Here is a 230686-nt window from a genome sequence, read left to right on the forward strand (position 1 = left end):
ACGGACGCCTCAGGAAGAGCTCGTTCGTTTAACCTGGGAGGGCGCAAGGGCTAAATTTGGAGAGGATATCCCAAAGCATATCCTCGACACCATACATATGGAGCTGGAATTTATTGAGCGCAAGAATTATGCTTCTTATTTTCTAACGGTGCATGACTATGTTCGTTTTGCGCGTGAGCGAGGGATTCTTTGTCAGGGTCGCGGTTCGGCGGCAAACTCGACGGTTTGTTTTTGCTTAGGCATTACCTCGGTTGACCCCTCGAAGATCAAACTGCTGTTTGCCCGTTTTATGTCGGATGCGCGGGATGAGCCACCCGATATTGATGTTGATTTTGAGCATGAGCGCCGCGAGGAGGTCATACAATATATTTACGAGAAGTATGGGCGCAATCGTGCGGCTATCGTCGCGACGGTTACCCAAGTTCGTTCGAAGGGCGCATTACGGGATGTTGCAAAAGCGATGGGCTTATCATTGGATGCCGTAGGCCGCTTGTCGGGGGTCATCAGCAGCTATTGGGATAACCATGTGGATCAGGAACGCTTAATTGAACAGGGATTTAATCCGGAGGATCCGAATCTGCAAAAGGTCTTGGCACTTGCTTATCAGTATATGGGTTTCCCTCGACAATTGGGGCAACATACGGGCGGTTTTGTGATTACGCAGGGGAATCTGCATGAGCTTTGCCCGTTGATCAATGCGCGGATGGAAGGGCGGACCAATTTGGAATGGAACAAGGACGATCTGGAGGCCTTGGGATTCCTAAAGGTGGATGTGCTTGCTCTGGGTATGCTGACCTGCGTACGCAAGGCATTTGATTTAGCGAAGCAACATTATGGGGAGGATTTTACGCTCGCCAATATCGAGCAGGACGACCCCAAAGTATATGATATGATCTGTAAAGCCGATACCTTGGGAGTCTTTCAGATTGAGAGCCGTGCGCAGATGTCTATGCTTCCTCGATTGCGGCCGCGACGGTTCTATGACTTAGTTATTGAGGTTGCTATTGTTCGTCCGGGACCTATACAGGGGGATATGGTTCATCCCTACCTGCGTCGTAGAAATGGTGAGGAGCCGGAGGAATATCCGAAGGAGGAGCTGCGGGGCGTATTAGAAAGGACAAAGGGCGTTCCTCTATTTCAGGAACAGGCGATGGAGATCGCTATTGTCGCAGCGGGATTTACGCCAGCGGAAGCGGATGAGCTCCGTCGCAGTATGGCAACCTTTAAAGCGAAGGGCAAAGTATCTGCTTTCCACACGAAGATGATTGATGGCATGGTCAGCCGTGGATATACGCAGGAGTTTGCTGAACGGGTATTCCGACAGCTGGAGGGTTTCGGAAGTTATGGTTTTCCGGAAAGCCATGCTGCCTCCTTTGCTTTGTTGGTGTATGTATCCTCCTGGATCAAATGCCATTATCCGGATATTTTCGCAGCGTCTCTACTGAACAGCCAGCCTATGGGATTTTATCAGCCCGCACAGATTATTATTGATGCGCAGAAGCATGGCATCCAGATTCTTCCCATTGATGTTAACCTGTCCTCCTGGGACAATACCTTGGAAGGCGAAACTGGGAGTAAATGGCATGCAATCCGATTGGGATTGCGCCAGGTTAAGGGTTTACAAGCAGAGGATGCGGAGCGCTTGCTTGCCGGCCGGATAAAGCCTTATCAGTCGATCAACAGTTTAATTGACGCGGGGCTTACAGCAGCAGTATTGGAACGGCTGGCGGATGCGGATGCTTTTGGCTCCTTAGGTCTGGATCGTCGGCAAGCCTTATGGGAGATCTCGGCACTTGCCGATACCCCTATTGCGCTATTCGAGGGACAGGCCTCGGAAAGCACACAGGAAGGACAAATTGAATTGCCTTTGATGAGCCCGAGCGAACATGTCGTGCAGGACTACGCTTCTACGTCCTTATCCATCAAGGCACATCCTGTTAGTTTTTTACGTAGGAAGTTGGATTTGCTGCATGTAGTCCCAACGGCTAAGCTGTCTGAGGTAAAGAATGATATGCCTGTCAGGGTCTGTGGCCTGATTACGGTACGACAGCGGCCCGGCACAGCAAAAGGGGTACTCTTTGTGACGATTGAGGATGAAACCGGATTTGCCAACTTGGTTATTTGGGGTACTGTCTTTGAAAAATATAGACGAGAGGTGTTGCGAGCAAAGCTTTTTATGGTGTATGGAAAGGTACAGAAAGAAGGTGATGTGATTCATGTGATTGCTCAACGTTGCTTTGATGTTACGGGTCTGCTGAAGGATTTAACAGAAGATCAGCATAGCGAAGAGGCTTTTCATAAGGGGAGGAATTTTCATTAGCAAAAAAGCCCTAGCAAATGCTAGAGCTTTCCGAAACTGAGGGTCTCTTCCAATATTTCTGTACAAAAACCTCCTACTTTTTACATTACATCACCGGGATGCTTGCTATTTCGGGATATACTCCACCGATATAATCGAATACCTTTAACTGTATCTGATCGTTGCCTTCCTGATTCCGCACATACTTAATTGCTCCACTGGCAAGCTCCTGTTGGGTAAACCGAGTATACAGCTGCATCGGTAAACCATATTTTGTCAAGGTTCCATTTGCAGGAAGCACATGCAACGAATAGATAATATTATTGTCTGAATACTGATATTGTCCTCCATCCGCCGCAAATGAGATATGTTCTTTCGTCAAAGGCGCAGCGGTTTTTCCAGCAAGTTGCAAAGGCTTTATTCCAACCAATTTCAACGCAGTCGGCATACCGCCCATCAAACTAATGAAGGCCTTAAAACCACCCTTATTAGCCTCTATATTTCTAATTTGAACGGATGAGGATGTCACATTTGATCCGTTGAGCAATTGCAGCCCTAAAGAAAGCTGTTTTTCCTTCGCACTGTAGACTTTCTGTATAAATCCTGTTATATCTATTCCGTTCCAATCTAAGACTAAGTTTCCATTGCTAACTTGTGCTCCAAAGGCCGGCATGTTATTCCAATTTACGGTTTTCGCCTGCCACTCATTATTGACTGCAAAAATGCCACAATTAGGGATAAAATTTGATCCATTGATTAGATTCACAAAGAAATTCAATTTCGCTGACGTAAGCTCATCCAGATAAGCAATGGGAGGCAGATCAAACTTAAATAAGGTCTGACGCAATTGCCCAGTCCTGGAAACCAGCTGGTTGATGGAAGCGTCATAGTTTGCTGTTTTATTGGCAAAATAAGTATGCGAATCTTCCTTTACCCAAATGGTATCTTTCTTAGCTAAGCTATAGTCTACATTATCAGGAATCGAGTCTGTTGGTTTTACTTTTTTCTGTGAAATAGGAAACAGATCTACGACATGTGCCACACCATCCATGAACAAGTAATCCTGCCGAATCACTTCAATTGGCTCGGTGGCTAAGAGTGTTGAATTGTTCACTAGCATACGATACTTGTCTGCACTCGTCGCTACGCGAGAAAGGTATAAGATATTACCCGACCCTGTCGCCCCTTCAATGGTTTGATCGATGGTTAAGTCGATGGAACGGAAAGCTCCATCCATATAAAGGTAGCTAAATAAATCGCGGACGACATTGACGGAAAGGTCGCTTATCTTAGCTACTCCAGCTTTACTCAAGACCGCCCTAATAGCATTATTTGTTGGCACGACGCGGGTTCGGCTTCCCGCAGCAATCTCATCTGTTAAACCGGCGTATCGGATGGCCTCCGCATATAAGGTTAAGGTGCTGTCTTTTCCCTGTTCGATATAATCCAACAGCTTAATGTTGCTCAATTGATCGGGGTTGGTATCCAACTCATAGTCTCTTATCAAGTCCTTACAACCTAAAGTCAGCCCTATGATCAATATTAAAATTATTGGCTTAAATATTTTCATGATTATCACTTTTTAAGCGTTATTTATAATATTCATTTTGCTCAATTCCGTTACCTCTTCGAATCTCTTCAATATGTACAGGCCAAAGGATTGCTAAAGGGTTGAGGTCAATACCTACATTTTCCTTCAGCACCTCTATGGCTTTTCCACAGCGTACAAGATCGAACCATCGGTGTCCTTCATAGGATAATTCAAACTTCCGTTCCTCGAGAATGAGTTTTTTAAAGTAATCTGTTGGATATAGTTCTCGGTTCAAATAATCTGCTTCAGGTATTTCGAAATCGGGACCACCTGCGCGTGCTCGTATTTTATTGACCAGCGCCATTGCCTTTTTCCTATCATCATCCGAATCGCCTAAATTTGCGAAGGCTTCTGCGCGCAACAGATAGATATCGGCCAGTCGCATCAACACAATATTTCGGGTGTCGACGGTATAACTAAATCCAATAGTAAACTTGGTTGTTTTGTATAATCCGGAAGATGCTCTTTCATGTATAATCACTGCGCGCCAATCCGCGTCGTCAAAGCTATCTGCATATTTAGGATTGGGGCGTAAGTACGGGAAATTACTGGAAAGATAACTGGATAAATATTGGTTGTCATCACCATCACCTATGCTAAAGGCGAGCTCAAAGATTGACTCTTTGGATTGGCCTTTGTTAAATATTTCAGCGTATTCTGTCGCCTGCACTCTTGCTTTAAAATCTTTATCATTGACACTGATCGCCGGACTATACAAAGCCGCAAGACTATAACTTCCATTGTTGACAATTTGCTCAGTGCGTTCGATCACCTTCTGATAATTATGCTCCCATGCATAAGCATGCGCATCGATTGCTAATACCGCGGTTTTTGTCATTTTGGTTCGTACCGTTGAAGAACTCGGGATCAATCGGCTAGCTTCCTCCAGATCGGCATGAATCTGTTTAAAAACATTCGCTACAGGTTCGCGACGTTTTTCATCGAGATCCTCATTGGTCAAGTAGGGTTCAATTACCAAAGGCACGTCGCCCCAGATGCGCACCATATAAAAATATGCGTAGGCACGTAAGGCATAAGCTTGCCCCATGAGATTATCAGCGACATCTTGTGTAATTTTTTGATCAGCTAATAATTCGGGGGTAAATTTCAGCAAGACATTTGCTTGTTTAACAATGAGGTAGAAATTGGACCAATTGGCAATATTCATACTATATTCAAGTCGGTTGCTAATGACTTTGTCGACATTGACATTGAATGCATTGTTGTAAAAGACGTCTGCGCGCATCTCTCCATAGAACAGGAAGTTGAGTTGCAATGCAGCCTGCAGCCTTTCGTATCCTGCATTCAATAATGCGTTTAGGTGGGCTTCCTCTTTCGGGAAATTTTCACCGGTCCAAGAAGTGGTCGGTTCCAGGTCCAACATACTGCAAGAGGAAGTCAGTATATGGACGCTTAATACGATGTATAAAATAATTCTTTTCATCTTCTTAACATTTAAAGTTAGAACTGCACATTGATTCCAAAATTATAAGAGCGGCTCTTTGGGAACGCCCCATTGTCTACCCCCTGCACCAATGGGTTGGTCGAGGTATTTACTTCAGGGTCAAATCCTGTATACTTACTCCAAGTCAGCAAATTTGTACCCGATACATAGGCGCTCACAGAACGGACAAATGAGCCCTGGAATAATTTCGTAGGCAATGTATAGCCTAATACCACTTCCTTCAATCGAATGAATGAACCATCTTCCAAATTGAAGGTTGAGGGTCTGAAATTTTCCATCGAATCACCATAGCGGACCATCGGGAAATTCGTCACATCACCTTGTTCTCTCCAGCGGCTTAATGCATCTTGACCTAAATTTCCGGTATAGAACATCCGATTTCGCATTCGTCTCAATTCATTCATCACCTTATTGCCGTAGGACCAATAAAGCGAAAAGTTCAAGGAGATGCCTTTGTAGGCGAGTCTGTTGGTGAACCCCCCAATAAACTTTGGATTTGGATCTCCGATAATCAGGCGATCGGCATCGTCAATTATACCATTGCCGTCTACGTCAAGCCAGATCATATCGCCACCTTTGAATGGTTCTCCCGTGGCGGCTCCTTTGAGGTATTTACGTTCTGTGCCATCGGGCGCCCTGTATACATTGCTTTCATCAGTCGCATAAACTCCTAAGGCTTGATGTGCATAGAAAATACCGATTGGCTCACCAACGCGTCCCAGCGAAAAGCCTCCGATGATCACATCTTCAGCACGCGGCAATTCGGTAATCTTATTTTTGTTGAATGAAAAGTTCAGGCTGGTTTCCCAGCGTACTTTTTTATTTAGATTGATGGACTCCACTAGCAATTCGACACCTTTATTTTCGATGCTTCCGAAATTGGTTGCTACGGAGGAGAAGCCTGTATAGTAATTAATCGGAAAGTCGAAAAGCAAATCCTTGCTTTCCTTGAGATAGACGTCTCCGACGAAGGACAGCCTGCCTTTGAAGAAACTCAAGTCCAAGCCAGCGTTCCATTGCGTTGTGGTTTCCCAGCCGAGATTGGCGTTGCTGAGATCATTATGATTGATGATGACATTGCCATCATATCTACTTGCTGCGGCGGAGTAGCCCCCTTGCCATGCATAATTGGAAATGCTTTGGTTTCCTGTAACACCGACACTGGCTCTAATTTTGGCGTCGTTAAGTACAGGTTTGGCAAAGTCGAAGAATTTCTCATCGGAAAAACGCCATCCGATTGATGCAGAAGGAAAGTATCCGAATCGATTATCTTTACCAAATCGCGAGGATCCATCACTTCGAAGAGTGAAAGACGCCAGGTATCGACCCGCGTAGCTATAATTCGCACGACCAAAGAAAGACAACATAATTCGCTCCCCTTCGGTGCGAGATACGGTGGTAAACTTTGATGCACTTTGGATAGGATTAATCTTCGGGTCGATGTAACCTTCGCCGTTCAAACGAATCGACTCTGAGAAATCACGTTCGATCGACATCCCCAACACAGCGCCGATCTTATGTTTTTTTAAATTCTTGTTATACGACAATGTATTTTCATTGACGAACTTGTTGCCCTCAGTTTGGCTGAACTTACCATAGGATCGTCGTGGAGATGCTGAGTCGAATTCCTCGCCCTGAAAGCTGGATTGCTTCACCCTCGAGATATTGGTATACAGGCTCGCGCGCGCGATGAGCCCCTTCATTAATTCTGCAGACACGAATTGATTGAGCGTTAATGTTCTTTGCGCAAAGCTGATTGGAATTTTTTCAGCCATCGCCAAGGGGTTTCTCATTTCCCGTTGTCCGAGCCAACTGGTCATTTCGCCAGTTAAGGGATCGTAGGGTGCAAAGACGGGATTTGTCAATACTGCCGCCCGCAAAGCACTATAGTTGTTACTTCCTGTGGATAGAATACGCTGATAATCAACGTCAGTATAGGATATATTCGTTCCTCCAGTAATCTTTTTCGACAATTTATACGAGAAATTCGCTCTCCCGTTGAGCTGTTCGTATCCGGTTGCAACGACAACCGGCTGTAAATTTCTATAACCCAGCGATATGCCGTATGTGAAGTTATCGGAACTTCCTTGTAAACTTAGGTCGTTACGGGTTTGGTAGGCAGTTCTAAATATAACGTCCTGCCAATCTGTTGTCTGATTGTAGTAAGGGTGGTATGGGTTTAAAACCCAGGGTTGTGTTGCCGGCTGTCCATTGTTAGCACGCGATTCTGCATATGCTGTTCGAAATTGTTCTCCGTTCATAACATCGAGTTTTCGAGAATTGGCGACAAAGCTAGAGGTATGCCCCAGCGTTATTTTCGGTCGCATTTGTCCGAATTTATTTCCGCCTTTCGTTGTGATAATCACGACACCATTCGCTGCCCTCGATCCATATATTGCACCCGATGCAGCATCCTTCAGTACCTCAATAGACTCAATATCATTTGGGTTTAGATTCGCCAGTGGGCTGAACGTCGCATCATCGTCGATCGAACTTATATTTCCTGATTCTACCGGAACTCCATCGATGATATATAGGGGGTCGCTTGCCCCATTGATGGAGGATGCTCCGCGGATTTTAATATTCGATCCTGCGCCGGGCTCGCCGGAAGTTGTGACGATCTGCATCCCTGGAATTTTACCCTGAAGTGCAGAGTTAATATTTGCACCGGGATTGGTCTCCATGTCTTCGGCTGATATGGAAGTGATTGCACCCGTTACGTCCCTTTTCTCTTGAGTTCCATATCCGATAACGACAACTTCATTTAGTGTGCTTGCCAGCTCTTGCAGCTCAACTTGCAGATCTGTCTTCCCTTGGACAGGAATCTCCTGTCTTTCTCTTCCAACAAACGTGAATACTAAAATGGCGTTCTGCGGGACATTCGACAAGGAGAACATGCCTCTATTATTCGTATTCGTCGATTTCGTTGTACCCTTGATGGTTACCGAGACCCCTGATATCGGCTCTCTGCTCTTAAGGTCGATAACGGTTCCTTGGATGGTTTTGTTCTGAGCATAGCTGTTCAAGACAAAAAAGAGATTGATGAACAAGAAAAACACACAGTGCCACCTTGTTCTTTGATGTTTGATTTTACCTGCCTTTGTCATAATTATAGGGTTTATTAATTGGCAATAATTGTTATTAAACTAGTTAGATCATATTCCGCGAACCCTCCCTAGGTATAGGTTGGTTGGCGACCTCGGTTATTTTTGTGCTCCCTGTATTTCGATTTCGAAGAGCATTCACAGTTTTTTGATTCTTGCTGCGATAAGCGTTATGGTCTTATCTCCGTATGAATAAATGCCGTTTCCAGCACCACTAATCTGCGATCTCCACGAAAACTCACTTTTAGCGACTGTGCATTGATTGGACAGTTGACCTCTTTGGTACTGTGGGGAGGAATTTCAAGTTGTACGGTTGCAGCATTAACTTGCTTATGGATGATAAGCGGCTTATCACTCGGATTCCAAACTTTGCTGACCGACAGATTGACCCCCGGAAGTACTCTGCACCAGAAGAAACCAATTCCCTCAGACGATTCCTTATTCAGAATTTCCGGCATCGCGCCGAAACCTCTCAAATAATAGGGTCCGAAAGGGCGTCTTCCATTGGCAACATACTGCACACCGGGTCTCGTAGCAAATGCAACACGGACGCCGGGAGCAAATTGATCGCCTTTTTCTGTCACCGTAATTTGGTTTTTGGTTCCCTCGGGAATACGAGGTGTCGAGTTGATCATGAAACCACTGTTAATTCCTGTTAGTATACCTTTTTCGGTTTCATAATCGCCCCAAATAATCGTATTGCTGATCAGTGGGTGTAGTTCATGCTCTTGGTCTGAACTGTTGTACGCGAGGAGGTTTAATAGTAATCGGTCTGCCACGGGGTCTAATCCGGTCCTCCGAACTAAATCGAATCCGCCCAGGAGTACACTTCCTTGTCCGATAAACTGCTCGGCGAGCACTGTTCCTTCCAAACCCGGGCCGTAGTTGCATAGGATAGCGATGCTTTCCAATGCTTCTTTATGAACCGGCATAAATCCGTCGGTTACTGGATAAATTGCCGGAAATCCAGCCTTGTCTTCATTCCAGTTGGTATAGTCCGACCACACTTGAAAATTTTTACGTTGAATATCTCTGGTAACCGGATGGTCCGACCTTTCGGCATTTACGTAGTATCCATTATGAGAGGGACGGACTGGCGATGGGTATGCAGGATCGTCAATATCGGGTATAGCACTCCTATAGGGTTTCTCCAAAATGCTGTTCAGGTAAGGGAGATGAAGTGAATCTTGTCGCAAGCTAAGTACTCTCCCCCCTTCCTGTATAAAACGTTTTATTCGTGCACTGCTCGTCTTTACCATCTCATCTGCAGCATTCTCACCGATCACGAGCGCTTGGTTTTGCTCTAATTTATTGAAATTGGAAACAGTCTTATAGAGAACGCCCAATTTCTGAAATGCTTTAGCAGAACTTCCAGAAGGATCATAAAGTGAAATTACCTTGCCAACGCTTCCGCCAGATCTTGTATAAAATTGATCTGCAATAAAAAGTTTTTGACTGTTCTTACTCCGCTCTTTACCGTCGGAATAGATGCTTCCTTCTAATGTGTAATCACCCGTACTCAAATTATCCGGAATTCTTAGACTTACTTGCTTTTTTACAGCCTTATAGTAAGGAATATTTGAAAACTGTAGGGTATCTCCCACCAGCTTACGACCAATTTTATCGACGAGATGATAAATTAGAGTAACCTTTTTTAAATCTTCGCCATTGTTCTGATCATTGACTACATGGGCGATCGGTTGGATGGTTGAACCTGCATAAACTTGTGTTGTCCAACATTCCCAACTCAATAAGACCGGCTGAAAAGAAAGCATGACTTGCTGTGCGGCCGGCTTGGGATTCATATCAGCAAATTCCTTGATGTTGTCCCAATTATAAAATAAAACTGTGAATGGGAAAATTCCGCTCAGTTCAGGATTAATACTGCGTAAGCGCCTAAATATTTCTACAGCATTTTTGATCGTAAAGATTTGATGTTCGCTTGCCAGCTGGGCCTGCAAGTCTTGACGTTCATGCCCTGTCCAATTCAGTTGGGAACCTGGATTTTTATGCGCTGGCGTTAGATTATAACGACCGTCAGGTCCAGTATAGTTTCCGATTGTTTCTGTAAAAGTAATCGGCTGCTGTTTTTTTGGAAAAGGAATGATTTTCTCATTATCGCGCGTATGAATGTAGGTAAATGGGGAAGCGTAATACCAACCCCAATAACGATGTAGATCACAGATATCTCCGGCTTTCCCATAGCCATAACCGGCATTGGCAATATATGCCCGGGTTTCATCCCATTCGCGTAACTTTTCATAGCTATAAGTTAAGAACTTCTCCCATTCTATGGCTCTTTTTCCAACAAAAGGTGTTTCGTTGGTCATCGCATAAATCATCAATGAAGGGTGGTGTGCAATAGGTCCCAATTTCTGATACTTATACCAGGCTACAGCACGGTCATAGTCTGCGGGAAATCCGCCATCTGTTTCATCCCCTACTTGCTGAAAATGCTCTACGTTGGCTCCTTTTGCTGCTGAACCAGCATAGTTGCCACCGAATACCATCATCCCTAATTCGTCGCATACGTCATACCAGGTTTCATCATCCGGGATGCGGATGATATTAACATTTAAACGCTTCATAAAACTGACGTATTCTTCTGCGAATCTCCGACTTCGTTCCACATGCGAAGGGATACCCCGATTTGGTGGATTGACCGCAAATCCTCGAAGAAAGATCAACTTTCCGTTTAGGAATAAATTCCCCTCTTTCGATTCAAAAAATCGGAATCCGAGCCGTTCCCTGGCAGAAGCAACGAGCTTGTCCTTATCGAATTGTTCGAGCGTCAGTTCGTATAAATGGGGATCAGTGGGTGACCAAAGTTTGGGCTTTAGACCGTCAATTGTAAAAATTCTTACATGTTTATTATTTGGATCGACTTGATCAAGACTTATCTTTCCTTCCCAAAGCGTATGCTTATCTTTTATCCCTTTAATAGTAACCTTAAACGTATGCTTTGGCGACTGTATAAAAGCATCTCTTAGCGTTACGCGGACATAATCCAGACCTGTGAACGGGGTTAATTGCGCTTGATCTTTCGATTGCGCTTGGGCCTTGGCAACTGAGCATAGGATGGCTAGGAAAATGATATATTTTCTTAAAAATTCACCTGTCTTTTTCATAACCTTATCTGTTGATCATTAGATTGGTGAGGTATCTGGTATAGTGATCATATCTACCGTTCATCCACATTACAAAGGGTTTGTTTCCCGAATATTGATCCACGACATAAGGTCGCACATTACTTGATTTGGATTTGCTGGTTAATGCGGATGTCTCCCATTTGCCTTTGTTTAATCTCCATTCTTCAATTTCGAACAGCTTGCCGACCTGTCGAGCGAGGAAAACTCGGGAGGGATCATTGTGATCAAGCACTACGCCTCCGGAATAATATTCTTCAAGAATTTTTCCATCCTTTTCCGGGCTAGTAATCTGCTTTCCGGAGTTTATCAGCTTAGTATCTTTCCAAGCTTTTCCGTCCCATGCGGCGTAATGGTAGATGTGGTCATTAATAGTTGGATAGCGCGCATAGGTGACGACGGGGAACCCTTGCTTGTCCAGAGCGATATCCCAGATCCAGGATTTGACCTGATGCTGATTCGCGTCATATAGTTTATGCACTTTTGAAATATCTACCGGGCGACCATCCATCGCTGTAATAAAGCTTCCATCGGTTTGATAGAATTTATCCTTCTCAAGGTACATGTGGAACACAGAAGCAGTATCCAACTTAGGATGCCCGTTGGTAAATAGGAAATGTATTTTGGACTTATGATCGGAAACAACTTTGAGATAAGGGATTCTGTCGTACGATCCTTTGCTATCCAAAAAAGGTTTGGCATCGGTCCAGGTTTTTCCTAAATCATCACTGTAGACATAGTGTTGCTTCCAATTGGTGTATTTCGGATTTGCTGGATCTCGTTTATTTCGACTTCTAAAGAACACATATATTCTATTGTGCTCATGAGATAACATTACTGGATGTGAATAGGTAATAAGCTCATTGTTGAGGCCAAAGTTCAATTCACGTTCTTCTTCCCAGGCACTTATATCTTCGGCATACTTGCTTTTGCGGAGAAAGAATTTGCCATTATGTTCGGTGTAGAACGTCAGAATCTTGCCATCTGGCAGAAATAAGATGGACGGCACATTATGATCATCTACTTGTAGCTTATCGTGCAGGATGAAGGTCTCTGTTTTAGCGCTGGGTAGTTCACGGGAAGAAATACGCACATCTCCTTTGCTGTTGATATATCCGAAATATATCTTCTCTTTTTTCCCTTTATGATAAACCGCCCTTGGGTCTGCATACCAACACCAAGTCCCATCCTCTATGGCGACATTTGTGTTGTTTTGGCAGTACGCATTTATCGGAATCAAGCATAGAATCCCAATACAATAGAGTAAGACTCGCTGCAGTTTATGCGACATTTGAGGAGGCCGCATTATTCGTTTTTGTATCATGTGTTTAGATTTAATAGGTGTTAGCTTTTGTTCGTTTTTTATTTCATGTTTCTTAAGTTATTATTCATACGCGGGCATGTTTGAGGTTAAAAATTTATCTATGGTATTGATTTCGTTTTTGGTTATATAGTTGTAAATGGCATGTCCCATATTTTTGAGGATATGTATTTCGGATTGTTGGATATTCAGTTCATTCATTTTTTTGTGCAGTGCATAAGCATAAGCGACATTAATAAGATCATCCTGTTCTCCGTGAAACGTTAGCAGCGGAGCTGCGCTCGCTCGGATATCATCGGTACTTGCCAGTCCACCCCAAAAATTAACGACACAGCGTATCGGCAATATTTTCTGCTTTGAACGATAGGTCGTATAAAGCGCAGTCATTGCACCAGCAGAACCTCCTGATATGGCAAGTCTATTCGTATCCAAAGCATAATTTTCTGCATGATTCTTTATCCATTGCAGGGCCAATTCTGTATCTGCAGAGGCCATTTTGACGGCTGTTTCCAAACCGGTATGGAACTTCCCATCTTTGGGAAGTCCGTCCTTCATATTGGCCCCTGCAGATGCACCTTGAATCTTATTTTGCTTTAAATGGAGGTAGTAATTTATAGAGACGACCGCGTATCCTTTCGCTGCAATCTCTTTACACAGCGCCACATTGCCTTTCGCACCTTTGTCTCCTCCGGAAAAACCGCCGCCATGAATAAAAACCAAAATTGGAAGGCTTTCCATGGGCTTTGTATGCGGAAGGTAAAGATCCAGCAATCGATCTGACGAAGTATCTTGTCCGATTCCTAGGGGTGCATCGGCGTACCTGAGGTTACGTTGAATCATGATTGTCGACGAGTCTGAAACGGATTGTGCCTGTAAGTACAAAAAAGAAGGAATGAACAGTGCGATCATGAGCATTATTCTATTTACAACGTGCTTGTATTCCATATTGTTGAAGTTTAGTTTTTAATTTGCTATAGCTTTATCGATAAATACCTGCCCTCCCTTAATTGCTGCTCTTTGTGTCCTATCTTTATTAGGAGCCTTCCAGAAATCATCATGGGGAGGTCATCCTAAAACGAGGAATTCCTGAGCGGTTCCGTTATGATTAATTAGGCCGCGTAGAATAAGTATACCTAGGACATGTTCCATCTTATTGTTAGTTTAATTTATCGACCTTCAGTTTCTTATAACGTGAGATAGCTTCTAAGTAATAATAATCTGCATAAGACAATGGCACATCCACTTCTCGGTCCTTCGTTAGATTACCAACGCTATGTTTTAAAATGAACCCAGCATTCTCTCCAAGCGAGGCCGTGTAGGTTGGGGTGGAGAGTGCTTTGATTATAGTTTCCGCAGCCCTGAGATATTCGACGGACTTGTCCTTCTTTACGTATTGTGCTAACTCAATTAAAGCGGAAGCCACTACCGCTGCTGCTGAGGCGTCGCGGGGGATGACCGGATATTTTGACGCATCATATTTCCAGCTCGAAGGAAAGCCCTCCTGTCCAGCATTGAAATCCCAATATGGAATTTTGTCTTCCGGAAGTCTATCATGATTTAGAAAATAATCAGCCATTCCTTGAGCGACTTTTAAAAACCGCTTGTCCTTACTTTCTCGATAAACCATCGTGAAACCATAGATTCCCCACCCTTGTCCGCGAGACCAGGCGGAGTTATGAGCAAATCCTTGATAAGTCTGCTTGTCAAGGACTTCCCCATTTTCAGGATTATATACAACAACATGATAAGCACTGTAGTCGGGTCGGACGTGGTTTTTCATGGCCGTTTCGGCATGCTTGATAGCGATATCTTTGTATTTATTGTCTCCAGTAACCGTCGATGCGAAAAAGAGGAGTTCCAAATTCATCATATTGTCGATGATGACAGGGAAATCCCAATAATCATCTGTCACAAATGATTTGATCCTATCCCAGGATTGAATACTCTTTACCTTTGGACTGTAGCGGCTAGCGAGTGATTTTGCAGATTCCAGGAGCACTTCTTTATACTTTACATCCTTCGTTAGTCTGTAAGCATTTCCAAAGCTACAGTACATCATGAAGCCTAAATCATGCGTACGTTTGTTGAATTTTTGCGTGTCCAATAACTGCAATTTTACTTTTGCTTCATCAAATATTTCTTGATCACTAGACGCTTCATACAGATATAATAACGACCCAGGATAGAAACCACTTGTCCAGTCTCTCGCCGAACTCGTAACTAATCCTTTTCCATCAGCTTCATATGATTTTGGGAAACGATTTTTGGGGAGCTTAGATTTTAATAATTTATACTGCAATATTGCGTTTTGAAAGCTGCTGTCTATGATATTTATGATTTTTCGAGCAGCATCATCGCTGGAATTAATATGTGCTACGGAACATCCCATTAATGAGAATAACAACAACGCCAACATGACATAATTGGGTTTCATATTTTATTCGGTAGATTAGTGTTTATAAGTCGATTTGATGAGCAGTTCTCCCACTACTTATGCCAAATCAACCGATTGGTTACGTAACCGAATATAAAAAATATGTTTTTACGAATACTGTAGATCTTTAAAATACGACTTTATTTTTTTCGAAAAAATAGCGTTTTCGGCTACTTTATTAAACCTCAAACGTTTTCGATTATTTTTTAAAAAACTATGCGTTTGTAACAGCAATAATTGTGGTATAAAATGATACTATGAAAGAATGTATAAAAGAAACGAGTAGAAAAGATTAAAAGGCTATTTTTGAGGGCATTCACCCTAGCGAGGATAGACATTTTCGCCTATCCCCAAAATGTACTTATTAGGGTAATTATGCCGTACAGACTGATATCTTTCTTTTTGAAGACTAGTTTTAAAGCTGTCATTGCTTTCGAACGAGCAAAGTATATATTATTCGCTGTTGTGCCCAATGTGCTACAGATTTCATTGGTATCCATTCCTTCAAAATAAGTCATCCGGAATACTTCTGCTTGATTTTTTGGTAGCTTATCCAGTTCTAACATAATTTGTTCAATGAGTTCTGAATAAATGATATCTGTTAGTACATCGGACCTATTCTCAATTTTATCCCACAACAGCTCTTCACCAAGGTCCACTGTCTTGCAAAATGCAGAACCAACATGATCGTAACATGCATTTCGAGTGATAAGAAATAGAAAGGACTTCGTAGCTTGAACGCTGGATGCATTCGCTCGATTAAACCAAAGTTTGCAAAAAGATTCGGATACAATTTCTTCAGCTACTTCGCGGTTCTTGGTAATCCTATTTGCGAATACAAATAATTGCTCAGCGTATTGGCTCATAAAATAACGAAGCCCCAGCTCGTCTCCGAGTTGCAACTTTTCAAGATATTGGCTATCTAAGGTAGATTTTTGGTTGAACTGTTTCACAATGAGCGTAAAAGTAGCTATAACAAACCTAGCAAGGTTACCTAATATCGTTATTTTTTTGTTAACTAAATATGTCCAAATTTGTTATTCCATTATTTTAACATTCCATCCTTCCAAGTGAGCCGTTCACCCCAAAAAGGAATCATTGTTTTATCACATTTTACAGCAGGCAAATGCTCCATTGTTTTTGTAATTGACGCCTGTCCATGAGGGTACGGCTTATGCCTAAGCTCGATTAAATGCGTTAATACCGCATATTCGGGTTGCACCTGTCCTTCACCCGTTCCTAATAAATTATTCTCTCGTGGTTCACCCCAGCGCATCACTAACAAATTTACGGGGCCTTGGATTTTTGTAAAATTTGCTGGTGTGAACCCTGCATCTCCACAATGTAACAAAGAGAATGAGCCAGCGTCTGCTCCACAGTCAATTCGAGCCATAGATATAAACTTTGGAAACTTAGGGTTAGCGAGGTGATCGTCCATATCTGTACGGATAGTGATATTGCCAATTTGATAGCTCGTTGGCACCAAAGAATGATAGGCAGAGCCTGGTTTATAAAAGTTAGAAATAACAGGTTTACCGAGCTTGGTCATGGCCTCCATCAACTTAACATTTGCATGATCACCGTGGTTGTGTGTGATATAAAGAAAGTCAAGATATGGCGCAAATTGAGAAGCCAATCGATGATCTACATCAATACCGAAACAAGCTGAGGGTGTCTTTACGATAAATCCCATATTATAAAGTAGCCACACTTGCGCGGTTCCATTTTTTACCCGATTATTTTTCACCTCATTTAGAACCTTGTCAAAGCTTTTTCTATAAGCATATAGAATAGGAACCTTTCGCTCCATAGCCATTGCATCTTCTTCGGACATCTCCAAGTAGGCCTTGAATTCCTCAGGCGGAAAACTATCAGAATATTGTTCTATGGTTTTTAGCAGGTCGATTCGCTGAGGACTTAGATCGAAGGCTGTTGTTTTCTCTAAGCTTTTCCAGGTTTTTATTGCTTTCTGGATGTCGTTTTTTTTACTATTCTCCTGAAGAACAACTTGTCCCGACGAAACGAACACAAATAGGAACATGGAGAAAGTTATTAAAAGTCTTTTCATACTATACACTACGTTTTAGGTTTTCTGATTTAAATTGGCAAATGTTAAGAAACAATTATTCTTCCTTGCCAACGACAAGGAAGAATAAGGAACCTTCTATGATATCCCTTTTCAAAGGATACTCTTATTTTATGGAATTATTGTTTCCAAATAATTGGGCGTCATCAGGGTGTCAATATCATTTGCATTGATTAGGTATCTGGTTTTGCTTCTAACTAAACCACCTTTTTTTGCGTTGACCATCGTTAGTGTTTTAACGACAACCACTTCTTTAGTGAATTGTCCGTTAGTCTGCTCATAGCTTACTAAATTATCTACCGCGCCAACTCTGTTATCAAAGTTAATGACTAGGTTGTTTTGTGTAAAGCGGACCACTGATGGCAATAGGGTGTTGATATAATTAGCTCCATAAACATAGCCACCTTTATTCGTCATTAATGATTTATTACCAAAGGTATCTACATTCCATGCTTCAATCAGAACATTGCCTTCAATGTCGGGCATTTGCAGCGTTGTATAGTAGCCGCCGAACTTTTTATTAAAATTGCTCTCGCTATAATCAACTTTCAGTGAATCGCGCAAACCGGCGGCGGTATTCCAGCGTAGCATAAAGAATGATTTATTTACGTCCTCTGCAGGCACCACGACCACCCCTACCTTATTAAATCCAGACTTCACGTTGATATCAGCAATACGTGCGGCATAGACTATAGGCCCATCCTTCACATACTGATTCAGTAAATCGTCTGCATTATCACAGCCGAGCTGCAGAAAAGAAAGAATCCCTCCAAGTATATATATTAACTTCTTCATCTTTAAAAATTTTAATCTATACATTCCTCTAATATGACTTAAGCACCTCTCCAAACATCTTGAATTCATTGATCGTGTAAAATGTTTCAGTCGGTGTATAGGACTCCATCAACTGCAATCTCATATATCGGAATGATTCTGTAGGTTTTGCATTAGGATTTACATTATCTTCAGAAATAGCGTACTCCTGTTTGTTATAAAAGTAATCGGTCTCCTCCTGCGTAATACTAGCCATATTTGCCGGCATTTTTCCTACATACTCACCAATGAGAATCCATCCCTCCGGAAACTTCGACCAGCGTGTGCTATTCGCATCATTCGTTCCCCAAATCCTAAACCTCTTGACACTGGAACGTGCGTATAAATAACTTGCCGACGGTCTAGGGTAAATCTGTATTCTACTTAGTCGTAGATCTTGACTCAAATCGACCGTAACATAAAGGTCATGAACGTAGGTACGCTGCGTAGGTTGTCCTTCCGGAATTTTGAAAAACTTATAGGCCAAAAAGTTATTTGCTGCCGTAACCCCATTAAACATCGTTTGAGGACCAAACGCCGCACTATGCGAAATTCCATCATTTTGAATACCGGTTACCAGGTTATATCCAAATAAGGCATAATCTTTCCCTGCGGTTCCATAGGATGGATTAAAATAGGCTAGCGGTTTCACCGTATTGTAGTCGATCAATTGCTCTTTATATGGAGTAATCAACTTAATCAACGTATCAGTCCGATTTCCCCATTTATCAGATATTACAAATCCAAACTTCTGCTCCACATTATCGTACTGTCTGATATATGTTGTTGTATTCAATGAGTCTGCGCTATAAATTCTCTTCGAAGGATCCTCTATTAGCGTCTTTTCTCCCATCTGAATTTGATCCTCCGTCAAAACATGTATTGCAAAGGGTTGTGCTTCTTTATTTTCCCAATGTAACTTAACACCTCCAAATGCCGGAATAGCCTCCAAACTTTGACGCGCAATTTCTACCGGTGACAGCAGGGGCTTTTCACGAACCTGCGTAATATCCGATTTATTACCCCCCTCATCCACAACCGCTAATTCAACAAAGACCTCGTCGGTTCCTGTAAAACCTTCAACAAGAATAACATGACTGTAGCGCGAAACTTTGAATTGAACTTCATTGCCCGCTTTATTCTTATAGGATGCAATAACCTGCGAATGCTTAGGGTTTCCAGCGGGCAGACTAAAGTGAATCTCTAATGCACCTGGCTTCGAAACCACCTTGTCTACGGTCAACTTTTCAGGCTTGCCACCGCCTAAATCCAATTGTTCGATTCCTAAGTAGGAATCCATGCAAGAAAGGAGCGAAAAGCTACTTACCAAGCATAAGAACAAGTATATTATATATCTTTTCATCGTTTTATCAATTAATTACCAGCCTGGATTTTGAACTAAGTTTCTATTTTGAAGCAAGGTGTTGGTCTCAATTGGCATCAAATAATCTTTCATTGAAAACCTTGGTTGCACAAGTACCTTCAGCGTAAAGAAATCCTTTTTATTTTCGCCTTCTTTATTCCAGCCCATGATCGGTTTGTTGTACACTGTTTCGCCTAATAACCAACGACGGATATCATAATAGTAATGACCTTCAAAAGCCAATTCGTTGATGCGTTCCTGCTGAATGATCTTCCTTAATCCTGCCTGACTTTCAGGTTTAGATTTAAATGCTGGAGAGGCATATTTCGCCCAGCTCACGACCACACCTTCCATGCCAGAACGTTGTCGAATCTGATCTAAATAGTGATATGCATTATTGCCTTTCGAATCGGTCTTGCCGGGACCTCCTGCTTCATTTAATGATTCGGCTAAGAGCAAATACAAATCGGCTAAACGAATAATCGGAAAGGAATAACGTTCATAAACCAATTCGACACGTGTTGCCGTGTAAGTCGTTTTTAGATGCGTTAGCTTCTTCGCCAGATAACCAGTTAAGGGATAATAACCGTAAGTCTCTCCATATTTAAACCCACTCCCCATGTGTCTCATAAAGTTTGGAAAAGACGGATTCGACAATTGCTGCGAACGACCCTCCCAAATTCCACCATCAAATCCAACCGACGCATAAAAGCGTAAAGAACGATGGTGGTGAAGTAATGCGGTTTCTTGACCACTTTTGATGAAGTATTTTGTATGATTATCATCGGGTAATTTCGTCGTATATCTATTCTCATACCAGCCGTTCGTTTCCCACTCCTGATCCTCTTCAATCGGAACGCCATTGGAAGAATAAAATGATTCAACGATATTCAAGGTCGGCGAATGGCGTTGTCCAATATCGGGAGCACCGGAGCCTGCAATATTCTCCCACTCTGAATTGCTAAGCATACTTGAAAAACGTTGGAGCTGTCTTGTCGCCTCATTGGTTGCCCAGATAAGCTCCGGATTCCATGGCGAAGTCACCGCTTGTCTTAAGCTTACCATCGCCTTCGTCTCTGGACTGATATTAGTCGTATTTACGTCCGGGATGGCACCTGCGCCAGCGTCTGTTGTAATCAATAAATGGTTGCCGTCTTCCTCCGCAGAACGAACAGCCTCATCACAAGCCAACAATGCCCGCTCCCATCTTTGCTTACTATCACCGACCGGAAACAAATCTATACCTCGTTTATCTTTAAATCCTGTATAATAATTGTTGTTATTGAAAATTGGGCTAGCCGCTAGCACCAGTGTTTTTGCTTTAATGGAGCGTGCAATTGTCTTCGTGAAACGTCCATATTCCGTAGAAGGATCCAATTCAGCGGTTGTCGGAAGCCCCTCGATAGCTTCATCCAATAGGTTAACTATATAGTCAGTGACCTTATCTACTGGTTCTCGGTGGAAATCAAGCTCATCTCCTTTCGCGGCGATAGGAATAACCTTATCGACAATGGGAATCGGCCCGTAAAGTTGGAATAGGTAGAAATTAAGGTAAGCCTTAATTGTTTTGGCCTCTGCAATCCATTTCGCGCGTTCCATCTCATCCATGTCCCTCGGACCACCATCCTCCAGGTTGATATGTTCTAAAAACACATTACAGTTACGGATTCCTTGCCAAATATTTCGGCTGGCTCCATTCTTACCATCCCAGAAATTCATATATGGACGAACGGCATTATTACCGTTAAAGAACAATAAAACAGTGTTCGGGACGTTTGCCGGATTACCACCCGGCATGTTTCTCGGGTCAGAAACCACATCTCCGCCAGCGGTCAATCCTAAGGTATTATCCGGATTAGCAACGTTGGGAAGGCCCGAGTAACAGGTAAACAAATACTTTTCCGCGTTAAAGCGATCTTTGAACGCGTCCTCCAGCACCGGTTTATCGTCTGGCAAAATATCTAGATATTTATTACATCCTGAGAGGGCCATGAGAAGGACACCCATTGATATAAAAATTATATGCTTCATATCTTTATGATTAATCATTAACATTTCGATTCCAGATTAAAAATTAATCTGCATACCTAAATTGAATACTTTCTGCAGTGGGTAAGCCAAGCCATTTCCACGCATTTCCGGATCCCATAGTTTGAAGTCGGAAAGCGTAAATAGATTTGTGCCGCTTGCATAAATACGAGGGCTAATACCTCGAAATTCTTTGAACTTGTAGCCCATCTCGACCGACTTCAATCGAATAAAACTTGCCGAACGCATCCAATAATTACTGCGAACGAAATTGTTTGCATTGCCCACCGCATTACCTCCCGTTTCTGGTGACAATCTCGGCCAATGTGCGTATAAGTCTCTATTCGTTTCTGTCCATAAACTTTCTTTGATGAAGTTCAGCATCGCTCTGTTCCCTCTGCTTTCAACTCCCTTTTCCTCTATCGTCACATTGACAAATGGTGCCATTTTATTTGCATCCAAGAAGAACGAGAAACGCGAGGAGCCTTGTAGGAAAACAGAAAAATCAAAATTCTTATAACCAAATGATCCACCGATACCATACTGGATCTCCGGATTTACAGGATAACCAATCGGCACGATATCAAAAGTATTGATCACACCATCGCCATTGATATCACGGTATTTGATATCGCCTGCCTGATAAACTACCGAATTGCCGTTGACCATTTGCACTGGTGAGTTCATTACTTCGTTGTCATCGATAAATAGACGCTCCGCTACGTAACCCTGGGATTGACCAACTTTACGGCCGACCACCGACTTCCATGGAGCAAAGCCTGAGTAGTCTAGCTCATCATAGACCGTGATCTTCGATGTTCCATAAGTAAAATTACCCCGAACGATATACCACATTCCGTTGGCCAGGGATTTGTTATAGTTTAAAGTCAAATCCAGACCTCTTCCTTTCGCTTCACCGTAGTTTGTTTTAACAGTGGAAGTTAAACCTACGACCGAAGGAATATCCTGACGCTCTTGAACAATATTCGTCCGATTTTCCAAATAAACTTCCGCGATTAAGGATAGGGCATCATTTAAGAACCCTAATTCGACTGCTAAGTTCGTTTTATAAGAAACTTCCCATGTAATGTCGGGATTCGCATAGCGCAAAATATCGATCGTCGGTCTGGTGAATGTCGAGTTTACATTGTTACCAAAATAACCAGCATTCGGACCGTTCAGATTGATATTCGACGTGAAGAAAAAGCGGTCGATATCATCGACAATAATGTCGTTTCCGACTAGACCGTAGGTACCCCGTAATCTGAGCTTAGAAAATGTAGGTTTTAAGCTTTCAAAAAATGGCTCGTCAGAAATTTGCCAACCCAAGCCTACCGATGGGAAGAAACCCCAACGGAACCTAGGATCGAAACGTTCGGAACCGTTAAGTCCAAAGTTCAATTCTGCAAAATATTTATTAGCATAACCATAGGTGAATCTTCCTGCTAGTGAAACGTTACGTGAAGGTAAGGATGAGTCTAAGTTCCTTGGGCTACCATCCAATCGATCCTTGATCGATCCTACTAATAACCCGCCTAGATCGTGCGTCCCGAATCGACGATTATATAAGACCGCACCTTCGGCATAACCTCTAGCTTCCACAAACTTGTTACCTGCGGTATAATCAATATGATCCGAACCCTTCTCCGGATTTAATACAGCTAATTGATACGGATAAGCATTCGTTGGATCATATGTGCCCTTGATGTATTGATAATAGAATGGATTATAGCTACGCTGTATATTAAACCCAGAGAATCTCGTGATACTACCGATAAAGCGTGCTTTTAAACCCGGCGTAATGGACTCTAAATTCTGATGCAGTTCCAACTGAGTCAATAACGTACTATTTCTTACGTCCTCATAGCCTTTCATGATATCCGCATAAGGGTTGATATAGCGCGGATCTCCATTGCCGTAATCATCTCCTGAATAGTTACCAAACAAAATACGATCAACAAATTCCGTGCTGTGGTCAGGCTGATAATACGCAGGGAATAAGACAGGATTGGCTAATAATGTCTTACCGTAAGTGTTTGCTCCCCCACTGCCTGACTCACCAATGGGCCCTGTATAATCGTCGAAAGTCGCACTCAAGCGAACCTTCGCTTCCAGAGTTTTATGCAGAAACAAGTTCACGTTCGAACGAACAGAATATTTTTTCAGGTTGATATTCGAGTTGAATGGATTTTTCTCATCAACTTTTAGTATCCCGTTATCTTGAGAAAAAGAACCCGCTAAATAATAGGTTGCGGCATTTCCACCCCCCGTCAAGTTTATATTCGTCCGATGGTTTAAGGAATAGTCTCTGGTTAACATTTCTTTCCAATCTACCGCGGGATACACATTGGGATTGCGATTCGGATCCTTGGTAAAATTGATCTTACTTTGTGGATAGATCAATTCGCCAAAGCGCGTCATCTGTGCGATATTGGCATACTCCATATAACTGATCGGATCTGCTAAATCGACTTTAGTCGTCGGAGTAGAAGCCGAAGTTTCATGTCTAAAAGAAACTTTAACATTTCCTTTCTCTCCTTCTTTCGTGGTGACTAAAACGACACCATTTGCGCCACGTGCTCCGTAAAGCGCTGTCGCTGATGCATCCTTCAGGATAGAAAAACTTGCGATATCATCAGGGTTCAAACGCGCTAAATCCCTAGATGTCATCTCAATATTATCGATCAATATTAATGGAGCGGTTAACCCACTACCAAATGAGGTGACACTACGCACAAAGAATTGTGCATCTTCCTCCCCGGGAGCACCAGTCGATTGATAGGCTACTAAGCCCGCCATACGACCTGCTAATGCAGTCGTTAAGTTACTCGACGGTGTTTTCAAATCCCTGACATTTACCGTGGTAATCGAAGAAACAATACTTTCTTTCGCTTGTCTTCCGAACGCCACGACTACGGTCTCTTCCAACTCCCGATTATCTTTTGCGAGTCGAATATTGATCACCTTTGCACTACCTACCAAGATACGCTGGGTCGTATAACCCACCATAGAGAAGATTAAAGAGTCGCCCTCATTCACGGCTAATTCATATACACCGTCTCCATCGGTACGAGTGCCGACTGCAGTTCCTTTTACAAAAACACTCACGCCGGCCATCGCTGAATCATCGATAGCATCCGTTACTTTACCCGTCACCATGTTTTGCTGTCTGATGGGCAGCGCAGGAACTACTTCCCGAGCAGGAACCGAGCTGGCATTTTTCGAAACAACACGTGCCTGTGGCTTTATTACGATGGTATTACCTTCCAACAACCACTCTGCGGATTTATCTTGCAGCAACTTGCGCATCGCCCCATCTATTGGCAAGTCTTTAATATCCGCATGAATTTTCATATCAGCTAAATCTTTGCTCTTGATAAAAAATTCATAGTTGGTTTGTTGTTGAATAGTCTTCATCACCTTCAGCAATGAAATACCATCAGCCTTCAATGTCACGCTCTGCGCCATACCATCGGCCATAACGGTCGTGATATTGAGCAGTATGAGTACAACGATCCATTTCATAATTAGGGAACATCGGTTTAAAGAGGACCAGTGCTGGCCTTCCGGATTTTTTTTAAAATTCATACATTTGTACTGATTAGATCATATTGTAATTATTAAATTCAAAATTTTCTCTTAGCCGAGAGATTGTAATGCGATAGACATCTAAAGAAATGGCGGGCAGTGTTGGAGCACTGTCCGTTTCTTTACGGTCTAAGTTTTGGTTAATCTTTCCGTTTCCTCATACCTTATTCCTATTTAGTTAAAAATTGTTAGTTTGTTTCTTTCCCCTATGCGTACGAGTTTAAACTTAATCCCGCTGCCTTCAATTATTTTTAGTACGTCCTTTAAATTCTTTCCCCTGCTGAAACTGGCGTAGAGATAGGTCTGCTTTACGCGATCCTGAATTTCAAAATCAAAATCATACCATCTGCTCAATATTTTCATGGCTTCGCGCAATTCCACTTCCTCGAAAACAAATTGATTATTCTTCCATGCAATGTATTGTCCTATATCCACCTTTTTCTTGTGTAGGCCGCGAGAATCATTAACGCCCTGCTCACCTGCTTGTAGTGGAAGTGTGCCCCCTGCGGCGTGCAACAATACAGATCCTTCAACAAGCGTTGTCCTATTCTCATATTGCTCATCAGCATAAGCTTTCAAATTAAACTGAGTACCAGTAACTTCAACCAGCTCTCCCAAAGTTTTAATCTTAAAAGGAATCTTTTCCCCACCAACAAACTTGCTCTCCACATCAAAATATGCCTCTCCATCCAATTCTACTACACGTTCTTTCCCGCGCATTGTCAATGGATAGGTCAATTTAGAATCTGCGTTTAACCATACTCTAGTTCCGTCGGATAAGGTTATCTGGTATTGCCCACCTCTGGGGGTGGAAATTGTGGCATAGCTAACTTTATTCTCATCTAGATCTTGAATCAAAGTACCATCTTCATAGGCCAGCTGCTCACCCATAACTACGGCATCTTGATCCTCATTTAGTTCAATTACCCGACCATCTGCCAGGGTAATCTTTGCTTTATTTCCTCCGGGCGATAAATCGCTAATCGTCATTTCTTTGGTCTGATTGATTTGCGTTCGGTATAATAGCAAGCCGATTCCCAATACCGATATCAATAACGCCGCACATGACAAATACCATCCCCAGTTTGAATTTCTAGGGGGGAGCTCCTGGCGTTCTGCTTTCTTTATTTTTCCAAACGTCTTTTCCTCGAATTTATTCAGCCAATTGTTTTTTAAATGATCTGATTTAATGTCCAATCTCGTTTTCAGGTCGGACAACAAAAGTTCTTCATCTTCTACCTTCTTTAAGAGATCGGAATACAAAGGGTCAGATGCCGCCCAATTCTCAAGCACGCGTAGCTCCGACTCGGTGATGGTTTCCTCCATCCGCTTCCTAATTAAAGATACTATCTCAGCGTTGCTATTCATGGTTAGTGGTATTGGCTTGTTTCTCGCGCCGATCATATCGACTGATACTAATACGAACGACTTGTGAAAACCTTAGAAAAAAAGTTAAAAATTTTAGAACGAACTAAAATGTCACATAATTTACTATTGAAAAACCAGCATAGCATACAATTAAAGAGGGTTTTGAGGAGTTAAAAATTTTTATTCAGAACTTATTCAAATGCCAAACGTTTAATATTTATTCACACTAAAAACAATAGAAATGATTAGTTCAAAATTTCAATCCTGTATAGAAGCTTGTTTAGCATGTGTAGCCACATGTAATCAATGTGCTACGGCATGTCTTAATGAAAAAGATGTAGAGCATCTTAAAAAGTGCATTCAACTTGATCTCGAATGCGCCGCAATCTGCCAAGCAGCAGCCAACGTACTGAGTTTAAATGGACAGTTTAGTGCTGAATTATGTAAACTTTGTGCCGATATCTGTAATGCGTGCGCTGAGGAATGTGAAAAGCATGCAAAAATGGGTATGGATCACTGTAAAGAATGTGCTGAAGTTTGCCGTAGATGTGCTCAGGAATGTGAGAAGATGGCAGCGTAATAACAATTCATATTTTGTACAGCAGCGCGCCTAAAAAACGCGCTGTTGTATTAATAAACTCGTTATTAATAAGTGTATCAGCTAAGCTAATATCTATAATAATAATAGATTTAATGATGTATTCAGGTTTCTATTTTGTGGGCGAGTAATAATGTATAATTGCTCCGTTGTTGAAATCTTTCAATGTTTCCTTAACCAACATTTCACAAAATCGACGTTATAGGGAATTTGTTTTTGGTATTCTAAAAAGTAGAACAATTGCATAAATCTGTAAAGCCGTTTGGACAATATTAATAATACCGACAATCGGATTCAATAATATGTTCATAATAATACCTGGAATTCCAATTAATCCTAAAATCATAAAAACTAATAAAACATATTTTATCCAGTCATCACCTCTACTTACTAAGTAGCCAAGACCAATTAACATTCCTAACGTGAGTATTGCAACTATGATTCCGAAACTATTGTTGAATATCGCAGGACTTAGAAATACATTAATTACACCTAATCCTGCTGATAAATAAATTAGATTAGCTGCTCTTTTGTGATTTGGATGGATTATTTTTTCATTTTCTTTATTCTTTTCAGATACCAAAGACATTATTCTTTGCGTTTCTAATTCAGTAAATTCTCTACCCCTTGACTTAAGAATCTCAAATGCTAATATATTTGCTTCTGGAACAAACCTATTTCCTTCTTTAATATATTCTTCTAGCTCTTTATCAGTTTTAGCTTCTAAAACACTCTTTTTTACACTCATAGATTGTTAATAATTGTCTATAACATACTGTTTAGCGAAACTAACATACAATTATTTTACCGATCAGGATCTATTAATGTACTTCGCCTTACAAATTCAAAGACAATATAACAATCTATACTTTAACAGGTTGACACAACATTAAATATCGCTATCCACATGAAGAAAACAATTATTATACGTAATTCTTTTTCTCCACATGGATAGTTTAATTTACAATCCTCATTATTTGGCAATTCTAAAACCGATGAAGCAATGAAAACTGTAGCCCAAAAAATGGGCATCAAGGAAAAAGCGTGTGCATATTTTACAAACGCTCCAAAAGAAGCCATCGAAGACATGCATCTTGCTGAAATTGAGATATCAAAATTTTAGAAGGAGAAATCTCCCACACCCGAATACAAAAAAAGCCCTAACTTTCGTTAGAGCTTTTTTGTGTGTCGGGGTGGCAGGATTGCTTCAGCCCCACAGCCCCAAACTCTTACCCTGAAGCTCCTACGGATCGAACCACGGTTCAAATCTCCCACACCCGAATACAAAAAAAGCCCTAACTTTCGTTAGAGCTTTTTTTTTGTGTCGGGGTGGCAGGATTGCTTCAGCCCCACACCCCCAAACTCTTACCCTGAAGCTCCTACGGATCGAACCACGGTTCAAATCTCCCACACCCGACACAAAAAAAAAGCCCTAACTTTCGTTAGAGCTTTTTTTTGTGTCGGGGTGGCAGGACGAATCTGCGCACACTCAAATATCTATATGTCAATATGTTGACTTTCTTTAAAAAGAACTACTCACCGTTTAACTCACATATAATTTGTGATTCGATGTTGCAAATTTAATCATTTAATTTGATTGAGCAATACAATTTGGTGATTTTTGATTTAAACCTCAAAATCACTAAAGCGATTTTTCTGGCTCATTTTTTCAAATAAAAAGATTAACAAGGTTCAAAGTTATATAATAAAGCAATCAGACTTAAAGTCTCTTTATATCCGTTAAATTTGCGTTTACTAAAGGGGCTTTTCAAAGTCATTTCATACTGAATATTTATAAAATAATCTCCACAGTTGGGTGAGATTTATGACAAAAATCTTCCCACAGGTGGGGTGAACTTGGGTAAAGGTATCACTTAATATAATGATGTTTGTGTATTAATTAGGGATAAACTGAATTTTGAAATTCGCTATTGATCACAAAAATTATGGGCTATGCAGCATTCTTTACACACCATTATTTTAGAGATACATAATAAGGAAGATAAGATTTTATCACAGAGCAAAAGGTTGATTGATGAGGCTTATGAAATGACCTTGTATCTACAAGACCTGTTATTTGAGGTCAAGAAATATATTGCTAAAAAGGGCTTTCAAAATGATGGGGAAGAAATAAAATTCTTCCGAACCATCAAACCCCAAATACTTGGAAAACTCATCTACTACAATAAAATTTACCGGATTGAAACGACCTGTCCGGTCAGCAACGGCAAAATGTATTACAGTTACTTTTCGACTCAATTAGCCAATCTTAAAAGAGAGTACATTGAGCATATCTGCAATTCAGATTTTTATAGGTACTATCGTTCGGGGCGTACGGACCGTGACGACACCTATTTCAAAAGAGGCAACATAAATTACCACGACGGTCTGAACAGTATCGTCTTTGAAATTGATCCCGAATTTTCTACTTTCTACGATTACAAGACCGCATGGATTATCGCCAACGAATTGCTTTATACCTATCTGCTGACGAAAATCAATCCAGATGAAAATCCCGATGCTATTTTACAAAAGCCGGAAAACGCCAAAGATATTTTTTGGACAGAAAGCAAAAACGCACTTGTCGAATTGATATATGCCCTGTATGCTTCGGCAGCAGTTTCGCACGGTAAAACCGGTGTCCGAAAAATCAGTTTGATGTTCCAGATACTTTTTGGCATTACGCTCGGTGACCTGCACCACGCATTCCACAGAATGAAAACCCGAAGCGGTTCCCGAACGGCATTCTTGGACCAGCTTAAAACTTCATTGGAAGAATATATGGATAAAGACCTTTAACCCAATGCAGGTCTTTTGTTCAGGGCAGTGCATTGTTGTGTACTGCTTTTTTGTTTATACCATAAGCCAATGTATGTCAATTGGCAAATGATGGTATAAACCATCTCCTAAATACTCGAAATTCTTTTTAAGCCCTACCAAACAAGGGTTTCTCCCAATTGCAAAAATTTTCAAAAAACAGCCAAACCAATTGGCAGGGCTTGGCTGATAAACACTGCCACGCTTCCCAATTTTGCATGGTGAACATTAAAACTTATCGACTATGAATATTGACAGAATGGAATTTATAGCGTGGATGGAACGCATCATGGACAGGTTTGATATGTTGGGCGACAATATTGACGATTTAAAAAAGAAACGCAATAGCATAGACGGAGAAGAACTGCTCGATAACCAGGACCTGCTGCAAATGTTGAAAATCAGTAACCGTTCCCTGCAACGCTACCGCTCCATAGGTAAACTACCTTACTATACCATTAGCGGAAAACTGTATTACAAGCTATCCGATGTGCACCAGTTTATCAGGGAGAGTTTTAACAAGTAAAACGCCAATGCGTGCCAAATACTGCCTTTGACTGCCACTTCGGGCGATGCAGTAACTGCTTCATTTACTTTCGGCAATAAAACTTTAAACTTTTCAGATTATGAGTGAAGAAAAAGAAACAGAAAACCAACAGGTTGCTTCCGAACAGTTATCGGATATACTTTTAGTGCTGGATAAAGAAAAAATGAAAATCCAAGCTGTAAAAAGTATTGACAAAAGCGGAAAAATGGAAACGGTTGACCCTACGAAGAAGAACCAAAGCGAGTTCATGCGGGTGGATAAACACGGTGATTTCGTGACCAATTTCCTTTCCAATTTTTGGAGGCAGTTAAAAGACCCTACCAAATTTGCTCTTTTCAAAGTTTCGGCTGACGAAGCCGTAGAGAAAGCAAAAGAATTTCAGAATCAGATAAACAATCCAACTGCCGAAGGCAAAAAGAAAATGGAAAAGCATGAAGTGAAAAATGAACCCGAACAAGAGCAAAAACAAGAAAATAAAAATGATATGACAAAAACAGAGACAACCCCGGAAACAAGCGAGTACCGCTTCCAGCCGGAACAGATTGATTGGGAAACAATGAACAATCTCGGATTAAGCAAGGAATACCTTGAGAAAAAGAACCTCCTTGACCCACTATTGAGGGGTTACAAGACCAATGAGCTTGTACCTATAAGCGTTAATCTTGGCGGTGCGGTCGTCCGTACAGATGCCCGCTTGTCTTTACAGTCCACCCCGGAGGGGGACGTTGTGGCAGCGGTACACGGTATCAGGCGTGAACCCAACTTAAACTTTGAGTTTTTCGGACACAAGTTCTCAGACGAGGACAAACAGAACTTACGTCAAACAGGCAATATGGGGCGTGTGGTCGATCTGATAAACTCCAAAACAGGCGAATTGATGCCGTCCATCATTAGTGTGGACCGGCTTACCAATGAGCTGATTGCTTTGAAAACAGATTTCATCAAAATCCCCGATGAGGTTAAAGGTATAAAACTAAATGACGAACAAAAACAAACCTTAGTGGAGGGCAAACCCCTGTTCATTGAGGGAATGATTTCTACAAAAGGTACTCCCTTTGATGCAAACGTACAGTTCAATGCGGATAAACGGTATGTGGAATTTCTGTTTGACCGAAGCAACAATAACAGGCAAACCCAAAACAGCCAACAGGACAATCAGCAAAGCAGGTCGCAGGAAGCCCCGAAAACCTTTAGGGGAAAGGAACTGGAGGATGACCAATACAACAAGTTCAAAGACGGTCAAACAGTTTACATTCCGAATTTGGTCGATAAGAAAGGGCAAACTTATAACGGCTATATCACATTCAACAAGGAAACAGGAAAAACCAACTTTGAGTTTCCCAACCAATACAAGGAACGGATAAAACCTACAGAAGCCCATAAAACGCAGATTGCCGTCAATTCCGAGGGCAAGACCAACGAAGCGACCAAGAATATCAAAGAGCCTCTACAGAAAGGGCAGCAAAGACCGAAAAACGAAAAGCAACAGGAGCAACAGAACAAACCCAAAGCACCTGCAAAATCAAAGGGTAGGAAAGTGAGTTAGGTATGAAAACAATTATCGCAGAAAAACCAAGCGTAGCAAGGGAAATAGCCAGCTTGTTGGGTGTTTCCGAAAAAAAGGACGGTTATCTAACGGGCAATGGCTATTTCGTTACGTGGGCATTCGGACACCTTATCGGTTTGGGAATGCCCGAAGATTATGGGATTTCGGGATTTGACAAGGCTTCCTTGCCGATACTCCCGAATCCGTTTATTTTGACTGTTCGTAAGGTCAAAAAAGACAAAGGTTATACAGTCGATACTGGAGCATTAAAGCAACTGAAAGTCATCAAGGAGCTATTCCATAAAAGCAACAGTATTATCGTAGCTACCGATGCAGGTCGTGAGGGTGAACTTATCTTTCGGTACATTTATGAATATCTGAAATGCCGTAAGCCCTTTCAGCGGCTTTGGATAAGCTCGCTTACTGAAAAAGCAATCAAGCAAGGGTTTGACAGCCTGAAAGACGGTAAAGAATTTGACGGCTTATTTCAGGCTGCACAAGGCAGAAGCCGTGCCGATTGGCTGATCGGCATCAATGCGACACAGGCATTGAGTATAGCCGCTGGCAACGGCATTTATTCGCTGGGCAGGGTGCAAACACCTACATTGGCTTTGATTTGTAAACGCTATCTGGAAAATAAAAATTTCGCTATTAAAAAGTATTGGCAAATTCAGCTATTGCACCGCAAAGAGGATATTGATTTTAAGAGTATCTCAAAAACCAAATGGAACGAACAAAAGCTTGCGGAAGATACATTACGACTGGTCCAAAGACACGGAACCGCAACGGTCATATCTGTGGAAAACAAAAACACCACGGAGCAACCCCCCTTGCTTTTTGATCTCACAGGCTTGCAAAAAGAAGCCAATAAAAAGCTGAACCTGTCGGCAGAGCAAACACTCAATATTGCCCAGAACCTTTATGAAAAGAAATTTATTACCTATCCACGTACCGGAAGCAAATATATACCCGAAGATATGTGGAGTGAGATACCTAATCTTGTAAGAGCGTTACAGGACAATGATAACTTTAAGCAAGCTATTTCTAAATTAAAATGGGGTCGCTTCAATAAACGTGTCGTGAATGACCTGCGTGTAACAGACCACCACGGAATACTCATCACGGACAAAGTGCCGTCTGCACTCAATGCCGACGAAACAAAGGTTTATGATATGATTGCCTTTCGACTGCTCGAAGCTATCTCTCAGCCTTGCATTAAAGAAATAACGGATATAGCATTGGAAGTATCACACTACGATTTTATGCTAAAAGGCTGTAAAGTTTTGGAAGCGGGCTGGCGTTCGATCAAAGGAACATTTTCGGACGAAGATACCGAACCGATACAGGATTTGCCCGAACTGAAAAAAGGCGGTGAATTGAAAATCAAAGAAGCCTCCTGTTTGGAAAAGAAAACAAAACCACCTGTGCTGTTTACCGAAGCCGGACTATTGTCGGCAATGGAAAATGCCGGAAAGGAAATAGCGAATGAAGATGAGCGTAAAGCCTTGCAAGGCATTGGCATTGGAACACCCGCTACAAGAGCGGCAATAATCGAAACGCTTTTTAAGCGGGATTATATCAAGCGTGAAAAGAAATCCCTTGTTCCTACCGAAAAAGGATTGCAGGTTTATGATGCTGTAAAGGACAAAAGAATTGCCGATGTAGCTATGACCGCCGAATGGGAAATGGCTTTGCAGAAGATTGAAAACAACGAGGCAGATGCTATGGATTTTCACCAATCCATGGAAGCCTACGCCTCGGCCGTTACGCAGGAACTGTTGAGCATCAGCATTGCGGGCGAAAAGCAGCACGAACTGACCTGCCAAAAGTGCAAAGCCCATAAACTGCTCATCAGGGATAAGGTGGTCAAATGTCCCGATGAAGCGTGCAACTGGCTTTTGTTCCGCAATATCTGCGGGGTACGGTTGAGCCTTAACGAAGTGGAGAACCTCGTAAACAAAGGAACGACCAGCCTTATCAAAGGGATGAAAAGCAAAGCAGGCAAAAAGTTTGATGCCCGTATCGTACTGAAAGATACCTATGAAACATCGTTTGAATTTGACAACAGCACATATAAAAAGAGATGAACAGCAACGCAATCATAAGCCGAAAGGAAATAGAAAACCTTATCTACACAATACGGGGCAAACAGGTTATGTTGGACAGCGACCTTGCCAAGTTGTACCAGGTCGAAACAAAAAACCTTAACAAAGCCGTAAAAAGAAACATAGAGCGGTTTCCCCAATCATTCTGCTTTCAATTAACAGAAGAAGAAGCTGAAAACTTGAGGTTCCAAATTGGAACCTCAAGTTTAAATTACGGCGGCAGGCGTTACCTGCCCTATGTTTTTGGCGAGCAAGGGGTCGCCATGCTGTCCGCCGTTTTGCGCAGCGAGATAGCTGTAAAGGTCAGCATCGAGATTATGAATGCCTTTGTGGAAATGCGCAGATTGTTAATCGGAAATGCCGCATTGTTCTCCCGGATGGATAAAATCGAACTCAAACAGATTGAAGCGGACGGCAAATTTGAGGAAATCTTTAAGGCTTTGGAAAGCGGGAAGCTGCACAGTGATAAAGGTATTTTCTATGACGGGCAGATATTTGATGCCTATACCTTTGTCGCCGATATTATACGGAGCGCACAAAGGTCAATTATCCTTATAGACAACTATGTGGATGATACGGTGCTAACGCTACTCGGAAAGCGTGGGCAATCCGTATCTGCCACTATTTACACCAAAAATATCAGTAATCAATTACAACTCGATTTACAACGCTACAACAGTCAATATCCGGCTATCAATGTACACGCATTTGCCCATGCCCATGACCGTTTCCTCATTATTGACGGTACGGAACTATACCACATCGGCGCATCACTAAAGGATTTGGGTAGGAAATGGTTTGCCTTTTCCAAAATGAGCGCAGAGGCAAGTAAGATGATTAGTTTACTAAATGGCATATTGCGTGAGGGATAGCAGCGACATCCTTTTGTGGTCCTTTAAGATCCGCAAAAGATATAGCGGATAGCCCGACCCGGTTGCATTTTTGGGTCGTCCTCTGTGCGGTGGTTAAATGCAGACGGTGGCACGCCCCGGTACACTTTCTTTCCCACTTGCTTCAATTGTTTGAAAAAAAATTTTACCCAAGTTCTACCCAACTTGGGTTTTTTATTCATTTGAATGGTTCAGATTTGTATAGCCTATATCAAATTCCATCCGTTTGATTACAGGAACCCCTTACCGTAAAAGTGGAATTGAAGTAAGAGGGCGGAATTTATTAAGGCATCCGATAGGAGAATAAATTACCGCCTATGGAAATACCTTATATCCTAAAAATAGAAAGCGAATTTAAAAGGTGGATAGCCAATCCCAACGACCTCCCGGAGTGGAGCAAATACCCATTACCTTTCGCTGTCCAAAGGCAGGGCTTTACGCTGCCGTATTATGAACTATTGAGCCAGCAAATTAAAAACAGTCCTTTTTTTATAGATTTAGTGCAGCTTAATGTAAGCAACCCTGTTTATATTCCTTTCGACATTCAAGAGCGGCAACTGTACCTTTATTTTATGCTCAAAGGCACATTGTTGTATATGACTGAAAGCCGTAAGCCGATTATAAAAACGCAGCCTAACAGCTTCCTCATGTCCTATTACGATTCGGGCAGGTATTTCGCCTATGCCCAAAAAGGCATGCATATCTGTCTCGTGGTAAGTATTTTGCCTGAATGGATAGAAAGCATGTACCATAACTACCCTAATATCCAAAACGTCCTGCATCGTTTTAATCACGATAACCGCACCTACGACACCATGTACCAATTCAGGATGGACAGGAAGATACACCGATGGCTGTATAAAATATACAGTTATTCACAGACCAATATCGGGGCATTGGATGGCAATCTCCGCAAGTATATCAGCTACCTTCTGGAGCATTACGACACAATGTTAGAAGACCAAAAAGCCGACCTTGCTTATAAAATCAAAGCCTATATCCAGGAACATTATTGTGATAATGCGCTTACCATAAAATTCCTTTCAGAATACTTTTTCGTTACGGAACGTACTTTGCTCAATATCTTCAAACGCCAGTACCACATAAGCGTACAGGATTTTATTACCGAATTGCGCATTTCTCACGCCTTGTTCCTCATCGAAAAACAAGGGAAAGCTATAAAAGACGTATATATGGAAGTTGGCTACACCAATGAACGTCCATTTCGTACTGCTTTAGAGCAATACCTGAAACGCAGGTAACGGAATTTCCCCGAAATTGATAAAATCGGAAAATTTCTTACACAAAGTTGCTCAATATTTACCGATTTTGTCTTTCACACGCTTACGGCTTTGATGAACTTTGTATCAAAGGATGGTGATAACCATCATTAAGATACAAAGACAATGGAAACAGCAGCTACATATCAAAACCAAATCAAAAGAAAACGGATAACACTCAATGTCGTTATTATTCTTTTGCTGCTTCTTTGGATACCCGTAGGCATCGATAAAATAACAGACTTTACAGCGTTTAAAGGAGGCATTCTCCGCCAACCTTTTTCAGATAGCATAGGATATATCCTAATATACTCGCTCCCGGCATTGGAGTTAATAACAGTGCTGGCATTGGTAATGGAAAAGTATCGCAAAGCAGGTCTAATACTATCTACCGTATTAATGACCGCTTTTACAGCATATATCGCTGTGGCTCTTATGGGTGCATGGGAAAAATTACCATGCGGGTGTGGTTCGGTGATAAGTGGTATGAACTGGACACAGCATTTTTTCTTTAATCTCTTTTTCCTTTCCCTAAGCATTTTGGGGCTTTACTTATGGCATAAATTACGAGGTAGCAACGCCGGAGGCGAAGCTACCGAGGGCGCGTCTGCCAAAAGACATATAAAAAAGTATTTTTTAACATCAAAATTTTAAAGCGATGAAAAAATTAAAAATGAACCTATTTGCTGTAGTAGCAATAGCCATTGCAGCTGTAACCATGTCGTTTACCGTGATGAAAAACGCCAGTTTTGCAGGAGAAAAATGGTTTGAGTACACTGATGAAACCGGAGATGGAAATCCCAACAATCCTGAAAATTATATACTCACGCCAAGTGATGGCGCTAATCCGCCTACGTGTCCTGAAGGAAGTGACGAAATCTGTGCGGTTAAGGCTCAACCTGTGATGATTGGTGGTGAAGAACATCCCAATTTAGGTACTGTTATTGACGACAGAGAAAGAAAGCTGCAATAGCTTTTTCAGTAAATAATTTGAAAGAGTGTGAACAAGGATTATCCCATGTTCACACTCTATTTAGAGAATACTTTCGTTAATTAGATTTAATCATCCAAAGGAAAAGACCATTTCTTCAACCTCAAAATTTTAAAATGATGAAAAAAATAAAAAATAACCTATTTGCACTGGCAGCGGTAACCATTGCATCTGTAACAATGTCCTTTTCGGTAATGAAAAACGCCAGTCTTGCTGGAGAAAAATGGTTTGCCTATACAGATGAAACGGGAGATGGTAACATCTCCAACCCAGAAAATTTCGCACTTGTTAATGAAAATGGTAGTACAGCACCTCCGTGTATAACGGGAAATGATATATTGTGTGCTATTAAGGCAAAACCACTCATTGGAGATACTGAACACCCTGATATGAATACAGTTATTTCGTCTATATATACAAGGATAGAATAATAATTATTAGCGGTATTATGCTGAACCTTGTTACCGCTCGTTTTGTTGCATACCGTTGTTAAGTATCACACTATTGGGTATGGGAAAGACATACTTTGGACTGTTTGGCTCTAATGTATAAATCTTTCCATCAATATTTCTTGTTATCGTTTTTGAAAAACGGCTGTCCTTGTTCAATCGTCTTAAATCCGACCACCGTAATCCCCGCCATATTAATTCCTTTCTTCGCTCATCCAAGATAAACCTTAATACAGTTTCATCATTGTCCGAACTGAATGGAATAAATGTGCTGTTATAGCGATTTTTTAATAGTTCGTTTACGGTCTGTAAAGCCGTGGTAATATTTCCTGCTCTTGCTTCACATTCAGCTTTTATCAGATAGATTTCGTTGGTAGAAATTCCGGCAAACCACATTCCTGAATTGCCATCGTAATTTCCCCTAAAGGAATAATAGCCCGCTCTGTTTCTAAAGAAAGCTGTTTTTCTAATATCGTTCGATTCATAAGACTTATATAGGTTGCTATCAATTCTTCCATAGGTAATGCTCATCACCATACGCCCAAAATCGTTAGCATGAAAAATTATTTCTTCATTATAGCGAGGTATCGGGAATGAGGTTGCCGACCCCATTGTTAATGTATTGTAATCAAGTAAAGCATCTGAATAGCTTAAACAAGTGTCTGCGTAAGATAGTGCTTTATCATAGTCTTCCATTGATAAGTATATGCGGGCTAACAGTCCATAGACAGCCTGCTTCGTTGGTGTTGTTTTATATGGGCTATTGACGGATAAAAGTATAACAGCCCTGTTCAAGTCATTGGTAATTTTAGTATAAGTTTCTTCAACCGATGACCTTATAGATTTCTCACCAATATCAGATTTTAACCTTAGTGGAATACCTAAGTCTGTTTGTGCCGTATTTTTCTCATAAGGTTTTGCCCAAAGCTGGGCAACATTGTAAAATGCAAAGGAGCGGAAAAACAAAGCCTCTCCCTCAATTTGGTTTTTTTCTACCGGAACAGGTTCAATTTTCTCCAACTGCTCCAAAATCAAATTGCATGAGTAGATTGCTGCATACATCATCGACCATTCGTTGGTTTCATCATCGTTAAATACATCATCATTCCATGTATAGATGTTTTTTGCTGTTAATGAAGTGAATCTATTCAAATTTTCTGTTTGTACAAATTGATTATCCGTAGCACCATCCTGAATTGAGGGATACCAGCTATTCATTCTCGATGTGTTATACAATAATGCTCTAAGGTCTGCAACCGTGGTCGGTACGACAAGCGATTTATCCGGTTTAACGTCCAAATATTTTTCACATCCTGAAAATGTGATTATTGTAATCAGTAATATTATTATATATCGTGTCATAGTTTCTAAATTTTAAAAGCCTGCTCTTAAACCAAATGAAAAAGTTCTTAGTGGTGATAAATCTCCAAATTCCGGGTCGACGTTATGTTTATCCGCTTTCCATATCGTCCCTAAATTGGTAGCGTACATCAATACCTCCAATCTTTTCAGTTTCCATTTGTTTTCCAATGATTTAATTTGGTAACTAAGGTTGATGTCCTGTAAGCGTATATTGTCTCCCTTTGAAATCAGCACTTCGGCACGTGGATAAAAATAGCCATCCCGATTGTTATTATTCGGATAGACCATTGACGGAATCTGTGTGGTGACTTCATCACCCGGCTTTTGCCATCTTAGACTAAAATCCGAATGCGAACCTGTGCCATTGAATATTGCGTTATAGTACACGCTGTTTCTCCTGAAATAGAACCCTAATTTATAGCTGATATTGAATGAAAGACTTAACCCTTTCCATGAGAACGTATTTCTTAAAGCACCGAAATGTGTAGGAGTGGCGGAGCCATAATAAATCAGTTCTTCTGGTGTGGTTTCGTTGCGGATGGCTGCATAATCTTTGCTTACTTCGCCATGAAGGTAGCCCATAGGGTCGCCTGTTTCGGGGTCAAGACCAGCCCATCGAAATGCAAAAATAGAATAGGCGGGTTTTCCAATGATGGGCGAAATAACCAATCCGCTATTAAGATAATTATTGAGGTCTCTTGTCTCGGCAAGATATTCCGTTATTTTAGTTTTTACGGTACTGTACAGCAAGTCTGTCCGCCATTCAAATGCTTTACGGATATTGACACTATGCAATTGTATATCTATTCCGTTTCCGGTCATGGAAGCCGAATTTCCAAGATAAGTGAACCCTCGGCTACTTAAGGAACCTATTGCACCTGTGGTTTGGTCGATAGGCATATAACCAATAAGGTCGGTATTTTTCTTGTGATAGTATTCAAATGTACCGCTTAAACGTTGTTTTAAAACAGCAAAGTCAAACCCTACATTGAACTGCCCGTTCTTTTCCCAACGAAGATTTTCGTTCGGTGGATTAACTAATACACCATAAGGCGTATTTATTAAATTTCCACCATTGTAATAACGCATTGTGGGCAGAGCCGAAACATTGCGATTGAGGTTACCGCTATAACCGAAAGTCGTCCTTAGCTTCAACAGGTCAAGCCATGTAATATTGATAAACCGTTCATTCGTCAGATGCCAGCTACCACCAACCGACCAAAGTGGGGTAAACCGTTGATTGCTCCTTACTCCAAACAGATTTGAGCCATCTTGTCTTGCACTAATGTTAAGATTATAGCGGTTATCAAACGTATAAGCCCAATTGGTAAAAAAGGATATAAACCTATCGTTAGTTTCGGATGTAAAATATGGATTTGGAATTTTTGCAATTCCACCTGTGGGACTGTACAAAGTATAATCAGTATCGTAATTAACTGCGATAGTCGTCAAAATATGGGGATTATAACCATATTGTGTAGACTGTGTTAGAGTGGTGTTTGCCTGACGAGCCTCTGCTCCAGCAAGACCTGTTAGCTGGTGTTTATCCCAAGTTTTGGAGTAATTCAGTTGTAAACGGAGAGATTGCGACGTGAAGCTGTTTGTTGATTCATTTAAGATATCGCCCAAAGGTATTGGGCGGAATAACGCTCCATCCGTACCAACCTGTGTATAGGTATTTATCCTATCACGGGTATAATAGGATGCCATGCTCCGTATATCTTTTCCTGCTCCCTGTGCGTTTTCATATTGGTATTTGATTTCTACAATCAGCCCTTTGCCAATGTCATAATTCAGCCCTGTATTCAATATCAGGCTGTTTGTTTTCTGCTTATTGTTGATGAGGTTTATTTCGTCCAATGGACGATACGTCCAATCTAATAATCCATTTTGTTTTGTTTCCTGAATATAGTTTGACCGATAATATCGGTCTATTGGTAAAGCGTTTCCATTTTCGTCCGCAATACGGGCATAAGGTAACGAAGAAAAATTGGTAGGTCTTCCTGCGTTTGTGAAGGTATGGGTAAAAAACAAGGCGGCATCCCAACTCAATTTTTTGGAAAGTCGAAACGTATTGTCAGAACGTAGATTATACCGTTTATAACCTCCATCGGTGGTGCTGGTATTGTCATCATAGCCACCAGAAAGATAATAGCTTACATTTTCGCTCTGCCCACTCACGTTTAGGGAATATTGCTGGTTTAGCCCTTTCCTGTAAACGTATTTATTCAATTCCCGACGTATATCGTATTGCGCTAATTCGTTCAGCCCTTGTTGCAATGCGGCATCGGTTAGTAACCCGTGTTTATTTTTATACATTAATTCCACTGCGGGGGATAATGGCACGTAGCCTAACTGCTCATTGGCATCGTAAAAGTTATTGTCAAAAAGCATTTTTTCGACACCTATATAATCCGCAGAAGACATATAAGGCAGTTGCATCATATCCGGCTTTTGAATAAGAGTCATATTGCTGTTAAACGATATGGCAGGCGGCTGGTTCCGTTTGGCTTTCTTGGTCGTTATAACGATTACACCGTTTCCGGCTCTTACGCCCCATATAGAGGCTGCGGTTGCATCCTTTAGAATGGTAATATCTTCCACATCGTTCGGGTTAATATCATTTATATTGCCCTCGTAGGGAAAATTATTCAGTATGATTAATGGTTTCGTATTGGAAAAAATAGTGCTTAGACCTCGTATGCTCAAATTGTTACTGCCTACACCGGGTCTGTTATCAAACATTGCTGAACTGGCAATACCGTCCAACCTGCTCAATACATCGGTAGAGATTTGACGATTAAACAATTCGTTGTCGATATGGTCAAATGACCCTGTGGCTCTTTCTTTGGGTATTTTTTGAATACCCGTGGATACCACTACTTCGCTTAAAGTATTGCTTGCCGGATTTAGGTGCACCGTCAATGGGTTTTGTGGAGCAGCAGAAAGGACAAATGTCGTATCTGCTAATCCAATGTAACTAACACTAACTGCTAAAGGGAATGCTTTATTTGTAAATTCAAAATTTCCGTCTTCATCAGTTTGTACGGTGTTATTCTGACTGCGGTTCAACAATTTGACCGTAGCACCTGCTACGGGCTGACCATTTTCATTATTGACTACCTTACCCCGAATGTTGGATATGTTTTGGGCAATGGTATTGGTAACTGAAAAAAGTATGAGTAAAAAAGTAATTGTTCGTTTCATTGAGTAGTTTGGTTTATAGTTCAGAAATGACAAAAAAATCCAGCACTCTTTCATCTTCCACGATGGCAATACCGAATGGTTTAAGTTGCCTGTTAACAGCTTCCACATCCTCAATAGCATGTGCTATTTTTGGGATGGCTATTTTTTGGTCAGTAAAATCATTTACAACAGGAATATGCTGTATATCTTTATTGGTCTTGTTTACCCAAGCCGAAAGGTATTGTAAGCCGTCTTCGGGTTTATTGGGGATTATTGTCGTTTTCCCTATAATCTTAATGGTATAGCATTTTGTATTACGTTTTTCCATACGCCCATTTATGCCAAAGTGATAATTGAGGTCAGCCTGTACTTTTTGGGGAAAGTGCTTCAATACTGACAATGGGGCAATCCATTCGTAGCAATACTTATCCTGTAAAAACCTTTTCTCCGAAACAGAAAATGGTTCCTTCAACTCCAGCTTTGTCCGGTTAGGTGGCATTGTTAGCAATTCTCTAAATGCAAGTTCGTACATACGGCGGATGTCAGCATTGGTAGATAGTACCCGAAAGGTGCTCTCTTTTTCGTTCACTTTTGGTAGAGCATTTGAACGAGGAATGCCTTCTATGGCTAACGTAATAATACTTCTGCTAACAAAAAAATCCCCGTCAGCACCATTATTATTAAGCAGTAATGGACGTGTGTCATCATAGGTAAGGTTGTCCTTTTTCTGTGCAATGCTATTTGCATTGCCTTTCAATGCCGAAGTAATATTTTCCTTTGTTACATCAGATGAGTGTGTAATAGCTTGTACTTCGCCGGATTTGCTAATCCATACCTCATGCGGCAACATGGTGTAAGGGAAATGGAATTTATATGTATTGTCATCGGTAACTGAAAACAAGTTTAATCGGGAAAGTACTCGATTCTTCTTTAAGAATGCTTTTATTTCGTTGGCTTTCTGGTCTGTCATCGGTAAAATGATAACATCGTCTTTAAACTCCTTTTCCAGTTCGTGAAGTCTTGGCAATGCAGCTACACAAGTACCGCACCACGTACTCCAAAAATCCAATATTATCAGCTTGCCTTTGTAATCGGCAAGGGTGATGTTTTTTTTGTCCTGCGGGTGGTTCACCACCTGCAAAGGTGTGTTCCAAAGAGCATCAGGGATTTGGTCGCCGATGTTTAAAGCGGTGATGTTTTGGTTGTTTGCAGTCCCGACTTCTCGGGACTGCGGACGGGCTATGCCGACACCAAACAACATGAAACAAATTAGAATTAGGAAGTGCCTGCCGCCCGTTACCAGTTCCGGGTTATGGCAGGCTATAAAAATCGTTATCCTATTACGAATAAGTTTATTCGCCATTGGGTTTATAAATTATGGTTATTGGGAAATGATTAATTGCTCCGAGTATGGTTGCAGGACGTGCTAATCCGGGCTTTTGATGATGCAGCGGAGGCTGAATTTCTTTGAGAAGAACAAAACATCGCTTTTTATCCCTCCCGTTGGGGAAAGGAAGTAATATTGTTTATAATTGTTTGTCAATCTTCTCACTATTAGTTATTTGTTCCAAATAACGTTGAAATGGAGATTTTTTTGAAGTAATTTTGGTTGTCTATTATGCTTTTTTGGTTGTCTTTTATTATATTTACGCTATCAAATGACAATGAAATATGCAAGAGGAAGACAAAGTACACGTTTTGGAAACGCTGGAAGAAAACCATCAGGGCAGAAATGCGCAGCGTATCCGTATTTACTTGGGCATTAAGCAAGAAGTGCTTGCTAATGAATTGGGTATGAGCCAGCCACAAATTTCTGCCATAGAACGGGAAGCTGTTTTAGAGCCGGAAATGTTGGAACGATTTGCTTTTGCATTAGGCGTAACCCCTGACCTCATTAAGAAATTTGATGTGGAACGAGCTATTTATAATATCAACAGTTATAAAGATAGTACTGTTCAACATGGTGAGAATAGTACGCAGAATATTAATCCGTTAGATAAAGTAGTCGAGTTATACGAACGGTTGTTGCAAAGTGAGCGGGAGAAACTGGAATTATTTATAAACCAAAAAAATCATTCGTAAAATAACAATGGAAAAAGAAAAAGAAACCGTGTATTTGGAGGGGAAAAACCACATGGGTATAAAAATTGGCAGTGCAAGGCGATTGGTAGGTATTACGCAAAAGGATTTGGCAGAGCGTATGGGTGTGACCAAGCAAGCTGTATCTAAATTGGAACAAACCGAGAACGTGGATGACGAACGATTGGAAAAAGTAGCTATTGCGCTTGGCGTAAGCGTAGAGGGTTTGAAGAAATTTGATGTGGGGCAGGTTCTTTACCATACTAATAATTTTTACGAAAAGGTTGAACCGACAAATGGTGCTATGGTTGGTACAGTAAGAATTGAAAATAATCATCAGTTTTCAATTGAGCAGGCAACCAAGCTGTTTGAAGAATTATTGAGAATGGAACGGGAACATTTTCAGAAAGCAAAAGATAAGAAATAACTAAAGTATCTTTTAAAGCATAACGATAGATTCAGGCTTCCCTCGTAACCAAGAAGCGAAGAATTTTAAAAGAAACGGCGGATCTGCAAGTCCGCCGTTTCTCTTTCTATCGCTGTCATTATTTTTCCTCCTGCTCATCCATTTTCTTAATAAGGTTATCCCGCAGTGCATCAAGGAATTTGGTACGGTTTCGTTTCCGGTTGCGTATTTCGAGATAGGTATGGTAAAAGTTTCCCAAATCAATATTAAAGGCATTTTCAAAATATTCCGCTATCAACCTAATATCCGTATTGCCATTATCGAGAACGCTTTGGTAGTATAGGGAGTAAATGAGTTCTGTCAAAGCAGCTTTACTACCTGTCCAGTTCAGCCCCGAAATAGCAGTTCGTTTTATAAACAAACGCTTGTAGGTGCAGTAAAGCTGGTCTTCGAGATACACCTGTATCAAATCATTCGCCATTATCTTGGCTACCTTATAATCGTGGGAAGTAGAAAAAGATTGGTCGGACTGAAAATAATAGGTATCCAGCCACAGTTTTATATCGTGCTTGCCCCGAACAAACATTTTCTCGTCAAGAAACGAGTTGTTGCTTCGGTAATATTTATAAAAATCAATGTTATTGTCGAAAAACCTTTTTAGCTTCTTCAATTCTTTTTTAAGATATTTTCTAATGCGCTTAGCCCCGTAGGGCTTCCTCGTCTCGATTTTGTAAATGGCATTATAATAAATCAATTTTGAAACAATGACTGGCTTTTGATATTTAAAAAATCGGATTTCTTCATCAACATTTGTAAATCCTCGTTTCAAAACATAATCTTTAATTTCGGACAGACATTCCACAATCCGGTATATAATGGCTTCTGTCCGTTGTACCGGGTTATCGTTTTCAATCTCCAGTTCTTGGATTTCTGTTTCCAATTTAAGATATGTTTCATTGTAAAATTTATCCATTCGTTTCATTTTGATAAATATGATACTGATTAATATAGAAATGCTAATACTGCTCGTATTAGCCCATGCAACTACATGAAAGAACAACCAGTATGATGCTGGTGGTGGAACTGTTGTATTGTCTGATGGGTTGTAGTATGATGCAGGTTAATCCAAACGAATTATACCCCGCATCACCCACTGTATTTTGCCGTAATTTTACGGTTTGCAGTTTACAACCATCCGGTATTTTATTTTAATATGTCAATGCAAGCCCTACACCAAATCCCATATCACTATCATAGTGGGTACGTATACCTATATTTTTATTGATGATATACCTAAGCTCCCCCATATATTCTAAGTCGGTATTTACCATGAAGCCACCTCTTAATCTTTTTGAAATTGGAATATCTTCGCGCATTAACTGCAATCTTACAATTCCATCGTGATATACTTCTGCCTGGAAATTGACCAGCATAGGTAACGTATACATAAACCCTAAACTGAACGCCTTGCGGGTGTCTTTCTTGTTGGTTTGTCCAAATATGTTCTTTTCGTGCTCATCTTCTCCCATTTTCCGGTAACGAAAATCAAAACCTACAAAGGGCATGAACCATTGCATCTTTCCAATGTATCTACCTAAGTGAGTTTCTACTTCATACCCGTGCATACTATTATAGCCTAAGCGCCATTCTGTTCCTAATTGATAGCGTGCATTCATTAGCATAGCTTCTCCATCATTACCATTGGTTGCAAAATCGTTTTGTGCCATAAAATGGGGCATATTACTTTCTCTTTGCAATTCTTTATAGGCTTTTGCCTTGTCAGGTAAATAGGGGTTATTGTAGTCTCCAACTTCAAACACCCTGTTCATTCCCGCCATCATGTGATATAATATATGGCAATGAAAGAACCAATCACCTTCCTCATTTGCTAAAAACTCAATGGTATCCGTTTCCATAGGCATGATATCCAACACATTTTTAAGCGGCGATTTTTCGCCTTTTCCGTTTATCACCCTAAAATCAAATCCGTGAAGATGCATAGGATGCCGCATCATCGAATTATTATAAATGGTAATCCGTAGGATTTCTCCTTTTTTTACAGGTATTTTGTCCGTTTCCGAAAGTATTTTATTATCCATGCTCCATACATAGCGGTTCATGTTGCCAGTAAGTGTGAACTTCAACTCTTTTACAGGCGCATCTTTTGGAAGGGAGGTGTTGTAAGGCGATTGCAACATAGCATAATTTAATGTTTTGATGTCTCCCAAGGCATTAGCGTTGTAACGGTTAGGGTCGTCATCCATGTTCATACCTTCATGCTTGCTGTGGTCTGATTTCTTTGCTGCATCTCCGGTAATTTCGGGATACATCACTACATTCATGTCCATTTGGTTCAGGCTCATCTTCATGCCCATATCGTCCAAATCGCCATTCATTTTCATCATATCGTTCATCATCTTCATCCCCTCGAAATACTTCAATCGTGGGAGCGGGGAAATAAGCTGTTTGACCCCATCACCTATAAAGTAGCTTGCTGATTGTGTTCTGTCCTCGGTTGTTGCTAAAAACTCATATGCTAACCCATCTTGAGGGATAGTCACTACAATATCGTAAGTTTCAGAAACTGCAATGATTAATCTATCCACTTCTACAGGCTCAACATCATTTCCATCATTCGCTACTACTGTAATTTTCCCTCCAGCATATCTTAGCCAGAAATACGAAGACGCCCCGCCATTGGAAACGCGTAATCTGACTTTGTCACCTGCTTTTAGCTTTTTACCACCAATTGTTTTCAAATCGGTGCTATGGCTACCATTTATTAGGATTTTATCATAGTAAACATCACTGACATCCATCGCCAGCATCCGTTTCCACTCATTTTTTACCTTTACGCCTAATTTTCCCTCCTTAATAGCTTCAACGTACGATTGCGTAGCACCTTTCTTAATGGCCGCCCAATCATTTGCATTGTGTAGCATACGGTTGATGTTATCCGGGTTAAGATTTGTCCACTCACTTAATATAATCGGGACGGTCGGCAAATCGTCAATTCCTTTTCTAAAGGTTTTATCGTCGCCTCTTTTTTTCATGATAAAACTACCGTACATGCCTATCTGCTCCTGCAAGCCTGAGTGCGAATGATACCAGTGCGTGCCATGCTGGATAATCGGAAAACGGTAGGTGTAGGTTGTACCCGGTGCGATGGGCTTTTGCGTAAGCCAGGGCACACCGTCTTCTTTATTGGGCAGGAACACACCATGCCAGTGCAGTGATGTGCTTTCTTTCAATTGGTTGTGCACCACTATTTCGGCAGTGTCGCCCTCGGTAAAGGTAAGGGTGGGCATGGGGATTTGCCCGTTTACGGCAATCGCCCTTTTTTGCTTACCTGCATAGTTGACAAGTGTATCTTTTACATACAGCTCGTAATGCACTACTCTCTGTGCAAACAGCGTTTGCGTGCAAAGCAGCATCAGCACTGTTTGCAATATTCTTATGGGTATTTTTTTATATCTGTTCATTCGTTGAAAAATTTTATTTAATGCTGTCTTCCATTGTGCCAAACCACGCTATCAAAACCTGCTTATCCTCCGGTGACAATACTGCATTACGATGAATTAGCGTATATGACGACAATGGCATTTCCCCGTCCTTAACCTGCCCGGCCATAGCCCTGAACTTGTTTCGCTGCCTGCGGACAGAATAGTCGCCAAATTCGCTAAAGTTGAGTTCCTCTTTCCCCTTTTTTATATGCTCTGCCATGTACCATGCGCCGGGCTGGATACGGCTGTACCACGGATAATGGGTATTGTTGCTATGGCAGTCATAACAGGACTGAACAAGGATAGCCTTTACATTTTGGGGTACGGTGTACACCCTTTCGATATGGGTGGCTGGCACTTCAACCGCCTGGTTCCGTAAGGGCTGAAAGAACTGTATGGCAATCAGGACGACAGCCAGCCCCAATATGATTTTCTTCTTTATGGTCATAATTATTTTATTGTGGCTTCATCTTTTTGTGTCTACTGTTTTTTCACATACTTGGCATAATTCTCCTTGTTTTCAAAATAAGAAACTTCACCGTTATTTCCTGTCACAGCAATCACCGCATTAGCTTTGTCTACCTGCTTATGGGAATAGGGGTCTATCGCCATCCGCACGGTCGCATCTTTTGGAATACGTTCCTTACACATTTCGCAACATCCGTAATAGGTTTTACCATCAAATTTTACGTCAAACTGCCTTTTGCCCATATAGGCATCGTTGACCATGCAGACTTCATCCGATGGAACCAATTCACCTATTTGGGTAGTATGTCCGTTGCTTTCCGGAGTTGCCTGCGAATGCTGCTGTTCCGCTTCATCCTTATTTGACCCCGCCTGACCGCAAGCGGTGAATAGCAGGGTTAATAAGGAAATAAAGCCAATTATTATTTTGTTCATGTCCAAACTTGTTTTTTTAAATTTTATTATTTACTTTCTTCAAACTCTTTTAGCTTGCGCTTCATTAGTTCAATTTCTTCCGCTTGGGTTTTAAGTATATTTTTTTGCAGCTCTATCAGTTCCGGGTCGGTCAGGTGTGCCTTTTCGGACATCAATATGGCTGCTGCGTGATGGGGTATCATACCCTTTGCAAACTGCTTGTCCCCGACATTGATTTGTTCCCTGATACCAAACCATGAAAAGATGCCAACAGCAACCGAGATGATGGCTATCGCCCAATTCATCTTCCTGTTGGGGTACATTACTTTCATTATCGCTAATTCGATAAGCAGCATTGCCGAGGTCATCAGCAGGGTCATGTACAAATTGTTGATATTGGGTATCAGGTTCTGCCACCCGTCAATCATGGCGTACATGATAAAATACATCACTGCGAACATGGCTACAGCCATCACCGCAAAGCGTTTGTACATGGCCGAAGCATGTTTTGTATTGTGCGTGCCATGCTCCGAGGAATGACCCGCATGGTGACTGTTTTGCATATTTTCCATAACCCTGAATTTTATTTGCTGTTAATTGTTTTTTCCACCTTACCGCAGGTCAGCATTTTAGAACCGTAGTAAGGGTTTTTGATTTCCTTGTTTTCGCTGAACCAAACAGCACCCTTACCGTCATTGAACATCGGGCAATGGTCCTGATACAATGTTTGCGATGTACCGAACAAATCAATCAGGTCTTTCAAATCTTCGCCAAGCGAGGCCAAATGTTCCCGCTGGTGGTGGATGTTGCCGACATTTTCCCCGATATGTTCTGCGTGTTCTTTAGCATCGTCCGCTATGTCCATGTACTTTTTGTGCTTATCGGCAGGAACGGCTTTCATGTCCACTTTATTCAGGGTAGCTAACAGCTTTTTCCCTGAACTGGCGGCAGCTTTGTCATCGTCCGAAACAAGGGCGTTCTTTAAGGACAGATAATCGGTAACTATGGGCGCAATAGAAAAGTTTTTTGCTTCTTCTTTTCCTGTTGCTTTTGCTTCCTGACCGCTCGGAGTTTCACTCACAACGGGCGCAGCTACCGTATCATCCTCTTTTGGTTGGGAAGCTGACTGTTCTTGTGATACAACAGCAGTATCACTTGAAGACTGCTCGTTTTTGTTGGATGCCTGATTGCATGATACTGTTACAAATGCCATGATAACAGCAATGATTGATAATGTTAGATTTTTCATTTTTATTTATTTTTTGATTTTTAAAAAACTTGCGTTAATAGCCACTACAATGGTGCTTACACTCATCAGCACAGCACCCATAGCGGGACTTAAAACAAAATTCGGATAGAGTACGCCTGCCGCAAGGGGTATTGCCACCACGTTGTAGCCAACCGCCCATATCAGGTTCTGTACCATCTTTTTGTAGGTAAGTTTGCCGAAGTCAATCAGTTTGACCACATCCCTCGGGTCGCTGTCTACCAATATGATATCCGCTGTTTCGGCAGCCACGTCCGTACCGGAACCCACGGCAATGCCCACATCTGCCTGTGCCAGTGCAGGTGCATCATTTACACCATCACCAGTCATTGCTACGATTTCGCCTTTTGCCTGAAACTCCTTTACTTTCTCCTGCTTGTTGTGCGGAAGCACATTAGCCAAATACCCGTCCATACCCAATTTTCCGGCTACGGCAGCAGCAATCCTGTCGTTGTCCCCGGTGAGCAGAAAGGACTTGATGCCCATTTTTTTGAGTTCCTCAATCGCCTGTGCCGACCCCTCACGGATGCTGTCTGCCAAAGTAATGATGCCGATTACCCGGTCATCAATGAGGACAAAGTTGACCGTTTCGGCTTCCTGATTGATTTCGCTTGGTATTTCCGGCAGGGAAAGGTGGTTTTCGGTGAAATAATTCGGGCCGCCAGCTACGACATTTTTCCCGTTCACAACACCTTTAACACCTATGCCCTGCATATAGCTGAAGTTTTCAGACTTCCATAAGGCAAGGCTCTTTTCTTTCAATGTAGCCATAATGCCTTTGGCGATATGGTGTTCCGAATTTTGCTGTACTGCGGCAGCATACTGGATAACCTCATCGGCATTATATTCGTCTGTTAACGGTATAACCTTTTCTACGGCATGGGAACCTTTGGTGAGCGTTCCGGTCTTATCAAAAATGACGGTGGAAAGTTTTCGGGTGGTTTCAAATGCCGTACGGTTGCGGATGAGCAGGCCATTGGTCGCCGAAAGCGTTGTGGAAATGGCGACCACCAACGGGATAGCCACGCCCAATGCGTGCGGGCAGGCCGTTACCATTACCGTCACCATTCTTTCAAGCGCAAAGGCAATATCTCCACTGCTTGCATACCAATAGGCAAATGTGCCTATGCCCACGGCAATGGCAATAAAGGTGAGCCATTTGGCAACTTTGTCCGCAAGGTTCTGTGTATTAGACTTAGTAGCCTGCGCTTCCTGCACAAGATTGATAACCCTGTTCAGGTAGCTGTCTTTTCCCACGGCTGTTACCTTAACTTTCAGCGCACCATCGCCATTGATAGAGCCTGCGATGACCTTTCCGTCCTTTTCCTTTTTTACGGGAACACTTTCCCCGGTAAGCATACTCTCGTTGATATACGAAAGCCCCTCCAGTACCAATCCATCGGCTGGAATTTTTTCTCCCGGTTTTATGATAGCCGTTTCACCGCTTTGCAGGTCTTCGAGCTTTATCTTTACAGCTTCTCCGCCACGTTCCACGGTAACATCGTTGGGCAGCAAAGCCACCAATGACTGTAATGCCCGTGAAGCAGCCATTTGGGAACGCATTTCCAGCCAATGCCCTAACAGCATGATGTCAATTAGGGTTGCCAGTTCTCAAAAGAAGTCCATACCCTGCAAGCCAAATACAACGGCTACGGAATAAACATAGGCTACGGATATGGCAATGGCAACAAGTGTCATCATCCCTATGGCTTTGGCTTTCACCTCGCCAATCATTCCCTTTAGGAACGGTAAGCCTCCATAGCAATAAATCACCGTACCCAATGCCAACAGCACATATTTATCGCCATTGAAAGCAAGGGAGAAACCCAACCATTGCTGTATCATGTGCGACAGGAGCAGGATAGGGATTGTAATGACAAGGCTTATCCAAAAACGTGTGAGGAAATCGCCTGTATTATGCCCCTCATGTTTATCAAAGTTTTCGTCATCATGGCCATGTTGAGAATGCCCGGAATGCTCATGTTCTGGCGTGTGTTCATGAGAAGCTGACGTACCGCCACCGGGAACCAATGCCATGCCACAAAGAGGGCATTTGCCCGGTTCGTCTTTTAGCACCTGCGGGTGCATGGGACACGTGTATTTTTTCATAACAAGGGATTTTAAAAGTTATGTTGCATTTAATTTTTTTACCATCTCATGGGTCATTTCTTCAGCATAAGTACCATAGGCATCAACAAGTACCCCTTTGCTCTTACCGTCATTGGACGATATGGCATAAATCACGGCATTGTTATCAGGACTGCTGTCGAGGCTTTCAAACCTATGAGTTTCCGTAACCGTAAAATCCTCCGGTTTTAGTTTCAGGCTCTTTGACGCACAGTAAAGGCAGTCCGGCAACAGACTAAAATCAATACTGTACCCACGTTGTCTTAGGTCTTTAAGAGCCTGCACCATATCACTATACTGTTCCATAGCTTTCCGACCTGTTATTTAATGGTTTCGACCGTACTGCCGCAGGTAAGCATCTGTGAGCCGTAATATGGGTTTTTAATGGCATTCTCTTTACTTAGCCAATTGGCCCCCTTACCTCCATTGTACATAGGACAGTGCTGGTAATAAACTGGTGTATCCTGTTTAGACACTTTAGCCAGTATGTAGATGCTTCCCGAAAGTGCCGCAAAAGCACTTCTTTGTTTTGCAACGTCTTTTGATTTTGAAATGCTTTCCGCATTAGCTGTCAAGTCCTGCATTACTTTCATCCAAGCCGTATGTTCCTCTGCCGAAAGCTTGTTCATATCGACTGCTTTAAGGGATGCAGCCAATTCAGCGGCTTTGGCAGATGCAGTTGCCTCATCGGTTTTTATCAAAGCATCTTTCACTGAAAAGTAGTTGTCAAACACAGCTTTTAGCTGTGATTGATTTTGAGCTGCATCCTTGTTAGCGGGTGCTGCCATTTCACCGTGGTTGTGATTGCCATGTCCGACTTTCATGTCCATTGCCGCCCCTTTGTTTTGGGCAATTGTCTTCAAAGGTCTATCGTACTGGCAGCATTCAGCCAGTTTCGCATATACGTCATCCGGCGCACGGAACTTCTCACTATCATAACCCGCCAAAGCGATACGTTTCAGGATTTCATCCTGATTTGTTTTCTCGCTGTCATACGTGAGCGTAGCCATCTTGGTATCTTTGTTCCAGTCCACGTTGGCTACCTTTTTTATGTTACCTGCTTTTTCGATGGTGGTTTTACACATACCACAATTGCCGTAAATCTTTACGGTTTCTGTTTTCGCATTTTTGATTTGTGCGAAACCATTCATTGAGGATAGTAATACGGCGATTACCATCACTATTTTTGATAATGATTTCATAATAATTACTTTTTAGAAATGAAGTATTGAAAGCCCATTTCTGTTTTAAACTTTAAATAAATGATACAAATAAGGGATTTGCAAAAAGCCGAAGCGGCCTCTGACAGGACATACCTATGGCTGGCAGGCCATAAATTTAGCTTATTTTAGGCGGTAGCCAAATGGAAAAAAAGCCCGAAGAATAATAGGCTTCTTTGAAAGCGAATTTTTGCTTTTTAGCTGCTGCTAAGTGATCTTTTGCCTTTAATTCGATTACGGTTGGGACATTTAGGGAAGTGGTTGAAGCACCGCACCTGCAAGAGCTGTGGGAACAACCGCCCCCGCATTTGTCACTTTTGCATTTTTTACAGGATTTGCTCTTGCAACCTTTTGTATGTTCTGATTTTTTGGATTTCTCCTTTGAGCAGGAAGACTGCTCGGTCTTTGTTGAATTTTTGGAACAGGCATAGCTCTGACTTGGTATCATAAAGAAAACCAAACAGAACAATGTCAAAATGCCTATATGTATTCTATAATTTTTCAACGCAACAAAGTTACAAATTAGATTGGTTTTTTATATCGTTTTACGTTTTTTTTGCTATATGGAAAAATAATGCCATATACGCAATAACCTATCGCCTTTTTTCAGAATTGATAAAATGCCCTTTTTCATCAACCCAACCTCATGGAAATTCGGTCGGAAAAAGGGCATTTCAAAAAGTTGCTGGCTTAGGCATCCAAAGGTTCTATTTTGAAGCCTGCCTTTTGCACGGTCGATATTACTTCATGCTCGGTAATGCCCTCGGACTTCACGGTAAGTACTTTGTCCTTGTTGGCCGTGTCCACTTCCCAATGGCAGATGCCCTCTGCCTTGTCCAAGTGCGGCTTTACAGATGCGATACAGCCGCCGCAATTGATGTTCGTCTTGAATTGAAATTGTTTATTTTCCATTGTTTACAAATTTTAGAGTTATCTGATAATGCAAATTTCCGTACTATTCAGTTAGTTATTGTTGTGTAATTTCTTGTTTGATTTGTGAGATTTACTGTTTTATTTCTTCCACTTCAACCGCAGGCTGTTACTGACCACGCTCACGCTGCTCAATGCCATTGCCGCACCCGCAATCATCGGGTTGAGCAGGAAGCCGTTAACAGGGTAAAGGATGCCTGCCGCTACCGGAATGCCGATTACGTTGTAGATAAACGCCCAGAACAGGTTTTGCTTGATGGTGGCTACGGTCTGTTTGGACAAGCGTATTGCCTGCGGTATCTTGGTCAGGTCGGACGAAATGATGGTCATCTTGGCTACGTCCATTGCGATGTCGCTGCCTTTGCCCATTGCGATACTTACATCGGCTGTTGCCAATGCGGTGCTGTCGTTGATACCATCGCCCACCATTGCCACTACCTTTCCTTTACTTTGCAGTTCTTTCACAAAGTCGGCTTTGTGCTGTGGCAAAACTTCGGCTTTGTAATGCTTGATGCCTGTCTGCTCCGCAATGGCTTTTGCAGTAGCTTCATTATCTCCGGTCAGCATATACAGGTCAATGCCCATTTCCTGCATTTCCCGGATAGCCCGCACCGATGTTTCCTTAATCTTATCGGCGATAGCGATTACAGCAAGAGCCTTTTTGCTGTTTGCAAACCAGATAACGGTTTTAGACTGTTTGCCCCATTCTTCGGCCTGGTCTTGTAATTCGCCGGCAATGGCAATGTTGTTTTCTGCCAATAGCTTTTTGTTGCCTACATAATAGGTTTCGTTGTCATGGTCTGCTTTTGCGCCTTTGCCCGTAATGCTGTCGAACATGGATAAAGAGGTGGTCGCTACATCGCCAAGATGCTTCACTACGGCTTCTGCCAATGGATGCTCGGATTGCTTTTCGATGCTCAAAAGGATTTCTTTTGCAGTGTCCTCATTGTTCAGCCATTTAATGCCCGTTACCTGTGGTCTTCCCTCGGTGATGGTTCCGGTTTTGTCCAAAACGATGGCATTTACTTTTTTGGCCAGTTCCAAACTTTCGGCATCCTTTATCAAAATGCCATTTTCAGCACCTTTACCAACGCCTACCATAATAGCGGTGGGTGTCGCTAAGCCTAAAGCACAGGGGCAGGCAATGACCAATACCGTAACGGCTGCCAACAGACCTTGAACAACCCCGTTTTCGCCTCCCAAAATCAACCATAGCGTAAATGTCAGGATGGCAATACCTATCACTGTGGGAACAAAGATGCCCGCAATCCTATCGACCAGTTTCTGTACGGGTGCTTTGCTTCCCTGTGCATCCTGCACCATTTTGATGATGTGGGCAAGCATGGTTTCTTTGCCCACTTTTACCGCCCTGAACCGGAAGCTGCCTTTTTGGTTAATCGTTCCTGCAAATACTTTTTCTTTTTCTTTTTTCAATACAGGTACAGGCTCACCGCTTAACATGCTTTCGTCCACATACGAATTGCCCGATATGACCATGCCGTCTACCGCAATCTTTTCACCGGGCTTTACGAGTATCACATCGCCTGCGCTTACGTCTTCGATAGCGGTCTGCTTTTCCGTTCCGTCCGCATGTACCACGATGACCGTTTTTGGCTGCAAGCCCATCAGCTTCTTAATGGCTGAAGAGGTGTTGCCTTTGGCTCTTTCTTCCAGCAGTTTTCCCAAGAGGATGAATGCGATAATAACGGCAGCCGCTTCAAAATATACGTGAGCATGCAGTCCCCGTTGATGCCAAAAGTCGGCAAACAGCATATTGAAAACACTGAACAGGTAGGCAATACCTGTACTCAATGCCACCAGCGTATCCATATTGGCGGAACGGTGCTTTGCCTGCTTCCAAGCGTTTACAAAAAAATCCCTGCCCAACCATATTACAACGGGCGTGGAAAAGAGCCACATTATCGGGTCTGCATAGGGCATATCCATAAAGAACATTCCTATGATTACCACGGGCAGGGAAAGGATAATTGCCCAAATGGTCTTGTTTTTCAAGGTTCGGAATTTCTTTTCGTGGATGGCTTCGAGCGTTTCCTGCTGCTTGGTTTTGTCTTCAATCAATAGGTCGTAACCTACTCCCTGAACCGCTTTTTGCAGGGTGGAGGCATCGGTCATATTGGGCAGATATTCCACGGTAAGATTGCCCGTTGCAAAGTTCACGGAAGCATTAACTACTCCCGGTTGGTATTTAACAATGCTTTCGGCACTGCCCGCACAGGATGCACAGGTCATGCCCAATACCGGAAAAGCACTTTTAACCGTAGGAACTCCGTAACCTAAATCTTTAATTGCCTTAACAGCTTCGCCTACGGTTTCATTGCTATCTACTGTAATCGCTGCCCTGCGGTTGTTCAGCTCTACTTTATGGGTTTCTACGCCTTTTACCTGTGCCAATCCCTTTTCAACGATTAATGCACAGTGTTCGCTTTCTACATCCTCCAACGGTATGTATATATTTTCTCTGTTTGTCGCCATATTTGCCTGCTTTAATTTACAATGCAAAATTGGCTATTATAATTATGGGTACTGTTGTGAAATTTTGGATTTGATTTGTAAGATTTATTGAAATCCTGTATAGGTGAGCCACTTCATCAGATGGTTATCGCCATAAAGCCAGTTTTAGATGGTCTTTAAAACCACAAAGCATTGCGAAAGATAATCGCAATGCTTTATTGTTTGCTTAAAAAGCTGTGGTCTTAAAATACTGACGGATGCCCGGTCTTCTTCTTGGTGCGGGGTTTATTCAACTTTAGAATTAAATTGAATATCTACGTCAGTTGATGACTTAGGGTCATTAATCAAGTCCGTTTCAATCTTTCCTCCCTGTGGATAATGGCGCAGCACAACCCTGACCGTACCAGTGGAAGCGGTCGTGGTTGTCCAAACGCTTTCCAGCCCTAACGTAACGTTGTTGTCATCCTTATCCAAATTTGTGATTTGTATATTTGATGTGGAAGATGGCACGTAATAAATACGGTGGTCTATATTTTCCTCACTTACTTCTTCGGTAATGTCTTCACCATTTACCTCGTCAAGAAAGGATACGCTGACATCATAGGACTTACCCGGTTGCAGTGCAATCTGGTCTATGACCGGGGCGTTTCCTCCGGCTCCGTCAGCACCTTTCCAAGCATAAAGAAGTTCGTTCGTGGTTCCCTGTTCCTTAAAACGTAGCTGTACCGTAGTGATTACCTCGTTGTCGTTTTCTTCGGGGATAGGGTCATCGTCTTTGCTGCATGAGGTTGCGAATAGTACGATTGCCGCTACGGCAATCGAAGAAAAATGTTTGAATTTCTGTGTCATTGTTATATAAATTTAATTGTTGAAAAACGTGTTTGTCAGAAAACGTACTTTAATCTAACGGAGATGTTTCTGCCCATTTCGTCCGTAAAATACCTGAAGCTGTTCAGGTAGTTTCTGTACCGGGTATTGAACAGGTTGCTCACTGCAAGATTGATGTTCAGTGACCTGCCCAAGACACTGACCACTGTACCAGCGGATATATTTGTCAGGAGATAACCATCAGGGGGCAGCTTATAATCCTGCTGGCCGTGTATGTTTTCATCAGGTACTCTTGTCTGTTTTAAGACCAGCGGAATTTCCATCCCGATATAGGATTTTTGGAAAGACCTTATATCGGGCAGTTCGTAATTGAACCCCAATGAAAACCTGTCCGATGGCATGGAAATCAGCCAGTCGTTTATCGTTTTATTGTACGCCCTTAGCAAAGATGCCTTTCCTATGATGTCCAGTTTCTGTACAGGCTTGTAATTGATTAATAAATCCGTTCCCGTGAGATAGGCATCAGCCTGTTGATAGACGAATTTGGGAAATGCACCTGCAATGGTCAATACAGGCTCTCCCGGGCGGGGCTGTAAATAGATAAAGTTGTTGATGGAATTGTAGAATACAGACCAGTCTATATTTACTGATTTTTCTTCATTGCTATATGAAAGCCCCAAGACCGTGTTTACAGCCTGCTCTATTTTCAGGTTTACGTCCCCAAGTTCATAGGTGGCAGTACCTTGATGTATGCCGTCAATGAGCAGTTCGTTAACGTGGGGAGCCCTATTGGCAAGGCTGACCATTCCGTTTATCCTGATATGGTCTGAAAGATGGTAGATGGTATTGAATGATGCCCCGATTGTTGAAAAATCAAAGTCATGCTCCACAGGCTGGTTATTGTAAGGGTATCGTACCGTACTGATTTGCTTAAAATCATACCTGATACCGCCCTGAAGCTCCCATTTGTTCTTCTTCCATTTTTCAATCCAGTATGCACCGTATGTTTGGGAATTGTAGGCAGGGATGAGATACCGACCTTTGTAGGTATTGTCCTGCTGCATAGCGGATATGCCGATACTTCCGTTAAAGTTTTTGAATGTGGGATGCTCCCAAGAAATTTCTTCGGAAATCGTGCTGACATTCAAAGTCATTTGAGGCGTTGTAATTTCGCTGTTCCTGACTATATCAAATTCTTCCCTGTTGTTGAATTGTGCGGCAATCTGTATGTTCAGTTACCCGGCTTTCTCTCCGGCAAATATCTCCGGGTACTGGATAGGTTAATGGAAGAAGATTTAGTCCACAAAGTGGTAAACGTTGACGGGGGTGTAGGATATGCAAGTTGCCATAACTGTGAAGTAGTCCACAATCATAACCACTTGCATTTCAGTTGTCAAAAATGTAAATCGGTAACTTGTATAGAGGATGTGCAACCGTTATTTAAGTTGCCTAAAGGATATAAAATAAGTGAAGTCAATTTTACGGTGTCAGGGCTTTGCCCGCAGTGTTCCTGAATAGCGTAGCCGTTCCTATACTTTATCCAACGGCTTTCTCTTATCTTCCCGGACTTGTTTGAAATAGCTCGGGGTAAGCCCCGTTACTTTCTTGAACTGGTTGCTCAAATAGGCTACGCTTGAATAGTTGAGGCGCATGGCAATCTCACTTAACGACAGTTCATCATACACCAGCAGTTCTTTTACCTTTTCCACCTTTTGGGCGATAAAGTATTTTTCAATAGTTGTACCCTCTACTTCTGAAAACAGATTGGACAAGTAATTGTAATCGTGGTGCAGTTTATCGCTCAATACATCGGAAAGGTTGGTTTTTACATCACTATCCTGATGATGTACCAGGTCAATGATAATGTTCTTTATCTTTTCTATTATCCTGCCTTTTTTATCATCAATTACTTCAAACCCCAATGGCTCTAAAGTCTTGACCAAAGCCTCTTTCTCCGTAGGTGTAATTTCTTTGGTAAGGGTAACTTCGCCCAGCTTTACATTTTTAGCATCTAAACCAAGTTTATCCAATTCGTTTTGCACCACCATAATACAGCGGTCGCATACCATATTTTTAATAAAGAGTGTATTCATATCTTACTAACTGCTATATTAAGCACAATAAACAAATTTACGATTTAAGTCGAACTACGCTCGTTGCTTCCTGTCTAAATCAAGTTATCTGATTGCATTGTCTGCATAGGCGCTTTTAATTTGGGTTTTTGTTAACCTGAAGCCTCGGCCCAGGCTTCTAATTTAGTTAATTGAAACCTTGCGAAAGTTGTATTCCGCAAGGTTTTAAAACAGTGATACATCTGCCTTTGCTAATGGTCTGCATTCACCCTACAATATTAAATTATAGCAAATACTGGTACAGTTCGGCTATTGCATCGTTGTACTCTTTCTCCGCCTGCAAATAATTATTGGTAGCGGTATAAAAGTAACTTGCCTCCAAAAAATATTGGATAGTGGTTATCTCTCCGAATGATAACGCTTTATCCAATAGTTTAATACTGTTGATACTGCTTAATACTTTCTCATATTCTGCTACCGTCTTTTGCAGGTTGATATACTTTTCATACAGTTGCTTCAAATGATAATAATGTTCGTTCTTGTGCCGTGCTACCTGTACTTCTGCCACCGATAATTCAGCCTGCTTTTGCTTCACCCGATTTTTGTTTTCACACAAAGGAATGCTCACGCCTACTTTTGCACCGTAAAACTGCTGCCCTAAAATACCCTGATAATGAAAACCCACTTCAAATTTTGGCAGGGTCAATGCCTTAGTAACTTCAATATCCTTTTGGGCTACTACGGTCTGTTGTGTCAAATATTTTCTTACCGGGTCTTTGTATTCAATTGTTTCTTCCAATTCTTCAAATGCAGGAACGGGCTTATATTCAGGGTATATGGCATCGTTAAAGACTATCTCTATACCGCCGTTAAGTTCCGTCAGTTTTTGATGAAGTTGGTTGATAGCGGAAATGTTCAACTGATAATCTTTATTAATCTCAATCAATTGAAGTTTAGCCTTATTCACGTCCAGCACATTACCTTCGCCCTTATCCAGTTTGGTCTGAAAGTCGGTCAGGAACTTTTCGGTTTTTGTTTTCCGTTCTATAATTCTTTCCTGAAGTTTATTGCGGTATATCAGTTCAATGCAAATCTTTTTCGCTCCCAATAATATTTCCTGCCTGTTGGCTGTTAGCGAAAAATCTGCCTGCTTACTCTGCTCGCCAGCCAATGCTTTCTTTTTACTGTAAACCGTGGGAAAGTCGAAACGCTGCAAGACGTTAATGTCCGTTTGGTTGCCCGCAATGGCATAGGGTGAGCCACGCATAAAATCGTAGCTGACCACAGGGTCGTACAGCGTATTGCCCGTATGGTACAATAACTTCTGCGCATCCCAATATTTGCTTTGGGTTTGCAGCGTTTTATTGTTCTTGGCAACATCAGACAAGACGGTTTCCAATCCTGACTGTGCCTGCAATTGTATGGTAAAAACGCACATACAGATTGCCGTTAAAAATTTTATGTTCATGCTTTAGCTGCTTTTTTGTTAGATAAATAGTACACCGCCGGAACAATAAAAATGTTGAGCAATGTAGAAGTAAGCAAGCTGCCCAATATCACTTTTGCCATAGGACTTTGTATCTCGTTGCCGGGCAAATCGCCCGCAATAGCAAGCGGTATCAATGCCAGCCCTGCGCTAAGTGCCGTCATCAGGATGGGGCTTAACCTGTTCTTTGAGCCTTGTATAACCGTATCGTACAAATCCAACCCCTCATCACACAATGTATTGTAATGCGATACGAGCAGGATGCCGTTACGGGTAGCCACACCAAACAAGGTGATAAAACCGATAATGGCAGGAATGCTCAAAATGCCACTGGTAAAATAGATGCTGAACACACCGCCAATCAATGCCAAAGACAGGTTGATTAAAATGATGGCGGCTAACTTTACCGTTTTGAACTCCCGGAACAGTATCAGGAAAATAATCAGAATGGAAAGCAGGGAGGTCGCAATCAAGGTCTGCGATGCTTCTGCCTCCGCTTCAAATTGCCCACCGTATTCAATGTGGTAATCTTCGGGCAGCTTTATTTTTTCGCCCACTATCTGTTGGATTTCCTCAACGGCACTAACGATATTGGTTAAGCGAAAACAAAATGTAACCGCAACAATCTACACCAAAGCAATCAGCAATCAGCTACAATTGGACATAAAACGGTACAACAGCCAATACCTCCCGATTGAAATTAAGGTTTTCTCCGATACCCACGACCGATTTTTGATAATAGACCAAGCGGAGCTTTACCATATAGGGGCTTCGCTCAAAGACCTGGGCAAAAAATGGTTTGCATTTTCCCGAATGGATATTGAGGTGGGCAGGATGCTTCACATCTTGAACAAACAATAAACGCTCCGGATTCAGAGGGTTTAATTTTAGTTTCTTGACAATTCTAAAATCCCGCTAAGTTATTTACATCAACTTAGTATAGTTTCTTCTTCAACCATAAACTTGCCCTTACCAATAGTATCAGTACAGGCACTTCGACCAATGGTCCGATAACGCCAACAAATGCCTGTGGAGAATGAATACCAAAAACCGCAATGGCTACGGCTATGGCCAATTCAAAATTGTTCCCGGTGGCTGTAAATGCTATGGACGCGTTCCTGTCATAAGAAACATTCAGGGATTTGCTTATAAAAAAGCTCACGAAAAACATCAATACAAAATAGATGATTAGCGGTATGGCTATCTTAATCACGTCCACTGGCAACTCCAATATCTTGTCGCCTTTCAAACTGAACATCAGTACAATGGTAAACAATAATGCGTAAAGTGTAATAGGTGATACTGCCGGTATGTATTTTCTATTGTACCATTCAATGCCTTTTGATTTTATAAGAACATATCGGCTCACGAAACCTGTAAAAAAAGGAATACCCAAGTATATCAACACGCTTTCGGTAACGTCTTTCATTGATACATTTACATTGAAATTGGCTAATCCTAATTTACTCGGCAATACGTTGATAAAAAGCCAAACCAAAAAACTGTAACTCAATATCTGAAAGACACTGTTCAACGCTACCAATAGTGCCGTATATTCCCTGTTGGCTTTTGCCAGGTCGCTCCATACAATTACCATTGCGATACATCTTGCCAATCCTATCAAAATCAATCCCGTCATATAATCGGGTTCATTCCTTAAAAACAGAACGGCTAACCCGAACATCATTACCGTACCGATTACCCAATTGAGGAATAAAGATATTCCAATTACTTTTTTATCCTTAAACGCTTTGGGCAATACTGTATAATCCACCTTTGCCAATGGCGGGTACATCATCAGTATCAAACCTATTGCCAGCGGGATATTAATGGTTCCTACGGACAAGCTGTCTGTTACGTTAGAAATGTTGGGAAAGAAATATCCTAATCCTACGCCAAATGCCATAGCAAGGAATATCCATAGGGTAAGGTAACGGTCAAGAAATTTTAGTTTTGGTTGCATTGGTTATTTTTTAATCATTGAAAAAACATAGAACATTTCAGTTGCTATCTCCAAACTCCTTTCCGCATATATCTTTGTCTGCTCTGTTGTGCCGTCTGAAATCTTCGGGTCTTCAAATGTGATAGGTATTCTCTTTTCTGCACCTGCAATAAAAGGACAGCCATCGTCTGCCTGTGAACAGGTCATAATGGCAGTGAATGCCGATACAGGATTGAAAGGGCTATCGTACTTTTTTGAAAAACCGATAATCGGCAAAGCATTTTCACTGTACTTAATAGCATAAACAGGATTGTCTGCTTCCGAAATTTTGAAAGCAGAAAAACCCTGTTCATTCAATGTTTCCACTACTTTCGGAAATAATGCCGTTTCTTCCGTACCGCCCGAATAGCAATATACATTCGGGATATGGTAATATACACTTGCCACCTGTGCCCAAACCTGCGATAAATGGCTTCTTCGTGAATTGTGTGTACAGATGAAATTGAGATTTATTACCTGTCCGTTGCTTACTTTTTGTTGTACGAAGTCTATCAAGGGTTGCAATATGGTTTTACGTTCTTCGCTTACGGTCTGAACATCAGATATTCCCTTTATGGTTTCAGCTAAATTCTTGTACATTACGATTGGTTTATAGGGTTTAACAACAGTCCGAATTAGGCGAACAGCAAGCACTGTTCAGCTCTGATAATTCTACTTTTTGTTTTTCGGCAGGAATACCGCAGGCATCACTTGCCAAACAAGCGGTTTGTTTGTTTTTCAGTACAAAATGGTTTCCGTTAAAATCCAGATTGTATTTGCCAATGGTTTCGCTTTGGTATTCCACTTCTATTTCGGCATCTTGAATATCCAATTTTTCTTCGGACAGTTTGATGATGTTCAATAGTTTGGTCGGCTTTAGCCTGTGTTCAAAATCGTTGGCGTTCCACAACTGGAAGTTGACGACCTTTTCATTTCTGATCGTTCCGCCACAATCAATAAAATGTTTTGTAACAATACCTACCTCCGTAACGTGGAAATGTTTGGGGACAAATGTTCCGTCCGCTAATTGAAATTCAACATTGTCCAATGTTGGTAAGATTTCTTTGATGTTTGATAGTTTCATTGTTTTTGAATTTTGAAATGATTTATTAAAATATTGTATCGTAATATAGCGATGTTAAATATTAAAAAAACACGGCTAACAGCACTTGTTTACCTTTACTTCCTGATCAAAGAATGAATTAAAATCTGCTTGGATTTTTTTCCAAACATTTTTATCGATGCAATAACAAACAGATTTAACCTCGATTGTGCCTTGAATGATGCCGATACTCTTTAACTCCTTTAAATGCTGAGAAATCGTAGCCTGTGCCAATCCCAATTCCTCGACCAGATCATTACAGATACAGGCTTTCTGGTTAATGATATATTGAAGTATGGCAACCCTTGCAGGGTGTGCCAGAACCTTAAATAGAGAAGCTAATCTGTTTTGCTCGTCCGTGAATATTTCTGATTTAGTAAGTCCCATGCTTTGTTTTTTATATATCGCAATATTACGATAATAAATTTAGATATAATATGGTTTGTAAAAAAACAATCAATTCTTTTAATAATCTTATGTGTGGTAAAACCCTACCTCTCAAAGCCAAACTCTGCCACTTTCAGTCGACCTTTTCTTCTCGCTGATACCTTAGCCGTTGCAAGAAAAAAAAACGAACAGGAACAATGATTGGGTTTTTATTGGAATGGGATATATTACACGGGCAAATGCAGAAATCGTCCTACTGTTCACAAAGGGAAAACCTCTTGAAAGACATGCAAGAGATGTTCCACAGGTGCTTATATCTCCCCGTGGAAGACAATCCGAAAAACCTGACAAAATCAGAAAGCGTATTGTTCGGCTTTTTGGGCAAGTTGACAGACTGGAGCTTTTTACAAGACAAAGTTCCCAAAACGATGATGATGATTTTGATGGGTCGGACGTATATGTCAATGAAGTGGACAACTCTATAACGATATCTGAATAAACACTGTTCTGCCAAATCCTGCCTCCCGAAGCCAAACCCTGCCACTTCTTCAAAGGCTCTTGCTCCCTGCTCTAATTTTAGGTTTTACGCAAAATTCTAAACAAAATTTAATTATGAGTACACAGCAAAAAGACCTGTCGTATTTCCGTTTACGACTACAGGAACTCCTGAACAGTAGTTTCCCTGAAAAAGCCAGCAACCAAAAATTTATTGACCAGCGTTCCTCGTGGGCTGCCAATGCCTATGAGGATGCGTTCCGTTCCGGCAATGCCATTGAGCAATGTAATGAGATAGCGAATTACATACTCTTTGAGGGTTTGCACTTCTCCAAGTTTGATATGGTTTTTCAGGTAGTATGCAATGAGTTCGATACCCTAATGGCAGACGAGGAACTGCGGCGGTTCGCTCTGAAAATGTTCCCTGTTTGCGAGAATGTTTTCGCCCAATATGAACTAGCCGATGATTTTGCCTACGGTTATGAGTTTGACCTGCTCTATACCGAGATAACCGGAACCATCGCAATATGGATTGAGGAAAATGGGCTTCAGTAAACGGCAGCATCTCTTGGACAATATCGAAGCCCTGCGGATTGCCTTTACATTGGAAAAAGAGCAACGAAACGCTACCGTGGGTGAAAGACTGTCAATGAAACAATACAGCGGATTTGGCGGTCTTAAATTCGTATTGAACCCCATAGCAAATGAAATAGATATCAACCATTGGAGGAAAACCGAACACGATTTATTCCCCATTACGCTGGAACTCCACAAACTGCTCAAAGAAAAGTCCGAAGACGATAAGCAATACCGCCGATACGTGGACAGTATGAAAAGCTCCGTGCTGACGGCTTTTTATACACCTCCACAGGTAATTGATGCAATTTCCGAAACCCTGCGGGAAAGCGATGTAAATATTCAGAAATTCCTTGAACCCTCCGCAGGTATCGGCTCGTTTATACAATCCTTTTCCGAAAACCAACAAACCAAAGTAACTGCCTATGAAAAAGATTTGCTGACAGGCAAAATCCTAAAACACCTCTATCCCGAAAGCAATATCCGTGTGAGCGGTTTTGAGGAAATCCCCGAAAAGGAACAAAATAGCTATGATGTTGTTGCAAGCAACATTCCGTTTTGCGATACTTCCGTGTTCGATCTTACGTTTTCCCGAAGCAAAGACCCCGCAAAAATACAGGCTGCCCGTAGCATACACAATTATTTCTTTTTGAAAGGAAACGATATGCTCCGTGAGGGTGGTTTGCAGGTATTTATTACTTCGCAAGGAATTTTAAACAGCCCCAACAATGAGCCGATACGTAGGGCGTTAATGAAAAGCAACCATCTGGTGTCGGTTGTCCGATTGCCAAACAACCTGTTCACGGAATATGCAGGTACAGAAGTCGGAAGCGACCTGATTATCCTGCAAAAGAATACGGCAAAACAACCTCTGAGCGAATTGGAAGAGCTGTTTTGCCAAAGCAGGCAGACCAAATACGATACTTCAAGCAATGCTTTTTTCCGTGACGGTACGAGGGTCATACATACCGACCGTAAGATAGATACCGACCCATACGGAAAACCTGCAATTATCTATACGCATAAAGACGGTGTTGCGGGGATTGCCAAAGATTTGAAGCAAATGCTTTCCGAAGATTTTGGAAAGCACCTGAATTTTGATTTGTACAAAGGCGAAAGCAACGATGAACCTATCGTACAAATTCCGATTACGCCAACGCCGGCACCTCCGGCTACTGAACCCGAAATCATACAACCCGAACGACCGCGTTTTACTGCACCAGCCATTGTACAGGAAAGCCAGCAGGAATTAAAACAGCTAAGCATTTTCGACCTGTTTGAAAATGTAAATGAAACCGTAGCGGTTATTACCCCGCCAAAGAAAACCACCCAAGCCAAAAGACAAACGACAAAAAGAAAACGTACCCCAAGAGGTCGGCAAACCGACCTCTTTAGCGGAGCGATGCAACAGTCCTATACATCTCCAGCATCAAACGGCACGGTCAATAAAACCTTACAAACCAATGGCACAAAACAGAAAACAATCGGCGATTTATTTTCACAGGCAAACAGTAATGGCCAAGCCGATAAGTCAGCCGGTACCGTACCTGCTACTGTTCCCGAACCTGCTCCGTACAGTGACGAACTCCAACAGTTTCACCGTAACGATTGCCTTGTCGTAGATAACGGTTGGGTCGGCTATTTGCAGGAAGTGGATAAAAGTGATGCAAGGGCAATATTCCACCCGTTGCAGTTACCGTCTTTGCAAAAAGCAAGAGCCGAAGCATATATCCAAGTTCGTGATACCTATATCGACCTCTACCAAAAAGAAGCCGAGAAACATTCAGAACACAAGGAAGAAAGGGAAAACCTTAACCGCTTATACGATGCTTTTGTCAAAAGGTACGGAAATCTCAACAGTGCGGACAATATCAAGCTCATCAAAACAGACAGTGTAGGCAAAGAAATGCCCTATCTGGAGCGTGTCGTTGGTGGTGTAATCCATAAGGCAGATATATTCAGCCGTCCTGTAAGTTTTTCTACCGCAACCATTGCAACGGACAATCCCGAAGAAGCGTTATCGGCTTCGCTGAACAAATACGGAAGCGTGGATTTGGACTTTATGTCCGAAATCAGCGGTATGCCTGCTGATGCTTTGAAAGAAGCCTTACACGGTCTCATCTACTACAATCCATTGCAAAAGGAATATGAAATATTCGAACGCTGGGTTGCGGGCAATGTAGTGGAGAAAGCCAACGAAATAAGAGATTACCTCGAAAGCAATCCCGATGATACCCAAGCTAAAGAAAGCCTTACCGTTTTGGAAGAAGCCCGACCAAGACGTATCGAATTTGAGGAACTCGATTTTAATCTGGGCGAACGCTGGATACCCACTGGCATCTACGCCCGATTTGCATCGCATCTGTTCGACGCAGATGTGAAAATCCACTATTCGGACAGTGCCGATGATTTTTCCGTCACCTGCAAACAGAAAAATGTCCATATATGGGATAAATATGCGGTCAAAGCCCAAAGCCGGACGTATGACGGGATTGCCCTGCTCAAGCACGCCCTTGTCAATACCACACCCGATATTTCCAAAACGGTACAGGTTGACGGAAAGAATGTCAAGGTACGGGATATGGAAGCCATACAAATGGCGAATACCAAGATTGACGAAATCCGAACCTCCTTTAACGATTGGCTCCACGCCCAAAACGATGAGTTCAAGATAAGGATGACTGACCAATACAACGACACCTTTAACTGTTTTGTCCGACCGCACTACGACGGTTCCCATCAGGTGTTTCCGGAATTGGACCGAAAAGCATTGGGTATTGAAGACCTGTATTCAAGCCAAAAGGATGCTGTCTGGATAATAAAGCTCAATAACGGTGCTATCTGCGACCATGAAGTAGGTGCCGGAAAGACGTTGATAATGTGCACGGGTGCACAGGAAATGAAGCGTTTGGGACTGGCTCACAAACCGATGATTATCGGGTTGAAAGCGAATATACCTGAAATTGCCGAAGCCTACCGCACCGCCTATCCGCACGCTAAAATACTCTATCCGGGCATTGATGATTTTACGCCCCAAAAACGACTGCGGATTTTCGGAGATATTAAGAACAACGAGTGGGATTGTGTGATATTGACCCACGACCAGTTCGGAATGATACCCCAATCGCCCGAAATACAAAAGGAAATCCTGCAATCCGAACTGGACAGTGTGGAGGAAAATCTTGACGTTTTGCGAAGTCAGGGCGATGAAGTAACCCGGGGTATGCTCGCCGGAGCAGAGAAACAGAAAGAAAACCTCGAAGTCAAGCTGAAAACCCTGCAACACGACATTGAAAACCGCAAAGATGATATTGTGGACTTCAAGATGATGGGTATCGACCATTTATTTGTAGACGAAAGCCACCAATTCAAAAACCTGATTTTCAACACAAGGCATTCAAGGGTTGCAGGATTGGGCAATCAACAGGGAAGCCTAAAGGCACTGAATCTTTTGTTTGCTATACGGACTATACAGGAACGTACCGATGCGGATATGGGGGCAACTTTCCTTTCGGGTACGACTATCAGCAATTCACTGACCGAATTGTACCTGTTGTTCAAATACCTGCGACCAAGGGCTTTGGCAAAACAGGGCATTAACTCGTTTGATGCGTGGGCGGCAATCTACGCAAAGAAAACAACCGATTATGAGTTTTCGGTCGCCAATAATATCGTGGCAAAAGAGCGTTTCCGCTACTTTATCAAAGTGCCGGAACTCGCTCAATTCTACTCCGAAATCACGGATTACCGTACCGCCGAAATGATTGGAATAGACCGTCCCGAAAAGAACGAGATATTTTACAACATACCTCCAACTCCAGACCAGGAGAAGTTTATTGAAAAGCTGATGGAGTTTGCCAAATCAGGCAAAGGGGAATTACTTGGCAGAAAACCGCTATCTAAAAAAGAAGAAAAAGCAAAAATGCTTATCGCTACGGACTACGCTCGAAAGATGTCTTTGGATATGCGAATGGTAAGCCCCCATTACCAAGACCACGCCGATAACAAAGCTTCCCATTGTGCAGATAATATTGCTAAATATTACAATAAATTCAATGCACAGAAAGGCACGCAGTTCATCTTCTCGGATTTGGGAACATACAAGCCAAATCAGTGGAATATCTACTCCGAAATCAAACGTAAGCTCGTGGAAGACCACGACATACCTGCACACGAAATCCGCTTTATACAGGAAGCGAAGAATGACAAGCAACGAAAAGAGCTAATCAAAGGAATGAACGAGGGCAAAATCCGTGTCCTTTTCGGTTCTACGAGTATGCTCGGTACAGGTGTGAACGCACAGAAAAGAGCCGTTGCCGTACACCATTTAGATACGCCGTGGCGACCGTCCGACCTTGCGCAAAGGGACGGTAGGGCTATCCGCAAAGGCAATGAGATTGCCAAGCATTTTAACGACAATAAAGTGGATGTAATCATCTATGCCGTTGAAAAATCGCTGGATAGTTATAAGTTCAACCTGCTGCACAACAAACAGCTATTTATTGACCAATTAAAATCCAACAATCTTGGTAAACGGACGATTGACGAAGGTGGTATGGATGAAAAGTCGGGTATGAATTTCTCGGAATATGTAGCTATCCTTATGGGCAATACCGACCTTTTGGACAAAGCTAAAATAGAGAAACAGATTGCCGGATTGGAAAGCGAAAGGCAATCGTTCAATCGTTCAAAATCAAGTGCCAAGTACAAACTGGAAGATTATGAGGCAGAACTTGGAAAAGCCCAATCCCGCTATGACCGTATGAGCCTTGATTGGAATAATTTGCAGGGACGTATCCAAAAAAACACTGACGGTTCCGTTGCCAACCTTATTAAATTAGACGTTTTGTCGCCCAATGCGGATATAAAACAAATCGGTGCAAAGCTCAATCAGCTTGCCGACAAATCCCGAACGGGTGGGGATTATGAAGAAATCGGTAATCTGTATGGCTTTCAACTTTTGGTAAAAACGGAAATGTCACAAAAAGAGGGGATGGATATTCGTGTAAACCGTTTTTTTATTCAAGGTGAGGGTACTATCAAATATACATTCAACAATGGTGTAATGGCAAAAGATCCCGAAACAGCTTCACTAAATTTTATTAAAGCATTGGAAAAGCTGCCCACCTATATCAGAAAAGAACAGGAGAATATGGCAGATTTCCAAAAAAACATTCCAATACTTAAGGAAGTAATCAATGGTACGTGGACAAAAGAAAACCGACTTAGCGAACTCAAAACGGAGTTGGCGGCAATTGAGCGGAAAATACAGTTATCTAACACTCCGGAACCAATAGAAAATTCTACAGAACAAGTCGAAAAGCAGCAAGAAAATCCAAAGGCTATGGAAAGCGTAGTACCGACAAAAAGTATTTATATGTCACGGGGAGTATTGTAAAAACATTTACCCATTCATACATTTTCCTAATCACAACATCTCAGGTTCGTTCAATTTATTTCTGGACTGTGATTCATTTCAAAATTGATGAATAAATAGTAGCATAAACCACTACATTACAGAAATAATCTTACACCCACATATCTTATCTGTAGCTCGTTTTGAATCCAAAAAATCAAACAAATTGAATTGTATGTTGTTCTGTCTATGTGTTCTATCAAAAAAAGTCTTTAACATTTCATTATTAAAAGAGAAAAGGAAATTGATAATAATAATATACATCTATGAAATTAGCGATAAAAATAATGGCAATAGCAGGAATACTGTTATTTATCCAAGCGTGCGATAAGGACGATATCAACAAAATCAAAATCCAGAATCACGATGACAATGAAATGATGACTATCATGCACAACATGATGGATGAGATGATGGCCATGCAAATGCCCCCCGACCCTGATAATGCTTTTGCTCTGATGATGCGAATGCATCATCAGGGAGCGATCGACATGGCAAATAAGGAACTGCAATCCGGCGATGATGCGCAAATGAGGGAGATGGCCCAGAAAATAATTAAAGACCAGAAGGCTGAGATTCAAGAATTAACCACATTTCTCAATGGTCACGTACCGCATCTAAATGTTCCCGAATTTGTTACAGAGCAGATGAAAAATATGGAACGCTCAGGCAGAGTGACAGATCTCCAAATCATTAATGGAGACACGGATCACGATTTTGCCATGTTGATGATTCAGCATCATCAAAATGCAATTGGAAACGCAAAATTGGAACTTATTTACGGACACGAAAGTGCTATGCAGACAATGGCAAAAAATATTATTGAAAAACAGGATCAGGAAATCTCGGAGATTCAAACCTGGTTATTAGCTAATAAGAATAGATAAATAATTTCTCACTTTAAACAATAAAATTATGTCACATCAACAATTTCAAAAATGTATTGACGAATGCTACGCCTGTGCTGTAGTTTGTAACCATTGTGCAGCTTCTTGCTTGCAAGAGGACAATGTAAAAATGATGGCTCGATGTATCCAGCTTGATCTGGAATGTGCAGCCATATGTAGAGCCGCAGCCGAACTCATGAGTTTGGGAAGCCAATATAGCCGTCACCTTTGCAAGCTATGTGCGGAGATTTGTAGAGCGTGTGGAGATGAATGTGCTAAGCATGATATGCAACATTGCAAAGAGTGTGCGGATGCTTGCTACAAATGCGCAGAAGCTTGTGAGCAAATGGCAACGGCGGTATAATCTCATTATTGGTAGAAGTCTAAAAACCTCCAATGAATTCAAACTGGGTAAAGAATTTCAGGACCGTTTCCATTTGTAAACGATAGTTAGGGAAAGAGGAAAATGGACTGGCTCCTTCGCCGAATAATGATCGACGGGAGTGTAAAATAAACTGTGTCAATGGTTGAATTACCGCCCCGCGGGGCGGTAATTCAACCATTTTTCTTATTGCAAATCTAACACCATTCTTCCCGGAAACCAAATTGCTAATTTCTGTGCTGTTGTTCCCCAATTGGCTAGTGGCATCGTCCATTTCTTCTTAATGTTGTTATGTGCTAAATAAATCAATTTCAATAACGCTATATCGGAGGTGAATGCACCTTTAGTTTTGGTGACCTTACGCACTTGGCGATGAAATCCTTCGATCGTGTTAGTCGTGTATATCAACTTTCGGATGGATTTATCGTATCGGAAATAGGTGGTCAGACGATCCCAGTTGCGTCGCCAGGATTCAATGACCACAGGATACTTTTCACCCCATTTATCCTGAAGTTCATCCATCCGAAGCTCGGCTAGATCCAACGTATCGGCCCTATATACGGGTTTTAGATCGTTCATGAACTCCTTTTGATCCTTACTGGCTACATACTTTAGGCTGTTTCGGATTTGATGTACTACACAGGTCTGTACTTCGGTGTCGGGAAAAACACTCTGTATCGCTTCGGAAAACCCTTTTAAATTATCGATACAAGCAATTAAGATATCCTCTACGCCTCGATTTTGTAAATCAGTCAATACGCTCAACCAAAAGTTAGCTCCCTCATTCTCCGAAACATACATCCCTATCAGATGCTTATGTCCATTTCGATCAATGCCAAGAATATTGTATACTGCCCGCGAAACAAACCGATGGTCTTCTTTTACTTTGTAGTGCATGGCGTCCATCCAAACAATCGTATAAAGCGAGTCTAGACTTCTTGATTGCCACTCCTTGACCTGGGGAATGATCTTATCGGTAATCGAAGAAAGCTAAAATCGTCTCACGTTTCTTAATAAGCTGGGGTTCGAAGTTAGACCGACGGTCACGCGGAGTATCGATCTCGATAGTGCCATCTGAGGTGCGAATCTGCTTGCTGGACTTGCCGTTACGACGATTACCACAAGAGCGTTCAGCTTCATCCAGATGGCTCTCAATCTCAGCTTCTAGCGCTGCTTCTAAAAACTTTTTCATTAAAGGAGCAAAAGCTCCGTTCTTGCCATAAAGTGATTCACCACTACGTAACTGTTCTAGGGCCAGGTCCTTCATGGACTCAAAATCAAAATCGCTTTCCTTAATACTCATAATTACTATGTCAAAAATAATACTTCTGTTTATTATCCTTGACACAGTTTATTTTACAGTCTCTGATCGACAAAATCGTCTTTTGATTTTATATTTCGTCCTGTTCTTCCATTTTTTTAATCAAAGCATCACGTAAGCTGTCAAGGAATTTCGTTCGGTTCAGCTTTCTTGCTTTGAGTTCCAAAAATGTATGGTAAAAATCGCCCAAATCAACATTAAAACTGTTTTCAAAAAATCTGACTATGGTTATAATATCTGTATTCCCATTATTGAAGACGGCTTGAGAATGCAGTCCGTAAATCAATTCCGTTAAAGCCGCTTTGCTTCCCGTCCAACTTAATGTTGGTAGGTCTATTGATTTATCTTTATAGATTATGTTGTGAAGTTGGTCTTCAAGATAAACTTGAATCAGGTCATTGGCAATTATTTTTGCCGCCTTATAATCGTGGGATGTAGAAAACCGGTGGTCGGTTTCAAAATAAACCGTGTCCAAACTTAACTTTATATCGTGTTTGCCCCGAACAAATAACTTTTCATCTACAAATGAACTGCCTGTTCGGTAATATTTATAGAATTCAAGGTTACTCTCAAAATACCGTTTGAGTTTCCTTAGCTCACCATTAATGTATTTCCTAATAGCTTTTATATCATTAGGTTTTTTTGTCTCTATTTTATAGATAGCGTTATAGTAAATGAGTTTTGAAACAATGACTGGTTTTTGATATTTGAAAAAGTGGATCTCTTCATTTATACTATCAAAGCCATTTTTTAGTGTATATTCCTTTATTTCGGAAAGTCTCGATAATATCAACTCGATAATAACTTCATACAAAGCTATGGAACCATCCAGTTCAAGAGACACCTCTTTTATTTCATCTTCTAGTTTCTTTATTATTTCCTCGTAATAATTGCTCATTAAGTAACATTTTTAATTCATCAAAAGAGGTCGGATTCTAAATCCGACCTCATAGAAAGTCAAACTTAATAGGACAAATTCAATCCGAACCCCCAGCCCATATCGCTGTCATAATGGGTAGTAGCGGCAATGTTTCTGGTCAAAATGTATTTTAGACCACCCATATACTCTTTGTCTGTGCCATTTTTGTACTTCTCATTTTTGCAGTTTCACCTACAGGAATATCTATAACAACGTGCGTGGAACCCGCCGCTGCTTTTTTTGAGAGTACCGAAGCAATTAGCTGTCCCTCGCTATCTATATCGAGGGCTTTTTCGATTTTTATCAGCAGATCATCTGCCGGGCTTAACTGGGCTGTTCCACCCCAAACGATACACCCCCCTTCCTTATGAACCACTTCTTTTATTTTTTCAGGGGAAAGCGTTACATTGGTAAATACTTCCATGGTATCTGCAGTACCGGCAGGCGAGGTAATGGCACGGGAAGACGTTTTGGGCATTGTAAGGCCAAAGGCAGTAACAATGGCAACTACCAACGGTGTTGTTCTATTGCCTGGTAACCCTCCGATGCAATGCTTATCAACAACAATCTCCTTGTTCCAGTGCAATTGCATACCAGAAGCAATCATGGCTTTTGTAAGATAGGTGATTTCATCAAGATCCATTCTATTTCCGGCACAGGCGGTGATAAATGCTGTGAGGTCGATATTGGAATAATTGCCCTGAACTATATCCGTAATGATTTCATTGTACGCCAAGTAATCCAGTTTCTGATTGTAGATTTTTGCCCGTACGTGGCTTAAAGATTTAATAGGTTCCAAATGTGAAACATACAAAGTTTCATTTGGGGAAACATTCAGTTTTTTTGCTGCGGCGTCCGATAACCCAATTTCATCAGTCAATAGAAGATTGGATGAAATTACATTAAGACTTGCTACGATTGAGTCCGTTGCAGTGGATATTCTAATTCGGGTAAGTGCCTCAAAGCCTTCTGAAGCACAAACGTGGCAGTTTTCATGCATATATACTACATTCTCGTTTTGAGTGTAGATTCCGAGATGTTTGTATTTTAAGATATTAGATTGGTTTTCCACTTTTCCTGTTATTAAAATTTACGTTTTGAGTCTATTTCCGAAGGAACCGTCTGTACTATTAACACTCTAAACTTATTCATTATCCATCAACGAGTTAAAGTATTCAACTAACAGCTTCTTATCTTCCATGCTTAGACGAGCACCCCCATGCATCCACGTATATGAACTCAACGGCATTTTACCTTTCTCGATTTGCTCAATAATCTGGCTAAACTTTGAGTTTATCCTTCTCGGGCTGTAATTTGGCAAATCATCAAAGTTCAATTTCTCTTTTCCTTCGGTTATATGATCTGCCATGAACCAACCCAAAGGCTGAACATTAGTGTACCAAGGGTATTGGGTATTATTGCTATGGCAGTCATAGCATGATACCGACAGGATTGCATTAACTTTTGCATCGACCTTAAATGAATCAACAAAAACCTGGCCCGCAGGAACCGGGGATAGGTTCCTTTGGGGGGTTATAAATTGCATTAACACAAACACACTTAACAGAACTGTTAAAATTACTTTGTATGCTTTCGTTCGTTTTCCGTTTTTTTTCATGATCTAATATTAATCAAGTACCATTATCCCCGGTCATAGAGACAGCAACTCGGTAAGTCGTCATAAACCGCCTTGGGAGCCTTGTCCAGCTCTGTATCGTGACCAACATTAGCAATAGCTTTGCTTATGGCACTTTTTGAGGTTACTTTTGAATCGAAATCCAAATGGATAACTTTGGCATTAACATCCCAGTTTGCGGAAATCACCCCCTTGACACTTTTGGCCGCTTTCTCAATCCGGCTTTTGCACATTTCACAATTTCCTGATACTTTCAACATATCATGGGTCTTATTGACATTGGTTTGAGCATCGCCATGCTGATGTCCGGCAGCCGATGCTGCGCCATCGTTATTCATCATACTGATTTTACCTTCCAGCTGGGCACTTGCATCAACGGTGAAAGCTCCCTTGGTCACGATTTCCTCGCCATTTTCCAGCCCCGACATAACAACATATTGGTCGCCCAATGAGGGGCCCAAGACGATCTCCCGAAGTTTAAAAGCAGGCGTGGATGTATTTGGCTGTTTTACGTAAACTATGGAGCGCTTCCCTGTCCATAAAACCGCCGACTTGGGAATGACCAACTCATCGTTGTAGCCCTTTAAAGGAGCAGTGATCCTTGCTGTTGCATACATTTCAGGTTTGAGATTGCGATCCCGGTTATCGGCTTCGACCCTGATTTTTGCCGTTCTTGAATTGGCATCAAGGATAGGGTTAATAAAGGCAATCCGCCCATTATAGACTTTTCCGGGCAAACTCCGTAATGTATATTCCAGCTGATCTCCCACCTTTAGAAATGGCAGATCTGTTTCATACGCATCAAAAACCGCCCATAACTTGGAAAGGTTTGAAATGGTGTACAAGACGCTCCCTTGGCCGATATAATCGCCCGGGTTTACATTTTTTGCTATGACAACACCACTTGTATTCGCATATATATTGACGTAGGGTGAAACTTCGTTGGATGTCAATATTTTGCTTATCTGATCCTCTGACACCTTCCATAAACTCAGCTTCTCTTTCGCGGCATCCAATAGGAGGGGCTGCATATCCTGCAATTTTGCAGCTTCGAGCAATTCTTGCTGCGCCGTCAATAAATCAGGCGAATAGATTTTGGCTATCAGTTGTCCTTCTCTTACCGACTCGCCAGTAAAGGTTACGTAAAGATTTTCAATACGGCCATTGACATGCGATGTTTGGGATTGTTGTAAACGTTCGTCCACCTGAATAGTCCCATACAGTTGGACATCTTTAACAGCGTCTTGGTGGCCGACAATCGAAGTCTGGATATTCGCCAATGCTATGGCTTCTTCTGACATCTGGATGGCGTCATCGTCAATTACATCATCACCTCCCCCGGATGATTTCAAGGGAATTAGATCCATTGCACATATCGGGCATTTCCCCGGTTTATCCATTCTGATCTGGGGGTGCATGGAGCAAGTCCATACTGTTTCCCCGTCCTCGGTCACTTCCATTTCAAGGTCATGGCTGTGATCATGGGACGAATTCCCGCCAAATATCGCCCAGCCAAGCAGTAGTCCGGACAATAATATAACCCCGTAAGTTACCGCCTTATTTCTAAAAATATTTTTCAGTTTATTCATTGCTAAGAATTTCAAAATAATTGCATTATTTATGGTCTGCTAATAATTTTTTTATTGACACAACCATCGTATTATAGTTGGCAAGGGCCTCAGCTTTCCTAAGCTGATAATCCAATAATTGCCGCTGCACCTGAATAACGTTGGTCAAGTCACTTTTGCCTGTAACGAACTCTTTTACGATCAGGTTATATGTCGTTTGGGCGAGCGTAGTTTGTTTTTCGTACAGCTCGATGGCACGCTGAGCATCATCCAGTTGGCTTTTGAGACTGTAAAACTCGCTTTTCAAAGTGTTGAAGGTGTTTTTAAAGTTCTCTTCGCTTGATTTTCGCCATAGCCTGCTTTCGTTTTGCTGGGCATTGTATTTTTTACGGAAGAGTGGCAGGCTCACTGAAACCATAGGCATGACCATATCCTTACCGTTCATCCCGTCCATGGCCAGCATTGAATTATTCGTCCTTCCCACAACCATGTATTCCACACCGATACCAATCATGGGATAACTCATTTTCCGATCCATTTCCGCTTTTGCCTTAAATGCCAAGCCTTCTTCGGCAATCATTTCAAGCATGGGGTTGTTTGCCTCAATAACCCTTAGTGCCTCTTCCTCGCTATATAAAAAATTCAGCTTGTGGATCTCTTGTCCCAGCATGACCTTTTCAGTTGCTTCCCGATTCAACAATGCATTGAATTTTGCTTTTTCGGCTTTAATCTGAGCATGTAAACTTTCAATGTTATTTTCAATTTCGACAATTTCCAATTGGATACGAAGCACCTCTGACATACCCGATCCGGAGCCACCTTCCATTGCTCCCATGCCACCACCGGACGGCATACTCATATTCTGATTAGTAGCAGGAGCTGAATTGCCTCCTCCCATACTCATCCCTCCCATACCCGATGAAGCACTAGATCTGGTTGGTGAGGAAGGCGTATTACTGCTTACGACGGGTGCTACACTTGATTGTGAGGTGCTTGAGGGCGCAGAGAATTTCCGTATTGCCAATTGTTCCAATTGTTTTAGAAACACTTGGTTTTCCTGATTATTCTTGAGTTGCTCGTTCAATTTTTGCATCGTGTACCACTGTGTGCTGACCTGAAGGATCAGATTATTTATGGCTTCCCGATACTGTTGATCTTGCATATTGGCCATATGTGTAGCCTCTGTGCGAGCTGCTTTTCTCGTGCCGAACCATGGAAACATTTGCATCAAGCTCACATTTCCAATAGAACGCCCTCCTATAATTTCCATAGGCATCGTATATGCTTCCATGGACAATTCGGGGTCTTGGTATGCTCCGGCTTGCGGAATTTTTTCAAGGTATGCCTCATGCGCATACTTTTGTGATTTTACACCCGGATTATTTTCGATTGCGACTTGTATATAATAGGACAGCGAATCGGTGGGGTAGTCTTGGGCTAAAGCTTGCGAAAAAATGCTTAAGCTTGTTAATACAGCCACGGTTATATACCGATTTATCTTATTCGTTTTCATTCGCTATATTTTTATTATTTTTTCTATTTTCTTTTTTAGTGGCAGATTCCCTCCACCAGCACTGGAATACTGGAACCACAAACATGGTCATGGATTGGATCAGCATGCCGCCGAAAGTCGGGATGGCCATTGGTACCATGATTTCCGCACCTTTACCGGTAGAGGTCAGGACAGGCAGTAAGGCGATCAGTGCTGTAGCAGTGGTCATCGCTGCCGGTCTGACACGCTTTAAGCCTGCGTATATGACTGCTTCCCGTATTTCATCTTTTGTTCTGGGGTTCCGTGCTTCAAATGTATCGTGGATGTATGTTCCCATTAATACACCATCACTCGTCGCCAGTCCGAACAGGGCGATAAATCCTACCCAAACGGCAATGCTGAGATTGATGCTGTGCATCTGGAACAGATCCCTCATATTTGTCCCTCCGACAGAGAAATCCATAAACCAAGGCTGTCCGTAAAGCCACAACAAAATAAAACCTCCTGCAAGAGCTACAAAAACACCGGAAAAATGAATTAACGATGCTGTAACCGTTCGGAACTGAAAGTAGAGAATTACTAAAATGGCTAACAAACTCAGTGGTATAATAAGCATTAGCCTTTTTGCGGCACGTTCTTGCTGTTCATAATTTCCGGCAAACTTATACGTCACCCCGTTGGGTAAATCCAGTTCTCCAGACGCTATTTTTTCCTTTAGGAGTTGATCCGCTTCGTATACTACGTCGACTTCCGCTATGCCACTTTTTTTATCAAAGATTACATAACCCAACAAAAAGGTATTTTCACTTTGGATCATCTGAGCGCCCTTGGCATATTCAACATCCACCACATCCCCCAATGGAATCTGAGCTCCTGTAGCTGTCGGAATGATTATTTTTCGCAACGCATCGGGGTCATCCCGTAATTCTCGTGGGTAGCGCAGGCGAACGGGAAACCGTTCCCGGCCTTCGACTGTAGTGGTCAACGTCATACCGCCGACTGCCGCACTGATTACTTCCTGAAGCTCGGCAACGGTAATACCGTATCTGGCCATTCTATCCCGGTTCAGATGGATTTCGATATAGGGTGCGCCAACAGCCCTGTCGTAGAAAACGGTCGATGGCATAACAGATGGAACATCCTTTAAGGCTGCTTCCAAGGCCTTGCCACCGATTTCAATCGACTCCAGATCCGGACCCGAAACCTTTAGCCCCATCGGAGCCCTCATTCCCGTAGAAAGCATTACCATTCTCGCTTCTATCGGTTGCAACTTAGGAGCGGAAGTCAATCCGGGCAGATGGGAAACATTGACGATCTCTTGCCATATATCGTCGGCCTTTTTAATTTCAGGACGCCATCTGCGGAAAAATTTTCCGCTTTTATCTTCAATCAGACTGTCCCGTGGTATGGAACGGAAACCATCGGAAACAGCATAGGTCTTGTCACCTTTCAACACGAATTCTCCGGAACTGTTTACCTTGAACCTTTCACGATGCCCGTCTTCATCCAGATAAAATTCCGGGATATAATTGATCGTATTTTCAAACATCTGTGTAGGAGCCGGATCAAGTGCAGAATTCACACGGCCCCATTTTCCTACGATAAGTTCGACTTCCGGTATGTTTTGAATACGTTTATCAAGTGTTCTGATCAATTGCAGGTTTTGTTCAATCCCAGTATGCGGCATACTGGTGGGCATCAAAAGGAAAGAACCTTCATTGAGGCTTGGCATAAATTCCTCCCCGATACCGGGAAATGTTTCGGTGGATTTTTGCCAGAAGGCAGTCTCCCGAAATGATTTCCAACCTGTCTTTTCGAAGCCATTTGCAACAAAACCAAAACTCTTCTCTACGCCCATCCATGCTAACATTCCGAATAATAAAGTAATGATAGGGATGGCCATGAATTTCCACCGGTTGGAAAGTGACCATCGAAGAATCTGTTCATAATAGATCACCAATGCCCATAACATTCCCAGGATGGAACCAATGGCAAAGAATACGAACACAAAGTTAAGTGTGGTGCTTGCCTGCGTGCCGAGTGGCAGCCACTCAACCGTCAGGTAATACATCGCTACAAAAAGTGTGATAGCAACATTAACGTAGTTGGCAATTTTTTCTCCTTTCCATCTTGGTGTAAACAGGTTGTTGACTCCGATCAAAGTCAATGCGAACGCGACAAAAACACCTGTATAGATCCAAAGAGCGATACCGGCAACTACCAAAACGTAGTTGGCTATCCGGCGAACTTTACTCCCATTGATACGGATTGAAAATATATAATAAGCCAGTGTTGGCAAGATAATAATGCCTAACACAAAGGCTGAAACCAAAGCAAAGGTTTTGGTGTATGCCAAGGGACCGAACAACTTACCTTCTTGTGCTTCCATCATAAAAACAGGTAAAAAGCTGATGATCGTGGTGAGCATCGCCGTTGACAAAGCACCCGACACTTCCGCAACAGCGGTGGAAATCAAGTTTACAAAGGCTTTCCCCCGACTCTCAACACCCTTGGCTTTTTCTTCATCCATATGGCGTAGTATGCTTTCGATAAAGACAATCCCCACATCCACCATGACCCCAATGGCAATGGCGATTCCCGAAAGGGCAACGATATTCGCCTCGACCCCCATTTGTTTCATGATTATGAAGGTCGCCAGTACGCCAATGGGCAAGATACTGGATATAAGAATCGATGCTCGCAGGTTGATCACCAGCACGATCACAACGATAATACAGATCAGGATTTCGTGTGCTAAAGCATTTTCCAGCGTCCCGATGGTTTCCTGGATTAAACCCGAGCGGTCATAAAACGGAACGACGGTGACTTTTGAAATAGTCCCATCCTCTAATGTTTTTTGAGGGAAACCTGCCTCCATTTCTTTGATCTTCGCCTTGACATTATTGATGACTTCCATGGGGTTGGTTCCATGCCGGGCAACTACTACACCGCCAACTGCTTCCACGCCTTCCTTATCCAATCCACCGCGTCGTGTGGAGGGTCCCAAATTGACAAACCCAACGTCTTTTATCTTTACGGGAACATTATTGCGCACAGCCACTACGGCATCTTCAAGATCCTGGACACTTTTAAGGTAGCCCAATCCACGCACCAGATATTCCGCTTTGTTTATTTCGATCGTCTCTGCACCGATATCCAGGTTGCTGTTTTGGATAGCCGACATGATATCCATTACGGATACATTGTATGCGCGCATCGCATCTGGATTGATATCGACTTGGTATTCTTTTACGAAACCTCCGATGGAAGCCACTTCGGAAACCCCTTCCGATGCTGCCAAATTATATTTGGCATAGAAATCCTGAATCGTGCGCAGCTCATCGGGGTCCCAGCCTCCTGTAGGTTTTCCGGTTTCGGGATTGCGTCCCTCCAGTGTATACCAAAAGACCTGCCCCAAAGCAGTGGCATCCGGCCCGAGCGTGGGCGTTACATCGGATGGTAATGTGCCGGCAGGCAATGAATTCAGTTTTTCCAGAATACGGGAACGGCTCCAATAAAACTCAACATCCTCTTCAAAAATGACATAGAGGAAGGACATGCCGAACATCGAACTGCTCCGGATTGTTTTTACGCCGGGGATGCCCAGTAAGGAGGTCGTGAGTGGATAGGTAATCTGCTCCTGTATATCTTTGGGAGACCTCCCCATCCATTCGGTCGCAACAATTTGCTGGTTCTCCCCAATGTTCGGAATCGCATCGACCGGCACAGGATCGCTCGGCAACGCATTTTGATGCCAATTAAAGGGCGCTGTAATCAGCCCCCATATAAGGACAACCACAAGTAATAACAGTGTTATTACTCGGTTCTCCAAAAAATATTTGATAATTTTTTTAAGCATAACATATACATTGTTTACATTTTAATATCAGATACCAGCCTACAGAAATCGACCGGTACCTGATATTTGAATTTCAAATCTTAATCAGCGTTTTTACTTCAGTTCTTCCTGAACTTCACCACATGTTAGCATATCTTCACCATAGTAAGGGTTTTTGACCTCTTTGCTATCGCTTAACCAATATGCTCCTTTGTTGTCATCGTACATCGAGCAAAAAATCTTGTACATGGGCTTTTCGGTGCCGAATTCTTTTGTTATATCATAAAAATCCTTGCTCAAGATCACTAAATGTTCTCTTTGATGAGCGATATTGCCTATGTTATCACCTATGTGCTCCGAATGTTCCTGAATATCAGCAGCGATGTCATCGAAGGTGCTTTTCTGTTCTGCACTAAAGCCCTCGGTATTAATCTTGGGGAGTGCTTCCAGCATGCCTTTAGCTGCATTTGCGGCTTCTTTATCATTATCGGAAGACAAAGCAAAAGTCAGGTGCTGGTAATGGGAAAAAAGTTCCGAAAAAGTTCCCTGGTCGCTTGCAGCGTTGCTTTCGTTGGATACCGTTGTTTCAGTATGGACGTCGCTTTCTGATTTTTTTTCAGAAGCGCCATTGCATGCTGCCAAGGTCAATACGGATGAGGCTAGTAAGCCTACAAATAAATGTTTCATTGTCATGATTTCTGTTTTTAATAATTAAAATTGATTTATGTAATTTGTATATGTAGTATTATTTTCAAAATATGATACTTCCCCGTTGTTGCCGGTAATTGCTATTATAGCAGTCGCTTTATCTATCTGCTTTTTGGAAAATGGATCTATGGCAACGCGTGTAGAAGGATCTTTTGGAATACGTTCTTTACACATCTGGCAACATCCGTAATATATTTTTCCTTCAAAATTTACCTCAAATTGTTTTTTGCCCATGTATTCATTGTTGACCATGCATACCTCTTCCGACGGAACTACATCGCCCATTTCAAAGGCATTGTGGTCACGGGTATTTGTATTTGAGCTTTTTGAAGTATATGTATTGTCTTGCACCTTTAGTGTAGGGTTATTGTTGCATGAACTAAATATGACTACAATAGAAGTAACGATCCCAATCAATAGACATCTCATAATGGCTGACTAATTTAATTTTTCAATAGTACTACCGCAGGTCAGCATTTTTGAACCGTAATACGGGTTTTTGATATCCGTACTTTTACTTAACCAAGTTGCACCTTTGCCATCGTTGTACATCGGGCAGTTTTGGTAGTACATAGTTGTTTTTTGCTTTGATGCGTTTGCCAATTCATAGACATTCTTAGAAAGTAGGGCAAATGCCCTCCGTTGCTTTACGACGTCTTTCGATTTCGAGATGTTTTCTGTGTTTAAAGACAGTTCCTTCATGACCTTCATCCATACGGTATGCTCTTTGGGAGAAAGTTCACCCATATCCACTGTTTTAATAACTGTGGCTAATTCAGTAGCATTTGAAGATGCTATATTTACATCTGCGTTTACCAAAGCATCTTTTATGGAAAAATACTTGTCAAATACGGCATGTAATTGTGATAAATTTTGTGATGGAATATTCTTTGCTTGAGCTGTTCCACCATGGTTGTGATGTTGCTCGTTCTGGTTTTGCGCAAAGCTGTTTGCTGCGGATAGTAATACGGTGATTACCATCAATATTTTTGATATTGATTTCATTTGGAACCTTATTAAGTATTAAAAATGGTAAATAATCAAAAGCCAGATCTGGCTTTTAATAAAACATGTTTTGCGGATAGGTGCAAAATCAACCGATTTCGCACACCTATGGCTATACAGTACTAATTTAACTTATTTTAGGCGGTTGCCAAATGGAAGATTCCCCTGTAGAATAAAAGGGTTCTTTGTATAAAGGGTATGATTTTTTACTTTTAGAAAAAACAGGATTTTGAGCGTTCCTAAAAAATGGGGGTGTTGCAGAAAAACTATTAGAAGAGCTGTGGCAGGACGTAGGTCCACAATTTCCAGAGCATTCATTGCTCGTGTCATCCTTAGACTTACAGCAGTCTTTCTCACATTGATCTTCTGAATGATGCTGCTTGTTGGCACTGCAACATGACTTCTCCTTGATAACAATTTCTTTGGAATGCGATTTACACGCATAGGATTGCATTGGGATTATAAAAAAGCCCAATAAGCATATAATCATTAATATGTTTATCCTTTTTAACATGTAAAAAACAAAAAAACTATTGCAAAGATAATGGTATTTTTAAAACCGGTTCGTTTTTTTTGAAATAAATGGCAGATAAGTTTCTCTTATCCGCCATTTATTTTTATTCCATGAGCATTATAGTGTCAGTTACATTTCCTGCTAGCGTTCTTTTAAATCTTTCACTCAATAATATCGAATCAGAAATTCATTATTAATTTAACACTGATATTTCGTCCCATATTGAATACACCCATACGCCCGGTTACGGGGTTTTCAGAAGCATACTTCAACCTACTTAAATGGTTCTTACATCAACAAGGTTGTCGTCACTGATGTCCAAAGACATTAAGTCGCTTCGGTTGAATACCTTTATATATTTCTTTTTGCGTATTTTCTGTTTTCTTTTCAATACTTATAAATTGACGTCCTTTAAAATTTCATCCGCTGTATTCGTACCGCATTAAGAATAGCCAATAACGCCACGCCCACATCAGCAAAAACGGCTTCCCACATTGTAGCCAATCCACCTGCACCAAGCACCAATACAATTCCTTTTACCACAAATGCCAATGTGATATTTTGCCAAACGATTTTCTTTGTCTTTTTTCCAATATTGATTGCCATTGGGATTTTGCTCGGCTTATCGTCTTGTATGACCACATCTGCCGTTTCAATAGTGGCATCGCTTCCCAAACCGCCCATTGCGATACCTACGTCGCTCAACGCCACAACGGGAGCATCGTTCACGCCGTCGCCGACGAAAGCAACGCTTTCGCCTTTGGCTTTAATTTCTTTAACCCTGTTTACTTTATCTTCGGGCAATAAATCCCCAAAAGCATTATCTATCCCCAACTGCTCCGCTACATACTTTACCACTGTACTTTTATCTCCGCTAAGCATAGTTGCTTTCACATTGAGTTTATGCAATAAACGGATGGTTTTCTCTGCATCTTCTTTGATACTGTCGGCAATCGTAATGTAACCGACAAATTTGTTATCGTAAGCAACGGCAATGGTCGTATAAACGATGCTGTTCGGATCTAAGTCGTATTGTATTCCAAACTTGTTCATCAGCTTGAAATTTCCAACCAACAAGTCTTTACCATTTACGGTTGATTTCAGCCCGTGTCCAGCAATTTCCTCTGTATTTTCTAAGCGGATTGTATTATCCAGTTCCCCCACGTATTCGTGAATAGCTGTCGCTACGGGGTGCGTACTGTGGCTTTCCAATACATTGACCAATTGCAAAATTTCATCTTGATTGAACGCTTTGTCAAATACCACTTCTTGAACCTTGAAAACACCCTCTGTCATTGTACCCGTTTTATCCATTACCACATTTTGGATATTGGAAAGGCTATCTAAAAAGTTACTTCCTTTGAACAGTATTCCGTTTTTGCTCGCTGCTCCAATGCCACCGAAATAACCCAATGGAATACTGATTACTAAGGCACAAGGACAAGAAATAACTAAGAATACCAAAGCCCTGTACAACCAATCCCTAAACTCATAATCAGCTACGAAAAAGTAAGGCAGCACACAGATAGCGACCGCTAACAGTACCACTATAGGGGTATATATTTTCGCAAACTTGCGGATAAATAATTCCGTTGGTGCTTTTTGTGAAGTAGCATTTTGTACCAATTCCAAAATTTTACTCAACTTACTATCCATATATGCGGTTGTGACCTGCACTTGTGCAACGGTATTAAGGTTTATCATACCTGCCAAAACCGTTTCGCCTTTGGCTTTGGTGTCGGGTTTGCTTTCGCCTGTGAGTGCTGAGGTGTTGAACGATGCCGTTTCAGACAATAATTCTCCGTCCAAACCTAATTTTTCTCCCGGTTTCAATTGTATTATTTCGCCGATATTCACGGTTTCCGCCTTTACAGTTAGGGGTTGGTCGTTTCTTAAAACCGTTACCTCATCAGGTCTTTGGTCGAGCAATGATTTGATATTTGCTTTGGCTCTGGAAACCGCCATTGTCTGAAAAACTTCTCCAACAGCATAAAACAACATCACGGCAACGCCCTCGGGATATTCGCCAATGGCAAATGCCCCGATGGTGGCAATGCCCATTAAAAAGAACTCTGAAAAGATTTCCCCTTTTCTGATGCTTTTCACGGCATCTGTCAATACAGGAAACCCAACGGGAGCATACGCAACCACATACCAAATAATCCTTACCCAACCCGTAAACCATTGCTGTGGAAGCCAATGATCAAATGCTATGGCAGCAAGCAACAATACCAATGATATTATACTCGGCAAAAACATTTTAATTGGACTACTCTCACTATGACTGTGGTCGTGTCCTTCATCATCGCCGTGGTCGTGTTGATGCTTTTCATTTACCAGCTCTTTTGCACCTGCTTCGGTGTAAATTTTTTCTTCCAGCGTGCAACAAGTCATTTTGCCTTGTGCATCATACGTATGCTTATGATTTTTGTCTGTATTTGTCATAGCCTTTAATTTTTTAGGTTCGTTACACTTTTATTTCTTATTATTTCTACGTTATTATTCATTATATACCTCACGATATACTGAAAAACAAATCGCTTTAACGCATTTAGCTTTTGCTGATGCTTAGAATAAAATTCATCGGGTGTATCAAAAACGCCAAAGTCCTGATTGATGCCCTTATCTTGAATAAACGTATTGTTGAGGTTCCATTCAATCGGTGGGTTCTCAAAATTATCGGTATAAACCCCGAAACCACAAAATGTGGTTTTGCAATCGCTGTTCTGCTCCTGCAATTTGGTGAGATAGGGTTTATCCAAAATCACACCTTCTAAAAAATACCACTGTTCATTTACCCATACTTCTACCCAGCTATGTAAGATGTTTTGAGGCGAAAGTTTGTACCAAATACCCGTAATAGCTCCTTTTTGCAAGGCTTTGTCAATGGTAAAACCGTGAATGCGGTTAGGTATTCCCGTTGCTCTTAATAACGTCATTAGCAAAGTCGCTTTGGTATTGCACTGTCCATAGCCATCCTGCAATATTTCTGATGCAGGTATATCGTCCGAAACATTGTAGCCAAATTTTATTTCATCCCTGACAAAATTGTAAATGGCTTTAACTCTTGAAACATTGCCCAAATCTTTCCACCCTCTTTGTTCCAATAGCTCTTGTATAGAAACGTTTGAGTAGTCAAGGATTTTTGTTTCTTTAAGATAGTTATCCATAACACATTTATATTTATGACAAAGATACACAGGAAGAGCCTGCAATGCTATTGCAAACTCTCCTTTAAACAGTTCTCGCAAATACCTTTACCAAATAGTTTTATTTCGTCAATACGGTAATTTTGGTTTCCATTCTGCGGTATTATAAAATCCTCCTTACAGGTTGTCTGTTTACAGATTTTACAATAGAAATGTAAGTGCCAATCTTTGTGTGTTTCTTCATCACACCCATCGTGACACAAAATATACTTAACGGTAGTGTTCTCCTGAATACTGTGTACAATGCCTTTTTCCTCGAAAGTTTTCAAAGTCCTGTAAATCGTAACCCTGTCTGCTTTATAGAAATGACTTTCGATTTCAGATAAGGACATCGCTGTCTGCTGTTGCTCCAAGAAATCATATACCAATATCCGCATACTGGTCGGATTGGTGTTCTTTGACAACAGCTTTTGTTCAATGCTTTTTTTCATTATATACCATTTTAGTGAGCGTGACCGTGTTCTCCGGTATCATTCATTTTTGCATTCACAAAAAACGCACCTTTTATCACGATATGTGTACCGTGTGGAATTTCATTTACAGGCGTTATCGCCGTGTAACCCAATTGAGAAGCACCTTTAACGACCTCCATTCTTGTAAATTGAGTTCCATTTTCCGAACCGTGGTCGTGAGCCTCATCTTCTTTATGGTCGTGCGGTTCTTCTTCCTGCTCCTTGACCAAAAAGATGTAATATTTCCCGTCTGCATTGACAACCGCTTCGTTGGGTACAGCCGTACTTAATACATCATCTAAACTTACATTTCCGGTTATGCTCATTCCGTCAATCAATCCTGTTTTATCTCCGGTAATTCTGCTGTGAACGGCAATGGTTTTGCTCTCTCCGCTAAAAGATGAACCTATACTATAAACTTCGGCAGAATGGGTCTTATTGGGGTTGTTGGTTACGACAAAATCTATTTTCTGACCTATTTTGATTAGGGGAATATCTTTTTCATAAACCTGTAAGTCCAAGTGCAATGCTGTGTTCTCTATTATTTCGGCAATAGGCGAAGACACATCTACATAGCTTCCGATTTTGGCAAAAACGTTACTTACCGTACCGCCTATCGGACTTGTAACGACCAACGAGGATTTAAGGCTGGAATTTGACAGGGAAGCCGGATTAATGCCCATCATTTGGATTTGTTGTTGTAACGATGCTTTTCGTGTTCTCAACGTGTTCAATTCAGATGTGGCACTTTGCAGGTTTTTCTTTGCACCTGCATTTCCCTCGTTCAGCTCTCTTTGTCTTGCAACTTCCTGCTCTGCAAATTCTATCCTGCTATTGATGCTTAGGTATTCTTCCTGTAATTGTATGAATTCCGGATTGGAAATAGTGGCGATGACCTGACCTTTTTTTACGAAATCGCCTATCTCCACATTGAGGGATTTGATAACGCCGCCAAACATTGAAGTTGCATTTGCCTTGTTGCTGTTGGGTACTCTCAATCCACCGTTGGCTTTCAATGTTGCGGACAATTGTTTCTGTTCAATCATCCCGATTTCGATACCTACAGCTTTTATCTGTTCATCGGTCAGTACCGCAACGTTTTCTTCTTCGTGTTCGTCCGTTGTTGCTGCTGCTTCGCTACCGTGATTATGTCCGTCGTCCTCCGTATGTTTATTTGTACAGGCGTTCAAAGCAAAGATTGCTACGAGGACAAAAACGCTGAAAACTATATTATTGATGATACGTTTCATATTTTGTATTATTTGCTGATTAATGAATGAATAAGCGTTACAGCCTCATTGATTTGCTGTATGCTCTTTAGATAATTAAGCTGAATATCGGTTGTTGTCTGCAAGGCAAAGAGGTACTCCACATAAGAAATATCTCCGGTACTGTACCCTAACTTTGCCGCATTGATGATTTCATCAGCATTCGGAAGTGCCTGCTCCTTGAAATAGGTAAACTGTGAAACATTCTGTTCATATTGTTTCAGGGCATTTGCCAACTCCGTTTTTAGCTGCTGTTGTTGCCATTGGGCATTCAGTTCCAATGATTGTTTTTGATAATCAAGGGAACGGATTTTCGCTCTGGTCGTAGTAAAGAGTGGAATGGTTATGCCTACATCAACAAAACTGAACCGCTGTCCTCTGCCGTAAAATTGTTCCACGCCGTTTCTACTGTGCATTCCTATCAGCGATATATTATTATAACCGAACGTAAAATCAGGCAGGCTGTTTGCCCGTTCCAACTTCTTGTTCTGTTCAGCGATTTTAGCCTCCTGATACAATAGCTGGATGCTTGGGTGGTTTTCAATAGCTGAACTGTCTATGAAAGAAGTCAAAAGTAATGGTTCATAGTCTGATTTGGGTTCAATGGCAAAATCTTCCTTTGTCTGCATCAGGTTTTTAAGATTCTGATAGGCATTTTGCCTGAAGACCTCATTTTGCTGGAGCAATATATTGATTTCCCCCTTTTTGGTAACAGCCGTACTGACTTCTATCCGCCCTATATCTCCTGTTTTATAACGCAGCTCCGCCACACGGATAAAGTCTGCATAAATACTATCCAAATACTTCAATACCGAAGCATTATGTTCCAGATACGCTAACTGATAATAATATGTTCTTACCTGCTTTCTTAGCTCATTTTCTGTCAGAGCCTTTGACCATTCCTGCCCTTTGACTTGCTCTTTGACAAGGTTTTTCTTTACCCCAAAAAGTGTTGGAAAGGGTATAGTCTGCGAAATTTGGAAACCGTCATTGTACTCAAATCCATCTGTATTCCCATATTGGAAATTTAAATCGGTTTTCGGTAGCTCATATGCTGTCTTACTCAAACTTTGGGTAGATTGAATCTCCAATTTTTTGGAACGGAGCTGAGGGTTATTTTCCATAGCTATTTCGATAGCTCTATCTACGTTTACAGGATTTTGTGCATTACTGGTTTGAGAAAAGCCTAAGAACGTAAACAGTAACAATATAGGTGTTATGGCTTTCATTTTATTATTTTTTGTAGGCTTATGATTTCTCATAAATACGAGGTATAGTAAAGGCAGTACGAATAACGTCAATGCCGTTGCTGACATCAATCCGCCGATAACGACCGTTGCCAACGGTTTTTGTACTTCTGCACCCGCACTTGTACTCAATGCCATCGGTAAGAAACCTAAACTTGCTACCGACGCTGTCATTAATACGGGTCTTAGTCTTGTTTTAGCCCCCTCGATAATTCTCGGGATAATCTCGTTCCAACCCTCTTTTTCCAATCTGTTGAATGTGGAAATCAGTACAATCCCGTTCAGAACAGCAACACCAAACAAAGCGATAAACCCTACACCTGCTGATATGCTGAATGGCATATCCCTCAACAATAGGGCAAACACACCTCCAATGGCACTCATCGGGATAGCTGTATAGACCAAAACGGCTTCCTTGAACGAATGAAACGTGAAGTACAATAAGATAAAAATCAAAAGCAGGGCGATAGGTACTGCAATCAGTAATCTGTCAGTAGCTTTTTGGAGGTTCTCAAACTGACCGCCATAGGTAAAATAATATCCTGTCGGTAGCTTAACCTGTTCAGCCAACTTATCCTGAATTTCTTCTACAACACTTGCTACATCCCGCCCTTGTACATTAAATCCGACATATATCCTTCGTTTTCCTCCTTCACGGCTGATTTGTGCAGGACCTAATTTATAGTCAATGTTGGCAACCTGCGAAAGTGGAACCTGCTCTCCGTTTGGAAGTGGAATAAACAGATTGCTCACATCCTCAATAGAACTGCGGTGTTCTTCATCAAGCCGTACCACCAAATCAAATCTACGCTCATTTTCATAAACCACGCCTGCTGATTTACCTGCAAACGCAGTACTGACAATATCGTTTATCTCCTGTACATTCAAGCCATAGTTGGCTATTCGGGTACGGTCGTATTCGATATTAATCTGTGGAAGACCTGCTATCCGTTCTACCTGCGGAGCGGTTGCACCCTCTACCGTTTGAATAATGGCATTGGCTTTATTGGCATAAATCAACAAACTGTCGAGGTTCTCTCCGAATATTTTCACAGCTACATCTTGCCTGATACCCGTCATCAGTTCATTAAACCTCATCTGTATCGGCTGGTTGGCTTCAAAGAATACACCGGGAATAACTTCGAGTTTCTCCATCATTTCATTGGAAAGTTCGTCATACGATTTCTTTGTTTTCCATTCGTCCTGTGGTTTAAGAATAATCATCAGGTCGGTCGCTTCGGGCGGCATCGGGTCTGTCGGTACTTCGGCAGCCCCCGTTTTTCCTACAACCATTTTTACTTCGTCAAACTCCTTGATTATCTTAGATGCCTGCATAGAGGTTTCCAGACTTTGGCTTAAGGATGTTCCTTGCGGCAAAATACAATGGAAAGCAAAATCGCCCTCGCCCAATGTTGGCAGGAACTCTCCGCCCATCCGTGAAAAAAGGAATATACTAATGGTAAAAAGTCCGACGGCAACCGCAATAATCACATATTTTATCCGAATGGCTTTTTCTAACAAAGGCTTATAAACCCCTTGAAGATAGTCCATCATTTTGTCTGAAAAATTCCTTTTGGTAATCGGTTTTTTAGACAGACACAAGGCACTCATCATCGGGATATAGGTAAAGGACAAAATCAAAGCTCCCAAAATGGCGAAACTTACGGTCTGCGCCATTGGCGTAAACATTTTTCCTTCTATGCCGACCAAAGTAAGGATAGGAATATAAACAATGAGGATAATGATTTCTCCAAATGCTGCACTCGTACGGATTTTTCTTGCAGATTCATACACCTCCTCGTCCATTTCTGCCTGCGTAAGTTTTTGAGTGGATTTCCGTAAGCCCAAATGGTGCATTGTGGCTTCAACAACGATCAGCGAACCGTCCACTATCAATCCGAAATCAATAGCTCCCAAACTCATCAGGTTGGCACTTACGCCAAATAACCTCATCATTCCCAATGCAAAAAGCATTGATAACGGTATAGCTGATGCGACGATTAAACCTGCCCTGAAATTCCCTAAGAAGATAATCAATACAAATATTACGATTAATGCACCTTCAATTAGGTTTTTTTCGACAGTACTTATCGCTCTATCTACCAGGTTCATTCTATCCAAATAAGGTTCTATGACCACATCATCGGGTAGAGATTGTTGGATAACCGGTATTTTTTCTTTGATGTTTTTTACGACCGTAGCAGTGTTTTCTCCCTTGAGCATCATTACAATACCTCCCACAGCATCTACTTCGCCGTTATAGGTCATTGCTCCGTATCGGGTAGCGTGACCAAATTGTACTTTTGCTACATCTTTGATGAATACCGGAACACTTTCCGTATTTTTAACAACAATATTACCTACATCTTCCAGTGAAGTGACTAAACCAATTCCCCGAATGAAGTATGCATTGGGTTTCTTATCAATATAAGCGCCTCCGGTATTTTGGTTGTTGTTTTCGAGTGCAGTAAAAATATCGGAGATACTGACGTCCATCGCTTTGATGCGGTTAGGGTCAACGGATACCTCGTATTGTTTGAGCAGACCGCCGAAACTATTAACTTCTGCAATTCCCGGAGTACCGTAAAGTTGTCTGGCGACAATCCAATCCTGCATTGTCCGTAAATCCATTGCAGAATATTTATCTTCGCTTCCTTGTTTGGGATGGAGAATGTATTGGTACACTTCGCCAAGACCTGTACTGACAGGAGCAAGTTCAGGCGTTCCAACTCCATCAGGTATCTGGTCTTGTGCTTCTTTCAGCTGTTGGCTTACCAACTGTCTTGCAAAATAAATATCGACATTGTCTTGAAACACTACGGTTACAACAGATAGTCCAAACCTCGAAACACTTCTTATTTCTTCTACTTTGGGAAGATTGACGATACTTTGCTCTACAGGAAATGTAACCAGTTGCTCCACCTCCTGTCCTGCTAATGTTGGTGACAGGGTAATAATCTGAACCTGATTGTTTGTAATGTCAGGTTGGGCATCAATGGGGATTTTCGTGGCACTCCATACCCCCCAAATGATGAGTAATAAGGTCATTAATCCTATAATGAACTTATTCTTTATAGAGAATTTTATAATGTTATTTAACACTTTTTGTGATGATTAATGATGGATAAATAATGATAAAATCATAATGATTATGTTTTTAGGGAATATAAATACCCTAAAAACCAAGCTAACGCTGTTAGCATTAAGCTGTAATCATTTAAACATTAAAAATTATGCATTAATCTTTGGCGGTTGCCAAATTTCTCCCAGATAGAGGGATATAAAGATAGATTTATAGTAAACTATGGCCTTAGACAAGTCAAAGGTCTTCTTAACTAAGTTATATACATTCCATTGAAGCACTATGCCCGACACCATTCCACAACAACCGCATAAACAAAACGGACTGCACATATCAGGTTTTTCCTGATGGTCGTGGCTTGCTTTATGGGCTAATTCTTCTGAATGGTTATGGTTTTGAAAACTCTCCTTTTCATACATATCGGTACAAGGCATTAAAAATACCGCCATCATATAAATTGCCAATATGGAAAAAAAGACTTTCATATTCTTTTGCAAAGTTAGTAAAAAAGTAATGCAATGGCATTGCATTGTTTTGAATAATTACTATTTTATATAATATCCTTTTTCATTCTGAATATTTGTTTTACATACTGTTCAAAACAATATTGGCGACACTCCATACTAAATTTAAGAAGAAGTATCGCCAATATTTTTTAGTCTATACTAAAAATTTCCACTTGTACCTTTATTACTCTTGCTGTATCAAATGCTGTAAGTTCGGGTCATTCTTAATCCGTTCCATTTCACTTTCGACGATATGCAGAATATCTGATTTTATCTGACGGTAATTGCTTTCAATTTCCTGCTTCATTTTATCCTCGCCTTGCTCATCTACAAAGGATAGGATTTGCGGTATCTTTTGATAGGCTTTTGTTTCGGCGGCTACCTTTTCATTATCGACCACGATTTCTGCGTGAAATATCTTTTGTTCGATACGATCGTCAAAATTATCCGATACAGAACCGACAAACATACCCTGCGTTAAGGTTGAAATTTTGGAAGCCGGAATAAGGCTGTCTAATTGTGTAGAAATAGAAGTTGATTTATCATTACGGTTTATCGTCATACTTTGACGTTTCTGTAATACTTTTCCAAAACGTTCCGAAAGGCTTTTTGCCGTTTCTCCTACAACCTGTCCACTGAATACATTACCTACGGTGTTTTGAATAACTTTAGCTTCTTTATCGCCGTAATCACGTATCAACTGCGAAAAGTCCTGAAAGCCCAAGCACACAGCCACCTTATTACTTCTCGCCGTTGCGATAAGATTGTCCAACCCTCTAAAATAAATCGTGGGCAACTCATCTATAATAACCGAACTCTTTAATTGTCCTTTCTTATTGATGAGCTTGACAATTCGGGAGTTGTACAAGCCCAAAGCTGCGGAGTAGATATTTTGACGGTCGGGATTGTTACCCACGCACAAAATCTTCGGCTCGTTCGGGTTGTTGATGTCCAATGAAAAATCATCGCCTGTCATAACCCAATACAACTGCGGTGATATCATTCGTGACAAAGGGATTTTAGCCGATGCAATTTGTCCCTGCAACTGGTCTTGTGCTCCGCCTTGCCAAGCATCCATAAATGGTGAAAGATAGTTTTCCAAATCAGGATACGAAGTTAAAATGGTAAATACATCCGAATACTTTTTATTCAGCAATTCAATGGCGTGTGGAAAGGTGCAATACTTACCATTCTCGTAAATTTTTAAAAACCAGATGATAGCCGCTAAAAGAATAATTGGAGATTCGACAAAGAAATCTCCTTGTTTTTGTATCCAGCTTCTGTTGAGGTTCAACATAATCGTGTAAGCGGCTTCGTAAGCATCGGATATGTCAGTCATAAATCTGGATTGAGCGGATTGCAACGATGGCTCTTGCGTGGATCGTCAAAGTTGATGACGTAGAACTTTGGTTTTATTTCGTACTTATCCTGATGTTTCAATAAATGATTATAAGCAATAGTAGAAAGGTCGTCAAACTTGAAATCGTAGATATACATCGAAAAACCTTTTTCAATTTGTTGCTTGATATAATTGTTAACGACGGCATACGATTTACCAGAACCCGGAGTCCCCAAAACAATCGTTGCTCTGAAAGGATTTACGATATTGATCCAGCCCTTGTGTTCCTTTTTATTGTACCAAAATTTAGTAGGCAGGTTTACGGAATATTCATTTTCCATCAATTTGGTTTCCTGCATAAAACTTTCGTTCTCCATATTGAAAACATCATCCATCAGGTTGTTTTTCAATAACCTGCTTATCCAAACCCCAGCCATCAGCAAAGCAATATAACCTAGTCCGATAGTCAGTATATAAAAGAATGTGCCAATGATGGGCGACAACTTTAACAGTGGTGTATTCAGAAAGAACAGCAAAAAACCAATTCCCAAAGCCACGTAAATCTTTGACCAGGTTATCTTCTCGTTCTTCACGCCTTTGGTTCCCAAACAGCTTAAAGCCAATAACACGATTGCAAATACTTTGGTATATAAAGTATGCGAAAACAAACCGGCTGTTCGGTCAAAATTCCCTAATATTTTATTGATTACTTCTAGTGTCCAGCCACGTTCCATAAAGAAACCATAACAAAACCAATAAAGATGCATCAGTACTAATAGAATACTAACTGCTCTCATAAAAGCCATTATTTTGGCTAAACCTCTTAAATCGTCTTCTCCTTGCATTATTTTTAATTTTAATGTTCGGGCGTGAATTTAAAGACTATAAAGATTGGCTTTGGAAAAGTGGTAGTGGATGGCGGTGAGTGGCAGGGTTCGGCTGGGTCTAAGAGGTATAGCTTCTATACCCCTTTTATATAGTAATATTTATAGGTAGTAAAATAAAAATACTTTAGTTATATCGACCTTCTTTTGTTTTATACCCGTTAGCAACATTTTTTGTTTTGCTGAATAGGTGGACAAGGAACATTTCCATAACTACAATAAACACAACAGTCGCCTTGCTTTGGTTTAAGAACATGTTTGCACTTTTCACATTCGTAAAAATATTGGCAAGCATCTGTCGGCATTGTTTCTTCTTTCTTGTGTCCGCAGTTGGGGCAAGTGATTATTGATTGCAATTTGATTTCCATTTTAATTTTAATTTTTCGCGGTTACAGAATACCCTGTTGAGTTTATTGCTTTTTCAATTTCAGAAATATTTGTTTTCGAGTTGTCAAACTCTACGATTGTATTTCCATTTTCATAAGAAGCTTTTAGATTGACAATCCCTATCAATTTATTCACTTCGTGATTTATGTGTTCTTCACAACTTGCACAAGTCATTCCGCTAATCGTAAATTCTACTTTTTCAATATTGGATTTGTCCACTATTATGATTTGCTTTTCTGTCTTTGGGTAGAAAACACTTGAATAATATGGAAAAGCAAGCATTACTATTGCAAATGATGTTACAATTCCTAAAAACGTTTTCGACTGAATGAATTTTGGTTTTTCTGCTGTTTCACAATTGCAATCAATTTGCTTTTTAGGCTTTAACTTTTGATACCAAGCAAAACCAAGAACCAAAATTGTCAAACCGATAAAATACGGTCTGAAAGATTCAAGCCAAGAAAAAGTGGAGGCAAGTCCGCTTGTTCCTGCAATGAGAGCCAAAACTGGTGTAACGCAACAAAGTGAAGCTGCAATTGCAGTCAAAAGTCCTGCGCCGATAAGTTTGTTGTTTGTTTTCATATTGCTTCTATGACTTTGTTTTCATCAAGTATTTTAAAAAACGGTTTTAGCAATTTTTCATATTCCTTGGTCAATGAATAAAAAATAGTTTGGGCCTCCCTGTCTGTTTCTACTAGATTACGGTCTTTAAGTTTTCGTAAATGTTGTGAAACTGCCGAGATTGTCATTCCAAGAACGTCGCTTATATCGCAAACACAAAGTCGTTTTTCTTCGTAAAGTAGGAAGAGAATTTTAAGTCTTACGATATTTCCTGCCAATTCAAGCCCATTCGATAAATAATCAAACGAATCGTTAAGCTCTAAAACCCGGTCTTTACAGCGGTTTATTTGTTCAATGTCTGCTTGTTGACGTATACAAGAATTATTACCCATAGTGCAAATATAGTTAATTCGTTTATTTAAGCAAATGCTAAAATACAATTTAACAAATCGTTTTAAAAGCAGATTTTAATTCCAAAAGATGACTTACTATAGTCTTCTTTTCTTTTTCTTCATCCTATTAGCAAAATCCTGTTCCTCGTAATCTTCCCCCTGTGCTTCAGGTATGAGCAAACCTCCAAAGGCTTCTATCAAACCGTCTTCGTGTTTTTCAGTATTTAAGAAGTCGAACAAATGATGTGGTTCTTCCGCAGGTAAATCCTCCGTATCAGTCGGTTTGGACAATTTTGGTAGGGGTGCAACTGGCTCTTTAATCTCCGCTTTGATATTATTGTTCCAATAATCATTAAAGGTATTGGCAGAAAGTTCTTTTGCCAATCGTGAACCGTTCCAAACGCTTTTAGAGTTGTGGTCAATGAACGACATACCGTAAATTCGTCCGGTATCGTTTCTGCGTATCACTACATTGATACCTTGCTCGCCTAACTGTTTTTTAAAGCTCAATTCGTCAACCGTTGATTGCAGGGCAATGGTAACGGCTGATTTTAAAGTCTGTTTGGTTGCGGTATCTTTCAGGGTTGTTTTGCATTTCGCAAAATGCAATTCCAAAGCCGGAAGCCCTGCGTTCTTTCCGAAAAACGAAGCCTTGAACGGATGTCCTGCTTTTTCGCCTTTCTCATTCAATGGAATGTACAATAAACCCTGCTGTGCCTTTCCGTGTAATTCTCCCTCCACTTTCTCGGTGGTAATATTGAACAGGGAAAGCAAAGCATTGTATTCTCCCAAAGTTTGGTATTGATAATAGTTCGGCAAGTGGCGAATGACCGAAGCAATCTGACTTTTTATATCACTTGCCCGATAATCCACCGGACGAAAAACCTTATCATTGTGATTACGTTCTTTGTCCGTTGCGGGTATCAGACCGTGTTTTCTTTCCAGTTCACGGCATACACTCATAGACCGCATTTTCTCAAAACTATCCGAAATTTTCACGCCCTGTTCGTCCACGCAGACCGATACGATATGGATATGACTACGGTCAATATCGGTATGTTTGAAGACCACAAAAGGCTGTTCGCCGTAACCCATTTCACGCATATATTCTTCCGCCATTTCCCTAAACTTATCATCATCTACATTATCCTTGGGATCAGGATTGAGCGAAATATGCAACGTATGTTTCTCGGTATTGCGGTTGGCGATGAGATAAGGAGCAAAAGATTGGGCTAATTGTGCTACGGAATAATGTCCGTTAGCAGTTTCAATTATCTTATTGGCGAACAAAATTTGTCCATTTTCGTTCTCCACTTTGAGCTGATTATATGCCAAGGCTCCGTATAAATTTGCGCTTCTACCAATTTTCGCAATCATTTCTGCTGTTATTTTTTCAGATATTTTACATCAAATTCTTCCGTTATCTGGACAATTTCTTTAAACAAGGCGGTCATTTCAGCCGTATGTTTTTCCAATTTATAGAGATATGCTGCTGCCTTTTTCTCCGAAAAGTTCTTATACAATAGCTTTACGACCTGATTATAATTCACGCCAATAGATCGAAATTGACTGTGAAACGAAGTCAATCGCATATAAAAATCAATTGTTCCTTTGTCTATTTTAACAGATTTTATCGTCTTATCGAAGATGCAAGAGGTTATAAAATGTGCCTTAACCTGCATACCGGACTTTTCAAATAAGTCAAGAAAACGGGCATGCTCTTCCTCATTAAAGGAAATCGTGTACCGGATTTTAGCGGGATCGTTTTTTAGAGGACGCCCGCCCTTTTTTAACTGCTTTCTGCTGTTTTCATTCATCACTAATCCATTTTTAATTCATACAAAACGCCGACTTCGGAGGACGTTTTCTGCCCCCGGCAGGGCAAGTTGTTTTGAGCATCGGAAATCTTTTCGAGATGCTCAAAACACAACTTGCCGTGTTCTGGTGAACACAAAAATCCGCCCTTCGGGACGGATTAAATGTAGCAGGGATAAACGGCTTGATGCCGTTCTGCTTTTGTCCAGTTCCTCAAGATGCCTTTGCATAAATCTGTTAATAAAATTCTATATACAAAGTAAGACACTACTTATGAGAGCATCACAATCAGACACATAGCCAAACACTGCCTTTGGGTGCCAAAGACTACCACCCATCAATAACGAGCCGATTCAATCGCTTTATTTGCCGTATAGTTTTAGTGCAGGTAATAAAAAATGTAATGAGGATAAAAAATAAATTGGGTTTTAGTACAGAAATTTTGGAATAAAAGCATAGGGTTTTAAAAACATAAAACTGTAAAAGCATAAAAGCGGTAAAGCAATTTACAAGTTGTAAGGTTTTCCAGTTGCTAAAAATGATTACCCACCAAGCGGTAATAAAAGCAAATAACAATCAAGAAAATTTCCAAAAGGGGAATACAGGCATATAGGAAATAGGTACTATTTAAATAAACCAATATTCAAACCTGCCAAACAAATAAAATGTGTAACAATAAATCTTTAAATAATGGAAACAAAAAAGAAAACTTTAAAAATTAGTTTTTCAACGCCTAAAGGCGGTGTTGGAAAATCTACTATGACCGCATTACTTTCAAGTGTATTGCATTATCGTTTAGCTTTTAATGTCCTTGTAATGGATTGTGATTTCCCACAACACAGCTTAGCCAATATGAGGGAAAGGGATTTGAAAACTATTATGCAGAATGATTACCACAAAAGAGCTGCAATGAAGTTGTATCAAAGTATCAATAAAAAAGCATATCCGATTATCAGTTGTAAACCGGAGGATGCCTTGTCAAAGGCTTTAGAATACGTAAATCAATCTGCAATAGAGCCTGATATAACTTTTTTTGATCTTCCCGGAACAGCTAATACAAAAGGTGTGCTCACGACCTTAAGAACAATGGATTTTATTTTTTCTCCAATTAGTGCTGACCGTCTAGTTATGGAAAGTACACTGAGCTTTACTAAAGCATTCCTTGGCTTGCCCGAAACGGAGGAGAGTAATGAAGATCAGAAAATGTGGATGTTTTGGAATCAGGTAGATGGTCGAGAGAAAACAGGAATATACGAGGCTTATCAAAGCGTTATTAACGAACTCGATTTATCTGTGATGAATTCTCGGATAATGGATAGTAAACGTTTCAGAAAAGAGACGGACGATACACCGAACAGTGTATTTCGGTCAAGTCTGTTACCTGCCGAACCTCAACTAATGAAAGTAACGAGACTGGATTTATTTATTGAAGAATTTTTAAAAATTGTTAATCTCTAAAATAGTTAAGTATGTCAACAGATAAGAGAAGAAAAGATTTTGATAAGCCCGATGTTGATGAAGAATTAATCATGAATATCATGAGTGGTAATCAATCTGTTACTATACCCGAAGTTATTCAACAACAGAAAATACAGAAGGAAACAAAACCAAAAGCCCGCAATAGCTCCCTAAAGAAGGTGGATTATGAGGAGACATTTCTGGTCAATCGTTTTCCTTCAGGTCGAAACGGAAAGGTCGTTTACATTCGTCCAGAATATCACGAAAGGTTGTTACGTATAGTACAATTAACAAGAGAAGAAAAGACTACACTCTATTCTTATATCGACAACATTCTTGAACACCATTTTAGAGAGTACGGGGACGATATTACAGATTATTTCAACGAACGTTTTAAACCAATTTTATAGTTATGGAAATTGTAATAGTAATATGCCTGCTGATCGTCATTGTCCTGCTTTTGCAGGATAAGATTATCATTAAGAAAAGGTCAAAACAAAAACCTCCGCAAAAGAAAGTCAATCCGGATCTGCCCGATATTATGGGACAGCCCAAACCCGTAGAACGCCTTTCAGTGCCAAACACTGCCAATGAACGCCAGATTGAGGAACCAGAGGTAAATCCCGATAATTTAGACATTGAATACGACGAAAATGAAAACAGGAGTATTCAGATTCCGCAGGAAGAGCTGGATGAAGTTTTTAGCAATCAACCTGATTTTGAAGAAGAGGAAGAAGAATGGAACAGGTACGGAATATCTGGTGGCGATAATGGTTTTGCCCAAGGGGTTACCTTTGAAGAACTAAGCTCCGTGGGGATGTTGCTTCAGCAAGAAAAACTGGAGTCATCTCAAAAGGAAACAGCGATAGCAATCGTTCAGAAAATACAGGGAACCGAATTATTTAGTCTGCTGGAAAATTCTATAGCGGGTGCATCCAGTAAAATTGCCAAGCTATTGGATAGCTCACTCTCATCTGAAACGGAAATCAGTTCTTCCACTTTGCGGAACAATGATTTAGATGATTTTGATATTGGGGAGTTTGTCTGAAACGGAATTATTTTAATTGAGCCTGAAAAACTAAATTTCAGGCTCAACTTATTTTTACATTTACTTTGCCAACTTCAATATTCTGTAAGCCCCTCTTGCTACAATTACAAATACAATAGCTCCAATAATCAAATCTGGATAACTTGAATTGAGCCAATTAACTAAAAGACCAGCAACAATAACTCCCGAATTGATAATGACATCATTTGATGTGAATATCATCGAAGCCTGCATATGCGCTTCTTTACTTTTGTTCTTTTGTAAAAGATAAAGGCAAAATACGTTTGCAATCAATGCTAAAACTGAAACGACAATCATTGTCTTGAAATCGGGCATAGCTTCAATTCCCATACAACGTCTGATTACTTCAACGAAACCTATAATAGCCAGTAAGACTTGGAAGTATCCTGCAAATCTGGCGATGTTGTTTTTTAAAGCGATTGTTCCACCCACGGCGATTAATGCCAATGCGTAAACGACACTGTCGGCAAGCATATCCAAACTATCGGCTACCAACCCCATTGAGCCTGAAAAAACACCGAATAACATTTCCAATCCAAAGAACAGGAAGTTGATAATCAATACGATCCAAAGTAATTTCCGTTGCTTGTTGCTTGTATCTGTTTCAACAACGAAATTACTTTTTTCGGTTGAAACCAATGTCGTATTTAGATTCAGTGTTCCCAGAGCCAAAAAAATTGGCTCTGGGTTTCCATCGTGATAAACGTCTAATTTTCTATTGGCTATATCGAATTCCAATCCTTTTACCGTATCAAAGTCTTGCAGTTTCATACGGATTAATTGCTCCTCGCTTGGGCAATCCATTTTAGTTATATTGAATATGGTTTTTTCCATTTATTTTAAAGCTTAAATTTTATTCCTCCGTTAATCACAAATCCGTCCAAAGGTGCATAATTGTCTTTAAAAACTGGATTGGTTATTGTTCCTGTATAAATGCTGTCAAAGCGTGTTTGTCGGGTGTCGAGGAAGTTTTCAAAGTTGATGTACAGAGAAAATCTTTCCCAAATCTTTTCAGCCATAAATCCAGTAATAAAGTAATCTTTGCCCGTAGTTCCATTATTCAGTTTTTGGCGACTGAAATAATAGGCTTCCAGACCAATTTTCCATTTGTCTTCTATTTCATACATCAGGATGGAATTAATGCGGTGTTTTGGTGTTAAAGGGCTTTCTACAGTCGTTCCATTATGGTGTAATCGGGCATCTGTATAGGTATAACCCAAAAACAATTTCAGGTCATCATAACCAATTTTAATATTGGTTTCTGTTCCTTTGGTATGGATGTAGCCAGGAGAATTAACAAACTGATACAGATTTGCCGAGGAGTTTTCAAGTAACAAGGGATTATCCAAATAGGTGTAAAAGAACAATTGATTTATGCTAAATGACCAATCTTCCCCAATGTAGGTGCGGTAATTGATGTCTGCATTTGCTCCATAACTTTTTTCCAATTTATTGGTCTTGTCGTCAATGGGCATTACATTTTGATATTGTAGGCGTTCGCTTTCTTCCGTAAAAATGGTAGGTATTTTATAGCCAAATCCACCACCAACTCGTGAAGTTAAGCCCTCGGCAATGTGGAATAGAGCCGAAACTCTCGGTAAGAATACCACCCCATAATCCACAACATAATCCGTTCTAAAACCTGTTTCCAATTGAAACCAATCCGTAGCATTAAAAGAATTTTGTACAAAAGCACCGAATGTAGTCTGATTATAATCTCTCAACGGAGATGCCATAATCTGCTTTTCTTTGAAATTATCCGTCCAAATATTAATACCTGTGACCCATTCCGATTTTTCAGTACTGTTGGTGTAGTTGGCTTCGGTAAAACTTGCTGTTTGTGTTCCCTCAAACTTATAGTTTGGAATGGTAGTATTTCGGTTAAAATAACTTACACTATTTTTGACTTGAACAGTACTGTTTTCATTGATGATATGGTCGAAAATAAATTGTGTGGAATAGCGTTGTGTTTTATTTTCCTCAAAATATTGGTTTGTATTATCTCCATTTCCTTTGATGTAAAGCATATCACCTCCCAAACGGCTCTCGATCGTTGTGTTGATACCGAAGTTCAGTTTCGTCTTTTCATTGAAATAAACGAAGAGCTTCGGATTCAGTACATAGCGTTCGAATTGTGGAATAGCGGATAGTCCGTTCTTAGCAGGATCATAAGCTGCGTTACGGTTATGGGAAGCAAATATAGTTGTTCCAATTTTATTAAACCTTTGTCCATAAAAGCCGTTTATATCCAAACCCCTGCCGGATGTTCCATTGAGGTGAAAACCTAAATCTCTCTCATAGGTCGGCGTTTTGGAAATCAGATTGACCAGTCCAGCTATTGCTCCGCCTCCATATAGTGTAGATGTAGAGCCTTTGATGACTTCTACTTGTTTGAGGTCAAGTGGTGGTATCTGTAACAAACCCAATCCACTTGAAGCACCTGAATAAATGGGGAAACCGTCTTTCAGGATTTGTGTATATCTTCCATCAAGTCCCTGAATACGAATACTTGCATTGGCACTGGTAGGCGAAGTGGTTTGTACGTGAATACCTGTGCTTTCCGCTAAAAGCATACGAATATCTCCCGGTTTCATGTTCCCTTTTTCGCCCAGTTCTTCACTTCCAATAAATTCAATACGGGTAGGGATATTTTGTATACTCCTTGTGCTTCTTGTGGATGAAATGACAACTTCCTCTAACTCCTCTGAACTTTCTTTGAGTAAGATTTCAATAGGACTGTTGTCAGCTAATGGAAATTCCAATGTATCTATATAGTCGTTAAAACCGATATAGCTAAAATGTATTTCCTGTATCCCATCAGGAATATTTTCTATTATGATGAGACCGTTTTCGTTTGATGTAGCGGCAAGCGAGGTTCCTTTTATAGATGCTGTCACTCCAATCAAAAGATTTTTGTTTTCACTGTTTCTAATAACAGCATTTAAAATGTTTTGTGCAAATACACAGAGATTTAGTGTCATAAAAAATGACACAAAGACTATTTTTTTCATTGTATAAAAAAACATTAATGTTTGAAAAATGAGAATTGACGGTTTGTAGCACCGTAATCTGTTATTGTGCCGAAGACACTAAAAACATTAATTAATCTTAGGGGGTTGCCAAATGGAAGAGAGGAAGTCTGAAACAGCTGACGCTGTTATTACACCTAATTTCTTTTTAGGTTGTTGGACATAATTGGATGTTAAAGCATAAAAGGAAGTAATTACAAATCCAGTACAGGTATTGCATTTAGAAAAAGGCGAGCAACATTCCATACCGCAATCGTCGCTATCTTGTTCTTGACTATTTGTTGTTTGATTCACTAGGTCAAAACATTTATCTTCCATAAAGCTTGGCAAGGTCGATAAGACCAAAACCATTAATGCTAATATGTACGACAAGGATTTCATTTTACGAAGATAGTAAAAACCTCTCTCTTCCTGTCAACACCTCTCTATTTTCTTTAGCAATTCAGCCACCCACAGCCAAACAATTCCTCTCACTGCCACTTTGTTATCACGCCTTGATTTCTAAAACACCTTTGTCCCGAAAGTCCGCAAGGTGCGGGATAACAGTAACAAATTAATGTGTTTCAATTATGAAAAAACAAAGTAAAAAAGTTTTGCTGGCAGCCGTAGCAATGCTGTCAGGAATGGGTGCGTTCGCACAGGGAAACGGGTCGGCAGGTATCAACGAGGCTACCCAAATGGTAACGTCTTATTTCGACCCTGCCACCCAACTCATTTATGCGATTGGGGCGGTTGTCGGCTTAATCGGAGGTGTTAAGGTGTACAACAAATTCAGCTCGGGCGACCCCGACACATCGAAGACGGCGGCTTCGTGGTTCGGTGCGTGTATCTTCCTGATTGTTGCGGCTACTATCCTGCGTTCATTCTTCCTGTAAACCTCTGCCTTATGAACAGTTATAACATTAACAAAGGCATTGGCAGGACAGTGGAATTTAAAGGGCTGAAAGCCCAATACCTGTTCATATTCGCTGGTGGTCTGCTCGGTACGCTCATCTTCGTGATGATATTGTATATGGCTGGCGTAAGTAATTACGTCTGCCTGTTTCTCGGAGCTGGCGGTGCTTCGCTCATTGTATGGCAGACCTTTTCGCTGAACCGAAAGTACAGAGAACACGGACTAATGAAAGTAGGTGCGAGAAAACGACACCCTCGCTACATTATTTGTCGTAAGCCTGTACGCAGGTATTTAAAATTCACTCCTAAACCGAAAGCCGTATGAGAAATGTAGCCAAAACAACCACATTGGAACATAAGTTTCCACTCTTGGCAGTAGAAAACAACTGTATCCTGTCCAAAGATGCGGACATAACCGCCTGTTTTGAAGTACGATTGCCTGAGCTGTTTACGGTAGCATCGGCTGAATACGAAGCTATTCACTCCGCCTGGCATAAGGCGATTAAGACATTACCCGATTTTACAGTCATTCACAAGCAAGATTGGTATATCAAAGAAAGCTACACTCCCGATTTGGCACAGGAAGACCAGAGTTTTCTTTCCAAAAGCTATCAACGGCATTTCAACGAACGACCATTCCTGAACCATTATTGCTACCTGTTCCTGACAAAAACGACCAAGAACAGAATGCGTATGCAAAGCAATTTCAGTTCGCTTTGCAAGGGTACGCTTATTCCAAAGGAAATCAATAAGGAAACGATACATCAATTTATGGAAGCGGTCGCACAGTTTGAACGTATCGTGAATGATAGCGGTTTTGTAAACCTGCGACGTTTGACCGAAGACGACATCATCGGAACAGACGAAAAACAGGGATTGCTGGAACAATACCTTACACTTTCGAGAGAAGCCGGAACACCAATGCAGGACATCGCATTAGGAGCGGAAGAAGTGCGTATCGGCAACAAAAGGCTGTCTTTGCACACCTTGTCCGATACGGACGACCTGCCTGCAACTGTTTCGGCTGATACCCGCTTTGAAAAGCTATCTACCGACCGGAGCGACTGCCGTTTGTCGTTTGCTGCACCTGTAGGGTTGTTATTGAGCTGTAACCACATTTACAATCAGTACCTATTCTTGGATAACAGCGAGGACAACCTGCAAAAGTTTGAGAAATCTGCCCGTAATATGCACTCTTTAGCCCGTTATAGTCGGGCGAACCAAATCAATAAGGAGTGGATTGAGAAGTATCTGAACGAAGCACACAGCTTCGGGCTATCTTCTGTAAGAGCACACTTCAATATTATGGCTTGGTCGGAAGACCCTGCGGAACTCAAACAGCTAAAGAACGATTGCGGTAGTGCGTTGGCACTAATGGAGTGTAAGCCCCGCCACAACACGACAGACGTTGCCACATTGTATTGGGCTGCAATGCCAGGCAATGCTGGCGATTTTCCGAGTGAGGAAAGTTTCTATACGTTTATAGAACCTGCCTTGTGCTTCTTTGCAGAAGAAACGAATTACCACAATTCGCCCTCTCCGTTCGGTATCAAAATGGCGGACAGGCTTACAGGAAAACCAATCCATTTGGATATTTCCGATTTGCCGATGAAACGTGGGATTATCACGAACAGAAACAAGTTCATACTTGGTCCGTCAGGTTCGGGAAAATCTTTCTTCACTAACCATATGGTACGCCAATATCACGAACAGGGTGCTCACGTTCTACTCGTAGATACGGGTAACAGTTATCAGGGATTATGCGAACTCATCAAAGGAAAAACCAAAGGCGAAGACGGTGTTTACTTCACGTACACCGAAGATAACCCGATTGCGTTCAATCCCTTTTATACCGATGACGGCGTGTTCGACATCGAAAAGCGGGAAAGTATCAAAACTCTGATACTCACTCTTTGGAAACGGGACGATGAACCGCCGACAAGGTCGGAAGAAGTAGCATTGTCCAATGCTGTTTCCGGTTACATCGAACGTATCAAACAAGATGATACTTATCCGTCATTTAACGGCTTCTATGAGTATGTAAAAGACGACTACCGCAAAGTATTGGAGGAGAAACAAGTCAGGGAAAAAGATTTTGACATTGCCAATTTCCTGAATGTTCTCGAACCCTATTACAAAGGAGGAGAATACGATTATTTGCTCAACTCCGATAAGCAGTTAGACCTTCTTTCCAAACGCTTTATCGTGTTTGAAATTGATGCGATAAAAGACCACAAAATCCTCTTTCCCATAGTCACGATTATCATTATGGAGGTGTTCATTAACAAAATGCGCCGACTGAAAGGTATTCGCAAACTTATCCTGATTGAAGAGGCTTGGAAAGCGATTGCAAAAGAGGGAATGGCAGAATACATCAAGTATTTGTTCAAAACCGTGCGTAAGTTTTTCGGAGAAGCCATTGTCGTAACACAGGAGGTCGATGATATCATCCAGTCGCCCATTGTGAAAGAAAGTATCATCAATAACTCCGACTGTAAAATCCTTTTAGACCAACGCAAGTATATGAACAAGTTTGATGATATACAGGCAATGTTGGGGCTTACCGACAAAGAAAAAGGTCAGGTACTTTCCATCAATATGAACAACGATGCAAGCCGCTTGTACAAAGAGGTTTGGATTGGTTTAGGTGGTACGCACTCGGCAGTCTATGCCACCGAAGTTAGTTTGGAGGAATACCTCGCCTACACCACAGAGGAAACCGAAAAGATGGAAGTGATGCAGCTTGCTGCGGAACTCGATGGTAACGTAGAACTCGCTATTAAGCATATCGCAATGCAACGGCGGGACAATTCAAATCAATAGTCATTAACAATTTAAAAAATCAGAACAATGAAAAAAGTAATGTATCTGGTGTGTACGGCACTGATGCTCGCCGTAGCACCGTCAGCAAAAGCCCAATGGGTTGTAACCGACCCCGCTAATTTGGCTTCAGGGATTATCAACAGTGCGAATGAAATCATACAGACTTCTTCCACCGTGAGTAATGTGATAAAGAACTTCAACGAAGTAAAGAAAGTGTACGACCAGGGCAAGGAGTATTACGACAAGCTGAAAGCTATCAACAACCTTGTAAAAGATGCCCGTAAGGTGCAGCAAACCGTACTCTTGGTGGGCGATGTGTCCGAAATGTACGTGCAGAACTTCGGCAAGATGATGAACGACCCCAATTTTTCGCCACAGGAATTGGTCGCTATTGGCAACGGTTATTCGGCACTGCTCAATGAAAGTACCGAACTGCTGAAAGAACTAAAGCAGATTGTAACCTCTTCAAGCCTTTCGCTGAATGACAAAGAGCGTATGGACATTATTGACCGTGTGTACAAAGAGGTAAAGGATTACCACAGCCTTGTACGCTACTACACCACTAAGAACATTTCTGTGAGCTACCTAAGAGCGAAAAAGAAAAACGATGCCCAAAGAGTGCTTGAACTCTACGGAACTGCTAACCAAAAATACTGGTAAACTATGGAATGGGATAATCTTCACGAACTCCTGCGATCGCTTTATGACGATATGATGCCGCTTGCAGGCGATATGGCGGCAGTAGCTAAGGGTTTGGCGGGATTGGGAGCATTGTTCTATGTAGCATTAAAGGTTTGGCAGGCTTTAAGCCGTGCCGAACCTATTGATATGTTCCCTCTGCTGCGCCCGTTCGCTTTGGGGCTGTGCATTATGTTCTTCCCGACTATCGTACTGGGAACCATCAATGCAGTGTTAAGCCCGGTGGTTGTAGGAACCCACCAAATACTCGAAGACCAGGTGATTGACCTGAACAAGCTGCAACAGCAGAAAGACCAGTTGGAATATGAGGCAATGGTCAGAAATCCTGAAACTGCCTATATGGTATCAGACGAAGAGTTTGATAAGAAACTGGACGAACTGGGTTGGTCGCCGTCCGACATTGGTACAATGGCGGGTATGTATATGGACAGGCAAGCCTACAAGATTGAAAAGGCGATAAAGGACTGGTTTCGCAATCTATTGGAAATACTCTTTCAGGCGGCGGCTTTGGTCATTGATACCATACGAACGTTTTTCCTGATAGTCCTCTCCATACTCGGACCAATAGCCTTTGCTATTTCCGTATGGGACGGCTTTCAGTCCACGCTCACGCAATGGCTCACGAGGTATGTAAGCGTTTACCTGTGGCTTCCCGTTTCGGATTTGTTCAGCTCAATGTTGGCAAGAATACAATCCCTCATTTTAGAACGGGATATAGCAATGCTTGCCGACCCCACCTACATTCCTGATACGAGCAATACCGTGTACATCATTTTTATGATTATCGGCATCATCGGGTACTTCACTATACCGACAGTAACAGGTTGGGTAATCCAAGCCGGAGGCGCAGGGAACTTTACCCGCAATGTAAACTCCACGGCAATGAAAGCCGGAAATATCGCCGGAGCAGGCGCAGGTTCGACAGTTGGAAACATCGGCGGTAAACTGATGAATAAATAAACAATTAATCATTCTAAAAAATGGAATTTAAAACGCTAAGAAATATCGAAAACAGCTTTAGGCAGATAAGGTTATATGCCATTGTGTTTGCGGTTCTCTGCACCAGTGTGGTAGGATACGCCGTATGGCGTTCCTACCGCTTTGCAGAAGAACAACGCCAAAAAATCTATGTACTGGATAATGGTAAATCCCTGATGCTTGCCTTGTCGCAGGATGCAAGCATCAACCGCCCGGTTGAAGCAAGGGAACACGTCAGACGTTTCCACGAACTGTTCTTTACGCTTGCCCCCGACAAGAATGCTATTGAAAGCAATATGAGCAGGGCATTCAACCTTGCCGATAAAAGTGCTTTTGATTACTACAAAGACTTATCGGAAAAGGGCTATTACAGCAGGATTATTTCGGGGAACGTGCAACAACGCATAGAGGTAGATAGTGTCGTGTGCAACTTCGACAACTACCCGTATGCAGTGCGCACCTATGCCAAACAGTTCATCATCCGGTCAAGCAATGTAACCAGACGTAACCTGATTACTTCCTGCTATCTCGTTAACTCCGTTCGCTCTGACAACAACCCGCAAGGTTTCAATATTGAAAAATTTGCAGTCGTGGAAAACAGGGATATCGAAGTCATCGAACGCTAAAAACAATCTTATGGAAGCATTATCAGATTTAAAAACGTTCGCAAAAATCCTTACAGACAAAGGATATAACGGCTATTTCCATACGCAGGGTGCGTATGCCAGAAAGCTGAAAGACAGTATCAGCGAATTCCTCAAAAGCTGCCAAAAAGGTGCAGACAATTTACCTAAACAGGATTTATTTCTGACAGGCTACCTACAATGGTCGGGTGATGACAAGCCCCGTGTAGAATGCAGTATGTGGGTAAAATACCTGAATGGCAAATTTTCGCTTAGCCGTATGGAAATAGCCAAGAAAGACGGCTTCGGGCAGTTGCTTAAAAAATCAGAACTGGCAAACCTGTCCGTCATATCTGCACCCAAATTAACGGAAGCGGTCGCACTGGTCAACGATGAGCCAAAGCAACAGGCGGGTAAAAGTCCTAAGCGTTTCAAGCTGTAACAACAAATAGTAAGGCTATGAAAAAATTAAGAGCAAATATGGACAGGTACTTTGACCGGCTCGATGAACGTTGGCGGGCGTTGCCTTTGCGCAAACAGCGCCAATATACGCTGTACTTCTTTGTGGTTTACCTACTGCTCACCGTAGTGGTCATTGGCAAAGTGATGTACGACACCTCAAAGTCAGGTAACAATATGGTCATTAAACATATTGAGAACCCTGTCCTTAAAAATGGAAATCCTGCAAGGTTGCCGGATAGTGTATCAACAATTTTAAAAAATCAGATTTATGAAAGAAAATGAGAACAAAAAATCGGTTGTTCGGGTAACGGAGGGGAACCCGAATGAAACTGCTGATGTGTTGCAAGACGGCGCACAGAACAAAGCCGACAAACTCAAAAAGCCACTTATATTCCTTTTAATGGGAGTGGTATTTCTCGGCTGTATGTACCTGATATTTAAACCGTCGAAAGACAAAAAGGCGGTGGAGAACATCGGATTAAACGATGCCGTACCACAGGCTACCGGGGCAGGAATGCCTGCCGATAAAGGCAAGGCGTATGAACAGGAAATGCTCGAACGCAAAGAGCAGGAAAAGCGCAATGCACTGACCACGCTTTCTGATTATTGGAATACTGAAGACAGTGCATCTGCTGACAATGAAGAAGGTTTACCTGAACAAGATGAAGAAAGCAACGGCTTTGGCGGTGGCGGCAGAAATTCGGGAAGAAACGGTAATCATGGATTGAACAGCTACAGAAATATGCAAAGCACATTGGGTTCATTCTATCAGGATAATAATTCTGAAACAATGGAACTCCGCAGGCAACTGGACGAAATGAAAGAAAAGCTGGCCGAGAAAGATGTGCCACCTGTGGCCACCGTTGACGACCAACTCAAATTAATGGAGAAATCCTATGAAATGGCTGCAAAGTATCTTCCGCAAAATGCTAACACCGGAAATGCTGCTCCTGCCAACGGTGCAACTACTGGGGCTGCAGGTGCTAACCAAAAAGAGCAATTTGTATCGTTCACACCAACAAGAAAGAACATTGTATCAGCCTTGTACCGTGAACCGTCGGACAGTGCCTTTGCAGCCGATTGGAGCCAAACAAAAAGCCGCGGGTTCTATACCGCAGGTTCTACTGAAGAGGTAGTACAGCCTAAAAACAGCATCAAAGCCTGTGTAAACGAAGCCCAGACAGTAGTTGGCGAAACGGGTGTGCGCTTACGACTATTAGAGCCTGCTAAAACCCCGCAACGTACCATTCCCAAAGGAACAATTGTAACGGCTAATGCAAAATTTCAGAATGGCAGGCTACAATTAAAAGTTACCTCCGTAGAACTGGAGGGCAACATCATTCCGGTAGATATAATCATTTACGATTTGGACGGGCAGCAAGGCTTGTACGTTCCGTATTCGCCGGAAATGAATGCACTTACCGAAATGGCGGCCAATATGAGCCAGACAGGGGGAACAAGCGTAATGCTCACGCAGAATGCCGGACAGCAGGTAGCGGCTGATTTAAGCCGTGGCGTGGTACAGGGTATCTCAGGCTATTTCGCCAAGAAAGTAAGAACGCCAAAGGTTACACTGAAAGCGGGCTATCAGGTCTTTCTTGTATCTAAAAAATAATGTTGAACTCAAATAAATAAAACAATGAAAAATCATTTAAAAACCTTTTGGGCTTTTGCCCTGATACTCGGCTTTGCCGTAAACTCTTACGCACAGGACACCATCAGAACGCCGCTTGCCCTGGGCAAGATAGAACCGTACCGTATGGAAGTAACTTACGATAAAACTTCGCACTTGATTTTCCCGACCGCCATTCGTTATGTGGACTTGGGCAGCGAATACCTGATAGCAGGAAAAGCCGAAGATGCAGAAAACGTGTTGCGTGTGAAAGCATCTGTAAGGGACTTTGAGCCTGAAACCAATTTTTCCGTTATCACGAATGACGGTCGTTTTTACAACTTCAACGTGTATTACAGTTCCTACCCGGCGGCAATGAGCTATGACCTGCTCACGATGCAGAAAGCGGTAGATAAAGCCAATGGTAACGATGTGCTTTTTGAAGAATTGGGCAACAATTCGCCCTCGCTGGCAGGCTTGCTACTGGAAACCATTTACAAGAAAGACAAACGCATTGTAAAGCATATTGGAGCTAAGAGCTTCGGCATTCAGTTTATGCTCAAAGGCATTTACATCCACAACGGCAAATACTATTTGCATACGGAATTGAGAAACCGTACCAATGTGCCATTTCAGATTGATTTTGTGAATTTCAAGGTAGTGGATAAAAAGGTAGCCAAACGTACCGTAGTACAGGAACGTCCGATGATACCGCTACGCACTTACAAACCATTGGACGAGATCGGTGGAAAAACCATCGAGCAAAACGTGTTCATGTTAGACCAATTTACCATTGCTGATGACAAGGTATTACTGATTGAGATTTTCGAGAAAAACGGTGGCAGGCATCAAACACTTCAGATAGAAAACTCTGATTTAATCAAGGCTCGTTTGATTAACGATATGCACCTGAAATTTTAATAACCCTTTAAATAAGATAGCAATAAAATGAAAAAGTATATCTATACCGTGATGCTTGTTTTAATGGGCATCACAATGGCACAGGCACAACGAATGCTGCCTAAACAGAAAGGCTTGGAAATAAGCACAGGCGTATTATCCAATGATAAGATTGGCAATGATTATTACATCAGTGTAGCGATGACTGTAAATGGTAAAAACGGCAATTACCAGCTTTGGGCATTGGAATATACACACCAATACCACGACTATAAAGACCTGCGCATACCGCAGGAAAGTTATAGTGCCGAAGGCGGTTACAGTTTCTACTTGTTGGGCGATGCCCGAAAAAACATCACGCTGAATTTAGGAATAACAGGCGTAGTCGGTTATGAAAGCATTAACCGGGGCGAAGCTATGTTGTATGACGGATCGAAGATACTGAGCGAGGACAATTTTATCTACGGAGCTGGTGGACGGCTCACATTTGAAACGTACCTGTCCGACCGATTTGTATTAGTCCTGCAAGGGCGTACAAAAGTCCTTTGGGGTAAAGACTTAGAACAGTTCCGACCGTCGGTAGGTATGGGATTAAGGTTTAACTTTTAAAACAGAAAACAATGATAGCAATATTCAATAATTTCAGAATAGGATTACTGCCGATATATGTATTCCTGGCAATCCTCACAGCTTCGGTTACGTTGGTATCTTGTAGCAAAGATGATGAACTCGAAATACAAAAGGACTTTCCTTTTGAGGTCAAAGTGATGCCAGTGCCTAAATATGTTGCCAACGGCCAGACGGTAGAGATCCGCATTACAATACAGCGAACTGGAAATTATAGCAGCACGCAATATTTCCTTCGCTACTTCCAGTTTGACGGAAAGGGCACACTTAGGTATTACGATGAGCCGCCGTACCTACCTAATGATCTGTATGAGTTACCAACCGAGCAGTTCCGTTTGTACTATACTTCGGCATCTGCAGTATCTCAATCCTTTGAGGTTTGGATTTCGGATAACTTCGGGAACGAAAAGCAGATAACTTTTCAGTTTAACAGTAGTGATTAATACAGCATGTCAATTCATAAAAAACGGCTTATTGGATTGGTAAGCCGTTTTTGTATTGAATACACATCGTTCAGGGGCTAAACAAATATTTTTTTGTAAATTCAAATAGTGGAAATAAACTATGGTTGCATCACTCGTTATAGGTATCATATTTTTGGTTGCAGGCTTGGTACTTCGTTACTGGATTAACCGTAGAAAGTTTTACAGGCGCAGCTCTATGGGAACTGAGGGGTTCTCATCTTATGAAAGTTCGATTTTCATTAAATTGATTGAAAAGGTTGGCAAATGGATAGCTTATGCGTTGATTATATTTGGGCTGTTGTCGTTATGGGTTTATTCCCTTGAAAAAAAGGAAAAACAGCAGCCTGACGTAACAACCGAACAACCTGCCCAACGCAGATAATTATTACAGAATTTTAAAAGCAAATCGGATAGCCCAAAAGGTTATCCGATTTTTTATGACTACAAATCCGTACAAATAAAAGAAGAGAGCCTTAACGGCAAATATATTTCATCTGGGCTATGTTTTATATAATCTTCTTTAACATCATCCCACATAAAGCCTGGTCTAACTAGCGTAAAGTCATTTATTTTATTTACTGATTGAACATAGCTGTAACCCCACGGAGATTTGTAAATAATTTGACCTTGAACTGCCAGTGTATCGAAGTTTTTTTCTGCAAGTTGCTTCATAACTTTTTTAAATGCTGGACAAACTTTGTAATAAAACACCATCAGATTCTGTTCAAGTCCTTTGGTTCGCTGTTTTAGGTCAGAAATTCTAAGATTGATTTTAATTTGCAAATCATCAAAATTATTTTCAAAATCATCAATATTTTTCCACCCTAAATAATGAAGCGTGTTTAGAAGCATTGAAAAAAAGTAATGCATCTCGCCATCTTTCCAATAATTGTTTATCAGGCAAACAATCGTGTTTACAAGTGCATCGGCTTTTAATTCCTCAACTTTCTTTTTTGTATAATCAAATTCGTATTCTTTAAAGCCTGTTCTTGCCAACATTAAAAAGTCGCCTATTAAGTTTAAACAACAACCTTTCACATTATTGTTGTCATAATTGTTGCTAAACGGAAGATAGCTAAAGAAATGTTGCTTTTCTTGCTCGTCGTATTTTTCTGTTTTGCCTCCATATTCAAGTATCAGCTCAAGCGTTATCAAATATTTGGTTAAGTCTGTTAATGTGGGTTTATAGTTTTGGGGTCTATTGTTACCATAAAGAAGTTCTTGCTGATTATAATACAGATTATCAAAATAGCTTGTCAATTTTCTTTTTTCAGACTTTAGCAACGCAAAAGAAAGATTACGAACTATTTTTACTTCGTTTTTCTCATTGCCATCAATGTTACCTAAATTTTCTTCCTGTTCATCAATGCTAATATCAATCTGTCTGTTTATGGACAGAGATTTTGAGTGAATGAATTTTAAAACATCTAAAACCCGAAGCGAAAGAGAAGAAAGCAAAAGACTTTTCTCATACGCAGAATGCTCAATTGGTTTGTAAGAAGAAAGGTCATACAGCTTTTCGGGCTCGTTGTTTCCGTCTCTTTTTGCATCTGTAGTTTTACGGCTATTCAGAATACTTGCACTTTCTTCGTTTTCCGTTTCATCAATTATCGCATAATGCAACAAGTCGAGAACTTTGCTTAGTTCTCCATTTTGGATTTCGCTGTAAATCCTTTCTATGTCTTCAGTTTTAGGATTTGGATGGGTTTTGGCAAGATGAAAATAATCAGACACCAAAAGTTTGTTTGATACAAATTCATCCTCCATATTAGCCAATTGAACGTACTGAAAACTACCTAATTCTGCATTGAGTTTTACTTTTAGTTCTTGCTCAAACTTCGAGAATGTTTGGGAATGAAAATATCGGTTCTCTTTATCAAAAAGCATAAATTTAAACGGTTCTGAGAAATTGCCATTTAAGTGAATTGTAAGCTCATCATAAATCAATTCTGCGCTAAGAAGTTGAACCTGAAATTTATTATTCTTGATTATCGTTTCATAAATGGATTTATGAGCTGTAGAAGTAAAATCTGAAAGTTGTTTTTTGTTGCCAACTTTCAATTTTATGCCTAATTTATTAAGCAAGCCACCTTTTTCAGATCGTATAAGAAGTGAAACTTCTGCATTTGCATTTTTTCCTGCTAATGCCAAGCCCTCCGGTGTTATATTGGCACTTCCGAAAAGGCAAAATTCTTTACCATCTTTTGTTTTAATATGGATAATCTTTCCGTGAAGTTTAGAGTTTGAATTATCAGATTTCGAATATTGAACTCTACTGATACCAGCATTGCACCAGTCGTAAAATGAAAATGTTTTACTTAAATCCATTGCCGATGGAATAAAACCACTTTCTTCTAAAACCACATTAATATCTGCTTTTGGGAAAAGATTTTTAAGCTCTTGCAGTACCTTTCCTTTGCTATCATAAAATGGAGAAATGGTAGTAATTTCAACAATTTTTTCGTTGCTAATATGTTTTAATAGCTCATTCCAAATCGAAGAGGTTTCGGAATTGAATAAAAAAGCAACTTTCTCTTTTTGTGAAGTATTTAAAAATTCAAACGGTTTTACTGCTGGTAATTCATTAAGCCATTTTGAATGTTCAATTATCCACCTTGTGGTCTTTTCATTCATCTGACCTTTAACTGTTGATGAAAGCATCGATAAATAATTCCAAGCAGATGAAAATATTGGGGCGTTCTCGGTCGAACGAATATCAAAATGATATGCTCCCCAAATTTCATCGTTGTTTCCATTTCCCGAATTGGTAAGATTTCCTGAACCAACAATTAATAAACCCTCCTTATCGCCAAATAGCATCCAGATTTTTGGATGAAATACTGAATTTTGAAAAACAGGATAAAGTGAATAACCGGCAGTAAGTTGCATTTCTTCGCCAGTGGCTTGTCGCATCAACTCTGAATAATAGTAGCCGTCAATAAAAACATTAATGTTTCTCACACCACACGAACGCAACCATTTCATTGCTTTCATTTCAAAAAAGTAAAAGTCAAAGCTGAAAGTGGTAAGAATACAAGAATGGTATCTTCTGCTTCCAATTAAAGTCAAAATGTTTTCTCTTTCTAATGCCATTAGTCAACCAAAAGTTTTGTGTGAAGCGGAGACAAAACCTTTTCCTCGTCGATTACCTGCAAATCAAACATTATGTTTTGCAAAGCATTCATTCTCGGCGATGTATTTCTTGGTGGAAATATGTCGATGAAACGGATGTATTGTTCTTCTATAAAAAATTTATGCGTGGATTGTGAGCCATTACCCATTTTTCTAAGGGCAACCATTGTGTGTCTGTAAATTATTTTGCGTAAAATAAATTGTTCAACAAAATCTTTAAGAATTTCTTTCTCTGCTTTATGAACTGTAAGGATGCCATCAACCATATTTCCATCTCTTTCTGTTCTCTTTCTACTCATAAATTCTTTCAAAGGATGCAATTGTTCTCTATTATTTTTGAACAGCTGAAGTAAAAGCATGAAACCGTATTTACCAGCAAGAATTGGGTCGTTGGTTTGGTTGATTGCTCTTTTCGTTTCCTCTTCGTCGTTCGTATCTGGAATGAGTGATAAAATTTCTGAAACTAAAGATGTGGGCTGTATTGATTGGTTAAAATCTTTGCAAATTTCTTTTGAGATGCTATCCGAAAACTTCTCAACAAAAGACGGCAAATATTGGTCTTGTTGAAAATCGTAAAGATGTTGCAGCAATGCCCAAAATATTGTTCCGCAACTGTATTGCCAATATTCATTTAGTTGATAGCAATACCAACCGATGTTTGTTTCTGTTTCGGGTTGAGTGCTTGAACCTAATTTTTTATGATAGCTTTCGAGCAAAAATTTATACCAATTATAGTCATTATCGTTTTGAACCGCTGTTTTTATTAGCGATAAAATGGTTTCTCTTCTATGAAAAGTCACCAATTCTTCAACTTCTTGGCTTGGCTCATCTTTGTCAAGGAGCATTTCCATATACAATTGCCATTCACTGCTTTCAGTTTCTATAGTCTCAATCGCAAAATATTTGATTAGTTCTGGTATATCCGATTGGTAAAGCTTTCCTTTTTTTATGTTGCTGTAAAATAAATCTTTTATTTGGGGGGATAATGATATCTCAAAAGCATTAGCTAATTGTTTTCCTGAAACTTTTTGTCTGGGATGTGGTTGGCTTATATTGTAAACAACGTCTCCAAAATCATTTACCGCAGTAATAATTAATGAAAGAGCTTGCATCGCCCCATAATAATATTGCCCAAAAGCACCGGACGGATATTTCCAATACACATTTTTGTCTGTACCGTCTTTATCAGCCCCCTCAGCTAAATCAAAATAATCATTTTCAATCGTGTTGAGTAGGTTTGATGCGAAATTACTTCCTGTAATTTGCTGAACTGCTTTCCGCTGACTTTGCATTATGATAGCAATCATTAACTCAGCCCTGCGAATAAAGCGGTATTGCTCTTTTGAATTTCCCTTTTTCTCTGTTTTAAAGTAAAAATCTAATAACCAGCAATAAAAGCCATAGTACCGCAGTCGATTAGTCAAGTTAGAAATTCCGGGCAACATCGTTGCATAAGTTGCCTCTGAAGTTGTCTGAAGCCCTAATGGGTCAAGTCCTGTAATTAAATTTATTGATGCTCCCCAAAACGGATAGTTTGATTTGCCTTTTTGTAATAATGCCATTTAAAAATTCTTATTGAATTTGTTATTAACCTATAATTTTCAAATTTACAAAATAAACTATGCTGAAATTTATCGCGGAGCCAAACACTACCTTTCAGAGCCAAAGCCTGCAACATTTTCTAACGCTATCATAAGCATTTATAAATTCGACTTCCATAGTAAAATTGAGCAAACAATGGAAGTAATTGCAATACAAAAGTCGGCACTAGACGGAATGAAAAATGAGCTAAAAGCACTTTTGGAATTGACCGAAAATGCCACACAGAAATATACGCCCATTTTTAAAGCGGAACAATGGCTCGATAACCAGGAAGTATGTCTGATGATGAACATTACCAAGCGGACTTTACAGACCCACAAAAGCAAAGGACTATTACCGTATTCAAAACTGAACCGTAAAAATTATTATAAACGCTCAGATGTACAGGCTTTGCTCGAAGCCGGACAGCTGGACAATACTACTGAAAATGGATTTATTCACGAATGATAGTGACGATATCATCGCCCACAGGAAAATGATTACACAGCTACGAAATCGTATTGAACAGATATTAAAAAACTACCGTCCTGTAATGAACGGTGAAATATATCTTTCGGGCGAAGATGTGTGCAAGCTGTTACATATCAGCAGACGGACTTTACAGCAATATCGTGATGACCAAATACTCCCATACATCCAGATAGGCGGCAAAATCATTTTTAAGCAAACCGACCTTTTACGGATACTTGAACAAAACTATGTCTGCAATGGACAAAAGAACAAGTAACGGATTTCAAGCAATCATATTTCTATATCGAAACGAGTTTAGTATCTTTGCTATGTAAAATATAGAAATACTTAAAGTGTTTTTGCTTTAAGTCCCACATTGAAAACTGGTAATTTTTAGACAACGGGACGATAAGGAAGAACGCTCATGCCATAGGCGTGGGCGCTCGCTTATTCGTTGTCGGGTATACCAGTACCTCAATGTGCGGTAAGTGTAGTTGCCTGCGCTTTCTTTTTGTGCAGGAACTTCATCTAACTCAAAAAAAGGTAACGTATGAAAACTGGTACTGTACAAGAAACAATCTCCCTGTCTTTTATCAATGACAAAAGCCCTGTAACCGATAACATCTGCAAAGATCTCGCTGCATCTGGAATGGAAATACTATCTCGGTCAGAAAGCATTGAAAATGGGCTAACACAGTTGTCTTCATTGAATGAACTCCCCAAAGTCTGTATTATTGACTTGGATTTTTACGACCAAAATGTGCTTAAACAGCTTCAAGAATTAAGGAAAGAGTACCCTGCAATCAAACTGGTTGCCCATAGCGATATTGATGATGAGAAAGTTGGGAAATCTCTTTTAGAGATTGGGTTTTCAAGTTATCTACTACTTGGAAGCGATGTTGATGATTTTAAGAAAGCTATCTTCAGTGCTTAAGACTATATTTCATCATCATCGTCTCCATACCAACTTGAAGTATCCACATCGTAGTCATCGACCTCAAACTTAGAGGACGGAAAATCCTCTTCAATTTGATAGCGTATCTTCGTTTCAAAAGGGAATGTTTCTGGCAAGTCTAATCCATCACCTTCACGTCTTTCTTTATTAGACCCATATTCAAGAATCACATGTAAATCTCCAAAGACGTCCACTACAATTTCATATTCATTAATTTCTGAAATATGATATTCTGACACTTCACTATATTCCAGTGAATGGTGAGGTGCAAGTCGATCAACATTCTCAAAAAAATTAGTTACAACGGATGATACCATATGCTCTTCGATATGTCCATCAAGGAATTGTTTAAGATCTTCACGATAGTTCTCAATTGTTTCTACCAAACTAATAAAAGAGTTAAGTACATCTTGGCTCATACGCTCAATTTCAGAATCGCTAATATTAAACACCTCAGGATTAATATGGGTATACTTGCTTAAAGTATTGATTGTTTCTTTTACATCCTTTATCATGTCTTTGAGTTCGTCAACCTCAAATCCCCAACGATCTAAAAAAGTGTCGTCTATTCCACCTTGGACTGCGTATTTAATTCTTTGGTTTCTTGTAGGTTTTCCGTCTGCAGTTTCGGGGCTAAACCAAACACAATTTTTCACACGTTCTTCCGGAGCAAGGTTATATAAAAAATGTCGTGACAACTCCCTTATAGAGCATGCAAAATTATTAAAGCGAAGTTTGTTTGTTCGATCATTTAAGCTAGCAATTGAAGCTTCAAATAAATCCAACTCAAATTGGTTGGATAGTAATTGTTTTATTTTTTCGGCTTTCTCCATAGTCTCTACATATAAAAGCTGTATTTAAGCTGCATACTATCTTCTTGGTTCAAATATTTTAATATTTCTCCAACATTTCTCGCACATTCAATTGTAATAGGCATCTGCCTATCAAATTGTGTATTATTCCAATTCATTTTGGTTAATGCAAGGATTTCATCGCAAATGATGTTTGGAGATTCATCATGTTGTGCTAATTTTATTTCAATGGCTCGAGGGATATATCTACCTGGATACGTTTCGTAGTACGGCACAGATCCTCTTGTATATAGCAAGTGGTGTTTATAACTCATAGCGAAATGTGTTCCCCTCATCGGCGGATAATTGCCATTCCTGTATAATCTTAAATCAGATGTTTGTATAGAAACTAAGTCAACTTGATTTATATGCAAATCACGAGCTGCTTGGGTAAACCCGTAAACTTCATCTTCACTGAAGTTAGAGGTCTTATGGATTACTAGTCTTTTCGGAAAAATTTTTACGGCTTCATAATATTCAGTTAGGGACTGCTTTAGAAGATTGAATGCTTGATCTTCACTTAGATGTGGTGTTCTATCGTTTTTTTTCAAAGTAATTTCCTCACCTCTTAAAATGACACCTTTCCCTAACTCATTAAATATTTGGGCAATACTTGTTTGTGTTGAGCTTCTATCTCTACTTTTAAAGAAGCTTATACCGGCATAACAAGTAGTTTCAGCAGTGTCTTTTCTGATCAATGCCCAAGGCGTTCCTGAAGCTTTATAGTATAATGCTGTAAAAAAATTCCAAGCAACCGTTGCAGGATCTTGCATCTCTTTGGTTGGTTTTGCAACTCTATCCCTAATGATTTGGATAGGCACATTATATTGCATTGCCTTTGCTTTAAGATTTCTCCTGAAATTCTGTTCTTTTGAAGAAACCTCATCTTCATCAAAATCACGTTCATGAACTTCAGTTTCTTCTTCATCTTCACCAGAAGCTTTTGCCTTAGCTTCGGTAATATGTTTCATTAAATTTTCAGGCAAAGCGCAAAGAATTACATCTGGTTTTTTGTTTTTAGATAAGAATTTGATTTCAGCTAAATAGAGTTCTGTAATTTCTGCAATTATCGTTTCCAGGGAGTTGCTTTTCTTGACGATTTTCTCTAAATCAGAGTTATTTAACTTTCTTAGGTATGTATCATCATAATTGATCTCGCACTTAAAGCCTATACTTTTATTGAAACCGCAAAAATTTAGAAAAAGGTTGGGATGTGGGGTTTTACTTTGTTTTCCATCAATATGGGTTTTGCATGATTCTATCCATTCTAAAACTGCATCAACACTGTCAGATTTTCCAACTACTCCAATGGTGATTTTTTCAGGTCTAACTTGATCAATATCAAATGGATTAAAATTGTAAATGCCACTTTTAGGACAAATCTGATGTCCTAAGCCAAATTGTAATGATGGTTCTTCTATATATCTTAATTTCATTGATCAGAAAAAATTGAGTTGGTTAATTCGTTATCAAGGCTTATTTCCGTTGGAGTAAACTCAGATGTTTCTTCAACGATTTTAACGGGTATCCATTTTTGTTCATCTAGGCTAGGAGATAAACTTAATGGCTCATTTTTCGAGGTCTGCAGGTATGGATATTCAGTAACAAACAGGTCCGTATAAGATAAGTAGTGCGCAAAGAATCTAAAGTAATTGTAAACAGAATTGTTATTCTCAAGTCGTTTTATTCCTGCCATATATGCTGATTCAAATCGACTTTCCCTATATCCACCCGGATTTGTAAAGCTCCATGTTGGATTTATGACCAAATACCAATCTATTTCAAAATTTAAAAAAGATGCTTTGAATGCTAAGTGTCTATAACAGATTATGTGCCCCTCCTTCTTATTTGTCATTTCGAATATTACTGTCTTGGTAGACTCTTTTTTACCCTTCCATCTAATTTGCTTTGCTTTAGGAGGTCTTGAATTGGCAAATCTGAAAATTCCTCTTGGCGGGAAGAATTCTATTCCTTTATAATAGCAAAGTTGGATCAGAGATTTTCTTAAAAGGTTTTTGAATACTTTGTTACTCGCTTCATCTTGTTCGTAGAAGTCTTTACAATCCAAAGTAGTTATTGTGCCAGCATCTATAATTTTTCTCAATGGTTCGTTGTTTTTAGATAAATCCCGAAAAGTATAAATACACTTTTCATGTAAAATCCAGTCTTCAAAATATACTTTATTTTGTTTTAAAGCCTTTTTGACCAGTGTGTTTGGCTTCAACTTTTTCACTTTCCTTTTTCCAATACTCTCCAAATAATCGTTTAGATTTTCGAGGATAGCTTCTTCATTAATAAACAATTCTGCCTTATACAAAACCTTCGGAAATGATATTTTAACCATGTTAGGCGAAATATCTTCTGGCTCGTTATTCAAGTATCCATTTTCGAACTTAAGCTGGCGCTGTTCAATCTGTATATCCGAAAACTCATGCTCGTATAATTTAGAAATCGCTTGAATTTTGGGCGTTGAGCTTATAGCATTTATTTTCTGAAGAATAACGTCCTTGTCTATAATATGGTCACTTGACTCAAACCCAAAACTATCGGGTATTACATCTTTCAGTTTTGCATCATTGTATTGCGGCTTCTTTTCTGTGAGAATATATAAGTAGAGTACATCAAACTCATTTTGTAGGTCATACTTTGAGAATGTTTCGAGCGTAGTCCTAATTTTATCAAGAGAAGATGTTGACGTAATTTGAAAAGCCACCCTATTCTTAAAGTCGGCCAGATCAATTGCTGGAAAATTTTTCTTTTTTGTAGAATTAAGATTTTCAAGTTCCAACCCGAAAACCTCATTTAATAACGGTACCAAAAAATTCTCTGCATGGATATTAATATGATAATTTCCTATTGCATTAAACCCTTCCACTTCGTGGACAAATCTCGCTGCACAAGTAGTGATCTTGTTGATGTATTCAATCCTGTTCAATTTTTGAAATATTTCGAGGTTTATTATTTAGTTTGTGACATATACTTTATCTTCTTTTCGGCAACTCTAAGAGTTTTATCCGCCAACGATTCGTCTTTTAGCTCAATTGCAATTTTCTCACTGAGGTATTGAATAAGTAATTCTTCTCGTTCTATGCCCAAAATATCTGCGAGTTTAAAAACCTGTTCCTTATTGATATTTCTTTGCCCTCTTTCAATTTTACTCAGAATTGCTGTATCCATTTCGAGCAAAGCAGCAACTTGCCTTAAGAGAAGCCCTTTCTCCTCTCGTTTAGCACGTAATATTTCTCCAACTGTTTTTTTATAATCCATTTTGTGTATTTGAAATATTCTACTTGACAAATAATGTCAAATATACGTTATTCCTTTAACTATTAATCGCATTGAGCAGGCAATATATTATTAACCAGTTATTGTGGCTCTTCAAGGTAATTATCTGATAAAATTAATAACTGTGTGGCGGTAAATAATGCGGCGTTCTTTTGCTTCTTTTCTTTGGTCGCCAATGTGGCAAGAAAAGAAGTTCCCTAAAACAACAAAAGGGATAATGAACATCCCTCAAATAATGTCGCAACCTGTTTGGTAAAATGTGCCGGAATGAATGGTGGGTAGGCATCCCATTTTGCCAAAGAGGTTGCTCCGATTTATGCAAAAAGACTGTCCCGACCATCGGGAGGGAGTGTCTTTTTGCCGCCCGATTTTCCAATCAGGCGACTTTTATAGGATGGGTTCGGAAATCTTTCAGGTTGTGAAAAAATCCCCTGTATGGTGTCAAACCATTTTTAAACATACCCCATAACAGTGAACAACCCATCTGAACCAATGAGGAATTGATATACAAGTCCTGCTTTTCCAACGCTTCGGCAAGGGAACAGCTCGGTGTATCGTCTTCCAGTTCGGATTGTTTAAGCAGTTCGCCAAATTCATCCGTAACCATTGGCAGGCTTGCCACCGTTTCATATTTCTCTGAATTGGGTTGGCGAATTTTTCCTATGGTAGATAGTAAAACTTGTCCTGTATGTTGACTGTTGCCGAAGTCCAACCAATAACGTGGGCGGTTGGAATAGGGTCTTCCATTGCTCAATTCACTTAATATTTCCGCAATTTCAAATCTTGCTTTTACGCTATCCACACAGGAAATATAAATACTTCCTCCTGCATTTTCGGGGAAACTGTCGCTATTGTCTTTTTCAAATTTCCTTGCTTCCGCTTTCCAGTTCGTACCTGAGAAGCGATTTATACGGTTAATGATAGCAACAGATTTGTACAAACCGACCTCACTTTCTGCAAAACGCTGTCTTCCTAAATTGGCTTGGGTAATTACATCATCATCCCAAAGACGAATAAACAACCCTGCGTGTCCTAACTCGTTTAGGCTGTGGTTCATCTCAAGCAAGGCAGTCATTACTTTTGAGCCTGTACCACCTGCACCGATTACGTTTACCGTTATGGGATTGGTAGGATTTATCAAATCGCTGTCCGTAAAATGGACTTTTAAAATTTCTTTGCTCATTACAATATCGTTTTTATGGTCTTGTTTGTCTTTTTCAATATATCTTTAGGAAAGGCTTTGTCTGTGCCGATGAGGTCTTTCCAAAGGCTTACACAATTTCCTTTTATGGGGTTGTGTTCGTTTACCAAGTGACTGAAATAGCTGTTAAAAAAGTAGCTTTCCCACGCTTGCATAAATTCTTCAACCGAAGCAGAATTTTTGATATTGATATCTACAGTTCCCATACATACGTGTCCGTCCTCGTAAATATTGAAAAATGGTGCGTGAAATAATACGGTATTCTCGGTAGGTCTTCGGTCTTTTTCTAGGGCGAAAACAATAAGGCTCTGTTTGCTTGCATACCAAAGCATTGCAGGTACTTTCGCCGTACCGTTTGGTATTTCAAGACTTTCAGTAAAGAACATTTTGACTTTTCGTGCTTTGGTGTACCAAAGTACCGTACCGTTTTCACTCGGATTAATGTGCAGGACGTTGGTAGGCAGAATGCCGTTAGATTTTAAAAATGCCTTGCTCTTTTCCTTTTCCGTATTGAGTGCTTTTGCCAATTCTTTAGCTTCTCTCTCGGTCAAAGGATGGGCGTTGATTGGATTACCGTTCCTATCCATATCAAAATGCTCTACATAGGTGGTTCTATTACTTCCTTTGGTTTGGTAAAAAACCAAAGCCGATAAAGGGTGGTAAAGCGTTCCAAAGTTTTGTGTTATATCTTTCATTTTAGAGTATCTAAAAGTTATTCAGTATGTATATCAATTCCTCAATTAAGGCAAAAACACGGTTTTCAAATTCAAGGGTATTTGCAGTAATATCACTACCATCAAACCTTTTCACAATGGTGGGTTCTTCCATTTGTCCGTATTCTTGCAACTCGGTGTTCACGCTCTCAAAAAGTGTTTGAAACAAAATACCTTTTGCATCGGCACAGAACGAAACGTACTTTTCCACACCTATACTATTTTCCATATCTTCTTCGCTTGCTTCTCCGCTTGGCAGGGCATTACGGTTTATGGTAGCATTCGGGTATTGTTCATACAAGGCAAAGGCTTCACTTGCCAGTTTGTAGCAATCTTGGTCAAAGCTGTCTTTGATTTTAAAGGAGTTTAAACGGACTGCAAATCGGCTCAAATTGTGCTTGTTGTAAATTTTCTGCTCCATACGTTCGCCTATCTGTTCTGATTGCCTAATCTCGCTTAAATACGTTGTCGTGTCCTCATTCTCGTCATCGCTTACAATCCACTCTGTTACCATTTCATACATCCAATACAGATAACTGTTTTCCTGTCGATAGTAAGGAACATCTGCAATGTGGTATAGGTACGCACACACGGATTGCAATAGCTGTACGGCTTGCTTGCGATTGGGATGCTTAGATAGTCGGTACAATGGCACTACGGGAATGTAATACAGGGTTGCACCTGTACTGTACCGTTCTTCACTTACGAAATACGTTTTCTTACTATCCTGTATCAAACGGAGTTCTTCCCAATCACGAAACTTCTTTCTTAACTGTTCCTCTGTGGAATCCAAAGCTAAAGCGATATTGTAGGGATAGCCGTACTGCCTGGACTGCATAGGTTGTATACCGTAATGCCCTGCCAATTTGGAAAGGGACTGATAAAAATCCCTTTCCGTCTTTTCCGATTTTCCACAAGCCTGTACGGTTTGTGCTTCTTGCAGTTTAGGCAGAAATGAGCATTTTAGAAAACCATTGGTAGTACCGTTATCGGTACCGATTTCATTTTGTCTTTTCTTATTTCGTCTGCGTTCTTTGGTCTTTGCATCCAATCTGCGAACTCGCCCAACTGTTTGTGCAAAGTCTTCTGTTTCGGTTGCTGTAGGGTTTTGATGATGCCCGATATGATATTGCGTTGCATAATTCATTTTTTTTGATTTTTGATTTAACCTTTCGTTCCCATTACACTCTCAAATCGGTACTGTATTGTATCGTCACGGATAACAGGGGCAGATACTTTGGCAGTGGTCAGTATCGGATAAGAATTTGCATAGAAATTCATTACGGCTTCCACGCTCCAACGTGGTTCGGGGTCAGTCAATGGAATATCCTGTCCTTTATCTTTGAGTATGAAAATTCTCGGTAATACTGTTGCTAATAACATAATGTTCGTTTTTAATTGTTAATATTCTACTTCTTCGTTTGTTGTATTTATTGGGCAATAGGTAGCAACCTCCTCCGTTTTTGGCGGTTCGGGTTGCTCCTCCGTTACTCCACCAAAAAGGCTCGGTGTCCCGAACTTGTCGGACAATGACGTTTTGCGTTTGCGTATCTCGTCCGCTTTTTCGGGAAACTCCGTAATGTCGGGTACTTTCATCCACGCTTCACGGAACTTGCCCTCTTTCTCCAACTCGTCCACCTTTGCCATACCGTCTTTGTACTTCTTGTCTTTGGTTTCTTTTTCCTTTTTGGCTTTCTCGGTTTTCTGCTTCTCCATTTCGGATTGCAGTTTGACGGTTTCCATTTGCTTCATAAAGGCTTCCATATCCACCATTAAACCCGATATGGCTTTAATTGGTGCGTTTATCTGCTCAAAAAATCCCTCGTCAAACTCCTGCGAAGTGGCGTTAAAAATCAATGGGGGAATGAGGTTTTTCGCACTATCTCCGCATTGCTCATTGTTGAGCAATACTGTTACGATTAGTTTGTTTTCTATCCCCTTAGAAATGTTCAGTTGCAATATTCCTGTAAAATCCAACTGCTGTACTTGATTGAAAAAATTTGTGTTCATTGCTGTGAGTTTTAATGTGTTGTTACTTGTTCTTTGATGGCTGTAAGTTTCTCGTACATATCCGCCCAATAGGCTTTTTGCCTCTTGTCGAACTCGGAAAAACGCTCGTCCTCATGGCGGTATTCTTTGTACCGCCCTGCTATTTTTATGGCTTCCTTTAAATCCGTTACTTCGATTTGGCAACCGTTTAAATCTGTTACGTACATCATTAATCGTCTTTTAGGATTACCATCGTGTTATGATTAAAGGCATAGTCAAACGCACCGTTTGATACCCTATGCCTTCTTCGCAGTTCCACGCCCTCATCATCCCAACCAAAATCGGGAAGACCGTTTACCCTTGCCACAAGCTGTGCATTGGTCAAGTGCTTAAATCGCTCCCTGCAAAACTTTTCAAGGTCTGTTTCTTTGGTAATTCTATCTGTTGTTTCCATCTTTGATTGCTTTAAGTGTTAATGACTGATTTCTGCTATTTGGTCAATCCTGCCATAGATTATACTCCGTAGGCTCGTTTTGTCGGGTGCGCTGTATTCCTGCCAACTGTCGTACTGCTTCACTACATAGGTTTTTAGAATATCATCAAACCCAAACCGATAACCCATTAGGGGAACTGCCCCGTTAAAAAAGGCGTTTCGGTTTACCGCTTCCGCAATCCAATTTTTCTCGGCTCGGCTTAGCTTCTCGCCCTTGTTCAGTTTTTCCCTTAGCTGATAGACCTTTGAGGTTTTCAGCGTTTCCAATTCGGGTACTTCGTGGCTGACAAATTTTATCGCTATGGCGTTCGTTTCCATTGTAACTGCTTTTGAATGTTATGCGTTAATCTTCGGTGGCATAAACCCCATTTACATAGTAGCCGTGTAATTTTTCCCAAAGGCGTACTAAACCGTTCGTGTCTATATAGAAATGCTCTGTACGATTGCAGTAAATGATAAATACGCTTTCGCCTTTGTGCTTCTTTTCAAGGCTCTTGGCTCTCGCCAAATTTTTGGCTTCCTCTATTGTTATCGCTTTCATAAAACTTATTTTTAACAGGCTACCACCGATTGTGGCGGTAGCCTGTGATTATCTAATTGAGGTTTAGGATTTCCGCACCGTCTGTCGCAAAGGCTGTACATAGGTCAAATGCTTTTTGTCCTTTCATTTGAGCCGTTCCACCCAATACAATACTCTGTAACTTGGCTTCGTCATCCCTGTAATTGCGTACATTTTGGAAGTAGCCTGTAACAGCATTGTATGCTCCGAACAATGTGCCTTTTGTAGTGTCCATTTGTTGCGTATCACTCGTCATTGCATAGGCAAACGCATCGTTCACGGCATTTTTAAACATTGTTGATATTTCGTCTTCAGCACCTTTTTTGATGAGCTCAAGGGTTTCTTTGTTCGGGCATAGTGCCAATTGGATTAGCTTTCTGACCTCTTGGTCTGTTGCCCTTATCGTTGTCCAGTCATTGAAAATACCCTGTAGCTGGTCGCTCAATGTGTTGGCTAACCCCATTATCCTATGTGCATTCTCGATACGCTGTTTTGCTCCCGATGTGTGCTTGATACGGACTACATTGGTCATATTCCGCAATGAAGCGTTAAGGGTGTTTTGGCAAACGATACGGATAGGCGTAAACGCTGCGGTAATACTTCCGCTTCCGTCGTGGCTTGTGGTAAGGAAGATGTATTTTTCCGTAACATCATCGCCATTGCCTACACGGATATAGTCGGGCAATTTGGCTGTGATAAAAATGCGTTCGCCTTTGCCCAATGCCCCTGCGGTTTCGTACAGAATACCCTCGCCACCTCCTACGATAGCATCAAAGAAACTGAACGCTTCACGGTTTTGTACGATGTGGTAATCTTTACCCACTACGCCCAATACGGCATTGTTATCGGTGCGTATGTTGGCGAAACAGTTAGGTACTTCCAGTTCGTTACTGCCTATCTCGATACCGTCTGCGGTTTCGGTAATGCCCGAACCTTTGGTAAACAGAGGGGATTTGACTACCTCGTAATCTAACCCTGCGTGTCGGATAGCTTCCTCGCTTGTGGGGTACTGCTCTACGATTTGCCCCAGACCGTGCCACGCTTTTTGCTGAACGCTAAAGAATGAATAACGTCCTGTTTTCTCGTTGTAATTGATGTTATGTGCCATAATGCTAAAATTTTGATGTTGAAAAACGATTGAATATTCGTTGTTAAAATGGGAGGTCGTCCTCGGTTGATATTCCTGCAATGCTGTTGTTTTCTGCTTTTGCAGTAACCTGTACGGTTTCGGCTCTATTGCTACCTCCGTGCAATTTGATTTGTGAGGTATGGAAATTAAGTCCTGCTCTTGGTTCTCCGTCTTTGTTTACCCACGCTCTCGGACTTACACGCCCTGTGAGTTCTACCAAAGTGCCTTTTGTCAGTAGCCTTGCCACGTTTGGAGTTATCCAGTAGGCACAATCGAAGTAGGTGGTTTGCTCTACTCGTTCGCCCTGTTTGTTACGGTAGCTGTCGTTTACCGCTACTGAAAAGTTTACCACCTGTTTTTCGTTCGACAATGTGCGTACTTCCGCATTTCTTGTCAGTCTGCCTGTGATGTTCATTTTCGCTGATTTTTAGTGATTGATATTTGATTTAATTTTTCTGATTTATTCGGTAATGAGAGGAGGTGCTGTTTCGTTTCATTACCATTTTTAATGCTTATAATTTTCATAACTGACATTTTTTTTATTCGTCCAAAGAGCCGGAGTATGCTATGTTTCGTTTCACGAGCATAAAAGGTTCGTGTTTAGCCGACACAAGGTTTTGAAAAATAAATACTACCCAGCGGGTGGAGATTTTTTTTCAAACTTGCTTGACCTTTTGGCGGTGTTAAGAACACGGAAATACCTTTGCTCTTGAAATGGGACAATAGTGCATACAGGCTTCTTTGAATAAAAGAAATGTGGAAGCCGAGAAAATTGCATTAGAAAATGGTCTGTTTTGAATTGAAATAATACTTCCAATTCGTCGGATTGATAAATGTTTTCTTAAGGTGTGGTTCTCAAAACCACAGAACAGGGATTTTAAAAATATCTGAAAATGGGAATAGCGGAGAGGTTTTTTTTAAAAATTTCTGTTTCAGAAATAGCCGGAAAGCTCTTTTACTGCGAGGATATTGCTATGGGAGGTAAATGTGCTTTGGCTGCAAAAAGTACCGGCAAAAAAAAAGCAGGATCGTCAAATCCTGCTTGATATCATTTATTTTTTAATATTTTAATCCCTAACTCCCATCAACACCATCCATTAGTTTCCGGATATCTTCATACCGATAATACATCAATCCACCGATTTTCGTGAACGGTAACGTTCCGTTTAGCCGAAGGTTTTGGAGTGTCCCCGCTGAAATCCCCAATAATTCTCGGATCTCGTAACTCTTGAGCCATTCCCGAGGCTCCTTTTCGGCTTTTCTCGGATGTGGTCTATTTCTCCTGATTTCTTCAAGAAGTTCCTTTTTAAAGCTATCTAAGTCTTCTTTAGTGATAAGTTCTACTTTCATTTGCGCTGCTTTTTAATGTTTCTAAATTCTCTCCTCTAGAACAGAATTGATTTATGGTCTTTTCTGTCTTTACGGATACAAATGAACCAAAAGTATCTACGAATTTGATCAACATGGCAGTCAGTGGTTGCATTTGGCGTCCAAAGGCACACATATAGTATTGCATCCATTAAAATTACAACCTTACCTCGTTTCATTTCAATAATGATCTAGAAGTATCTAATCCTGGGAAGCCATTCTAACCTCTAACTTGTGCATATCCTCACTTAGCTTATGTTCCAACACCTTAGCATAAATTTGGGTGGTACGTATAGATGTATGGCCAAGCATTTTACTCACCGATTCAATTGGCACACCATTGCTTAATGTCACCGTTGTAGCAAAAGTATGCCTTGCGAGATGGAACGTTAAATTTTTATTGATGCCGCAAATTTCTGCGATCTCTTTTAAATAACCGTTCATTCGCTGGTTGGATATGACAGGGAAGATCGTTCCATTCGCCTCAGCTACCGGATGCCCTCTGTACTTCTTAAGAAGATCTGAAGCCTCGGGCAGCAAAGGAACTCGAACCGTTGTATCGGTCTTTTGTCTTTTTGTCGTCAACCAATCTTTTCCGTCGATTCCTTTTGAAATATTTTCGGGGGTCAGGTTAAAAATGTCGATGTAAGCAAGACCTGTATAGCAACTAAAAATGAACATGTCCGACACGGATTGCAGACGCTCTATTGAAAAGGATTTATTAAGCAAAACAGTTAGCTCCTCTTTTGACAAATGGCCTCTTTCTACCTTTTCAAACCGAAGTTTGTATTTGGCAAATGGATCCCTAACCAGCCAATCCATCGTAACAGCCAAATTGACCATCTTCCGCAAACGTTCCATATGTTTCATCACCCCATTATTATTTATGGGCTTATGATGATCTTTAGGTTTGTAGTCATTAAGGAAGTTTTCAAAATCCAAAATGAACCGATAGTTCAGTTCATCCAACGGTATGTCTTTTTTTCCATATTTTTGTTTTATAAATTTTTGAATATAGGTTTCGGTGGTATAATAATTTTTCATGGTACTGGGGGCAAGTTTACTTACTGCCACTTGTTTATGGTATTCCACTAGCTTTAGAAGAGTCATTGTTTCCTCTATGTCCTCGCCTAGGTAGACAGATTTAACCGCTTCAATGGTAACGGTTTTATTTTGCTGCACCAACTGGTGATAACAATCGAAAATAAGGGAGCGTACCTGCTCCATGTGGCTGTTCAGCTTTACGATTTCTTGGCGTTTTCCTTTTGCTCTTCCTTTTACTTCGTCCCAATTGTTGATCGATACTTTGCTTTTTAGGGAAATTTCAGTTCTACGGCCGTTTACTGTAATCCTTGCATAAACAGTGGCCATTTCGTCTTTCTTGTTCTTGGGCAACCGTAACAGGAATTGAATCCCAAAAGTGTTTTTACTCTTCATATCCATTTATTTTATGTTCAACTGATACACTTTAGTGCAGTTCTCTCAATCCAACTATTGGATATGATGCAGTAAAGAAGTCAAACAATAATAAATAGCATCAAAATAAATGTTGTAAATAAATGATTTACAATTATTTATAAGCTATCCGGTGAGTAAATATAAAACTTAAAAAGACTCACCGTTTAACTCACATTTAGATTGATATTTATTGGGGTTTCCTGATATAATATAAAACAAAAAACCCTCAAATTCATAGAATTTGAGGGTTTTTGACCTTACTTAGTGTAAGTGTTGTCGGGGTGGCAGGATTCGAACCTACGACCTCCACATCCCAAATGTGGCGCGATACCGGGCTACGCTACACCCCGAAAAGGTATCACCTTTGTTTTTCTGTGGCACAAATATACGGCGAAAAATATATTTGTCAAGATAAATTTTAAAAAACATGCTAAAACACTCATACAACGCACTTTACAATACGCTCAACCCCCACGTAATAATTTTTTGAAAATATTTTCACAATAACTTTCATATAATCAAGGCGTTTTCCTATCTTTGCACCCACCTCAAATAGAGGAACATAATTTTTAAAAAAAGTATTTTTTTATATCAGATAAAAGCTGTAATATTGCATTCCGATTTTTACAGGATATAAATCGTTTTTAATTACACAGAATCATGGATTTAGTAAAATTTGTAGAAGAACAAGCGGTAGTAAAAAATGAAATTCCCGCTTTCAAAGCAGGAGATACCATCAGCGTTCATTATAAAATTCGCGAAGGAAATAAAGAGCGTGTACAGGTGTACCAAGGGGTGGTAATTCAATTAAACAGCGAAGGTGCTAACGCAACTTTTACCGTTCGTAAAATCTCTAACGGTGTAGGCGTTGAACGTATTTTCCCTGTAAACTCTCCTAACATCGAGAAAATTGACGTTAACTCAGTAGGTAAAGTTCGTCGCGCGAAATTATTCTATTTACGCGGACTTACTGGTAAAGCTGCTCGTATCAAAGCGAAAAGAGTTTAATTACGATATTTCTTTTAAAGAAGAAAAGGGACTTACAAAATGTAAGCCCCTTTTTTTATGATTGATCGATAAGTCGATCGGCTTAGTTACGAATAACAACCGGCTTAGTTCCCATAATCAAATCGATACGCTCTTTTACTTCAGGCGTGATTAATGGCAGAACCTCCAATGCTTTTAAATTCTCGGTCAGCTGGCTCTCGCGCGTTGCACCTAAAATGGCAGTCGTTACGTTCGGATTACTTAAGCACCATGCAATACTTAATGTTGGCAATGACACACCCAACTCATTTGCAAACTCGCCTAAAGCTTTCACACGGTTCAACTTATCTTCGACAACTGCACGTTCCTTCAACCACTCATAACCTTCCAAAGACATCCTAGAACCTTCTGGAATACCATCATTATATTTACCTGTTAATATGCCGGATGCTAAGGGACTCCAAATCGTTGTCCCCATACCCACATTTTTAAAGATAGGCTCATAGTCTACCTCCATTTTCATGCGATTAAAAAGATTATACTCTGGCTGCTCCACAGAAGGGCCTTCCAAACCTAAATCTTTAGCGACCATATGCGCTTCCATAATCTCTGCTGCCGACCATTCACTAGTTCCCCAGTAAAAAATCTTGCCTTGCTGAATCAACGTATTCATCGTGCGTACCACTTCCTCAATAGGGACGTTGCGGTCCGGACGATGACAATAATATAAATCCAAATACTCAACCTGAAGGCGTCCCAAAGCCTCTTCGCAAGCTTCCATCAAATGCTTTCTGCTCAGGCCATGCTGATTAGGTTTTTTATCCTCACCCTTCCAGCCGAAATAAGCTTTACTCGACAATACATAAGATGATCGATCCCAATTCACCTTCTTCAACACCCTACCCATCATTTCTTCTGACAAGCCTGCAGAATACACTTCCGCATTATCAAAAAAATTCACACCGGCATCGTAAGCCTGCATCATCAATCGTTCGTTCGTATGATCATCTGTCTGTCTAGCAAAAGTTACCCAAGACCCGAAGGAAAGCGCACTCAACTGTAGACCGGTTTTACCCATTCTTCTGTATTCCATTCTATATATTTTTTATTAAAGTTAATCCATTCAACCTATTTCTGCATTTTATTTGCCAGTAAAAATGTAAAAATTTAGCAATTATTTAAGGTCGGGCATTGCTGAAAACCTGCCAATCAATTAATCTTCAAATCAATCCGCCGAAGATTACCCTAAACGATTTTTTTTAGAGCAGATTGCAGAAAAAATTTGTACCTTTGTATCCCGTACATAGAGCAGATGAGGCGTTAAAAAAAGTCCTCATTCTATATTAGAAATCCATTATTGCTATGACTAAATATATCTTTGTTACGGGCGGCGTAACTTCGTCGTTAGGGAAAGGAATTATTGCTGCTTCCCTTGCCAAACTACTTCAGGCGCGCGGTTTAAAAGTAACCATCCAAAAGTTTGACCCGTACATCAATATCGATCCAGGAACGTTAAACCCTTATGAACATGGCGAATGTTATGTTACAGAAGATGGTGCTGAAACTGACTTGGACCTTGGTCACTACGAACGCTTCCTAAATGTTCCCACTTCTCAAGCTAACAACGTGACAACAGGCCGTATCTATAGCCATGTTATCGAGCAAGAACGTGCAGGTGCATACTTAGGAAAAACAGTTCAAGTAGTTCCCCACATCACCGATGAAATCAAACGTCGTATGTTGCTTCTTGGCCAAACAGGAGAATACGATATCGTGATCACCGAACTTGGTGGTACTGTAGGCGATATCGAATCCCTTCCATTCATTGAAGCTGTACGTCAATTACGTTGGGAATTAGGCAACAACGACTGCCTGGTTATCCACCTTACCCTCGTACCTTACTTAGCTGCTGCAGGTGAGTTGAAAACCAAACCTACGCAGCACTCCGTAAAAACCTTATTGGAATATGGTGTACAACCTGATATATTAGTTTGTAGAACCGAGCATAAATTGAATAATGATATTCGTAAGAAATTAGCATTATTCTGCAATGTGAATATCAATGCCGTAGTGGAATCGATTGATGCCCCTACGATTTATGATGTTCCTTTGAACATGCTGAAAGAGCAATTGGATAAAACAGTATTAGCAAAATTAAAATTATCGACTAAGAACGAACCGGATCTAGAAAACTGGAAAGCATTCTTAGGACGTTTAAAAAACCCAACCAACGAGGTATGCATTGGTCTTGTAGGTAAATATGTAGAATTACCAGATGCCTACAAATCTATCGCAGAGGCCTTCATCCACGCGGGTGCAACCAACGAAACCAAAGTAAAAGTTAAATATATCGCAGCAGAAAGCGTAAGCAACGATAATGTGGCTGAGAAGTTAAAAGGCCTTGATGGTGTTTTAGTTGCTCCGGGCTTCGGCGAGCGTGGCTTAGAAGGGAAACTAACTACCATTAAACACGTTCGTGAAAACAAAATCCCATTCTTTGGTATCTGTTTAGGAATGCAGTGCTCGGTTATTGAGTTTGGTCGCAATGTTTTAGGACTTAAAGGAGCAAATAGCTTCGAAATGGACGAAACAACACCTCACCCGGTAATCAACTTGATGGAAGAGCAGAAAAACATTACCAATATGGGCGGAACGATGCGTTTAGGAGCTTATGATTGCGAAATCAAAAAAGGAACGAAAGCATACGGTATCTATGGAAAATCAAAAATCTCCGAAAGACATCGTCATCGTTACGAATTCAACAATGCTTATTTAAAGGATTATGAAGCGGCAGGAATGATTGCCTCAGGCTTCAATCCGGACACCGGACTGGTTGAAATCGTCGAATTGAAAGACCACCCTTTCTTCGTTGCTGGACAATTTCATCCAGAATTGAAGTCGACGGTAGTAAATCCTCACCCACTTTTTGTTAGCTTTGTAGCCGCTTCTTTAGCGCATAAGAAATCACAGTAGTTAAAAAACACTACGCGAGATACAGTAAATATTATAAAATGGATAGAAACAATCTAATAGGATTCATCTTAATCTTTGCCATCCTGGGGGGCTCCTTCTACTTAATGAAGCCATCTCAAGAGGAAATTAAAAAGGAACAGCAGCTCCAAGACTCGATAAAAAGAGTAAAAGAAGGTGTTGTTGTTACAAAAGACTCCACAAAAATCACTAGCCCTGCAGCAGCCGTAGCAGACTCGCTATTGGCGAAACAACCCTTCGGCGTTGCCTCAGTAGGGACTGAACAAGTGATTACGCTACAAAACGAACGCATCGCTGTAAACTTAAGTAGCAAGGGCGGTCGCGTGAAATCAGTAGAACTGAAAGAAGAGAAAAACTACGACGATTCTAAACTAATCTTATTCGACGGCGATAATAACCGTTTTGGATTAGAATTCAACGTTCCTGGAAAAGCGGTAAAGACCAACGATCTATACTTCCAACCGCAAGGATCTAGCTTCACTGTTGCTGGAGAAGACTCTAAATCGATTACTATGCGTCTTTCTTACAGCGCAGACCAATACATCGATTATATCTACACCCTTGCTGGAAACGACTATAACTTAAAGTTAGACATCCGCACAGTAGGCTTAAATGACCTGATCGATGTTAAAAACAAGAGCCTTCTTTTAAACTGGGAAACCACATTAACACAGAAAGAACGTAACGTAAAATCAGAGCGTGAGAAATCTGCAATCTTCTACCGCGATGTAGAGGAAAATGTAGATCACCTTTCTGAAACGAGCGACGAAAAAGAAACGGTAGAGAAAAAACTAAGCTGGATTGCCTACAAACAACACTTCTTCTCGACTGTATTGACGAGCAAAGAAGGATTGAACAATGTCACCTTAAACTCTGTTTTCTTAAATGAGCCAGGTTTAGTAAAAACTTACCAAACGACTGCAGACTTAGCATACTCCGGTCAAAAAGAAAATCAATATAGCTTTAGCTTTTTCTTTGGACCTAACAAATACAAAACCTTAAAAGCCGAAGGAAACGGTTTTGATAAAATTATCAACATGGGATGGGGACCAATGGGATGGATCAATAAATTCATCACCGTGCCAATCTTTGATTTCTTAGATGGTTTCCATATGGGCTATGGCATTGTGATCTTGATCTTAACCTTATTCTTAAAATTCATCATGTTCCCTTTAACATTCAAATCTTACCAGTCGATGGCGAAGATGCGTGTGTTAAAACCACAGTTGGATGAAATCAAAGAAAAAGTTGGTGAAGACAACCCTATGCTATTACAACAGGAACAAATGAAGCTGTACAAGCAAGCAGGCGTTAACCCGCTTGGAGGATGTTTGCCGCTATTATTGCAGATGCCTTTCACCCTTGCCTTCTTCTTCTTCTTCCCGAATTTATTCGAACTGCGTGGAGAAAGCTTCCTATGGATCAAAGACCTTTCAACCTATGATGCGCCAATAACATTCGCGAACATCCCTGTAATCAATGTAGACCACATTTCCTTAATGTGTGTGTTAATGACATTGACTACCCTGTTAACGACATGGTACAACAACGCAACATCAGGAGCTGCAAACAACCAGATGAAATACATTGGTTATATCATGCCGTTGGTATTCTTCTTCGTATTGAACAGCTTCCCTGCAGGTCTGAACTACTACTACTTCCTTTCTGCCGTTCTTACTTTCTTAACGCAAGTAATTATCCGTCAATTTATCGATGATGATAAAATCTTAGCGAAAATCGAAGAGAAGAAAAGCAAACCCCAAGCAGAAAAGAAAAAATCATCCTTCCAAAAGAAAATGGAAGATATGATGAGAGCTCAACAAGCAGCTCAACAAAACAAGAAAAATTAGTTTTTTTCTTAGATATAAGATTTTAGACATTAGATATAAGAGCCTGCCTAGCGGGCTCTTTTTTTTGTCTTTAGATGTGGGATTTTAGAAATTAGATATAAGATTTTAGACGTTTGTTCTGAACCAGGAAAGAAGGGAAAGCTTTGTTTTGAAAGGAAAGGATGGAAACTTTGTCTTGAACCAGGAAAGGAAGGATTTTAGGATTGACAGGATCCTGCAAATCTTTTAATCCTTTTTTTCCTGGTTCAAGACATCTCACCAACACCCCAACATCCAGCGCCCGTCAACCCTTCGTCTGCTTAAAGCCCTTTCAAACCCAATACAAACCCAATGTATAACCCAATCAGAACCGTTCTGAAAGGGCTTTGATTGGGCTATGCAATGGCTATAAAAAGTACAATAGCCGAAGGAGTTCACAACAACTAATATCTAAAAACAAAAAGAGCCTTCGCAGGCTCTAAAATCTAATGTCTCACATCTTATATCTAAAATCTAAAATTAAACAAACGCACTAAATCCAGTAATACTTCTACCGACGATCAGGGAGTTGATCTCTTTGGTTCCTTCGTAGGAGTAAATAGCTTCTGCGTCGGCTAGGAAGCGGGCAACATTATATTCGAGTAGAATGCCATTTCCTCCCATCACTTCGCGGGCTCTAGACACGATATCGCGCGTTCTAAGCGTACAAAACACTTTAGCTAGGGAAGCGTGCTCATCTTTCAGTTTATCGTCGTCCTGAAGCTCAGATAGTCTAAACACGAGCGTTTGCATGGCGGTCAGGTTGGAAAGCATCTCAACCAGATGATTTTGGATCAGCTGGAAGGAAGCAATAGGTTTTCCGAATTGCTCGCGCTGCAGGGTATATTCCAATGCATTTTCGTAAGCTCCACGGGCACAGCCTACAGCCATCCATGCCACCCCTGCCCTTGTCATCTGCAAAACTTTTGCGGTATCTCTAAACGAATTTGCATTTACCAAGCGATCAGACTCCGGAACCTCGCAGTTCGTTAAAGTGATCAATCCGTTTTGGACGATACGTAATGCCATCTTGCCTTTAATCTTTTCGACTGCAAAACCTGGATTTTCTTTCCGCACGATAAATCCTTTGACCTGCTGATCGTCCAGATCTCGCGCCCAGATAACCGTCATATCTGAGAAGGTAGAATTTCCAATCCATTTCTTCTGACCATTCAGCACCCACTTGTCTCCCTCGCGCTTGCAGGTCGTTGTTAATCCGCCCGCCGTTCCAGAACCTACCAAAGGTTCGGTCAGACCGAATGCGCCAATCTTTTTTAATTGTTGCATAGCCGGCAGCCATTCGGCTTTCTGCTCTTCAGAACCACATAGGTAAATGGATCCCATGGCTAAACCACTTTGAACTCCTAAGAACGTCGCAATGGAAGGATCGATACGACCAAACTCGCTAGCGATGATACCATCCATCAGGGAGGTTCCGCCTGCGCAGCCATAGCCTTCATATACATAACCGCAAACGTTCAGTTCGGCAAGTTTCGGGATAATTTCAATAGGGAACTCATCATGCAACCAATATTTATTCACAACCGGTTTTACCTCGGCTTCTAAGAATGCGCGCACCTTTAATTGCAGCGCTCGATCTTCCGGTGAAAGTTTAGCACTGATATCATAAAAATCAGCATCGATGGGTGGGGGATCCTTTTTCTTTTTACTTCCGGTCAACATTTTCATCGCGATTTTAAGCTGATTTTCGTCCATTTTTGATACAGCGCCTAAAACTTCGGCTAAATCGACCTTCTTTGATATCTTTTCTAATTGCTCCAAATCGACTGATTTAAAGAGTTTTACCATATTCTTCAGTTTATCTAACATATGCTTCCTTTAAATTCTTAACAGAAATATAACAAAAAATGTTTTTTATTGTTGCAAATCAACAAAACAGTAGTATATTTGCGCTGCTCAAAGCAAACAACAAATATTAAACAACTGAATTTCAGCCGGTTTAATAAATTTTTAAAAAAAAGTTATTTTTTGGGTTACCTTTTTAGGTTACTGGTATTAAAGATTAAATAAACAAATTTGTTTCAACTAAATAGAAAATTAAAAAAATGAAAAATTTATTCAAATTCGGATTCTTAGGATTAGCTTTAACTGTAGCAGTTGCATCTTGTAACAACGCTGAAACTAAAACTGAAGCAGCTACTGATTCTATCGCTGACCAAGTAGAAGCTACAACTGATTCAATCGCTGATTCATTAGAAAACGTTGCTGATTCAGTAAAAGCAAAAGGTGATTCTATCGCTGATTCTTTGAAAAACGTTCAATAATCCGAACTAAATTAAAAATACTTCAAAAGCCTGTTTTAGAAACAGGCTTTTGTTGTTTTATAACCTTTGGGTTGGTATAGGTCTACGAATTTCTTATTTTTGCCTCACAAAAGATTTTATACCATGACATTATCATCCTTAACTGCCGTTACACCTATCGACGGGAGGTACTACAATAGCACGAAAGAACTTGCTAATTACTTTTCGGAGTTCGCACTGATCAAGTATCGTGTATTGGTAGAAGTTGAATATTTTATCGCTTTGTCAGAATCAGGGATTCCACAGTTAGCACATTTCGATGGTTCTTTGAACGATAAATTGCGTGATATATACCGCAACTTCACTGAGGAGAATGCACAATGGATAAAAGATACCGAAAAAGTAACCAACCACGATGTGAAAGCCGTGGAGTATTTTTTGAAAAATGAATTTGAGAAATTAGGTCTTACTGACTCTTTAGAATTCATCCACTTCGGGCTGACATCACAAGACATCAACAATACAGCTATTCCATTATCATGGAAAGAGGCTATTCAACAAGTGTACACGCCAGGCATCAATGAATTGCTAGGCGAACTGAAATCCTTGTCTGCAGAATGGAACGAGGTGTCCATGTTGGCACGCACGCATGGTCAGCCGGCCTCTCCTACCCGTTTAGGAAAAGAGATCAAGGTATTTATCGAGCGTATCGAAAGACAGTTAGATTTATTAGCACAGGTTCCTTACTCCGCTAAATTTGGTGGCGCTACGGGTAACTTCAATGCGCATCATGTGGCATATCCGGCAAATGACTGGGTTGCTTTTGGAAATAACTTCGTGAATGAGAAGCTAGGTTTAAGCCGCTCGCAAACAACGACGCAGATTGAGCACTATGATAACTTTGCGGCAAGCTGCGACAGCTTGAAACGCATCAACAATATCATCATCGACCTATGTCGTGATATCTGGACCTACATTTCGATGGACTACTTTAAGCAAAAGATTACCGCTGGACAAATTGGTTCATCAGCGATGCCACATAAAGTAAACCCAATCGACTTTGAAAATGCTGAAGGTAATTTGGGTATTGCTAATGCAATTTTCGAGCATTTAGCAGCTAAGCTTCCTATTTCGAGACTTCAACGCGATTTGACAGACTCTACGGTATTGCGTAATATCGGCGTACCATTCGCACATACGTTGATTGCTTTCAAATCTACCTTACGCGGATTGCGCAAATTGATTTTGAATGAAGCGGCATTCAAAGCAGATTTAGAGAATAATTGGGCGGTGGTAGCAGAGGCTATCCAAACGATTTTACGTCGTGAGGGTTATCCAAAACCATACGAAGCATTGAAAGATTTGACGCGTACAAACACGCATGTTACTCAAGCGACGATTGCTGAATTTGTAGACAACTTGAATGTTTCAGAGGAAATCAAAGCGGAGATCAAGGCAATTTCTCCAAGCAATTACACCGGCGTACAGTTATAAGCTTTTACGCAGTAATGACGCTGTCATTTGAGGAATGACTTATATTTGTCCATTATTTAGAACGATTACAACATGGCAACAATAAATGTATATACAGAGAGCACGCCGAACCCATCAACGATGAAGTTTTTGGTGAACAAGCTTTTAATCAACGGAAGCTTAGATTACCCGGATAGAGAGAAGGCGCAGGAGTCGGCATTTGCACGTGAGTTATTTAAGTTCAACTTCGTAAATGGCGTATTCTTCGCGAGCAACTTCGTAACAGTTACAAAGACTGACGATGCGGAATGGTCGGATATCGAAGCCTTATTAAAAGAATTTGTGAAGGGTGCTGTGGAGTCAGAATTGGCAGTAAAGCCAGAAGAGCATTCTGAGGATGTCGTTTTCGAAGGATCGGACGTTGAAGTGAAGATACAACAAGTATTGCATGACTACGTTCGCCCGGCAGTAGAACAAGACGGTGGAGCGATCGCTTACAAAGCATTCGAGAATGGTATCGTAACGGTAGAATTAAGAGGATCATGCTCAGGCTGTCCTTCCTCTACAATTACATTGAAAGCCGGTATCGAAGGTTTGTTGAAACGCATGGTTCCAGAAGTAGAAGAAGTTGTAGCAGAAGCGATGTAATCGCAAATGCAATAAGATAATTTCTAATTATAAAGATTTAAAGGCCAGGAAGATTATCCTGGCCTTTGTCGTTGTTATGGTTTAAATACAAGGTTCCTCTCCGAAACACTTCAAACCTAAAAACCAAGAGCATCTCTCACAACAAAAAAAAGAGCATGCCTATCGCGCTCTTATATCTAAAATCTAATATCTAATGTCTACTTAAACTTACTAGCCAACGCTGCCAGTTTACTTGCCATATCCGTTTCCGGCGCACGGCTTTCTTTTCTTTCGTTACGTTTTCTAGGCGCTTTCTCTTCCGTTTTCATAGTCAAGCTGATGCGATTACGTTTTTCATCAACCTCTGTAACAGTCACCATAACGGCTTGCTGCACTTTTACCACTTCATGCGGATCGCTTACAAAGTGATTTGCAAGCTGACTTAAGTGTACCAATCCATCTTGGTGCACACCGATATCGACGAATGCTCCGAAGTTGGTAATGTTCGTTACGATTCCCGGAAGTTTCATTCCAACGCGTAAATCACTTACACTATTTACCCCTTCGGTAAAGGAGAACGCTTCGAACTGCTCACGTGGATCCAGTCCCGGTTTAGCTAATTCGGCAAGGATATCATTTAACGTTGGTAAGCCAACCTCATCGCTCATGTATTTCTTTAGGTCTAAGCTTTTTCTCAGCTTTTCATCCTTCATTAGTTCCGGGATGGAAACATTCAGATCTTTCGCCATTTGTTCTACCAGTGCGTAGCGCTCCGGGTGAACGGCTGAAGCGTCTAAAGGATGCGCGGCATTTCTGATGCGCAGGAATCCTGCTGCTTGTTCAAAAGCCTTATCTCCTAAACGTGGAACCTTCTTCAATTCTCTGCGCGAAGTAAATGGCCCGTTCTCTTTGCGGAAGTTAACAATCTGCTGTGCCAGTGCTGGTCCCAAGCCAGAAATATAAGATAGGATTTGCTTAGAAGCTGTATTTAATTCGACACCAACGGCATTCACACAGGAGATCACCGTGTCGTCCAATGCCGATTGCAGCTTGTTCTGATCGACATCATGCTGGTATTGACCAACTCCTATAGACTTAGGATCGATCTTTACCAGTTCTGCCAAAGGATCCATCAGGCGTCTTCCGATCGATACTGCACCACGCACCGTAACATCCTGATCCGGGAACTCCTCACGTGCTGTTTCAGATGCGGAGTATATCGATGCACCACTTTCATTGACCATCACAATGACCACGTTGGCTAACTTCATCTTGCGGACAAAATCTTCCGTTTCGCGACCTGCCGTACCATTACCAATAGCAATCGCTTCTACATCGTACTTGGAAACTAAGTGTTTGATCGTCTTTTCAGCTTCCAGGGCAGCGTTTGCTCCGCTATGTGGATATACTGCTGTATTTTCTAAAAGATTGCCCTGAGCGTCTAAAACTACGGTCTTACAACCTGTGCGGAATCCAGGATCTAAAGCTAATAAGCGTTTTTGACCCAGCGGAGCCGCTAATAACAGCTGGCGTACATTATCGGCAAACACTTTAATTGCTTCCTCATCAGCCTTCTGTCTTGTCAATACGCGAATCTCCGTTTCCATAGATGGTTTCAGCAGACGCTTGTAGCTATCCATCATCGCTAGTTCGACTTGCTTTGATGCTTCGTTATTTCCTTTTATAAATTGCTTCGCAATTTTAGGAAGTACATTTTCCTCAGCAACTTCAATATCCAGGTATAGCAATTCTTCTTTCTCGCCACGTCGCATCGCCAATACACGATGTGAAGGAGCATCCTTTAAAGATTCCGACCATTCGTAATAGTCTTTGAACTTCAATGCTGCTTCTTCTTTGCCTGGAACCACGCGCGAAACGAATTCCCCTTTATTCAAGAATACCTGACGTGTATTTGCTCTGACCTCGGCATCCTCTGCTATTTGTTCTGCAATGATGTCTCTTGCACCCGCCAATGCTTCCTCTAAAGAAGAAACACCTTTCTCTTCATCCAAGTAAGCAGCCGCTTCATGTTCTACATCGATGTTATTTTGTGCTAAAAGGAGCTCCGCTAGCGGGGCTAATCCTTTTTCACGCGCAACGGAAGCACGTGTTTTGCGCTTAGGCTTGTATGGTAGGTAAATATCCTCCAATATTGCCATGGTTTCGGCGGCTTTAATCTGTTCTTCTAAGGCAGGCGTAAGCTTGCCTTGATCGGTAATTGATTTCAAGACAGCTTCCTTGCGCTTATCTAAATCGCGCAGCTGTTGAATACGATCGCGAATCGCAGTAATCTGCACCTCATCTAGACTACCCGTCAACTCTTTTCTGTAACGAGAAATAAACGGGATGGTCGCGCCCTCATCCAATAGTGCGATTGTTGTACGAACTTGTTTCTCAGCAAGAGATAATTCTTGCGAAACGATCATTTCGTGTGATGTCATCATAAAAATTAAAATGAAAAACAAAGCTGTTGAAGGATATCAACAGCTTAGGCATATAATAAAATAATATTGTTAGGCATTTTTTGTGGGCTCTTCTTTCGAAGGGTTATTCTCAGTGGAAGGAGTTTCCGCTGTATTCGTCTCTGAAGCCTCATCAGCAGGTGTTTCAGGACTATCATTATTTGCAAAATGATCATTATAACCATAGCTGTAATAATCATCTGCTGTAGGAGTTTGATAAGGCTGATGTTCGTATGTACCCGACGGTGCTGTAAATTGAGGTGCTTTCTTCTCGTTCTTTGCTAGTTCCTCGCCGTTCTCTCCCGTTACCTCGCTGCTCTCCACAGGCTGCTGCTCCGCAACGCGCGTTTCAGGCTCCTTCTCTATATCAGCTTTAACATCCTCTATCTCTTTTTCAAAGTTATTGATCTGATCGGATATTTCGCGCTTAATCCCTTCTGAGGCATCTTTAAACTCACGGATTCCACGTCCCAATCCCCTAGCTAACTCTGGTAATTTCTTACCTCCAAACAACAACAAGGCAACCAAAATGATTAACATCATCTCCTGAGTACCTATGTTTAAAAACGCTAAATTCATTGCCATTCCTTTTTATAGTAGAAAGCTAAGGTAAGTTTATTATCGTTTTATATCAATATGTCACTGTAATTATTTCGAAACAAAAACAACTTAAGGAAGGTAAAAGCAAGAGTAAAATAAGGGTTGTAAATAGAGACAGCCTCCCGTTGAGGAGGCTGTCTAAATTCATATTTCAAGTTTCAGTTTTTGTTATGGACAAGCAATCTTCGCCTTACCATATCCACGACCGATAACGATCGTGTTGTTGGAGACTTTCTGGGTGATTTCGATTTTGTTGGTTCCTGCAGTGTTCCAAACAACAGCCGAGTTAAAACTAGCTTTGTTTCTTAATCGTAACTGCACCAATGGCCCTCCACTCGTTTTGCTTCCCAAAATCGAAATTGCACCGGTTTTACTGATCGAAACACGGATGATAGGGTTAGTATTTGTTCCCCTCAAATCCCAAATCGGTGGGATGCCCCATTTGTTTATCTGATCACTCCTGTCGGAATATTCCGAGCCGTCGATAAATTCAATATTTCTTGTAATAATACCTTCATTGTTTGCAGTGTTATTATAAGTCTGGAATTGAATCTGCCCTTCGTCTGGATCGATAACCATCCACTGATCATTGATCTTCATGTTGAATGCGTTATCCAATTGGAAAAAGTCAAAGGTGAAACCGTAGTCAGAAGCCGGAGCTGTAAAAGCTTTTGTCAGCAATTGACCGTTAGGAATCGTCTGACCGTCAGGACCGATAACGCCAGTTTGATTGCCATTTTCCCTATAATTCCAGTTCAGAACATCATCTGCTAATTTTACTTCCTGTGTACAAGTTCTAAATCTCAAGATCAAGTTGTACTTATGCCCCGGAGTTACTTTGATATTCGGAACGCTATAGGCTTTAGCCACGTCGTCCATTCCCAATGTACCAAACGACAGTGTCTTATCGGTTGCTGTTTCGTGGATCACCAAGGTCGGTACGCTAGTTACCTTTCTGAGTCCGGTCCCCAAAGAAGGGAAAGTAACTTGAGCTATGCCATTCCCAAGGTTATTATAAGTAATATTTTCGGTTGCAAAAGTATAATTCGCGCTGCTGCTCACACCATTGAACTTCACGTCGTTTAGCTTATTGATAAAACCATTCATATTACTGGACATTTCAATTGTTGTTGTGATCAAGCTGAACTTATGCTTCATAACAACATCAAGTCGATTTGTCCCGTAGACCAAAGCTTTGTTTTTCAACATGTAAACCATGAGGTCTTGGGTAACCCCGGTTAACTGCACATTGTCGAGCTTTTTAACATTGTTCAAATAAGTTACGGCGGCTGGATCAGTCGTGGTGCTACCGAAAGAGTAGACAATAAAACTGTAGGTTTTGCCAGCATCTAACTTCATGCTATCTTGGGTAGCTTCGCTCCCATGAGTATAAACCCTTTCTGCAACGTAGTTTCCATTGCTATCAAAGGCGATCATCCGATAACGTGTTCCGATCGCAATTCTATTAACTTGAGAAACTGCTGCTGCTTTCAATCCACCTCCACTTCCGGAACCTGGACGATTTAGCTTCATGTCTTCTAATTTCGAATCGATTAATTGTACATCAAGCATGTGTTCTCCATACTTCATGCTCGTATCGCTGACGATCGGATTAATGGCTGTAGCTCTTGTACTGGCTTTAGTTTCGAATTGAGAATCATCACCTGCTAGAAAGTCTTCGGCCAAATTAAGTTCTATATATGCTTTCCCTGGTTCGATCTTATCGTTGATTACTTCTTTCTGACACGATGAACTAGCTAAGGCTAAAAAAGCAATAACGCTTAGAAATAGTGCTTTATTTATATTATTCATGTTTTCCTGTTTTAGTGTGATCGAATTACCAGTCTAGATCTTTGACAACATCATCGTCTTTCATCCATTCTTCTTGAACCACTTGGTCGTTTCTTTCGGGGCGAATTACAGCTGAGCCAGCAGCGATATCCGATTCCATCTCGACGTATGTCATCCGGATAACAGGAGTTAGGTAAGTGTTTTTCATTTTTACTTAATAGTTTAAAAGGAAAAATACGCGCGAGTTCAGCTATAACTTTTCGAAAAAGCTTTCTATAGAAAGGCAGATAAAAAATTAATTAGTGAAATCTCTCAGTGACGTAAATTTCATTAATAGTGTGTTGTGTATATTCGATAGCTAGAGATCAAATACAATGCAAAAGTACAAATCTTAGGTGCTTTGCTACCGGATTTGGACCTACAGACGGGAGGCATTGAAAATATTGTAGAACATTAACTACGATAGTTACCAAAATATCGCATTAAAGCATAAATCGACGTTCTAGCTCAATTAAAAAAGGTAGCTTAAAGTAACCCGTATGTAACAAGGTGCGTATGCAAATTAGGTCAGTTTCGAAATCTCGCCTAGCCGACTCAGAAAAAAGGGCCTTCTATTGTTGATACAAAAAGATAACTTCAACAAGACATTTTTCCCCGATTAGTCTTTGTAACTTTGCGGTTCTTATTATTTGCAGATATGTTCCAAAAGTACAAAGCCAACAAAATGTATTACCTAAGCAGCATGGCATTAGCGGGCCCTGTTGTTATTTCGCAGCTAGGACACACGCTCGTACAAACCGCAGACACCATTATCGTCGGTCAATTTGCCGGCACCATTTCACTTGCCGCGGTTTCATTAGTACACTCTGTCTTTATGGTCGTATTAGTGATCGGATTGGGTATAGCCTATGGCTTGACTCCGCTTATCGCACAAGAAAACGGTCGTTCAAATGATCAGGAGTGTGCTAAATTATTGTCGAATAGTTTTTGGCTAAACTTTATTTCAGCCATCTTACTGTTTTTGTTTGTCTACTTCGGCTCCATGTATGCTATGCAACATGCAGATCAGGATCCTTTGGTTGTTGAAACGGCGAAGCCATACCTGCTCATATTGAGCTTATCTATCCTTCCCTTAATGATGTTCAACACCTTCAAGCAGTTTGCAGAGGGCCTCGGGTTTACAAAACAGGCAATGAACATCACGATATGGGGAAACGTGTTGAACGTAATCCTTGCGGTTGTTTTAGTTAAAGGCATGTTTGGCATTAAGCCTATGGGGGTTGCCGGTGTTGGTATAGCTACTTTGGTGGATCGCATTCTGATGATGATCGTCATGGCCTGGTATGTATTGAAGTCCAGCAATTTCAAACGCTATATCCAACATTTCTCTATTCGCTTTATCGATTCGGAGCGAATGAAAAAGATTCTAAAGATTGGAGCTCCAGTAGCTATGCAATATGTTTTTGAAATTGGAGCGTTCGCTGGCGCTGCGTTGATTGCCGGCAAGATTGGAGCGCTGGAGCAGGCGGCACACCAAACGGCGATTACGCTAGCTGCAATGACCTATATGATGGCAAGCGGGATAGCCTCGGCAGCTACAATTAAAGTCGGGAATAGTTATGGCAACAAGAACTTCTTCCGATTGGAAAAATTCGCAACAGTATCCTATCATTTGGTTTTGGTGTTCATGGTTGTCTGTGCTATTATTTTCGCTGTATTCAATCAATATCTCCCGTATATTATCTCCAAGGATCAAGAGGTTATCGCACTTGCTGCACAGCTTCTGGTCATCGCTGGGATGTTCCAACTATTCGATGGAACGCAGGTCGTCGGATTAGGGATCCTGCGTGGAATGGGCGATGTCAATATACCAACTTTTATCACATTCTTTGCCTACTGGATTGTCGGATTACCGATAGCCTATTTCCTAGGTGTGAAAACAGGCGTTGGAGTTAAAGGCATTTGGTATGGTCTAACGTTAGGATTGTTGACCTCTTCCATTCTATTATACTTCCGTTATAGACATATTATTAGAAAGCGTGAAAAGGACATGAGAACTAGCTTAATTAACTTGAATCATTAATCCTTTGGACTTGGGTTAAACCAACTTCACAGAATAAGAAAGGCGTCATGTAAAGTACTTTTAATAGCACTTACATGACGCCTTTAATATTCTTAGATCTTATGTCTAAGATCTAATATCTAATGCTAAACCACACGGTTAATATCCCAGTTCTCTAGATAGTCTGCTACTCTTCGGATGAATTGCCCACCTAAGGCTCCGTCGATAACACGGTGATCATAGGACATGGAAAGATACATCATATGTCGGATTGCAATCACATCGCCTTGTTCAGTTTCTAAAACCGCCGGCTTCTTTTTGATCGTTCCAACGGCAAGGATGGCTGCTTGCGGCTGATTGATAATCGGCATGCCCAGGATATTTCCGAATGCACCGATATTGGTGAAGGTGAATGTTCCACCTTGGGTATCATCTGGTTTCAACTTATTTCCTCTCGCACGGTTCGCCAGATCGTTTACCGAACGACTGATTCCTGACAAACTCAACTGGTCAACATTCTTGATCACAGGAACGATTAAGTTTCCTGTTGGAAGTGCTGCCGCCATTCCGATATTGATATTCTTCTTTCGGATGATATTATAACCATCCACCGAGACGTTGATCATCGGGAAGTCTTTGATCGCTTTAGCAATCGCTTCTATAATCAGCGGCGTAAAAGTAATATTTTCGCCCTCACGCTTCTTGTATTCATCTTTGACTTTATTTCGCCAGTTTACTAGTCCTGTGACGTCTGCTTCTACTACTGAGAAAACATGCGGTGAAGTTTTTACACTGTTGACCATATGGTCGGATATCAAGCGGCGCATGCGATCCATCTCGATGATTTCATCGCCATTGCTAGCTTTCACAACCTGCGCTGGAGCAGTCGGCGTATTGATGGTCTGTGATGCTGTTGCTTCTACTGCTGCAGGAGTTTCTTGCACAGGCTTAGCGTGTTCCATCGACGCATCTTGGCTTTGCCCTGTATTCGAGCGTTGTTGAATAAACTTCAATACGTCCTCTTTCGTCACACGGCCTTCTGCACCAGTTCCTGGGATAGTGTCCAATTCGGATTGACTAATCCCTTCGTGCTGCGCAATATTTCTGACTAATGGAGAATAGAAACGGATTCCATGTTGTATAGGATCGTTATGCGAGGTATCATGGTTTTTAGATTGTTCAACTTGGGCAATGCCGGGTATAGGCTCTTCACTTTCCGAATGAGCTTCCGCTAATTCATCTTCGGTAGGCTGCGGAATCTCTGTCGATACTCTTTCTTCCACCTGATGGGTTTCGGGAGCATCCTCCTCATCCTCGCCATCCACCTCTATCAAGGCGATCACATCTCCTACCTGTACTACTTGATTCTCTTCGAACAATCGCTCTTTCAATCTGCCTGATACAGGCGAAGGAACCTCAGAATCAACTTTATCCGTAGCAATTTCCGCAACGGCGTCATCTTCATTGATTTGATCTCCAACTTGTTTTAACCAATTGGTCAACGTAGCTTCAGATACGCTTTCCCCCATTTTTGGGAGTAAAAGTTTATAAATAGCCATCTATTTTTATTTCGATTGTTTGAAATACTAAGTTAATTATTAATACTCAACTAACAAGTGAACAAAATTAAATATTTTGTAATCAAAAATGTTAGGAATATAATTTCGTTAAATGTCTTTTTCTTTTTGAAATAGATTCCACAGCATCAGAAGTGCTTGAGAGGTCGTTCTTTCGATGTTTAATACGCGCTCCTGATGGAATTGAAACAGCTTTGTTTTTACTTCGGTTTTCCCTGCGATAGCAACCCACACAGTTCCTACAGGTTTGTCGGGAGTGCCTCCACCTGGCCCTGCAATTCCGGTCGTTGCAATCGCATAGGTGGTTCCTAATTGCTTTTGCACACCCTTTGCCATCTGTATTGCGGTCTCTTCGCTAACCGCGCCACGGGCTTCCAATGTTGCATGTTCCACATGCAATAAAGCTTCTTTCACCTGATTTGAATAAGCGACAACCCCTCCAATAAACATGTCGCTAGCGCCAGCGACTTCGGTAATCTGCTTGGCGACATTGCCTCCAGTACAGCTCTCTGCTGTAGACAGCGTCGAATTGGACTCGACAAATGCACGCACGATGACCTCCTCAAACCTCAAGTCTGCACGCGCTACGACCGCATCACCAATTCGATTTGCAAGCAGATCAGCGTACTGGTCTACATCTTTCTCCAATGCGTCTAAGTCGCTTCCACAAGCGGAAACACGCAAGCGCACGAGGCCAATCTTAGGAAGATAAGCAAGATGCAGATGAGCTGGAAAAGACGCTTCGATATCGGCAATCTGTGTTGCTAAATGCGACTCGCCGATTCCCACTGTCAAGATATAGCGGATGGCAATTTTCTCCTCGCTATGGAATTCCTTAAGCTTCGGTAAAACACGATGGGTCATCAGATTCTTCATTTCGAATGGTACACCCGGTAAGAAAATGAAGACTTTTCCCTCATGCGACACCCAAGTGCCCGGAGCTGTACCCCAATCATTGAACAACACTTCTCCATTTGCTAAAACGTCGGCCTGTCCAAGGTTGATGTCGGGCATGGAGCGATTCATGCGCGCAAATATGCTGCGAACATGCTCCAAGACCGCCTCATCACGAACTAAAGTGCTGTTAAAAAATTTCGCAGCAGTGATCTTCGTAACATCATCCTTTGTGGGGCCTAATCCGCCTGTACAGATAATCAGATCAGCACGCCGGGAAGCATTGTGCAATGCTTCAAGGATATGCTCCTCGCGATCAGAAATGGAAGTAATTTGCTCTATTTGGATTTGCAAGGACAATAAGGCTTGTGCCATCCATGCCGAATTGGTATCGACAATTTGCCCTAGCAAAATTTCATCACCAATGGTAATAATTTCTGCTTTCATGGCATATTGGTTTATATGCTTGTTAATAGGTAAAGTGACTGTTGCGCTTGGTTAGTTTCAAATCCTGAAGGATAGAAGCCTTGGCTCTGATCGTCACATTAAAACTCTTATATCGTCCAAATGGCACCCAGCCAACGGACATATCCCAACAATGGAGATCACGATAAATACTGATTTGCGACATCGAAGACTCCATACGAACAAAGTCAAAGCCCGTATTGAACTGAACCTTCCACTTCGGTGTCATATTGAAATCACCATGCAGGTTGACCGTACTGGTGATGTTCGGTTTCATCTCCCTCGTCAGCTGATCAAATACGGATGTATAATTGAAACTGAAGGAACCCGACAGATTCCATGGAATATTGAAATCGACAAAGGCATTCGGGTCAGTACTGATGCGAGCTAGCGCCTGTGTCTGCTCGTCGGTCATCGCCGGCATGCTGTTTCTCAGAGAGTCGATATTATTATTCCTGCTCTTTGAAGCCTTAGGGTTAAAGCTATAGTCGAATGACAGACCAAAGTTAGTCAGACGTGCTAATTTTCCATCCTTCACTGAAAAGCGGTCGATACGTCGTCCAGAGAATTTATCGTAGCTATACGGATCGAAACTTCCGTTGAAGTTGATGTTGATTTTTTGGTCAAAAAGAGATGTTCTTCCGGAGAAGCTGATAGGTGACAATTTCAGCGAGTCGGCAACAGCATTGTAGTTTCCACTAAAGGTCAAACCTTGGATAATTGGAATTTTCTTGATACCATTACCCGTCGAGTCCTTATCGTCGCGTATCTTAGCTTCTAAGGTATTATCGATAGAAAATCCGATACCCATGGACTTACCCATAGACGGCGTTCCATACACCGCATTGTCAAAGATAGAATAGCGTCTATAAGCTCCGTTCTCATCAATGAAATCCTTGTAAAAACCGTAACGCTCCGCTCCGAAATCTGGCCTGTAGTTGACATTGATTGATGGTGTCATGACATGTCGCATGGACTGAATCTTACCAATCCCTCTCTTGAAATTACCATAAACCTTAGTCGACAAACCACTGGAAATAGAATAATCGTAAGCACGTTTAAAGCCTTGGATGGTATCTTTAACCGTTGAATAGCCGTTGACCTCGTTTAATAATTTGTTCTCGACAGATTGGAAATACCAGCGCTCGGTGTAGTTCATTGACGTGTTGAACTGGAAATACTTTAACACATTCAAGCTTAAACTTACAGGAATGTTATGTTGGAAACCATTTGTAAACTGACTTAAGAAATTCCCTTTAAACAGAAGGGAGTCTTTCGTATTCACATAGTTTCTTCCTTGCAAGCTATATCCTACGGTGATGCGTTGATACCATTTCTGCTCGCCAATACGGTTTTTAGAATCAAATGGATTGAATGTAGAAACGTTCAAGCTGATTTGAGGAAGCTCCAAACGTATATCCCCATTTCGCATATCCTGCTCATGGCGTAAGCTGGAAGTGAAATTCACTTTACCGTCTGCAAACACTTTACCGTATGCGATGGAAGACCCCATGCGGTTATTAGTAATCTGGTTGATATCGTAAGTACTGTTCGCTGCTGTATTTCTAAAATATGAGGTCGTACCGAAGTTTACCGAAGCAGTAAAGGAGGTTCCCGGGTTAGCTTCCTGACGTTGGGTGTGGTTCCAAGTGACGTTGAAGTCTTTGTTTCTTCCGAAATTTGGCGTGCCTTCCACCCCGGTTACTGTAGAACCGTAGCGAAGCGCGAAGTTACCATTGAACTTGTAGTTCACTAAATATTGCGTGCGCATGCTCGCTTCCCAAGATCCCTTAGAATATAAATTACCACGGAATTCCGTATCCCAATAGTCGTTAAACGTGAGGTACCAACCTAGGTCGCGCATGGAGAACCCTCGTGCTGCATCCTCTCCAAACGAAGGGAATAGGAACCCAGAGCTCTTTTTATCTTGTTTTGGGAAGAAGCCAAATGGAATGGCTAAGAACTTTAATGGGATATTTTCAACGACTAGATAGGAAGGTCCAGCGATAATCTGCTTATCGGTGATCACACCTTTGGTGATCTGTATACCAAAGTGCGTATGCGGAAATGGCAAATTACAGGTACTGTATAATCCTTGGTAAATAGATGTTTCGTCGTAAATATTCTTCCGCACCTCACGAGCTTGGATAAAGCCTCCATCGACTTCCGTCATCACCCCGAAAGTCTTCGGAATCTGACTTTTGTAGTTATACAACAGGGAGTCTACTGCAATTGGCGCTTCGCCCGGCATAATCACAACCGGTCTACCCACATATTTTCCGTTATGATCGACCACACCGGATGCAAACAACACATTGGTATTTCGGTCCAAACGGATATAATCAGCCGCTAATTCAAAGCCTTGATATTTAACCTTCGCGCCTTTAAAAAGATGGAGAATATTCTTACTTACTTCGTTCCAAGACGAGTCGTTGGCTACAATACTAACCGTCGTTTCTAAACCCGAACTATCCTGCATCACGACAGTATCCTGACCAGTAACCTCTCGGAAGTTATTTTTCGTACTATCTACTGTTAATAAAGTCGAATCTTGTAGCTTTTTTGTGCTATCTTGTGTAACGCGAGGACGTCTCAATGAAGTTTCTTCCTGTGCCTGCAATGAGGCCACTCCGGCTAAAAGGAAAAACAGGATATGGAAAAAACAACTTAAAGCCTTCAAAATGAATTATGAATGTTATTTTTGTGCTAATTTTAAACTCTTGATGGCAAAAATAGTCAAAAATCTATTACATATATGAGGTTTTCGACAATCTTAATCATATTTAACAATTTGTGAGTTTGAAACGCGTTGATAGATATAATAATTTGAAAATAGTGATGAATCTTAGGAAATCAACCAAAGTAGTCCTAGCAATTCTCGGTATTGCTGCTCCCTCATTTTTAATTGGTAATTATTCGGGTTATTCTAAGTCCGACGTAGCCCCTACTGTGGAAACAAACAATAAATCTTTTAAATTAGTCGTTATTGACCCAGGGCATGGCGGTAAACTTCCAGGTGCTTATGGCAAAGTTTCTGCTGAAAAAGATATCGTATTGCAAGTCTCCAAGAAACTGAAAGACTCCATTGAGAAGAATATCCCCGGTGTGAAGGTTATATTAACACGGGAAACCGATGTCGATGTTCCGTTCCACGAACGCTCTAACATCGCTAACCGCAATCACGCGGATTTGTTCATCTCCATCCACTGTAACTCTGCAAACTCAGACCAACGCGTAAAAGGCAAGAATGGCCGATATACGACCCGTACCATTTATCGTCCTAGCGCCAACGGCACCGAGACGTTCGTATGTGGTTACAATAGATTGCAACGCGGTGAGTCGGATGTAGCAACTCGGGAAAACGCCGATATCTTAATGGAGGACAATTATCAGGAAAAATACAACGGATTTGATCCTAACGATCCATCTTCCTATATCATCTTCTCCCTATTAAAAAGAACATATAGAGAAAAAAGCATTAAGTTTGCGACGTATCTCCAGGATGAATATGTTGCAAAAGGATGTGTAAATCGCGGTGTACAAGAATTATCACTAGCTGTTTTAGCTGGCGCGAGCATGCCGGCGGTCCTTACTGAAATTGGCTTTATATCCAATCCTGATGAGGAAAATTTTATGTTGTCCGAGTATGGACAAGGTCAAATCGTAACGAATTTGGTAGATGCTATCAAACGTTATAAACATGGACACGAAGCACTCGCACAGCGTTAATTTTTAACATAAAAAGAAAACAAGAAGTTTATTTTGAAAGACAGAATCAAGAACAATCAATTTTGGACAAAGGGAATGCAATTGGCACTTTGTCTTGTTGTATTAGCCTTAGCAAGTTTTAAACCCGCCGACGAACAAGGTCAAAACGGCGGAAACAAAAAGATAAAAACAATAGTGCTTGACCCAGGGCATGGCGGCAATGACTCCGGAGCCGTAGGGAGACAGTCTAAAGAAAAAGACATCGCACTCCAGGTTGCTCTGAAACTTGGAAAGAAAATTCAGAAAGAACTACCTGGTGTTAAAGTAGTATATACCCGTACTACCGATGTTTACCCGAAATTATACGAGCGCCCGGCACTTGCCAATAAACATCATGCTGACTTATTCATCTCGATTCACTGCAACTCCGGAGGTGCTTCCACTCGTCGCGTGAAGAATAGTAGAGGCCGTTATGTGACACAAAGTGTGCTGAATACTTCGGCAAAAGGTACAGAAACATTAGTACTAGGTTTTAGCCGTACCGGCGATCAGGATGTAGCGATCCGTGAGAATGCCTCTATCCTATTGGAGGATAACTATGAGCAGAACTATGGTGGCTTCGATCCGAAAGACCCCTCTTCTTATATCGTGTTTTCGTTAATGAAACGTAAATTTAGAGAGCAGAGCATCAGATTGGCATCTTATATGCAAGATCAATTTGCGGGCTCAAGTCGTGTTGATCGTGGCGTGAAGGAGCAGTCATTAGCCGTGTTAGCGACAGCAGGTATGCCGGCGGTATTAACCGAAATCGGCTTTATCTCTAATCCGGACGAAGAACGCTTCATGATGTCGGCCGCTGGCCAAGAGTCCATAGTCAACGACTTGTTCAACGCCATAAATACCTATAGAAAAAACGTAGAAAGATAAACTTTTTCTTAAATTGGGGATTATATAGGAGAGAATAACTTAATTAAGAATATTTTGAAGATATCTAACGAAACCAAGGTCGGCGCATTAACCAGTATTGCTATTGCCATTTTATTTATCGGCTATAGTTTTTTAAAAGGCAATAATGTCTTTAGCAGCGAAAACACATTTTATACAGAATACGACAATGTTGATGGATTGGCCGTTTCAAAACCGGTACTCGTTTCCGGATTTCAAATTGGCCGTGTATCCAAATTGACCCTGCAACCAAATGGTAAAATACGCACGGAGTTTAAGATCAACAACGATTATGATATTCCATCCAATACGGTAGCCAGGATCGTGAGTGCCGATTTACTAGGCAGCAAAGCCATTGTATTCGAGCTGGGCAACAGCACAACAATGGCACGAAGTGGCGATCCGCTTTTGTCGGATGTTCAAGCGAATCTGATGGAAAAGGTAGAGCCTTTGCAGAAGAAAATCGAAAACTTGGTGGAAAAATTAGACTCGGTATTGTCCGGTGTAAACTCTGTTTTAGACGATGGGTTCCAACGTGATTTCAAAAGCAGTGTGCATAGTATTTCAGTTTCATTGAAAAACCTAGAGAAAATTACCAGCGATGTCGACGGTTTAATGGGTTCTGAAAAGAACAGACTGGCTAACATCATGGCTAACTTAGAGTCCATTACCAACAACTTCAAGAATAATAACGCGAAGATCAATAACATCCTGGGCAACTTAGATAGCCTATCCTCCGATCTTTCCAAAACTGAAATTAAAGCAACCATCGATAATGCAAATCAGGCGATGCGTGATGTGCAAGCTATCACCAATAAGATCAACTCTGGAGAAGGTTCTATTGGCTTGTTAATCCATGATGAGAAGCTTTATAACAACCTGAACAACGCATCGAAAAGCTTAGATGAGTTGGTGCAAGACTTAAAAACTAACCCTGGTAAATACTTGAAGATATCCATCTTCGGTAAGAAGGATACGAAATAGCATAAAGCTTAGCGAAGGGGAAATCCTAAGCTCACTTTATTGCAAAAAGAAAGAGCGACCAATTATCGGTCGCTCTTTTTAGTTAAGAATACTCTCGCTTTATTTCAAGGTTTCCGATAGCCATCCGAAAAACTCTCGCTGCCATACCTGCGCATTATGTCCTGAAAGAACCCAGTGATTCTCTTCCGGAAGATAAACTAATCTGCTTTTCACGCCTTTCAACTGAGCCGCCTGGAAAGCTTCTAAGCCCTGTCCAATCGGAACTCTGTAATCTTTACCGCCCTGGAAAATCAAAATAGGCGTATCCCATTTGTCAATATGTTTGATCGGATTGAATTCATTATACGACTTCGCATTATTCTTGTCCCAATAAGGACCGATATCATGATTAGCAAAGAATAGCTCTTCCGTTGTACCATACCAGGAAGTCATATCAAATAATCCACAATGTGAAATAAAGGACTTGAATCTTCCTTCATGAATACCTGCAAGCATAAAGACCGAATAACCACCATAGCTTGCCCCTACCGCAGCGATATTCTCTTTATCTACATAGGACTCTTTCGAAAGATCATCGATTGCCGATAAGTAATCGCGAATAGATTGTCCACCCCAGTCTTTTGAAATTTGCTCGTTCCATGTCACGCCCCATCCTGGCATCCCGCGACGGTTCGGAGCAATAACAATATAACCTTGAGAAGCCATCAGTTGGAAATTCCAACGGAAAGAATAAGATTGTGTCGTTGCAGATTGCGGACCACCCTGACAGAACAATAACACCGGATATTTCTTGCTTGGATCAAAGTCCGGCGGATAGATTACCCACGAAAAAAGATCTAAACCATCAGAAGCTTTCGTCATTCTGCCTTCAACTTTCGTATCGGCAATCTGACGATATCTCGCGTCGTTCACTGTGGTAATCGGCTTGATTGCTCTAGATTTAAAGTTATAATCATATACCTCGGTTGCTCTCGTCATCTTCGTAGAGGTCACGATAAGACCCGTAGGAGTCTCACCAACAATACCGGTAATATCAAAATCGCCTTCGGATATCTGCGTAATCTTTGGTAGCATCTTCGACCACACGCCTTTCACCACATTGATCTCGAAAAGTTGTACCGTACCTTTGGTTGGCGCAACGAAATAGATCTTCTTATTGTCTTTACTCCAAACGAAGGAATTTACAGTACCATCCCAATGAGCCGTTAAGTTCACCTTTCTTCCTGAGGCAGGTTCTAAAAGAATGATATCGTTTTTATCAGCCTCATAGCCATCGGTCTTCATGCTTAACCAACTCAAGAGCTTTCCATCCTTACTGTAGGTCGGATTGGTATCATATCCGCTCATCCCCTCCGTCAGATTACTGGTTTTGCCAGATGCGATATCATATTGATACAAGTCTGTATTGGTACTTTGTGCATAGTCATTCCCAAACCGCTTTTTTGCGACATAAATAACCGATTTGCTATCCGGTGCCCATGCAAAGTCATCCGCACCTCCGAAAGGCATCTGCGGCGAATAGAAAGGCTCGCCCTCCATAATATCTTTAGGCTCGCCAATCTTTCCATTATCATAGCTCGCGATAAAAGGATGATTAAAACGACCATCGTTCCAGGTATCCCAATGGCGATAGTCTAAATTATCATAGATATAGACATTCGACTTCGGTAAGTCGGCATATTTGTCTACGGAATGATATTCTTTTAACAAAACCGATTTACTGAATAAGATCGACTTGCCGTCCGGTGAGATTTTCACATTCTCCAAGCCCCCTTCAATATTCGTCAACTGCTTTGCATCGCCGCCCTTTAAGCTCTTCTGCCAAATCTGGCCTTTGAACATGTACAATACATCGCCATTCTCTTGAACAGATAAGACAGACTCACCACCCGCTTCGCTGGTAAATTGCTTTGCCACTCCGCCTTTAGTCGGAATCACAAATAGATTCTTCTCGGATTTATTATCGTCAAACTGATAGTTCGAAACACCGTATATCAATTGTGTACCGTCTGCAGATAAACCTTCAGCACTCACCCTTCCTAGCTCCCAAAGTGCCTTTGGACTTAGTGGAGTACCTCCATTTATTGTTTTGACCTGATTCTCTACCTGCGGTCTCTTCACTTTCTGTGGAACTTCTTTACTCTGTGCAACAGCCATATTATTGATCAATAAGAGTGCTCCAATACATGATAATCTCAACATATTATTCTCTTTTTTGAGCCAATTTACTAAAGTTGCGAGGTATTAAGAAATTCCACATGGTTTTCAGTGCCTCGCGGAGGTCAGCAATAACCAGATACTGGTTAAATACATGAGGAATGATTCTTTTTTAAGCTTAATCATCGTTTATCGAATTGGTACCAGTCAATCTTCGTCGATAAGCGCATCAATGCGGCCAAAATGATAAATACACCTATCGTTCCTACAATTAAAGAATAATCGCGCAGCTGCATTAAAATATAAATGAATACGTAAAATAGGGATAATATTGCTCCAAATATAAGCGCCGATTTCATATTCTTCGTAATCGCTCTAACAAAGGAAGCTATCAATAAGATGGTCGCTAATGCCGCCAACAGATATGCAATATTGAATCCCAGGTGCTCGGAAATGGCAAGAAGTAAAGCATAGAACAATACCATGGCAAAACCGATCAACACATATTGGATAATATGCACGCGCTGCTTCTTGATAATTTCCATGAAGAGAAGCGAAACGAAGGTTAAGGCGATGACTAGGATCCCGTATTTCGTTACGCGCGTAGTCTTTTGATAATTGTTTATTGAAGGTAAGAAATTTATTTGAACCATATCGTAATCTGAACTGATCATTTCTGCATTTGCTTCTACGCTAGCGGAAGTTGCTGTTGCAGGAATAGCATCATAAAGACCGTTAGACGTTTCGCCATGCTCGCTATTCAGATCTACGCCTAGGAATTCGTAAATATTTTGCTGCCCACCGGTCCACTGTTGTGGGAGCTTGCGGCTGAAAGAAGGAATGCTCCATTTTGCTGCAAATGCCTGATCTGTTACGTCACGGCTCTCCGGGAGGTGGCCACCATTGAAACTCGGGTTAGACCAATTCCCCTTCACGTCGATGTCTGTTTGCTTTGCTAAAGGAAGGAAGTTCAAAGAACGAGACCCGCGAATATCAAAGTCAAGCTCAAAGCCTTTCTTTAGGTCCTCATTTCCCGACAATGGTAAATCAACGATCAAATTCTCCAAATAAGGGCGCATTTCATAATTTGACTTTCCAAGTTCCATCTTCGTTCCGCCCCAGTTCAGGGTTGGATTTGCTGTCAATCCCTTGACGTCATGCACGCCAAAGATCAATTTTGCCTCGTTCCATTTCAACTTTTCCGATGACACGTCGAGCTTTTCCATGTCGAAGCCAACGAATTTTCCTTTCAGCTTGATCTTGGAACTGTAGACTACCGCTTGATATATACCGCGTTTCAATGGCTCAGGGCTAACCTCCGCTGTTGCTTGTACCTCATCCGGAAGCAGCTGCGCCCAACGGTTCACCACTGTCTTCACGACCTGCTTTACACCTTGAGCGGATTCTTCCACAACTTCCCGAACCTCATCGTAAGGCACGACGATGATCGGACTGGCAATAACCTGCTCCTTGCCCCATTTAACAGCGATCTCATTCGACACACTCTGTTCCCGGTATTTACGTTCATAGATCAGGTCAGTAATTAGATTCATCGGAATTAATAAAATGAGCGTCAAAAAGAAAACTACGCCAAATTTTAAGACTACGGAACCCGTAACGCGATCGTAAATTGACTTCGTAGCCGCTTGTTCCTGTGGATTGTTGTGTTCGATATTTTCCATGATAGATTATTTTAAAATTAGAATATTAGTTTTTTGAGCGAATGCACGCTGTAATTGATCTTCTTTATGGGCTTTAAACAGCTCGGCATAGACCCGACTCGACCAGTTATAGAAGTGAAGCATAAATTTTTAACGAAGTCCTCTCATATTTTCTATTTTTATTAAAAAGTACTTTGAATTTCAAAGTTATTAGACAAAAAAAATTATAAATACTGCTGCTTTATTAATTGCTCCAACGCAATTAAGTGGTTTTCGAACGCTTTCTGTCCCTTATCGGTCTTACTATACCTCGTGTTGGGCTTCCTATCGATGAAAGACTTGGTCACGTTGATATAGCCCTCCTTCTCCAAACTTTTTAGGTTCGAAGCCAGGTTCCCATCCGTCACTTCCAACAATTCTTTAAATGAATTAAAGTCGTAGGACTCGTTTGCCATCAGAATACTCATAATCTGTAGGCGGACTCGATTCTCTAAAACTTTATCATATAAGGTTAAATCCAAACTCACTTTTCGTATTTTTTATGTACGATTAGACCATAAACAATGTGCAATACCCCAAAGCCAAGCCCCCAAAACCAAACGCCATAGCCAGGAAACGCCAAAGCTAATAAGCCTAAAAGAATTTCCAAAATTCCAAGTACTCTAACTTCAGCAAAAGTGAATACTGATGCTGCCGTCAAAGACAGCCCATAAAAGATCAATAAGCTGGATGCAACAAAAGAATAATCGCCGCGAAAAATTAAAATCAGACTAAATAGTCCACCGGTCAGCAAAGGGATCGCCATGGCTTTCGCTAAGGCTTTGCTCGTCGGGTTCCATATGGTCTGCCCTATTTTTTTAGCTTTGGCTTTCGCCATCGTCACGCCCGTTACGATAGAAACAATCAGTACAAGAAGCGCAATAGCAACGAGTTTCCAAAGCACCTGCTCTTCCAACACATAATGGTCGCGGTACCCAAACTCACTCTTTGTACCATATACGGTATAGTAGCCTGCAGCCGCCCCGATTAAAGCGAAACACCCAATCAATACCCCAGAAAGTCCATTGATCGACATAAACTTCGAGGAGCGCTCCATCATAGCGCGAATTTGTCCGATATCTTTTAGTAGATCTTGCTGATTCATAAAAGTACTTTGTTTTTCAAAGTAATGCAGAAAAAACCATATTGCCAAATTATTTTCAAAAATAATGTAGCGAAATTTTACGCCGATGGAATAATCAATGGGTATTGAAGCGTCTGCTCGCTCCAAAAACAGATCTAAATTTTTTCGACTTATCAAGAATTGTTAATGAAATTCTACTCTATTCACCTCCCTATTTGTTGATATTTACCTAAAAACCCAATTACAGGATAAAATAAATGCTATGCTATAAAAATTTACTAGGTTACTAAACAAAGAGTTACAAAAAAGGAGTAAAAAAAAGAGTAGAAAAGTCTTGACATGTATAGGTTTGGTTTCTATCTTTGTGGCTCAATAAAATCCTAACTGCGGAAGTGGCGTAATTGGTAGCCGCACCAGACTTAGGATCTGGCGCCGCGAGGCGTGGGGGTTCGAGTCCCTTCTTCCGCACTTGATATCCTCCCGTAAGTAATCTCTCGGGAGGATTTTTTTTTATTATTGCGAAAAGCTAAAAGAAGAGTATGAATATTTCACACCAAAACATTGACGACATCAACGCAAGTATCCAAGTGGAAATTGCTCCAGCGGATTACAACCCGCAAGTTGATAAAGCAATTAAAGACCAAGCAAAAAAAGCTAAATTACCAGGTTTCCGTCCAGGGATGGTGCCAGTAGGACATATCAAACGTATGTACGGTAAATCAATCTTATTTGATGAGATCAACAGAATGATCAATGATAAGATTGCAGAATACATTGGCGAGCAAAAATTAGAAGTACTCGGTCAGCCGCTACCTCTTGATGAAGATCAAGACGCAAAATACAACTGGGATTTCAACGATACATTCAATTTCAAATACGAAATTGGTTTAGCACCGGAATTTGAAGTTCCTTTCAACGCAGAAACTGAATTCACTGAATACGATATCAAAGCTGACGAGGCTACTTTAGCAGAACGTATCAAAAACTTACGTCGTAGCTACGGTAAAATGACCAACCCAGAAGTGTCTGAGGAAGGTGATGTATTATACGCTGCTTTGAAGCAAGATAAAGAAGAAGGAATCGAAAAAACTACTTCCGTTCGTACAGACATCATCGAGGATGCTAAGATCAAAAAATCTTTAGTAGGCTTGAAAAAAGATGATACCGTAAAAATCGACGTGAAGAAAGCTTTCAAAGTTGCTGACTTAGCGCGCATCTTGGGTATTACTGAAGATGAAGCGGAAGCTTTAGACGTTACAAAATTCGAATTGACGGTTAAAAACATCAACAGATTAGAAGAGTCTGATTTGAACCAAGAGTTCTTTGACAAACTTTTCCCTGCAGGTGAAGTAACAACAGAAGAGCAATTCAACGAAAAAGTAACTGAAGAGGTTGAAAACCTATTCAAACAAAACTCTGCACAAAAGTTACGTAACGATATGTACACTTTTGGTATGGATAAAGTGGATGCAAAATTCCCTGAGGAATTCTTGAAAAAGTGGTTAAAAGCAACTAACCCGAACTTAACTACAGAAGAAATCGAGGAAGGATTCGCAGATTTCATTAGCAACTTGAAATGGACGATTATTGAAAACAGAATCGTTACAGCAAACAACCTAGAAGTAAAATATGACGAAGTTGTTGAGTTAGCTAAAGAGCGTATCTACGCGCAAATCAAAATGTACAACATCAACGAAGAGCCAACTGACGAGCAATTACAACAATTCGCAATGCAGTTATTATCTGACAGAGAACAAGCAAACCGCTTATTCGAAGAGGTAAAAGCGCTTAAAGTATTCGATCAATTGAAATCAACTGTGAAGTTAAAATCTAAAAAGATTGATTTCGATAAATTCGAAAAACTAGACAAATAGAAGAATTAAGAATTAGTAATATTAAAAGGTTAACAGGCGACTGTTAACCTTTTTTTATACCTTCTAGAATACTTTCTTAAACCCCGTATTCAAACGTAAAGAGAATTCCGATTCCCTGTCCTCCCCAAATACATTGCCCGGCCCTACTTCAAAATTAAATACAAAGTTTTTACCCAGATTTCTGTTCATCCCCCAAACTGCTGAAGCAAATCCAATGTAGTTTTTCGAAAATCCCTGACGTTCCATTTTATAAGCTTCGGTTTTTACTTTTTCCGTGGTCCAGCCTTCCAAGCCATTGATCATCCGAAGTCCAAAATAATTCCCCGCATTGTTGTCCACATTCTTTCCTGCTTCTACACGTTTATCCATGTTATAATAAAATTTATAAGCCAGGCCAATATTCGGGGTCAGGTAAAGTTGAAAGCGCCGCTCTTTCTCTTCAATCCGCTCTTCGTTTATTTTGACCGAAGATTTTGAATAAGCGAAAATCAGACTAGCATCCATTCCCCCTGTAAACTCGAAGGTTGATTTTCTTGAAACTGGAGTTTCATAGAGATACCGAACTCCCGGAGTTACCGGTGAAAGCTCGATCGCGTGCTGTTTCTGCAAATGCGAAAGGTCGATTTGCGCAGATGCGAAATTAACCGACGCACAAATTGCACACAGCAAAGCAAAAATAGCCTTGCTGGTAAAAGTGTAGTTTTTTATCATATAAATTCAAGTATTTTCCAGAAAGTAAAGCTAAGAATCAATCTCACTTATTTCTCACAATAGAGATTAAATAATTGTTAATGAAGAAGAGGAGACTGCGAGCAATCATACCTCAATAAACACCCTTTCATACCCAATGTAAAGCCCATTCAGAAGGGGTTTGATTGGGGTTTGAAAGGGTTATGAAAGGGCTTTGTAAGGGGTTTGATCCATAGCAGGTAGATTTTTGTCTAGTAGTTAGTATTTAGTATAAAGACCTATAGCGGATATTTAATCGGGAAGGAAGTTTGTCTTGAACCAGGAAAGGAAGGATTTAAGGATTGGCAGGATCCTGTTGAAAGAAAAAAAGAAGTTCGTTTCTGAACCAGGAAAAAAAGGATGCAAGGATTGACAAGATCCTGCATATCCTTAAATCCTTCCTTTCCTGGTTCAAAGAAAAAAGATCCTGTATACCCTTGAAAATACCACCAAAACAGGACGCCAAAGGTCTAAATACTAACTACTAAATACTAACTACTAAATACTAACTACTATTTTAGAAAAATATATTATACCCTATCGACAACCGGCCATAAGGATATTCTCTACTGAAATCTTGGTATTTCTCGTCTTTGAAGTGGCCTTGCAAGTTAAAGTATCCTGAGCTTAAGTTTATCGACCAGCGCTTGTACAAACGTAGGCTGGCTTCGGTGTTTAAACCGTGCAGAACATAATAAGAATCATTACCGGATATCGTGAAGAACACGCCGCCATTGTAGTCTGCCGAGATCATCAGGAGGTTCAATAGGCTGAGCTCTCCACGGAAGCGGTAGGATGCACCCGGCCCGTAATTGTAGTTTCTGCTGGCGCCGTAAAGGAGATAAGGATCTGGAACCGCAGCTAATACGACCGCACCGGCACCGACGCTCAAGTTTAACCGATTGTTCTTCTTATAGCGGAACTCCGATACCCAATTATAGTTGACACTTTGTGCACCGTAGAAGAATGCATCGTTGTTGTAGAAATCATAATGTGCATTGAGGGTTCCGAAATGTTCCCCCTTTTGCGACTTAAAGAATTTGGCACCGTAAAGCAGCGCATGCACGTTTACGGCATTGATAAAAGAGCTGTCTCCATTTCCCAGTTCTAAGTTGACGGAGAATTGATCAAAAGGACGCTTATAATTGTGATCGCCATTGGAATAGCGGAAACGAAGGCGTCCGTAGAAAGCATTCTTTCCCTTGGTCAGGAAGTCGCCCTCCTTCGCGTCGAAACGGCGGATTCCCATGTCGACTTCGGCAGCAATAACGGAGGAGTCTACCAGAAAGTAGTCTTCTACACTTTTGCCCCATTTACCATCAAGCAAACGGTTTAAGCCATTCACAGGATTGACTATAGTCGCGACAACCTCATTTCCGATACGGTTATGATGATGCTTATTCCTTGCGAGGATATTTCGCGATACGCGATGCATCATCTCCCCTAAGAGGATACCCCCGAAGGTCGTGTTCACGAGGTCGTTGATCGAAGGATGTTGCGTTTCGCCGGCCGTTTCCCAGATGTAACTTCCCGCTACCGTCGCTATACTCGATTGATAGAAATTATAACCGTTACTACGGAAAGCGTTGAAATAAATCTGCCCGTGAAAGGGGTGATCGATCTGATTTGTCGTGAATTGATTATCATCCCAATCCCAAGCGCTGAAACGTTGATGGTCGATAAAATTTTTGAACGTGATATAGGAATAAGGGTCGCGTGTAATAAATCGATTGAAAGAAGCTGGTAATGCCTGCGCCAGAAACCACTCTGCCCCTGCCCTCCAGAACTTTTTCTCACGTTTGGGGTTCAGGTTCCAGGTTAAAGTATCCTTCATAAAAGCAGGATCCTTAAAATGGAGTGAGTCTTTGGGTTTGATCTCTAAGGAGTCCGATTGCGCCAAGCTGTATTGGCAGATTAAAAGTAAAACGATGAAGGTAAGCAGCGTATTTGTAAAGTTTCGCAATGGTACTAATGATTTAAAATATCTGCAAATTTAACCCTTTTCCATGAGAGTTATAGCTCCTGTCGTAGAAGATACTGTAGTATGACGATATCCCGCCACAACAAACCCTTGGAAAAGCAAACAGTTTGATACTTAAATGGTTTTAATTATATTTAATGATAACCAAAACGACACATAGCATGAAAAGAATTCTCTCAATCTTCGTTGTGATCTTACTTTCCACGAGCCTTTATGCGCAGGAAAAGCTAGCAACAAGCGGTGCCTATTTGGCAAAAGATGGTCAAACTAATCACTTGCTGTTATTGATCGATGGCTATGCCTCATTTATTAAATATGAAGACAATAAATACCTGTCGACTTGGGGTGGTCCGTACGCTGCAAGCGCTGACGGCATTACGGTAAAAGTAGAATACAGTGATGCTAACCCGGCAGAAGTAGGGTCTGATAAAAAGCTGAAAAGCAAAATAAACGGTCAAAATGCAAACATCGATGGGCTAGATTTCAAGAAGCAACCTGCGAAAAAGCAAGGCCTTGATGGTCTTTGGCGTATTACGGGTCGCCAGCAGGACAACAAAATGTCGAGCATAGCGCGCGGCGATCGTAAAACGATTAAATTACTTGTGGATGGTTACTTCCAATGGATCGCTATTAATCCGGCAGAAAAAGGATTCTATGGCACTGGCGGAGGTAAATACAGTTTCAACAACAAGGATTATGTCGAAGAGATACTATTCTTCTCGCGAGACAACAGCCGCGTTGGAGCGAAATTAACGTTTAAAGGAGAAGTGAAAAACAAGGATTGGCATCACTCGGGACTATCATCGAAGGGCGACCCGATCTATGAGGTTTGGTCTTTGGATGGTAGATAATACCTGATAGGCTTGAAGAAATTGCGCCAGTAAATGTTTTTTTACTGGCGCAAATATTTATATGCTATCCGAATAAATCGGAGCTGAGGTATCGATCTCCTCGATCGCAAACGATAAAGACGATGACGCCCTCTTCGATTTCATTGGCAACTTGCAAGGCAGCATGGAATGCTCCACCGGAGCTCATGCCGGCAAATACACCTTCCTGACGTGCTAGCTCCCTAGCCTTTTGGGTTGCATCGGCCTGCGCAATATCAATCACCCGGTCTACACGCGAGGCATCGAAGATCTTCGGTAGATATTCTTTTGGCCATCTGCGAATTCCGGGAATGGAAGATTCTTCCGTTGGTTGGCAACCTACAATCTGTATTTCCGGGTTTTGTTCTTTTAGAAACATCGAGCAGCCCATGATGGTACCTGTTGTTCCCATAGCACTTACGAAATGTGTAATCATGCCTTCTGTATCGCGCCAGATTTCCGGTGCAGTAGTCTTGATGTGCGCAGCATAGTTATCTGGATTGGCAAACTGATTCAGGATAAAATATTCGCCCGTTGCAGCCTTCTCCTCCGCATAATCGCGACAAATCTCCATGCTTTCCAATAAGGTTACTTTAGCACCGAATGCCTCCATCGTCAAGGTGCGCTCGCGCGTTGATGTGAAAGGCATCACCAATTCCATGGATAAACCAAACATGCTTGCGATCATAGCCAGAGCAATTCCGGTATTACCGCTTGTCGCTTCGATCAGCTTGGTATCCTTGTTAATTTCGCCGCGTTCCATTGCCGAGCGAATCATATTCAAGGCTGCGCGGTCCTTTACGGAGCCGCCAGGATTGTTTCCTTCTAGTTTGGCGTATATTTTAACCTTTGGGTTGTTGTGAAATCGAGTGATTTCGACCAATGGTGTATTTCCGATTGTTTCTATAATGTTTCCCATTATGCTAGCGGTTTAGAGTCGATAAATTTAGAATTAGGTTGATGATATACAGTCGTATAGGGTGCTACGCTGGCAGTGAGCCAGACATTACCACCGATGACAGAATGATGCCCCACGACAGTTTCTCCTCCGAGTATGGTCGCTCCGGCATAGATAATCACATGATCTTCAATGATTGGATGGCGCTGTGTATTGGATAAGCTCTTATCTACACTTAAGGCCCCAAGCGTTACGCCCTGATAAAGTTTCACGTGTTTCCCAATAATACAAGTCTCGCCGATTACAACACCTGTTCCGTGGTCAATATGCAAGTATTCATCAATACGCGCGCCCGGGTGTATGTCAATTCCTGTTTTGGAATGTGCATACTCGGTGAGGATGCGCGGTATCAAAGGGATGCCTTGAATCAATAACTCATGCGCAATACGGTAAATACAGATTGCCAGAAAACCAGGGTAAGTGCGTATCACTTCGTTTAAGCTTTTTGCTGCCGGGTCGCCGTCTAGGATTGCCTGCGCATCGGTCAGCATAATCTGATAGTTCTGTGGTAGCTTTTCAAAGAAAGTGGCGGCTACCTTCTTCACGTCGCATTCTGCACAGGCCTTTGTTTTGAGCAATAACTGGTATAACTCGGCTTCGGATACCTGAAAGGCAGCCTCTACATCGGCTTGCTCATGGTAGGTATGCGAATTGCGCTCCGGGAATAGCAGGTGCATCAGAGCAACTGCCCATTGCGCAATCTGTTTATTGCTGGGCATATCTTGAACGGCTTGTTGCTTTTGGAAGATATGCTCGTAAAAGTCTTTCATATTCATAAGTATGCGTTCTAATGCTAATTTAAGGTTTTATAGCACTAATTTTTCGAATAATTCTTGATGCGTTGTTGCAGCATCGATGCATAAGCCCGGGTGAACAGGCGAGCACTGGATAAGGGTGCTACGGTATGCTGTCAACCATCGGAAGCGCTCGGCTTGATCAAGCTGGGCTAATGTGCCACCATCTTTTGAACCTTGGCAAACCTGGCGCATCGAATGTAAATGGGCTTCAATTTGTTCATAGTCTATATCCTTCGCCAAGTGACAACATCGCTCCTGATCGACATGATACAAGATTTCCGCATAACGTTGTTTTCGGCAATACAGCAAAACGCCAATATTTAAAAATTCCTCTCTCTCCACACGAGGAACCAGCCTAACCACGGCATATTCGTATAAGGTTCTATCGTGCATGTTGGATTTGATTTACAAAAATTTCAGATTGCTCAGCGCGTCTAGCAATGAATTCGACATAGACTTCTCGTACTTCGGCAGCCGTTAGATTTCTAACATCGTCGATTAGCCACTCATCGGGAGTTGCTGAAAGCACCTTTGCAATGTTTGCGCGAGTAAACAAGCTTTTATATTCCTGATCGATCTTCTCCACTTCGGAGGCCTGCTTCAGCAATACATGATCTTTGATCTGTACAAAAGGCTTCCCGATCTGCTCCTCCCAATTGTCCCAGCTGTGGTGGAAGTACAATGCTGCTCCGTAGTCGATCATCCAAAGCTCTTTATGCCAAACGAGCATGTTGGTGTTCTTCGCCGTACGGTCTACATTCATCAGTAAAGCATCTAGCCATACAATCTTCGACGCTTCTTCGGCATCAATGGTATCAACGTTCGCATCAAAAGTAATAGAGCCATTGAGGAAATGTACGCCTAGATTCTTGCCTTCGGAGAATTTAAGAAGATCTTGGATCTCTTCATCCGGTTCGGTCCTTCCGAAGCCGACGTCCAAATGTGCAAACACCATCTCCGGGACGCGAAGCCCCAGGAAGCGCGCCAATTCGCCACCGATAAACTCAGCGACCAAGGCTTTCTTCCCCTGCCCTGCTCCACGGAATTTAATGACGTAGCTGAACCCGTCATCCGCATCGACCAAGCCCGGTAGAGAACCTCCTTCACGAAATGGCTGTATATAGCGGATAATATTTACTTCCCTAATTTCAGGACTCTTTATTTCCATTGTAGATAGTTTAAATTTGATAGGCTACTGAAAGTCTATTGCAAGCGTTTTTCCCTGCTCTATCTTCAAAGGTAGCGGAAAACAGCAAAAATTAGGAAGGAAACCTAAAAATGTACACTGGCTTGACCATAAGGTCTAGTTAATTCTCGTTATATTTGTGAAAATTAGCATCAAAAAAGTACTCAATATTATATGGATACCATCTCTGAATACAACCGTGTCATCGCTCAATGTCAAGATTTATTTATTAAGAAGACAAAAGATTATGGTACGGCATGGCGTATTATGCGTCTGACTTCGATTACTGATCAGCTTTATATCAAAGCGCAGCGCATCCGTACGCTGGAGGTGAAGAAGGTTTCTAAGGTGGGTGAAGGTATAATCGACGAATATATCGGTATCATCAATTACTGCATTATTGCGATGATGCAGTTAGAGCTTGGCGAGGATGGCGAGGATAATCTAGATCCCGCTTTTGTCGAAGCGAAGTACACGGAAAAGGTGAATCTGACACGTGATTTGATGCTAGCGAAGAATCATGACTATGGCGAGGCATGGCGCGATATGCGCGTTTCCTCATTAACGGATATGATCCTGACCAAGTTGCATCGTGTAAAACAGATTGAAGACAACAACGGCGAGACCTTAGTATCTGAGGGTCTGAACGCCAATTACCAAGATATGCTAAACTATGCGGTCTTCGCATTGATTAAATTAGGTTTGGCAGAAAAAGCAGAATAATGACTTATACAGGCAGTTTCAACACGCAAAAAAAAGAAAAACCAGCTTTATGGCTATGGATTCCTAGGCTTATTGTCGGGACTTTGTTCATCTTCTCAGGGCTTATAAAAGCAAACGATCCGCTCGGATTTGGATATAAACTTCAGGAGTATTTCCATGTTTTCGGCCTTAACTTCCTGAACGACTATGCGCATTGGATTGCAATTGCGCTATGTGCCTTAGAGATTATTCTTGGTGCATTGTTGATTCTGGGAATCGCCGGCAGGAAAGTCGCATGGGGCCTACTGCTATTGATAATCTTCTTTACTTTCCTTACGTTTTACTCGGCATTCTTTGAAGTAGTAAAATCCTGCGGTTGTTTTGGGGATGCTATCCCATTGACCCCTTGGGAGTCTTTCATAAAGGATATTGTCTTGCTGATTTTGATCATCCCAATTTTCATTTACAGAGACCGTATCAAGCCATTTATCAAAAGCTTGTTCACGCGTAATTTACTGACACTTTTTATTATTATCGCTTCCTTTGGAATCGGTATTTACACTTTATACTTCCTTCCGTTTATTGATTTCCTACCTTACAAGGAGGGAAATAACCTAGTTGAGCTTCGCAAGATTCCAGAGGGTGCAGAACCTGATGTTTATGAACATATCTATCAGTTGAAGAATAAGACGACTGGCGAGATCAAGAAAGTGACGGACAAAGAATATTTGGGCGAGAAGCTGTGGGAAGACGAGAATTTAGAGGTTATTGGCGATCCGGAAAGCAAGCTGATCAAGAAAGGCTTCGAATTGCCTATTCCAGATTTAATTATTACAGATATCGAAGGTACAGACCGTACGGAGGAAGTGATCAGCAACCCATACTTTAACTTTATCGTGGTGAGCAGAGATTTGACTAAGCTTTCACCATTTGATTTTAAGGCATTGGACCGCATCAATACGACGATTAGAGAACTTTCGGAGGATTATAATATTCGCGCCATCTTGGCGACCGCATCTTCGACAGAAGATGTGAACTACCTGAATGATCAGATGGATCTGGTATTGGAAACTTTCTATGTGGATGCTGTTCCCTTGAAGAGCATGGTTCGTTCGAATCCTGGCGTGATGTTGATGCTGAATGGCGTTGTGGTTAAGAAATGGTCGCAATACAATTTCCCATCAAAAGAAGAGCTGATTAAGAACTATTTCGACAAGATGCAATAATGGGTAAGCCGGTATTTTTAATTGGTTTTATGGGCAGCGGAAAGACGACCTGGGGCAAGAAGTTGTCGAACGCGCTACAGGTCCCATTCATTGATATGGACCATGTTATCGTGGAAAAGATCGGGATGAGCATTCCGGAATACTTTCAACAGCATGGTGAGGAAGCTTTTCGCAAAGTAGAGCAAACCGTGATGAAAGAGCAGGAAGGTCGCGCAGGCATCATCTCAACCGGTGGTGGTACTCCTTGTTATTTCGATAATATGGATTGGTTGCTGGCGAATGGTACTGTATTATATCTAAAGCATAGTCCGAAGTCCTTATGGAGTAGATTAAGTCAATCCGACGTTAATAAACGCCCCGCATTGAAAGGATTTACGGGTGAGGAACTCTTAGCCTTCATCGAAGAAAAACTCGATGAGCGCGCGCCCTATTACGACAGAGCACATATACATGTTGATCAGATCAACACCCCTTTAGAAAAGCTGATTGCAATTATAGAAGAATACCAAAAGAACGATGCGGAGTAGCATGAGTAAGATTATAGGTTTAGCCACATTACTTTTAATAGTTGCCACGGGCTGTTTCCGTGGAACAGCACCGGATAATGTTGAAATGTATCCGAAGGTTTCTCAACGTTTTAATATCAATAGCGTTGAGGAGTTTTACGACTTTCTAACCTATTCTGAGAATTCCTATCCATTGATCAGTGCGCATCGCGGTGGCGGCTTTCCAGACTATCCCGAGAACTGTATTGCATCTTTTGCGGAATTAGCAAGAGAAATGCCTGTAATTATCGAATGCGATGTGCGCATGACGAAAGACTCCGTGCTAGTGTTGATGCATGACGAGACGCTAAACCGTACATCAACAGGTAAGGGCAAAGTCATCAATAAAACCTACGCTGAGCTGAAGGATCTGAAGCTGAAAGATTCCGAAGGACAAGTTACGCGTTATGGTATTTCTACGCTGGAACAAGCGCTTATCTGGGGTAAGAATACAGTTCTTTATACGTTAGATGTAAAGAAAGAAGTTCCCTATGAATTAGTGGTGGATCTGATTCGCAAGACGCAGACCGAGACAAACACGATTATTATTACTTATTCGGCTAATCAGGCAGCGGTTGTTAATCGTCTGGCTCCCGACTTGATGATATCGGCCAGCATGAAGAAACCTGATGATTTAACACGCTTAAGTGATCTGGATATTCCCGATAATAGATTGGTTGCCTTCGTTGGCACCAGTGAACCCGATTCTAGTTTATACAGCGCGCTTCGTCTCCATGGTATCAAATCTATTTTGGGCACTATCGGCAACTTAGACCGTTCGGCAGAAAAAGCGGGCTATCAAGTTTATGCGGAATATGTCGATCGTGGTGCTGATATCCTTTCTACCGACCGTCCGTTTGAGGCGGCCAAAGCATTAGACTATTATATCAAGAAGCGGAATATCCGCTCTAAATATATCCAATAAGATGGCGATTGAGGTTGACAAGCTTACGAAACTTTACGGGAAGCAACGCGCATTAAACAACATTAGCTTCCAAACGAGCCATGGCCGTATCATTGGTTTCCTTGGTCCGAATGGCGCGGGTAAATCGACCTGCATGAAAATCTTGACGGGCATCCTGCCCTTCGAAGCCGGCTCCGTAAAGGTCTTAGGCATGGATGTGTCTAATCAGGCGCTTGCACTGAAGAGGAGAATAGGCTATCTCCCGGAAAATAATCCTTTATATCTTGATATGTATGTGCAGGAGGCACTGTCCTTTGAAGCTGATCTGCATAAGATTGCCAACAAGCAACAGCGCATTAAAGAAGTCATCGAACTTACCGGCTTACAAGCCGAACAGCATAAGAAAATACATCAGCTTTCTAAAGGCTATAAGCAACGCGTCGGATTGGCGATGGCGATTATCCATGACCCCGAAGTGCTGATCCTGGATGAACCGACTACCGGTTTAGATCCCAACCAGATTATTGAAATCCGCAATCTGATCAAAGCCTTAGGGAAAGAAAAAACCGTATTGCTTTCTACCCACATTATGCAAGAAGTAGAGGCTATCTGCGATGAGATTATCATTATCAATAAGGGTGAATTGAGGTTGCAGATTGCTAAGGCAGATCTTGCATCGCAATTCCCAAGCATGAGCATGGAAGATATCTTCGTGCAGCACAGCAACTAAGATTGTGGTTATTTCTCTACGCTTTAATTTTTAATATTTCTCTTCAGAATTCCTACATAATGTTACTGATAGTTTATTCGTTTACAGAATAAACAATAAATGTTTCCGCGATGTTATAATAATATCAGTAACCTGTCGTTTAATTTTGTTGTTTTTTAACAAATACCTAAACAATTTATCGGAATAACTGTTCATTATATAAACACAATAGCATATGAAAAATTTATTACTTACCCTAGCGCTATCCGTAGGCTGTTTAAGCTACAGCAATGCACAAGTTGAAATTGAAACTAGACCTCAAACATCAGCAGATGTTGGCATGCAACCTATTAAGAAAGGTAACTGGATGGTAGGTGGATCAGTGGGAAGTTTAGGTTATAGCTTTGAAGGAAAATCATTCAATATTAATGTAAACCCACGTGCTGGTTATTTTGTGACCGATGGCTTAGCAATCGGAGCTCAAGCAAACTTAGGCTTTACTTCTGTAAAAGATGCTGACAATGAATGGGGATATGGAATTTCACCATTTGTTCGTTACTACTTTCCAGGTGGTGCTTCCGCAACAGGTCGTTTCTTCGGACAAGGTGATATCGGTATCGGTGGATCTTCTGCAGGTAGCGACGTATCATTAAACCTTGGTGCTAATGTTGGTTATGCGCACTTTATCACGCAGACTGTAGCATTAGAAGCGATGTTCGGTTACAACTATTCAAAAGCAAACATCGACGCTGCGAATAAACAGTCAGGACTTGGTGTTTCTGTAGGTTTCCAAATCTACTTACCAGGAAAACGCTAAGAGCCAAAGACTAAAAGATTTAAGCGCGAGGGATATCATATTTCTCGCGCTTTTTCGTATGAAGTCAAGCGAAAGCGGGATACTTTTCTTCCCGAAACTGCCTATTCTCAACGGCCATCAAAAACTTTCAGGCATGTAGCTGTTTCAATGGGAAAATGAAAGTTTTGTTCACAACGGGTATTTTTCTAATTTAGATACCAAAATAAAAGACCCTTTGTATAGTATTTTCAAAAAAGAGATTGCAAATTATTTCAACGCCTATACAGGATACCTGGCGATTGCGCTGTTCCTGTTAATAACAGGCTTGTTATGTTGGATTTTCCCAGATACCGCTATTCTAGATGCAGGCTATGCAAATATGGATAGCTTTTTTAACCTTGCACCTTACGTATTGCTTTTTCTTATTCCTGCAATCTGTATGCGCAGTATTGCCGGAGAAAAGTCTGATGGTACATACGACTTACTGCTGAGCCGTCCGATATCGATTACCGAGCTTGTCTTAGGGAAGTTCTTCGGTGCATTGGTCATTCTTGTGCTAGCTATTGCACCTACGCTGGTGTATCCGGTTAGTCTCTACTTCCTAGCGAATCCTGTTGGCAATATTGACACAGGCGCTATTATTGGCTCCTATATAGGATTACTATTCCTGGGGATAGCCTTTATCGCGATCAGCATATTCAGCTCCAGTATCAGCAAGAATCCTATTGTGGCTTTCCTTATTGCAGTCTTTGGCTGTTTCTTTTTCTATTATGCTTTTGATGCTATCAGCGGCTTTTCGGCATTCTTTGCTTTCGAATATGGGATTAAACAGTTCGGCATTCAGGAACATTATTTCAATATCAGCCGCGGGGTCTTAACAGGTGCAGACTTGATCTATTTTATATCCCTTGCCTTTATCTTTATCGTCTTTACAATCGGCCATCTGAATCGCTTTTTCACAGCGACGCGGAAGACTATGAGCATGTACGCAGGAGCAATCGTATTGGTTTTAATTCTCAACCAGTCCTTTATTACTTCCCATCTAGGGCGTATAGACTTTACTGCGGATAAGCGATTTACCCTATCCGAAACCAGCAAGGACCTGGCAAAGTCATTGAAGAAAGATATACAGGTCACTATATTTCTGGATGGCGATCTTCCGAACGGCTTTTCTCGCTTGAAGAACAGCGCTGTGGAGATGCTGAACAATTTACGTGCTTACAACAGCGGAAGGATAAGCTTTAATGTGATCAATCCATTGGAGGGTACCGAAAAGGAAAGACAAGAGTTTAGCAATGCGCTTATACAGCGGGGATTATACCCTACGAACCTCAATGTCAAGAGCGACGGCGGAATGTCGCAAAAGGCAATCTTCCCTTGGGCTATCGTAGGCGATGGCGAACAGGAGATTGCTGTTAATCTATTGCAGACTAAGATGGGGGCTGCACCTGAGGATGTGCTGAATAACTCCGTTCAGAACTTAGAATATGCCTTTGCTAGCGCGTTGAAGAAGTTAAACAGTGGCGAGACGCCGTTTATCGGTTTTACCGAAGGACATGGCGAGCCTAGCGATCTGGAACTATATGACGCGATGCAATCGCTGATGTCTACCGGACAGGTAGGACGTGTGAACTTAGACTCCACGAACTATCAATCCTTGGATCAGCTATCCTTAATGATTGTAGCGAAGCCACAGCAAGCTTTCAGCGAAGCTGAGAAATATAAGATAGACTATTTTGTTAGAAACGGAGGTCGCATTATCTGGGCTATTGACCCGATAGATGCGAGTTTAGAGCATATCCGCCAATCCGGCAGCCAACCGCTCGTTACGCGACAGCTGAACCTGGAAGATCAGCTATTTACCTACGGCGTGCGGATCAACTATGACCTGATTGCCGATTTAAACTGCGGACAGATTCCAGTGACGGTAGGCAATATATCCGGACAGCCACAGATTGAGCTTGCGCCTTGGTACTTCTTCCCTATCCTCGTACCGACTAGCAAATCGACTTTGGTAAAAAACCTCGATGGCATCCGTACGGAATTTATCAGCACATTGGACACTATTGCTAGCCAAGGCATACGCAAAGAGATTATCTTAACTTCTTCACCGTTCAGCAGAGTGGTCACTCCACCTAGCCAAATCGGATTACAGTTATTGGACGAACAACCTGATCCTAATAAATTCAAGTCAAAGCCGCTTCCGGTTGCTGTCCTAATGGAAGGGAAATTCCCATACCTGTATGAGAACCGCCCTACTCCGGAAGGGATTGCGGAAGGAAAAGACTTAAGCCAGCTTTCCAAAGAGGCAAAGATGTTCGTTATTTCCGATGGCGACTGGTTGATTAATCAGGTGAACCAAGCGGATCAATCACCATTTCCTTTAGGCTGGGATCGATATATGCAGCAGCAATTTGCTAACAAAACGCTTTTGAATAATCTGGTAGACTATATGCTTTATGATGAGAGTCTGGTCGCTCTACGTGGTCGCGAAGTGAAATTAAGATTATTAGATCAAGCGAAAGTGAAATCAGATAAGGTGTTCTGGCAGGTCGTTAATGTGGGAGCTCCTATACTCCTATTATTCTTGTTCGCAGGCTCGCAGCAGTGGCTTCGCAGAAGAAAATACGGCAAACATTAAATAAAAAAAGAAGCTGTCCTTTTGGGGGACAGCTACCTCTTTGCAAAAATATAAACAAAAATAAAGTCTTTATGCTTTCTTCATGCTACCCGTTTCGTTGAAACGAATATGCCAGCTGAAAGCTTCCTCCAATAAATGAGGCGTATGTCCTCCTCTTTGACAAGCTCTATCAAAGTAAGACTGAAGTTCATCCTTATAATCCGGATGCACACAATTATCAATAATCTTTTGCGCACGTTCGCGCGGCGCTAGACCCCTTAAGTCTGCCAAACCTATATCCGTTACTAAGATGTCAACATCGTGCTCTGTATGGTCTGTATGAGACACCATCGGCAAGATATGAGAAATCTTGTTCTCTTTAGAAGCAGCTTGCGTTACGAAAATACTCAAGTATGCATTTCTAGCAAAGTCACCAGAACCACCAATACCGTTCATAATCTTCGTACCGCCGATATGGGTTGAATTCACATTTCCATAGATATCAAACTCAATCGCTGTATTGATCGCGATAATCCCTAAACGGCGAATAAGACCCGGCGTATTCGAGATGTTTTGCGGACGTAGTACAAACTTATCTCTATAGCGTTGTAAGTTTCCAAATACACGTTCATAGCAAGCCTGAGACACTGTTACGGAAGATGCCGACGCAAAGCTTAGCTTTCCAGCATCAATCAAGTCAAATGTACTGTCCTGCAACACTTCTGAGAACATCGTCAGATCGTAGAAGTTACTGTGCTTGAAACCTGTCAATACCGCATTCGCTACTTTACCAATACCTGCTTGGATAGGTAATAAACGATCTGTTAAGTGCCCTAGACGAACCTCTTCTTCAAAGAACTCCAGAATATGTTTCGCAATCGCCGAAGTTTTCGCATCAGGCTCAGCGATATCCGCCGGGCTATCATGCTTGTCCGTGAATACGATCGCAGCTACTTTATCCGGATTCAATGGGATAGTCTTGCGTCCGATCTTGTTCCATGGCGCAACGATAGGAATCACATTACGATGTGGGTAATCTTCCGCCTGATAGATATCATGGATACCATATACATCTTCAGGAATAGAAGTATTGACCTCCAGGATCACTTTCTTTGCTAAAGATGCAAAGGTTACGGAATTACCAACCGATGTGGTTGGGATGATGCTACCATCTCTGTCGATATATGCGACCTCGATAACAGCGATATCCACATCCGGAAGGTTTTTATTGTGCAATAACTCTGCACTTTCACTAAGGTGTTGATCGATAAACAAAACCTCACCTGAGTTAATCTTGCTACGAAGTACAGGATCTACTTGAAAGGGCATGCGTTTCTTTAAAGCACCTGCTTCCGCTAACTTACCATCTGTACCATGACCTAAAGACGCACCGGTCATTAGGGTAATCTTTATATTTTCAGTCTTTGCTCGTTCTGCTAATGCAGGAAGAACGACCTTACTATCTCCAGCTTTCGTGAAACCGCTCGATCCGACAACCATGCCGTCCTCAATTAATTTCACAGCCTCTTCGGCCGTAGTAACTTTGTCTTTTAGTCTTTCTAAACGAATTCTTTCTAACATTTCTTTACAATTAGACGCCCATTGTCAGGGCGTGGCAATATTAATCAATATTTTATTTTTAAAATTATCCATAATAGACAGTTAATTATTTGGTTTACAAAAAAAGTAACCAATTACTAACCAGTAAAACAGAACACATAAAACCACAGTAAAACCCTAATAAACAAACGATTATTAACATAGGTAATTAGAACGCGGAAGCTTTACGGAGTAAATATACGAAGGAAATCAGGATATGTTCATGACGCAAATCATAAAATTAAGTAGGTTTATACTCACATTTAAGGGCTTACACATTGCATCTTTTGCATATATCAATAAAAAACTTGAAATTTATATTTCATAAATACATTTCCCTGGATGCATAAAGAATATGTTGACAAATATTACTTGACAGAAGTAGACACCTTTGACCATAGCATCTACTGTCATCATGCCGTAATGGGCGAACACCACGTTACGGAACATTACCACAAAAAAGGACAATTTCTATACACTGAGGGTGGTGTCGTATTCTTAAAAACTCCTGACAAATCGTACTTTCTCCCAGCACGCCATTATATCTGGATTCCTGCCGGTGTTAAACATAGCATACACCCCAGCGGGCCGCAGGTCGTGATGAGAAACTTATATTTCCCTACTTTCGAAACAGACACAGCTTTCTTCGAGAAGATCAATATCTACCCGGTTAGCGACTTACTGAACGAACTGATCATGTTTACGAACCGATGGAATGGCAATATCTTCCCGGAAGAAGAACCTAAGTTTTCAATAGCCAAGGCTTTCAAATTGATACTACCGGAGATCTCACCAGCAGAACTCCCACTAGCTCTTCCCTATCCGAAAAACGACAAGCTTAAGCAGATCGTCAATTACCTCGAGCAGAACATCTCCGAGAACATTAGTTTCAAGTCCCTAGCAGAGAATTTCGATATCAGCGAACGTACGCTTGCGCGATTGTTCCAAAAGGAACTCAACATGTCATACATCCAGTACTTTACCATACTGCGTATGTTGACCTCGCTAAAACTATTGTTAGACGAAAAACTGAGTGTCAATGAAGTGGCGTTGCGCGTAGGTTATAACAGTCTACCGACTTTCAGTAATACCTTTAATAAGGTTATCGGCGTACGCCCGAGCGAATATGTAAAAAACAGAAACTTACTATTATAATCCCGAATAAACATGAAGTTAAGATCCCTAACCCTAGGCTTAGCATTGGGGCTACTATGCGCATGCGGAAGCCAAGCGCAGGTCAGCAACAAGGCAGTCAAAACCCCCAAAGCGATACAGTTATTCAACGGAAAAGACATGAAAAACTGGACGCCGAAAATAAGATTGCATGAAGTTGGAGATAACTATGCCAATACCTTCCGTGTCGAAGACGGTCTATTGAAAGTTAGATACGACGGATACGATAATTTCAATCAACAGTACGGTCACCTTGCATATAATAAGCCTTTCAGCTATTATGTATTACGCGTAGAGTATCGTTTCGTAGACGAGCAAACAAAAGGCGGCGAAGGCTGGGCATGGCGTAACAGTGGCGCGATGCTGCACGGGCAGGATCCGAAAACCATGTTGAAAGATCAGGACTTCCCAATCTCTATCGAAGGACAATTATTAGGTGGCGACGGCAAGAACGAAAGAACAAACTCCAACCTCTGTACTCCCGGAACCAACGTCGTCATCAAAGAAAAGCTATTTACCCCACATTGTCTGAGCTCCACCTCAAAGACCTACCATGGCGACCAATGGGTAACTGCCGAGTTTGTGGTATTAGGCGACTCCTTAATCCAACACATATTAGATGGCCAAGTCGTATTAGAATACAACAAACCACAGATCGGTGGCAAGAATGTCGACAACTACGACCCCAAACAAAAAATCGACGGCAAATTGCTCGACAGCGGATTTATCTACCTTCAGAGCGAAAGTCACCCTATCGATTTCCGAAAAGTAGAATTATTTGATCTAAGTAATTATAAGGGGGATAAAGCAAAGCTGGATGCAGCAGTGAAGAAAGTGCTGGGAAATTAGATTTTAGATATTAGACGTTAGACAATTAGAGTAGGGAGCCGATTAGGCTCCTTTTTTTTGTTGTCTTGAACCGGGAAAGGAAGGATAGTATTTAGTAGTTAGTAGTTAGTATAAAGACCTATGACGCCCGATCCTGCCAATCCTTGCATCCTTCCTTTCCTGGTTCAAGACAAACTCCCTTTCTAAACCAAAGGTTCAAAACAAACCTCTTAGTTAGAAATGCATGGCAACAATAGGTCTAACTACTAAGTACTAAATACTAACTACTAGATACTAGAAAAGGGATGTTTTCACATCCCTATATATCTTTTAGGAAAAAGCTACAGATTAACCTAACTTATTAACGAATTTCGCTAATTTAGATTTGTTGTTGTTTGCTTTTTTCTTGTGAATTACATTTTTCTTAGCCAAACGATCTAGCATAGAAACCACGCGTGGATATAACGCTTTCGCCTCTTCTGGATCTGTTGTAAGACGTAATTTTTTGATCGCGTTACGAGTTGTTTTTGCTTGGTAACGGTTTCTTAGACGCTTCGCAGCGTTAGCTCTAATTCTTTTGATCGCTGATTTATGATTTGCCATTTCTCTTAGCTATATATTTTAATCTTTTTATATTTAATTTCGGACTGCAAAAATAACATCTAAAAACTAATATTCAAAATCATTTTTAAAGTTTTCCAAATCCTTATCTTTGTACATGCAAAAATTATCGATGGATCAGCTCAATAGAGTTGACGTAGAAACGTTTAAGAATCAAGATAAAACCCCCTTGGTTATTGTTTTAGACAGTGTTCGCAGCATGCACAACGTCGGGTCGGCTTTCAGAACCGGAGATGCTTTCGCTGTAGAAAAAATTCTTCTATGTGGAATCACGGGAACTCCCCCACACCGCGAAATCGAGAAAACAGCCCTAGGAGCCACACAATCGGTCGTATGGGAATATCATAAGCAAACCCTAGACGCTGTTAAAATATTGCAGTCTGAAGGCTATAAAGTGTATTCTATCGAACAAGTGGACAAGTCTATCTCCCTGCAAAACTTCCAACCCGCAGAAAACGAAAAAATCGCTATTGTATTTGGAAATGAGGTGCATGGCGTAGAAGAGGACGTTATTGCAGCATCCGACGGATGCTTGGAAATCCCACAATTTGGCACCAAACATTCCTTCAATGTTTCCGTAACGATAGGAATTGTCTTGTGGGATTTAGTAAATAAACTCAACTTTATTAAGAAATAGCAAAATAGATAGCGAGTTGATTTTTAGAAGTCAGTTCAAAATAGTAGATTTGCGTTGCAAAAAATAAGACAAAATGAGTGTATTAGTAAATAAAGATTCTAAAGTAATCGTTCAAGGTTTCACCGGTAACGAGGGTACTTATCATGCATCTCAAATGATTGAGTACGGTACAAACGTAGTTGGTGGTGTTACACCAGGAAAAGGTGGTCAATCTCATTTAGACCGTCCGGTATTCAACACCGTACAAGACGCTGTTGATGCAACAGGTGCTAACGTATCTATTATTTTTGTTCCACCAGCATTCGCTGCGGACGCAATCATGGAAGCTGCTGCTGCAGGAATCGCGTTGATCGTTTGTATCACTGAAGGTATCCCTACTAAAGATATGATTCAAGTAAAATCTTACTTGAGCGACAAAAACTCTCGTTTAATTGGCCCTAACTGTCCGGGTATCATCACTGCTGAAGAAGCAAAAATTGGTATCATGCCAGGCTTTATCTTCAAAAAAGGTAAAGTAGGTGTTGTTTCTAAATCAGGAACTTTAACTTACGAAGCCGTAGATCAAACGGTAAAAGCAGGATTAGGAATTACAACAGCTATCGGTATTGGTGGTGACCCAATCATTGGTACTACAACAAAAGAAGCTATTGAATTATTAATGAACGATCCAGAAACTGAAGGTATCATCATGATTGGTGAGATCGGTGGTGGCATGGAAGCTGAGGCTGCTCGTTGGATTAAAGAAAACGGTACTAAACCAGTTGTAGGTTTCATCGCTGGACAAACAGCGCCTCCGGGACGCCGTATGGGTCACGCTGGTGCAATCGTTGGTGGTGCTGATGATACGGCTGCTGCAAAAATGCAGATCATGCGTGAGTGCGGAATCCGTGTAGTAGAATCTCCTGCTGAAATTGGAAAAGCAATCGCTGAAGAATTAGCTAAATAATTCCCAAGCCAAACAATATTAAAAAAGGAGCGATCGAAAATGATCGCTCCTTTTTTTTTCCTGAAAGTGTCTGTTTTCAAAAGCCATCAAGAACTTTCATACCTGTTGGTGTTTCAATGGAAACATGAAAATTTTATCTAAGTTATCTTCAACCCAGAGCCAGCCTAGTTGTCATAAAAAGAAAAGGCCGCCCTGGCGAGCGACCTCTTCTTAACTAAACATTGAAACAAAATCTATTTCGCAAATGCTAAATCTTCCGCATTTGCTGTCTTTTTCTCTTTCTTCTCTTTGCCTTTCGTCGTCTCGTAATGATCGACCAATTGGTTCAGCTCGCTAAGGCTCATGTCCGATTTGAGCTCAATAAAAACCTGATCTTCGTTATCCACGACCCCCAACATAATCTTCTTTATGCGGTCGCCTTTAGTCAAGGTATTGATGCTCACTTTGGCGCCATCACTGTAAATACTCATCAGTTCTTCAAATTTCTGATCGGCAAGGTAGTTCGTAAAACGCTGATGTAAGCGATGCCCCTTCTCCCCTTCGATCGCCGTTAGCTTAATGCTTTTGATTTTCTTCAAAGCCATCGCCAGCATCGGATCCTCCTCTTTCATCTCCCGTAGCTCCCCGAGGATAAACGTGCGCATTAAAATTCCCGGCACCTTGACCGATACCACTTCCGCATTGCGACTGATATCTCCTTTATGGATAAAGGCCATATTCGGGCTTGTCTTTACAAAACAACTTTGCAATAATAATCCTATGCAAACGGCTACAATAAATCCTATTCCTCTTTTCATAATGCTTGGTTTTCTAATCGTTTTTATTCACTAGGTTGTTGATGTCGTCGTAACTCATTGCTCCGTCAAGGATCATAAAGATCGTGTCCTCATCAGAAACAATGCTCAAGAGCAGGTTGTTCAACAGGTCGCCATCTACAGACTTCGCCAAAAACTTAATCTTGTTGCCTTCCGAATTCACCACCATCAGCTCTTCAAACTTCAGGTTATCGACAGCATTGTTCACCGCGTTTTTTAAGGTCGGTTGAGAGCCCTCAACAATCAGCATCTTGATCGAATTGATCTTGCTGAATAAGGGTCTGATCGTTTCCAAATCCGCATCGTCGATGTTCATTTTGTTCAACATCTTAAACATCGGCTTACCGATTTTAATGCTGGTTACCCCCTTTTGTTCCTTGTATTGCTCAAAAATATCATCCAGTTTCGAGACTTGTGCTTGTGCGATGCCCGCGAAAAGCAAGGCGCAGATTAACATGATCGTTTTCATATCTTCACTTTATTAGATTTCTATATTCAAATGCTTTATTTTCTCCAACCCCGCAGCCCCACGCTTCAGATTGCTGGTTGCTAAGCGCAATGCCGTTTCCGTAATTTCTAGTGCCTCCTCCTCATTATAGATCCTGACGCCATTTACCTCCACGTACAGCTCTTCTTCTAATTCAACCGGGGATTCAACCGTCTTCACGCTCGCCTCGCTCCTGACCGAGCTTTGCGGTCTTTTCTTCGAACGAGGGATAGATGCAATAACAGATTCTTCTACTCGGTTCTCCATCAGCTTTGGAGTCTCCGGAATAACTTGCTGCAGCGTTTCAGCATCTACCGTACGATCTTCGCTTACGCTATGCTGCGCAATCTGCTTTGGATTAACTTGCTGCTCCGCATTTTCCTTCGGACGGAAGATCAGGAAGCCTATCAGCAACGATGCCGCTATGCTCGTGATCATGATGATACGTTTTGGCAGATTAATTACCTTCGCGTTCTTTTCGCCTTCGTCCTCAGTCGTTGCCTCCATAAAGGCATCAAAATCCCAATCCATCTTTCCCGACGGCTCTTTAAGTCCTCCAAAGAAAGCATCATCACTATGCTCCTTCAATAAGCGCTCCTCCTCCAGCGAGGTTTCCCCTTGCAGGTATTTAGCTCTTAATGGATCCAATTCTTCTTTCTTCATAATCGAATACTTTTGTTAAACTCGCTCGTACAGACTGTCTCGCTCTGGACAGATTTACTCGAACGGCATTTTCATCTATTTGGCAGAGTTTGGAAATATCTGCTATTTCATATTCCTCCACATCTCTTAAATACATCACCATGCGTTGTTTTTCCGGCAGGGCATCAATGTATTTCAGAATAAGCTCCTGCGTCAGTGCCGGGTATCGCTCGGCTTGAATATCAGTCGGCACCTCCTGAAGGTACTTCGCCTGCCTGCCCGCCCTTTCAATCTTGTTCAAGGCCATGTTCCTCAGCGTGCCCATCGCAAAGGCTTCCATATTCGCTACATGATTTAAATCCGATCGCTTTTCCCACAGCTTCAACATTAATTCCTGCACCAGATCAAACGCATCTTCCTCATGGGCCAGAAACCTATTCGCAAAGCGATACAGCTTATCCTTAAGGACGAATACTGTATTTTTAAAGGTTTCTTGATTCATAATTTTCTCAGCGTTTATATACAAGACAAGGTAAACAGCAGTTTCATTACATAGAAAATGTAGAAAAACCGAAATAAAAGGCTAAATAGTTGATTTATAGAAATATAATTTACGAATTACAACGGCAATAAGATTGATAAAACGCTTAGTTTAACGAAATAAAACAATCGGAATAAAAGTTTCCGAAGCACTTGAATGCAATCCGCTATCGATAAAGCAGAACCTGAGCAAGTCCCAGATCTTCTTTTCTCCATCCCCTAACACGGAATTGCGAGCATACTATTACGAGTCTCGTTCGATACTAAACCCTTTCAAACCCAATTCAAACCCAATACAAACCCCTATCAGAAGCACTTCGAAAGGGCTATGATAGGGGTTTGATTAGGGAGTACATGGTCGTGTACTCATTCAAGACTTGGCGTTCCTTTATTTTTGCTCGTCCGCGGATGGACCATAGAGTCCAGGTACCGGGATGTCTAACAAACGTAGATATACAGTTGCTTGTCCACGGTGGTGAATCAGGTGGTTATTGATAACGAAACGTAGGGCGCCTAGCTTAGGCATCTCACCAATCACGTAATCACCAACACGCATAGTCCATGTTTTGAACCATTCCTCTTCAGGGAACGTATTAAGTGTTTGCTCGTTTGCTTTGAAACCTTCTTCCAAAGCCTGTTTAAGTTCAGCTACAGTCGACGGTTTGAAGGGTTTATAGTCTGTTTGCAAATTGAAGTCATTTCTTGTTAATGCTGTTGCAACCCAATTATGCAACTCAACCACATGACCTATTAGTGCGCCTAAGGACATAGACTTTTCGTGCGGTCTAAAAGCAAGGTCTTCATCTTTCAAACGATCGATAATACGACGGGTACTATTGGTTTCGCGTTCTAGTTCTACTAGAAATCCATCTTTAATACTCATAGGATATGTTTTTATTATCTCCGAAATTAAGCAATAAATGAGATAAAAAATAGCTATTTTCACGCTAACAACAAATTATACCGAAAAATGAAAAAGGCCTTACTATGCTGTTTTATTTGGCTATTTGCGGCTATCGCCGCCATTGCCCAGGAGCAAACAGCAGACTATGTAAAACAACATTACGATAAGACAGAGCAATACATCAAGATGCGCGATGGGAAGCGACTCTTCACCGCCATCTATACGCCTAAGGATAAATCGAAGAAGTACCCTATCCTCCTCAACCGAACCCCGTATACCGTTGCTCCTTACGGCGCGAATGAGTACAAGAAAAGTTTGGGCAGTTTCCCGGAGATGGCGCAACTTGGTTATATCTTCGTGTATCAGGATGTGCGCGGCAAGTGGATGAGCGAGGGCGAGTTTGAAGATATCCGTCCGACCAGAACGAAGGAAAACGGTCATCAGATTGATGAGAGCACCGATACTTGGGATAGCATCGATTGGTTGGTAAAAAATGTAAAAGGGAATAATGGAAAGGTCGGCATGTATGGCATTTCCTATCCTGGCTTTTATGCCACGGCAAGTTTGATCGGTTCGCACCCGGCCCTAAAGGCTGTATCGCCACAAGCGCCGGTAACCGATTGGTTCATCGGGGATGACTTCCACCATGGCGGTGCGTTGTTCCTGGCAGATGCTTTTCGCTTTATGTATATTTTCGATGCTCCGCGCCCGAAACCCATTACGGATAAAGAAGGTCCGAAAGGATTTGAGCTGCCTTCAAAGGACATGTATAAATTCTTTCTGGACAATCCTACCCTATCCGGTTTAAAGGAAAAGTACTTAAGCCATACCGTGAAGTTCTGGGACAACCTGGCTAAGCATAGCACCTTGGATACCTTTTGGATGAATCGAACGATTACACAGCATCTAAATAGCGTTAAACCTGCCGTTATGGTCGTGGGTGGATTATACGATGCGGAGGACACTTACGGTGCGTTCGAAACGTACAAGCAGATTGAGAAAAGAAATAAGAACAACAATAATATTTTGGTGATGGGGCCTTGGTTCCACGGTGGTTGGGTTCGGTCGGAGGGTGATTCATTTGGTGATATCCGATTTGGCGAAAAAACTAGCCTTACCTATCAGCAGAAGTTTGAAAAACCATTCTTTGAATACCATCTCAAAGGCATAGGTTCGTTCAATCCTGCCGAAGCGAACATCTATTTTTCGGGCTCGAATCAATGGCAGCATTTTTCGCAATGGCCCCCGAAGGATGTCGTGCAGGATGAACTCTACCTGTCTGCAGATGGTAAGCTGGCTGACAGTCCGCAGCAAGGTGAGCCTTTCGTCGAATACCATAGCGACCCAAACAAGCCTGTGCCATCGCAAGAGGGAATCATCGTGAACCGCACGCGCGAATACATGATCGCCGATCAACGATTTGCAGCAAACCGTCCGGATGTGATGGTTTTTGAAACCGAGGTATTGGAAAAAGATCTGACCATGGCAGGTCCGGTTACGGCGGATCTATGGGTTTCGATGACGGGAACCGACGCAGACTTTATCGTGAAGCTGATTGATGTGTATCCGGACAGCAGTTCGGTTAGCTCTCCCATCAGCAAGGACGTGGTTATGCCGAACTATCAAATGTTGGTGCGTGGCGAGGTTTTGCGGGGGAAATTCAGAAATTCGTTCAGCGAACCTGAGCCATTCACCCCGAATCAAGTAACGCAGGTAAAAGTTAATCTGCCAGATGTAGCACATACCTTCAAAAAAGGGCATAAAATTATGGTACAGATACAGCACAGCTGGTTTCCATTAGTAGATCGAAATCCGAATAATTTCATGGATATTTATCAAGCCAAAGAAAGCGACTTCGTTAAAAATACCCATCGTCTGTATTTTGAAAAAGGAAAGGCGAGCAAGCTCGTCTTTGAGAAATTATAGGTAAGCACACACATAATCTATTTTATATGTGCAGTATTCTAAACCTGTAAATTGCTTGTTTTTACTTTCTTCCCCTTTCCACACAGACAAACAATTCGGTATGGAAGGTCTTGGGCAATGGTTGAAACAAAAGCGGCATTATTTTTAACTTTCTCTTTCGGTAAAAACTGAATAAATAAACCCAAATATTTACTACTAGGTAAATATTTGGGTTTATTTATGTTTCGCCGCTTGTTTTTTTTGATATCTTTGCGGTACCAAACCAGAAAAACTTAGGACTGCATGCTGAAGATACTTCAACATTTTTGGAGTTTCATATTACACCCTTCCGACAGGAAGCTTATTGCCTATCATAGCGATACCTACAGTAAGGTATTTTTCACTTTATTTCTATTCAAAGTTCTGATCTTAGCGATCATTCTTCCTTTAGAACATCTCGTGCAATATTTAGACCCCGTCTTTACAAAGAAGAGCGATACGGACGAAGAGGCAGTAATTTACATGATTTCAGCTGTCGTCTTTGCCCCCTTAATCGAAGAAGCAGTTTTCCGTTATCTTCTGAAATATAAAAAGTTTTACCGCTTCCTTATTTCCCACAACACCTATAGAAGGTATTATCGTTGGCTCGTTTATAGTTCGGTTTTCTTCTACGGCCTTGCCCACCTATTTAACTTCGAAAATGGCAATCCCCTTTTTTATGTATTGGGTGCATTGCTTGTATCGTCCAATCTAGTAGATGGCTTTGTATTCTCTTTTATTAGGGTTCGTCTAGGTTTTGTGTACAGCTGGGCGCTCTACGGAATTTGGAATTTGTTTATTTTCTCGCTGATGGGTACCATCATATTGCTTAAAAATCCTGTAACCAGGATTCACAATGCCGAGATTGATCTGGAGATCAATGTTTCCCAATTCAGGGATACTTCGCAAACGCTCTTTTTTGTACGTGAGACCAGCGATAGCCTTTTTAACCTGAACGTAAGGCAATATCCACTAAGTCAGGTTATCGATTCTATTTATGGTGCTCATCGATATCAGGTAGATGATAAATATATCGACATAGAAATGAAATCCGCTAAGGGCTATTCGAAGGATTCGTTGCTTAAGCTTCTTAAAGAAGACTTCACGATTGAACCGAATAATCCTTAGCGGAGATTAGGTATTGATTTAGTTATTCTTTACAATTTTTGCAACCTCATCAAATTCTTCTTCGATTTCCTTGCTCACTGGTTTTGTTAGCAAAGATACCACGATGATGGTTAAGAAACTAAGGATAAACCCTGGGATCATTTCATACACTTCTTTATAATTATGGGGAATATAAACCCAGCCTAGGACGACGGCACCACCAACTAGCATGCCTGCCAATCCGCCCATTGCAGTCGTTCTTTTCCAAAGTAGTGAAAGAATAATCAAGGGGCCAAATGCGGCTCCGAAACCTGCCCAGGCATTGCCCACCAGATTAAGGATGCTATCTTTTGGATTTAAGGAAAGTAGCAACGCAATGATCGCAACGATCAAAACGGAAACACGGCTCATCATAAGCATACTCTTTGCTGAAGCATTTTTATTGATAAAGGTTTTGTAGATATCCTCCGTCATCGAGCTTGATGTAACCAATAATTGAGAGGATATGGTGCTCATTACAGCGGCCAAAATGGCTGATAACAGAAAGCCTCCGATCAATGGATGGAACAATACTCTCGACAAATGGATAAAAATCGTTTCTGCTATTTCTTTTGAACCATCAAACCGCTGCATGGTTGCGAGGTCGAACTTCTGCAAATAGGCAATGCCAAAAAGACCAACCAACATGGCGCCACCAACCGTAAAGATCATCCAGCTGATACCGATATTACGTGCTTTCGGAATATCTTTAACATGCTCGATAGCCATAAAGCGAACCAGAATATGGGGTTGCCCGAAGTAGCCCAAGCCCCAAGCCATTAAGGATAGTATGGATATGGTCGTCGTTCCTTTGAATAGGTCGAGATAATTGCAGTTCTTCGTTTCAATAATGTCGAGCGTTTCAGTCAATCCACCAATCTGTGTGATAACGACTATAGGAAGGATAACGAGCGCGAGGACCATAATAGTACCCTGCACGAAATCTGTTAAACTTACCGCTAAGAAACCGCCTAAGAATGTGTAGAGCACCACAACTGAGCTCGTAACGAACAGGCCGGTATAGTAATCCATGTTGAATGCTGATTCAAACAATCGTCCTCCAGACACCATCCCTGCGGATGTATACAGCGTGAAGAATACGAGGATCAACACCGAGGAGGCAATCTTTAGCAACTGGGTTTTATCATGGAATCTGTTTTCAAAAAACACCGGTAAAGTGATGGCATTTTTAGCGACCTCGGTATAAACGCGCAGCCTTGGCGCGACAATAACGTAGTTTAGGAAGGCTCCAATGGTTAGTCCGATGGCGATCCAGGAGGCTGACAAGCCGGATAGATACATCGCTCCGGGTAATCCCATCAGAAGCCAGCCACTCATATCCGCTGCCCCTGCCGAAAGCGCTGTAACGGCAGCTCCCATCTTACGTCCACCGATTAGGAATTCGTCGGAATTGCTGGTCGATTTTTTATAGGAATACAGACCGATGAGAATCATCAGCAGCATATATAAGCCTATAGATATTAATTCGTATATATTCATATAAATAAGTTAAAGAGATAAAAATGCTATAATTTTAGTTTAATTACCATATTACCACGGTATTTCGTTAAAATATTTTCCAGTTTTGATTGTTTTTTACTGATTTGTGTCAAAAGTTGAAAGGCTTCTACGTTGTACGCATACAGATCCAGGGCCTGCGTCGCATAGGCTATGGCTTTGTCTTCTTCCTTATTGTAAAAGGCAATCCATGCCTGCGTAGTGAAGTCTGCAGTTTGCGACAATAAGGAATTATCTTTCGGCAGTTTCTTGTAGAATTGGACCGCTTGGGTTGTCTTACCGGCTTTTGCGAGCAATCTTACTAATCGCAGATTATAGGCATGATCTAGGCGGGCAGGATCTCCATCACGAACCATAAGCTTTTCTAAATAGCGTTCTGTATTGGCTTCATCTCCCTGTTGAAAAAAAGCTTCCGCCAATAGCAATTCAAACTCCGGACGACTAACTTGCGATGCCTGTAAGGTGCGGTATACTTCATTTAGGTTTTTGAGTGCTTCCTCAGCCTTGCCATTCGCTAATAGGGCTTCTACATACTGAATGCGAAGGGGATAGTGCTGCGGTCGTTGTGATGATAAGTAGGCTAATGAGTCGACAGCATCTTCATATCCCAACAGTGCCAACTGCCATTGATAAAAGGATCGCTGATCATTCAAACGATCGCGTAAATACGTGGAGATTTGAGAGCCAGTAGCAACATAGGATTTAGCTACCTGTATCGCCTTTTCTAACTTTCCGCGCTCGAAATAGAACGCTCGAAGGATAGCGGCATTTTTGGACTTTTCCATATAATCCTGCTCGAGGTCGAAGCCCTTAGTATAGGCCACGGCTTGTGCTTCCTGATCTTCAGGTTGGCTGGCAATCAACAAATCACCAGTCAACATATAGATTGGTGCATAGTTGGGATCTATGGCTTTCGCTTGTCCTATTCTGTTTTTGGCAGCTTCAAACTTTCCTTCGCCAATATGGAACTTCGCATAAGCTAAGATTGCCGGCAGATATTTGCTATCGTATTGCAATGCGGTATCCAGCAACTTGTAGGCTTCTTGATACTCATTCTTTGCGGCCTCTTCGGCAAGATTAAGGTAAACTTGCGACCAGTTGGATGCCATGGCTTGCTGATTGCCGGCAAGGTATGCCCTTTCCTTGCTGATCAATTCATCCAAGAATTTGTACATATCCGGATCCTTATGCTGAAGATCGGATAAGGTGTTCATCGATTTGAAGTCGAGTGGATGCACTTTGACTTTTTCAAAATAAGCCGGATAGGTTTGCGCTAGATATTCAGACTCATTATTTTGAGAATAATAATCCAGGGTCAATCCTTTCTCCATCGCTTGATAATAGAGCGCTTTGATGCGTCGGTTCTGCTCATCCGTCAATACCCTACCATGAAAGAGATGGACATATTCATGCAGCAGTACATTTCGTTCTTCAAATGCTCCGCGTTCCACGTATTCAATTGCTGCCGCACCGGAGCCCACGCCTCGGATATCCATCCATTGTCGGTTGTCGAACGTGGAGTTGAAGCGGAAGTATGGGGCCTTCATCGCCAGCGCCAGGTCCACATGCAGCGGTGGGATAACAAATAATCGATGTTGTTTGACCAGGAATGGGAAATAGACCACCGAGGTATAAAGCTGATTCCATGCCATGCCTTTCGCGACATCGCCAGGGTAATAAGCCACATCGGGGAAGATCTCCAGGAAGTCGTCCATATTCGAGATTTTCGGAGCCTTCAACTCCTGCATAATAGTCGGATAGCTCTTGAGGTATGGAATGCGCTTAGATTTGATAACAGCTGCCAATCCATTATGAGCAGGTCCATAATGCTTTTTCCTGTTCAGGATATCGAGAAAGATCTGTTCTGCTTTTTCCAACCGTTGAAAGCGATCTACAGCGTCAAAATCACCATATAACAGAGATGCCTCGTGCATTTGCGGAAGAACCGATGTTGGATAGTCTCCTTTGATCTTATTTACCGTTTCTAAGGCTTTTTCAATTCTGTTTGCTGTGAAATCTTCATCGGCCGATTCTAGGGCCGCGCGAATGGCCTTTTCGTCCGCATCAACATAGTCTGCAAAGGTTAAATTGGTGTGTCCATTGCCCAGATGCCAATGCGTTTGGAAGTGAAGCGGATTGATCGCTAATGCTAGATCCCATTGATCGACCATCGCGTTCAGCTGCCGAGCATCGATACGGCGCCAAATGGCATATCCATAATAGAAACGGGCATCGGCATTTAAGGGGTTCAGTGCTAAACCTTGTACAAGTACCTTTTCGGCTTCCTCGGGGTTCTGATCCCAGAAAAACACATCAGCCTTGAGGAAATATCCTGCAGCATCCTTCGGCTGTTTGGCAATCATGTCATTTGCCAAAGCTAGGGCTTCCTTATATTTCTTTTGCAGCATATAAGCACGACCGAGGATCAGCTTAGTTTCAACATCCTCAGGATGACTTTTTAAAAGCTTCAAACTGTTTTTCTCGGCCTGCTCCAATTCCCAAGCTTCAATTTCCAAAAGCGCGAAAGTCCGCTGTACTCGATAATCTTGTTGTTCCTTGTTTGTAAGTGACTTTACAGCTTTTTCGCTAGAGCGGAAGTCGTTGTTCAGCCAATGATATTTTGCTAGTAATAGGGCTCTGTCGACCTTTGATAGGCCGTTCTTAGTGTTTAGCTGAGTATGTACCAAGTTCCATTCGCCTAAATCTAAAAGTTTATTTAAATCATTAAAGGAAACTTTTGAGTCTTTGTTTAATGATTTAACGGCTTTATCTTTTTCCTTCTGAAGCAACTCTAGGACTGCTTTATGGTCGTTGAGCAGGTCTTGAGCATAGGCATGTCCGAGGAGAAGAAAAAGGGAAAGTAGAATATAATGATATCGCATCGTATATAAATTAAAATAACCAGCCCCTTCAGGGGCTGGCAAGTTTTATACTATTTAGTATTTTGCGGCTTTGTCTGCAGCTGGGAGAGACTTTTTAATAAATTGGCGAATATCCTCATTCGCTTTGATTAGATCTTCTTTTCGAAGATACATCATGTGGCCGCTACGATAGCCTACGAAGCTCATACGGTCTGAAAGTTTTCCGGAAGGATCCATCTGCCACATATTGTATTTAGCGTTGAAGTAGTCTGTAGCACCATCATAGTATCCAGATTGCACCATTAAATGCAGGTAGGGGTTTGCTGCCATGGCTTGTCGCAAATTCAATCCGGTATTGTCGTTACTACGATCCCAAGGATGCACAGGTCCAAACATATTGTACTTCACATCGCTTTTATATTTCAGCTCATTCGCGTAGTAATAGTTGATTGCCGGTGTAAAAGAGTGCAGCCAAGACGTCAACTCCGCATTATAGTCGGGGCGTTCGCCGCCATCACGTAGGTCGATTCCCAAATATCGGGAATCCAGACGACCGATTGTTTGTCCCTTATCACGCATTAATTCTTTCCAAAACAAGGATGTAGGAACATCCAGATTGTTCTGAGCAATGATAGTTTCCGAGAGTCCAGAATACCTCGCCATCTTCTTCACCAAAGCATTTTTATCATTCACCGATAAACTAGAACCTCTTGCGATTGCTGGCAACAGTTCATCCAATGTAAACCTCTCTACTTCTGGCAATAGTTCTTCCAGATCTCTGTTTTGAAGTTCTGGAGTAAGGCGCTTGTGGAACCATGCTGCAGCAGTGTAATAAGGCCATACGTTCGCTTTAGCGACTGCTCCTTCGCGTTTTAAGCCAAGGTCTGTCGGTGAAACCAAGATAACACCATTCAGATACATCCATTGTACATTTTGCAATTCTAAGGCTAATCCAGAGACGCGTGTAGTACCATAGCTTTCTCCAATTAGGTACTTAGGTGATGCCCAACGGTTGTTGCGAGTTACGAAGGTATTAATCCATTCTGCAAGGTATTTAATATCAGCATTCACGCCAAAGAATAAAGAGCGATCTGCCTTCTCATCTAGGATGCGCGAGTAACCGGTATTGATGGGATCAACATACACGATATCAGCAACATCAAGAATGGTATAGGGGTTTTCCTTTACCCCATACGGTTGCAAGGGATAACCCTCATCATCGATATTAAGTAAACGAGGTCCCGTATAAGCCAAATGCATCCATACCGAACCCGAGCCTGGCCCCCCATTAAATGAAATAACTAAGGGACGTTTGCTTTTGTCGCTGATACCATCACGGGTATAATAGGTGTAATGTACAGTTGCTAATACTTTGCCATTGTCATCCCATACGGGCTGTGTACCCGCTTTTGCAGAGTACGGAAATTTCTGCCCGTTTGCCGTAATTTGATGCTTGGTAATAAATGCGGTATCTGCAAGTGGAAGGCGTTGGGCTTTAACTTGCGTGAAGAAAATAAAAATTGTTAAAAGGACTAATAGGTTTTTCATAAAGAGTAATAAAGGTTTAATTGATATAAAGAAAAAGCCTCGTCCAGACACGAGCAAAGATCAACAAGAATAGTTGTTAATCTTACAAAAATCGCTTCCGCTATATCAATAAGTATTCAATTCAATCAGACACAATATATCGAAAATATCACTCAATCATTAAAAAACATCCACCAATAGATGAAAAAAGTCAGAATAGGTAAACAATTGGATAATTTAGTATTAGACGTTAGATATCAGACATAAGACATTAGAGGGTGGCGTCGCTAGACGTTAGATATTAGACGTAAGACATTAGAGTATAGCGTCTACTAGACATTAGATATGAGACATAAGATATTAGAGTGTTTCTGATGTCTTGAACCAGGAAAGGAAGGATATAACGATTGTCAGGATCTTGCTAATCTTGTCATCCTTCCTTTCCTGGTTCAGACAAACTTCATAGAAAAACGGTAAGTGTGCTTGATCCTGTTAATCCTCAAATCCTTCCTTTTCTGGTTCAATTCAAACGTTCCATTTCTTCCTTTCAGACAAACAACTAAAAATCAAAAGCTCATCTTTCCTTTCTAATCCTTCCCTTTCACGCAAAAACAATCCATAAAAAAAGGCGCCTAATCAGCGCCCTACTCTACTATCTTATATCTCACATCTAACAGTCTAAATACCAAAAAAGCCCGTCATCTTTCGATAACGAGCTTTTCGTATAAAAATAGGCGCCGACCTACTCTCCCACCTGTTACGGCAATACCATCGGCTCTGGCGGGCTTAACTTCTCTGTTCGGAATGGGAAGAGGTGGACACCGCCGATATAGGCACCTGAATATCTTTTTGTTGAAATACCTACTCTTGCAAGTACCAACATTGACATGTTATTGGAAGAAAAGATTCAAAAAGAGAGAGGACAACAGACTATCTGCATTGGAAAGCTTCGGGCTATTAGTATCACTTGGCTTTGGTCTTTCAACCTTTACACCTATGACCTATCAACGTCGTCATCTACAACGACCCTATAAGGAAGTCTCATCTCGTGGCTAGTTTCGCACTTAGATGCTTTCAGCGCTTATCTATCCCGGACGTAGCTACCCTGCCGTACACCTGGCGGCATAACAGGTTCACCAGCGGTCCGTCCAACCCGGTCCTCTCGTACTAAGGTCAGATCCACTCAAACTTCCAACGCCCACAACAGATAGGGACCGAACTGTCTCGCGACGTTCTGAACCCAGCTCGCGTGCCACTTTAATGGGCGAACAGCCCAACCCTTGGGACCTTCTCCAGCCCCAGGATGTGACGAGCCGACATCGAGGTGCCAAACCTCCCCGTCGATATGAGCTCTTGGGGGAGATCAGCCTGTTATCCCCAGAGTACCTTTTATCCTTTGAGCGATGGCCCTTCCATACAGAACCACCGGATCACTATGTCCGTCTTTCGACCCTGGTCGACTTGTAGGTCTCACAGTCAAGCAAGCTTATGCCATTGCACTCCTCGTACGGTTACCAAGCGTACTGAGCTTACCTTTGAAAGCCTCCGTTACCTTTTTGGAGGCGACCACCCCAGTCAAACTACCCACCAAACAATGTCCTCGGCACGGCCGAGTTAGAAACCGAATACAGAAAGGGCGGTATTTCAAGGTTGTATCCACGATTCCTGGCGAAACCGCTTCACATACTCCCGCCTATCCTACACATCCTGTACCCAATTTCAATGTTAAGCTATAGTGAAGGTTCATGGGGTCTTTCCGTCCCGTTGCGGGTAACCGGCGTCTTCACCGATACCACAATTTCACCGAGCTCATGGCTGAGACAGCGCCCAGATCGTTACACCATTCGTGCAGGTCGGAACTTACCCGACAAGGAATTTCGCTACCTTAGGACCGTTATAGTTACGGCCGCCGTTTACTGGGGCTTCGATTCAATGCTTCTCCTTGCGGATGACATCCCCTCTTAACCTTCCAGCACCGGGCAGGTGTCAGGCCTTATACTTCATCTTTCGATTTCGCAAAGCCATATGTTTTTGCTAAACAGTCGCCTGGGCCTTTTCACTGCGGCTTCTCCATCGCTGGAGGAAGCGCCCCTTCTCCCGAAGTTACAGGGCCATTTTGCCGAGTTCCTTAGCCATGATTCACTCGAGCACCTTAGGATTCTCTCCTCGACCACCTGTGTCGGTTTGCGGTACGGGTGTTGATAACCTGAAGCTTAGCGGGTTTTCTTGGAAGTCTGCTTACCTGCACTATCAGCGCCCCCGAGGGTTTGCTGTACTATCAGATTTCAGCTAGACCGGCGGATTTGCCTACCAGTCCAATACCTACGTCCTTCAACGAACTATTCCGTCAGTTCGCGGCAGTGTCACTACTCCGTCACCACATCGCAGTTATCAACAGTACGGGAATATTAACCCGTTGTCCATCGGCGTTCTCCTTTCGGATGAGCCTTAGGCCCCGACTAACCCTGATCCGATTAGCGTTGATCAGGAAACCTGGGTCTTTCGGTGGGCGGGTTTCTCACCCGCCTTATCGTTACTTATGCCTACATTTGCTTTTCTATAAAGTCCACCACAAGTCACCTTGCAGATTCACCCCCTATAGAATGCTCCCCTACCAGTGCAATAAATTGCAATCCATAGCTTCGGTAGTAATCTTGATGCCCGTTTATTATCCACGCCCGGTCGCTCGACTAGTGAGCTGTTACGCACTCTTTAAATGAATGGCTGCTTCCAAGCCAACATCCTAGCTGTCTGGGCAACCGGACCTCGTTAGTTCAACTTAGACTACATTTAGGGACCTTAGCTGATGGTCTGGGTTCTTTCCCTCTCGGCCTTGGACCTTAGCACCCAAAGCCTCACTGCCGGCCATATCTAACAGCATTCGGAGTTCGTCTGGATTTGGTAGGATTTGACTCCCCCGCACCCAATCGGTAGCTCTACCTCTGCTAGACTCAATGCCGACGCTGTTCCTAAAAACATTTCGGGGAGTACGAGCTATTTCCCAGTTTGATTGGCCTTTCACCCCTACCCTCAGGTCATCCGGAAACTTTTCAACGTTTATCGGTTCGGTCCTCCAGTACGTGTTACCGCACCTTCAACCTGCCCAAGGGTAGATCACAAGGTTTCGCGTCTACCTCATCCGACTATGCGCCCTATTCAGACTCGCTTTCGCTTCGGCTCCTTGACTTAATCAATTAACCTTGCCGGACAAGAGTAACTCGTAGGCTCATTATGCAAAAGGCACGCCGTCACGGAATCGCTCCGCTCCGACCGCTTGTAAGCACACGGTTTCAGGTTCTTTTCACTCCTCTGTTCGAGGTTCTTTTCACCTTTCCCTCACGGTACTGGTTCACTATCGGTCTCTCAGGAGTATTTAGCCTTACCAGATGGTGCTGGCAGATTCCCACAGGATTTCTCCGGTCCCGCGGTACTCAGGATACCACTATGCCTGTATTCTTTACCTGTACGGGGCTATCACCCATATCGCGCAGTTTCCCACCTGCTTCCAGTTCATAGCACAGTACAATGTCGTGGTCCTACAACCCCCATATTGCCGTAACAATATGGGTTTGGGCTCTTTCCCGTTCGCTCGCCACTACTTGGGAAATCATTATTATTTTCTCCTCCTACGCTTACTTAGATGTTTCAGTTCGGCGCGTTCGCGTATTATACAATATACCTTCAGTATATTAGGTTGCCCCATTCGGAAATCTACGGATCGAATCGCATTTGCCAATCCCCGTAGCTTATCGCAGCTTATCACGTCCTTCATCGCCTCTGAGAGCCTAGGCATCCCCCGTGTGCCCTTATTTACTTTCTTCACGCTATCACCCCTTTTGCTAAGTGATAGGTTGCTTTCGCTTATTCTACAAGTAGAAAAAGCTTCTGTTGTCTTCTCTTGTGTCTCTTTTCTTCCAATATGTCAAAGAACTCTTTGTCTTCTTTAGATAATAGATGGTAGATATTAGATGGTAGACCCTAGTGCGCCATATAGGCTCTAATGTCTGTTGTCTGATGTCTCACATCTGTCATCTTCGATGACTTGTGGAGAATAACGGATTCGAACCGTTGACCCCCTGCGTGCAAGGCAGGTGCTCTAGCCAGCTGAGCTAATTCCCCATCGTGTCATTATGGTAGTCCCGAGCAGATTTGAACTGCTGACCCCTACATTATCAGTGTAGTGCTCTAACCAACTGAGCTACGGGACTAGCTTAAATTCCTCATCTTCTCAAGATACCATGCCAACTTACGCTGGGCAGGTACTTTCTTCTAATGTGTTTCTTATCTTAACGATCAAATGTTGCGCAGACGAGCCGGAATCAGGCTCTAGAAAGGAGGTATTCCAGCCGCACCTTCCGGTACGGCTACCTTGTTACGACTTAGCCCCAATTACCGGTTTTACCCTAACACGCTCCTTGCGGTTACATGCTTTAGGTACCCCCAGCTTTCATGGCTTGACGGGCGGTGTGTACAAGGCCCGGGAACGTATTCACCGCGTCATTGCTGATACGCGATTACTAGCGAATCCAACTTCACGGGGTCGAGTTGCAGACCCCGATCCGAACTGTGAATGGCTTTTCGAGATTGGCATCATATTGCTATGTAGCTGCCCGCTGTACCATCCATTGTAGCACGTGTGTAGCCCCGGACGTAAGGGCCATGATGACTTGACGTCGTCCCCGCCTTCCTCTCTGCTTGCGCAGGCAGTCTGTTTAGAGTCCCCACCTTAAATGCTGGCAACTAAACATAGGGGTTGCGCTCGTTGCGGGACTTAACCCAACACCTCACGGCACGAGCTGACGACAGCCATGCAGCACCTAGTTTCCTGTCCCGAAGGACGGATGCGTCTCTGCATCCTTCAGTAACTTTCAAGCCCGGGTAAGGTTCCTCGCGTATCATCGAATTAAACCACATGCTCCTCCGCTTGTGCGGGCCCCCGTCAATTCCTTTGAGTTTCACCCTTGCGGGCGTACTCCCCAGGTGGATAACTTAACGCTTTCGCTTGGACGCTTACGGTATATCGCAAACATCGAGTTATCATCGTTTAGGGCGTGGACTACCAGGGTATCTAATCCTGTTCGATCCCCACGCTTTCGTGCATCAGCGTCAATAACGGCTTAGACAGCTGCCTTCGCAATCGGTGTTCTGAGACATATCTATGCATTTCACCGCTACTTGTCTCATTCCGCCGTCTTCAACCGCATTCAAGCACTTCAGTATCAAAGGCACTGCGACAGTTAAGCTGCCGTCTTTCACCCCTGACTTAAAGTGCCGCCTACGCACCCTTTAAACCCAATAAATCCGGATAACGCTCGGATCCTCCGTATTACCGCGGCTGCTGGCACGGAGTTAGCCGATCCTTATTCTTCGAGTACATTCAGCTATCTACACGTAGATAGGTTTATTCCTCGACAAAAGCAGTTTACAACCCATAGGGCAGTCATCCTGCACGCGGCATGGCTGGTTCAGACTTCCGTCCATTGACCAATATTCCTTACTGCTGCCTCCCGTAGGAGTCTGGTCCGTGTCTCAGTACCAGTGTGGGGGATTCTCCTCTCAGAGCCCCTAGACATCGTCGCCTTGGTGAGCCGTTACCTCACCAACTAGCTAATGTCACGCGAGCCCATCCATATCCTATAAATATTTAACTACTTGATGATGCCATCTCGTAGTCTTATGCGGTGTTAATCCGAATTTCTTCGGGCTATCCCCCTGATATGGGTAGGTTGCTCACGCGTTACGCACCCGTGCGCCACTCTCACCAAATGTTAGCAAGCTAACACTTGGATCCCGTTCGACTTGCATGTATTAGGCCTGCCGCTAGCGTTCATCCTGAGCCAGGATCAAACTCTCCATTGTAAAATGAAGTGTAAGATCAAGACTATTTATAATAAATAGAATTGTCTTTATTTAAATATCTGTTTCCCTGGTTCCGATCTGGTTGAATTGATTTATTAAAATCTTCTTGTTCAACTTTCGACTTGCGTCTACTCGCTGCGCTACATGATCATTATTTCTTAAAGAACTTTTCGCTTCCGCATCTCGCTTCCGCTTTTCTTATGTTGTGCGCCTTGTTTCCGTGGCACTCAAGCTTTCAGTTTTGTAAGCTTCGAGCCTTGCGCTCTCAGCCGTTCCCCGTAGTTGGGACTGCAAAGGTAGAAGGTTTTTTTGAATCTCCAAAATTTATTTTAAAATATTTTTTGAAGCTCTTTTTTGAGGTCGAAATCTCTTGCTTTTCAGCAGCGGATATCTCGCTCTTTCCTTCCCGATGTCATGGCCGTTTCGGCCGTCCCTCCCTTGCGGAGTGGTGCAAAGATAGGGACAAATAACCCATACTTCCAAGACCTGCAAACGAATATTTTTAGGCCGATGTCGTAACTCGCTAACAATGTGAACAATAATTTATCTCAGAAATGTTGGGATAGACTTGTCTTGGGCTGTTTTGGGGGCTGCAAGGGGAAAATGACGGGCTTAGGGCAGAAAGAAATGAGGCTTTCTTCGAGAGAAGATGGGGTACGCGTCAGGGAAAACCTAATGCAGACCTCATGCACTCCCCTTTCATAGCCCTCCCCGAGCGGGTTTGATTGGGGTCTGTATTGGGTTTGCATTGGGTTTGAAAGGGCTTTGAGCTATCGAATAGTAGTTAGTACTTAGTACTTAGTAGTTAGTAGTTAGTAGTTAGTAGTTAGTAGTTAGTATTAAGACCTATGGCGTAATATCCGCTACAATACAGGATCCTGATAATCCTTAAATCCTTCCTTTCCTGGTTCAAGACAATAACATACTACCATCCTTTCACCCTTCCTTTCCTGGTTCAAGACAATAACATACTACCCATCCTTTCACCTTTCCTTTCCTGACTCAAGACCAAACAAAAAGCTAGCAAATGAATTTGCCAGCTCTATGAATTATCTTTTAATAATCGTCAATTATTTTCGAAACACCCAATACTTCTGTAAAGTGAAATTAAAGCCTAGGGACACGACGATCTCTACAATCATTTTGGAGAGCAAGAAATGCCAATGCATTAAATCGACGAATATGTGTATTCCTAATGATTTCAGGCCGATGCTTCCAAGAACCACAATGATAAATTTCCAGAGTTGGCTCCCTATCGATTGTGCTCGGCTGTTGAATGACCAGTACCGGTTGATCGTAAAGTTGACAATGGCGCCTAAGCTGCCGCTAATGACATTGGAGAACGGTGCAGTGTACTTCAGGACGGTATAACAGAATGTGTAGATACCAAAGTCAGACAAGCCGCCGATAAAGGCAGACAGCTGAACCTTCAGAAATTCTCTAACTTTTGCTGTCATCCCTTATGATCTTAAGCCTCTTGACCTTCCTTTAATTTTGCTGCTTTTTCCTCAGCATCTTTAATATCTCCAAGATCCAAAAGTTTTTTGGTATCGCCCAGATTAATGAAGAATAAAATAATACAGATTCCTAAAACGCTATAATTGATGGAGCCAGGAACAAATACCTCGAGCGCAAGGACTGCAGAAATAATCACACGAATCTCTGTAGGACCCAAAAGTCCGGCATCGATCGTGTATTTATCAGTGATGCGATATCTCAACTGTGAAATGATCATTGCCCAACCATACAGCGCCACCAACGTAAAGCCAAGATATTTAAAATCGCCCGGCGCATAGAAAACATAGCCCAATCCAATGAATACGGTACTTACCCAATCCATCACAATATCTAGCGCGAATCCGTACCACTTTCTGGATTTATTTCGGTAGAACGCAATTCGACCATCTAAGGAATCGCCGAACCATTGCACGAAGAAACCGACAATACCCAAGAGCAGGTAGTTAATGTGAACATATTCTGCCAATAAGAAGCTGCCCATAATCATCAAAGATCCAAACAAGCCTATTGCCGTTAACCCGTCCGAAGAAATCCAGTTTGGAATCCGCGGCACTAAATAGGTTATCAGTCTTTGTTCCGGATTGGCCAAGATATTTGTGCGTTTTCTATCCTGAAACAACTTTTTGTTGATTTTCTCTTCACTCATCACTTCTATTTTTTATAGCCATTTATGGCTTTTGTACCAATTTAAACTCTCCGTCAGTCCTCTTTCCAAATCATATTGAGGATTAAAACCTAGGTTTTTGACTGCATGACTGATATTACAGCCCCAGTTTTCGGCCGTCAACTCCCCTAACCTCTCCGGATAAAGAACCGGTGTTTTACTAGAATTCTTGTATAGCCTTTGCGATACCTGTGCGACGAACCTAATCAGTGACAACGGCACGTGTATACGAAAAAGGCGCTTTTTTAATGTAGACTTAAAGATATCGGCCATGGCATATCGTGAATAAATGAGGCCATCGGAGATATTGTAAAATTGTAAAGCGTTTTGCTTCACCACACATCCTTGCAACAGAACGTCGCAAAGGTCTTTCACATAAATGAAACTCAATTTCTGCGGGTTTCGCCCGATATATGGGTCGAGCCCCTTATTCATGGTATCAAACAATATGAAAATATCCTTTTCACGAGGGCCGTATACTGCTGTTGGTCTAAATACAGAAACCGGTTTATCCGCAAACTTCTCGCGAATCATTAATTCCGATGCGCGCTTGCTGCGCCCATAAACTGTAACAGGACGATAAGGGAAAGATTCGTCGATTAGTTTCTCACTATTGAAAGCAATTGGTCCGACCGCCGCCAAGCTGCTCACATACACGACACGTTCCAATGGGATTTGTGCCGTTGTAGCCGCATGGAGGATAGCTTCGGTGTAATCGACGTTCACCTTGTTCATTTGTTTCTCATCTTTCGCCTTGGTCATTGCCGCGGCATGGATGATATAGTGGTATTGTTCCTCTTCAAATAAATGTTTAAGATTTTCGACATCCCCCAGATTTGGGTAGACGAATTTATCGACAAAAGGCGCTATTTGGTCTGTTACACTACTCGATCTTACTGCAGCATGCACCTCCAGTCCCAAGTTTTGGGCAGCCTCTACCAAGTGAGAACCTACAAATCCGCTCGCACCAGTAATGAAGATTTTCTTTTTCATATTGCTTTTTCGTACAGACGATACCGTTTGTAGAAATCTGCATTGATTTGCTCAATAGCGTGATTCATCATGTAATTGTGATCCAACATCCAAGAACATTCTGCCTCTACAATACCCGAGGGCATCGCATTTTTGATGATACGACCGTATAAACAGGCTTCAATACCTAGCTTACGGTAATTATCCAGAACTCCCAGCATGAGTACTCTAAGCGATTTGATATTCTTTTTACCGAACAGTAATTTGAATATACCGGTAGGAAGCAACCTACCGCGCTTAATATTGATCAATATTTCGTTGATATTAGGCACTCCTAGTGCAAAGCCGACGATCTCATCGCCCTTTTGAGCAAGGATACAATACTTCGGATCGACGATCATTTTTAGGTCCTTCGCTACGTAGAAAAACTCATCATCAGTCATGGGTACAAAACCCAGGTTCTTATCCCAAGCTTTATTGTAAACCACCTTGATACGTTCCGCTTCGTTCTTAAAATCTTTCAGATTAATTTGGCGAAGGATAATGCCTGAGCGCTCCAAACGAGCTTCGAGCTTATCCAAAAGTAACACCGAGCGGTGGCTAGCGCCAGCTTTATTGACAAGATAGGCCCGAAGGTCTTCTTTCTTTTCAAAGCCCGCATTCGTTATCAGATCGATGTAATAAGGGAAATTATATGGCATCATGGCCATTGGAGGTCGGTCGAAACCTTCAACCAACAGACCACAAGTATCGTTTGTCGACAAATTAATAGGCCCCACAATGTTGGTGGCGCCCTTTGCTTTTACCCATGCAGTTGCCGTTTCGAGCAATTTATTGGCAACTTCTTGATCGTTGATGGCATCAAAAAAACCGAATTGCCCTTCATTAACATGGTTAAATTTATTGTGATTGACATTGTAGATCGCCAGCACACGCCCCACAATTTTGCCATCTTGATATGCTAAAAAGGGTTGTGCCTGTGAATGCTTGTAGAAAGGATGTTTCTTTGGATTAAGCATATCATCCTGCCCTAAGAACAACTCAGGAACGTAGTTTGGGTCTCCCTCATAGAGGTCGTGCGGGAAATCGATGAAACTCGCACGCTGACGCTTCGTTTCTACAGGAACAATCGTAATCACAGGTTTAATGCTTTATTATCCAATAAAAGTTTCAACTTCCAGCGCCTTGAATACCTTCGCTAATTTCTCTACGGCTTCATCGATCTGATCGAAAGTATGAGTGGCCATCAAGGAGAAGCGAATTAACGATTCTTCCGCTGGAACTGCAGGAGCAACGACTGGGTTAACAAATACGCCGTCGTCTTGCAACATCTTGGTAACAATATAAGTTTTTTCGTTGTTTCTAACAAAAACTGGTAAGATCGGACTTTCAGTTGCACCTAAGTCAAAACCGCTGTCTAATAATAGTTTTTTAGCGTAGTTGGTGTTAGCCCACAGTTTCTCGATATGTTCAGGTTCAGTTTGAATAATTTCCAAAGCTTTCAAAGTAGACGCTACTGAAGCAGGAGTCATACTTGCACTGAACATCAAAGAGCGAGCTCTATGTTTCAAGTACTCGATGGTATCCTTATCTGCGGCAACAAATCCACCTAACGAAGCTAAGGATTTACTGAATGTTCCCATGATGAGGTCAACATCTTCAGTAAGGCCGAAATGAGAGGCAGTACCTGCACCCTTTTCGCCAATTACTCCCAAACTATGTGCATCATCACACAATATCGCTGCGTCGAATTCGTTAGCTACTTGAACAAGTTCAGGTAATTTAACGATGTCACCTTCCATACTGAAGATACCGTCTGTTGCGATCAACTTAAAGCTTTCTTCCGGAAGACGTGACATCTTATCACGAAGATCGTCGATATTATTATGTGCGTATTTAATTACTTTAGAGAAAGACAAACGGCTACCATCAATAATCGATGCATGGTCGCGTTCGTCCAAAAGAATATAGTCATTACGGCCAGTCAGGCATGATAATGGGCCTAAGTTCGATTGAAATCCGGTACTGAAAAGAATTGCAGCATCTTTACCAACGTAATCTGCTAATTTTTCTTCCAGTTCCACGTGGATATCTAGGGTACCATTAAGAAATCTAGAGCCAGCACATCCCGTACCGTATTTCGCAAGAGCATCCTGCGAAGCTTGAATGATACGTGGATCAGTCGTTAAACCTAGGTAGGAATTTGATCCAAACATTAACACTCTTTGGCCATCAATAATAACCTCAGTGTCCTGCTTAGATTGTATAGGTCTAAAATAAGCGTATAAGTTTTTGGATTTAATATCCCCTAGTTCGCCATTTAAAAACCGTGCGGTTCTTTCGTTTAATTTTCCCTTGCTCATTCGTCAGGTATCTATATTCTCAATAATATTTACTTTTTGAACTTTTAACAAAAAACGTCAAAAATCCCACAAAGGTACAAAACTACGCCTAACTACAAATAATATAAGTGTAACTTTTACCTTTTGATACAAAAAATCGTCGCAAACATACAAAACTTAAACCTCAATTTAGTTTTAATTTGACATATAAATATCATAAAATTAAATTAATATTAACAGATTGTTTAGTATTAAAACAACGATTGTTTTGCTAATTTTCCTAAATTATTACCTTTGTGCTTCAAACGAAACGGACAAAATGGCAATTTCATCAACAGTTAATATAAAAAACAAACGCGCATCCTTCGAATTCCACTTGTTGGATCGCTATGTCGCAGGCATTGCTTTATTGGGAACTGAGATTAAGTCCATCCGTCAAGGTAAAGCCAATATTAACGATAGTTTTTGCGCATTTTTCGAAGACGGGCTTTACATTCGTAACATGCACATTGCAGAATACTCGTTCGGATCTTTTTACAATCACGAAGCTAAACGCGATAGGAAACTTCTATTAACGAAGAAAGAGCTTAAAAAGCTCCGCGAAAAGGGCGAGGAAAAAGGATTTACAATTGTTCCTCTTCGCATTTTCGTCAATGAACGCGGTTATGCTAAGATTGAAATTGCACTAGCACAGGGTAAGAAAGATTTCGACAAACGCGATAGCATTAAAGAACGTGAGTCTAAAAGAGAGCTTGACCGCGCTATGAAACGATAGTTTCTGCACGCCGCTGATAGTTTCCTGGAGTCATATTTTCTCGCTTGCGGAATATGCGTACAAAGTAGTTGACGTCGGAAAATCCGCAGGCATAACACACCTCTTTTACGGAGAGTTTTGTTCGTAGAAGCTCCTTTGCTTTGTTCAAGCGCTCCTGAATCACCATCTCCATAGGCGTAATTCCCACCTCTTCCTTGAACACGCGAAATAAACTCGCCTTGCTCATATTCACATGCTTGCTCAGTTGATCAACAGTTAGCTTATCGTTGATATTTGAGGTGATAAAGTTTCGTATATGTGCAAGCAAGCCACTCCCCTGTGTTTTTGTGGAAGTCGCGACGGTCGATAGCTTCTGTTGTTGAATGATACGCACTAAAAGCTCCTTAAACAGCATATCGGATAACACATCCTTTAAAGGGTCTGTGCTTATCATCGTGCTAAACAAGCGATCCGTTAGCGAGGCAATCTCGCTTGTATTGGCGAAATGCACATTCTCCCAAGAAAGATTCCATGGTATATTCTTATTCTCTTTCGGATAGCTTTCGTTTAGATAATTCAGTGTTTGCTCTATCTTATCAGCTGAGACGACTAAAGCAGTGCATTGTGTAGGGTCTTGAAGGGCAGCTTCTGGAAAGTCGATCTCCATCGGCTTCGCTGCTGGTAATACAATCGTTTCGCCCGGAAAATAATCGAATGCAGGCATGTCGTTCACATGCATGACTTTCTTGCCCTTCAGCATATTAATAATGACCATATCACTGAATTGCAATGGCACAAGACTGCTCGCTTGATAAGTTTCGTAGATGTTCAATTCGAAATTATCAAGAGTAAAAGCTCGTCTGTTTTCAACCAATGTACTCAACTCCTTTTCTTTGGAAAAGGGGAGAGCACGAATTAGATTTTTTCCGCTCATATCACACACATTTTATAATTGGTTGCTTACCAAATATATAAAATCTATTCATATTCTAAAACCATAACTTGCTGATTATGTATAATAATAGGCGGATATGAATAATAATACGGCTTGATAGAATAATGCTATTGTCTGCGAGGATAATGCTATTGTCAAAATTTCGATCCCCTTAAATTTGAAATAATTCAAAACGTAAACTTGATAAAACGATAATATGAGCGCACTAGCAAGACCATCGTTCAAAGAACGATATGACAATTACATTAACGGAAAATTTGAAGCACCTTCGCAAGGAAAGTATTTTGATAACATCTCTCCATTAGACGGCAAGCCGTTTACACAGGTTGCCCATTCAACAAAAGAAGACATCGATAAAGCAGTTGCTGCGGCCAAAAAAGCATTTGAAACCTGGGGTAAAACCTCAGCGACAGAGCGCAGCATCATCTTGAATAAGATTGCTGATCGTATTGAAGAAAATTTGGAAAAGATAGCGATCGTTGAGACGATCGACAACGGGAAAGCAGTTCGTGAGACGCTGAATGCGGATATCCCATTAGCAATTGATCATTTCCGCTATTTTGCGGGTGTTATCCGTGCGGAAGAGGGTTCATTATCCGAATTGGACGCAAACACTGTATCGCTGATAGTGAACGAGCCGATAGGCGTTGTTGCACAGATTATCCCGTGGAACTTCCCGATATTGATGGCCGTTTGGAAACTGGCCCCAGCATTAGCAGCTGGCTGTACGGTAGTTCTTAAACCAGCAGAAAGCACCCCTACGTCTATCCTTGTTTTAATGGAACTAATTGGCGACCTCATCCCGGCCGGTGTGATTAACATTGTGAATGGATTTGGCTCAGAGTTAGGTCGCCATTTAGTGACACATCCAGACGTCAACAAAGCAGCATTTACAGGATCTACCGCAACGGGACGTCTTGTGATGCAATATGCGACGGAGAATATTATCCCTGTAACCTTAGAGTTGGGTGGTAAATCGCCAAATATCTTCTTCTCTTCGGTGATGGATGAAGATGATTCTTACTTGGATAAAGCGATCGAAGGCGCTGTTCTTTTTGCTTTGAATCAGGGTGAAATCTGTACCTGTCCGTCAAGGTTATTAATTCAGGAAGATATCTATGATAAATTCATCGAACGCGTTGTAGAGCGTGTCAATCAGATTAAAGTTGGCGATCCATTAGACCCTACCGTGATGATGGGAGCTCAAGCTTCAAAAATCCAAAAAGACAAGATAATGTCTTACATTAAATTGGGTAAGGAAGAAGGCGCTGAGGTATTGACTGGAGGTGATGAGAATAACCTAGGCGAAGGTCTAGAGGAAGGTTACTACATCAAGCCGACGCTTTTCAAAGGGCACAACAAGATGCGTATTTTCCAAGAAGAGATCTTCGGGCCAGTGCTTGCTGTAACAACTTTTAAAGACGTGGATGAAGCAATTGCTATTGCAAACGACACCATCTACGGATTAGGAGCCGGCGTTTGGACACGCGACGCCCATGAGCTTTATCAGGTACCGCGCGCAATCCAAGCTGGACGTGTATGGGTCAATCAATATCACTCCTACCCTGCAGGCGCACCATTTGGTGGCTACAAGCAGTCGGGTATTGGCCGCGAAAACCACAAAATGATGTTAGCACACTATCGTCAGGCGAAGAATATGCTGATTTCATACAGCAAAGAAAAATTAGGATTCTTTTAAAAGATCAAACATACAATCGGGTAAGGGGTTATTTAGGTAACCCCTTTCTTATACTATACGACATGATTTCAAGAATAGACGCAACAGACAAAGCCAAAGAGCTGATCAAGGAATTATCCGAAAAACACGGCCCATTAATGTTCTATCAAGCAGGAGGTTGCTGCGAAGGGACACAACCGCAATGCTTCGAAAAGGGCGGATTCTACCCTCGCATGAACGATGCGATGATCGGGCTGGTCGAAGGCTATGAATTCTGGATCGATAGAGATCTCTTCGAATATTGGCAATACTCCCACTTCACCCTCGACGTACTCGATGGCTTCGGACCGGGAGGCTTCTCCCTGGAAACTCCACTCGGAAAAACCTTCAAAATCCACTATAAACTGTTCTCGGAGGAAGAATTGAAGAATTTAGAACCGGTGGTTAGATACTAGTTTAGATATTAGACAGTAGATTTTAGACTTTAGAGCCGATCCAGTGGATTCTGGCGTCGTAAAACCGTACTGTACTTTTGTTTTTAATTAGCCCGTCTCACTTTTGTTATATATTGTTATCTTTAGCTGAAGGGAGAATGCATCTGATTCACTAAAAAGAGCTTTAAATTCTCTTATGTAACATAAACTAGCTAAAGCGTTGCATCTTACATCTAATGTCTAAAATCTAATATCTACTCCAACTATGCTTTTCAAGACTTTACCCCTAAAAAACATCTCCCTTTCCAATCGAATAGTCGTATCGCCGATGTGTCAGTATTCTGCGGAGGATGGCTATGCTAATAATTGGCACTTGGTACATCTGGGGCAGTATGCTATCGGGAAGTCGGGTGCTATTATCCAGGAAGCGACAGCGGTTAGTCCGGAGGGAATGATTTCCGATGGTGATCTAGGGATTTGGAAAGATGAGCATATTGCAAAATATAGGGAGATTACGGATTTCATCAAAGAGCAGGGCAGCATTCCGGGGATACAGCTAGCGCATGCAGGCAGAAAGGCCAGCACGGATAAGCCCTGGATCAGTAGAAATCAGTTTGCGCCCGACGATGAGCACGGCTGGCAGACTGTTTCATCCAGTGATATCCCCTATCATGAAAATGACTTTCCTCCGAAAGCTTTAAGTATAGTGGAGATTCAGCAGGTCGTGAAAGACTTTGCTGACGCTGCCGAACGCGCGGTACAGGCGGGTTATCAGATTCTCGAAATCCACGCTGCACATGGCTACTTGATCCATCAATTTCTATCGCCATTGATAAACAATCGTCAGGATGAATATGGCGGAAGCTTTGAAAACCGCATCCGTTTGCTTTTGGAAATTGTGGAAGCAGTTAAAAATACACTGGGCGATGAGCACTCGCTGTGGGTCAGGATCTCGGCGACAGATTGGGCCGAGGGCGGTTGGGACTTAGAACAGTCCACAGCATTGGCGAATCGATTAAAAGACGCTGGCGTGGAAGTTATCGATGTTTCTACCGGTGGAGCGGTACACTGGCAAAAGATCCCTGTAGAAGCAGGATATCAGGTTCCATTCGCGAGCCATATCAAAAAAGAAACCGGTCTAATCACCGGTTCGGTAGGACTTATCAACTCTGCTCAGCAAGCAAATCAAATTATTGAAGATGGACATGCTGACTTTGTACTTATCGCGAGAGCTTTCTTAAGAGATCCGCATCTCGTATATCAATGGGCTAAAGATTTATCTGTCGACTTAGCTTGGGCGCATCAATATGAGCGCGCAAAGATTGACTAATATAAAATTAATCCTTAACGTCTAGCCCTTCCAACACCGGGATAGGCTTTTTATTATCATCGAGCGCAACAAATGTAAAACGTCCCTGAATGGCCAGTTCTCGGCCGTCATGGTACATATTTTCTACATAGATCTCTACGAAAACCTTTAAGCTAGTGCGACCGATAGATTCAACCCTCGCAACAGCTTCAACGATGCTTCCTGAAGGGATAGCCTTATGAAAATCGATCTTATCCGTCGAAACGGTAACTAATTGTTTACGGCAAAAGCGGGTACCACACATAAAAGTAACCTCATCCATCATTGCCAATGCTTTTCCACCAAAAAGAGTGTCGTGGTGGTTCGTGTGGAAAGGAAACACAGTCATCGCAATGCGTGTTTCACTAGCGTCGATACGTTCTTGAACTGTCATTTTATTATTTGAGACCGCAAAGGTAGGGCTAATTTTCATTTTCAACAACTACGCCGATGCCCTTTAACAGCAAGGAAGCATTAAAAATAGTACATGGACCGTCCTTCAACTTATAGTCGAACAACATCTCTGAACCCTGAACCTGAATATCAAAATGGTAATTCTTTAAAGCATGTGGATAGTCTTTCGACATCTCCGCCAACTGCAAGTCATGCGTCGCCAACATCCCCTTACCATTTAAGCCTATCAGCTTTTTAATAATCGCTTTCGACCCCAAGTACTTATCGACCGAGTTTGTTCCACGTAGCATTTCATCAATCAAGAAATAACTCGCAGGAATCTGCTCCACGCGCTCCAAGATAAACTTCATCCGATCCAACTCCGCCTTGAAGGTTGATGTACTCTCGTTTAACGAATCTTTGATACGCATGTAGGTTACCAATTCATAAATCGGGATAGAAAACTCGCTAGCACAAACCACCGCCCCAGCATACGCCAAAACCGCATTTATCCCTACGGTACGCAAGAACGTACTTTTACCAGCCATGTTGGATCCCGTAATTAAAGCAATTTGATGATCATGAGCATCATAATCATTAGCAACCGCTTTATTCACATCGATCAACGGGTGATTTACATCCTTTGCATGCAGTTTATCCGATAGAAAATCTTCTTTAATCTCCGGCTGAACCCATTCCGGGAAATTATAGCGCAATATTGCCAATGAAATCAAAGCTTCGTAGGTACTGATTGCATCAAATCCTGAGATTATCGTATCCTGATAGTTATCCTTCCACTTATTGATTGCCATCACCTGCTTAAAATCCCATAAGAACAACATATTCAAGATGGCTCCGACCAACATGTTGTTTCTCGCATCGAGCTTATCGATCAACTGCCCTAGCTCACGAATTACCGCGGAAAGCTTCTTATCACCTTCCTTCAGCTGCAGCTGCGTTTGCAATTCCTTGTTGAGCTCACTCTGATAGGTTCTGTCTTCCATCAGTTTGATCGCGTCTGCAAAAGCAATGAGTGATACACCAATCTTATCAATCTTGTTGGAAAACTGACTTACCTTTCCGCCCTGACTCATTGTCCACAGCAAATGTACAATCGCTAAAGCGATCAGATAGGAAGCAATATTAAAAACAAATAAGGATACAAGTATGCCTGCAACGAAAATCCACGGCGCAATCGGCACATATAGGCGCATAAAAGCATTCCCAAAAGCCATCGACTTGTCGTGGAAATAACTTTGAATGTATGTCCTTAAGTTAACCTTGGAACCCAAATTAAAAAGCATCTTCGTTTGAAACGTCTGCAGATGCTCGGGATCCTGACTCAACTCTGCTGATGCCGATTGCCGAGCCAAAATATCCTCCCGATGCGACGCCTTCAGCAACCAGGAAGCAAGCGAAGAAATACCATCTTTAGTAGCACAGCGGTTGATCTTTTCAAATAAAGAATGCTGACCAAAAACATCCAAATCACCTGTATAGGGATGCTTCGGATCTTCAAACTCTGCCCCGTTAGCATACATATTCTGATGCTCTTCGATCATCTTGATTTCATTCTCGTTGATCTCTAGAAAGACCTTGGCCTCTTGTAGCTTTCGCTCAATCTTGCTATGCCGAAAGACCAGGTAGACAAACAGCAAAATAATACCAATAATTGTCCCCACAACAAGGAATATATTATTGGTCTTAAAAAGTTGGAACACCAATATTCCACCACCGATCATAATCGCCAATCGCAGGAAAGAATTCTTGGTGATCTGCTTCTCCAAACTACCGATTGTTTCCCGAACTGCCTTTATATTGTTATGATAAAATTCTTGACTCATGCGCTAAAAATATAAAAAGCCCGGCAAAACCGAGCATTATATTTATTGAATAAAATTAATCTAGAATGTTCTTACCAGGCTTGATCGCCAACTAGCGGTACAAAACGGAAGGTATCTAGCTCGATACGCTCGAAGTCATTCTCGCCCACTCGTAGAATAGTTACCATTTTCTGGAACTTCTCGTCACCAACAGGAATCACCATCAATCCGCCCAGGCGCAATTGCTTCAACATTTTCTCGGGCACAAAGGGCGCACCGGCCGTCACGATAATCTTATCATAAGGTCCATGTTCAGGAATACCTTTAGACCCATCTCCTAAGAAAAAGTTCGCTTTATAACCCATATAGGGCAGCACTTGTATGGTGCGTTTGTATAGATTTTCTTGGCGCTCAATCGTATACACATTGGCACCCAATTCCAAAAGGATACAGGTCTGATAGCCCGAACCCGTCCCTATTTCCAGCACCTTATCGCCTTTATTGATGTGCAACAATTGACTTTGGTAGGCTACGGTATAAGGTTGTGATATGGTCTGTCCGTCGCCGATTGGAAAGGCAATATCCCGATAAGCTTGATTCCAAAAAGTCTCATCGAAAAAGAAATGTCTAGGAACTTTACCTATTGCTTTCAACACCCGCTTATCATCAATCCCTCGCTTCTCCAGATGTTTCACCAGTTGCTTCCTAGCGCCTTGCTCCCGATAATTATCTACAAACTTGTATGCCATATCGCTCAAAAATACCCTTAATTTATTAAATTTTTAAGGTTTAAATGCAATTCATTAAAGGTCAGAACCATGTCCAATTTTGGTTAAATGCAAGTAAAAGAACTATTATTTTTGTAATTTAGAACATCGATTCATGCTATCTTATTGCACCGCACATCGTTGCAAAATATAGCAGATGGCGACAAGCCAGTAAGGTTTGTTCAAAATGAATATTAACTATATATTTTTCAACACAAGCGCTAAATATTATTCCCATGAGGCAACTATTCACAATTATTCTGATCGCACTATTCCAAATCAATCCCCTCGCCGCCCAAGAACAGGAAACATCGCCCAATGATGATGATGTCATCAAAGTTTTGGCTATAGGAAACAGCTTCTCCGAGGATGCATTGGAGAACTATTTATATGAAATGGCAAAGGCTGTTAATAAAAAGATGGTCATCGGAAACCTGTATATCGGAGGAGCACCTTTGTCCCTGCATCTTAAAAATGCACATAACAACAGCAAAGTTTACAATTACCGCAAAATAAGCCTGGATGGCACTAAAACGAAAACAGACAAGGTAAGTATCGAAGATGCTATTGAAGATGAGAACTGGGATTTCGTCAGCCTACAGCAGGCAAGCCCCCTGTCTGGAAAGTACAGCGTTATCATGGAGACCCTACGAGATGTATGGACCTATGTTTTTGCACATATCAATCCCGACACTAAATTGGTTTACCACCAAACATGGGCATACCAAGCAGACTCCAAACACGAAGGATTTAAAAACTACAATCAAAATCAACTCGTGATGTACGATAGCATTGTAAATGCGACGTCACAGATCGACAAATCCGGCGACTTCAGCTTTATCGTCCCTGCAGGAACAGCCATACAAAATGCGCGCACTAGCAGCATCGGCGATACGTTCACCCGCGACGGTTACCACCTCAACCTCGACTATGGACGCTTCACCGCAGCAGCAACATGGTACGCAAAACTATTTAATCTCGATCCCAGAAAAAACCCATACAAACCCGAAAAACTAACCGACCTGCAAGCAAAAATTGCCAAAGAAGCAGCACAGAAAGCAGTGAAGAAGCCGTTTAAGGTGTCAAAGATTAGACGTTAGATTTTAGACATTAGACCGCGATAGGACAGATATTCCTGTGAATCGTCTATTAATCTTATTATTTGTTTTATTACATTCATTAGCTTAATCGCTGTTTATACAGCGATTAGTTATTCTATTTTCCTACCTTAGTTCAGTAAAATAAATTAATTATCAATTATGAGTATTATCCGTAAAAATCTGGTTGAACATTATAATTGGGGGGATAAATGCGATGGTTGGCATATGTTGAAGACAGAAGGTTTAAGTGTTATTGAAGAGCGTATGCCAGCAGGAACTGAAGAAACAATGCACTATCATGAACATGCACAGCAATTCTTCTTTATACTCAAAGGTGAAGCCGTATTTGAGAAGGAAGGAAAACAATTTGAAGTTAAAGCGAAACAGGGCTTTGTAATTAAGCCTCTGGAAAAGCACCGAATACTAAACAATTCGAAGGAAGACCTGGAGTTTTTAGTTATTTCCGAACCCCTTGCGCACGGCGACCGTATTGAAGTGACGAGCTCTAATCTTAACACGTCTAAAAGATAGGCTTTACCCTAATGTCTCAGTTCTAAGAATCGAGCCACCCAAAATACTCTCCCTACTCCATCACCAAAAGATAGCGAGCAATACTCTAATGTCTTATGTCTAAGATCCGATCCATCCAAAATACTCACCCTACTCCATCACCAAAAAATAGCGAACAATACTCTAATGTCTTATGTCTAATATCTAAAGTCTAGTAAGGATCAACATCAATCTGCACGCGTACTCCTTTGTTCTTTTTGTCGAGTTCGAAGTGCAGGATGGCTTGTCGAATGAGTTCCTTTACTTTGACGATGGAGATATCCTTGCGTTCGATTTTAAGGGTGATAGTTTGGATAAAATTATTGCGCACTCTGGCGACCAATGGAGGTTCCGGCCCTAGCACGCGCTGTCCGAGGGTCTGTCGCAATAGGGATGCTAAATGACTTGCTGCGGCATGCACCAAATCTTTATCGGGATGCTTGACATCCAATTTGATTAGTCTATAGAATGGAGGATATTGATAGTTTTTACGCTCGGTAACTTCCGTCATAAACATATCCTCGTAATCGTGGTTCCTTACTTGCTCCAGGATACGGTGATTCGGGGTATACGTTTGGATGATTACGGTACCTTCCGCTTGGCGGCGTCCTGCGCGGCCCGCAACCTGCGAGAATAAAGAGAATGCTCGTTCGTATGCTCTGAAGTCGGGGAAGTTGATCATCCCATCGGCATTGATGATACCGATTAGGCTGACGTTTCCAAAATCTAAACCCTTCGTGATCATCTGCGTTCCGATCAACACATCAAACTCCTGATTATCAAATGCCGATATCACGCGGTCGAAACCATATTTTCCTTTCGTAGAATCCAAATCGAGACGCCCAATCCGCAAATCCGGCATCAGCAATTCCAATTCCTCTTCCACCCTCTCGGTACCGAATCCCTTGCTCTGCATATTCGGCATACCACAGGCCGGACATACATTTAACGTGTCCTCCGAGAAGCCACAATAGTGGCAATGCAACAGATTACTGGTTTTATGATACGTTAAGCTGACATCGCAATTGACACATTTGGCCACATAACCACAGGTTCCACATTGCAGAAATGGAGTATGCCCTCTTCTATTTTGGAATAGGATAATTTGCTCTTTTCGTTCAATCGCTTCTTGGATCGCTGTCAATAGTGCCTTGCTGAAGTACGAACTCATCTCATCTTTTCGAGAAGCCTCAGTAATATCGACAACCTGAATACTCGGCAATTTGGCGTCGCCAAAGCGTTCTAATAATTTGACTAATCCGTATTTCCCCGCCTTAGCATTGTAGTAGGACTCTACAGAAGGCGTAGCAGACCCTAATAATACCTTCGCTTGATGCTGATGAGCTAAATAAATAGCCGTATCACGCGCATGATATCTCGGCGCAGGATCATACTGCTTATAGGAATTTTCATGCTCCTCATCGACGATCAGCAAGCCCAAATCCTTGAATGGAAGGAAGATGGACGAACGCGCCCCAATAATAACCTGGAACTCGCCTTTACGCACTTTATGCCATACCTCGGCACGTTCATTATCGTTGAACTTCGAGTGATAAACGCCTAGCTTATCCCCAAAGTGCAATTTCAAACGCTCTGTAATTTGCGCCGTCAATGCAATTTCAGGCAATAGATAAAGCGCATTCTTACCTTGAGCAAGCGTTTCTTCGATTAATCGTATATAAAGTTGTGTTTTTCCAGAGGCCGTAACGCCATGCAATAACACCACATCTTTCTCATTGAAATAACTTTTGATTTCATCATAGGCGCTTTGCTGTGCCTCGCTGAACTTAAAATCGGGCGACAAAAGTACATCTGTGCCTTCAAAACGGCTAACGACTTTTTCTTCCACCTCCAGCACGCCCTTATCGATTAAGCCCGTAATCGCGGAGGTTCCGCAGCCACTTGCTTCCATTAAATCCTGACGTGAGATATCCGCCTTGGTCTTCCGAAGTTGGAAATAGGCTAAAATAGCGTCCTGTTGCTTCGGCGCTCTATTCAACTCATCCAGTAGCGCACGCTTGCTATCATCGTCAAAAAACACTTTCGATAGCTTCAGGAAAACCTTGGTCTTCGGTTTATATTTCTCCTTGATCTCTTCCGAAATCAAGATATAACCATGTTCAAATAAACTCCGCAACAGGGGGAAAACCGACTTCTGCCCTAGAATCTTCATCACATCATTGACCGACAGCTCCCCCGCCACATCCAAAGCATCCAATACCATATAACCCTTATCGGATAATAAGGATCGATCCAAATCAGGATTGTCGGATGCAACAATCTTAGTCTCCGACGCCATTTTCAGGGCAGCCGGCAGAGCCGCTTGCATCACATCCCCTGTATGGCACATGTAATAATCGGCCATCCAATCCCATAGCTGTAGCTGTCGCTCATTGACGATCGGTTCATCATCAGCAACATCCAAAATATATTTCGCCTCGTATTTGGATGGCGCTTCCTCCGTTATGGATTTCACAATGCCCGAATAAATCTTGTTCTTCCCGAACTGCACAATAACCCGCACACCGGTTTCCACCCTGTCGTTCAACTCGTATGGAACGCGATAGGTATAGGTCTTTGCAATTGCCAAGGGCAATACGACTTCAACAAAAAGTGTTTTCCGGTTTCGGGGCAACAATTCCAATTCAGACATACTACAAAAATATAGAAATAAAGGATTATCAGGCTGTCTTTGTCTGATTAAATACGTACCTGCTTCTGGACATAGTTCTTTCAAAGCCCTTTCATAACCCTTTTATAACCCTTTCATAACCCTTCTCGAACGGGTTTGAATTGGGTATGTATTGGGTTTGAAAGGGGTTTGAATAGTAGTTAATATATAGTAGTTAGTATTTAGACCTAGGGCTGCTATTAGAAAATAGAGAATAGATTTTAGATGTGAGAGTATTGTGTCTTGAACCGGGAAAGGAAGGATTTTAGGATGAGTTGGATAGTTGGATTGAAAGGATGTTTGGATTGACGGGTTTTATTGTCTTGAACCAGGGAAGGAAGGATTTTAGGATGAGCTGGATGGTTGGATTGATGGGTTTTATTGTCTTGAACCAGGAAAGGAAGGATTTTAGGATCGGCAGGATTGGAAAGAAAGATACGCTTGATCCTGATTATCCTTGCATCCTTCCTTTCCTGGTTCAAGACAACTTTTATTCCTTTTCTGGCTTAGAACATTTCCTACCATAACGAAAAACCGCTGACATCGAATGTCAAAAAGGAAAAAGATAGTCACAAAAAAAGCGCCTACTCGGCGCTATATGTCTTATATCTAAAATCTATTCTCTAATATCTAATAGCAGCCCTAGGTCTAAATACTAACTACTAAATACTAACTACTACCTAAGCTCTATGCTTAATTGCAGCGACAAAGAGTGCTATCCAGCCGACCATAAAGCATACGCCGCCAATTGGTGTAATTGGGCCGATAACAGATAGGTTTTCAAGTCCTAGTAAGTTTCTGGTGCTCAGTAGGTATAGCGATCCTGAAAACAGGAGGATACCGAGGGTAAACATGATGAAAGATACGCGTATAGATTGGCTCTTTGCTCTAGAGAATGTGGATAAGAAGAGTAGAGCTAATGTGTGATAAAAATGGTATTGATTTGCAGTTCCCCAAGTTTCTAATTGTTTGTCGGAGATCTTTCCTTCCAGGCCATGCGCGCCAAAAGCTCCCAGTATCACAGCTAACAGACCGAAGAATGATGCTGTTAAAATGATTTGTTTGTTCATAATTAACTAAAATACCTGCTTGTAAATTTTCGTTTATAAATGTATAAAATAAATCTCAAAAGCCTTCACTTTTTACAATTTTGTCTATCTTGAAGATTTATTACCTTTGAAATATCAGGTTTAGCGTTCATGAGAAATACAATTATTGTTTCAATACTCCTATTTATTGCTGTTGTCGTAGCGTCGGTGTTTTATTTTGGAGATTTAAATAAGGAGGAGAAGAAATCTGTTAAGCCCATCAACTACCTACCGAGTGATACGTATTTGATTACTTCTTTTGTAAACGATGCTACCACAGATAATATCTTTAAAGATTTCGAGATATTCGAGGCTGTTTTAGGCCATTCTTTCCAAGATCAACTATCGCAATTGAAACAGCAGTTGTTGCGCAATAAAGATATCGCCAGCTATCTGACCGATCAGGAGATGTTCGTATCCTTCCACCCGGAAAAAGAAGGTATTGCAACACTTTTCAGTATTCCGACGACAGAGAAAATTGATAAGGAAACCATTAGCGAAATACTTCCCAAACTAGGCACAGACTATCAGGTACAGCAGCAGGATACCCTGGGTATGCATCTCTTTAGTTATAAGCCTGAAAAATCGGATTCTACCTTTTACGTAAGCTATTTAGATGACATATTTTTCGCTACGTTCAGCAAGGAACTGTTATTGAAAACATTGGATAAAAAGTTAGCTAAATTCGACGACAAACAAGTTGAATTCTTTAATAAAAACAATAGTCGGAACGCGCCTTTTACGGTTTATTTAGCGCATCAAAATCTTCCGGCGATCGTCGATAAATTCAGAAGAAACAAACCTGGCGATTTCATTCGTCAGTTTATCAATATCAAAGGACAAACGGCCTGGAACATCAATTATAAACAGGATGCTTTAATGTTGTCTGGCGAGAGCGAGCTTGAAGAAACGAAGGGGCAGTATATCGCATTGTTTGCAAATCAGCGTAAAACCACACAAAAGCTCTACAATTATTTCCCTTCCAATAGCGCAATGTTTATTGAGTACTCCTATAGCGATGCGAAGGTCTGGCAGAATGACTTGAAGGCATGGCACGCCCTCAGCGAGGATTCTAAACAATTGGAGGGACAGACCAAAGAGATCGAGAAAAACCGTTCGGATCTCTTAGCTACCTTTCAGGCGGCGATGGGTGGCGATTTCGCTGTTGTTGAGCAGAACAACTCCGACTACCTAGGTTTTATCAGTATTCAAGACAGCAGCAAATTTCTGGATGTGCTTAGCGATGTCGCAGAATCTGTTGGCGATAGCACCTATCGCTTCCGCTATTCCAATATCCCCTATCGTTTTTATGGGGAAGGATTAAAAGCATTCAGCAGACCTTATTTCAAGCGTATCGACGGCGTTATCGTGATGGCGAACCATCAATCAACGCTTCAGGAATATGCACAGAAATGGCGTAGAAAGGATTTGTTGATTGGTACCTTAGGTTTTAAGAATTACGAGAAAATTCAGGGAAATGAGGCCAATGTGACGGTCTTTTTGAATACGAAGAATGCCAGCAGTTTCTTGACCAATAACCTGGAAACGCAATACAGCAAGAACTTTAGAAACAATAAGGAATTTGGCTTGCAGGAATTTTATTCCTGGTCTTTGCAGCTGACCGGTAACTCGGGCAACTTCCTAAGCCGATTATATGCGATCTACAAGAGCAAGAATACCTTGGGGGCAACACCCGAATGGACCTACAGTATGGGTAGCCGACTGATTACCGGTCCTTTTGTATTTGAGCATTCCGATACCTCACAATTTATTTTTGCGCAGGAACAGGATCATACGGTGCATGCCGTACATCCATCTGGCAAGAAGTTGTGGACTACACTATTCGCGGGACGCATTGTAGGCAAGGTGCAGCAGTTGCAAGATCGTTCATTATTGGCAGTAACCGACCGCCGTCGATTATATCGTTTTGATAGCAATGGCAAGACTTTGTCAGGCTTTTCGACGAGCATCAAAGATGAGCCCGTTAGCCATCCTACCTATGTAGACTGGGCTGGTCAGCAAATGCTGTTGATTCCCGGAAAAAATAGAGTAATGGCTTACGATATGGAAGGTGGCCCGATTGAGGGTTGGGACAATGTGCAGGTAGAGGGAGAAATCCTGGGACCGGTGCAGTTTCATGACAATAAGGCGATCGTAACGACAAGCTATGGGCGTGTTTACTTTTTTGATGCCGGCGGCAGTAAGCTGCAGGAGATTGATGTTCCCGGAGATATCAACTTTGTAAGCAACGTAGGTATCGTTGTGCGTGAAAATCAGACCTTATACTACGCAACAGACGATATAGGTGATGTCTATAGAATGACTGCTGACGGACAAAGCAGCAAAGTTTTTGAAGGAAGATGGAATAATAAATACACGGCAGATTTTGAAAATGTAATTGGCACTTCTGCGCCTGAACTCATCGTCTTAGATGGTCCACAATTACAGGTTTACCAACTTGGGGACAGCTTGCAAAGAGTATTTGAACATACCTTTACCCAGGATGTGGAAAATCGGCCTTATTATTTCGCTTCGGGTTCTGGCGGATTAATGAGTTTGGGAATTGCCGCGCAAGGGACCAATTTAATTTATCTCTTCGCCGAGAATGGTACGTTGGTGGATGGATTCCCTCTGGAAGCACAGCCTCATTTTTATTATGGAAAGATAAACTACAATTCTTCAAACTATCTAATCTGTACACGCCGGGATTTCAAACTATATGCTTACAGGCACTAAACAACTTATCATCAAGGCCTTTCCCATGCGACAAGCACTGTTAAAAGCTTGTTAAAGGGGGATAGTTTTTTTTCAAAAGCCAACTTTTTTTCAGTAGGTTTGCAATCACAAATTACATATGTTAAGAGGAGAAGAAAATTTACATTTATTAACCGAACCTAAAAAGATCATTATTACCACGCACCATAAACCTGATGGTGATGCATTAGGCTCATCCTTAGGCTTATATTACTGGTTGCAGAAGAACGGGCATGAAGTACACATTGTGTTATCTTCGGATTTTCCGACTTTTCTAGACTGGATGCCTGGTCGTGATTCATTAATTATATATCCAGAACAACCGGCAATTGCACAACAGTTATTTGATCAGGCAGATATTGTGTTCTGCTTGGATTATAGTGCACTTTCCAGAACGAATATTCTTGAACCCGTGATTCGCGAAGCGAAGGGACAAAAATGGATGATTGACCATCATTTGGACCCTGAGGACTTCGCGGCGCTTTCGTATTGGGACTCCAATGCAGCAGCGACAGCGCAGTTGGTTTATTCCTTTATTGCCGATGTGTGCCACAAGCAAGATCAAGTTGACGAAAGAATAGCCACTTGTTTATATACAGGTATCATGACGGATACGGGTTCTTTCCGCTTCCGTTCAACGACTTCCGATGTTCATCGCATCATCGCACATTTATTGGATGCTGGGGCAAAGAACTGGGAAATCCACGAGCATATCTACAATAGTTCCACGGAAAACAGATTGCGTTTCTTAGGCTATTGCTTGATGAATTGCTTGGAAGTGATTCCTGAATACCATACTGCTTTATTCGCATTAACGAAGGACGATCTGGAGAAATTCAACGTAACAACCGGAGACACAGAGGGTTTAGTAAACTACGCATTATCCATAAAAGGCATTCGATTGGCTGGATTATTTGTTGACAGAACTGAATTAATTAAACTATCTTTGCGTTCTATCGGCGATATCCCTTGTAATGAGATTGCTAAGAAGCATTTTAACGGCGGAGGCCACTTGAATGCTGCCGGCGGAAATTCGTCGGAAGACCTACACAGCGTTGTAGAAAGATTTAAGGCAGTATTGCCAGAGTATAAGAATTATTTAACATAAGCATATTTTAAGCGTTATAAATAGAAAAATGAAAAAATCAATTTTATTATTGACAGCAGTAGCGAGTTTAGCACTTGCATCATGCCAAAATTTCAAAAAAGGAGAAGGTGGTTTAGAATACAAATTCCTTAAAGATAATGGCGGAGAGAAAGCTGTTGGTGGAGATGTTATTGCAATGGACATTGTTGTTAAAACTGACCGTGATTCACTTTTAGCAAGCACATATGATTTAGGATTACCTCAAATCGCTCCTATTATGCCTGACTCGTTAATGCAACAAGCAGGTGCATACCCAGGTGACAACAACACCATTTTGAAAATGTTAGGTGAAGGCGATAGCGCTGTATTTAAATTAAACTTAGATACTATGGCTGCTAGAACTGGTCAACCTAAGCCTGAGTTTGCTGATAAATACATCGAGTACACAATTAAGGTTAGGAAACTTTTCAAAAGAGGTAACTTAACGGATTCAGCTTTATTTGAGCAAGTAAACCAATACTACTTAGCACAAATGGAAGGTTTGAAAAAAGCTGAAGAAGGAAAAATTGCTTCATACATCGAGAAAAACAAATTGCAGCCTAAGAAAACTGCTTCTGGTTTACAATACGTAATCAAAGAAGAAGGTAAAGGTGCTAACCCGGTTATCGGTGATACCGTAGTAATCAACTACACTGGAGCATTAACAAACGGTAAAATCTTCGACACAAACGACGTAGAATTAGCTAAGAAGAACAATAAATTCAACGCTATGCGTCCTTACGAGCCATTACGTGTTCGCGTAGGTCATACACCAGTTATCCCAGGATGGACTGAAGGTCTTCAGTTATTGAAAAAAGGTAGCAAGGCGACTTTAATCATCCCTTCTGCATTAGGATATGGTGAGCGTCAGCAACAAAGCGAAATCCCTGCATACGCACCATTAGTGTTTGATGTAGAGATTGTTGATATCATTGCTGGACCGAAAGGTGAGCCTGCGGCTCCAACGATGCCACAAATGCAAATCCCTGGTCAAGCGCCAGCGCAAGCACCTGTGAATTAATTCAGAAAAATATTACTATATTTTCAACGAAAAGCGGTTTTTATTTAAAAAACCGCTTTTTTTTATGCGTATAAGGTAGTTTAGCTGACAATATCTTAACTTAGGCCCCATGGATGGAATTAATGAAGCAAAACAGCTTATTTTAACCGACACACATACTCACATTTACTATCATCAAGGAACCGAAGTCTTAGCGCAACAGATGCAACGTTGCCTAGCGAACGGCATTAGTCGTTTGTTTCTGCCGAATGTGGAAGTGGAGTCTATTCCTCAAGTAATCAATACGACGAAGGAGTATCCAGAAAACTG

General features: G+C 41.5%; 193 protein-coding genes, 4 tRNA genes, 3 rRNA genes and 3 pseudogenes (2 of these 203 cut by a window edge). 74 read left to right on the forward strand and 129 right to left on the reverse strand.

All coding sequences use genetic code 11. The features are described from left to right. Positions 1–2320, forward strand: the 3' portion of a protein-coding gene (locus QYC40_RS11920; RefSeq protein ID WP_301990466.1) for an error-prone DNA polymerase. 818 nt of this gene lie to the left of the window's left edge; only the last 2320 of its 3138 coding nucleotides appear in the window; its start codon lies beyond the left edge, outside the window; it ends in the stop codon at positions 2318–2320. Between the two features lie 85 nt (positions 2321–2405). Here QYC40_RS11920 and QYC40_RS11925 read toward each other — a convergent pair whose 3' ends face one another. The 14 genes from QYC40_RS11925 to QYC40_RS11990 form a co-directional block, all read right to left on the reverse strand. Next, positions 2406–3869, reverse strand: coding sequence for a DNRLRE domain-containing protein (locus QYC40_RS11925; RefSeq protein ID WP_301990467.1), 1464 nt, complete (start codon positions 3867–3869; stop codon positions 2406–2408). A gap of 19 nt (positions 3870–3888) precedes the next feature. Continuing rightward, entirely contained in the window at positions 3889–5334 is a 1446-nt protein-coding gene (locus tag QYC40_RS11930; RefSeq protein ID WP_301990468.1) for a RagB/SusD family nutrient uptake outer membrane protein, read from the reverse strand. Positions 5335–5351: 17 nt separating this feature from the next. Continuing rightward, on the reverse strand, positions 5352–8462 hold the full coding sequence (locus tag QYC40_RS11935; RefSeq protein ID WP_301990469.1) for a TonB-dependent receptor: 3111 nt from the start codon (positions 8460–8462) through the stop codon (positions 5352–5354). Between the two features lie 167 nt (positions 8463–8629). Next, a complete protein-coding gene (locus tag QYC40_RS11940; RefSeq protein WP_301990470.1) occupies positions 8630–11587 on the reverse strand; it encodes a glycoside hydrolase family 2 TIM barrel-domain containing protein in 2958 nt (985 codons plus the stop codon). Positions 11588–11591: 4 nt separating this feature from the next. Further along, positions 11592–12896, reverse strand: a complete 1305-nt coding sequence (locus QYC40_RS11945) for a BNR-4 repeat-containing protein (RefSeq protein ID WP_301990471.1) — start codon at positions 12894–12896, stop codon at positions 11592–11594. 93 nt (positions 12897–12989) lie between these two features. Then, positions 12990–13871 (reverse strand): alpha/beta hydrolase, encoded by an 882-nt coding sequence (locus QYC40_RS11950; RefSeq protein WP_301990472.1) that lies wholly within the window; start codon positions 13869–13871, stop codon positions 12990–12992. Between the two features lie 211 nt (positions 13872–14082). After that, complete coding sequence (locus QYC40_RS11955; RefSeq protein WP_301990473.1) at positions 14083–15360, reverse strand: glycoside hydrolase family 88 protein; 1278 nt, start codon at positions 15358–15360, stop codon at positions 14083–14085. Between the two features lie 344 nt (positions 15361–15704). Further along, entirely contained in the window at positions 15705–16313 is a 609-nt protein-coding gene (locus QYC40_RS11960; RefSeq protein ID WP_301990474.1) for an RNA polymerase sigma factor, read from the reverse strand. 92 nt (positions 16314–16405) lie between these two features. Then, positions 16406–17428 (reverse strand): hypothetical protein, encoded by a 1023-nt coding sequence (locus QYC40_RS11965; protein ID WP_301990475.1) that lies wholly within the window; start codon positions 17426–17428, stop codon positions 16406–16408. 129 nt (positions 17429–17557) lie between these two features. Further along, positions 17558–18241 (reverse strand): DUF4998 domain-containing protein, encoded by a 684-nt coding sequence (locus QYC40_RS11970; RefSeq protein WP_301990476.1) that lies wholly within the window; start codon positions 18239–18241, stop codon positions 17558–17560. 28 nt (positions 18242–18269) lie between these two features. Next, positions 18270–19622, reverse strand: a complete 1353-nt coding sequence (locus QYC40_RS11975) for a DUF5126 domain-containing protein (protein ID WP_301990477.1) — start codon at positions 19620–19622, stop codon at positions 18270–18272. Between the two features lie 15 nt (positions 19623–19637). Next, positions 19638–21653 carry a RagB/SusD family nutrient uptake outer membrane protein gene (locus tag QYC40_RS11980; RefSeq protein ID WP_301990478.1) on the reverse strand — a complete coding sequence of 672 codons (2016 nt, stop codon included), beginning with the start codon at positions 21651–21653 and terminating at the stop codon, positions 19638–19640. Between the two features lie 36 nt (positions 21654–21689). After that, positions 21690–25175, reverse strand: a complete 3486-nt coding sequence (locus tag QYC40_RS11985; protein WP_301990479.1) for a TonB-dependent receptor — start codon at positions 25173–25175, stop codon at positions 21690–21692. A 237-nt stretch (positions 25176–25412) separates the two neighbouring features. Beyond that, positions 25413–26606 carry a FecR family protein gene (locus tag QYC40_RS11990; RefSeq protein WP_301990481.1) on the reverse strand — a complete coding sequence of 398 codons (1194 nt, stop codon included), beginning with the start codon at positions 26604–26606 and terminating at the stop codon, positions 25413–25415. 241 nt (positions 26607–26847) lie between these two features. On the opposite strand from QYC40_RS11990, the gene QYC40_RS11995 reads away from it, so the two are divergent. Continuing rightward, a complete protein-coding gene (locus QYC40_RS11995; protein WP_301990482.1) occupies positions 26848–27186 on the forward strand; it encodes a four-helix bundle copper-binding protein in 339 nt (112 codons plus the stop codon). Positions 27187–27403: 217 nt separating this feature from the next. On the opposite strand, the gene QYC40_RS12000 is transcribed toward QYC40_RS11995, so the two are convergent. After that, a complete protein-coding gene (locus QYC40_RS12000) occupies positions 27404–27952 on the reverse strand; it encodes a hypothetical protein (RefSeq protein WP_301990483.1) in 549 nt (182 codons plus the stop codon). 1205 nt (positions 27953–29157) lie between these two features. On the opposite strand from QYC40_RS12000, the gene QYC40_RS12005 reads away from it, so the two are divergent. From QYC40_RS12005 to QYC40_RS12045, 9 genes are all read left to right on the forward strand, one after another. Beyond that, positions 29158–30003, forward strand: coding sequence for an RteC domain-containing protein (locus tag QYC40_RS12005; protein ID WP_301990484.1), 846 nt, complete (start codon positions 29158–29160; stop codon positions 30001–30003). 262 nt (positions 30004–30265) lie between these two features. Next, positions 30266–30547, forward strand: a complete 282-nt coding sequence (locus tag QYC40_RS12010) for a helix-turn-helix domain-containing protein (RefSeq protein ID WP_002993296.1) — start codon at positions 30266–30268, stop codon at positions 30545–30547. A 100-nt stretch (positions 30548–30647) separates the two neighbouring features. Next, entirely contained in the window at positions 30648–32114 is a 1467-nt protein-coding gene (locus tag QYC40_RS12015) for a DUF3945 domain-containing protein (protein ID WP_099372377.1), read from the forward strand. A gap of 2 nt (positions 32115–32116) precedes the next feature. Further along, a complete protein-coding gene (locus tag QYC40_RS12020; protein WP_002993293.1) occupies positions 32117–34201 on the forward strand; it encodes a type IA DNA topoisomerase in 2085 nt (694 codons plus the stop codon). Beyond that, positions 34198–35091: an ORF6N domain-containing protein gene (locus QYC40_RS12025; protein WP_002993291.1), complete on the forward strand. Its 894-nt coding sequence runs from the start codon at positions 34198–34200 to the stop codon at positions 35089–35091. Before QYC40_RS12020 ends, QYC40_RS12025 begins: the two co-directional genes overlap by 4 nt. Before the next feature lie 335 nt (positions 35092–35426). Next, positions 35427–36371, forward strand: coding sequence for an AraC family transcriptional regulator (locus QYC40_RS12030; protein WP_301990487.1), 945 nt, complete (start codon positions 35427–35429; stop codon positions 36369–36371). A gap of 144 nt (positions 36372–36515) precedes the next feature. After that, positions 36516–37043: a MauE/DoxX family redox-associated membrane protein gene (locus tag QYC40_RS12035; protein ID WP_002993285.1), complete on the forward strand. Its 528-nt coding sequence runs from the start codon at positions 36516–36518 to the stop codon at positions 37041–37043. Between the two features lie 4 nt (positions 37044–37047). Next, positions 37048–37362, forward strand: coding sequence for a hypothetical protein (locus tag QYC40_RS12040; protein ID WP_003010122.1), 315 nt, complete (start codon positions 37048–37050; stop codon positions 37360–37362). 134 nt (positions 37363–37496) lie between these two features. Continuing rightward, positions 37497–37811, forward strand: a complete 315-nt coding sequence (locus QYC40_RS12045) for a hypothetical protein (protein ID WP_002993282.1) — start codon at positions 37497–37499, stop codon at positions 37809–37811. Between the two features lie 30 nt (positions 37812–37841). Here QYC40_RS12045 and QYC40_RS12050 read toward each other — a convergent pair whose 3' ends face one another. From QYC40_RS12050 to QYC40_RS12060, 3 genes are read right to left on the reverse strand one after another with little or no spacing between them, the layout of a single operon-like run. Beyond that, on the reverse strand, positions 37842–39191 hold the full coding sequence (locus QYC40_RS12050) for a RagB/SusD family nutrient uptake outer membrane protein (RefSeq protein ID WP_094280395.1): 1350 nt from the start codon (positions 39189–39191) through the stop codon (positions 37842–37844). A gap of 12 nt (positions 39192–39203) precedes the next feature. Next, on the reverse strand, positions 39204–42398 hold the full coding sequence (locus QYC40_RS12055; protein ID WP_301990488.1) for a SusC/RagA family TonB-linked outer membrane protein: 3195 nt from the start codon (positions 42396–42398) through the stop codon (positions 39204–39206). A 13-nt stretch (positions 42399–42411) separates the two neighbouring features. Beyond that, the gene (locus QYC40_RS12060) at positions 42412–43740 is read right to left on the reverse strand and encodes a TlpA disulfide reductase family protein (protein WP_094280393.1); all 1329 of its coding nucleotides are present in this window, start codon (positions 43738–43740) and stop codon (positions 42412–42414) included. A 308-nt stretch (positions 43741–44048) separates the two neighbouring features. On the opposite strand from QYC40_RS12060, the gene QYC40_RS12065 reads away from it, so the two are divergent. Next, positions 44049–44459 (forward strand): helix-turn-helix domain-containing protein, encoded by a 411-nt coding sequence (locus QYC40_RS12065; protein WP_002993277.1) that lies wholly within the window; start codon positions 44049–44051, stop codon positions 44457–44459. A gap of 7 nt (positions 44460–44466) precedes the next feature. After that, positions 44467–44883, forward strand: a complete 417-nt coding sequence (locus tag QYC40_RS12070; RefSeq protein WP_002993276.1) for a helix-turn-helix domain-containing protein — start codon at positions 44467–44469, stop codon at positions 44881–44883. A gap of 118 nt (positions 44884–45001) precedes the next feature. On the opposite strand, the gene QYC40_RS12075 is transcribed toward QYC40_RS12070, so the two are convergent. The 18 genes from QYC40_RS12075 to QYC40_RS12160 all read right to left on the reverse strand — a co-directional run bounded on the left by QYC40_RS12075 (position 45002) and on the right by QYC40_RS12160 (position 62203). Beyond that, a complete protein-coding gene (locus tag QYC40_RS12075) occupies positions 45002–45835 on the reverse strand; it encodes an RteC domain-containing protein (RefSeq protein WP_037459503.1) in 834 nt (277 codons plus the stop codon). 235 nt (positions 45836–46070) lie between these two features. Continuing rightward, on the reverse strand, positions 46071–48344 hold the full coding sequence (locus tag QYC40_RS12080; protein ID WP_037459500.1) for a multicopper oxidase family protein: 2274 nt from the start codon (positions 48342–48344) through the stop codon (positions 46071–46073). A 13-nt stretch (positions 48345–48357) separates the two neighbouring features. Then, the gene (locus tag QYC40_RS12085; RefSeq protein WP_232046378.1) at positions 48358–48723 is read right to left on the reverse strand and encodes a heme-binding domain-containing protein; all 366 of its coding nucleotides are present in this window, start codon (positions 48721–48723) and stop codon (positions 48358–48360) included. A 122-nt stretch (positions 48724–48845) separates the two neighbouring features. Further along, entirely contained in the window at positions 48846–49265 is a 420-nt protein-coding gene (locus tag QYC40_RS12090) for a hypothetical protein (RefSeq protein WP_002993270.1), read from the reverse strand. Between the two features lie 26 nt (positions 49266–49291). Further along, positions 49292–49816 carry a DUF305 domain-containing protein gene (locus tag QYC40_RS12095; protein ID WP_002993268.1) on the reverse strand — a complete coding sequence of 175 codons (525 nt, stop codon included), beginning with the start codon at positions 49814–49816 and terminating at the stop codon, positions 49292–49294. Positions 49817–49827: 11 nt separating this feature from the next. Then, a complete protein-coding gene (locus tag QYC40_RS12100) occupies positions 49828–50493 on the reverse strand; it encodes a DUF3347 domain-containing protein (protein ID WP_002993266.1) in 666 nt (221 codons plus the stop codon). A 6-nt stretch (positions 50494–50499) separates the two neighbouring features. After that, positions 50500–52119, reverse strand: a complete 1620-nt coding sequence (locus QYC40_RS12105) for a heavy metal translocating P-type ATPase (RefSeq protein ID WP_367652327.1) — start codon at positions 52117–52119, stop codon at positions 50500–50502. 3 nt (positions 52120–52122) lie between these two features. Next, entirely contained in the window at positions 52123–52620 is a 498-nt protein-coding gene (locus QYC40_RS12110) for a heavy metal-binding domain-containing protein (RefSeq protein WP_301990489.1), read from the reverse strand. Between the two features lie 18 nt (positions 52621–52638). Continuing rightward, positions 52639–52944, reverse strand: coding sequence for a hypothetical protein (locus QYC40_RS12115; RefSeq protein ID WP_002993263.1), 306 nt, complete (start codon positions 52942–52944; stop codon positions 52639–52641). 14 nt (positions 52945–52958) lie between these two features. Beyond that, the gene (locus tag QYC40_RS12120) at positions 52959–53816 is read right to left on the reverse strand and encodes a DUF3347 domain-containing protein (RefSeq protein ID WP_002993261.1); all 858 of its coding nucleotides are present in this window, start codon (positions 53814–53816) and stop codon (positions 52959–52961) included. Between the two features lie 291 nt (positions 53817–54107). Then, the gene (locus QYC40_RS12125) at positions 54108–54287 is read right to left on the reverse strand and encodes a hypothetical protein (RefSeq protein ID WP_002993259.1); all 180 of its coding nucleotides are present in this window, start codon (positions 54285–54287) and stop codon (positions 54108–54110) included. Positions 54288–54548: 261 nt separating this feature from the next. Continuing rightward, entirely contained in the window at positions 54549–54770 is a 222-nt protein-coding gene (locus QYC40_RS12130) for a heavy-metal-associated domain-containing protein (RefSeq protein ID WP_002993257.1), read from the reverse strand. A gap of 99 nt (positions 54771–54869) precedes the next feature. Continuing rightward, complete coding sequence (locus QYC40_RS12135; RefSeq protein ID WP_002993255.1) at positions 54870–57281, reverse strand: heavy metal translocating P-type ATPase; 2412 nt, start codon at positions 57279–57281, stop codon at positions 54870–54872. A 264-nt stretch (positions 57282–57545) separates the two neighbouring features. Further along, positions 57546–58109 (reverse strand): hypothetical protein, encoded by a 564-nt coding sequence (locus QYC40_RS12140; protein WP_002993254.1) that lies wholly within the window; start codon positions 58107–58109, stop codon positions 57546–57548. Positions 58110–58144: 35 nt separating this feature from the next. Continuing rightward, entirely contained in the window at positions 58145–59242 is a 1098-nt protein-coding gene (locus tag QYC40_RS12145) for a TonB-dependent receptor (protein WP_094258254.1), read from the reverse strand. 375 nt (positions 59243–59617) lie between these two features. Beyond that, positions 59618–60181: an AraC family transcriptional regulator gene (locus tag QYC40_RS12150; protein WP_002993247.1), complete on the reverse strand. Its 564-nt coding sequence runs from the start codon at positions 60179–60181 to the stop codon at positions 59618–59620. A gap of 262 nt (positions 60182–60443) precedes the next feature. Beyond that, positions 60444–61628 carry a TolC family protein gene (locus QYC40_RS12155; RefSeq protein ID WP_301990490.1) on the reverse strand — a complete coding sequence of 395 codons (1185 nt, stop codon included), beginning with the start codon at positions 61626–61628 and terminating at the stop codon, positions 60444–60446. Further along, positions 61625–62203, reverse strand: a complete 579-nt coding sequence (locus tag QYC40_RS12160; RefSeq protein ID WP_301990491.1) for an efflux RND transporter permease subunit — start codon at positions 62201–62203, stop codon at positions 61625–61627. The genes QYC40_RS12155 and QYC40_RS12160 overlap by 4 nt, the downstream gene beginning before the upstream one ends. Before the next feature lie 25 nt (positions 62204–62228). Here QYC40_RS12160 and QYC40_RS12165 point away from each other — a divergent pair. Beyond that, positions 62229–62507, forward strand: a pseudogene (locus QYC40_RS12165) (ORF6N domain-containing protein); the annotation flags it as partial. Between the two features lie 73 nt (positions 62508–62580). Here QYC40_RS12165 and arsB read toward each other — a convergent pair. The 4 genes from arsB to QYC40_RS12185 form a co-directional block, all read right to left on the reverse strand. Next, the gene (gene arsB, locus QYC40_RS12170) at positions 62581–63609 is read right to left on the reverse strand and encodes an ACR3 family arsenite efflux transporter (RefSeq protein ID WP_301990492.1); all 1029 of its coding nucleotides are present in this window, start codon (positions 63607–63609) and stop codon (positions 62581–62583) included. Between the two features lie 3 nt (positions 63610–63612). Further along, positions 63613–64227 carry a hypothetical protein gene (locus tag QYC40_RS12175; protein WP_002993237.1) on the reverse strand — a complete coding sequence of 205 codons (615 nt, stop codon included), beginning with the start codon at positions 64225–64227 and terminating at the stop codon, positions 63613–63615. 19 nt (positions 64228–64246) lie between these two features. Beyond that, positions 64247–64711 (reverse strand): DUF6428 family protein, encoded by a 465-nt coding sequence (locus QYC40_RS12180; protein WP_002993236.1) that lies wholly within the window; start codon positions 64709–64711, stop codon positions 64247–64249. A gap of 75 nt (positions 64712–64786) precedes the next feature. Then, a complete protein-coding gene (locus QYC40_RS12185; RefSeq protein ID WP_002993233.1) occupies positions 64787–65116 on the reverse strand; it encodes a helix-turn-helix transcriptional regulator in 330 nt (109 codons plus the stop codon). 612 nt (positions 65117–65728) lie between these two features. Here QYC40_RS12185 and QYC40_RS12190 point away from each other — a divergent pair. From QYC40_RS12190 to QYC40_RS12205, 4 genes are all read left to right on the forward strand, one after another. Continuing rightward, complete coding sequence (locus QYC40_RS12190) at positions 65729–66166, forward strand: DUF1896 domain-containing protein (RefSeq protein WP_002993229.1); 438 nt, start codon at positions 65729–65731, stop codon at positions 66164–66166. After that, positions 66153–71585, forward strand: a complete 5433-nt coding sequence (locus QYC40_RS12195) for an N-6 DNA methylase (RefSeq protein WP_301990493.1) — start codon at positions 66153–66155, stop codon at positions 71583–71585. The genes QYC40_RS12190 and QYC40_RS12195 overlap by 14 nt, the downstream gene beginning before the upstream one ends. Before the next feature lie 284 nt (positions 71586–71869). Next, positions 71870–72490 carry a DUF305 domain-containing protein gene (locus QYC40_RS12200; protein WP_002993226.1) on the forward strand — a complete coding sequence of 207 codons (621 nt, stop codon included), beginning with the start codon at positions 71870–71872 and terminating at the stop codon, positions 72488–72490. Positions 72491–72686: 196 nt separating this feature from the next. Further along, the gene (locus QYC40_RS12205; protein ID WP_232047134.1) at positions 72687–72854 is read left to right on the forward strand and encodes a four-helix bundle copper-binding protein; all 168 of its coding nucleotides are present in this window, start codon (positions 72687–72689) and stop codon (positions 72852–72854) included. A gap of 204 nt (positions 72855–73058) precedes the next feature. On the opposite strand, the pseudogene QYC40_RS12210 reads toward QYC40_RS12205, so the two are convergent. The 22 genes and pseudogenes from QYC40_RS12210 to mobA form a co-directional block, all read right to left on the reverse strand. Then, positions 73059–74175: pseudogene (locus QYC40_RS12210) on the reverse strand (IS256 family transposase). An 88-nt stretch (positions 74176–74263) separates the two neighbouring features. Continuing rightward, positions 74264–75091, reverse strand: coding sequence for an RteC domain-containing protein (locus QYC40_RS12215; protein WP_094258252.1), 828 nt, complete (start codon positions 75089–75091; stop codon positions 74264–74266). Positions 75092–75242: 151 nt separating this feature from the next. Next, positions 75243–76184 carry a thymidine phosphorylase gene (locus QYC40_RS12220; RefSeq protein WP_002993220.1) on the reverse strand — a complete coding sequence of 314 codons (942 nt, stop codon included), beginning with the start codon at positions 76182–76184 and terminating at the stop codon, positions 75243–75245. A gap of 72 nt (positions 76185–76256) precedes the next feature. Further along, on the reverse strand, positions 76257–76730 hold the full coding sequence (locus tag QYC40_RS12225) for a heme-binding domain-containing protein (protein ID WP_002993219.1): 474 nt from the start codon (positions 76728–76730) through the stop codon (positions 76257–76259). Between the two features lie 23 nt (positions 76731–76753). Next, positions 76754–78208, reverse strand: a complete 1455-nt coding sequence (locus QYC40_RS12230; RefSeq protein WP_301990494.1) for an efflux RND transporter periplasmic adaptor subunit — start codon at positions 78206–78208, stop codon at positions 76754–76756. Between the two features lie 154 nt (positions 78209–78362). After that, positions 78363–79829, reverse strand: coding sequence for a TolC family protein (locus QYC40_RS12235; protein WP_002993217.1), 1467 nt, complete (start codon positions 79827–79829; stop codon positions 78363–78365). Continuing rightward, complete coding sequence (locus QYC40_RS12240) at positions 79816–83667, reverse strand: efflux RND transporter permease subunit (protein ID WP_002993216.1); 3852 nt, start codon at positions 83665–83667, stop codon at positions 79816–79818. Before QYC40_RS12240 ends, QYC40_RS12235 begins: the two co-directional genes overlap by 14 nt. 93 nt (positions 83668–83760) lie before the next feature. Further along, on the reverse strand, positions 83761–84333 hold the full coding sequence (locus QYC40_RS12245) for a DUF3347 domain-containing protein (protein WP_227694340.1): 573 nt from the start codon (positions 84331–84333) through the stop codon (positions 83761–83763). A gap of 24 nt (positions 84334–84357) precedes the next feature. Beyond that, the gene (locus QYC40_RS12250) at positions 84358–84705 is read right to left on the reverse strand and encodes a hypothetical protein (protein WP_245153192.1); all 348 of its coding nucleotides are present in this window, start codon (positions 84703–84705) and stop codon (positions 84358–84360) included. 87 nt (positions 84706–84792) lie between these two features. Then, positions 84793–85359, reverse strand: coding sequence for a DUF3347 domain-containing protein (locus tag QYC40_RS12255; RefSeq protein WP_232046363.1), 567 nt, complete (start codon positions 85357–85359; stop codon positions 84793–84795). A 925-nt stretch (positions 85360–86284) separates the two neighbouring features. Continuing rightward, positions 86285–88318 carry a heavy metal translocating P-type ATPase gene (locus QYC40_RS12260; RefSeq protein WP_094258249.1) on the reverse strand — a complete coding sequence of 678 codons (2034 nt, stop codon included), beginning with the start codon at positions 88316–88318 and terminating at the stop codon, positions 86285–86287. Between the two features lie 5 nt (positions 88319–88323). Beyond that, positions 88324–89043 carry a transglutaminase family protein gene (locus QYC40_RS12265; RefSeq protein WP_094258315.1) on the reverse strand — a complete coding sequence of 240 codons (720 nt, stop codon included), beginning with the start codon at positions 89041–89043 and terminating at the stop codon, positions 88324–88326. Between the two features lie 47 nt (positions 89044–89090). Continuing rightward, on the reverse strand, positions 89091–89513 hold the full coding sequence (locus QYC40_RS12270) for a Fur family transcriptional regulator (protein WP_094258248.1): 423 nt from the start codon (positions 89511–89513) through the stop codon (positions 89091–89093). A gap of 11 nt (positions 89514–89524) precedes the next feature. Continuing rightward, complete coding sequence (locus tag QYC40_RS12275; RefSeq protein WP_094258247.1) at positions 89525–90784, reverse strand: efflux RND transporter periplasmic adaptor subunit; 1260 nt, start codon at positions 90782–90784, stop codon at positions 89525–89527. Between the two features lie 8 nt (positions 90785–90792). After that, positions 90793–95151: a CusA/CzcA family heavy metal efflux RND transporter gene (locus tag QYC40_RS12280; RefSeq protein WP_094258246.1), complete on the reverse strand. Its 4359-nt coding sequence runs from the start codon at positions 95149–95151 to the stop codon at positions 90793–90795. Between the two features lie 129 nt (positions 95152–95280). Further along, positions 95281–95661, reverse strand: coding sequence for a DUF6660 family protein (locus QYC40_RS18590; protein ID WP_367652275.1), 381 nt, complete (start codon positions 95659–95661; stop codon positions 95281–95283). Between the two features lie 160 nt (positions 95662–95821). Further along, positions 95822–97824, reverse strand: a pseudogene (gene mobC, locus QYC40_RS12285) (conjugal transfer protein MobC). 197 nt (positions 97825–98021) lie between these two features. Continuing rightward, a complete protein-coding gene (locus QYC40_RS12290; RefSeq protein WP_002993202.1) occupies positions 98022–98228 on the reverse strand; it encodes a GDCCVxC domain-containing (seleno)protein in 207 nt (68 codons plus the stop codon). A gap of 7 nt (positions 98229–98235) precedes the next feature. Next, positions 98236–98829 (reverse strand): mercuric transport protein MerTP, encoded by a 594-nt coding sequence (gene merTP / locus QYC40_RS12295; protein WP_002993200.1) that lies wholly within the window; start codon positions 98827–98829, stop codon positions 98236–98238. After that, on the reverse strand, positions 98826–99200 hold the full coding sequence (locus tag QYC40_RS12300) for a metalloregulator ArsR/SmtB family transcription factor (RefSeq protein WP_301990496.1): 375 nt from the start codon (positions 99198–99200) through the stop codon (positions 98826–98828). Before QYC40_RS12300 ends, merTP begins: the two co-directional genes overlap by 4 nt. Positions 99201–99296: 96 nt before the next feature. Continuing rightward, positions 99297–100577, reverse strand: coding sequence for a conjugal transfer protein MobB (mobB, locus tag QYC40_RS12305; protein ID WP_002993196.1), 1281 nt, complete (start codon positions 100575–100577; stop codon positions 99297–99299). An 8-nt stretch (positions 100578–100585) separates the two neighbouring features. After that, positions 100586–101017 carry a conjugal transfer protein MobA gene (gene mobA, locus QYC40_RS12310; protein WP_002993194.1) on the reverse strand — a complete coding sequence of 144 codons (432 nt, stop codon included), beginning with the start codon at positions 101015–101017 and terminating at the stop codon, positions 100586–100588. Positions 101018–101705: 688 nt separating this feature from the next. Here mobA and QYC40_RS12315 point away from each other — a divergent pair. From QYC40_RS12315 to QYC40_RS12325, 3 genes are read left to right on the forward strand one after another with little or no spacing between them, the layout of a single operon-like run. Next, positions 101706–102473, forward strand: coding sequence for a ParA family protein (locus tag QYC40_RS12315; protein WP_002993188.1), 768 nt, complete (start codon positions 101706–101708; stop codon positions 102471–102473). Positions 102474–102484: 11 nt separating this feature from the next. After that, positions 102485–102883 (forward strand): DUF3408 domain-containing protein, encoded by a 399-nt coding sequence (locus QYC40_RS12320; RefSeq protein ID WP_002993187.1) that lies wholly within the window; start codon positions 102485–102487, stop codon positions 102881–102883. A gap of 2 nt (positions 102884–102885) precedes the next feature. Next, positions 102886–103521, forward strand: coding sequence for a hypothetical protein (locus tag QYC40_RS12325; RefSeq protein WP_002993186.1), 636 nt, complete (start codon positions 102886–102888; stop codon positions 103519–103521). 60 nt (positions 103522–103581) lie between these two features. On the opposite strand, the gene QYC40_RS12330 is transcribed toward QYC40_RS12325, so the two are convergent. Next, positions 103582–104376: a cation transporter gene (locus QYC40_RS12330; RefSeq protein WP_094280386.1), complete on the reverse strand. Its 795-nt coding sequence runs from the start codon at positions 104374–104376 to the stop codon at positions 103582–103584. Positions 104377–104381: 5 nt separating this feature from the next. After that, positions 104382–106553, reverse strand: coding sequence for a TonB-dependent receptor plug domain-containing protein (locus tag QYC40_RS12335; protein ID WP_367652276.1), 2172 nt, complete (start codon positions 106551–106553; stop codon positions 104382–104384). A 587-nt stretch (positions 106554–107140) separates the two neighbouring features. Between QYC40_RS12335 and QYC40_RS12340 the strand changes: the two genes are divergently transcribed. The 13 genes from QYC40_RS12340 to QYC40_RS12400 all read left to right on the forward strand — a co-directional run bounded on the left by QYC40_RS12340 (position 107141) and on the right by QYC40_RS12400 (position 117035). After that, positions 107141–107446, forward strand: a complete 306-nt coding sequence (locus QYC40_RS12340; protein ID WP_002993181.1) for a DUF4134 domain-containing protein — start codon at positions 107141–107143, stop codon at positions 107444–107446. 11 nt (positions 107447–107457) lie between these two features. Beyond that, positions 107458–107790, forward strand: a complete 333-nt coding sequence (locus tag QYC40_RS12345) for a DUF4133 domain-containing protein (protein ID WP_002993179.1) — start codon at positions 107458–107460, stop codon at positions 107788–107790. Next, positions 107787–110288 carry a TraG family conjugative transposon ATPase gene (locus QYC40_RS12350; protein ID WP_002993178.1) on the forward strand — a complete coding sequence of 834 codons (2502 nt, stop codon included), beginning with the start codon at positions 107787–107789 and terminating at the stop codon, positions 110286–110288. Before QYC40_RS12345 ends, QYC40_RS12350 begins: the two co-directional genes overlap by 4 nt. A gap of 27 nt (positions 110289–110315) precedes the next feature. Next, on the forward strand, positions 110316–110948 hold the full coding sequence (locus tag QYC40_RS12355; RefSeq protein WP_002993177.1) for a DUF4141 domain-containing protein: 633 nt from the start codon (positions 110316–110318) through the stop codon (positions 110946–110948). 3 nt (positions 110949–110951) lie between these two features. Continuing rightward, positions 110952–111947 (forward strand): conjugative transposon protein TraJ, encoded by a 996-nt coding sequence (traJ, locus tag QYC40_RS12360; RefSeq protein ID WP_002993175.1) that lies wholly within the window; start codon positions 110952–110954, stop codon positions 111945–111947. A gap of 20 nt (positions 111948–111967) precedes the next feature. Continuing rightward, positions 111968–112591, forward strand: coding sequence for a conjugative transposon protein TraK (traK, locus tag QYC40_RS12365; protein ID WP_002993173.1), 624 nt, complete (start codon positions 111968–111970; stop codon positions 112589–112591). A gap of 10 nt (positions 112592–112601) precedes the next feature. Further along, positions 112602–113030: a hypothetical protein gene (locus QYC40_RS12370; RefSeq protein ID WP_094280382.1), complete on the forward strand. Its 429-nt coding sequence runs from the start codon at positions 112602–112604 to the stop codon at positions 113028–113030. 17 nt (positions 113031–113047) lie between these two features. Further along, complete coding sequence (locus tag QYC40_RS12375) at positions 113048–113332, forward strand: hypothetical protein (RefSeq protein ID WP_002993171.1); 285 nt, start codon at positions 113048–113050, stop codon at positions 113330–113332. Beyond that, positions 113319–114665, forward strand: coding sequence for a conjugative transposon protein TraM (gene traM / locus QYC40_RS12380; RefSeq protein WP_002993170.1), 1347 nt, complete (start codon positions 113319–113321; stop codon positions 114663–114665). Before QYC40_RS12375 ends, traM begins: the two co-directional genes overlap by 14 nt. A 24-nt stretch (positions 114666–114689) precedes the next feature. Beyond that, positions 114690–115583 carry a conjugative transposon protein TraN gene (traN, locus tag QYC40_RS12385; protein ID WP_002993169.1) on the forward strand — a complete coding sequence of 298 codons (894 nt, stop codon included), beginning with the start codon at positions 114690–114692 and terminating at the stop codon, positions 115581–115583. A gap of 27 nt (positions 115584–115610) precedes the next feature. Beyond that, a complete protein-coding gene (locus QYC40_RS12390) occupies positions 115611–116171 on the forward strand; it encodes a conjugal transfer protein TraO (RefSeq protein WP_002993168.1) in 561 nt (186 codons plus the stop codon). Positions 116172–116182: 11 nt separating this feature from the next. Continuing rightward, entirely contained in the window at positions 116183–116632 is a 450-nt protein-coding gene (locus tag QYC40_RS12395; RefSeq protein WP_002993167.1) for a DUF3872 domain-containing protein, read from the forward strand. A gap of 121 nt (positions 116633–116753) precedes the next feature. Further along, the gene (locus tag QYC40_RS12400; RefSeq protein ID WP_099372366.1) at positions 116754–117035 is read left to right on the forward strand and encodes a molybdenum ABC transporter permease; all 282 of its coding nucleotides are present in this window, start codon (positions 116754–116756) and stop codon (positions 117033–117035) included. 59 nt (positions 117036–117094) lie between these two features. Here the strand turns inward: QYC40_RS12400 and QYC40_RS12405 are convergent, their stop codons facing one another. Then, positions 117095–119746 carry a hypothetical protein gene (locus tag QYC40_RS12405; protein WP_002993164.1) on the reverse strand — a complete coding sequence of 884 codons (2652 nt, stop codon included), beginning with the start codon at positions 119744–119746 and terminating at the stop codon, positions 117095–117097. Continuing rightward, on the reverse strand, positions 119746–121347 hold the full coding sequence (locus tag QYC40_RS12410) for a hypothetical protein (protein ID WP_301990498.1): 1602 nt from the start codon (positions 121345–121347) through the stop codon (positions 119746–119748). The genes QYC40_RS12405 and QYC40_RS12410 overlap by 1 nt, the downstream gene beginning before the upstream one ends. Positions 121348–121522: 175 nt before the next feature. On the opposite strand from QYC40_RS12410, the gene QYC40_RS12415 reads away from it, so the two are divergent. The 3 genes from QYC40_RS12415 (at position 121523) to QYC40_RS12425 (ending at position 122771) form a co-directional block, all read left to right on the forward strand. Continuing rightward, the gene (locus QYC40_RS12415; protein ID WP_037459849.1) at positions 121523–121834 is read left to right on the forward strand and encodes a helix-turn-helix domain-containing protein; all 312 of its coding nucleotides are present in this window, start codon (positions 121523–121525) and stop codon (positions 121832–121834) included. After that, a complete protein-coding gene (locus QYC40_RS12420) occupies positions 121815–122114 on the forward strand; it encodes a helix-turn-helix domain-containing protein (RefSeq protein ID WP_301990499.1) in 300 nt (99 codons plus the stop codon). The genes QYC40_RS12415 and QYC40_RS12420 overlap by 20 nt, the downstream gene beginning before the upstream one ends. 273 nt (positions 122115–122387) lie before the next feature. Further along, positions 122388–122771, forward strand: coding sequence for a response regulator transcription factor (locus QYC40_RS12425; RefSeq protein WP_002993158.1), 384 nt, complete (start codon positions 122388–122390; stop codon positions 122769–122771). Between the two features lie 2 nt (positions 122772–122773). Here the strand turns inward: QYC40_RS12425 and QYC40_RS12430 are convergent, their stop codons facing one another. The 15 genes from QYC40_RS12430 to QYC40_RS12500 all read right to left on the reverse strand — a co-directional run bounded on the left by QYC40_RS12430 (position 122774) and on the right by QYC40_RS12500 (position 133427). Further along, positions 122774–123625, reverse strand: coding sequence for a hypothetical protein (locus QYC40_RS12430; RefSeq protein ID WP_002993157.1), 852 nt, complete (start codon positions 123623–123625; stop codon positions 122774–122776). A 5-nt stretch (positions 123626–123630) separates the two neighbouring features. Further along, positions 123631–125079 carry a hypothetical protein gene (locus QYC40_RS12435; RefSeq protein ID WP_301990500.1) on the reverse strand — a complete coding sequence of 483 codons (1449 nt, stop codon included), beginning with the start codon at positions 125077–125079 and terminating at the stop codon, positions 123631–123633. After that, positions 125076–126578: an SMEK domain-containing protein gene (locus QYC40_RS12440; RefSeq protein ID WP_301990501.1), complete on the reverse strand. Its 1503-nt coding sequence runs from the start codon at positions 126576–126578 to the stop codon at positions 125076–125078. The genes QYC40_RS12435 and QYC40_RS12440 overlap by 4 nt, the downstream gene beginning before the upstream one ends. Positions 126579–126601: 23 nt before the next feature. Next, positions 126602–126910, reverse strand: a complete 309-nt coding sequence (locus QYC40_RS12445) for a helix-turn-helix domain-containing protein (RefSeq protein WP_002993154.1) — start codon at positions 126908–126910, stop codon at positions 126602–126604. A gap of 394 nt (positions 126911–127304) precedes the next feature. Next, entirely contained in the window at positions 127305–128111 is an 807-nt protein-coding gene (locus QYC40_RS12450; protein ID WP_094280378.1) for a PRTRC system ThiF family protein, read from the reverse strand. Continuing rightward, positions 128111–128824, reverse strand: coding sequence for a PRTRC system protein B (locus QYC40_RS12455; protein ID WP_002993152.1), 714 nt, complete (start codon positions 128822–128824; stop codon positions 128111–128113). The genes QYC40_RS12450 and QYC40_RS12455 overlap by 1 nt, the downstream gene beginning before the upstream one ends. A gap of 10 nt (positions 128825–128834) precedes the next feature. Continuing rightward, positions 128835–129989: a hypothetical protein gene (locus QYC40_RS12460; protein ID WP_094280377.1), complete on the reverse strand. Its 1155-nt coding sequence runs from the start codon at positions 129987–129989 to the stop codon at positions 128835–128837. Positions 129990–130006: 17 nt separating this feature from the next. Then, entirely contained in the window at positions 130007–130225 is a 219-nt protein-coding gene (locus QYC40_RS12465; RefSeq protein ID WP_002993150.1) for a PRTRC system protein C, read from the reverse strand. An 18-nt stretch (positions 130226–130243) separates the two neighbouring features. Further along, on the reverse strand, positions 130244–130852 hold the full coding sequence (locus QYC40_RS12470; RefSeq protein ID WP_002993149.1) for a PRTRC system protein E: 609 nt from the start codon (positions 130850–130852) through the stop codon (positions 130244–130246). 11 nt (positions 130853–130863) lie between these two features. After that, positions 130864–131061, reverse strand: a complete 198-nt coding sequence (locus QYC40_RS12475; protein ID WP_002993148.1) for a hypothetical protein — start codon at positions 131059–131061, stop codon at positions 130864–130866. Beyond that, complete coding sequence (locus tag QYC40_RS12480; protein WP_002993146.1) at positions 131061–131285, reverse strand: hypothetical protein; 225 nt, start codon at positions 131283–131285, stop codon at positions 131061–131063. The genes QYC40_RS12475 and QYC40_RS12480 overlap by 1 nt, the downstream gene beginning before the upstream one ends. A gap of 18 nt (positions 131286–131303) precedes the next feature. After that, the gene (locus QYC40_RS12485; protein WP_002993145.1) at positions 131304–131642 is read right to left on the reverse strand and encodes a hypothetical protein; all 339 of its coding nucleotides are present in this window, start codon (positions 131640–131642) and stop codon (positions 131304–131306) included. A 25-nt stretch (positions 131643–131667) separates the two neighbouring features. After that, positions 131668–131865, reverse strand: coding sequence for a hypothetical protein (locus QYC40_RS12490; protein ID WP_002993144.1), 198 nt, complete (start codon positions 131863–131865; stop codon positions 131668–131670). Between the two features lie 52 nt (positions 131866–131917). Continuing rightward, positions 131918–132991: a DUF932 domain-containing protein gene (locus tag QYC40_RS12495; protein WP_002993143.1), complete on the reverse strand. Its 1074-nt coding sequence runs from the start codon at positions 132989–132991 to the stop codon at positions 131918–131920. 43 nt (positions 132992–133034) lie between these two features. After that, complete coding sequence (locus QYC40_RS12500) at positions 133035–133427, reverse strand: single-stranded DNA-binding protein (RefSeq protein WP_002993142.1); 393 nt, start codon at positions 133425–133427, stop codon at positions 133035–133037. Positions 133428–133905: 478 nt separating this feature from the next. Between QYC40_RS12500 and QYC40_RS12505 the strand changes: the two genes are divergently transcribed. Continuing rightward, the gene (locus tag QYC40_RS12505; protein WP_002993140.1) at positions 133906–134058 is read left to right on the forward strand and encodes a hypothetical protein; all 153 of its coding nucleotides are present in this window, start codon (positions 133906–133908) and stop codon (positions 134056–134058) included. 28 nt (positions 134059–134086) lie between these two features. Here QYC40_RS12505 and QYC40_RS12510 read toward each other — a convergent pair whose 3' ends face one another. From QYC40_RS12510 to QYC40_RS12520, 3 genes are all read right to left on the reverse strand, one after another. Next, the gene (locus tag QYC40_RS12510) at positions 134087–134362 is read right to left on the reverse strand and encodes a helix-turn-helix domain-containing protein (RefSeq protein WP_002993139.1); all 276 of its coding nucleotides are present in this window, start codon (positions 134360–134362) and stop codon (positions 134087–134089) included. Between the two features lie 219 nt (positions 134363–134581). After that, positions 134582–135817: a site-specific integrase gene (locus QYC40_RS12515; RefSeq protein WP_367652277.1), complete on the reverse strand. Its 1236-nt coding sequence runs from the start codon at positions 135815–135817 to the stop codon at positions 134582–134584. A gap of 297 nt (positions 135818–136114) precedes the next feature. Next, positions 136115–136188 (reverse strand) — tRNA-Pro (locus QYC40_RS12520). Between the two features lie 310 nt (positions 136189–136498). Here QYC40_RS12520 and rplS point away from each other — a divergent pair. Next, entirely contained in the window at positions 136499–136846 is a 348-nt protein-coding gene (gene rplS / locus QYC40_RS12525; RefSeq protein WP_149526884.1) for a 50S ribosomal protein L19, read from the forward strand. 82 nt (positions 136847–136928) lie between these two features. On the opposite strand, the gene QYC40_RS12530 is transcribed toward rplS, so the two are convergent. Next, positions 136929–137918 carry an aldo/keto reductase gene (locus QYC40_RS12530; RefSeq protein WP_301990503.1) on the reverse strand — a complete coding sequence of 330 codons (990 nt, stop codon included), beginning with the start codon at positions 137916–137918 and terminating at the stop codon, positions 136929–136931. 269 nt (positions 137919–138187) lie between these two features. Here QYC40_RS12530 and QYC40_RS12535 point away from each other — a divergent pair, with 269 nt between their 5' ends. Beyond that, complete coding sequence (locus tag QYC40_RS12535; RefSeq protein ID WP_301990504.1) at positions 138188–139798, forward strand: CTP synthase; 1611 nt, start codon at positions 138188–138190, stop codon at positions 139796–139798. 38 nt (positions 139799–139836) lie between these two features. Continuing rightward, positions 139837–141666, forward strand: coding sequence for a membrane protein insertase YidC (gene yidC, locus QYC40_RS12540; protein ID WP_301990505.1), 1830 nt, complete (start codon positions 139837–139839; stop codon positions 141664–141666). A gap of 498 nt (positions 141667–142164) precedes the next feature. Here the strand turns inward: yidC and QYC40_RS12545 are convergent, their stop codons facing one another. Further along, positions 142165–143514 carry an acyl-CoA dehydrogenase family protein gene (locus tag QYC40_RS12545; protein ID WP_301990506.1) on the reverse strand — a complete coding sequence of 450 codons (1350 nt, stop codon included), beginning with the start codon at positions 143512–143514 and terminating at the stop codon, positions 142165–142167. Between the two features lie 236 nt (positions 143515–143750). Here QYC40_RS12545 and QYC40_RS12550 point away from each other — a divergent pair, with 236 nt between their 5' ends. The 3 genes from QYC40_RS12550 to QYC40_RS12560 all read left to right on the forward strand — a co-directional run bounded on the left by QYC40_RS12550 (position 143751) and on the right by QYC40_RS12560 (position 146069). Continuing rightward, positions 143751–143969 carry a hypothetical protein gene (locus QYC40_RS12550; RefSeq protein WP_301990507.1) on the forward strand — a complete coding sequence of 73 codons (219 nt, stop codon included), beginning with the start codon at positions 143751–143753 and terminating at the stop codon, positions 143967–143969. Positions 143970–144092: 123 nt separating this feature from the next. After that, entirely contained in the window at positions 144093–145442 is a 1350-nt protein-coding gene (gene purB / locus QYC40_RS12555) for an adenylosuccinate lyase (RefSeq protein ID WP_301990508.1), read from the forward strand. A 72-nt stretch (positions 145443–145514) separates the two neighbouring features. Next, positions 145515–146069: a NifU family protein gene (locus QYC40_RS12560; RefSeq protein ID WP_301990509.1), complete on the forward strand. Its 555-nt coding sequence runs from the start codon at positions 145515–145517 to the stop codon at positions 146067–146069. A 197-nt stretch (positions 146070–146266) separates the two neighbouring features. On the opposite strand, the gene QYC40_RS12565 is transcribed toward QYC40_RS12560, so the two are convergent. The 4 genes from QYC40_RS12565 to QYC40_RS12580 all read right to left on the reverse strand — a co-directional run bounded on the left by QYC40_RS12565 (position 146267) and on the right by QYC40_RS12580 (position 151109). Next, complete coding sequence (locus tag QYC40_RS12565; RefSeq protein WP_301993709.1) at positions 146267–148489, reverse strand: Tex family protein; 2223 nt, start codon at positions 148487–148489, stop codon at positions 146267–146269. A gap of 72 nt (positions 148490–148561) precedes the next feature. Then, positions 148562–149095 carry a twin-arginine translocase TatA/TatE family subunit gene (locus QYC40_RS12570; protein WP_301990510.1) on the reverse strand — a complete coding sequence of 178 codons (534 nt, stop codon included), beginning with the start codon at positions 149093–149095 and terminating at the stop codon, positions 148562–148564. A gap of 183 nt (positions 149096–149278) precedes the next feature. Continuing rightward, positions 149279–150922, reverse strand: a complete 1644-nt coding sequence (locus tag QYC40_RS12575) for a hypothetical protein (RefSeq protein WP_301990511.1) — start codon at positions 150920–150922, stop codon at positions 149279–149281. A 25-nt stretch (positions 150923–150947) separates the two neighbouring features. Next, complete coding sequence (locus QYC40_RS12580) at positions 150948–151109, reverse strand: hypothetical protein (RefSeq protein WP_301990512.1); 162 nt, start codon at positions 151107–151109, stop codon at positions 150948–150950. A gap of 489 nt (positions 151110–151598) precedes the next feature. On the opposite strand from QYC40_RS12580, the gene QYC40_RS12585 reads away from it, so the two are divergent. Beyond that, entirely contained in the window at positions 151599–152984 is a 1386-nt protein-coding gene (locus tag QYC40_RS12585; RefSeq protein ID WP_301990513.1) for an MATE family efflux transporter, read from the forward strand. A gap of 125 nt (positions 152985–153109) precedes the next feature. Here QYC40_RS12585 and QYC40_RS12590 read toward each other — a convergent pair whose 3' ends face one another. The 3 genes from QYC40_RS12590 to QYC40_RS12600 all read right to left on the reverse strand — a co-directional run bounded on the left by QYC40_RS12590 (position 153110) and on the right by QYC40_RS12600 (position 158579). After that, positions 153110–154522: a dihydrolipoamide acetyltransferase family protein gene (locus QYC40_RS12590; RefSeq protein WP_301990514.1), complete on the reverse strand. Its 1413-nt coding sequence runs from the start codon at positions 154520–154522 to the stop codon at positions 153110–153112. Positions 154523–154630: 108 nt separating this feature from the next. After that, on the reverse strand, positions 154631–155881 hold the full coding sequence (locus QYC40_RS12595) for a competence/damage-inducible protein A (RefSeq protein ID WP_301990515.1): 1251 nt from the start codon (positions 155879–155881) through the stop codon (positions 154631–154633). A gap of 22 nt (positions 155882–155903) precedes the next feature. Beyond that, positions 155904–158579 (reverse strand): putative LPS assembly protein LptD, encoded by a 2676-nt coding sequence (locus QYC40_RS12600; RefSeq protein ID WP_301990516.1) that lies wholly within the window; start codon positions 158577–158579, stop codon positions 155904–155906. Positions 158580–158737: 158 nt separating this feature from the next. On the opposite strand from QYC40_RS12600, the gene QYC40_RS12605 reads away from it, so the two are divergent. From QYC40_RS12605 to QYC40_RS12615, 3 genes are read left to right on the forward strand one after another with little or no spacing between them, the layout of a single operon-like run. Then, the gene (locus QYC40_RS12605) at positions 158738–159628 is read left to right on the forward strand and encodes an N-acetylmuramoyl-L-alanine amidase (protein ID WP_301990517.1); all 891 of its coding nucleotides are present in this window, start codon (positions 158738–158740) and stop codon (positions 159626–159628) included. 33 nt (positions 159629–159661) lie between these two features. Continuing rightward, the gene (locus QYC40_RS12610; RefSeq protein ID WP_301990518.1) at positions 159662–160534 is read left to right on the forward strand and encodes an N-acetylmuramoyl-L-alanine amidase; all 873 of its coding nucleotides are present in this window, start codon (positions 159662–159664) and stop codon (positions 160532–160534) included. 54 nt (positions 160535–160588) lie between these two features. Next, positions 160589–161536 (forward strand): MlaD family protein, encoded by a 948-nt coding sequence (locus tag QYC40_RS12615; RefSeq protein ID WP_301990519.1) that lies wholly within the window; start codon positions 160589–160591, stop codon positions 161534–161536. A gap of 99 nt (positions 161537–161635) precedes the next feature. Here the strand turns inward: QYC40_RS12615 and QYC40_RS12620 are convergent, their stop codons facing one another. From QYC40_RS12620 to QYC40_RS12635, 4 genes are all read right to left on the reverse strand, one after another. Further along, the gene (locus QYC40_RS12620; protein WP_301990520.1) at positions 161636–163738 is read right to left on the reverse strand and encodes a S9 family peptidase; all 2103 of its coding nucleotides are present in this window, start codon (positions 163736–163738) and stop codon (positions 161636–161638) included. Between the two features lie 137 nt (positions 163739–163875). Then, complete coding sequence (gene creD / locus QYC40_RS12625) at positions 163876–165375, reverse strand: cell envelope integrity protein CreD (protein ID WP_301990521.1); 1500 nt, start codon at positions 165373–165375, stop codon at positions 163876–163878. 203 nt (positions 165376–165578) lie between these two features. Further along, on the reverse strand, positions 165579–165881 hold the full coding sequence (locus tag QYC40_RS12630; protein ID WP_301990522.1) for a transcriptional regulator: 303 nt from the start codon (positions 165879–165881) through the stop codon (positions 165579–165581). Further along, a complete protein-coding gene (locus QYC40_RS12635; protein WP_149526905.1) occupies positions 165878–166498 on the reverse strand; it encodes a hypothetical protein in 621 nt (206 codons plus the stop codon). The genes QYC40_RS12630 and QYC40_RS12635 overlap by 4 nt, the downstream gene beginning before the upstream one ends. Positions 166499–166863: 365 nt before the next feature. On the opposite strand from QYC40_RS12635, the gene QYC40_RS12640 reads away from it, so the two are divergent. Continuing rightward, positions 166864–166945: transfer RNA gene (locus tag QYC40_RS12640), tRNA-Leu, on the forward strand. 71 nt (positions 166946–167016) lie between these two features. Next, positions 167017–168351, forward strand: coding sequence for a trigger factor (locus QYC40_RS12645; RefSeq protein WP_301990523.1), 1335 nt, complete (start codon positions 167017–167019; stop codon positions 168349–168351). Positions 168352–168414: 63 nt separating this feature from the next. Here the strand turns inward: QYC40_RS12645 and QYC40_RS12650 are convergent, their stop codons facing one another. After that, on the reverse strand, positions 168415–169062 hold the full coding sequence (locus tag QYC40_RS12650) for a hypothetical protein (RefSeq protein ID WP_301990524.1): 648 nt from the start codon (positions 169060–169062) through the stop codon (positions 168415–168417). A 535-nt stretch (positions 169063–169597) separates the two neighbouring features. Then, a complete protein-coding gene (locus QYC40_RS12655; RefSeq protein ID WP_301990525.1) occupies positions 169598–171043 on the reverse strand; it encodes a DUF3943 domain-containing protein in 1446 nt (481 codons plus the stop codon). A gap of 179 nt (positions 171044–171222) precedes the next feature. On the opposite strand from QYC40_RS12655, the gene QYC40_RS12660 reads away from it, so the two are divergent. Beyond that, entirely contained in the window at positions 171223–171912 is a 690-nt protein-coding gene (locus QYC40_RS12660) for a hypothetical protein (RefSeq protein ID WP_301990526.1), read from the forward strand. A 64-nt stretch (positions 171913–171976) separates the two neighbouring features. On the opposite strand, the gene cysM is transcribed toward QYC40_RS12660, so the two are convergent. The 4 genes from cysM to QYC40_RS12680 are packed head-to-tail and all read right to left on the reverse strand — an operon-like array spanning position 171977 to position 174853. Then, complete coding sequence (gene cysM, locus QYC40_RS12665; protein WP_301990527.1) at positions 171977–172849, reverse strand: cysteine synthase CysM; 873 nt, start codon at positions 172847–172849, stop codon at positions 171977–171979. Then, entirely contained in the window at positions 172849–173664 is an 816-nt protein-coding gene (locus tag QYC40_RS12670) for a serine O-acetyltransferase (protein WP_301990528.1), read from the reverse strand. Before QYC40_RS12670 ends, cysM begins: the two co-directional genes overlap by 1 nt. A 30-nt stretch (positions 173665–173694) precedes the next feature. Beyond that, a complete protein-coding gene (locus tag QYC40_RS12675; protein ID WP_301990529.1) occupies positions 173695–174078 on the reverse strand; it encodes a DUF3037 domain-containing protein in 384 nt (127 codons plus the stop codon). Next, positions 174068–174853, reverse strand: a complete 786-nt coding sequence (locus QYC40_RS12680) for a HipA family kinase (RefSeq protein WP_301990530.1) — start codon at positions 174851–174853, stop codon at positions 174068–174070. The genes QYC40_RS12675 and QYC40_RS12680 overlap by 11 nt, the downstream gene beginning before the upstream one ends. Positions 174854–175045: 192 nt before the next feature. Between QYC40_RS12680 and QYC40_RS12685 the strand changes: the two genes are divergently transcribed. The 7 genes from QYC40_RS12685 (at position 175046) to gldG (ending at position 182394) form a co-directional block, all read left to right on the forward strand. Then, on the forward strand, positions 175046–175594 hold the full coding sequence (locus QYC40_RS12685) for a DUF1599 domain-containing protein (protein WP_301990531.1): 549 nt from the start codon (positions 175046–175048) through the stop codon (positions 175592–175594). Continuing rightward, entirely contained in the window at positions 175594–176799 is a 1206-nt protein-coding gene (locus QYC40_RS12690) for a BT_3928 family protein (RefSeq protein WP_301990532.1), read from the forward strand. The genes QYC40_RS12685 and QYC40_RS12690 overlap by 1 nt, the downstream gene beginning before the upstream one ends. Further along, complete coding sequence (locus tag QYC40_RS12695; RefSeq protein ID WP_301990533.1) at positions 176799–177326, forward strand: shikimate kinase; 528 nt, start codon at positions 176799–176801, stop codon at positions 177324–177326. The genes QYC40_RS12690 and QYC40_RS12695 overlap by 1 nt, the downstream gene beginning before the upstream one ends. Position 177327: 1 nt before the next feature. Further along, entirely contained in the window at positions 177328–178269 is a 942-nt protein-coding gene (locus QYC40_RS12700; RefSeq protein ID WP_301990534.1) for a glycerophosphodiester phosphodiesterase family protein, read from the forward strand. A 1-nt stretch (position 178270) separates the two neighbouring features. Further along, complete coding sequence (locus tag QYC40_RS12705; protein WP_301990535.1) at positions 178271–178978, forward strand: ATP-binding cassette domain-containing protein; 708 nt, start codon at positions 178271–178273, stop codon at positions 178976–178978. A gap of 214 nt (positions 178979–179192) precedes the next feature. Further along, positions 179193–179774, forward strand: coding sequence for a hypothetical protein (locus tag QYC40_RS12710; RefSeq protein ID WP_301990536.1), 582 nt, complete (start codon positions 179193–179195; stop codon positions 179772–179774). A gap of 214 nt (positions 179775–179988) precedes the next feature. After that, positions 179989–182394 (forward strand): gliding motility-associated ABC transporter substrate-binding protein GldG, encoded by a 2406-nt coding sequence (gene gldG / locus QYC40_RS12715; RefSeq protein WP_301990537.1) that lies wholly within the window; start codon positions 179989–179991, stop codon positions 182392–182394. A gap of 69 nt (positions 182395–182463) precedes the next feature. Here the strand turns inward: gldG and QYC40_RS12720 are convergent, their stop codons facing one another. Continuing rightward, positions 182464–183954, reverse strand: a complete 1491-nt coding sequence (locus QYC40_RS12720) for a succinate CoA transferase (protein WP_301990538.1) — start codon at positions 183952–183954, stop codon at positions 182464–182466. Between the two features lie 360 nt (positions 183955–184314). On the opposite strand from QYC40_RS12720, the gene QYC40_RS12725 reads away from it, so the two are divergent. Both QYC40_RS12725 and QYC40_RS12730 read left to right on the forward strand, forming a co-directional pair. Then, positions 184315–185127 carry an AraC family transcriptional regulator gene (locus QYC40_RS12725; RefSeq protein ID WP_301990539.1) on the forward strand — a complete coding sequence of 271 codons (813 nt, stop codon included), beginning with the start codon at positions 184315–184317 and terminating at the stop codon, positions 185125–185127. Positions 185128–185139: 12 nt separating this feature from the next. Further along, positions 185140–185994: a DUF1080 domain-containing protein gene (locus QYC40_RS12730; RefSeq protein ID WP_301990540.1), complete on the forward strand. Its 855-nt coding sequence runs from the start codon at positions 185140–185142 to the stop codon at positions 185992–185994. 327 nt (positions 185995–186321) lie between these two features. Here the strand turns inward: QYC40_RS12730 and rpsT are convergent, their stop codons facing one another. Beyond that, positions 186322–186576: a 30S ribosomal protein S20 gene (gene rpsT, locus QYC40_RS12735; RefSeq protein ID WP_149526923.1), complete on the reverse strand. Its 255-nt coding sequence runs from the start codon at positions 186574–186576 to the stop codon at positions 186322–186324. Between the two features lie 115 nt (positions 186577–186691). Here rpsT and QYC40_RS12740 point away from each other — a divergent pair, with 115 nt between their 5' ends. Continuing rightward, the gene (locus tag QYC40_RS12740) at positions 186692–187231 is read left to right on the forward strand and encodes an RNA methyltransferase (RefSeq protein WP_301990541.1); all 540 of its coding nucleotides are present in this window, start codon (positions 186692–186694) and stop codon (positions 187229–187231) included. Between the two features lie 73 nt (positions 187232–187304). Further along, positions 187305–188177, forward strand: coding sequence for a succinate--CoA ligase subunit alpha (sucD, locus tag QYC40_RS12745; RefSeq protein ID WP_301990542.1), 873 nt, complete (start codon positions 187305–187307; stop codon positions 188175–188177). Between the two features lie 233 nt (positions 188178–188410). Here the strand turns inward: sucD and QYC40_RS12750 are convergent, their stop codons facing one another. From QYC40_RS12750 to QYC40_RS12770, 5 genes are all read right to left on the reverse strand, one after another. Then, on the reverse strand, positions 188411–188974 hold the full coding sequence (locus tag QYC40_RS12750; RefSeq protein WP_301990543.1) for a DUF4252 domain-containing protein: 564 nt from the start codon (positions 188972–188974) through the stop codon (positions 188411–188413). Between the two features lie 13 nt (positions 188975–188987). After that, positions 188988–189461: a DUF4252 domain-containing protein gene (locus QYC40_RS12755; RefSeq protein ID WP_301990544.1), complete on the reverse strand. Its 474-nt coding sequence runs from the start codon at positions 189459–189461 to the stop codon at positions 188988–188990. A 12-nt stretch (positions 189462–189473) separates the two neighbouring features. Then, positions 189474–190142: a hypothetical protein gene (locus QYC40_RS12760; RefSeq protein WP_301990545.1), complete on the reverse strand. Its 669-nt coding sequence runs from the start codon at positions 190140–190142 to the stop codon at positions 189474–189476. Next, positions 190108–190623, reverse strand: a complete 516-nt coding sequence (locus tag QYC40_RS12765) for an RNA polymerase sigma factor (protein ID WP_301990546.1) — start codon at positions 190621–190623, stop codon at positions 190108–190110. The genes QYC40_RS12760 and QYC40_RS12765 overlap by 35 nt, the downstream gene beginning before the upstream one ends. A gap of 426 nt (positions 190624–191049) precedes the next feature. Then, positions 191050–191544, reverse strand: coding sequence for a DinB family protein (locus QYC40_RS12770; RefSeq protein ID WP_301990547.1), 495 nt, complete (start codon positions 191542–191544; stop codon positions 191050–191052). An 87-nt stretch (positions 191545–191631) separates the two neighbouring features. Between QYC40_RS12770 and QYC40_RS12775 the strand changes: the two genes are divergently transcribed. Further along, positions 191632–193491, forward strand: coding sequence for a CocE/NonD family hydrolase (locus QYC40_RS12775; protein WP_301990548.1), 1860 nt, complete (start codon positions 191632–191634; stop codon positions 193489–193491). Between the two features lie 282 nt (positions 193492–193773). Further along, on the forward strand, positions 193774–194637 hold the full coding sequence (locus tag QYC40_RS12780; RefSeq protein WP_301990549.1) for a CPBP family intramembrane glutamic endopeptidase: 864 nt from the start codon (positions 193774–193776) through the stop codon (positions 194635–194637). A gap of 18 nt (positions 194638–194655) precedes the next feature. On the opposite strand, the gene putP is transcribed toward QYC40_RS12780, so the two are convergent. From putP to QYC40_RS12845, 13 genes are all read right to left on the reverse strand, one after another. Continuing rightward, positions 194656–196155, reverse strand: coding sequence for a sodium/proline symporter PutP (putP, locus tag QYC40_RS12785; protein WP_301990550.1), 1500 nt, complete (start codon positions 196153–196155; stop codon positions 194656–194658). A 26-nt stretch (positions 196156–196181) separates the two neighbouring features. Next, positions 196182–199055, reverse strand: coding sequence for a tetratricopeptide repeat protein (locus QYC40_RS12790; RefSeq protein WP_301990551.1), 2874 nt, complete (start codon positions 199053–199055; stop codon positions 196182–196184). 54 nt (positions 199056–199109) lie between these two features. Next, on the reverse strand, positions 199110–200582 hold the full coding sequence (locus tag QYC40_RS12795) for a S10 family peptidase (protein ID WP_301990552.1): 1473 nt from the start codon (positions 200580–200582) through the stop codon (positions 199110–199112). Between the two features lie 708 nt (positions 200583–201290). Further along, positions 201291–201402: ribosomal RNA gene (gene rrf, locus QYC40_RS12800) — 5S ribosomal RNA — on the reverse strand. Positions 201403–201499: 97 nt separating this feature from the next. Beyond that, a 23S ribosomal RNA gene (locus tag QYC40_RS12805) occupies positions 201500–204381 on the reverse strand. Positions 204382–204606: 225 nt separating this feature from the next. Continuing rightward, a tRNA-Ala gene (locus QYC40_RS12810) sits at positions 204607–204680 on the reverse strand. Positions 204681–204692: 12 nt separating this feature from the next. After that, positions 204693–204769 (reverse strand) — tRNA-Ile (locus QYC40_RS12815). Between the two features lie 122 nt (positions 204770–204891). Beyond that, positions 204892–206420: ribosomal RNA gene (locus tag QYC40_RS12820) — 16S ribosomal RNA — on the reverse strand. Together the 16S, 23S and 5S rRNA genes with 2 tRNA genes alongside form the textbook arrangement of a ribosomal RNA operon. A gap of 1070 nt (positions 206421–207490) precedes the next feature. Further along, positions 207491–207877 (reverse strand): GtrA family protein, encoded by a 387-nt coding sequence (locus QYC40_RS12825; protein WP_301990553.1) that lies wholly within the window; start codon positions 207875–207877, stop codon positions 207491–207493. Between the two features lie 11 nt (positions 207878–207888). Then, positions 207889–208584, reverse strand: a complete 696-nt coding sequence (locus tag QYC40_RS12830; RefSeq protein ID WP_301990554.1) for a CDP-alcohol phosphatidyltransferase family protein — start codon at positions 208582–208584, stop codon at positions 207889–207891. A 12-nt stretch (positions 208585–208596) separates the two neighbouring features. Then, a complete protein-coding gene (locus QYC40_RS12835) occupies positions 208597–209595 on the reverse strand; it encodes an NAD(P)-dependent oxidoreductase (protein WP_301990555.1) in 999 nt (332 codons plus the stop codon). Then, positions 209592–210713 carry a hypothetical protein gene (locus QYC40_RS12840; protein ID WP_301990556.1) on the reverse strand — a complete coding sequence of 374 codons (1122 nt, stop codon included), beginning with the start codon at positions 210711–210713 and terminating at the stop codon, positions 209592–209594. The genes QYC40_RS12835 and QYC40_RS12840 overlap by 4 nt, the downstream gene beginning before the upstream one ends. A gap of 15 nt (positions 210714–210728) precedes the next feature. Then, positions 210729–211937 carry a pyridoxal phosphate-dependent aminotransferase family protein gene (locus tag QYC40_RS12845; RefSeq protein ID WP_149526941.1) on the reverse strand — a complete coding sequence of 403 codons (1209 nt, stop codon included), beginning with the start codon at positions 211935–211937 and terminating at the stop codon, positions 210729–210731. Positions 211938–212235: 298 nt separating this feature from the next. Between QYC40_RS12845 and smpB the strand changes: the two genes are divergently transcribed. After that, positions 212236–212691: an SsrA-binding protein SmpB gene (smpB, locus tag QYC40_RS12850; protein ID WP_149526942.1), complete on the forward strand. Its 456-nt coding sequence runs from the start codon at positions 212236–212238 to the stop codon at positions 212689–212691. On the opposite strand, the gene QYC40_RS12855 is transcribed toward smpB, so the two are convergent. Next, a complete protein-coding gene (locus tag QYC40_RS12855; protein ID WP_301990557.1) occupies positions 212678–213604 on the reverse strand; it encodes a helix-turn-helix domain-containing protein in 927 nt (308 codons plus the stop codon). The genes smpB and QYC40_RS12855 overlap by 14 nt on opposite strands. Before the next feature lie 217 nt (positions 213605–213821). On the opposite strand from QYC40_RS12855, the gene QYC40_RS12860 reads away from it, so the two are divergent. The 3 genes from QYC40_RS12860 to QYC40_RS12870 all read left to right on the forward strand — a co-directional run bounded on the left by QYC40_RS12860 (position 213822) and on the right by QYC40_RS12870 (position 217067). Beyond that, entirely contained in the window at positions 213822–215324 is a 1503-nt protein-coding gene (locus tag QYC40_RS12860) for an aldehyde dehydrogenase family protein (RefSeq protein ID WP_301990558.1), read from the forward strand. A gap of 62 nt (positions 215325–215386) precedes the next feature. Continuing rightward, entirely contained in the window at positions 215387–215758 is a 372-nt protein-coding gene (locus tag QYC40_RS12865; protein WP_149526945.1) for a DUF779 domain-containing protein, read from the forward strand. Positions 215759–216002: 244 nt separating this feature from the next. Beyond that, positions 216003–217067 carry an NADH:flavin oxidoreductase/NADH oxidase gene (locus QYC40_RS12870; protein ID WP_301990559.1) on the forward strand — a complete coding sequence of 355 codons (1065 nt, stop codon included), beginning with the start codon at positions 216003–216005 and terminating at the stop codon, positions 217065–217067. 7 nt (positions 217068–217074) lie between these two features. Here QYC40_RS12870 and QYC40_RS12875 read toward each other — a convergent pair whose 3' ends face one another. The 3 genes from QYC40_RS12875 to QYC40_RS12885 form a co-directional block, all read right to left on the reverse strand. Continuing rightward, positions 217075–217479: an acyl-CoA thioesterase gene (locus tag QYC40_RS12875; protein WP_301990560.1), complete on the reverse strand. Its 405-nt coding sequence runs from the start codon at positions 217477–217479 to the stop codon at positions 217075–217077. A 28-nt stretch (positions 217480–217507) separates the two neighbouring features. Next, complete coding sequence (locus tag QYC40_RS12880) at positions 217508–219322, reverse strand: DNA mismatch repair protein MutS (RefSeq protein ID WP_301990561.1); 1815 nt, start codon at positions 219320–219322, stop codon at positions 217508–217510. 71 nt (positions 219323–219393) lie between these two features. Beyond that, positions 219394–220050 carry a protein-L-isoaspartate(D-aspartate) O-methyltransferase gene (locus QYC40_RS12885; protein ID WP_301990562.1) on the reverse strand — a complete coding sequence of 219 codons (657 nt, stop codon included), beginning with the start codon at positions 220048–220050 and terminating at the stop codon, positions 219394–219396. Positions 220051–220304: 254 nt separating this feature from the next. On the opposite strand from QYC40_RS12885, the gene QYC40_RS12890 reads away from it, so the two are divergent. Both QYC40_RS12890 and QYC40_RS12895 read left to right on the forward strand, forming a co-directional pair. After that, on the forward strand, positions 220305–221168 hold the full coding sequence (locus QYC40_RS12890) for a DUF4886 domain-containing protein (RefSeq protein WP_301990563.1): 864 nt from the start codon (positions 220305–220307) through the stop codon (positions 221166–221168). A 159-nt stretch (positions 221169–221327) separates the two neighbouring features. Further along, on the forward strand, positions 221328–221699 hold the full coding sequence (locus QYC40_RS12895) for a cupin domain-containing protein (RefSeq protein WP_301990564.1): 372 nt from the start codon (positions 221328–221330) through the stop codon (positions 221697–221699). A 190-nt stretch (positions 221700–221889) separates the two neighbouring features. Here the strand turns inward: QYC40_RS12895 and priA are convergent, their stop codons facing one another. Both priA and QYC40_RS12905 read right to left on the reverse strand, forming a co-directional pair. Beyond that, positions 221890–224370 carry a primosomal protein N' gene (gene priA / locus QYC40_RS12900; RefSeq protein WP_301990565.1) on the reverse strand — a complete coding sequence of 827 codons (2481 nt, stop codon included), beginning with the start codon at positions 224368–224370 and terminating at the stop codon, positions 221890–221892. Between the two features lie 698 nt (positions 224371–225068). Further along, a complete protein-coding gene (locus QYC40_RS12905) occupies positions 225069–225458 on the reverse strand; it encodes a DUF423 domain-containing protein (protein ID WP_149526952.1) in 390 nt (129 codons plus the stop codon). A 129-nt stretch (positions 225459–225587) separates the two neighbouring features. Between QYC40_RS12905 and QYC40_RS12910 the strand changes: the two genes are divergently transcribed. From QYC40_RS12910 to QYC40_RS12925, 4 genes are all read left to right on the forward strand, one after another. Beyond that, the gene (locus QYC40_RS12910) at positions 225588–228212 is read left to right on the forward strand and encodes a PQQ-binding-like beta-propeller repeat protein (RefSeq protein WP_301990566.1); all 2625 of its coding nucleotides are present in this window, start codon (positions 225588–225590) and stop codon (positions 228210–228212) included. Between the two features lie 118 nt (positions 228213–228330). Continuing rightward, the gene (locus QYC40_RS12915; protein ID WP_301990567.1) at positions 228331–229338 is read left to right on the forward strand and encodes a bifunctional oligoribonuclease/PAP phosphatase NrnA; all 1008 of its coding nucleotides are present in this window, start codon (positions 228331–228333) and stop codon (positions 229336–229338) included. 28 nt (positions 229339–229366) lie between these two features. Then, positions 229367–230377 carry an FKBP-type peptidyl-prolyl cis-trans isomerase gene (locus tag QYC40_RS12920; RefSeq protein WP_301990568.1) on the forward strand — a complete coding sequence of 337 codons (1011 nt, stop codon included), beginning with the start codon at positions 229367–229369 and terminating at the stop codon, positions 230375–230377. Between the two features lie 109 nt (positions 230378–230486). Further along, positions 230487–230686, forward strand: the beginning of a protein-coding gene (locus QYC40_RS12925; RefSeq protein ID WP_301990569.1) for a TatD family hydrolase. 595 nt of this gene lie beyond the right edge of the window; 200 of the gene's 795 nt are visible here — the first part of the coding sequence; the start codon lies at positions 230487–230489; its stop codon lies off the right edge, out of view.

The organism is Sphingobacterium sp. BN32, assembly GCF_030503615.1.
Lineage (GTDB): Bacteria > Bacteroidota > Bacteroidia > Sphingobacteriales > Sphingobacteriaceae > Sphingobacterium.

Bases quoted from the DNA above. Each gene is read 5' to 3' on its own strand.
- QYC40_RS12340 (WP_002993181.1), top strand. From the start codon at position 107,141: ATGAAAAAACAAAGTAAAAAAGTTTTGCTGGCAGCCGTAGCAATGCTG.
- QYC40_RS12215 (WP_094258252.1), bottom strand. From the start codon at position 75,091: ATGAGCAATTATTACGAGGAAATAATAAAGAAACTAGAAGATGAAATA.
- QYC40_RS12195 (WP_301990493.1), top strand. From the start codon at position 66,153: ATGGGCTTCAGTAAACGGCAGCATCTCTTGGACAATATCGAAGCCCTG.
- QYC40_RS12740 (WP_301990541.1), top strand. From the start codon at position 186,692: ATGCAAAAATTATCGATGGATCAGCTCAATAGAGTTGACGTAGAAACG.
- QYC40_RS12225 (WP_002993219.1), bottom strand. From the start codon at position 76,730: ATGAAAAAAAACGGAAAACGAACGAAAGCATACAAAGTAATTTTAACA.
- QYC40_RS12510 (WP_002993139.1), bottom strand. From the start codon at position 134,362: ATGAAAGTAGAACTTATCACTAAAGAAGACTTAGATAGCTTTAAAAAG.
- QYC40_RS12710 (WP_301990536.1), top strand. From the start codon at position 179,193: ATGAAAAATTTATTACTTACCCTAGCGCTATCCGTAGGCTGTTTAAGC.
- QYC40_RS12830 (WP_301990554.1), bottom strand. From the start codon at position 208,584: ATGAGTGAAGAGAAAATCAACAAAAAGTTGTTTCAGGATAGAAAACGC.
- traJ (WP_002993175.1), top strand. From the start codon at position 110,952: ATGGAATGGGATAATCTTCACGAACTCCTGCGATCGCTTTATGACGAT.
- QYC40_RS12695 (WP_301990533.1), top strand. From the start codon at position 176,799: ATGGGTAAGCCGGTATTTTTAATTGGTTTTATGGGCAGCGGAAAGACG.
- QYC40_RS12480 (WP_002993146.1), bottom strand. From the start codon at position 131,285: ATGGAAACAACAGATAGAATTACCAAAGAAACAGACCTTGAAAAGTTT.
- mobA (WP_002993194.1), bottom strand. From the start codon at position 101,017: ATGAATGAAAACAGCAGAAAGCAGTTAAAAAAGGGCGGGCGTCCTCTA.
- creD (WP_301990521.1), bottom strand. From the start codon at position 165,375: ATGGAAAATATCGAACACAACAATCCACAGGAACAAGCGGCTACGAAG.
- QYC40_RS12450 (WP_094280378.1), bottom strand. From the start codon at position 128,111: ATGAGCAAAGAAATTTTAAAAGTCCATTTTACGGACAGCGATTTGATA.
- QYC40_RS12050 (WP_094280395.1), bottom strand. From the start codon at position 39,191: ATGACACGATATATAATAATATTACTGATTACAATAATCACATTTTCA.
- sucD (WP_301990542.1), top strand. From the start codon at position 187,305: ATGAGTGTATTAGTAAATAAAGATTCTAAAGTAATCGTTCAAGGTTTC.
- QYC40_RS12025 (WP_002993291.1), top strand. From the start codon at position 34,198: ATGAACAGCAACGCAATCATAAGCCGAAAGGAAATAGAAAACCTTATC.
- QYC40_RS11975 (WP_301990477.1), bottom strand. From the start codon at position 19,622: ATGAAAAGATATATAATATACTTGTTCTTATGCTTGGTAAGTAGCTTT.
- QYC40_RS12315 (WP_002993188.1), top strand. From the start codon at position 101,706: ATGGAAACAAAAAAGAAAACTTTAAAAATTAGTTTTTCAACGCCTAAA.
- QYC40_RS12090 (WP_002993270.1), bottom strand. From the start codon at position 49,265: ATGAACAAAATAATAATTGGCTTTATTTCCTTATTAACCCTGCTATTC.
- QYC40_RS12060 (WP_094280393.1), bottom strand. From the start codon at position 43,740: ATGGCGAATAAACTTATTCGTAATAGGATAACGATTTTTATAGCCTGC.
- QYC40_RS12190 (WP_002993229.1), top strand. From the start codon at position 65,729: ATGAGTACACAGCAAAAAGACCTGTCGTATTTCCGTTTACGACTACAG.
- QYC40_RS12130 (WP_002993257.1), bottom strand. From the start codon at position 54,770: ATGGAAAATAAACAATTTCAATTCAAGACGAACATCAATTGCGGCGGC.
- QYC40_RS11965 (WP_301990475.1), bottom strand. From the start codon at position 17,428: ATGAAAAGACTTTTAATAACTTTCTCCATGTTCCTATTTGTGTTCGTT.
- QYC40_RS12645 (WP_301990523.1), top strand. From the start codon at position 167,017: ATGAATATTTCACACCAAAACATTGACGACATCAACGCAAGTATCCAA.
- QYC40_RS12390 (WP_002993168.1), top strand. From the start codon at position 115,611: ATGAAAAAGTATATCTATACCGTGATGCTTGTTTTAATGGGCATCACA.
- QYC40_RS12570 (WP_301990510.1), bottom strand. From the start codon at position 149,095: ATGGCAATGAATTTAGCGTTTTTAAACATAGGTACTCAGGAGATGATG.
- QYC40_RS12245 (WP_227694340.1), bottom strand. From the start codon at position 84,333: ATGAAACATTTATTTGTAGGCTTACTAGCCTCATCCGTATTGACCTTG.
- QYC40_RS12505 (WP_002993140.1), top strand. From the start codon at position 133,906: ATGGGAATAGCGGAGAGGTTTTTTTTAAAAATTTCTGTTTCAGAAATA.
- QYC40_RS12100 (WP_002993266.1), bottom strand. From the start codon at position 50,493: ATGAAAAATCTAACATTATCAATCATTGCTGTTATCATGGCATTTGTA.
- QYC40_RS12075 (WP_037459503.1), bottom strand. From the start codon at position 45,835: ATGGATAAATTTTACAATGAAACATATCTTAAATTGGAAACAGAAATC.
- QYC40_RS12725 (WP_301990539.1), top strand. From the start codon at position 184,315: ATGCATAAAGAATATGTTGACAAATATTACTTGACAGAAGTAGACACC.
- QYC40_RS11990 (WP_301990481.1), bottom strand. From the start codon at position 26,606: ATGAATAGCAACGCTGAGATAGTATCTTTAATTAGGAAGCGGATGGAG.
- QYC40_RS12605 (WP_301990517.1), top strand. From the start codon at position 158,738: ATGAATCTTAGGAAATCAACCAAAGTAGTCCTAGCAATTCTCGGTATT.
- QYC40_RS11955 (WP_301990473.1), bottom strand. From the start codon at position 15,360: ATGAAACCCAATTATGTCATGTTGGCGTTGTTGTTATTCTCATTAATG.
- QYC40_RS12865 (WP_149526945.1), top strand. From the start codon at position 215,387: ATGATTTCAAGAATAGACGCAACAGACAAAGCCAAAGAGCTGATCAAG.
- QYC40_RS12300 (WP_301990496.1), bottom strand. From the start codon at position 99,200: ATGGGTAATAATTCTTGTATACGTCAACAAGCAGACATTGAACAAATA.
- putP (WP_301990550.1), bottom strand. From the start codon at position 196,155: ATGAATATATACGAATTAATATCTATAGGCTTATATATGCTGCTGATG.
- QYC40_RS12410 (WP_301990498.1), bottom strand. From the start codon at position 121,347: ATGGCATTATTACAAAAAGGCAAATCAAACTATCCGTTTTGGGGAGCA.
- QYC40_RS12120 (WP_002993261.1), bottom strand. From the start codon at position 53,816: ATGGTAATCGCCGTATTACTATCCTCAATGAATGGTTTCGCACAAATC.
- QYC40_RS11935 (WP_301990469.1), bottom strand. From the start codon at position 8,462: ATGACAAAGGCAGGTAAAATCAAACATCAAAGAACAAGGTGGCACTGT.
- QYC40_RS12915 (WP_301990567.1), top strand. From the start codon at position 228,331: ATGTTAAGAGGAGAAGAAAATTTACATTTATTAACCGAACCTAAAAAG.
- QYC40_RS12405 (WP_002993164.1), bottom strand. From the start codon at position 119,746: ATGGCATTAGAAAGAGAAAACATTTTGACTTTAATTGGAAGCAGAAGA.
- QYC40_RS12700 (WP_301990534.1), top strand. From the start codon at position 177,328: ATGAGTAAGATTATAGGTTTAGCCACATTACTTTTAATAGTTGCCACG.
- mobB (WP_002993196.1), bottom strand. From the start codon at position 100,577: ATGATTGCGAAAATTGGTAGAAGCGCAAATTTATACGGAGCCTTGGCA.
- QYC40_RS12255 (WP_232046363.1), bottom strand. From the start codon at position 85,359: ATGAAATCAATATCAAAAATATTGATGGTAATCACCGTATTACTATCC.
- QYC40_RS11950 (WP_301990472.1), bottom strand. From the start codon at position 13,871: ATGGAATACAAGCACGTTGTAAATAGAATAATGCTCATGATCGCACTG.
- QYC40_RS12675 (WP_301990529.1), bottom strand. From the start codon at position 174,078: ATGCACGATAGAACCTTATACGAATATGCCGTGGTTAGGCTGGTTCCT.
- QYC40_RS12590 (WP_301990514.1), bottom strand. From the start codon at position 154,522: ATGGCTATTTATAAACTTTTACTCCCAAAAATGGGGGAAAGCGTATCT.
- QYC40_RS12425 (WP_002993158.1), top strand. From the start codon at position 122,388: ATGAAAACTGGTACTGTACAAGAAACAATCTCCCTGTCTTTTATCAAT.
- QYC40_RS12530 (WP_301990503.1), bottom strand. From the start codon at position 137,918: ATGGAATACAGAAGAATGGGTAAAACCGGTCTACAGTTGAGTGCGCTT.
- QYC40_RS12890 (WP_301990563.1), top strand. From the start codon at position 220,305: ATGAGGCAACTATTCACAATTATTCTGATCGCACTATTCCAAATCAAT.
- yidC (WP_301990505.1), top strand. From the start codon at position 139,837: ATGGATAGAAACAATCTAATAGGATTCATCTTAATCTTTGCCATCCTG.
- rpsT (WP_149526923.1), bottom strand. From the start codon at position 186,576: ATGGCAAATCATAAATCAGCGATCAAAAGAATTAGAGCTAACGCTGCG.
- QYC40_RS12335 (WP_367652276.1), bottom strand. From the start codon at position 106,553: ATGAAAAAAATAGTCTTTGTGTCATTTTTTATGACACTAAATCTCTGT.
- QYC40_RS12835 (WP_301990555.1), bottom strand. From the start codon at position 209,595: ATGAAAAAGAAAATCTTCATTACTGGTGCGAGCGGATTTGTAGGTTCT.
- QYC40_RS12515 (WP_367652277.1), bottom strand. From the start codon at position 135,817: ATGAAGAGTAAAAACACTTTTGGGATTCAATTCCTGTTACGGTTGCCC.
- QYC40_RS12495 (WP_002993143.1), bottom strand. From the start codon at position 132,991: ATGGCACATAACATCAATTACAACGAGAAAACAGGACGTTATTCATTC.
- purB (WP_301990508.1), top strand. From the start codon at position 144,093: ATGACATTATCATCCTTAACTGCCGTTACACCTATCGACGGGAGGTAC.
- QYC40_RS12845 (WP_149526941.1), bottom strand. From the start codon at position 211,937: ATGAGCAAGGGAAAATTAAACGAAAGAACCGCACGGTTTTTAAATGGC.
- QYC40_RS12205 (WP_232047134.1), top strand. From the start codon at position 72,687: ATGAGTTTGGGAAGCCAATATAGCCGTCACCTTTGCAAGCTATGTGCG.
- QYC40_RS12750 (WP_301990543.1), bottom strand. From the start codon at position 188,974: ATGAAAAGAGGAATAGGATTTATTGTAGCCGTTTGCATAGGATTATTA.
- QYC40_RS11940 (WP_301990470.1), bottom strand. From the start codon at position 11,587: ATGAAAAAGACAGGTGAATTTTTAAGAAAATATATCATTTTCCTAGCC.
- QYC40_RS12125 (WP_002993259.1), bottom strand. From the start codon at position 54,287: ATGCCTGTTCCAAAAATTCAACAAAGACCGAGCAGTCTTCCTGCTCAA.
- QYC40_RS12790 (WP_301990551.1), bottom strand. From the start codon at position 199,055: ATGCGATATCATTATATTCTACTTTCCCTTTTTCTTCTCCTCGGACAT.
- QYC40_RS12475 (WP_002993148.1), bottom strand. From the start codon at position 131,061: ATGATGTACGTAACAGATTTAAACGGTTGCCAAATCGAAGTAACGGAT.
- QYC40_RS12730 (WP_301990540.1), top strand. From the start codon at position 185,140: ATGAAGTTAAGATCCCTAACCCTAGGCTTAGCATTGGGGCTACTATGC.
- QYC40_RS12910 (WP_301990566.1), top strand. From the start codon at position 225,588: ATGAGAAATACAATTATTGTTTCAATACTCCTATTTATTGCTGTTGTC.
- QYC40_RS11970 (WP_301990476.1), bottom strand. From the start codon at position 18,241: ATGAAGAAGTTAATATATATACTTGGAGGGATTCTTTCTTTTCTGCAG.
- QYC40_RS11925 (WP_301990467.1), bottom strand. From the start codon at position 3,869: ATGAAAATATTTAAGCCAATAATTTTAATATTGATCATAGGGCTGACT.
- QYC40_RS12780 (WP_301990549.1), top strand. From the start codon at position 193,774: ATGCTGAAGATACTTCAACATTTTTGGAGTTTCATATTACACCCTTCC.
- QYC40_RS12905 (WP_149526952.1), bottom strand. From the start codon at position 225,458: ATGAACAAACAAATCATTTTAACAGCATCATTCTTCGGTCTGTTAGCT.
- QYC40_RS12690 (WP_301990532.1), top strand. From the start codon at position 175,594: ATGACTTATACAGGCAGTTTCAACACGCAAAAAAAAGAAAAACCAGCT.
- QYC40_RS12650 (WP_301990524.1), bottom strand. From the start codon at position 169,062: ATGATAAAAAACTACACTTTTACCAGCAAGGCTATTTTTGCTTTGCTG.
- QYC40_RS12140 (WP_002993254.1), bottom strand. From the start codon at position 58,109: ATGACACAGAAATTCAAACATTTTTCTTCGATTGCCGTAGCGGCAATC.
- QYC40_RS12880 (WP_301990561.1), bottom strand. From the start codon at position 219,322: ATGAGTCAAGAATTTTATCATAACAATATAAAGGCAGTTCGGGAAACA.
- QYC40_RS12875 (WP_301990560.1), bottom strand. From the start codon at position 217,479: ATGACAGTTCAAGAACGTATCGACGCTAGTGAAACACGCATTGCGATG.
- QYC40_RS12670 (WP_301990528.1), bottom strand. From the start codon at position 173,664: ATGAATATGAAAGACTTTTACGAGCATATCTTCCAAAAGCAACAAGCC.
- QYC40_RS12885 (WP_301990562.1), bottom strand. From the start codon at position 220,050: ATGGCATACAAGTTTGTAGATAATTATCGGGAGCAAGGCGCTAGGAAG.
- priA (WP_301990565.1), bottom strand. From the start codon at position 224,370: ATGTCTGAATTGGAATTGTTGCCCCGAAACCGGAAAACACTTTTTGTT.
- QYC40_RS12485 (WP_002993145.1), bottom strand. From the start codon at position 131,642: ATGGAAACGAACGCCATAGCGATAAAATTTGTCAGCCACGAAGTACCC.
- QYC40_RS12755 (WP_301990544.1), bottom strand. From the start codon at position 189,461: ATGAAAACGATCATGTTAATCTGCGCCTTGCTTTTCGCGGGCATCGCA.
- QYC40_RS12320 (WP_002993187.1), top strand. From the start codon at position 102,485: ATGTCAACAGATAAGAGAAGAAAAGATTTTGATAAGCCCGATGTTGAT.
- QYC40_RS12585 (WP_301990513.1), top strand. From the start codon at position 151,599: ATGTTCCAAAAGTACAAAGCCAACAAAATGTATTACCTAAGCAGCATG.
- QYC40_RS12345 (WP_002993179.1), top strand. From the start codon at position 107,458: ATGAACAGTTATAACATTAACAAAGGCATTGGCAGGACAGTGGAATTT.
- QYC40_RS12035 (WP_002993285.1), top strand. From the start codon at position 36,516: ATGGAAACAGCAGCTACATATCAAAACCAAATCAAAAGAAAACGGATA.
- QYC40_RS12705 (WP_301990535.1), top strand. From the start codon at position 178,271: ATGGCGATTGAGGTTGACAAGCTTACGAAACTTTACGGGAAGCAACGC.
- QYC40_RS12685 (WP_301990531.1), top strand. From the start codon at position 175,046: ATGGATACCATCTCTGAATACAACCGTGTCATCGCTCAATGTCAAGAT.
- smpB (WP_149526942.1), top strand. From the start codon at position 212,236: ATGGCAATTTCATCAACAGTTAATATAAAAAACAAACGCGCATCCTTC.
- QYC40_RS12490 (WP_002993144.1), bottom strand. From the start codon at position 131,865: ATGAAAGCGATAACAATAGAGGAAGCCAAAAATTTGGCGAGAGCCAAG.
- arsB (WP_301990492.1), bottom strand. From the start codon at position 63,609: ATGCAACCAAAACTAAAATTTCTTGACCGTTACCTTACCCTATGGATA.
- QYC40_RS12765 (WP_301990546.1), bottom strand. From the start codon at position 190,623: ATGAATCAAGAAACCTTTAAAAATACAGTATTCGTCCTTAAGGATAAG.
- QYC40_RS12040 (WP_003010122.1), top strand. From the start codon at position 37,048: ATGAAAAAATTAAAAATGAACCTATTTGCTGTAGTAGCAATAGCCATT.
- QYC40_RS12400 (WP_099372366.1), top strand. From the start codon at position 116,754: ATGGTTGCATCACTCGTTATAGGTATCATATTTTTGGTTGCAGGCTTG.
- QYC40_RS12430 (WP_002993157.1), bottom strand. From the start codon at position 123,625: ATGGAGAAAGCCGAAAAAATAAAACAATTACTATCCAACCAATTTGAG.
- QYC40_RS12895 (WP_301990564.1), top strand. From the start codon at position 221,328: ATGAGTATTATCCGTAAAAATCTGGTTGAACATTATAATTGGGGGGAT.
- QYC40_RS12275 (WP_094258247.1), bottom strand. From the start codon at position 90,784: ATGAAACGTATCATCAATAATATAGTTTTCAGCGTTTTTGTCCTCGTA.
- QYC40_RS11995 (WP_301990482.1), top strand. From the start codon at position 26,848: ATGATTAGTTCAAAATTTCAATCCTGTATAGAAGCTTGTTTAGCATGT.
- QYC40_RS12150 (WP_002993247.1), bottom strand. From the start codon at position 60,181: ATGAATACACTCTTTATTAAAAATATGGTATGCGACCGCTGTATTATG.
- QYC40_RS12415 (WP_037459849.1), top strand. From the start codon at position 121,523: ATGGAAGTAATTGCAATACAAAAGTCGGCACTAGACGGAATGAAAAAT.
- QYC40_RS12350 (WP_002993178.1), top strand. From the start codon at position 107,787: ATGAGAAATGTAGCCAAAACAACCACATTGGAACATAAGTTTCCACTC.
- QYC40_RS12465 (WP_002993150.1), bottom strand. From the start codon at position 130,225: ATGTTATTAGCAACAGTATTACCGAGAATTTTCATACTCAAAGATAAA.
- QYC40_RS12680 (WP_301990530.1), bottom strand. From the start codon at position 174,853: ATGGAAATAAAGAGTCCTGAAATTAGGGAAGTAAATATTATCCGCTAT.
- merTP (WP_002993200.1), bottom strand. From the start codon at position 98,829: ATGAAAACAAACAACAAACTTATCGGCGCAGGACTTTTGACTGCAATT.
- QYC40_RS12065 (WP_002993277.1), top strand. From the start codon at position 44,049: ATGCAAGAGGAAGACAAAGTACACGTTTTGGAAACGCTGGAAGAAAAC.
- QYC40_RS12015 (WP_099372377.1), top strand. From the start codon at position 30,648: ATGAGTGAAGAAAAAGAAACAGAAAACCAACAGGTTGCTTCCGAACAG.
- QYC40_RS12175 (WP_002993237.1), bottom strand. From the start codon at position 64,227: ATGTACAAGAATTTAGCTGAAACCATAAAGGGAATATCTGATGTTCAG.
- QYC40_RS12795 (WP_301990552.1), bottom strand. From the start codon at position 200,582: ATGAAAAACCTATTAGTCCTTTTAACAATTTTTATTTTCTTCACGCAA.
- QYC40_RS12860 (WP_301990558.1), top strand. From the start codon at position 213,822: ATGAGCGCACTAGCAAGACCATCGTTCAAAGAACGATATGACAATTAC.
- QYC40_RS12500 (WP_002993142.1), bottom strand. From the start codon at position 133,427: ATGAACATCACAGGCAGACTGACAAGAAATGCGGAAGTACGCACATTG.
- QYC40_RS12030 (WP_301990487.1), top strand. From the start codon at position 35,427: ATGGAAATACCTTATATCCTAAAAATAGAAAGCGAATTTAAAAGGTGG.
- QYC40_RS12000 (WP_301990483.1), bottom strand. From the start codon at position 27,952: ATGAGTGTAAAAAAGAGTGTTTTAGAAGCTAAAACTGATAAAGAGCTA.
- QYC40_RS18590 (WP_367652275.1), bottom strand. From the start codon at position 95,661: ATGCAATGCCATTGCATTACTTTTTTACTAACTTTGCAAAAGAATATG.
- QYC40_RS12375 (WP_002993171.1), top strand. From the start codon at position 113,048: ATGAAAAAATTAAGAGCAAATATGGACAGGTACTTTGACCGGCTCGAT.
- QYC40_RS12240 (WP_002993216.1), bottom strand. From the start codon at position 83,667: ATGCTTAAAAAAATTATCAAATATTTTTTGGAGAACCGAGTAATAACA.
- QYC40_RS12395 (WP_002993167.1), top strand. From the start codon at position 116,183: ATGATAGCAATATTCAATAATTTCAGAATAGGATTACTGCCGATATAT.
- QYC40_RS12200 (WP_002993226.1), top strand. From the start codon at position 71,870: ATGAAATTAGCGATAAAAATAATGGCAATAGCAGGAATACTGTTATTT.
- QYC40_RS11945 (WP_301990471.1), bottom strand. From the start codon at position 12,896: ATGTCGCATAAACTGCAGCGAGTCTTACTCTATTGTATTGGGATTCTA.
- QYC40_RS11930 (WP_301990468.1), bottom strand. From the start codon at position 5,334: ATGAAAAGAATTATTTTATACATCGTATTAAGCGTCCATATACTGACT.
- QYC40_RS12565 (WP_301993709.1), bottom strand. From the start codon at position 148,489: ATGACATCACACGAAATGATCGTTTCGCAAGAATTATCTCTTGCTGAG.
- QYC40_RS12545 (WP_301990506.1), bottom strand. From the start codon at position 143,514: ATGTTAGATAAACTGAAGAATATGGTAAAACTCTTTAAATCAGTCGAT.
- rplS (WP_149526884.1), top strand. From the start codon at position 136,499: ATGGATTTAGTAAAATTTGTAGAAGAACAAGCGGTAGTAAAAAATGAA.
- QYC40_RS12355 (WP_002993177.1), top strand. From the start codon at position 110,316: ATGAAAAAAGTAATGTATCTGGTGTGTACGGCACTGATGCTCGCCGTA.
- QYC40_RS12095 (WP_002993268.1), bottom strand. From the start codon at position 49,816: ATGGAAAATATGCAAAACAGTCACCATGCGGGTCATTCCTCGGAGCAT.
- QYC40_RS11985 (WP_301990479.1), bottom strand. From the start codon at position 25,175: ATGAAATGGATCGTTGTACTCATACTGCTCAATATCACGACCGTTATG.
- QYC40_RS12635 (WP_149526905.1), bottom strand. From the start codon at position 166,498: ATGAATCAGCAAGATCTACTAAAAGATATCGGACAAATTCGCGCTATG.
- QYC40_RS12760 (WP_301990545.1), bottom strand. From the start codon at position 190,142: ATGAAGAAAGAAGAATTGGATCCATTAAGAGCTAAATACCTGCAAGGG.
- traM (WP_002993170.1), top strand. From the start codon at position 113,319: ATGAAAGAAAATGAGAACAAAAAATCGGTTGTTCGGGTAACGGAGGGG.
- QYC40_RS12420 (WP_301990499.1), top strand. From the start codon at position 121,815: ATGGATTTATTCACGAATGATAGTGACGATATCATCGCCCACAGGAAA.
- QYC40_RS12445 (WP_002993154.1), bottom strand. From the start codon at position 126,910: ATGGATTATAAAAAAACAGTTGGAGAAATATTACGTGCTAAACGAGAG.
- QYC40_RS12825 (WP_301990553.1), bottom strand. From the start codon at position 207,877: ATGACAGCAAAAGTTAGAGAATTTCTGAAGGTTCAGCTGTCTGCCTTT.
- QYC40_RS12260 (WP_094258249.1), bottom strand. From the start codon at position 88,318: ATGACAAATACAGACAAAAATCATAAGCATACGTATGATGCACAAGGC.
- QYC40_RS12770 (WP_301990547.1), bottom strand. From the start codon at position 191,544: ATGAGTATTAAAGATGGATTTCTAGTAGAACTAGAACGCGAAACCAAT.
- QYC40_RS12435 (WP_301990500.1), bottom strand. From the start codon at position 125,079: ATGAAATTAAGATATATAGAAGAACCATCATTACAATTTGGCTTAGGA.
- QYC40_RS12460 (WP_094280377.1), bottom strand. From the start codon at position 129,989: ATGAATTATGCAACGCAATATCATATCGGGCATCATCAAAACCCTACA.
- QYC40_RS12720 (WP_301990538.1), bottom strand. From the start codon at position 183,954: ATGTTAGAAAGAATTCGTTTAGAAAGACTAAAAGACAAAGTTACTACG.
- QYC40_RS12290 (WP_002993202.1), bottom strand. From the start codon at position 98,228: ATGGAAATCAAATTGCAATCAATAATCACTTGCCCCAACTGCGGACAC.
- QYC40_RS12270 (WP_094258248.1), bottom strand. From the start codon at position 89,513: ATGAAAAAAAGCATTGAACAAAAGCTGTTGTCAAAGAACACCAATCCG.
- QYC40_RS12005 (WP_301990484.1), top strand. From the start codon at position 29,158: ATGCAGCATTCTTTACACACCATTATTTTAGAGATACATAATAAGGAA.
- QYC40_RS12550 (WP_301990507.1), top strand. From the start codon at position 143,751: ATGAAAAATTTATTCAAATTCGGATTCTTAGGATTAGCTTTAACTGTA.
- QYC40_RS12330 (WP_094280386.1), bottom strand. From the start codon at position 104,376: ATGGAAAAAACCATATTCAATATAACTAAAATGGATTGCCCAAGCGAG.
- QYC40_RS12155 (WP_301990490.1), bottom strand. From the start codon at position 61,628: ATGAACATAAAATTTTTAACGGCAATCTGTATGTGCGTTTTTACCATA.
- QYC40_RS12580 (WP_301990512.1), bottom strand. From the start codon at position 151,109: ATGAAAAACACTTACCTAACTCCTGTTATCCGGATGACATACGTCGAG.
- QYC40_RS12575 (WP_301990511.1), bottom strand. From the start codon at position 150,922: ATGAATAATATAAATAAAGCACTATTTCTAAGCGTTATTGCTTTTTTA.
- QYC40_RS12870 (WP_301990559.1), top strand. From the start codon at position 216,003: ATGCTTTTCAAGACTTTACCCCTAAAAAACATCTCCCTTTCCAATCGA.
- QYC40_RS12370 (WP_094280382.1), top strand. From the start codon at position 112,602: ATGGAAGCATTATCAGATTTAAAAACGTTCGCAAAAATCCTTACAGAC.
- QYC40_RS12135 (WP_002993255.1), bottom strand. From the start codon at position 57,281: ATGGCGACAAACAGAGAAAATATATACATACCGTTGGAGGATGTAGAA.
- QYC40_RS12535 (WP_301990504.1), top strand. From the start codon at position 138,188: ATGACTAAATATATCTTTGTTACGGGCGGCGTAACTTCGTCGTTAGGG.
- QYC40_RS12185 (WP_002993233.1), bottom strand. From the start codon at position 65,116: ATGGGACTTACTAAATCAGAAATATTCACGGACGAGCAAAACAGATTA.
- QYC40_RS12080 (WP_037459500.1), bottom strand. From the start codon at position 48,344: ATGAACAGATATAAAAAAATACCCATAAGAATATTGCAAACAGTGCTG.
- QYC40_RS12775 (WP_301990548.1), top strand. From the start codon at position 191,632: ATGAAAAAGGCCTTACTATGCTGTTTTATTTGGCTATTTGCGGCTATC.
- QYC40_RS12070 (WP_002993276.1), top strand. From the start codon at position 44,467: ATGGAAAAAGAAAAAGAAACCGTGTATTTGGAGGGGAAAAACCACATG.
- QYC40_RS12110 (WP_301990489.1), bottom strand. From the start codon at position 52,620: ATGAAAAAATACACGTGTCCCATGCACCCGCAGGTGCTAAAAGACGAA.
- QYC40_RS12045 (WP_002993282.1), top strand. From the start codon at position 37,497: ATGATGAAAAAAATAAAAAATAACCTATTTGCACTGGCAGCGGTAACC.
- QYC40_RS12855 (WP_301990557.1), bottom strand. From the start codon at position 213,604: ATGAGCGGAAAAAATCTAATTCGTGCTCTCCCCTTTTCCAAAGAAAAG.
- QYC40_RS12055 (WP_301990488.1), bottom strand. From the start codon at position 42,398: ATGAAACGAACAATTACTTTTTTACTCATACTTTTTTCAGTTACCAAT.
- QYC40_RS12180 (WP_002993236.1), bottom strand. From the start codon at position 64,711: ATGAAACTATCAAACATCAAAGAAATCTTACCAACATTGGACAATGTT.
- QYC40_RS12455 (WP_002993152.1), bottom strand. From the start codon at position 128,824: ATGAAAGATATAACACAAAACTTTGGAACGCTTTACCACCCTTTATCG.
- QYC40_RS12235 (WP_002993217.1), bottom strand. From the start codon at position 79,829: ATGAAAACGAATAAGATAAATCGGTATATAACCGTGGCTGTATTAACA.
- QYC40_RS12020 (WP_002993293.1), top strand. From the start codon at position 32,117: ATGAAAACAATTATCGCAGAAAAACCAAGCGTAGCAAGGGAAATAGCC.
- QYC40_RS12620 (WP_301990520.1), bottom strand. From the start codon at position 163,738: ATGTTGAGATTATCATGTATTGGAGCACTCTTATTGATCAATAATATG.
- QYC40_RS12595 (WP_301990515.1), bottom strand. From the start codon at position 155,881: ATGAAAGCAGAAATTATTACCATTGGTGATGAAATTTTGCTAGGGCAA.
- QYC40_RS12115 (WP_002993263.1), bottom strand. From the start codon at position 52,944: ATGGAACAGTATAGTGATATGGTGCAGGCTCTTAAAGACCTAAGACAA.
- QYC40_RS12560 (WP_301990509.1), top strand. From the start codon at position 145,515: ATGGCAACAATAAATGTATATACAGAGAGCACGCCGAACCCATCAACG.
- QYC40_RS12470 (WP_002993149.1), bottom strand. From the start codon at position 130,852: ATGAACACAAATTTTTTCAATCAAGTACAGCAGTTGGATTTTACAGGA.
- QYC40_RS12920 (WP_301990568.1), top strand. From the start codon at position 229,367: ATGAAAAAATCAATTTTATTATTGACAGCAGTAGCGAGTTTAGCACTT.
- cysM (WP_301990527.1), bottom strand. From the start codon at position 172,849: ATGGGAAACATTATAGAAACAATCGGAAATACACCATTGGTCGAAATC.
- traN (WP_002993169.1), top strand. From the start codon at position 114,690: ATGAAAAATCATTTAAAAACCTTTTGGGCTTTTGCCCTGATACTCGGC.
- QYC40_RS12145 (WP_094258254.1), bottom strand. From the start codon at position 59,242: ATGACTTTGAATGTCAGCACGATTTCCGAAGAAATTTCTTGGGAGCAT.
- QYC40_RS12265 (WP_094258315.1), bottom strand. From the start codon at position 89,043: ATGGATAACTATCTTAAAGAAACAAAAATCCTTGACTACTCAAACGTT.
- QYC40_RS11980 (WP_301990478.1), bottom strand. From the start codon at position 21,653: ATGAAGCATATAATTTTTATATCAATGGGTGTCCTTCTCATGGCCCTC.
- QYC40_RS12325 (WP_002993186.1), top strand. From the start codon at position 102,886: ATGGAAATTGTAATAGTAATATGCCTGCTGATCGTCATTGTCCTGCTT.
- QYC40_RS12230 (WP_301990494.1), bottom strand. From the start codon at position 78,208: ATGGAAGTGACCGAGGACGGGGAAACAGTATGGACTTGCTCCATGCAC.
- traK (WP_002993173.1), top strand. From the start codon at position 111,968: ATGGAATTTAAAACGCTAAGAAATATCGAAAACAGCTTTAGGCAGATA.
- QYC40_RS12010 (WP_002993296.1), top strand. From the start codon at position 30,266: ATGAATATTGACAGAATGGAATTTATAGCGTGGATGGAACGCATCATG.
- QYC40_RS12660 (WP_301990526.1), top strand. From the start codon at position 171,223: ATGAAAAGAATTCTCTCAATCTTCGTTGTGATCTTACTTTCCACGAGC.